The sequence below is a fragment of the Massilia sp. Masssp93 genome, from assembly GCF_059491295.1.
Genome location: NZ_CP168502.1, coordinates 6,183,784 through 6,410,266 on the forward strand (window position 1 = coordinate 6,183,784; position 226,483 = coordinate 6,410,266).

The 226,483-nt window shown below is 64.2% G+C and carries 207 protein-coding genes, 4 tRNA genes and 2 pseudogenes (2 of these 213 running past the window's edge); 124 read left to right on the top strand and 89 right to left on the bottom strand.

Annotation, left to right across the window (positions count from 1 at the left end; translation table 11 throughout):
* From ACEN9Q_RS25790 to ACEN9Q_RS25810, 5 genes are all read right to left on the bottom strand, one after another.
* Window positions 1–911: the start of a TnsB C-terminal domain-containing protein gene (locus ACEN9Q_RS25790; RefSeq protein ID WP_495626522.1), read on the bottom strand. 1,168 nt of this gene lie to the left of the window's left edge; the window shows 911 of its 2,079 coding nt (coding positions 1–911); its start codon is at window positions 909–911; the stop codon falls past the left edge of the window.
* Window positions 912–1,093: 182 nt separating this feature from the next.
* Window positions 1,094–2,035, bottom strand: coding sequence for a PDDEXK family nuclease (locus ACEN9Q_RS25795; protein ID WP_495626523.1), 942 nt, complete (start codon window positions 2,033–2,035; stop codon window positions 1,094–1,096).
* On the bottom strand, window positions 2,005–3,636 hold the full coding sequence (locus ACEN9Q_RS25800) for a TniQ family protein (RefSeq protein WP_495626524.1): 1,632 nt from the start codon (window positions 3,634–3,636) through the stop codon (window positions 2,005–2,007). The genes ACEN9Q_RS25795 and ACEN9Q_RS25800 overlap by 31 nt, the downstream gene beginning before the upstream one ends.
* A gap of 8 nt (window positions 3,637–3,644) precedes the next feature.
* Window positions 3,645–5,405: a TnsD family Tn7-like transposition protein gene (locus ACEN9Q_RS25805; RefSeq protein ID WP_495626525.1), complete on the bottom strand. Its 1,761-nt coding sequence runs from the start codon at window positions 5,403–5,405 to the stop codon at window positions 3,645–3,647.
* Window positions 5,402–6,763, bottom strand: coding sequence for a hypothetical protein (locus ACEN9Q_RS25810; protein WP_495626526.1), 1,362 nt, complete (start codon window positions 6,761–6,763; stop codon window positions 5,402–5,404). Before ACEN9Q_RS25810 ends, ACEN9Q_RS25805 begins: the two co-directional genes overlap by 4 nt.
* A 720-nt stretch (window positions 6,764–7,483) precedes the next feature.
* On the opposite strand from ACEN9Q_RS25810, the gene ACEN9Q_RS25815 reads away from it, so the two are divergent.
* On the top strand, window positions 7,484–7,723 hold the full coding sequence (locus tag ACEN9Q_RS25815; RefSeq protein WP_495626527.1) for a DUF6471 domain-containing protein: 240 nt from the start codon (window positions 7,484–7,486) through the stop codon (window positions 7,721–7,723).
* Window positions 7,724–7,979: 256 nt separating this feature from the next.
* Here the strand turns inward: ACEN9Q_RS25815 and glmS are convergent, their stop codons facing one another.
* Window positions 7,980–9,809 (bottom strand): glutamine--fructose-6-phosphate transaminase (isomerizing), encoded by a 1,830-nt coding sequence (gene glmS, locus ACEN9Q_RS25820; protein WP_495626528.1) that lies wholly within the window; start codon window positions 9,807–9,809, stop codon window positions 7,980–7,982.
* Window positions 9,810–9,957: 148 nt separating this feature from the next.
* Between glmS and ACEN9Q_RS25825 the strand changes: the two genes are divergently transcribed.
* A complete protein-coding gene (locus ACEN9Q_RS25825) occupies window positions 9,958–10,431 on the top strand; it encodes an Lrp/AsnC family transcriptional regulator (RefSeq protein WP_056437384.1) in 474 nt (157 codons plus the stop codon).
* A gap of 240 nt (window positions 10,432–10,671) precedes the next feature.
* On the opposite strand, the gene glmU is transcribed toward ACEN9Q_RS25825, so the two are convergent.
* Window positions 10,672–12,048 (bottom strand): bifunctional UDP-N-acetylglucosamine diphosphorylase/glucosamine-1-phosphate N-acetyltransferase GlmU, encoded by a 1,377-nt coding sequence (gene glmU, locus ACEN9Q_RS25830; protein ID WP_495626529.1) that lies wholly within the window; start codon window positions 12,046–12,048, stop codon window positions 10,672–10,674.
* A gap of 72 nt (window positions 12,049–12,120) precedes the next feature.
* Here glmU and ACEN9Q_RS25835 point away from each other — a divergent pair, with 72 nt between their 5' ends.
* The 6 genes from ACEN9Q_RS25835 to ACEN9Q_RS25860 all read left to right on the top strand — a co-directional run bounded on the left by ACEN9Q_RS25835 (window position 12,121) and on the right by ACEN9Q_RS25860 (window position 17,101).
* Window positions 12,121–12,972, top strand: a complete 852-nt coding sequence (locus ACEN9Q_RS25835; RefSeq protein WP_495626530.1) for a DUF6279 family lipoprotein — start codon at window positions 12,121–12,123, stop codon at window positions 12,970–12,972.
* A gap of 51 nt (window positions 12,973–13,023) precedes the next feature.
* Entirely contained in the window at window positions 13,024–13,665 is a 642-nt protein-coding gene (gene rsmD / locus ACEN9Q_RS25840) for a 16S rRNA (guanine(966)-N(2))-methyltransferase RsmD (protein ID WP_495626531.1), read from the top strand.
* 121 nt (window positions 13,666–13,786) lie between these two features.
* Window positions 13,787–14,287 carry a pantetheine-phosphate adenylyltransferase gene (gene coaD / locus ACEN9Q_RS25845; RefSeq protein ID WP_056437397.1) on the top strand — a complete coding sequence of 167 codons (501 nt, stop codon included), beginning with the start codon at window positions 13,787–13,789 and terminating at the stop codon, window positions 14,285–14,287.
* A gap of 12 nt (window positions 14,288–14,299) precedes the next feature.
* A complete protein-coding gene (locus tag ACEN9Q_RS25850; protein ID WP_056437400.1) occupies window positions 14,300–14,563 on the top strand; it encodes a YfhL family 4Fe-4S dicluster ferredoxin in 264 nt (87 codons plus the stop codon).
* 294 nt (window positions 14,564–14,857) lie between these two features.
* Complete coding sequence (locus tag ACEN9Q_RS25855) at window positions 14,858–16,453, top strand: methyl-accepting chemotaxis protein (RefSeq protein WP_495626532.1); 1,596 nt, start codon at window positions 14,858–14,860, stop codon at window positions 16,451–16,453.
* Between the two features lie 48 nt (window positions 16,454–16,501).
* A complete protein-coding gene (locus ACEN9Q_RS25860) occupies window positions 16,502–17,101 on the top strand; it encodes a chalcone isomerase family protein (protein ID WP_056437406.1) in 600 nt (199 codons plus the stop codon).
* 598 nt (window positions 17,102–17,699) lie between these two features.
* On the opposite strand, the gene ACEN9Q_RS25865 is transcribed toward ACEN9Q_RS25860, so the two are convergent.
* Window positions 17,700–17,963, bottom strand: a complete 264-nt coding sequence (locus tag ACEN9Q_RS25865; RefSeq protein ID WP_157201740.1) for a hypothetical protein — start codon at window positions 17,961–17,963, stop codon at window positions 17,700–17,702.
* 168 nt (window positions 17,964–18,131) lie between these two features.
* Here ACEN9Q_RS25865 and ACEN9Q_RS25870 point away from each other — a divergent pair, with 168 nt between their 5' ends.
* Window positions 18,132–19,112, top strand: coding sequence for a LysR family transcriptional regulator (locus ACEN9Q_RS25870; protein ID WP_056437412.1), 981 nt, complete (start codon window positions 18,132–18,134; stop codon window positions 19,110–19,112).
* Window positions 19,113–19,236: 124 nt separating this feature from the next.
* On the opposite strand, the gene ACEN9Q_RS25875 is transcribed toward ACEN9Q_RS25870, so the two are convergent.
* The gene (locus tag ACEN9Q_RS25875) at window positions 19,237–19,692 is read right to left on the bottom strand and encodes an Lrp/AsnC ligand binding domain-containing protein (RefSeq protein ID WP_036171419.1); all 456 of its coding nucleotides are present in this window, start codon (window positions 19,690–19,692) and stop codon (window positions 19,237–19,239) included.
* 206 nt (window positions 19,693–19,898) lie between these two features.
* On the opposite strand from ACEN9Q_RS25875, the gene putA reads away from it, so the two are divergent.
* Window positions 19,899–23,537: a trifunctional transcriptional regulator/proline dehydrogenase/L-glutamate gamma-semialdehyde dehydrogenase gene (gene putA / locus ACEN9Q_RS25880; RefSeq protein WP_495626533.1), complete on the top strand. Its 3,639-nt coding sequence runs from the start codon at window positions 19,899–19,901 to the stop codon at window positions 23,535–23,537.
* Window positions 23,538–23,679: 142 nt separating this feature from the next.
* A complete protein-coding gene (ald, locus tag ACEN9Q_RS25885; RefSeq protein WP_495626534.1) occupies window positions 23,680–24,795 on the top strand; it encodes an alanine dehydrogenase in 1,116 nt (371 codons plus the stop codon).
* Here the strand turns inward: ald and ACEN9Q_RS25890 are convergent.
* Together ACEN9Q_RS25890 and ACEN9Q_RS25895 are read right to left on the bottom strand one after the other, a co-directional pair.
* A complete protein-coding gene (locus tag ACEN9Q_RS25890) occupies window positions 24,765–25,562 on the bottom strand; it encodes a 5'-methylthioadenosine/adenosylhomocysteine nucleosidase (RefSeq protein ID WP_056437422.1) in 798 nt (265 codons plus the stop codon). The two genes, ald and ACEN9Q_RS25890, sit on opposite strands and share 31 nt — an antisense overlap.
* Before the next feature lie 173 nt (window positions 25,563–25,735).
* On the bottom strand, window positions 25,736–26,485 hold the full coding sequence (locus ACEN9Q_RS25895) for a hypothetical protein (RefSeq protein ID WP_495626535.1): 750 nt from the start codon (window positions 26,483–26,485) through the stop codon (window positions 25,736–25,738).
* A 321-nt stretch (window positions 26,486–26,806) separates the two neighbouring features.
* Here ACEN9Q_RS25895 and ACEN9Q_RS25900 point away from each other — a divergent pair, with 321 nt between their 5' ends.
* The 8 genes from ACEN9Q_RS25900 to ACEN9Q_RS25935 all read left to right on the top strand — a co-directional run bounded on the left by ACEN9Q_RS25900 (window position 26,807) and on the right by ACEN9Q_RS25935 (window position 34,942).
* Complete coding sequence (locus tag ACEN9Q_RS25900) at window positions 26,807–28,432, top strand: GMC family oxidoreductase (protein ID WP_495626536.1); 1,626 nt, start codon at window positions 26,807–26,809, stop codon at window positions 28,430–28,432.
* 138 nt (window positions 28,433–28,570) lie between these two features.
* Window positions 28,571–29,344 (top strand): ABC transporter ATP-binding protein, encoded by a 774-nt coding sequence (locus ACEN9Q_RS25905; RefSeq protein ID WP_495626537.1) that lies wholly within the window; start codon window positions 28,571–28,573, stop codon window positions 29,342–29,344.
* Complete coding sequence (locus tag ACEN9Q_RS25910; protein ID WP_056437431.1) at window positions 29,341–30,048, top strand: ABC transporter ATP-binding protein; 708 nt, start codon at window positions 29,341–29,343, stop codon at window positions 30,046–30,048. The genes ACEN9Q_RS25905 and ACEN9Q_RS25910 overlap by 4 nt, the downstream gene beginning before the upstream one ends.
* Before the next feature lie 20 nt (window positions 30,049–30,068).
* Window positions 30,069–31,283 carry an ABC transporter substrate-binding protein gene (locus tag ACEN9Q_RS25915; RefSeq protein ID WP_056437433.1) on the top strand — a complete coding sequence of 405 codons (1,215 nt, stop codon included), beginning with the start codon at window positions 30,069–30,071 and terminating at the stop codon, window positions 31,281–31,283.
* Window positions 31,284–31,353: 70 nt separating this feature from the next.
* A complete protein-coding gene (locus tag ACEN9Q_RS25920; RefSeq protein WP_495626538.1) occupies window positions 31,354–32,238 on the top strand; it encodes a branched-chain amino acid ABC transporter permease in 885 nt (294 codons plus the stop codon).
* 9 nt (window positions 32,239–32,247) lie between these two features.
* Window positions 32,248–33,231: a branched-chain amino acid ABC transporter permease gene (locus ACEN9Q_RS25925; RefSeq protein WP_495626539.1), complete on the top strand. Its 984-nt coding sequence runs from the start codon at window positions 32,248–32,250 to the stop codon at window positions 33,229–33,231.
* A 35-nt stretch (window positions 33,232–33,266) separates the two neighbouring features.
* On the top strand, window positions 33,267–34,103 hold the full coding sequence (locus ACEN9Q_RS25930) for an alpha/beta fold hydrolase (protein ID WP_229412591.1): 837 nt from the start codon (window positions 33,267–33,269) through the stop codon (window positions 34,101–34,103).
* 68 nt (window positions 34,104–34,171) lie between these two features.
* Complete coding sequence (locus ACEN9Q_RS25935; protein ID WP_056437443.1) at window positions 34,172–34,942, top strand: TSUP family transporter; 771 nt, start codon at window positions 34,172–34,174, stop codon at window positions 34,940–34,942.
* An 18-nt stretch (window positions 34,943–34,960) separates the two neighbouring features.
* On the opposite strand, the gene ACEN9Q_RS25940 is transcribed toward ACEN9Q_RS25935, so the two are convergent.
* Window positions 34,961–35,995, bottom strand: a complete 1,035-nt coding sequence (locus ACEN9Q_RS25940; RefSeq protein ID WP_495626540.1) for a DUF1176 domain-containing protein — start codon at window positions 35,993–35,995, stop codon at window positions 34,961–34,963.
* Window positions 35,996–36,167: 172 nt separating this feature from the next.
* Between ACEN9Q_RS25940 and mnmG the strand changes: the two genes are divergently transcribed.
* From mnmG to ACEN9Q_RS26020, 16 genes are all read left to right on the top strand, one after another.
* Window positions 36,168–38,102, top strand: a complete 1,935-nt coding sequence (gene mnmG / locus ACEN9Q_RS25945; RefSeq protein ID WP_495626541.1) for a tRNA uridine-5-carboxymethylaminomethyl(34) synthesis enzyme MnmG — start codon at window positions 36,168–36,170, stop codon at window positions 38,100–38,102.
* The gene (gene rsmG, locus ACEN9Q_RS25950) at window positions 38,099–38,746 is read left to right on the top strand and encodes a 16S rRNA (guanine(527)-N(7))-methyltransferase RsmG (RefSeq protein ID WP_495626542.1); all 648 of its coding nucleotides are present in this window, start codon (window positions 38,099–38,101) and stop codon (window positions 38,744–38,746) included. The genes mnmG and rsmG overlap by 4 nt, the downstream gene beginning before the upstream one ends.
* Window positions 38,747–38,874: 128 nt before the next feature.
* On the top strand, window positions 38,875–39,645 hold the full coding sequence (locus tag ACEN9Q_RS25955) for a ParA family protein (protein WP_056437454.1): 771 nt from the start codon (window positions 38,875–38,877) through the stop codon (window positions 39,643–39,645).
* An 18-nt stretch (window positions 39,646–39,663) separates the two neighbouring features.
* Window positions 39,664–40,548 (top strand): ParB/RepB/Spo0J family partition protein, encoded by an 885-nt coding sequence (locus ACEN9Q_RS25960; protein WP_056437457.1) that lies wholly within the window; start codon window positions 39,664–39,666, stop codon window positions 40,546–40,548.
* 372 nt (window positions 40,549–40,920) lie between these two features.
* Entirely contained in the window at window positions 40,921–41,265 is a 345-nt protein-coding gene (locus tag ACEN9Q_RS25965; RefSeq protein ID WP_056437460.1) for an ATP synthase subunit I, read from the top strand.
* A complete protein-coding gene (atpB, locus tag ACEN9Q_RS25970; RefSeq protein WP_495626543.1) occupies window positions 41,262–42,146 on the top strand; it encodes a F0F1 ATP synthase subunit A in 885 nt (294 codons plus the stop codon). The genes ACEN9Q_RS25965 and atpB overlap by 4 nt, the downstream gene beginning before the upstream one ends.
* Before the next feature lie 70 nt (window positions 42,147–42,216).
* The gene (gene atpE, locus ACEN9Q_RS25975) at window positions 42,217–42,459 is read left to right on the top strand and encodes a F0F1 ATP synthase subunit C (RefSeq protein ID WP_258812922.1); all 243 of its coding nucleotides are present in this window, start codon (window positions 42,217–42,219) and stop codon (window positions 42,457–42,459) included.
* An 80-nt stretch (window positions 42,460–42,539) separates the two neighbouring features.
* Window positions 42,540–43,010 carry a F0F1 ATP synthase subunit B gene (locus ACEN9Q_RS25980; RefSeq protein WP_056437466.1) on the top strand — a complete coding sequence of 157 codons (471 nt, stop codon included), beginning with the start codon at window positions 42,540–42,542 and terminating at the stop codon, window positions 43,008–43,010.
* Window positions 43,011–43,012: 2 nt separating this feature from the next.
* Complete coding sequence (locus tag ACEN9Q_RS25985; RefSeq protein WP_056437469.1) at window positions 43,013–43,546, top strand: F0F1 ATP synthase subunit delta; 534 nt, start codon at window positions 43,013–43,015, stop codon at window positions 43,544–43,546.
* A 72-nt stretch (window positions 43,547–43,618) separates the two neighbouring features.
* On the top strand, window positions 43,619–45,154 hold the full coding sequence (gene atpA / locus ACEN9Q_RS25990) for a F0F1 ATP synthase subunit alpha (RefSeq protein ID WP_056437472.1): 1,536 nt from the start codon (window positions 43,619–43,621) through the stop codon (window positions 45,152–45,154).
* Between the two features lie 106 nt (window positions 45,155–45,260).
* A complete protein-coding gene (atpG, locus tag ACEN9Q_RS25995) occupies window positions 45,261–46,142 on the top strand; it encodes a F0F1 ATP synthase subunit gamma (RefSeq protein WP_056437474.1) in 882 nt (293 codons plus the stop codon).
* Between the two features lie 98 nt (window positions 46,143–46,240).
* Entirely contained in the window at window positions 46,241–47,644 is a 1,404-nt protein-coding gene (gene atpD, locus ACEN9Q_RS26000; protein WP_056437476.1) for a F0F1 ATP synthase subunit beta, read from the top strand.
* Window positions 47,645–47,670: 26 nt separating this feature from the next.
* Window positions 47,671–48,096, top strand: a complete 426-nt coding sequence (locus ACEN9Q_RS26005; protein ID WP_056437478.1) for a F0F1 ATP synthase subunit epsilon — start codon at window positions 47,671–47,673, stop codon at window positions 48,094–48,096.
* Window positions 48,097–48,295: 199 nt separating this feature from the next.
* Window positions 48,296–48,727: a CoA-binding protein gene (locus ACEN9Q_RS26010; protein ID WP_056437481.1), complete on the top strand. Its 432-nt coding sequence runs from the start codon at window positions 48,296–48,298 to the stop codon at window positions 48,725–48,727.
* Window positions 48,724–49,566, top strand: coding sequence for a PPK2 family polyphosphate kinase (locus ACEN9Q_RS26015; RefSeq protein ID WP_056437483.1), 843 nt, complete (start codon window positions 48,724–48,726; stop codon window positions 49,564–49,566). Before ACEN9Q_RS26010 ends, ACEN9Q_RS26015 begins: the two co-directional genes overlap by 4 nt.
* A gap of 30 nt (window positions 49,567–49,596) precedes the next feature.
* The gene (locus ACEN9Q_RS26020; protein ID WP_495626544.1) at window positions 49,597–50,226 is read left to right on the top strand and encodes a glutathione peroxidase; all 630 of its coding nucleotides are present in this window, start codon (window positions 49,597–49,599) and stop codon (window positions 50,224–50,226) included.
* A gap of 3 nt (window positions 50,227–50,229) precedes the next feature.
* On the opposite strand, the gene ACEN9Q_RS26025 is transcribed toward ACEN9Q_RS26020, so the two are convergent.
* The 6 genes from ACEN9Q_RS26025 to argB form a co-directional block, all read right to left on the bottom strand.
* Window positions 50,230–52,095: a chorismate-binding protein gene (locus ACEN9Q_RS26025; RefSeq protein ID WP_495626545.1), complete on the bottom strand. Its 1,866-nt coding sequence runs from the start codon at window positions 52,093–52,095 to the stop codon at window positions 50,230–50,232.
* An 8-nt stretch (window positions 52,096–52,103) separates the two neighbouring features.
* Window positions 52,104–52,682 (bottom strand): nucleoid occlusion factor SlmA, encoded by a 579-nt coding sequence (slmA, locus tag ACEN9Q_RS26030; protein ID WP_056437491.1) that lies wholly within the window; start codon window positions 52,680–52,682, stop codon window positions 52,104–52,106.
* Window positions 52,683–52,686: 4 nt separating this feature from the next.
* Window positions 52,687–53,433, bottom strand: a complete 747-nt coding sequence (locus ACEN9Q_RS26035; protein ID WP_495626546.1) for a pyrimidine 5'-nucleotidase — start codon at window positions 53,431–53,433, stop codon at window positions 52,687–52,689.
* Between the two features lie 104 nt (window positions 53,434–53,537).
* Window positions 53,538–53,614: transfer RNA gene (locus tag ACEN9Q_RS26040), tRNA-Asp, on the bottom strand.
* Window positions 53,615–53,774: 160 nt separating this feature from the next.
* Window positions 53,775–53,849 (bottom strand) — tRNA-Thr (locus ACEN9Q_RS26045).
* A gap of 38 nt (window positions 53,850–53,887) precedes the next feature.
* Window positions 53,888–54,796 carry an acetylglutamate kinase gene (gene argB, locus ACEN9Q_RS26050; protein WP_056437493.1) on the bottom strand — a complete coding sequence of 303 codons (909 nt, stop codon included), beginning with the start codon at window positions 54,794–54,796 and terminating at the stop codon, window positions 53,888–53,890.
* Window positions 54,797–54,955: 159 nt separating this feature from the next.
* Between argB and ACEN9Q_RS26055 the strand changes: the two genes are divergently transcribed.
* Entirely contained in the window at window positions 54,956–55,159 is a 204-nt protein-coding gene (locus ACEN9Q_RS26055) for a cysteine-rich CWC family protein (RefSeq protein ID WP_495626547.1), read from the top strand.
* 7 nt (window positions 55,160–55,166) lie between these two features.
* Here the strand turns inward: ACEN9Q_RS26055 and ACEN9Q_RS26060 are convergent, their stop codons facing one another.
* The gene (locus ACEN9Q_RS26060) at window positions 55,167–56,285 is read right to left on the bottom strand and encodes an extracellular catalytic domain type 1 short-chain-length polyhydroxyalkanoate depolymerase (RefSeq protein WP_495626548.1); all 1,119 of its coding nucleotides are present in this window, start codon (window positions 56,283–56,285) and stop codon (window positions 55,167–55,169) included.
* A 322-nt stretch (window positions 56,286–56,607) separates the two neighbouring features.
* Between ACEN9Q_RS26060 and ACEN9Q_RS26065 the strand changes: the two genes are divergently transcribed.
* The 3 genes from ACEN9Q_RS26065 (at window position 56,608) to ACEN9Q_RS26075 (ending at window position 58,769) form a co-directional block, all read left to right on the top strand.
* Window positions 56,608–56,817, top strand: coding sequence for a DUF1289 domain-containing protein (locus tag ACEN9Q_RS26065; RefSeq protein WP_056437500.1), 210 nt, complete (start codon window positions 56,608–56,610; stop codon window positions 56,815–56,817).
* Window positions 56,817–57,725, top strand: coding sequence for an MBL fold metallo-hydrolase (locus tag ACEN9Q_RS26070; protein WP_495626549.1), 909 nt, complete (start codon window positions 56,817–56,819; stop codon window positions 57,723–57,725). Before ACEN9Q_RS26065 ends, ACEN9Q_RS26070 begins: the two co-directional genes overlap by 1 nt.
* 84 nt (window positions 57,726–57,809) lie before the next feature.
* Window positions 57,810–58,769, top strand: a complete 960-nt coding sequence (locus ACEN9Q_RS26075) for an NAD(P)H-dependent flavin oxidoreductase (protein ID WP_056437503.1) — start codon at window positions 57,810–57,812, stop codon at window positions 58,767–58,769.
* Window positions 58,770–58,850: 81 nt separating this feature from the next.
* Here the strand turns inward: ACEN9Q_RS26075 and ACEN9Q_RS26080 are convergent, their stop codons facing one another.
* A complete protein-coding gene (locus tag ACEN9Q_RS26080) occupies window positions 58,851–59,435 on the bottom strand; it encodes a hypoxanthine-guanine phosphoribosyltransferase (RefSeq protein ID WP_495626550.1) in 585 nt (194 codons plus the stop codon).
* A gap of 170 nt (window positions 59,436–59,605) precedes the next feature.
* Here ACEN9Q_RS26080 and ACEN9Q_RS26085 point away from each other — a divergent pair, with 170 nt between their 5' ends.
* The 8 genes from ACEN9Q_RS26085 (at window position 59,606) to ACEN9Q_RS26120 (ending at window position 65,702) form a co-directional block, all read left to right on the top strand.
* Entirely contained in the window at window positions 59,606–61,423 is a 1,818-nt protein-coding gene (locus ACEN9Q_RS26085; protein ID WP_495626551.1) for a M24 family metallopeptidase, read from the top strand.
* Window position 61,424: 1 nt separating this feature from the next.
* Window positions 61,425–61,685, top strand: a complete 261-nt coding sequence (locus ACEN9Q_RS26090) for a hypothetical protein (protein ID WP_056437512.1) — start codon at window positions 61,425–61,427, stop codon at window positions 61,683–61,685.
* The gene (locus ACEN9Q_RS26095; RefSeq protein ID WP_425261198.1) at window positions 61,682–62,455 is read left to right on the top strand and encodes an MgtC/SapB family protein; all 774 of its coding nucleotides are present in this window, start codon (window positions 61,682–61,684) and stop codon (window positions 62,453–62,455) included. The genes ACEN9Q_RS26090 and ACEN9Q_RS26095 overlap by 4 nt, the downstream gene beginning before the upstream one ends.
* A 21-nt stretch (window positions 62,456–62,476) precedes the next feature.
* A complete protein-coding gene (locus tag ACEN9Q_RS26100) occupies window positions 62,477–63,055 on the top strand; it encodes a DUF924 family protein (protein WP_495626552.1) in 579 nt (192 codons plus the stop codon).
* Window positions 63,055–63,882 carry a Rossmann-like and DUF2520 domain-containing protein gene (locus ACEN9Q_RS26105; protein ID WP_495626553.1) on the top strand — a complete coding sequence of 276 codons (828 nt, stop codon included), beginning with the start codon at window positions 63,055–63,057 and terminating at the stop codon, window positions 63,880–63,882. Before ACEN9Q_RS26100 ends, ACEN9Q_RS26105 begins: the two co-directional genes overlap by 1 nt.
* A 207-nt stretch (window positions 63,883–64,089) precedes the next feature.
* Window positions 64,090–64,728 carry a PEP-CTERM sorting domain-containing protein gene (locus tag ACEN9Q_RS26110; protein WP_082547758.1) on the top strand — a complete coding sequence of 213 codons (639 nt, stop codon included), beginning with the start codon at window positions 64,090–64,092 and terminating at the stop codon, window positions 64,726–64,728.
* Window positions 64,729–64,826: 98 nt separating this feature from the next.
* Entirely contained in the window at window positions 64,827–65,204 is a 378-nt protein-coding gene (locus ACEN9Q_RS26115; protein ID WP_495626554.1) for an MAPEG family protein, read from the top strand.
* Between the two features lie 135 nt (window positions 65,205–65,339).
* A complete protein-coding gene (locus ACEN9Q_RS26120; protein WP_495626555.1) occupies window positions 65,340–65,702 on the top strand; it encodes a hypothetical protein in 363 nt (120 codons plus the stop codon).
* 6 nt (window positions 65,703–65,708) lie between these two features.
* On the opposite strand, the gene ACEN9Q_RS26125 is transcribed toward ACEN9Q_RS26120, so the two are convergent.
* Complete coding sequence (locus ACEN9Q_RS26125) at window positions 65,709–66,302, bottom strand: putative pterin-binding protein (RefSeq protein ID WP_056437530.1); 594 nt, start codon at window positions 66,300–66,302, stop codon at window positions 65,709–65,711.
* A gap of 70 nt (window positions 66,303–66,372) precedes the next feature.
* Between ACEN9Q_RS26125 and ACEN9Q_RS26130 the strand changes: the two genes are divergently transcribed.
* Both ACEN9Q_RS26130 and ACEN9Q_RS26135 read left to right on the top strand, forming a co-directional pair.
* Window positions 66,373–66,948, top strand: a complete 576-nt coding sequence (locus tag ACEN9Q_RS26130) for an alpha-ketoglutarate-dependent dioxygenase AlkB family protein (RefSeq protein WP_229412592.1) — start codon at window positions 66,373–66,375, stop codon at window positions 66,946–66,948.
* Between the two features lie 180 nt (window positions 66,949–67,128).
* A complete protein-coding gene (locus ACEN9Q_RS26135; RefSeq protein ID WP_056437535.1) occupies window positions 67,129–67,698 on the top strand; it encodes a porin family protein in 570 nt (189 codons plus the stop codon).
* 157 nt (window positions 67,699–67,855) lie between these two features.
* Here ACEN9Q_RS26135 and ACEN9Q_RS26140 read toward each other — a convergent pair whose 3' ends face one another.
* Window positions 67,856–68,431: an REP-associated tyrosine transposase gene (locus ACEN9Q_RS26140; protein ID WP_495626556.1), complete on the bottom strand. Its 576-nt coding sequence runs from the start codon at window positions 68,429–68,431 to the stop codon at window positions 67,856–67,858.
* A gap of 304 nt (window positions 68,432–68,735) precedes the next feature.
* Between ACEN9Q_RS26140 and mrtJ the strand changes: the two genes are divergently transcribed.
* The 8 genes from mrtJ to trxB are packed head-to-tail and all read left to right on the top strand — an operon-like array spanning window position 68,736 to window position 76,776.
* Window positions 68,736–69,086: a JDVT-CTERM system glutamic-type intramembrane protease MrtJ gene (mrtJ, locus tag ACEN9Q_RS26145; RefSeq protein ID WP_229412898.1), complete on the top strand. Its 351-nt coding sequence runs from the start codon at window positions 68,736–68,738 to the stop codon at window positions 69,084–69,086.
* Between the two features lie 19 nt (window positions 69,087–69,105).
* Window positions 69,106–71,211 carry a choice-of-anchor D domain-containing protein gene (locus ACEN9Q_RS26150; protein ID WP_495626557.1) on the top strand — a complete coding sequence of 702 codons (2,106 nt, stop codon included), beginning with the start codon at window positions 69,106–69,108 and terminating at the stop codon, window positions 71,209–71,211.
* Window positions 71,211–71,720 (top strand): TlpA family protein disulfide reductase, encoded by a 510-nt coding sequence (locus ACEN9Q_RS26155; protein WP_157202157.1) that lies wholly within the window; start codon window positions 71,211–71,213, stop codon window positions 71,718–71,720. The genes ACEN9Q_RS26150 and ACEN9Q_RS26155 overlap by 1 nt, the downstream gene beginning before the upstream one ends.
* Complete coding sequence (locus ACEN9Q_RS26160; RefSeq protein ID WP_495626558.1) at window positions 71,717–71,938, top strand: DUF4266 domain-containing protein; 222 nt, start codon at window positions 71,717–71,719, stop codon at window positions 71,936–71,938. Before ACEN9Q_RS26155 ends, ACEN9Q_RS26160 begins: the two co-directional genes overlap by 4 nt.
* A gap of 22 nt (window positions 71,939–71,960) precedes the next feature.
* The gene (locus ACEN9Q_RS26165; protein ID WP_495626559.1) at window positions 71,961–73,097 is read left to right on the top strand and encodes a DUF3570 domain-containing protein; all 1,137 of its coding nucleotides are present in this window, start codon (window positions 71,961–71,963) and stop codon (window positions 73,095–73,097) included.
* Complete coding sequence (locus ACEN9Q_RS26170) at window positions 73,091–74,005, top strand: FAD:protein FMN transferase (RefSeq protein ID WP_495626560.1); 915 nt, start codon at window positions 73,091–73,093, stop codon at window positions 74,003–74,005. Before ACEN9Q_RS26165 ends, ACEN9Q_RS26170 begins: the two co-directional genes overlap by 7 nt.
* Window positions 74,002–75,831: a protein-disulfide reductase DsbD gene (gene dsbD / locus ACEN9Q_RS26175; protein WP_495626561.1), complete on the top strand. Its 1,830-nt coding sequence runs from the start codon at window positions 74,002–74,004 to the stop codon at window positions 75,829–75,831. The genes ACEN9Q_RS26170 and dsbD overlap by 4 nt, the downstream gene beginning before the upstream one ends.
* Before the next feature lie 9 nt (window positions 75,832–75,840).
* Window positions 75,841–76,776, top strand: coding sequence for a thioredoxin-disulfide reductase (gene trxB / locus ACEN9Q_RS26180; protein WP_056450434.1), 936 nt, complete (start codon window positions 75,841–75,843; stop codon window positions 76,774–76,776).
* Window positions 76,777–76,792: 16 nt separating this feature from the next.
* Here the strand turns inward: trxB and ettA are convergent, their stop codons facing one another.
* Together ettA and rarD are read right to left on the bottom strand one after the other, a co-directional pair.
* On the bottom strand, window positions 76,793–78,460 hold the full coding sequence (gene ettA, locus ACEN9Q_RS26185; protein ID WP_056450432.1) for an energy-dependent translational throttle protein EttA: 1,668 nt from the start codon (window positions 78,458–78,460) through the stop codon (window positions 76,793–76,795).
* Between the two features lie 167 nt (window positions 78,461–78,627).
* Window positions 78,628–79,512, bottom strand: coding sequence for an EamA family transporter RarD (rarD, locus tag ACEN9Q_RS26190; RefSeq protein ID WP_495626562.1), 885 nt, complete (start codon window positions 79,510–79,512; stop codon window positions 78,628–78,630).
* A 206-nt stretch (window positions 79,513–79,718) separates the two neighbouring features.
* On the opposite strand from rarD, the gene ACEN9Q_RS26195 reads away from it, so the two are divergent.
* The 4 genes from ACEN9Q_RS26195 (at window position 79,719) to ACEN9Q_RS26210 (ending at window position 85,916) form a co-directional block, all read left to right on the top strand.
* Entirely contained in the window at window positions 79,719–81,596 is a 1,878-nt protein-coding gene (locus ACEN9Q_RS26195) for a potassium transporter Kup (protein ID WP_495626563.1), read from the top strand.
* A gap of 101 nt (window positions 81,597–81,697) precedes the next feature.
* Window positions 81,698–82,177: an FKBP-type peptidyl-prolyl cis-trans isomerase gene (locus ACEN9Q_RS26200; protein WP_495626564.1), complete on the top strand. Its 480-nt coding sequence runs from the start codon at window positions 81,698–81,700 to the stop codon at window positions 82,175–82,177.
* Window positions 82,178–82,272: 95 nt separating this feature from the next.
* On the top strand, window positions 82,273–84,468 hold the full coding sequence (locus ACEN9Q_RS26205) for a PEP-CTERM sorting domain-containing protein (protein WP_495626565.1): 2,196 nt from the start codon (window positions 82,273–82,275) through the stop codon (window positions 84,466–84,468).
* Between the two features lie 134 nt (window positions 84,469–84,602).
* Window positions 84,603–85,916: an MFS family transporter gene (locus ACEN9Q_RS26210; RefSeq protein WP_056445238.1), complete on the top strand. Its 1,314-nt coding sequence runs from the start codon at window positions 84,603–84,605 to the stop codon at window positions 85,914–85,916.
* Here the strand turns inward: ACEN9Q_RS26210 and ACEN9Q_RS26215 are convergent.
* The 9 genes from ACEN9Q_RS26215 to ACEN9Q_RS26255 form a co-directional block, all read right to left on the bottom strand.
* On the bottom strand, window positions 85,909–86,376 hold the full coding sequence (locus ACEN9Q_RS26215) for a GNAT family N-acetyltransferase (RefSeq protein ID WP_056445277.1): 468 nt from the start codon (window positions 86,374–86,376) through the stop codon (window positions 85,909–85,911). The two genes, ACEN9Q_RS26210 and ACEN9Q_RS26215, sit on opposite strands and share 8 nt — an antisense overlap.
* A gap of 14 nt (window positions 86,377–86,390) precedes the next feature.
* Window positions 86,391–87,401, bottom strand: coding sequence for a histone deacetylase family protein (locus ACEN9Q_RS26220; protein ID WP_495626566.1), 1,011 nt, complete (start codon window positions 87,399–87,401; stop codon window positions 86,391–86,393).
* Window positions 87,402–87,459: 58 nt separating this feature from the next.
* Window positions 87,460–89,055, bottom strand: a complete 1,596-nt coding sequence (gene gshA / locus ACEN9Q_RS26225) for a glutamate--cysteine ligase (protein ID WP_495626567.1) — start codon at window positions 89,053–89,055, stop codon at window positions 87,460–87,462.
* Between the two features lie 88 nt (window positions 89,056–89,143).
* Complete coding sequence (locus ACEN9Q_RS26230) at window positions 89,144–90,958, bottom strand: DUF885 domain-containing protein (RefSeq protein WP_495626568.1); 1,815 nt, start codon at window positions 90,956–90,958, stop codon at window positions 89,144–89,146.
* Between the two features lie 254 nt (window positions 90,959–91,212).
* Window positions 91,213–92,043, bottom strand: coding sequence for a peptide chain release factor N(5)-glutamine methyltransferase (prmC, locus tag ACEN9Q_RS26235; RefSeq protein ID WP_056445227.1), 831 nt, complete (start codon window positions 92,041–92,043; stop codon window positions 91,213–91,215).
* On the bottom strand, window positions 92,043–92,513 hold the full coding sequence (locus ACEN9Q_RS26240) for a disulfide bond formation protein B (RefSeq protein WP_056445225.1): 471 nt from the start codon (window positions 92,511–92,513) through the stop codon (window positions 92,043–92,045). The genes prmC and ACEN9Q_RS26240 overlap by 1 nt, the downstream gene beginning before the upstream one ends.
* Before the next feature lie 129 nt (window positions 92,514–92,642).
* Window positions 92,643–93,719 carry a peptide chain release factor 1 gene (prfA, locus tag ACEN9Q_RS26245; RefSeq protein WP_495626569.1) on the bottom strand — a complete coding sequence of 359 codons (1,077 nt, stop codon included), beginning with the start codon at window positions 93,717–93,719 and terminating at the stop codon, window positions 92,643–92,645.
* Window positions 93,720–93,791: 72 nt separating this feature from the next.
* Window positions 93,792–95,066 carry a glutamyl-tRNA reductase gene (gene hemA / locus ACEN9Q_RS26250; RefSeq protein WP_056445219.1) on the bottom strand — a complete coding sequence of 425 codons (1,275 nt, stop codon included), beginning with the start codon at window positions 95,064–95,066 and terminating at the stop codon, window positions 93,792–93,794.
* A 53-nt stretch (window positions 95,067–95,119) separates the two neighbouring features.
* The gene (locus ACEN9Q_RS26255) at window positions 95,120–95,809 is read right to left on the bottom strand and encodes a response regulator transcription factor (RefSeq protein ID WP_056445216.1); all 690 of its coding nucleotides are present in this window, start codon (window positions 95,807–95,809) and stop codon (window positions 95,120–95,122) included.
* A 210-nt stretch (window positions 95,810–96,019) separates the two neighbouring features.
* Between ACEN9Q_RS26255 and ACEN9Q_RS26260 the strand changes: the two genes are divergently transcribed.
* The gene (locus ACEN9Q_RS26260) at window positions 96,020–96,520 is read left to right on the top strand and encodes a hypothetical protein (RefSeq protein ID WP_056445212.1); all 501 of its coding nucleotides are present in this window, start codon (window positions 96,020–96,022) and stop codon (window positions 96,518–96,520) included.
* Window positions 96,521–96,599: 79 nt separating this feature from the next.
* Here ACEN9Q_RS26260 and minE read toward each other — a convergent pair whose 3' ends face one another.
* Genes minE through minC form a run of 3 tightly spaced genes read right to left on the bottom strand, consistent with a single transcriptional unit; the run spans window position 96,600 to window position 98,496 of the window.
* A complete protein-coding gene (minE, locus tag ACEN9Q_RS26265; protein ID WP_036231293.1) occupies window positions 96,600–96,851 on the bottom strand; it encodes a cell division topological specificity factor MinE in 252 nt (83 codons plus the stop codon).
* Window position 96,852: 1 nt separating this feature from the next.
* Entirely contained in the window at window positions 96,853–97,668 is an 816-nt protein-coding gene (gene minD / locus ACEN9Q_RS26270; protein WP_056445209.1) for a septum site-determining protein MinD, read from the bottom strand.
* Between the two features lie 51 nt (window positions 97,669–97,719).
* Window positions 97,720–98,496, bottom strand: coding sequence for a septum site-determining protein MinC (gene minC, locus ACEN9Q_RS26275; protein ID WP_495626570.1), 777 nt, complete (start codon window positions 98,494–98,496; stop codon window positions 97,720–97,722).
* Window positions 98,497–98,965: 469 nt separating this feature from the next.
* On the opposite strand from minC, the gene ACEN9Q_RS26280 reads away from it, so the two are divergent.
* The 9 genes and pseudogenes from ACEN9Q_RS26280 to ACEN9Q_RS26320 all read left to right on the top strand — a co-directional run bounded on the left by ACEN9Q_RS26280 (window position 98,966) and on the right by ACEN9Q_RS26320 (window position 107,356).
* Window positions 98,966–100,141, top strand: coding sequence for an acetyl-CoA C-acetyltransferase (locus ACEN9Q_RS26280; protein WP_056445203.1), 1,176 nt, complete (start codon window positions 98,966–98,968; stop codon window positions 100,139–100,141).
* 95 nt (window positions 100,142–100,236) lie between these two features.
* Entirely contained in the window at window positions 100,237–100,977 is a 741-nt protein-coding gene (gene phbB / locus ACEN9Q_RS26285) for an acetoacetyl-CoA reductase (RefSeq protein ID WP_056445199.1), read from the top strand.
* Between the two features lie 174 nt (window positions 100,978–101,151).
* A pseudogene (locus ACEN9Q_RS26290) lies at window positions 101,152–101,262 on the top strand (AAA family ATPase); the annotation flags it as partial.
* A gap of 234 nt (window positions 101,263–101,496) precedes the next feature.
* Window positions 101,497–101,883 carry a DUF2750 domain-containing protein gene (locus ACEN9Q_RS26295; protein ID WP_056445274.1) on the top strand — a complete coding sequence of 129 codons (387 nt, stop codon included), beginning with the start codon at window positions 101,497–101,499 and terminating at the stop codon, window positions 101,881–101,883.
* Window positions 101,884–101,897: 14 nt separating this feature from the next.
* On the top strand, window positions 101,898–103,217 hold the full coding sequence (locus ACEN9Q_RS26300; protein WP_495626571.1) for an amino acid deaminase: 1,320 nt from the start codon (window positions 101,898–101,900) through the stop codon (window positions 103,215–103,217).
* Window positions 103,218–103,272: 55 nt separating this feature from the next.
* Window positions 103,273–104,229 (top strand): prolyl aminopeptidase, encoded by a 957-nt coding sequence (gene pip, locus ACEN9Q_RS26305; RefSeq protein ID WP_056445196.1) that lies wholly within the window; start codon window positions 103,273–103,275, stop codon window positions 104,227–104,229.
* Between the two features lie 77 nt (window positions 104,230–104,306).
* Window positions 104,307–104,753, top strand: coding sequence for a DUF2721 domain-containing protein (locus tag ACEN9Q_RS26310; RefSeq protein WP_056445193.1), 447 nt, complete (start codon window positions 104,307–104,309; stop codon window positions 104,751–104,753).
* A gap of 21 nt (window positions 104,754–104,774) precedes the next feature.
* A complete protein-coding gene (locus tag ACEN9Q_RS26315) occupies window positions 104,775–105,230 on the top strand; it encodes a hypothetical protein (protein WP_056445190.1) in 456 nt (151 codons plus the stop codon).
* An 80-nt stretch (window positions 105,231–105,310) separates the two neighbouring features.
* Window positions 105,311–107,356, top strand: coding sequence for a 2,4-dienoyl-CoA reductase FMN-binding domain-containing protein (locus tag ACEN9Q_RS26320; protein ID WP_495626572.1), 2,046 nt, complete (start codon window positions 105,311–105,313; stop codon window positions 107,354–107,356).
* A 233-nt stretch (window positions 107,357–107,589) separates the two neighbouring features.
* Here ACEN9Q_RS26320 and ACEN9Q_RS26325 read toward each other — a convergent pair whose 3' ends face one another.
* The 5 genes from ACEN9Q_RS26325 to ACEN9Q_RS26345 all read right to left on the bottom strand — a co-directional run bounded on the left by ACEN9Q_RS26325 (window position 107,590) and on the right by ACEN9Q_RS26345 (window position 113,569).
* Window positions 107,590–108,756, bottom strand: coding sequence for an IS4 family transposase (locus ACEN9Q_RS26325; protein ID WP_495626177.1), 1,167 nt, complete (start codon window positions 108,754–108,756; stop codon window positions 107,590–107,592).
* Window positions 108,757–108,898: 142 nt separating this feature from the next.
* Window positions 108,899–109,390: a hypothetical protein gene (locus ACEN9Q_RS26330; protein WP_056445188.1), complete on the bottom strand. Its 492-nt coding sequence runs from the start codon at window positions 109,388–109,390 to the stop codon at window positions 108,899–108,901.
* Window positions 109,391–109,599: 209 nt separating this feature from the next.
* Window positions 109,600–110,721 (bottom strand): beta-ketoacyl-ACP synthase III, encoded by a 1,122-nt coding sequence (locus ACEN9Q_RS26335; RefSeq protein ID WP_056445186.1) that lies wholly within the window; start codon window positions 110,719–110,721, stop codon window positions 109,600–109,602.
* A gap of 132 nt (window positions 110,722–110,853) precedes the next feature.
* Window positions 110,854–112,281, bottom strand: a complete 1,428-nt coding sequence (locus ACEN9Q_RS26340) for a S41 family peptidase (RefSeq protein ID WP_495626573.1) — start codon at window positions 112,279–112,281, stop codon at window positions 110,854–110,856.
* Between the two features lie 82 nt (window positions 112,282–112,363).
* A complete protein-coding gene (locus tag ACEN9Q_RS26345; protein WP_495626574.1) occupies window positions 112,364–113,569 on the bottom strand; it encodes a glycosyltransferase family 4 protein in 1,206 nt (401 codons plus the stop codon).
* Window positions 113,570–113,823: 254 nt separating this feature from the next.
* Here ACEN9Q_RS26345 and ACEN9Q_RS26350 point away from each other — a divergent pair, with 254 nt between their 5' ends.
* The 7 genes from ACEN9Q_RS26350 to ACEN9Q_RS26380 all read left to right on the top strand — a co-directional run bounded on the left by ACEN9Q_RS26350 (window position 113,824) and on the right by ACEN9Q_RS26380 (window position 122,630).
* Window positions 113,824–115,191 carry a UDP-glucose dehydrogenase family protein gene (locus ACEN9Q_RS26350; RefSeq protein WP_056445177.1) on the top strand — a complete coding sequence of 456 codons (1,368 nt, stop codon included), beginning with the start codon at window positions 113,824–113,826 and terminating at the stop codon, window positions 115,189–115,191.
* A complete protein-coding gene (locus ACEN9Q_RS26355) occupies window positions 115,188–116,201 on the top strand; it encodes an NAD-dependent epimerase/dehydratase family protein (protein WP_495626575.1) in 1,014 nt (337 codons plus the stop codon). The genes ACEN9Q_RS26350 and ACEN9Q_RS26355 overlap by 4 nt, the downstream gene beginning before the upstream one ends.
* On the top strand, window positions 116,198–117,238 hold the full coding sequence (locus ACEN9Q_RS26360; RefSeq protein ID WP_495626576.1) for a bifunctional UDP-4-keto-pentose/UDP-xylose synthase: 1,041 nt from the start codon (window positions 116,198–116,200) through the stop codon (window positions 117,236–117,238). Before ACEN9Q_RS26355 ends, ACEN9Q_RS26360 begins: the two co-directional genes overlap by 4 nt.
* 257 nt (window positions 117,239–117,495) lie before the next feature.
* On the top strand, window positions 117,496–118,077 hold the full coding sequence (locus ACEN9Q_RS26365; protein WP_495626577.1) for a Spy/CpxP family protein refolding chaperone: 582 nt from the start codon (window positions 117,496–117,498) through the stop codon (window positions 118,075–118,077).
* 132 nt (window positions 118,078–118,209) lie between these two features.
* Window positions 118,210–118,335 carry a hypothetical protein gene (locus tag ACEN9Q_RS26370; RefSeq protein ID WP_495626578.1) on the top strand — a complete coding sequence of 42 codons (126 nt, stop codon included), beginning with the start codon at window positions 118,210–118,212 and terminating at the stop codon, window positions 118,333–118,335.
* Window positions 118,336–118,465: 130 nt separating this feature from the next.
* The gene (locus tag ACEN9Q_RS26375; protein ID WP_495628999.1) at window positions 118,466–120,463 is read left to right on the top strand and encodes a M13 family metallopeptidase; all 1,998 of its coding nucleotides are present in this window, start codon (window positions 118,466–118,468) and stop codon (window positions 120,461–120,463) included.
* 100 nt (window positions 120,464–120,563) lie between these two features.
* The gene (locus ACEN9Q_RS26380; protein WP_495626579.1) at window positions 120,564–122,630 is read left to right on the top strand and encodes a M13 family metallopeptidase; all 2,067 of its coding nucleotides are present in this window, start codon (window positions 120,564–120,566) and stop codon (window positions 122,628–122,630) included.
* 80 nt (window positions 122,631–122,710) lie between these two features.
* Here ACEN9Q_RS26380 and ACEN9Q_RS26385 read toward each other — a convergent pair whose 3' ends face one another.
* From ACEN9Q_RS26385 to ACEN9Q_RS26400, 4 genes are all read right to left on the bottom strand, one after another.
* A complete protein-coding gene (locus tag ACEN9Q_RS26385; RefSeq protein ID WP_495626580.1) occupies window positions 122,711–124,354 on the bottom strand; it encodes a right-handed parallel beta-helix repeat-containing protein in 1,644 nt (547 codons plus the stop codon).
* 604 nt (window positions 124,355–124,958) lie between these two features.
* Window positions 124,959–126,806 (bottom strand): right-handed parallel beta-helix repeat-containing protein, encoded by a 1,848-nt coding sequence (locus ACEN9Q_RS26390; protein WP_495626581.1) that lies wholly within the window; start codon window positions 126,804–126,806, stop codon window positions 124,959–124,961.
* Between the two features lie 507 nt (window positions 126,807–127,313).
* The gene (locus ACEN9Q_RS26395; RefSeq protein WP_495626582.1) at window positions 127,314–128,453 is read right to left on the bottom strand and encodes a right-handed parallel beta-helix repeat-containing protein; all 1,140 of its coding nucleotides are present in this window, start codon (window positions 128,451–128,453) and stop codon (window positions 127,314–127,316) included.
* A gap of 60 nt (window positions 128,454–128,513) precedes the next feature.
* Window positions 128,514–129,410 carry a c-type cytochrome gene (locus ACEN9Q_RS26400; protein WP_495626583.1) on the bottom strand — a complete coding sequence of 299 codons (897 nt, stop codon included), beginning with the start codon at window positions 129,408–129,410 and terminating at the stop codon, window positions 128,514–128,516.
* Between the two features lie 184 nt (window positions 129,411–129,594).
* Here ACEN9Q_RS26400 and ACEN9Q_RS26405 point away from each other — a divergent pair.
* The 4 genes from ACEN9Q_RS26405 to ACEN9Q_RS26420 all read left to right on the top strand — a co-directional run bounded on the left by ACEN9Q_RS26405 (window position 129,595) and on the right by ACEN9Q_RS26420 (window position 131,952).
* A tRNA-Arg gene (locus tag ACEN9Q_RS26405) sits at window positions 129,595–129,670 on the top strand.
* A 321-nt stretch (window positions 129,671–129,991) separates the two neighbouring features.
* The gene (locus ACEN9Q_RS26410; RefSeq protein ID WP_495626584.1) at window positions 129,992–130,624 is read left to right on the top strand and encodes a hypothetical protein; all 633 of its coding nucleotides are present in this window, start codon (window positions 129,992–129,994) and stop codon (window positions 130,622–130,624) included.
* A gap of 412 nt (window positions 130,625–131,036) precedes the next feature.
* Entirely contained in the window at window positions 131,037–131,363 is a 327-nt protein-coding gene (locus ACEN9Q_RS26415) for a hypothetical protein (protein WP_495626585.1), read from the top strand.
* Between the two features lie 88 nt (window positions 131,364–131,451).
* Entirely contained in the window at window positions 131,452–131,952 is a 501-nt protein-coding gene (locus tag ACEN9Q_RS26420) for a hypothetical protein (protein WP_495626586.1), read from the top strand.
* A 44-nt stretch (window positions 131,953–131,996) separates the two neighbouring features.
* On the opposite strand, the gene ACEN9Q_RS26425 is transcribed toward ACEN9Q_RS26420, so the two are convergent.
* A complete protein-coding gene (locus ACEN9Q_RS26425) occupies window positions 131,997–132,488 on the bottom strand; it encodes an Hcp family type VI secretion system effector (protein WP_495626587.1) in 492 nt (163 codons plus the stop codon).
* Window positions 132,489–132,622: 134 nt separating this feature from the next.
* Between ACEN9Q_RS26425 and ACEN9Q_RS26430 the strand changes: the two genes are divergently transcribed.
* From ACEN9Q_RS26430 to ACEN9Q_RS26465, 8 genes are all read left to right on the top strand, one after another.
* Window positions 132,623–133,171: a glycoside hydrolase family protein gene (locus tag ACEN9Q_RS26430; RefSeq protein ID WP_495626588.1), complete on the top strand. Its 549-nt coding sequence runs from the start codon at window positions 132,623–132,625 to the stop codon at window positions 133,169–133,171.
* Window positions 133,155–133,640: a hypothetical protein gene (locus ACEN9Q_RS26435; RefSeq protein ID WP_495626589.1), complete on the top strand. Its 486-nt coding sequence runs from the start codon at window positions 133,155–133,157 to the stop codon at window positions 133,638–133,640. Before ACEN9Q_RS26430 ends, ACEN9Q_RS26435 begins: the two co-directional genes overlap by 17 nt.
* Before the next feature lie 252 nt (window positions 133,641–133,892).
* A complete protein-coding gene (locus ACEN9Q_RS26440) occupies window positions 133,893–134,879 on the top strand; it encodes a glycosyltransferase family 2 protein (RefSeq protein ID WP_495626590.1) in 987 nt (328 codons plus the stop codon).
* A 400-nt stretch (window positions 134,880–135,279) separates the two neighbouring features.
* Window positions 135,280–136,569 (top strand): nucleotide sugar dehydrogenase, encoded by a 1,290-nt coding sequence (locus ACEN9Q_RS26445; RefSeq protein ID WP_056445140.1) that lies wholly within the window; start codon window positions 135,280–135,282, stop codon window positions 136,567–136,569.
* Window positions 136,570–136,812: 243 nt separating this feature from the next.
* Entirely contained in the window at window positions 136,813–138,225 is a 1,413-nt protein-coding gene (locus ACEN9Q_RS26450) for a TIGR03013 family XrtA/PEP-CTERM system glycosyltransferase (RefSeq protein WP_056445137.1), read from the top strand.
* 37 nt (window positions 138,226–138,262) lie between these two features.
* Window positions 138,263–140,395 (top strand): XrtA/PEP-CTERM system histidine kinase PrsK, encoded by a 2,133-nt coding sequence (gene prsK, locus ACEN9Q_RS26455; protein ID WP_229412772.1) that lies wholly within the window; start codon window positions 138,263–138,265, stop codon window positions 140,393–140,395.
* A gap of 11 nt (window positions 140,396–140,406) precedes the next feature.
* Complete coding sequence (gene prsR, locus ACEN9Q_RS26460; protein ID WP_056445131.1) at window positions 140,407–141,768, top strand: PEP-CTERM-box response regulator transcription factor; 1,362 nt, start codon at window positions 140,407–140,409, stop codon at window positions 141,766–141,768.
* A complete protein-coding gene (locus ACEN9Q_RS26465) occupies window positions 141,765–143,210 on the top strand; it encodes a right-handed parallel beta-helix repeat-containing protein (protein ID WP_495626591.1) in 1,446 nt (481 codons plus the stop codon). The genes prsR and ACEN9Q_RS26465 overlap by 4 nt, the downstream gene beginning before the upstream one ends.
* Window positions 143,211–143,213: 3 nt before the next feature.
* Here ACEN9Q_RS26465 and ACEN9Q_RS26470 read toward each other — a convergent pair whose 3' ends face one another.
* From ACEN9Q_RS26470 to ACEN9Q_RS26495, 6 genes are read right to left on the bottom strand one after another with little or no spacing between them, the layout of a single operon-like run.
* Window positions 143,214–144,059 carry a hydrolase 1, exosortase A system-associated gene (locus tag ACEN9Q_RS26470; RefSeq protein ID WP_056445128.1) on the bottom strand — a complete coding sequence of 282 codons (846 nt, stop codon included), beginning with the start codon at window positions 144,057–144,059 and terminating at the stop codon, window positions 143,214–143,216.
* The gene (locus ACEN9Q_RS26475) at window positions 144,049–144,897 is read right to left on the bottom strand and encodes a hydrolase 2, exosortase A system-associated (protein WP_495626592.1); all 849 of its coding nucleotides are present in this window, start codon (window positions 144,895–144,897) and stop codon (window positions 144,049–144,051) included. The genes ACEN9Q_RS26470 and ACEN9Q_RS26475 overlap by 11 nt, the downstream gene beginning before the upstream one ends.
* Window positions 144,894–145,145, bottom strand: coding sequence for an acyl carrier protein (locus tag ACEN9Q_RS26480; protein WP_056445266.1), 252 nt, complete (start codon window positions 145,143–145,145; stop codon window positions 144,894–144,896). Before ACEN9Q_RS26480 ends, ACEN9Q_RS26475 begins: the two co-directional genes overlap by 4 nt.
* A 48-nt stretch (window positions 145,146–145,193) precedes the next feature.
* Window positions 145,194–146,654 (bottom strand): oligosaccharide flippase family protein, encoded by a 1,461-nt coding sequence (locus ACEN9Q_RS26485; RefSeq protein WP_082548129.1) that lies wholly within the window; start codon window positions 146,652–146,654, stop codon window positions 145,194–145,196.
* 34 nt (window positions 146,655–146,688) lie between these two features.
* Complete coding sequence (locus tag ACEN9Q_RS26490; protein ID WP_495626593.1) at window positions 146,689–147,612, bottom strand: hypothetical protein; 924 nt, start codon at window positions 147,610–147,612, stop codon at window positions 146,689–146,691.
* Window positions 147,613–147,655: 43 nt separating this feature from the next.
* Window positions 147,656–148,762, bottom strand: a complete 1,107-nt coding sequence (locus ACEN9Q_RS26495; protein ID WP_495626594.1) for a glycosyltransferase family 4 protein — start codon at window positions 148,760–148,762, stop codon at window positions 147,656–147,658.
* A 217-nt stretch (window positions 148,763–148,979) separates the two neighbouring features.
* Here ACEN9Q_RS26495 and ACEN9Q_RS26500 point away from each other — a divergent pair, with 217 nt between their 5' ends.
* The gene (locus ACEN9Q_RS26500; protein WP_056445110.1) at window positions 148,980–149,990 is read left to right on the top strand and encodes a polysaccharide deacetylase family protein; all 1,011 of its coding nucleotides are present in this window, start codon (window positions 148,980–148,982) and stop codon (window positions 149,988–149,990) included.
* Here ACEN9Q_RS26500 and ACEN9Q_RS26505 read toward each other — a convergent pair.
* Both ACEN9Q_RS26505 and ACEN9Q_RS26510 read right to left on the bottom strand, forming a co-directional pair.
* Window positions 149,944–151,032, bottom strand: coding sequence for a GNAT family N-acetyltransferase (locus ACEN9Q_RS26505; protein WP_495626595.1), 1,089 nt, complete (start codon window positions 151,030–151,032; stop codon window positions 149,944–149,946). The genes ACEN9Q_RS26500 and ACEN9Q_RS26505 overlap by 47 nt on opposite strands.
* Complete coding sequence (locus ACEN9Q_RS26510) at window positions 151,029–152,258, bottom strand: aminotransferase class I/II-fold pyridoxal phosphate-dependent enzyme (RefSeq protein WP_495626596.1); 1,230 nt, start codon at window positions 152,256–152,258, stop codon at window positions 151,029–151,031. The genes ACEN9Q_RS26505 and ACEN9Q_RS26510 overlap by 4 nt, the downstream gene beginning before the upstream one ends.
* 181 nt (window positions 152,259–152,439) lie before the next feature.
* On the opposite strand from ACEN9Q_RS26510, the pseudogene ACEN9Q_RS26515 reads away from it, so the two are divergent.
* Window positions 152,440–153,375 (top strand): annotated as a pseudogene (locus ACEN9Q_RS26515) (acyltransferase family protein); the annotation flags it as partial.
* Between the two features lie 93 nt (window positions 153,376–153,468).
* On the opposite strand, the gene ACEN9Q_RS26520 reads toward ACEN9Q_RS26515, so the two are convergent.
* Entirely contained in the window at window positions 153,469–154,557 is a 1,089-nt protein-coding gene (locus ACEN9Q_RS26520) for an acyltransferase family protein (RefSeq protein ID WP_495626597.1), read from the bottom strand.
* Window positions 154,558–154,781: 224 nt separating this feature from the next.
* On the opposite strand from ACEN9Q_RS26520, the gene ACEN9Q_RS26525 reads away from it, so the two are divergent.
* Both ACEN9Q_RS26525 and ACEN9Q_RS26530 read left to right on the top strand, forming a co-directional pair.
* Entirely contained in the window at window positions 154,782–156,356 is a 1,575-nt protein-coding gene (locus tag ACEN9Q_RS26525) for an acyl-CoA ligase (AMP-forming), exosortase A system-associated (protein ID WP_495629000.1), read from the top strand.
* Entirely contained in the window at window positions 156,353–157,591 is a 1,239-nt protein-coding gene (locus ACEN9Q_RS26530) for a pyridoxal-dependent decarboxylase, exosortase A system-associated (RefSeq protein ID WP_495626598.1), read from the top strand. Before ACEN9Q_RS26525 ends, ACEN9Q_RS26530 begins: the two co-directional genes overlap by 4 nt.
* Window positions 157,592–157,678: 87 nt before the next feature.
* Here the strand turns inward: ACEN9Q_RS26530 and ACEN9Q_RS26535 are convergent, their stop codons facing one another.
* Genes ACEN9Q_RS26535 through ACEN9Q_RS26585 form a run of 11 tightly spaced genes read right to left on the bottom strand, consistent with a single transcriptional unit; the run spans window position 157,679 to window position 171,996 of the window.
* Window positions 157,679–159,586 carry an XrtA/PEP-CTERM system amidotransferase gene (locus ACEN9Q_RS26535; RefSeq protein WP_495626599.1) on the bottom strand — a complete coding sequence of 636 codons (1,908 nt, stop codon included), beginning with the start codon at window positions 159,584–159,586 and terminating at the stop codon, window positions 157,679–157,681.
* A 43-nt stretch (window positions 159,587–159,629) separates the two neighbouring features.
* Complete coding sequence (locus tag ACEN9Q_RS26540) at window positions 159,630–160,796, bottom strand: TIGR03088 family PEP-CTERM/XrtA system glycosyltransferase (protein ID WP_495626600.1); 1,167 nt, start codon at window positions 160,794–160,796, stop codon at window positions 159,630–159,632.
* A 13-nt stretch (window positions 160,797–160,809) separates the two neighbouring features.
* Complete coding sequence (locus tag ACEN9Q_RS26545; RefSeq protein ID WP_056445074.1) at window positions 160,810–162,027, bottom strand: TIGR04063 family PEP-CTERM/XrtA system glycosyltransferase; 1,218 nt, start codon at window positions 162,025–162,027, stop codon at window positions 160,810–160,812.
* Between the two features lie 28 nt (window positions 162,028–162,055).
* Window positions 162,056–163,612, bottom strand: a complete 1,557-nt coding sequence (xrtA, locus tag ACEN9Q_RS26550) for an exosortase A (RefSeq protein WP_495626601.1) — start codon at window positions 163,610–163,612, stop codon at window positions 162,056–162,058.
* The gene (locus tag ACEN9Q_RS26555) at window positions 163,603–164,805 is read right to left on the bottom strand and encodes a TIGR03087 family PEP-CTERM/XrtA system glycosyltransferase (protein WP_495626602.1); all 1,203 of its coding nucleotides are present in this window, start codon (window positions 164,803–164,805) and stop codon (window positions 163,603–163,605) included. The genes xrtA and ACEN9Q_RS26555 overlap by 10 nt, the downstream gene beginning before the upstream one ends.
* Window positions 164,806–164,818: 13 nt before the next feature.
* Window positions 164,819–165,916, bottom strand: a complete 1,098-nt coding sequence (locus ACEN9Q_RS26560; RefSeq protein WP_495626603.1) for a FemAB family XrtA/PEP-CTERM system-associated protein — start codon at window positions 165,914–165,916, stop codon at window positions 164,819–164,821.
* The gene (locus tag ACEN9Q_RS26565) at window positions 165,913–166,797 is read right to left on the bottom strand and encodes an XrtA system polysaccharide deacetylase (RefSeq protein ID WP_229412770.1); all 885 of its coding nucleotides are present in this window, start codon (window positions 166,795–166,797) and stop codon (window positions 165,913–165,915) included. The genes ACEN9Q_RS26560 and ACEN9Q_RS26565 overlap by 4 nt, the downstream gene beginning before the upstream one ends.
* Window positions 166,794–167,879 (bottom strand): XrtA/PEP-CTERM system-associated ATPase, encoded by a 1,086-nt coding sequence (locus ACEN9Q_RS26570; RefSeq protein WP_495626604.1) that lies wholly within the window; start codon window positions 167,877–167,879, stop codon window positions 166,794–166,796. Before ACEN9Q_RS26570 ends, ACEN9Q_RS26565 begins: the two co-directional genes overlap by 4 nt.
* A 17-nt stretch (window positions 167,880–167,896) precedes the next feature.
* Window positions 167,897–169,480 (bottom strand): TIGR03016 family PEP-CTERM system-associated outer membrane protein, encoded by a 1,584-nt coding sequence (locus tag ACEN9Q_RS26575; RefSeq protein WP_495626605.1) that lies wholly within the window; start codon window positions 169,478–169,480, stop codon window positions 167,897–167,899.
* A complete protein-coding gene (locus tag ACEN9Q_RS26580; RefSeq protein ID WP_495626606.1) occupies window positions 169,461–170,435 on the bottom strand; it encodes an XrtA-associated tyrosine autokinase in 975 nt (324 codons plus the stop codon). Before ACEN9Q_RS26580 ends, ACEN9Q_RS26575 begins: the two co-directional genes overlap by 20 nt.
* A gap of 16 nt (window positions 170,436–170,451) precedes the next feature.
* Window positions 170,452–171,996, bottom strand: coding sequence for an XrtA system polysaccharide chain length determinant (locus tag ACEN9Q_RS26585; RefSeq protein ID WP_495626607.1), 1,545 nt, complete (start codon window positions 171,994–171,996; stop codon window positions 170,452–170,454).
* Window positions 171,997–172,435: 439 nt separating this feature from the next.
* Between ACEN9Q_RS26585 and ACEN9Q_RS26590 the strand changes: the two genes are divergently transcribed.
* The 8 genes from ACEN9Q_RS26590 to ACEN9Q_RS26625 all read left to right on the top strand — a co-directional run bounded on the left by ACEN9Q_RS26590 (window position 172,436) and on the right by ACEN9Q_RS26625 (window position 179,556).
* A complete protein-coding gene (locus ACEN9Q_RS26590) occupies window positions 172,436–173,185 on the top strand; it encodes a S1 family peptidase (RefSeq protein ID WP_495626608.1) in 750 nt (249 codons plus the stop codon).
* Between the two features lie 132 nt (window positions 173,186–173,317).
* Entirely contained in the window at window positions 173,318–173,944 is a 627-nt protein-coding gene (locus tag ACEN9Q_RS26595; protein ID WP_082548125.1) for an XrtA/PEP-CTERM system exopolysaccharide export protein, read from the top strand.
* 286 nt (window positions 173,945–174,230) lie between these two features.
* Window positions 174,231–174,761, top strand: a complete 531-nt coding sequence (locus ACEN9Q_RS26600; protein WP_495626609.1) for a hypothetical protein — start codon at window positions 174,231–174,233, stop codon at window positions 174,759–174,761.
* Between the two features lie 15 nt (window positions 174,762–174,776).
* Window positions 174,777–175,043, top strand: coding sequence for an HPr-rel-A system PqqD family peptide chaperone (locus ACEN9Q_RS26605; RefSeq protein ID WP_056445041.1), 267 nt, complete (start codon window positions 174,777–174,779; stop codon window positions 175,041–175,043).
* Complete coding sequence (locus tag ACEN9Q_RS26610; RefSeq protein WP_056445037.1) at window positions 175,037–175,954, top strand: HprK-related kinase A; 918 nt, start codon at window positions 175,037–175,039, stop codon at window positions 175,952–175,954. Before ACEN9Q_RS26605 ends, ACEN9Q_RS26610 begins: the two co-directional genes overlap by 7 nt.
* The gene (locus ACEN9Q_RS26615; protein ID WP_495626610.1) at window positions 175,951–177,039 is read left to right on the top strand and encodes a nucleotidyltransferase domain-containing protein; all 1,089 of its coding nucleotides are present in this window, start codon (window positions 175,951–175,953) and stop codon (window positions 177,037–177,039) included. The genes ACEN9Q_RS26610 and ACEN9Q_RS26615 overlap by 4 nt, the downstream gene beginning before the upstream one ends.
* Before the next feature lie 53 nt (window positions 177,040–177,092).
* The gene (locus ACEN9Q_RS26620) at window positions 177,093–178,715 is read left to right on the top strand and encodes a GMC oxidoreductase (RefSeq protein WP_495626611.1); all 1,623 of its coding nucleotides are present in this window, start codon (window positions 177,093–177,095) and stop codon (window positions 178,713–178,715) included.
* 43 nt (window positions 178,716–178,758) lie between these two features.
* Entirely contained in the window at window positions 178,759–179,556 is a 798-nt protein-coding gene (locus ACEN9Q_RS26625) for an SDR family NAD(P)-dependent oxidoreductase (RefSeq protein WP_495626612.1), read from the top strand.
* Between the two features lie 64 nt (window positions 179,557–179,620).
* Here the strand turns inward: ACEN9Q_RS26625 and ACEN9Q_RS26630 are convergent, their stop codons facing one another.
* From ACEN9Q_RS26630 to ACEN9Q_RS26675, 10 genes are all read right to left on the bottom strand, one after another.
* Complete coding sequence (locus ACEN9Q_RS26630; protein ID WP_495626613.1) at window positions 179,621–180,502, bottom strand: PEP-CTERM sorting domain-containing protein; 882 nt, start codon at window positions 180,500–180,502, stop codon at window positions 179,621–179,623.
* 189 nt (window positions 180,503–180,691) lie between these two features.
* The gene (locus tag ACEN9Q_RS26635; RefSeq protein ID WP_495626614.1) at window positions 180,692–181,957 is read right to left on the bottom strand and encodes a glycosyltransferase; all 1,266 of its coding nucleotides are present in this window, start codon (window positions 181,955–181,957) and stop codon (window positions 180,692–180,694) included.
* A gap of 80 nt (window positions 181,958–182,037) precedes the next feature.
* Window positions 182,038–183,102 carry a nitroreductase family protein gene (locus tag ACEN9Q_RS26640; protein WP_495626615.1) on the bottom strand — a complete coding sequence of 355 codons (1,065 nt, stop codon included), beginning with the start codon at window positions 183,100–183,102 and terminating at the stop codon, window positions 182,038–182,040.
* A complete protein-coding gene (locus ACEN9Q_RS26645) occupies window positions 183,099–183,986 on the bottom strand; it encodes a ThiF family adenylyltransferase (protein ID WP_495626616.1) in 888 nt (295 codons plus the stop codon). The genes ACEN9Q_RS26640 and ACEN9Q_RS26645 overlap by 4 nt, the downstream gene beginning before the upstream one ends.
* Before the next feature lie 66 nt (window positions 183,987–184,052).
* A complete protein-coding gene (locus ACEN9Q_RS26650) occupies window positions 184,053–184,829 on the bottom strand; it encodes an N-acyl amino acid synthase FeeM domain-containing protein (RefSeq protein ID WP_229412768.1) in 777 nt (258 codons plus the stop codon).
* A gap of 116 nt (window positions 184,830–184,945) precedes the next feature.
* Complete coding sequence (gene prsT, locus ACEN9Q_RS26655) at window positions 184,946–187,726, bottom strand: XrtA/PEP-CTERM system TPR-repeat protein PrsT (RefSeq protein ID WP_495626617.1); 2,781 nt, start codon at window positions 187,724–187,726, stop codon at window positions 184,946–184,948.
* 178 nt (window positions 187,727–187,904) lie between these two features.
* Window positions 187,905–188,225 (bottom strand): hypothetical protein, encoded by a 321-nt coding sequence (locus tag ACEN9Q_RS26660; RefSeq protein ID WP_056445012.1) that lies wholly within the window; start codon window positions 188,223–188,225, stop codon window positions 187,905–187,907.
* Between the two features lie 41 nt (window positions 188,226–188,266).
* Window positions 188,267–191,566: a fused isobutyryl-CoA mutase/GTPase IcmF gene (icmF, locus tag ACEN9Q_RS26665; RefSeq protein WP_495626618.1), complete on the bottom strand. Its 3,300-nt coding sequence runs from the start codon at window positions 191,564–191,566 to the stop codon at window positions 188,267–188,269.
* Window positions 191,567–191,726: 160 nt separating this feature from the next.
* Complete coding sequence (locus tag ACEN9Q_RS26670) at window positions 191,727–195,302, bottom strand: indolepyruvate ferredoxin oxidoreductase family protein (protein ID WP_495626619.1); 3,576 nt, start codon at window positions 195,300–195,302, stop codon at window positions 191,727–191,729.
* Between the two features lie 192 nt (window positions 195,303–195,494).
* Window positions 195,495–196,430 carry a LysR substrate-binding domain-containing protein gene (locus ACEN9Q_RS26675; protein WP_495626620.1) on the bottom strand — a complete coding sequence of 312 codons (936 nt, stop codon included), beginning with the start codon at window positions 196,428–196,430 and terminating at the stop codon, window positions 195,495–195,497.
* Window positions 196,431–196,573: 143 nt separating this feature from the next.
* Between ACEN9Q_RS26675 and ACEN9Q_RS26680 the strand changes: the two genes are divergently transcribed.
* Entirely contained in the window at window positions 196,574–197,794 is a 1,221-nt protein-coding gene (locus ACEN9Q_RS26680; RefSeq protein WP_495626621.1) for an HD-GYP domain-containing protein, read from the top strand.
* 30 nt (window positions 197,795–197,824) lie between these two features.
* Here the strand turns inward: ACEN9Q_RS26680 and ACEN9Q_RS26685 are convergent, their stop codons facing one another.
* Complete coding sequence (locus ACEN9Q_RS26685; RefSeq protein ID WP_495626622.1) at window positions 197,825–198,862, bottom strand: GGDEF domain-containing protein; 1,038 nt, start codon at window positions 198,860–198,862, stop codon at window positions 197,825–197,827.
* 387 nt (window positions 198,863–199,249) lie between these two features.
* On the opposite strand from ACEN9Q_RS26685, the gene ACEN9Q_RS26690 reads away from it, so the two are divergent.
* From ACEN9Q_RS26690 to ACEN9Q_RS26745, 12 genes are all read left to right on the top strand, one after another.
* Window positions 199,250–199,435, top strand: a complete 186-nt coding sequence (locus ACEN9Q_RS26690; protein WP_056444987.1) for a Flp family type IVb pilin — start codon at window positions 199,250–199,252, stop codon at window positions 199,433–199,435.
* Window positions 199,436–199,493: 58 nt separating this feature from the next.
* On the top strand, window positions 199,494–200,018 hold the full coding sequence (locus ACEN9Q_RS26695) for an A24 family peptidase (protein WP_056444984.1): 525 nt from the start codon (window positions 199,494–199,496) through the stop codon (window positions 200,016–200,018).
* Window positions 200,019–200,112: 94 nt separating this feature from the next.
* Window positions 200,113–201,474, top strand: coding sequence for a DUF8689 domain-containing protein (locus ACEN9Q_RS26700; protein WP_056444978.1), 1,362 nt, complete (start codon window positions 200,113–200,115; stop codon window positions 201,472–201,474).
* A gap of 1 nt (window position 201,475) precedes the next feature.
* Window positions 201,476–202,324, top strand: coding sequence for a Flp pilus assembly protein CpaB (cpaB, locus tag ACEN9Q_RS26705; protein ID WP_056444976.1), 849 nt, complete (start codon window positions 201,476–201,478; stop codon window positions 202,322–202,324).
* A 47-nt stretch (window positions 202,325–202,371) separates the two neighbouring features.
* Window positions 202,372–203,898, top strand: coding sequence for a type II and III secretion system protein family protein (locus ACEN9Q_RS26710; protein ID WP_056444973.1), 1,527 nt, complete (start codon window positions 202,372–202,374; stop codon window positions 203,896–203,898).
* A 9-nt stretch (window positions 203,899–203,907) separates the two neighbouring features.
* A complete protein-coding gene (locus ACEN9Q_RS26715) occupies window positions 203,908–204,186 on the top strand; it encodes a hypothetical protein (RefSeq protein WP_495626623.1) in 279 nt (92 codons plus the stop codon).
* A gap of 74 nt (window positions 204,187–204,260) precedes the next feature.
* Complete coding sequence (locus ACEN9Q_RS26720) at window positions 204,261–205,433, top strand: CpaE/TadZ family protein (protein ID WP_056444960.1); 1,173 nt, start codon at window positions 204,261–204,263, stop codon at window positions 205,431–205,433.
* A 20-nt stretch (window positions 205,434–205,453) separates the two neighbouring features.
* A complete protein-coding gene (locus ACEN9Q_RS26725; protein ID WP_495626624.1) occupies window positions 205,454–206,797 on the top strand; it encodes a TadA family conjugal transfer-associated ATPase in 1,344 nt (447 codons plus the stop codon).
* Between the two features lie 24 nt (window positions 206,798–206,821).
* Window positions 206,822–207,799, top strand: a complete 978-nt coding sequence (locus ACEN9Q_RS26730; protein WP_056444952.1) for a type II secretion system F family protein — start codon at window positions 206,822–206,824, stop codon at window positions 207,797–207,799.
* 10 nt (window positions 207,800–207,809) lie between these two features.
* Window positions 207,810–208,751 (top strand): type II secretion system F family protein, encoded by a 942-nt coding sequence (locus tag ACEN9Q_RS26735; RefSeq protein WP_495626625.1) that lies wholly within the window; start codon window positions 207,810–207,812, stop codon window positions 208,749–208,751.
* 16 nt (window positions 208,752–208,767) lie between these two features.
* Window positions 208,768–209,862 (top strand): LytR C-terminal domain-containing protein, encoded by a 1,095-nt coding sequence (locus ACEN9Q_RS26740; RefSeq protein WP_495626626.1) that lies wholly within the window; start codon window positions 208,768–208,770, stop codon window positions 209,860–209,862.
* 89 nt (window positions 209,863–209,951) lie between these two features.
* The gene (locus tag ACEN9Q_RS26745) at window positions 209,952–210,275 is read left to right on the top strand and encodes a BON domain-containing protein (RefSeq protein WP_056444944.1); all 324 of its coding nucleotides are present in this window, start codon (window positions 209,952–209,954) and stop codon (window positions 210,273–210,275) included.
* Between the two features lie 52 nt (window positions 210,276–210,327).
* Here the strand turns inward: ACEN9Q_RS26745 and ACEN9Q_RS26750 are convergent, their stop codons facing one another.
* Window positions 210,328–211,095: a GIN domain-containing protein gene (locus ACEN9Q_RS26750; RefSeq protein ID WP_495626627.1), complete on the bottom strand. Its 768-nt coding sequence runs from the start codon at window positions 211,093–211,095 to the stop codon at window positions 210,328–210,330.
* A gap of 223 nt (window positions 211,096–211,318) precedes the next feature.
* Here ACEN9Q_RS26750 and ACEN9Q_RS26755 point away from each other — a divergent pair, with 223 nt between their 5' ends.
* The 3 genes from ACEN9Q_RS26755 to ACEN9Q_RS26765 all read left to right on the top strand — a co-directional run bounded on the left by ACEN9Q_RS26755 (window position 211,319) and on the right by ACEN9Q_RS26765 (window position 214,409).
* Window positions 211,319–212,554, top strand: a complete 1,236-nt coding sequence (locus tag ACEN9Q_RS26755; protein ID WP_056445256.1) for an RtcB family protein — start codon at window positions 211,319–211,321, stop codon at window positions 212,552–212,554.
* A gap of 10 nt (window positions 212,555–212,564) precedes the next feature.
* Window positions 212,565–213,584, top strand: a complete 1,020-nt coding sequence (rtcA, locus tag ACEN9Q_RS26760) for an RNA 3'-terminal phosphate cyclase (RefSeq protein WP_495626628.1) — start codon at window positions 212,565–212,567, stop codon at window positions 213,582–213,584.
* Between the two features lie 201 nt (window positions 213,585–213,785).
* Window positions 213,786–214,409, top strand: a complete 624-nt coding sequence (locus tag ACEN9Q_RS26765; RefSeq protein WP_495626629.1) for a DVUA0089 family protein — start codon at window positions 213,786–213,788, stop codon at window positions 214,407–214,409.
* A gap of 72 nt (window positions 214,410–214,481) precedes the next feature.
* Here ACEN9Q_RS26765 and ACEN9Q_RS26770 read toward each other — a convergent pair.
* The 6 genes from ACEN9Q_RS26770 to petA form a co-directional block, all read right to left on the bottom strand.
* Window positions 214,482–214,557, bottom strand: a tRNA-Thr gene (locus tag ACEN9Q_RS26770).
* Between the two features lie 21 nt (window positions 214,558–214,578).
* On the bottom strand, window positions 214,579–215,055 hold the full coding sequence (locus tag ACEN9Q_RS26775; RefSeq protein WP_056444913.1) for a ClpXP protease specificity-enhancing factor: 477 nt from the start codon (window positions 215,053–215,055) through the stop codon (window positions 214,579–214,581).
* A 90-nt stretch (window positions 215,056–215,145) separates the two neighbouring features.
* Window positions 215,146–215,757 (bottom strand): glutathione S-transferase N-terminal domain-containing protein, encoded by a 612-nt coding sequence (locus ACEN9Q_RS26780; RefSeq protein WP_036231132.1) that lies wholly within the window; start codon window positions 215,755–215,757, stop codon window positions 215,146–215,148.
* Window positions 215,758–215,847: 90 nt separating this feature from the next.
* Window positions 215,848–216,609, bottom strand: a complete 762-nt coding sequence (locus ACEN9Q_RS26785; RefSeq protein WP_056445253.1) for a cytochrome c1 — start codon at window positions 216,607–216,609, stop codon at window positions 215,848–215,850.
* Window positions 216,610–216,639: 30 nt separating this feature from the next.
* Entirely contained in the window at window positions 216,640–218,055 is a 1,416-nt protein-coding gene (locus ACEN9Q_RS26790) for a cytochrome b (protein ID WP_495626630.1), read from the bottom strand.
* A 1-nt stretch (window position 218,056) separates the two neighbouring features.
* Window positions 218,057–218,671: a ubiquinol-cytochrome c reductase iron-sulfur subunit gene (gene petA, locus ACEN9Q_RS26795; RefSeq protein ID WP_056444904.1), complete on the bottom strand. Its 615-nt coding sequence runs from the start codon at window positions 218,669–218,671 to the stop codon at window positions 218,057–218,059.
* Between the two features lie 265 nt (window positions 218,672–218,936).
* Here petA and mscL point away from each other — a divergent pair, with 265 nt between their 5' ends.
* From mscL to ACEN9Q_RS26815, 4 genes are read left to right on the top strand one after another with little or no spacing between them, the layout of a single operon-like run.
* Window positions 218,937–219,377, top strand: coding sequence for a large conductance mechanosensitive channel protein MscL (gene mscL, locus ACEN9Q_RS26800; RefSeq protein ID WP_056444901.1), 441 nt, complete (start codon window positions 218,937–218,939; stop codon window positions 219,375–219,377).
* A gap of 15 nt (window positions 219,378–219,392) precedes the next feature.
* Entirely contained in the window at window positions 219,393–220,544 is a 1,152-nt protein-coding gene (locus ACEN9Q_RS26805) for a Do family serine endopeptidase (protein ID WP_495626631.1), read from the top strand.
* A gap of 15 nt (window positions 220,545–220,559) precedes the next feature.
* Window positions 220,560–221,246 (top strand): DUF2461 domain-containing protein, encoded by a 687-nt coding sequence (locus ACEN9Q_RS26810; protein ID WP_495626632.1) that lies wholly within the window; start codon window positions 220,560–220,562, stop codon window positions 221,244–221,246.
* Between the two features lie 12 nt (window positions 221,247–221,258).
* Window positions 221,259–221,630, top strand: a complete 372-nt coding sequence (locus tag ACEN9Q_RS26815; protein WP_056444892.1) for a cupin domain-containing protein — start codon at window positions 221,259–221,261, stop codon at window positions 221,628–221,630.
* Window positions 221,631–221,869: 239 nt separating this feature from the next.
* On the opposite strand, the gene ACEN9Q_RS26820 is transcribed toward ACEN9Q_RS26815, so the two are convergent.
* From ACEN9Q_RS26820 to ACEN9Q_RS26840, 5 genes are all read right to left on the bottom strand, one after another.
* Window positions 221,870–222,907: an NAD(P)H-dependent glycerol-3-phosphate dehydrogenase gene (locus ACEN9Q_RS26820; protein WP_495626633.1), complete on the bottom strand. Its 1,038-nt coding sequence runs from the start codon at window positions 222,905–222,907 to the stop codon at window positions 221,870–221,872.
* Window positions 222,908–222,918: 11 nt separating this feature from the next.
* Complete coding sequence (locus tag ACEN9Q_RS26825) at window positions 222,919–223,374, bottom strand: SH3 domain-containing protein (protein ID WP_229412712.1); 456 nt, start codon at window positions 223,372–223,374, stop codon at window positions 222,919–222,921.
* A 131-nt stretch (window positions 223,375–223,505) separates the two neighbouring features.
* Complete coding sequence (secB, locus tag ACEN9Q_RS26830; protein ID WP_056442439.1) at window positions 223,506–223,979, bottom strand: protein-export chaperone SecB; 474 nt, start codon at window positions 223,977–223,979, stop codon at window positions 223,506–223,508.
* Between the two features lie 134 nt (window positions 223,980–224,113).
* A complete protein-coding gene (gene grxC, locus ACEN9Q_RS26835) occupies window positions 224,114–224,383 on the bottom strand; it encodes a glutaredoxin 3 (RefSeq protein ID WP_056442441.1) in 270 nt (89 codons plus the stop codon).
* 17 nt (window positions 224,384–224,400) lie between these two features.
* Window positions 224,401–224,805 (bottom strand): rhodanese-like domain-containing protein, encoded by a 405-nt coding sequence (locus ACEN9Q_RS26840; RefSeq protein ID WP_495626634.1) that lies wholly within the window; start codon window positions 224,803–224,805, stop codon window positions 224,401–224,403.
* A gap of 88 nt (window positions 224,806–224,893) precedes the next feature.
* Here ACEN9Q_RS26840 and gpmA point away from each other — a divergent pair, with 88 nt between their 5' ends.
* Window positions 224,894–225,640, top strand: a complete 747-nt coding sequence (gpmA, locus tag ACEN9Q_RS26845; RefSeq protein ID WP_322402146.1) for a 2,3-diphosphoglycerate-dependent phosphoglycerate mutase — start codon at window positions 224,894–224,896, stop codon at window positions 225,638–225,640.
* 57 nt (window positions 225,641–225,697) lie between these two features.
* Window positions 225,698–226,483 carry the 5' portion of a murein hydrolase activator EnvC family protein gene (locus ACEN9Q_RS26850; protein ID WP_495629001.1) on the top strand. The gene runs 633 nt beyond the window's last position, so only the first 786 of its 1,419 coding nucleotides appear in the window; the start codon lies at window positions 225,698–225,700; its stop codon lies off the right edge, out of view.

A 226,483-nucleotide genomic window follows, 5' to 3' on the forward strand; every position in this document is an offset into this window, starting at 1 on the left:
CAACCAACAATAGCGCGACTCCTCCTATCGACTGCGAGTAAAACATTAGGCTTTCCAGCCGGCATGGCGCCGTAAACCACCTCGAAGTTAAATTCCATTCCATCGAAGTCATATATATCAATGACTCGATTCGTCAGGTCTTCTGAATGACCTCTTAAGGCCGCGTATTTGTTCCCCCACTCTAGTTCGCCGACTCTCGCCCGCTTCATATCAAATTCTTTAACAATTTTTGCCCCATACCTAAGAAAGAGCGCGCGTTCAGGCAGCTTCTCGGGGGCAATGGCGTAAGAAGTAATTTGGCCGTCTGCACCTCGGTTGAACGCTCGCAGACGAAGTAACAACACTTCGTAAGCTTCGGAAACGTTCTTGTTACCACCGACATACGCTTCCCAAAGTACCTCTTTCCAACGTCGATAATAGTTGGGCGTCATGTTCCGTCCGGTGAACTTGGTATTTGAATCCAAGACCACATTGTCGTTTGGCCTGCCCATCTTCACTTTTGTAATATTGAAACGTTCAACCCCCGGTGCTCCTTTAAAAGGGTTCAAAGACATCAAGGCATACTTATACTGCCCATAGTAGAAGTAACGAGTAAGCAAGGAACGAATTCTCGGCTCCTTAACTTCAGCAAGTTTCGCCGCTTCTTTGATGTAGTGGGCCCGTACTCGGCTATCGGTGATTAATAAATCGCCCGCCTCGGCAACTACCCAGGCAATCTTGTTCCATTTCGAAGCGATGTCGTTGCGCGCATCGGAATCCGGCTCGGCATTAAGCATCCATTTTGGGCAAACTATTTCCTCGATTTCCTGAATGACTGTTCCAAAAAGCCCAAAGTTTTTTCGTAGCTCCCAACGCTCGTAGGGCAGAGAGTTCTTCGGCGCCTTTCCTACTTGAACTTGCATAACATACATATATCTATCATCCGAAAGGAGATGTCTCCAGTATGTTACGTATCCGCCGCGTCCAGTACGCTAAATTAACGCGGACCGACGAAACCCTAGAATTGGAACTGGTTCCTCTTGCATTTTAAATCACTATCATGGTTGACAACTATCCGGGTATATGTGGTCGCCACGTATTCCATTACGGCAGTCTACGGGAGCAGAACTAAGGGTTCTGTAACGTGCAAGGGAAATCGATGGTCAAGCCACAAATATCCGAGAAACACGGCAATTCCGAATAGGCGATACGATTCGTCACGGCTGAAGCCAAGACGTCTCCCCATCATTGGTAGGACTCTGTCGAGCGGTCCTTGGCTTTTTGTCTTCTTAATGGCAACGGCGAGGTCCAATGCGGCCCCCATGTAAAATTCGATGTCAGCCCATAAAAACCAAGACTTCAAGAGCAAGTAATTTTTATACTCCACATCGGAAACTGTGAATTCATCCATGACCTCGTGAGTACTACCCCAACTCCGGATTGCTGTTGCTTCTCGTTGATGTCGCGCTATAGTTTTTTCCTTGGAAATGAAAGCCCTAGGTTTTGCCGAGACACCGTGGTACACCAGATGAGGAACCCCAGGTATTGATAACGTCAACATGAAATCAATCGTCATCACCTTCGTTTTAGGAAAGGGTTGACCTGCAAAGTAGTAACGTTCGTATTCGTCGCGGTTCCAAGATGGGTATTGGGTTCTGCATTCCAAAACGAACGGACACATATCAAAATACGCTTGTAACCTGGCCTCTAGCAGCGAGTGGCAGGCATGCATACGCCCCGTTTTTATGCTGTACCAATTGCCTGAAATACCGGTCTTACCTTCTCTAGCTTTCTTCCATGACTCGAAGCCGCGGCCCATCGTGATGCCACGCGGGTCTTTCGCAGGCAAACGAATCGGCCAGTCAAGTGTTGGCCTACCGTTCAGTTGACGCAGACAAAATGACGGCCGCTCCAGTGAAGGAGAAGATGAGGTGCAGGCTTCTGATGGCGAACTTTCGCATTTAGTGGGTTTTAATCTGCGGCGTGTCGGCCTTTGCTTAATAAATGGCAGAGGCCCCCCATCAGTCAGGATTCTAACAGTTGTCGTTTTAGCCATTTCCGTACCTTTTCCTTGAGTTTCTTTATTTGATTAAATGACAAATGAGAGAGGTCGAGGTTCCTTTGAAACGGGGCGTTTGATGACGTATCAAAAGCCTGTTTTAAGAGCGCTTGGACCTGTCGAAGTCTCCAATCCTCAAGTGACTCGGTGCACTCGGCTAAGGCCAACTTTGTGCTCGGGAGTTGTTCGAAATGCTTCTTCGCTACGGCCTGGAGTGAATGCCCCTCCAGTAACCGACGATGAGTTACTCGAAAGGGTGATGACGAGCACATCAGTAATTCGTGGCGGATACGAATGTGTGTTGCCAAAAGGTGGTCTCGACGAGCCTGTAAACTTTTGCGACTTGCTGACGATGTTAGGAAAGAAGGAGAACATGGGAGAGTCTTATCAAGCCACTCTTTGTCAAAGCGGCAGAAGAAAGCATAAGCTTCCCTTGCACCAAGGGACTTCAACTGATATCTCTTAAGATTTGGCGTTTTAATTTTCATACTTAACAACAAGCTGCGGAATTTGCATCGCAGCTCCTGAAGTTCTTCTTCTGTCTTTAAATGCCAGTGTCTGTAACGGTCAGGTCTTTGCCGTCTCCGTATCACTTGAACGACATTCTTATGAAAGTGCAAGTCTGGCAAGGTAGCTGTATTGCTCGAGAGCGAATCCGCCAAGTCTTCCATTCCATCAAACAGAGCGGAAATTAGGAGCAAATTTTGTATAGGGTTTCTCGGCAGACGAACACCCGCGAGACACTGACGGAAGAGAGTTTTTACGCCAGTAGAGAGTTGGTAAGTATGCAATGTTTTTCTTCCGACTTTCTTTTCAATTAAGTTTATAATTCGAATAACGCCTCCAGGCCCACCATGCCCGAGTAGCTTTGCACGTCGGGAGATTGCCAACAATAATTCGGCATTCTTCACCGTGCTTAATACTTCTCCGGTCAGTATCTGGCGAACCGTTTTGGCTATTTCTACTTCAACCCTGCGCTCCATTTCGGTAGCCAATGGACGTACTTGTTGTAGCTCCTGACCGCAGAGACATTTCAAGCGGGGTAGCCATGCTTCCCTTGAATGTCGGAAGCCAGATTTGCACTGGTTGCAATAGGAGAGCAGGGGTTCGAAATGAAAAGGACAAAGTGCAAGTCCCGGAACGAAGTGTGCGGTTCGCCAACGCCCTATCCCTTGCCTAGTGTCGTCTGCCACGCATTGTGCGCAAATTGCCAGCGCCCAACGACCTGATAAGCCCATCGAAGAAAATCCACAGGTTGCCGCGATTCCTGGTACTGGGTTTGCTAAAAAATGCCCCCGTAGAGACGCAACGACATCTTCTGGCAAGAAGGGACGAAGCAAAGGGAATACTGTATGGCCTTCGAGCAAAGCTTCGGCGGAAGGAACGGATGAACTATACAACTGTGCCAATTGTTGTAGACCTGATGGGAAAAGCCAAGATAGGCGATGTCCTGGTTTGTTTTGGTACCTTAATGTCATGTCGATACCGCCTTGGGCAGCGAACGGAGATATCCTAGCGATATAGCCACTGATAAGCTCTCCGGTCAAAATCTTCGGTTTAGCGATGAAATATTGTGCTAGCGATGAATCTGAGGACATCTTCCTTCTTAATCTCCTGCAGGTACTTCGAAAGATTCTCGGTTGTTAATCAGAGAGGCAACCGAACAAGGTCGGAGTCCGGCTCGCCGGGCTACGCGCCAAACCGTAGCGTGAACTGCATCGTGGTCGATTGCGGCGACCCACTGCATACGACGTGCAACAAAAGACGAATGGGTTTCAGTTGCGGTGCCGAGCTGTTGAACACCTTGCGACGATATGAGCTTGCATAGCTGGTAATCGGATAAGCCACTCATCGTCTGAAGTCGATACGCACTTCGCCTAATGGGCGCGGATTCTGCACGCCCACATTTCTCCGAGGCGTCAGCCACGGCCCCGGCCGCTACCGCTAACAAAACTGCATGGGGCTCCCGGCTGCGCTGCCGTTCCGTCGTTTGCCGGTGCGGTGAGTGCGCATGAAGCCACGTCCTGTCATGCCTGTAGAGATATGCCCAGTCTGCGGCAACCTTACGACGAAGGTGCGTTACTGTGGAATCGGGATGGTTCTCGAGTGTTGTGAGCCAGTTCTCACGTGCCGCCCCCAGTCTTTCCTCTGACTGCAATCCGCGTGCCGAGGCTCTAGATTCATTAGCGCTCGGCAATAGTCTATAGACGGTAGACAACGAGACCTTGAATACGGCAGCAACCTCTGACACCGGGCGGCCGGTCTCTAAGGAGTTAATAATTCGTTGTTTGTCCGACTCAGATATGCTTTTGGGACGTTCTTTGTAAGAAATGCCAAATTTACGAGCAAGTCGAAGAGAAGTATTGATGCTGATACCTAGCGTTACCGATGCCTGTCGCATCGACGGTGCGGAACTCAGTACAGAGAGTTCGTGCTCAGCGCCCACTCTTACCTTCGGTTGTCCTGCCCTGACTGTGCGTTGGGGCGTCACATTCGTATTTTCCGCCACGTCAGCGAGCCACTTGAACAGCACGCACCAGACTGGATGAACATTGCGGTCGGGCCGTAGTACAGCCCGAAGTGCCGCGGCAGCGTACTGCGGTTCTGAACATAGCAGACGAAGTCGTTCATCCCTGAAAGCCTTATCGAACCTCTTGTGGAAGGCGAGTAAAAGTGCGGCCATTGCACATCGGCCCCCCTCAGAAATCCACCGCGCCTCAGTCAATTGACGAGTAAGCAGGTCTCGCCGGTAACACGACCTCTCCCAGGAAAGGCATATAGCATTTGCGGTACGAAGCGAAAATTCGGCTATGTCCTCTGGATTACCACATTCACTGGCACGACACCTGTTACCGTAGTATTTAGACATTCCTTTCTTCGCCTGGAGCGCTGTCCCGTGCCACGGGCAAACCCCAAGGAACGGCGCAGCGTGCTGGCGATAAGTAAAAGCAAAGCCGTGGCTGCGGAGATTCTGCTCATCACAGTGGATGCAATGCAGGCACTCCTGCTCACTGCAGCTGAAGAATAGGGGGAGGCGTGAAGGCCTAAGCGGACCGCGTGAATCTTTGATAACCCGATTTCGGAACGCGGAAATTAGCTCGGCCGCGACCCCGCAGGCGTAAAAGTCGTACAACGTGTGTTCATGGATGACTCGGCTCACGTCTCCATATGCGTTGCAAAATGTTTGGCAGAACCGAGCTACCGAACATGGAATGGTATCCAGCGATGGACGATTCCGGTTAAGAAGACGGACACATTCCGCACGTAATGTGCCTCCGTAATTACATCCGCCAACTCTCTCCAACAGGCTATTGATAGTCTCATCTGTTGGGAAAGGCGGCACTAGTAGAAAGCGCTCGCTCATCATCGCCGGCTCCCACCACGATATTTCAGCTTGAGCAGCCTCTCGAATTCCGCACTGTACGTGTCACTGAAAACTTCGTAAGGAAGGTAGTCCCCGTAAGCCCTTAAATCGTCGGGGGCCACGTCGTCTCTGCTTTTCTGAACTTGAGCCATGAGCGTCAATGGCTCCTTGAAAAGACGCAGTTTTGCGTCGAGAACGTTCAGCAAGTCTCCCTTCGTAGCTCGCTCAACCAGCATTGGGTCGTAAACGAATTCTTGGTGAAGTCCGGCATACCCCTCGGTCAGAATACGCATATTGCCGCGCGACACGTCCCACAAGAGCTCAGGAAGAAACTGGGGCATCGAAATGCGCGGGTCAAGATATCCCAGCTTCCAGAACGATGAGCAAATTTCCTCCCAACCACTTCCGGGGGGCTCCAAGTCCCAGTACTCTTGGCCCGTAGAGCCTAAGTGAGCCTGCTTGCTACCTCCTCGAGCAATCACTTGCAATGCCGGGTAGGTGCAGGTTAGAAGGGTAGGTATCCCCGTGCGCTCCTTAAACGTAGAGATAAAATCCAGGATTTCGCGGTACTCGGCTCTTATTGAGCGAAGACAAAACCCGTCTATTACAAGCAATCCCAAGCTAAGAACAATGCAAGTAGCGATGGCTGCATTCGTTCCGTTGGTGCCGACAATATTGGAGAAGATGCCATCGTTCGCGCGTGCGATGCCGAGCTCACCTATCAGTGCGTGTCGAAGGTTGGAGAGCAGTCCAGCTAACGTCCCGCAGTCCGGCCATCGAAGAATGAGAACCGGTAAGAAGCTGAACTGACCTTTACCTGTCTGAATCATGCAGGGCTCATTGCCGATGAGAACGCGCAGCCGCTGCAAAAATGCAGTTTTGCCCGAGCCAGAGGGTCCGGCAAGAATGAAGCCAGAACCGGTCATGCTGCCTAGGAATTCAGGAGCCGACCTCAGCTTTCCTCCGCGTAACACATTCGACTGCTCATAAACGAATTCCACGTACCGCACATCTTCTGGATTTCGTAGCGCAAGCGAAGCATGTACTTGGGCTAGCACGCGTTGGCCGAATCGAACTGCATAGCTAGTCGGCCAGTAAGCTGTCGCGATATTTGCAAGCCCGGCTATTTTTTGACCGACTGATGCTGACTCCGGATACCGCAGTTCGGGAACACCTCGGTTTTTTAAGATTGTCCGAGTCTCCTTCTCGGAGAGAACTGGGCGTAGTCTAGCTAACAAGGGATTATCGACAAGAACCGAGTTCGACAGCTGGGCAGTAACACGTTCTTGTTGCGGCACGTTGTTGAGGGAATGCCGGTGTTCGGTGACCGCCAGCGTCTCCGAGAGGTCAACTGAGCTCAACGCCACCTCCTACCAGGCTTAGCTTTACACAGGGGCCAAGACCAGCCTTTGATGGCGAATACCGGTCTTCACCTCGCTCACGCCTGAGGTAGCTTGACGAGCGAAGAACTGAATTGGCCCAGTGCGCCAACAGCGAGTCAGTCACGGATTGACCGGGGTTTATAGGGCAGGAAAAAAGCGGCAGGGTATACGATGTCGAGTGCATGATTTGAACGTGCGAGTTGGTCCAAGCCGCGGCTGTAGACTCATACAGGCGGCAGTTGACGCCCGGCGCTTCTCATGCAACACTACACTCCTCGATGAGCGGGGTGTCATCATGACGCGCCGGGAAAAGAGGCAGGGCGGCAACCCTGCCTTTTTTCGTTTTAAGCAGTACTTTTTTAAGGCAGTCCTGTTCGGGCCTCCATCAGAGATACTTTGTTTATTTTGTGTAGTTTACTGTAGCAACTGTAAAAAACTCTTTTATTTTCAGTTACTTACGTACAAATCGGGATTCTAGTCGAGCTTGGTTACCGGTGCAAGCATAGCGTAATAATGTAGGAGACTTATTTTCGAATTTGCATCTCCTCACCTTTTATTCTCATACGCAAACAGCTCAACGTACCGCCTCCTTTCCAGTAAGATGAACGCTCCAGTTCGTTACACTGCAATTATCATAAATGATAATTTAGTTAACTCAAGCTCACAGTATTGGTCCAACTCAAGGTGATTGAAAATCAGATGGATTGGCAAGTCGAAGCCAAGCGACTGCTGCGAACTGAATTAGTTCGCAGAGGGGTCTCGGTCGAGGAATTGGCAGGCAAGCTTGCTCAGCTGGGGATGGTTGAGTCGCCGAAGTCTCTTGCGGTAAAAATTTCTCGAGGGAAATTTCAGCTCGCGTTTTTCCTGCAATGCATGGCGGCTTTGGAGGCGGGGACGGTGACGATAACCGTCCCCTCAAAAGCGCTTAACGAAGAGTAAGGTTTGAGCCTATTGGTCGAGGTGTCGGCTGTTGCACCACGAAAAAATGGCCCTGATATGAAGACAACCTTGGAAAAACCGGGGGGTTTGTTGGGGCGCTAAACTGGAGGCCTTTCGGTCCGATGGTATAAGCGCTTCTACCCAACAAATATCAGGGTTTCAGGGCAAATCTCCCCCCTTTGCGAAGCACTTCGGATAGAGTTCCCGAAGCGCTTCTGTTCTCGCACTGCATTTGCGGGGGGATTACCCATCAGGCTTATTCGACCGTCACCGACTTCGCCAGATTACGCGGCTTGTCGACGTCGGTCCCACGCGCCAGCGCCGTGTGATACGCCAGCAGCTGCAGCGCCGCCACGTGCAGGATCGGCGACAGCAGGCCGTAGTGTTCCGGCAGACGGATCACGTGCAGGCCTTCACCCGACGTGATCTGGGTGTCGACGTCGGCGAAGACGTACAGCTGGCCGCCGCGGGCGCGCACTTCCTGCATGTTCGACTTCAGTTTTTCCAGCAGGGCGTCATTCGGGGCGATCGTCACCACCGGCATTTCTTCCGTCACCAGCGCCAGCGGGCCGTGCTTCAGCTCGCCGGCCGGGTAGGCTTCGGCGTGGATGTACGAGATTTCCTTCAGCTTCAGCGCGCCTTCCAGGGCGATCGGGTAGTGGAGGCCGCGGCCCAGGAACAGGGCGTTTTCCTTGCGCGCGAATTCGTCGGCCCAGGCGATCACCTGCGGCTCCAGCGCCAGCACGGACGACAGCGCGACCGGCAGGTGGCGCATCTGCTTCAGGTAGTTCGCTTCCTGCTCGTCGCTCAGGCGGCCGTTGACCTGGGCCAGCGTCAGCGTCAGCAGGAACAGCGCGGCCAGCTGGGTGGTGAAGGCCTTGGTCGACGCGACGCCCACTTCGACGCCGGCGCGGGTGATGTAGGCCAGCTTGCATTCGCGCACCATGGCGCTGGTCGAGACGTTGCAGATCGTCAGCGTATTCGTCATGCCGAGGCTGCGCGCGTGTTTCAACGCGGCCAGCGTGTCGGCCGTCTCGCCCGACTGCGAGATCGTCACGACGAGGGTGCTCGGGTGCGGGACGCTGTCGCGGTAGCGGTATTCGCTGGCGATCTCGACGTTCACCGGCAGCTTGGCCACCGACTCGATCCAGTATTTCGCCGTCAGGCCCGCATAGTAGCTGGTGCCGCATGCCAGGATCAGCACGCGGTCGATTTCCTTGAACACGCGGAAAGCCTGGTCGCCGAACAGTTCCGGCATGATGCCCGTCACGCCTTCCAGCGTGTCGCCGACGACGCGCGGCTGTTCGAAGATTTCTTTCTGCATGTAGTGGCGGTACGGGCCGAGCTCGGCGGCGCCCGTGTGCGCGTGCACGGTCTTGACCTCGCGCTCGGCCGGACGGCCCTCGACGTCGACGATCCAGTAGCGGGCCAGTTGCAGGTCGACCACATCGCCTTCTTCCAGGTAGATGATCTGGTCGGTGGTGCCGGCCAGCGCCATCGCGTCGGAGGCGACAAAATTTTCTCCTTTGCCCAGGCCGACGATCAGCGGCGAGCCCTGGCGCGCGGCCACGACGCGGTGCGGTTCTTCGCGGCAGAACACGGCGATCGCATATGCGCCGTGCAGGCGTTTGACCGCCTGCTGCACGGTGTCGAACAGGTCGCCGTTGTACATGTGGTCGACCAGGTGGGCGATGACCTCGGTGTCGGTCTGGCTCTGGAATACATAGCCCAGGCCGGTCAGTTCGGCGCGCAGTTCGTCGTGGTTTTCGATGATGCCGTTGTGGACGAGGGCGATGCGCGCGTCGTCGCTGTTCGGCGAGAAGTGCGGGTGGGCGTTCCTGGTGGCCGGCGCGCCATGCGTCGCCCAGCGGGTGTGGGCGATGCCCGTAAAACCTTGCAGATGGGTTTCCTGGATCTGGGATTCCAGATCGGCCACGCGCGACGTGCTGCGCGATCGCGCCAGGTGGCCATCCACGTGCAGCGCGACGCCGCAGGAATCGTAGCCGCGGTATTCAAGGCGCTTCAGGCCTTCGATGAGCACAGGGGTGATGTTGCGCTGGGCGACTGCTCCGACGATGCCACACATGGATAAAACCTCCGAAATTGGTTGATGCACGCACTGTAGAGCAGAGACGACGAAATAAGCTTTCTAAGTACGCTGCATTTTGATAGATTATTTCACGACTCTTTCAACATGAAATATCCTTTCACTTTTCAGTAAAAATTTTACGCATATGTCGCCCGACGGCCCAATACTTGACGATCTGGATCGTCGCATCTTGAATATCCTGCAGATTGACGCTTCTCAGACCAATGCGGAATTGGCGGAATTGGTACACGTCTCACCGCCGACTTGCCTGCGCCGTGTCAAACAGCTCAGGGAAAACGGTGTTATCGAGCGGCAAGTCGCGATCGTCGCGCCGGACAAGGTGGGCGCGCGCCTGTCCGCCATCGTCGAGATCACGCTGGATGTGCAGGCCGCGGACCGCATGGAGGAATTCGAGCGCGTGGTGGCGGACGAAGCGGCCGTGCTGCAGTGCTACCGCGTGTCGCCCGGGCCGGATTTCGTGCTCGTCGTGCAGGTGGCCGACATGCCCGCCTATCACGCCTTGGCGCACCGCCTGTTCACCACGCACAGCAATGTGCGCAACGTAAAAGCATATTTTTCTACGTTCCGCAGCAAGTTTGAAACACGCATCGCGATCTGACGACCTGTGGATAACTCTGTGCACTTACACCCGCTGCATTGCCGCGCGTGTGCCCCCATCTCCCGCCACATGCGCATTTCACCGCGTTTCTGAAACGATCAGGCCCGCCGGGAGAACGCGGCGGGCCTGTGGATGACTCTGTGGACTATATTGTGGACGGCCGGTTGACATCCCTGTGCACAGGCAGTGGACCAGGCTGTGAATTTATTCTGGATTACCTGTGCGTATGCAGTGGACAGCTTACTTCTTGACCTTGACCGGGCGCGTCCAGTTCTCGATCGTCAGCTGTTTCGGACGCGAAATCGTCAGCTTGCCAGCCGGCGCATTCCTGGTCAGCGTGGTGCCGGCGCCGATCGTCGCGCCCTTGCCGACCGTGACCGGGGCCACGAGCTGGCTGTCGCTGCCGATGAAGGCCTCGTCCTCGATAATCGTGCGGAATTTATTGGCGCCATCGTAATTGCAGGTGATCGTGCCGGCGCCGATGTTGACGCGCGAACCGACGTCGGCATCGCCCACATAGGCCAGGTGGTTCGCCTTGCTGTGGGCGGCGACCTTGCTGTTCTTGATCTCGACGAAATTGCCGACGTGGACGTCCTCGCCCAATTCGGTCCCCGGGCGCAGGCGCGCGTACGGGCCGATGACGGATTTCGCGCCGACGGCAGCACCTTCCAGGTGGCAGAACGGCTTGATTTGCGCGCCTGCCGCGACGGTCGCGTTCACCAGCACGCAGTTGGCGCCGATGGTGACGCCGTCGCCGAGTTCCACGCGGCCTTCGAACACGCAGCCGACGTCGATGGTGACGTCGCGTCCGCACACGAGCTCGCCGCGCACGTCAATGCGCGCCGGGTCCATCAAAGTCACGCCCTTCTCGAGCAGGGCGATGGCGATGTTCAGCTGGTGACGACGCTCGAGCTCGGCCAGCTGCACCTTGCTGTTCACGCCCGCCACTTCCCATTCGGCCGACGGTTGCGCGGACACGACCGGCACCCCGGCCGCTACGGACTGGGCGACGATGTCGGTCAGGTAATATTCGCCCTGGGCATTATTGTTTTTCAGCGCGCCGAGCCAGCCGGTCAAAAAGCGGGTCGGGATGACCATGATGCCGCTGTTGATTTCCTTGATGGCGCGCTCGGCTTCATTGGCATCCTTTTCTTCGACGATGCGCACGATGTTGCCGTTCTCGCGGACAATACGGCCCAGGCCGAACGGATTGTCCTGTTCGACGGTGAGGATCGCCAGCTTGTCGTCGCCGGCGGCCTCGACCAGGCGGCGCAGCGAGACCGAAGTCGTCAGCGGCACGTCGCCATACAGGACGAGCGTCGGCGCGTTCTCGTCGATTTGCGGCAGGGCTTGCATGACGGCATGACCGGTCCCCAGCTGCGGTTCCTGCAGGGCAGTGTCAATGGCGACGCCGCCTTCCGCCGACCAGGCTTGAACCGCACTCGGCACCGCTGCGCCGCCGTGCCCGTAAATCACGCATAATTTACTCGGGTGCAGGCTGCGCGCCGTGTTGATAACATGCTGCAACAGCGGCTTGCCGGCCAATGGATGCAAGACTTTCGGCAGTGCGGATTGCATGCGCTTTCCCATGCCGGCGGCGAGGATGACTACGTTCATAAGCCGTTCTCAAACAAGTTAAAAAAGATGAAAAAGTTTAACACGCCCCCTGCCGCATTCTTGCGGGTACGTATGTTGTTCCTGATCGCCTTCGTGGCGGTGCTGAGCGCATGCAGCGCGATCCGCTTCACCTACAACCATGGCGACACGCTTCTGTACTGGTGGTTGAACGCTTATCTCGATCTCGACAGCGATCAGTCCGACTGGGTCAAGAAAGACATCGACAACCTGTTCCAGTGGCACCGCACGACGCAGCTGCGCGATTACGCCGGCCTGCTGAGCAAAATGCAGCGCCAGCTCGGCGACGGCAACGTGACGCAGGACGAACTGCTCGGCGACTACCGCGACATCAAGGCGAGAACGGAATTGCTGGCCTTTAAAGCGCTGCCGCAGCTGGCCGACCTGGCGATGTCGATCAAGCCGGACCAGATCGCCCAAATGGAAAAGAAATTCGCCAAGAATAACGAGGACTTCCGCAAGAAATTCATGAGCGGCAGCGTCGAGGACCAGCATAAGGCCCGTTATAAGAAGGCGATGGAACAGCTCGAACTGTGGTTCGGCAGCTTCAGCCGCGACCAGGAGGCGGCACTCCGTAAAGCGTCCGACGCGCGCCCGCTCGACAACGAGATCTGGCTGCAGGAGCGCGTGACGCGGCAGAAAAAAATCATCGCGCTGCTGCAGCGCATCCACCAGGATAAGCTGAACAAGGAACAGACGATGTCGGCGGTCCACGACCTGCTGCGCGACCTCTTCGACCGCATGGACGCGCCGGACCGCAAGGCATTCTTCGATGCCTATGTCGACAGCACGTCGAAATTCATCCTGACGGCGATCCGCATCACGACGCCGGAACAGAAAGCCCATGCGCAGAAACGCATGCAGGGGTGGATCAACGATTTCAACGCGCTGGCGACTGGAAAGTGATGGGTAGCCAAGCACGGCGTCCCTGCCGGACGCCGTGCTATATTCCCGCCCATGCAAAAAAAGAAGTCCGCCCCCACCTACGCGCGCCGTCCCGGCCCGCCGCAACAGGTCCGCATCATCGGCGGCGCCTGGAAACGCACCCCGCTTCCCGTCCTCGACGCCTTCGGCCTGCGGCCCACGCCCGACCGCGTCCGCGAAACCGTCTTCAACTGGATCAATCACCAGACGACGGGCGACTGGGACCGCGCCGACTGCCTCGACCTGTTCGCCGGCAGCGGCGCCCTCGGCTTCGAGGCTGCCAGCCGCGGCGCGCGGTCGGTCACGATGATCGACACCGTCGGCGCCGTCGTGCGCCAGCTCGAACTGATCAAGGACAAGCTCAAGGCCGACAACGTGCGCGTCCTGCGCGCCGACGCCCTGGCCGTGGCGCGCGACTTCATCCAGCGCGGCCAGCGCTTCGACCTGATCTTCCTCGACCCGCCGTACCAGCAGGATTTCCTCGTCCAGGCCCTGCCGTTGTGTGCGCAACTGCTGAACGAAGGCGGCCTCGTGTATGCGGAATCGGGCGAGCGCCTGCCGTTCCCGGAGACGGTCGATGCGGCCGGCGACGTGCCGGAATGGCTGCAGCCGTGGCAGTTGATGCGTGCCGACAAGGCCGGCATGGTGCATTACCACCTGCTAAAGTTGCGTTAAAACACCGATTTTCACCCTAAAACTGCTTAAAGAATAAGCAAATGGCGCCCCACACCGGGGCGGCTGCCGAAATTTCAGGCATAATGCGCGTCTATTCAGGTGCATTCTCCAGGGAGCCGCAATGGTTGTAGCCGTTTATCCAGGAACTTTCGATCCGCTGACCCGCGGTCACGAAGATTTGGTACGTCGCGCATCGGGTCTGTTCGACACCCTGGTGGTCGGGGTCGCCGACAGCAAGAACAAGCGCCCCTTTTTCTCGCTTGCCGAGCGCCTGGAAATCGCCAATGAAGTGCTGGGCCATTATCCGAACGTGAAGGTCGAAAGCTTTTCCGGCCTGTTGAAGGATTTCGTCCGCCAGCACGACGCGCGCGTGATCGTGCGCGGCCTGCGCGCCGTGTCCGACTTCGAATACGAGTTCCAGATGGCAGGCATGAACCGCTATCTGCTGCCGGACGTCGAAACGCTGTTCCTGACCCCGTCCGACCAGTACCAGTTCATCTCGGGCACCATCGTGCGCGAGATCGCGATGCTGGGCGGCGACGTGTCGAAATTCGTGTTCCCCTCGGTCGACCGCTGGCTGCAAAAGAAAATCGCCGAGCTGGCGGCCGCCCCGCAATCCTGAGACTGGTTTGTCATGGCATTACTGATTACCGACGACTGCATCAATTGCGACGTGTGCGAGCCCGAGTGCCCGAACGACGCGATCTCGATGGGCGCGGAGTTCTACCAGATCGATCCGCACAAATGCACGGAATGCGTCGGTCATTTCGCTGAGCCCCAGTGCCAGCAAGTGTGCCCGGTCGCGTGCATCCCGTTCAATCCGGAATGGCGCGAAACGCGCGAACAACTGCAGGCGAAATACGATCGCCTGACCGCAGACAAGGCCAACGCGGCCTGAATCTCCGAAGCCGGCCTCGCGCCGGCTTTTCTTTTGGCGCAAGCGGTCCCGAGCGGCCGTCGATCGGCCAGCCTTGTTCCAAAACACAACACTCCAGCGCCCTGCTTTGGTGCGCAGCAAATCCCCGTCGTCATTCACGCGCCGTGACACCCGGGTCCGGGATTGTGCTATCGCAGCATCGAAATAGTTTTGAGTCTCTAATTTTGCCAACACATCGGTGCTATATTTATCTTGCAAAATTAGCACGCCCATTCTTTTTTTTGGACGGAGAGACTCGACATAATGATTAAAAATATGAGTATCGGCCAGCGTCTGGCCATTGGGTTCGGTGTCGTGATCGCCCTGCTGGTCCTGCTGGCAGGGCTTTCTTATGTCAGGATTGCCAACCTGAACAAGGAAATGGACACCCTGGTCAAGGTGCGCTACGCCAACACGGTAGCGGCCAACCACATCAAGGAAGACGTGAGCGAAGCGACGCGCAGCATGCTCAACGTCCTCATCATGACCGATCCGGACCAGATCAAAAAGGAACTCGCCAACACGGAAGCGCGCAGCGCCAACGCCACCGCCCTGGTCGCCGAACTGGCAAGGAGCACGGGCGACGCCGAGGCCGCCGGTATCCTGAAAGCGCTGGCTGCCATCCAGAACAAATTCCTGCCGGCGCAGACGACCTTCATCCAACTCGTCAACGACGACAAGAAGGATGAGGCGATGATGAAATTCATGTTCTCGCTGCGTCCCCAGCAAACGCGCTACTTCGAGCAGCTGGACAAATTCGTCGCCTGGCAGAACGCCGCGATGCACCAGGCCGGCGAGAACACGGCCGCCGTCACGCAGCGCACGCAGATGCTGATCCTGGCGCTGACGGCCATCGCGGCCGGGCTGTCGCTGGGCGTCGCGTGGCTGGCCACGCGCAGCATCACCCGCCCGCTGGGACAGGTGGTGGAGATCGCTCGGCGCGTCGCCGACGGCGATCTCACGAGCGACATCGCGGTCGACAGCCGCGACGAGGCGGGCCAGATGATGGCAGCGCTGCGCCACATGAACGCCAGCCTGATCCGCATCGTCGGCGAAGTGCGCACGAGTACCGACTCGATGTCCTGCGCCTCCGGAGAAATTGCCAGCGGCAATCAGGACCTGTCGACGCGCACGGAATCCCAGGCGATGTCGCTGGCGCAAACGTCGAGCTCGATGCGCGCGCTCACCGGCACCGTGCAGCAGAACGCGGACAATGCGCGCCAGGCGAATCAGCTGGCGGTCCAGGCGTCGGAGGTGGCGGCACGCGGCGGTTCCGTCGTGTCGCACGTGATCGAGACGATGGGATCGATCACGGCCTCGTCCAAGAAAATCGTCGACATCATCGGCGTGATCGACGGTATCGCCTTCCAGACGAATATCCTCGCGCTGAATGCCGCGGTCGAGGCCGCGCGCGCGGGCGAGCAGGGACGCGGCTTCGCCGTCGTGGCGGCCGAAGTGCGCAGCCTGGCGCAACGCTCGGCCGCCGCCGCCCAGGAAATCAAGCTGCTCATCGGCGATTCCGTGAACAAGGTCAAGGAGGGCAGCACCCTCGTCGAGCAGGCTGGCGTGACGATGGAAGAAGTCGTCGAAAGCGTGCGCCGCGTCACCGACATCATGGGAGAAATTACGGCTGCCAGCCTCGAGCAGAGTGCCGGCATCGCCCAGGTCAGCCAGACCATCGTCGCGATGGACGAGACGACGCAACAGAACGCCGCCCTCGTCGAGCAGGCCGCCGCGGCGGCCGCATCGATGCAGGAACAGGCGCAGCACCTGGCGCGCGCCGTCAGCGTGTTCAAGCTGCAAAATGCCGGCACGGATGCGCACGCGGCGCCGCGCCTGGCACGCTCACCCCAGGCACTGGTCGCGGCCTGAACCGCGGCCGCCGATTTTCACAACGACAGCCTACTTAAAGGAGACACTATGACTACCCATCAATCCGTCATCAAACGCCTGCTCGCCGGCGCCGTCCTGACCCTGGCCGCCAGCCTGCCGGCCTTTGCCACGGTCGACGTCGGCGGCTACAAGTTCGAGGACACGACCAAGGTCGCCGGCAAGGATTTGAAGCTGAACGGCGCCGGCATGCGCACCAAGTTCATCATCAAGGTCTACGCGGCCGGCCTGTACCTGCCCGAAAAGAAGAACAACACGGCCGAGGTCCTGAAGGAAGAGGGCCCGCGCCGCGTGACGCTGCAAATGGCGCGCGACATCTCGTCGGAGGATTTCGGCAAAGCCTTCATGGATGGCCTGAACGAGAACATCGACAAGGCCGAGAAGCAGCGCATCGTGGCCCAGATCAGCAAGATGGGAGAACTGTTCGCCTCCGTCGACGGTCTCAAGAAGGGTGACGTGCTGCACCTGGACTGGATCCCGGGCACCGGCACACAAGCGGAACTGAACGGCCAGAAGCTGGGCGGCCCTATCCCCGACATCAATTTCTACAACGCGATCCTGCGCATCTGGCTGGGCGACAAGCCGGTCGACCGCTCGCTCAAGCCGGCGCTCCTGGGCGAAGCCAGGTAACCCCTGTTTTCCCCGAAACGCGGCCCCGGGCAACCGGCGGCCGCGTTTTTTTTCGCCCTCGATTTTTTGACTGCGTACTGCCCGGTTTTTTGGATGGAGGGGGAGGCCAGCCGCCGCGCCGGCGCCTCTGGCGCCGCATCCTTTCGATAAAATCGACGTTTACTATAATTCATCCATATGCCATAACCAATCATGAACTTCGGCTATTGTTCGAACATATCAGATGAAAAAATAGATATATTCGGCCATTTCTTCCATTTTTTCGATTCTCATGACGTTCTCGATACGTTCTTGCGGAACACATAAGACATCCACCATATGCCATCAACGTCGCGCGATATTCGTTCAACATGCCGATAACTCATCAATGAACGCATCTTCGATTTTTTGACACCTCTATTCCATGTCTACTGATTGTTAAATAAAATCGGCAAAAAAACGCTTGATAACCCGAGCGACCTCAAGTTACCCGCGACAGGTGAGAATGGCTTACGTTTCAGGGGCCGGACGGGTCCGGGGGCAGGGACGAAAAAAAACGGCGCCCGGATAACCGGGCGCCGCTTTCGCAGAGGAAGCTGTGTAGACTAAACGGTAAAAATCAGTGCGATCCCAGCACGCCGACGTCGGCCGGAGCGGCCTGGACGGTAGCAGCCAGCGTGCGCTGCGTGCGGCGCGCGGCCAGCTCATCCTTCGTCGGACGGGGGCGCACCACCAGCACCAGCGCACGGGCGATGCCGATCAGGAGGGGACGGAAGAACATCACGACGCCGCCCAGCAGGGTCAGCTGGACCATCACGAGCAGCAGGTGGGTGAAGGGCAGGGCCATCACCGGTGTCTGGAAAAGGGTCGCTGAGAAGGACATGGCAAGTCTCGGAGTGGCAATCTGATCTATTGTTCAATGTCACTATAGTGCAACGCAACATATAAATCTAATTACGCTTACTGATAGCTCTTATATTGATTGTGAATGGAAATCGGGTACACTTGCCATACCGATGAACCATTTATTGCCAGTCCTGAACGGAGTCCCATGAGCTTCCTCACGCTTGATCTGAACCTGCTCCGCGTCTTCGACGCCGTCATGACCGAGCAAAACCTCACCCGCGCCGCCGGTCACCTTGCGATGACCCAGCCAGCGGTCTCGAACGCCATCAAGCGCTTGCGCGAAAGCCTGGGCGACGAGTTGCTGATCCGCACAGCCTACGGCGTCAAGCCGACGCCGCGCGCGGAAGCGCTATGGCCGGCCGTGCGCCAGGCCCTGGCCGCGCTGGAAGCGGCCGTGATGCCGGAAACGTTCGACGTCTCCAAGGCCCAGGCGACCTTCCGCATGGCGATGGCCGACGCCACGGCCGCGCTGTGGCTGCCGTCGCTGGTGCGGTCGATCGAAAAAGAGGCGCAGGGCGTCAACATCCGCATGGTGCCCCTGACCACGCGCGAACCGCGCCCGATGCTGCTGCGCGGCGACATCGACCTGGCGGTCGGCTTCTTCCCGGGCGTCGCGGCCCAGCTGTCGTACGAGACCGGCTCGCCGATCCGCCACGAGCGCCTGTATTCGGGCGAATACGTGATCGTGATGCGCAAGAACCACCCGTTGGCCCAGGGCGAGCTCGACCTGGACGCCTATTGCAAGTCGAACCACTTGCTGGTGAGCTTCTCGGGCCGCGCCCACGGCCTCGTCGACGAAGCGCTGGCGCAGATCGGCCGCGAGCGGCGCATCCTGCTGACCGTGAACCAGTTCTTCACGGCGGGGCGCGTGGTCGCCAATTCCGACCTCGTGACGGTCTTGCCCAAACACCTGATTGCCTCGACGGGCGCGGCGGAACAGCTCACCTGGCGCGAGCTGCCGTTCCAGCTGCCGGCCGTGCACCTGGACATGCTGTGGCACGAACGCGACGGCCGCAGCCCGGCGCACCGCTGGCTGCGCAAGAACCTGGAAAACCTCTCTGCGTCGGCGCAAAAAATGCTGCCGCAGCGATCGGAAACGTCGGAAAAAATGGAAAAGATTGCCTGAAGAAAGTTGGAGCGCGCATCACGACCGTCGCCCCCGCGCAGGCGGGGGCCCAATTTTGCGACCGTATGAATAACGCGAACAGAACTTGGGCCCCTGCCTTCGCAGGGGCGACGTTGTTTGATGCTTACTTAATAGGCAACTTTGTCGTGTTCTTGACCTCTTCCATCACCGCATAAGTGTGCGTCTCGCGCACGCCTTTCTGCAGTAACGTCTTGCCGAGGAATTCGCGGTAAGCTGCCATATCCTTCACACGCGCCTTGACGAGGTAATCGAAGCCGCCGGCCACCATATGGCATTCGAGCACTTCGGGAATCAACTGGACGCTCTGCTTGAAGGCGTCGAAGACTTCCGGCGTCGTGCGGTCCAGCACCACTTCGATGAACACCAGCAGCGACACATCCAGCAGCTGGGGATTCAACTGGGCCGTATAGCCCATGATGTAACCGGACTCGTGCAGCTTGCGCACCCGCTCGAGGCAGGCGGCGGGCGACAGGTTGACCCGTGCCGCCAGCTCGACGTTGCTGATACGCCCGTCGCTTTGCAGTTCGGCCAGGATTTTCTTGCTGATCTTGTCCAGCATCTTGTTCTCTCTCCACCATAAATATTATTTGGTGAAATTCTCTCACCAAAAACTATCTATTGCTAGTCTTCTGTAAAAACAGAATTAATCCAGAAGATTTCCTTCTACAATCGAATCATTGATCCGCACTTCAGTACGCGCCGGCCGTGGCTACGGTACGGCGCGTTTTGCTAGCTGTCGGCCATTCCACTTTTTACCGAACGTCCATGAACATTGCCGCCTTCCCGGCTTCCACCTACGTCCCCTTCGACGCCCTGCAGACCGAAGCCCGCCGCGAACAGACGCCGCTGCGCGCCGCGATCACCGCTGCCTACCGCCGTGCGGAAACCAGCGCCGTGGAATGGCTGCTGGCCCAGGGCGCCTGCGCCAATGGCGACGCCTACATGCTGGCGCACCGCCTCGTGTCGGCCGTGCGCGAAAAACGCACGCGCTCGTCGGGTGTCGATGCATTGATGCACGAATTCTCGCTGTCGTCCGAAGAAGGCGTCGCGCTCATGTGCCTCGCCGAAGCGCTGCTGCGCATTCCCGACACGGAAACGGCCGACCGCCTGATCGCCGACAAGATCAGCAGGGGCGACTGGAAAAAACACCTGGGCGAATCGCCGTCGCTGTTCGTGAACGCCGCGACCTGGGGCCTGCTCATCACGGGCAAGCTCGTGTCGTCCAGCAGCGAGACGGGTCTCGGCGCCGCGCTGACGCGCATGATCGCGAAGGGCGGCGAACCGCTGATCCGCAAAGGCGTCGACCTCGCCATGCGCATGCTGGGCAACCAGTTCGTCACCGGCCAGACCATCGACGAAGCACTGAAAAACAGCCGGGAAAACGAAACCCGCGGCTACCGGTATTCCTACGACATGCTGGGCGAAGCCGCGCTGACGGAATCCGACGCCGACAATTACTATGCCTCGTACGAAGCGGCCATCCACGCGATCGGCAACGCGTCCAATGGCCGCGGCATCAAGGACGGTCCGGGCATCTCGATCAAGCTGTCCGCCCTGCATCCTCGCTACAGCCGCGCGCAATACGCCCGCGTGATGGGAGAACTGCTGCCGCGCGTGCGCAACCTCATCCTGCTCGCGAAACAGTACGACATCGGCATCAATATCGACGCCGAGGAAGCGGACCGCCTGGAAATCTCGCTCGACATGCTGGAAGCGCTGGCCTTCGATCCGGCGCTGGCCGGCTTCGACGGCATCGGCCTCGTCGTGCAGGCGTACCAGAAACGCTGCCCGTTCGTGATCGATTTCGTCGTGGATCTCGCCCGCCGCAGCGGCCGCAAGTTCATGGTGCGCCTGGTCAAGGGTGCGTACTGGGATGCGGAAATCAAGCGCGCCCAGGTCGACGGCCTGCCCGGCTATCCGGTCTATACGCGCAAGGTGTACACCGACGTCTCGTACCTCACGTGCGCACGCAAGCTGTTGAGCGCGACGGACGTCATCTACCCCCAGTTCGCCACGCACAATGCGCATTCGCTGTCCGTGATCTACACGTGGGCCAAGGCGGACAATGTGTCCAACTATGAATTCCAGTGCCTGCACGGCATGGGAGAGACGCTGTACGACCAGGTCGTCGGCAAGGACAACCTGGACAAGGCGTGCCGCATCTACGCGCCGGTCGGTTCGCACGAGACGCTGCTCGCCTACCTCGTGCGGCGCCTGCTGGAAAACGGCGCCAACTCGTCGTTCGTAAACCAGATCGTCGACGAGAACGTGCCCATCGACACCTTGCTGGCCGATCCGTTCGAGGCCGCGCGCGCGGCGCAGTGCCTGCCGCATCCGCGCATTCCGCTGCCGCTGGACCTGTTCCCGGACGGCCGCCGCAACTCGGCCGGCCTCGATCTCACCGACGACCACGTGCTGGCCGGGCTCGCCGCCGACCTCGGCACGCCGCGCCGCTACCTGGCCGCGCCCCTCATCGACGGCGCCGTGCAAGCCGCCGGCGCGCTGAACGTCGTCAATCCGGCGCAGTCGGCGGACATCGTCGGCCAAGTAACGGAAGCCACCACGGCCGACGTCGACACCGCGCTGCAGGCGGCAGCCGCCGCCGCGCCGGGCTGGGAAGGCATCGGCAATGCGGCCCGCGCCGACCTCATCGCCCGCGTCGGCGACCTGTTCGAGCAGCACCACGGCGAACTGATGGCCCTGGCCGTGCGCGAGGCGGGCAAATCGCTGCCGAACGCGATCGCCGAAGTGCGCGAAGCCGTCGATTTCCTGCGCTATTACGCGGCCGAGATCCGCAGCGCGCCCGCCGCCCACGCATTGGGTGCCGTGACGTGCATCAGCCCGTGGAATTTCCCGCTGGCGATTTTTACCGGCCAGGTCGCGGCCGCGCTGGCCGCCGGCAACGTCGTGCTCGCCAAACCGGCCGAGCAGACGCCGCTGATCGCCCACCGCGCCGTGCAACTGTTTCACCAGGCGGGTGTGCCGGCAGGCGCACTGCAACTGCTGCCGGGCCGCGGCGAGATTGTCGGCGCCGCACTGACCGCCGATGCGCGCGTAAAAGCCGTGATTTTTACGGGGTCGACGGAAGTCGCGCAATTGATCAACCGCACGCTGGCCGCACGCGCCGCCAAGGAAGGCGCCGATATTCCGCTGATCGCGGAGACGGGCGGCCAGAATGCGCTGATCGTCGATTCGTCCGCGCTGCCGGAACAGGTCGTGCAGGATGTCGTCAGTTCCGCGTTCGACAGCGCCGGCCAGCGCTGCTCCGCGCTGCGCGTACTGTTTCTGCAGGAAGATATCGCGGATAAAACGATCAAGATGCTCAAGGGCGCGATGCAGGAATTGCGCGTCGGCGTGCCGGACCGCCTGGCGACCGACATCGGTCCCGTCATCGACCAGGAAGCCCGGCAAAACCTGCTCGGCCACATCGAGCGCATGAAGGCGACGGCGAAGCAGTATTTTTCGCTGACCCTGCCGGAAGCGCTGCAGGCGCAGGGAACGTTCGTGCCGCCGACCGTGCTCGAGATCGGCTCGATGAGCGAACTGAAACGTGAAGTGTTCGGCCCTGTGCTTCACGTCGTGCGCTGGCGCCGTTCCGACCTGGACAAGGTCGTCGACACGATCAACGCCACCGGCTACGGCCTCACCCTGGGCGTGCATTCGCGCATCGACGAGACCATCGACTTCATCACGACGCGTGCCCACGTCGGCAACATCTACGTGAACCGCAACATCGTCGGCGCCGTCGTCGGCGTGCAGCCGTTCGGTGGAGAAGGAAAATCCGGCACCGGTCCCAAGGCCGGCGGTCCGCTGTACCTCAAACGACTGCAAAAGGATGCGCCGCCGCTGTCGTTAAACCATGCGCGGCGCGGCAATCCCGCGCTGGACGCGCTGCTCGGCTGGGCGCGCGCCAATGGCCACGGCGACATCGCGCCCCTGGCGGAACGCTATATGGAAACGACGCTGGACGGCGTGCGCATCGACCTGCCCGGTCCGACCGGCGAGCGCAACCAGCTCGATTTCGTCCCGCGCGGCACCGTCCTGTGCGCACCGAACGGCACGGCCAGCCTGTTGAACCAGCTCGCGGCCGCGTTCGCGACTGGCAACCGCGCGCTCGTGTTGATGGAATCAAACGTCTCGTTGCCGGCCGCGGTGAAGGAACGCGTGCGTTTTATCGACGCGCAAGAACTGGACGGCAGCGATGTCGCGCTCGCGCTCGTCGAGCAGGATGTAACAGGGGATGTGCGGGCGAAACTGGCGGCCCGTCCCGGTGCCATCGTCGGCATCGTCGACACCCGCGCGGGCGAACCGATCGCCCTGTGGAGATTGGTGGCGGAGCGCGCCTTGTGCGTCAACACGACCGCGGCTGGCGGTAACGCAAGCCTCATGACACTGGGCCTGTAAGCCAGGTCAACGGTGCTATTGGTAGGGTGGGCACCCTGTGCCCACGCGTAACGCCAACACACCGCACACGTCACGCGTGGGCACGGGGGTGCCCACTCTACGCCGCGGCGTTTTGTTTTTGAAGTACAACTTGGAGGCAGACATGTTAGTAGGCGTACCAAAAGAAATCAAAAACAACGAATTCCGGGTGGGCCTCACGCCCCCGAGTGTGCACGAACTGGTCGCGCGCGGCCATCGTGTCGTCGTGCAAACCGGCGCGGGTGCCGGCATCGGCCTGACGGACGAGCAGTACACGGCCGCCGGCGCGACGATCGTGCCATCGGCGCAAGAGATCTTTGCGCAGGCCGAGATGATCGTCAAGGTCAAGGAACCGCAGCCGCAGGAATGCGCGATGCTGCGTCCGGGACAGATCCTGTACACGTATCTGCACCTGGCGCCGGACCCGGAACAGACGGCGGCCCTCGTGAAATCCGGCGCCGTGTGCATCGCGTATGAAACCATCACCGGTCCGGGCGGCGGCCTGCCGCTGCTGGCGCCGATGAGCGAGGTGGCGGGGCGGATGTCGATCCAGGCCGGCGCCAGCCACCTGGAAAAATCGAAGGGCGGCGCCGGCATCCTGCTGGGCGGCGTGCCCGGCGTGGCGGCGGGGCACATCGTCATCATCGGCGCCGGCGTGGTAGGAATGAACGCGTTACAAATGGCCGTCGGCATCGGCGCGCGCGTTAGCGTTCTCGACAAGAACGTCGACCGCCTGCGCCAGCTCGACCTCGTCTACGGCAACCGTATTTCGACCCTGTATTCGAACACGCATGCGATCGAGGAAGCGGTATTGTCGGCCGATCTCGTCATCGGCGGCGTGCTCGTGCCCGGCGCCGCGGCACCGAAGCTGGTGACGCGCGACATGGTGTCGCGGATGAAAAAGGGCGCCGTCGTCGTCGACGTGGCGATCGACCAGGGCGGCTGCTTCGAAACGTCGCATCCGACGACGCACGCGGATCCGACCTTCGTCGTCGATGGCGTCGTGCATTACTGCGTAGCCAATATGCCCGGCGCGGTGGCGCGCACGTCGACGTTCGCGCTGAACAACGCGACGATAGGCCACGCCGTGGCGCTGGCCAACAAGGGGTGGCGGCAGGCGCTGCGCGACGATCCTCACCTCAAGAATGGCCTGAACGTCTGCGAAGGCAAGGTGACGTATGCCGCCGTCGCGCAGGATCTTGGCTACGACTATGTGCCGGCCGACACGCTGCTGGCCTGAGCTGCCTCCGCTTTTTGCCAGCCCAGGCAGAACTGCCTGACGATGTGAAAAGCATAACGCGCGGCCACCGATTTCACGAAGCGCATGAAATCGGTGGCCGCGTTTTCGTTGGCGTTGTCGGAAATCGTCCGGATCACGCCGAACGGGATGCCCAGCTCGAAACAGGCCTGCGCCACCGCGGCGCCTTCCATCTCCACCGCCAGCAGACCGGGTAATGCCTCATTCAACGCGTTCAGACGGCCCTTGTCGCTCATGAACTGGTCGGCGCTGGCGATGAGACCAAGGTGCAGCCGCGGCCCGCTGAGCGCGAATACGGCCCTTTCAGCGGGATCGATGGCAAAAGCAAAATCGTCTTCCAGGAAACGGCGTGCCGCATCCGCCAGTTGCGAGGCGATGCGGCGGTCGGACAGGAAGTGCGTCAAGCCCGTCAGCGGTACTTCGTAGCGGGGAAACAAAGGACTCGCATCCATATCGTGCTGGATGAGGGATTCGGCCACCACGATGTCGCCGACGCGGACAGCCATGTCGCCGGCGCCAGCCACACCCGTAAAGAGGATGTGGGTAACACCGAACTTCTCCACAAGCGTTGCGGTCGTCAGTGCTGCGGCAACCTTGCCTATACGCGATAAAACGCACACTGCGTCGATTTCCCACAGTCGTCCGACAAAGTACTCGCGCATGCCATGCATGAGCTTGTAGGGCCCTTCCATGGCTTCTATGAGCCCCTGCTGTTCTTCGTGCAACGCACTGATGATCCCTAATCGCATGTTTCAGCCTGTTTTTGTTGATAGAGCGGCAACGGGTTGGCGGTTTGTGCACGCTGTTCCCGGTCTTCTTGTTTTATAGACATAAATGTATATAAAAAATTGATAGTGATAGTAAACGCGCTTCTGTCTGTGGATAAAGAGGAATTTGTCTACAGCGTCAACGGTTTACGCGATCACGGATCGGCTGGAAAAGCATTGTATCGATGCTGAACCGATGTTGGACAAAAAATCCGGAAGTCGGCAAAACGGCTTTTTTGCACATCCAGTCCTGTGGATATGCAGGCGGTTTTCCACAGTCGGGCTGGTTTTGCAGCCGATCTGGACGCTTTGCTTGCAGTTTTTGCATGCAGGAAGTGCGTTCGCAACTTCTCCGAGGCGAGCAGTGAGGCGATCCCTGTTCCGGATGCGACGGGTGCGTCTCGTTCTTTCTGTAGACAAGACAGAAGTCGAGCAGTGTCTGCGTCGGCATTCATGCTGTTGCGAGCATTGGCGTCGATGCCGTGGCGTCGCGACGTTTTTTTTTGCAGACAAAAGCGCGTTCGCGTCGAACCGGCTCGTTTTCCTTCTTTAGTTAACTTGGAGAGAAAGATAAGAATAGTAGTGATAGTAAACGCCGGGCGAACTGTGGATAACCGGGATTTTTTCCACATGCTCAAGGGTTTACGCGCTGTGCTACCGGTCGGACAAACCTTGCGTCTGGACCGGATCGAAACTGGACAAAAAAGTGGCGCGCGTAAAACACGGCAGTTCCGCACATTCGATCCTGTGGATATCCAGCAGTTTATCCACAAAGCCCGGCCGATCAGGTCGACGTCGCGCCGCTGTCGGGTCGCGAACGCGTCCGGAGTCGGGCTTTTTTTTTCAAGAACGCTTGCAGGAAGTCGTGAGGCGACATGGTCGAGCTCGACGATCTTTTCGGGCACGGCCGCTGCGTTCGAAACGAATCCCCAGGTTTACAACCAAAAGCTTGTATACAGAATGATGATAGTAGTTAACGGTGGCACTCTTCTGTGGATAAGCCGGGTTTTGTCCACAACATCAAACGTTTACGGTTCGCATAAGCCGGTGGGCTGGTCTTGTATGTGCCTGGAGGCAAAACTGGATAAAAAATCCGCTGATGCGAAAAGTCGGGTTTCCCCACATTCCGTACCTGTGGATATTCATATGCTTATCCACAGCCTGGAGACCTCATTTACACTTGATCATCTGGTAAGCTTGCTCAACCGAATCACGAATGAGGTTCCATGGAATCTGCCGGCGCGTTCGATTACGTCATCGTGGGGGCCGGCACGGCCGGCTGTGTGCTGGCCAATCGCCTCAGTCGCAAGCCCGACGTGCAGGTCCTGCTGATCGAGGCGGGCGGCAAGGACGATTACTTGTGGATCCACGTCCCCGTCGGCTATCTGTATTGCATCGGCAATCCCCGTACGGACTGGTTGTTCAAGACGGAAGCGGACCCCGGCCTCGCAGGGCGATCGCTGATCTACCCGCGCGGAAAAGTCCTGGGCGGCAGTTCGTCGATCAACGGCATGATCTATATGCGCGGCCAGGCCGGCGATTACGACCGCTGGGCCGATATCGCGGGCGATCCGTCCTGGCGCTGGGACAATGTCCTGCCCATTTTTAAGGCAAGCGAAGACCATCACGGCGGCGCCAGCGCCATTCACGGCAGCGGCGGCGAGTGGCGAGTCGAGCGCCAGCGGCTGTCCTGGGAGATCCTCGACGCGTTCCGCGACGCCGCCGGTGAGACGGGCATCCCGAAAGTCGACGATTTCAATGGCGGCGATAACGAAGGGTGCGCCTATTTCGACGTCAACCAGCGGCGCGGCATCCGGCTGAACACGGCCAAGGCGTTTCTGCGTCCGGCGTCGGCGCGGCCGAACCTGACGATCATGACCGGCTGCCATGTGGAAAAGCTCATCCTCGAACAAACCGAGCAGGGCGTCGCTTGCCGCGGCGTGCAATTCACGGGCGGCGGGCGCGCTTTTTCGGCCACGGCGCGGCGCGAAACCCTGCTGGCCGCCGGGGCGATCGGTTCGCCGCACATCCTGCAGTTGTCCGGCATCGGGCCGGCGGGCCTGCTGCACCGGCACGGTATCGTTCCCGTCGTCGATGCGCCGGGCGTGGGCGAAAACCTGCAGGATCATTTGCAGCTGCGCATGGTCTACCGCACCACGGGTGCCCGTTCGCTCAACACGAGTGCCGCGTCCTGGTATGGCAAGCTGAAAATCGGCGTGCAATATCTGCTGTTCCAGAGCGGGCCGATGTCGATGGCGCCGTCGCAGATGGGCGCGTTTGCCCGCTCCGATCCCGGCCAGGCGACACCGAACCTGGAATACCACGTGCAGCCGCTGTCCCTGGAAAAATTCGGCGATCCGCTGCACGGTTTTCCCGCGTTCACGGCCAGCGTGTGCAATCTGCGTCCGACGGCGCGCGGCCACGTCCGGCTCGCGGACAACGACAGCTATTCTCCGCCGAAGATCGTGCCGAACTACCTCAGCACGCCCGAAGACCGCAAGGTGGCGGCCGATGCGCTGGCGCTCACGCGGCGCATCGTGGCCGCGCCGTCCATGGCGAAATACCGCCCGGAAGAATTCAAGCCGGGCCCGCACTACCGCACGGAAGACGAGCTCGCGGAGGCCGCCAGCCTCATCGGCACGACGATCTTTCACCCGGTCGGCACCTGCCGCATGGGCAAAACGGACGATCCACTTGCCGTCGTCGACAGCGCGTTGCGCGTAAAAGGCATACACGGATTGCGCGTGGTCGACGCGTCCATCATGCCGACGATCACGTCCGGCAATACGAACGCGCCCACCTTGATGATCGCCGAAAAGACGGCGCAGCTGATTTCTCGCGACTGGCGCTAGCTGGGCATATTTGCACAACAGGTTTGCGCGCCGTCATGACTAAGCGCAGGGCGATTCACCTGCCGCGTGCTGTATCTTGACGAGTTCCAAAAGTGTGTATGATTTGTAAAGCTTGCATCACGACAGCGAGGAGACGCAATGCCGGACGTCATTCTGGAAACACGTGATCTGACGAAGGACTTCAAGGGTTTTACGGCCGTCGATCAGGTGAATCTGCAGGTGCAGCGCGGCCATATCCACGCGCTGATCGGGCCGAACGGCGCCGGCAAGACGACGTGTTTTAACCTGCTCACGAAATTCCTGGCGCCGTCCGCCGGCCGCATCCTCTTCAACGGCGCCGACATCACCCGGCTGAAACCGGCGCAGATCGCGCGCCGCGGCATCATCCGCTCGTTCCAGATCTCGGCCGTGTTCCCGCACCTGACCGTGCTGGAAAACGTGCGCATCGGCCTGCAGCGCGCGCTCGGCACCAGCTTTTATTTCTGGCGCAGCGAACGGACTTTAATGCAGCTCAACGATCGCGCCATGCAGTTGCTGGCCGAAGTCGACCTGGAGAATTTTGCCGGCACCGTCACGGCCGACCTGCCGTACGGCCGCAAGCGTGCGCTCGAGATCGCCACGACGCTCGCCATGGAGCCGGAACTCATGCTGCTGGACGAGCCCACGCAGGGCATGGGCCACGAAGACGTGCACCGCGTGACGGCACTGATCAAAAAAGTGTCAGCCGGGCGCACGATCCTGATGGTCGAACACAATATGAATGTCGTGTCCGGCATCTGCGACCGCATCTCCGTGCTGCAGCGGGGCGCCGTGCTGGCGGAAGGCAGTTATGCCGAGGTGGCGCGCAATCCGCAGGTGATCGAAGCGTACATGGGCAGCGCCGACAGCGACCTGGCGGGAGCGCACGGATGACGCCGGCACTGGAAATCGACGGCCTGCAAGCCTGGTATGGCGAATCGCACATCCTGCACGGCGTCGGCTTTACGGTACAGCAGGGCGAAGTGGTGACCCTGCTGGGACGCAATGGCGCGGGCCGCACGACCACCTTGCGCGCCATCATGGGCCTGACGGGCGCGCGCACCGGGTCGATCCGCGTGGGTGGCGTCGAGGCGATCCGTCTGCCGACGCACCGCATCGCCCACCTCGGCATCGGCTATTGCCCGGAAGAGCGCGGCATTTTCGCCTCGCTGTCGACCGAGGAAAACCTCATGCTGCCGCCGCGGCTGGCCGGCCGGGACGCCGGCATGTCCGTGGCCGAGATCTACGAGATGTTCCCGAACCTGTACGAGCGCCGCCACAGCCCGGGGACGCGGCTGTCCGGCGGCGAGCAGCAGATGCTGGCCGTGGCCCGCATCCTGCGCACCGGCGCGCGCCTGCTGCTGCTGGACGAGATCTCGGAAGGGCTGGCGCCCGTCATCGTGCAGGCGCTGGGCCGCATGATCACGACGCTCAAGGCAAAGGGCTACACGATCGTCATGGTGGAACAGAATTTCCGGTTCGCGGCACCGCTGGCGGACCGGTTTTATGTCATGGAACACGGCCGCATCGTCACGACGATCGCGGCCGCGGAGCTGCAGGCCAGCATGCCGGCCCTGACCGAGCTGCTGGGCGTTTGATCATCGATAACGGAGACCACATGAAACGCACGACACGCACAGCGATTGCCTTTACGGTTGCCACCTTGGCGGCCGGTTCGTCCCTATCCGCCCAGGCCCAGGTCTCGGGCGACACCGTCAAGATCGGCCTGATCACGGATTTGTCGGGCGTGTATTCCGACATCGACGGCAATGGCGGCGCCGAAGCCGTGCGCATGGCGATCGCCGACATGGGGGGCGCGATCAACGGCAAGAAGATCCAGTTCATCGTCGCCGACCACCAGAACAAGCCGGACATCGCCGCCAGCAAGGCGCGCGAATGGTTCGACCGGGAAGGCGTCGACATGCTGATCGGCGGCACGAATTCCGGCGCCGCACTGGCCATGGCCAAGGTCGCGGCGGAAAAGAAAAAAGTGTTCATCGCGATCGGTTCCGGCAGTGCGCAACTGACCAACGAACAGTGCTCGCCGTTCACCGTGCACTACGCCTATGACACGGTCGCGCTCGCGCGCGGCACGGGCGCGACGATGGTCAAGCAGGGCGGCAAGTCCTGGTATTTCCTCACCGCCGACTACGCCTTCGGCCAGTCGCTGGAAAAGGACACGACCGACGTCATCAAAGCGAACGGCGGGAAGGTGCTGGGCAGCGTCAAGCACCCGCTGGGCGCGTCCGATTTTTCGTCGTTCCTGCTGCAGGCGCAAGCATCGAAGGCGCAGGTGCTGGGCCTGGCGAACGCCGGCGGCGATTTTATCAACTCGGTGAAAGCGGCGAAGGAATTCGGCTTGACGAGCAAGATGAAGATCGCGGGCCTGCTCGTGTTCATCAACGATATCCATACCCTCGGCCTGCCGACGACGCAGGGTTTGTATCTCACCACCGGCTGGTACTGGGACCTGAACAACGATACGCGCGCCTGGGCCAGGAAATACGTCGCCAGGATGAAGAAGGAACCATCGATGCTGCAGGCGGCGGATTATTCGGCCACGATGAACTACCTGAACGCCGTCAAGGCGATCGGCACGGACGATGGCGAGAAGGTCATGGCCCAGCTTAAAAAAACCAGGATCAACGACATGTTCGCGAAGAATGCCGAGATCCGTCCGGACGGCCGCATGGTGCACGATATGTATTTGATGCAAGTGAAAACGCCGGCCGAGTCGAAGGCGCCCTGGGATTACTACAAGGTCGTGGCGACGATCCCGGGCGCCCAGGCGTACACGACCAAGGCCGAGACGAAGTGCGCGGCCTGGAAGTGAGCACGACGTCGGCGCGTGGCGGCCGGCGCCGGCCGCCGTCGTTTTTAATCGCAGTTTGCTGACTGATCCCATGGAAATATTCGGCGTCCCCCTGCAGGCGATGATGAGCCAGCTGTTGCTGGGCCTGGTCAACGGTTCGTTCTATGCGATCCTGTCGCTCGGCCTGGCCGTGATCTTCGGCCTGCTCAACGTGATCAATTTCTCGCACGGCGCGCTGTACATGATGGGCGCGTTCGCCGCCTACATCGGCGTCACGTCGTTCGGCCTGAACTACTGGGCGATGCTCGTGCTGGCGCCGCTGGTCGTGGGGGCGTTCGGCATCCTGATCGAAAGGACGATGCTGCGCTGGCTGTACCGGTTCGACCATCTCTATGGCTTGCTGCTGACCTTCGGCATCACGCTGTTGCTGGAAGGCGTGTTCCGCTCGTTCTTCGGCGTGTCCGGCCAGACGCTGGACGTGCCGGAAGCGCTGTCCGGCGCCACCGACCTCGGCTTCATGATCCTGCCGAACTACCGCGCCTGGGTCGTGCTGGCGTCGTTCGTCGTGTGCCTGGCGACGTGGTTCACGATCGAAAAGACGCGCCTCGGCGCCTACCTGCGCGCCGGCACGGAGAACCCGAAACTGGTCGAAGCGTTCGGCGTCAACGTGCCCCTGATGGTGACGTTGACCTATGGCTTCGGCGTCGCGCTGGCCAGCTTCGCGGGCGTGCTGGCGGCACCCGTCATCAACGTCACGCCCTTGATGGGCTCGAACCTCATCATCGTCGTGTTTGCCGTCGTCGTGATCGGCGGCATGGGGTCCATCCTCGGGGCCATCGTCACCGGCCTGGCGCTGGGCGTCATCGAGGGTCTCACGCGCGTGTTTTATCCGGAAGCGTCGGAAGTCGTCGTGTTCGTCGTGATGGTGATCGTGCTGTTGCTGCGTCCCGCCGGCCTGTTCGGCCAAGAACGATAAGGAAGCGATATGAACCGAAAGCTGGCCTATGGCCTCGCATTGATCGTGGCGCTGGCGGCGCCGTTCGTCGGCTACCCCGTCTTCCTGATGAAGCTGCTGTGCTTCGGCCTGTTCGCCTGCGCGTTTAATTTGCTGATCGGCTACACGGGCCTGCTGTCATTCGGCCACGCCGCGTTCTTCGGCGGTGCCGGCTATGTCACGGGGTACGCGTTGACGACGCTCGGCTTGCCGTTCGAGGCGGCGCTCGTGCTGGGCGTGCTGGCGTCCGCGGCGCTGGGCCTCGTGATGGGGCTGCTGGCCATCCGCCGCCAGGGCATTTATTTTGCGATGATCACCTTGGCCCTCGCGCAGATGGTGTATTTCGCGGCGCTCCGCGCCCCGTTTACGCACGGCGAGGATGGCCTGCAAGGCGTCCCGCGCGGCAAGCTGCTGGGCGTGCTGGATCTCGGCAACGACGTCACCCTGTACTTCGTGGTGCTGGCAATTTGCACCGCGGGCTTCGCCTTGATCGTGCGTACCGTGCACTCGCCGTTCGGCCAGGTGCTGAAGGCGATCAAGGAAAACGAAGCGCGTGCGATCTCTCTGGGCTACGACGTGGATCGTTATAAGCTCGTGGCCTTCGTGCTGTCGGCCGCCCTCGCGGGCCTGGCCGGCGCGACGAAGACGGTCGTGCTCGGTTTCGAGACCCTGACGGACGTGCACTGGACGATGTCCGGCCTCGTCATCCTGATGACCTTGGTCGGCGGCATGGGCACGCTGGCCGGGCCGATCCTGGGTGCCTTCCTCATCGTCGCGCTGGAAAACAAGCTGGGCGACCTGGGGAACTTCCTGGCCGAGACGACGCATGTAGAATGGTTTTCTTCGCTCGGCGAATCCGTGGGCATCGTCACCGGCCTCATCTTCGTTGCCTGTGTGCTGTTGTTCCGACGGGGCATCGTCGGCGAGATCGCGGCGGCACTGGCCCGCGCAGGACGCCGGCGCGAGGCCGCATAAGGCCGTGTCCCGGTCTGGCTTTCAAGGAGGCGCACGTGATCGACGAATCCCTCATGCTGGACGTGAACGGCATCCACATCCACACGACGACGACGGGGCAGGGACCGGCCGTGCTGCTGCTGCACGGCTTTCCCGACACGCACCTCGTCTGGCGCAAGCAGGTCCCCGCGCTGGCCGCCGCCGGCTTTCGCGTGCTCGCGCCCGACCTGCGCGGCTATGGCCGCAGCGACGCGCCGGGCGGCGTCTTCGACTACACGATGGATAAATTGCGCGGCGACGTGCTCGGCCTGCTGGACGCCCTGCACATCGACAAGGTTTTTCTCGTCGGGCACGACTGGGGCGGCATCATCGGCTGGCAGATCGCGGCGCTGGCGCCGGAACGCGTGCACCGCTACGTGGCGATGTCGACGGGCCACCCGTATGCCATCGCACACGCGGGCATGATGCAGCGCTTGCGCATGACCTATATCCTCGGCTTCATCGTGCCGGTCCTAGCCGAGCATACGCTGCGCGCGGCCGACTGGTTCATCATGCGCCAGTTTACGGACGAGCCCGGCCAGGCGGACCACTGGAAGCGGGATCTGTCGCCACCGGGCCGCCTGACGGCCGCGCTGAACTATTACCGCGCCAACCTGAGCCTGGCGCTGCCGCGCGGACATCGCCAGGTCAAGGTGCCCGTGATGGGCATGTGGAGCGACCGCGACCCGGCGCTCGGCGAAAAGCAGATGCGCGATTCGGCGCACTACGTCGACGGCGAATTCCGCTTCGAGCGGATCCGCGGCGCCGACCACTGGCTCCAATTGACGGCGGCCGATGAGGTGAACCGCCTGCTGCTCCAGTTCTTTGAAGAAGGGCGCGCGGCCGCCGTCTGAAGCGCGGTGATTTGTTGCGCCGCAACAAGAGGCGTGCCGTACAATGACGCTTTTACGCGTGATTGACCATGTTCGATTTTGCCCTGCTGGCCGTCGCGGCCTTCGTTGCCGGTCTCGTGGATGCTGTCGTCGGCGGGGGAGGATTGATCCAGATTCCGGCGATGTTCGCCGTGTTCCCCAGGGAAGTCCCGGCGACGCTGCTGGGAACAAATAAACTGGCGGCCATGTTCGGGACGGCCGTCGCTGCCGTCAGGTACAGCCGCCGCGTGACGGTTGCCTGGAGCACGGCGGCGCCGGCCGCCGTCGCCGCGTTCGCGTTGTCCTTCATCGGTGCCTGGACCGTGACTCGCGTGCCCGCCGACTTCGTGCGCAGCCTGCTGCCGCTGATCCTGCTCGCGGTGGCCGTGTACACGTTCAAGCAAAAGAACCTGGGCGCCGTGCACGCGCCGGTCCACAGCGGCATGACGGAAAAGTTGTTGGCGACATGCGCCGGTGCCGCGATCGGTTTTTATGACGGTTTCTTCGGCCCGGGCACAGGCAGCTTCCTGATCTTCCTGTTCGTGCGCTTCTTCGGCTTCGACTTCCTGAGCGCGTCGGCGGCGGCGAAGATCGTCAACGTCGCGTGCAATATCTCGGCGCTGATGTGGTTCGGATACAGCGGTCACTTGATCTGGCAACTCGGCTTGCTGATGGCCGTGTGCCAGATTGCCGGGTCACTGGTCGGGACCCGGCTGGCGCTGAAACACGGCAGTGGTTTCGTGCGCAAGCTGTTCCTCGTTGTCGTCGGGCTGTTGATCGTAAAGACAGCGTTCGACACCTTTAAGCACCTTGCGTGGTGATTGTTTCACGTGAAACAATCAGCGCGCCTTGTGCACATGGGTGACGATGGTCGGTAAATCCCAGGCGCCGCCGGCGGTAATTTCGCGGCACATGCCGGTGGTCGTCGCCGATGTCTGCGCGAACGACCGGCCATCCCACGTCCAGCTCGCGGCGCTGAAGCAATCGCCGATGCCGCGGCCCTTTTGCGTTGCCCGGATGACGCCATCGGCGTAGTCGCTTGCGGAGGTTGTCACCAGGACGGCGGAATAGGGCGGCCTGGCGTCGACCACCCAATAGCCGTCGCCCGTGTTGTAGGCGGCCGTCCAGCAGGCATGCGAGACGAGCAGCTTGCCCTTCGTGAGGCGGCGGACCACGGGCTCGTCTGTCTCGTCGGCCTTTGTGTCCACGAGTTCGCAACTGCCATCCTTTACGGTTTTGCGCAACGCGGCCATCAAGTCGCGGGCTTGCGCGGGCGTCAGTGTGACAGGTTGCTTGTCGTGGCTGACCGGCGCTGCGGCGATGTCCGGCGCTGGGAGTGGCGGTAGAACATTTGATTCCGGTTTTGTGCCCTTGCGTACCAGGGCGCCGGGCGTGTCCAGCCGTCCCTGGAATTCATCCATTTTAAGCAGCACGGCATTGGCGCCGGCCGTCGAGATCGTCCAAGTCTTACCTTTTGCCGACCACGCGATCTGGCCGTCCTTGAGCAGTGCCGGCAGCAGGGCGTTGACCTGCGCGTCGGACAGCTTGCCGCTATTCGACTTCGCATCGATGTGGACGGTGCCCAGCGCCCGGCCGTCGACTGTCATCGCGAGCTGGTCGGGTGCGGGGTGGTTCGGATCATCGGCCGGCTGAAACTGGACAGTGATGGGCTGGTCCGGGCCTGCGGCGCGTGTCAGCAGGATGGTGGCGTTCGGCGCCTCGTCGTCTTCCTGGTGGTAGCCGGCGGCGCGGCACGTCCTCGTGTTATCGCAGGCGAGTTGCCAATCCTTGTAATCGAACGAGATGGATGGCAGGTCGGAGCGCGGATATGCGCCGACCGTGGCGGTGACGGCGAGCAGGGCGAAGGTCAGCAAACGAGATGTCGGCATGGCGGCGAGGGATGGGTTGGCGTGGCAAAAGCCTAACATGAGCTCGCATTCGCTGTTTCACGTGAAACAAAATCTGTCGTTTTCGTGGCCGCGCAGAAGCGATGTGGAAAAAAGAATTTATAATCGACCCTTAATCCTCCTCGCAACACATTCCATCATGCTATTTCCGACAGAATTCGACGTGATCGTCGTTGGCGGCGGCCACGCCGGCATCGAAGCGGCGCTTGCGTCTGCGCGCATGGGCCAAAAGACCCTGTTGCTCACTCACAATATCGAGACCCTGGGCGCGATGTCCTGCAACCCGTCCATCGGCGGGATCGGCAAGGGGCACCTCGTCAAGGAAGTGGACGCCATGGGCGGCGCGATGGCCATCGCCACCGACGAAGCCGGCATCCAGTTCCGCATCCTGAACTCCTCGAAGGGCCCGGCCGTGCGCGCCACCCGTGCCCAGGCCGACCGCATGCTGTACAAGCAGGCGATCCGTTCGCGCCTCGAAAACCAGCCTGATCTGTGGCTGTTCCAGCAGGCCGTCGACGACCTGATGGTCGAAGGCGACCGCGTCGTCGGTGCCGTCACGCAGATCGGCCTGCGCTTCCGTGCGCGCGCCGTCGTGCTGACGGCCGGTACTTTCCTGGACGGTAAGATCCACGTCGGCCTGCAGAATTACTCGGCCGGCCGTGCGGGCGATCCGCCGGCAGTCTCCCTGTCGGCGCGCCTGAAGGAGTTGAAACTGCCGCAGGGCCGTTTGAAAACCGGTACGCCGCCGCGCATCGACGGGCGCAGCATCGACTTTTCCGTCATGACGGAACAGCCGGGCGATCTGGATCCGGTGCCCGTGTTTTCGTATATGGGCAATGCGGCCATGCACCCGAAGCAGTTGCCGTGCTGGGTCACGCACACGAATGCGCAGACGCACGACATCATCCGCAACGGCCTCGACCGCAGCCCCATGTACACGGGCGTGATCGAAGGCGTCGGTCCCCGCTACTGCCCATCGATCGAAGACAAGATTCACCGCTTCGCGGCCAAGGAATCGCACCAGATTTTCCTCGAGCCGGAAGGCCTCACGACCAACGAGTTTTATCCGAACGGTATCTCGACGAGCCTGCCGTTCGACGTGCAACTGGCCCTCGTGCGGTCGATGCGCGGTCTGGAGAATGCGTTCATCCTGCGCCCCGGTTATGCGATCGAATACGATTATTTTGATCCGCGTGGCCTGAAAGCGTCGCTGGAGACGAAGGCGGTTCAAGGCCTGTTCTTTGCCGGGCAGATCAACGGCACGACCGGCTACGAGGAAGCGGCCGCGCAAGGCATGTTGGCCGGCATCAATGCGGCACTGCAGACCCGGGGCGAGGAAGCGTGGACGCCGTCCCGTTCCGAAGCGTATCTCGGCGTGCTCGTCGACGACCTGACGACGCAGGGCGTGGCGGAACCGTACCGCATGTTCACGAGCCGCGCCGAATACCGCCTGTCGTTGCGCGAAGACAATGCGGATATGCGCCTGACGGAGATCGGCCGCAAGCTGGGCGTCGTTGGCGATGCCCAGTGGGAAGCGTTCGAGCGCAAGCGCGACGCCGTCGCGCTCGAACTGGAACGCCTGCGTTCGACCTGGGTCAACCCGCGCATCGTCGCCGCCGCCGAATCCGAGCGCGTGATCGGGCAGGCTATCGAGCGCGAATACAACCTGGCCGACCTGCTGCGCCGTCCTGGCGTCGAGTACGACAAGCTGGTGAGCCTGCAGGGCGTCGACGGCCAGGCACTGGGCGGCCCGGGCGTGAGTGACCCGGCCGTGCGGGAGCAGGTCGAAATCCAGTTGAAATATTCGGGCTATATCAACCGCCAGGCGCGCGAGGTGGAACGCCACGATTACTACGAAAACCTCAAATTGCCGGAGAGCCTGAACTATCTGGAAATCACGGCGCTGTCGATCGAGGTGCGCCAGAAGCTCGACAAGCAGCGTCCCGAGACGCTGGGCCAGGCGTCGCGGATTTCTGGCGTGACGCCGGCGGCAATTTCTCTGCTGCTCGTGCACCTCAAAAAGCGCGGCGCCAAGGGTTTTACCGGTGTGCCGAATGAGGAATCGGCCGCATGAAGAATTTTGATCGTACTGCCTTGTCCGCCGTGCTGGGCGAGGGCATCGCCGCGATGCACCTCGACGTGAGCCCGGCCCAGCAGGACAAGCTGATGGATTACCTGGCCCTGATGTTCAAGTGGAACGCCGTCTACAACCTGACGTCCTTGCGCGACCCGATGCAGATGGTCACCCACCACTTGCTGGATTCGCTGGCCGCCGTGCCGGCATTCGCGACGGCGCGCAATGTGCTGGACGTGGGGTCGGGAGGCGGTCTGCCGGGGATCGTCCTGGCAATCGTGCATCCGGACATGAACGTGTCGATGATCGATACCGTCCATAAAAAGACGGCTTTTCTGACGCAGGTGAAAGCCGAGCTGGGGCTGGTCAACGTCACGGTGTACACGGCGCGGGTCGAGCAACTGCAGGTGAGCGATAAATTCGACGTCATCACGTCGCGCGCGTTTGCCGACCTCTCGGATTTCGTCAACTGGTCCTGTCACTTGCTGGCCGATGGCGGACGCTATATCGCCCTGAAAGGGGTGGCGCCAAAAGATGAGCAGGAACGGCTGCCGCCGGAATGGAAGGTGGCCGGGCTGGAACCGCTGCAAGTGCCCAGGCTGGGTGCGGAGCGTCACCTGGTATTCATCGAACGTTCCACGTGAAACATCCGCAGAAACGTCCGCAACGACGCACAAGCAGATAAACCGTATAACCAGTTTATACCGTTATTACCATATAAATCGTATAAATCGTTTTAATGGTATTAACCGTATGACTGACAAGGGCATACATGGCGAAAATTTTTTGCGTAGCAAATCAGAAGGGCGGGGTCGGCAAGACCACCACCAGCGTGAACCTGTCCGCCGGTCTCGCCAAGTTGGACCAGCGCGTGCTGCTGGTCGACCTCGACCCGCAGGGCAATGCCACCATGGGCGCGGGCATCAACAAGGCGGGACTGACTTCGTCGATCTACGAGGTGCTGCTGGGTGAGGCCGAGGTGGCCGCGGCGCGCCTGCGCAGCGAAGCAGGGCGCTTCGACGTGCTGCCGGCCAACCGCGAACTGGCCGGCGCGGAAGTCGAGATGGTCGAGCTGGAAAACCGCGAGCGCCGCTTGAAGGAAGCACTGGCCAAGGTCGACGCCGACTACGACTTCATCCTCATCGACTGTCCGCCGGCGCTGTCGATGCTGACCCTGAACGGCCTCGTGTCGGCGCATGGCGTCATCATCCCGATGCAGTGCGAGTATTACGCGCTGGAGGGCCTGTCCGATCTCGTGAACACGATCAAGAAGGTGCACGCGAACCTGAACCATGACCTGCGCATCATCGGGCTGCTGCGCGTGATGTTCGATCCGCGCATGACGCTGTCGCAGCAGGTGTCAAGCCAGCTCGAACAGCATTTCGGCGACAAGGTCTTCAAGACGATCATCCCGCGCAACGTGCGCCTGGCGGAAGCGCCGTCGTACGGCATCCCGGGCGTGACGTTCGATCCGTCCTCGAAAGGCGCGCAGGCGTATATCGCCTTCGGCGCGGAGATGGTCGAGCGCATCAAGACAATGTAACCAGAACATAAAAACGTCATGGCAACCAAAAAACTCAAAGGTCTCGGCCGCGGCCTCGATGCGCTGCTCGGCGGGGACGCCCCGGAAACGCCGGCCACGCCCAGCGGTACGCCGTCCCTGCTTCCCGTCGCGCAGATCCAGGCCGGCAAATACCAGCCGCGCACGCGCATGGACGACGGCTCGCTGTCCGAACTGGCCGCGTCGATCAAATCCCAGGGCATCATGCAGCCGGTGCTCGTGCGTCCGATCGATGGTGCCGCCTCGGGCGCCCGCTACGAGATCATCGCCGGCGAACGGCGCTTCCGCGCGGCGCAGCTGGCGGGCCTGGACGAGATCCCGGTCCTCGTGCGCGACGTCGACGACCAGAACGCCGCCGCGATGGCGCTGATCGAGAACATCCAGCGCGAAGACCTCAATCCGCTGGAAGAAGCGCAGGGCATCGCGCGCCTGATCTCGGAATTCAGTTTTACCCACGAGCAGGCGGCCCAGGCCGTCGGCCGTTCGCGCAGCGCCGTGTCGAACCTGCTGCGCCTCGTGAATCTCGCGCAACCCGTGCAGACGATGCTGATGGCTGGCGACATCGACATGGGGCACGCGCGCGCGCTGCTCGCCGTCGATGCGGCGAGCCAGATCGCGCTGGCGAACCAGGTGATCGCCAAGCGCCTGTCCGTGCGCGAGACGGAAAAGATGGTGGCACGCACGCTCGAAGAGCAGAGCGCGCCGCCGGCCGCCGCGCGCCAGAAAGAAAAGTCGGGCGACATCGTGCGCCTCGAGGAAGAACTGTCCGACCGCCTCGCGACGCCCGTCGCGTTCAAGATGGGACCGCGGGGCAAGGGACAGCTGATCATCGACTTCGCCGACCTCGACATTCTCGACACCGTGCTCGCGCGCCTGCGCGCCTGAGCGCCTGAGCCACATCCGCCGCATCCGCCGCACCCCGCGGCGCCGTCACCACGACGCATGTTGTAATTTGGGCACAACGGCGGCGCGCGCCGTCGACCCATGCACGGCGGGTCAAAAAAGCGTCGCTGCGCCGCCGTTCCAGGGTTACAACCCATGGCGCATACTGCGTTATCCCGCATCCCGAGACGTACGCCAGGCGCTGCCGCGTCACAATCCCGATGTCTCGTTTTCCGTGCTTTTGTTATCAAATCAAGCAACTTTACCCGGGCAGAATCGTTTGACTCCACTTAGTACAACCACTTATAATCTCGGGGATTTCTGTAATTACCACGCCGTAACTCGTTTCCCGACGGCTAGCGCGAAAATAAAAATATGCTGCGCATAGTCTCCCTGCAATTAATAGCAACAACAGTCGCTGGCTTGATCGCCGGACTGCTGTGGGGCGGGGCTGCGATGTTTTCCGCGGTTCTGGGTGGATTGTGTTGTGTCGTCCCCAACGGCCTGTTCGCGCTGCGCCTGTTCGCAAGCGCGCGCCGACCGGGCGCCGCAAACCCGATGTCGTTTTTCATCGGCGAATTTATAAAGATTGCGTCGACACTCGCTTTCCTAGGGGCGACTGTCTGGCTGTACCACGATTTGAACTGGCCGGCGCTCCTCGGCGGCTTCATCGTGGCGCTCAAAAGTTACATCATCTTATTGTTTAGGCACCGTAAATGACTACTGAAAACGTGGCGGGAGCAGCACAACCAGCGGGTGAGCACGTCATCACTGCTGGCGAATATATCAAGCACCACTTGCATCACAACGCGTCCGGCGTCCAGCACGGACCGATCGACTTTTCCGTCATCCACTATGACACCATTTTATGGTCGATCATGCTCGCGGTCGTTACCTCGATCGTCCTGATCGCCGCCGCGCGCCGCGTCACCACCGGCGTGCCGGGCCGTTTCCAGGGCTTCGTCGAAATGATCGTCGAGATGGTCGAAGACCAGTCCAAGGCCATCGTCCATGGTAACCGCAGCTTCATCGCGCCGCTCGCGCTGACCGTGTTCATCTGGGTCATCCTGATGAACTCGATGGACTTCCTGCCGGTCGACCTGTTCGCCAGCGGTTTCCGTGCGCTGGGCATCCATAATGCAGAAGGCCACGAGCCGTTCTTCCGCGTCGTCCCGACCGCTGACCTGAACGGTACGCTGGGCATGTCGCTGGTCGTGCTGTTCTTCATGCTCTACTACAACGTCAAGATCAAGGGCGCAGGCGGTTTCGTGCACGAGTTGTTCTGCGCACCGTTCGGCGCCCATCCGGCCCTGTGGATCCCCAATTTTGGCCTGAACCTCATTGAATTCGCTGCAAAAACTGTTTCGCTCGCAATGCGACTGTTCGGCAACATGTTTGCTGGCGAACTGATCTTCCTGCTGATCGCGCTGCTGGGTGCACAGTGGGTTGGCTTCACGACCCAGAGTGTCCTGCTGTCGGGCCTGCACATTTTCGCCGGTTCGATCTGGGCAGTGTTCCACATCCTGATCGTGTTGTTGCAAGCTTTCATTTTCATGATGCTGACGCTGGTGTATCTCGGCCAGGCGCATGAAGGTCACTAAGCGGCATTCTCGTTTTGCAGTATCCAGTAATTTTATTTTTTACTTTTTTTGATTATCTAAGGAGTTTTTGATGACTAACGTCGCGTTCGTAGCACTGGCTTGCGGTCTGATCATTGGTCTGGGCGCCATCGGTGCATGTATCGGTATTGGTGTGATGGGCGGTAAGTACATCGAAGCTTCGGCCCGTCAGCCTGAACTGATGAACACGCTGCAGACCAAGATGTTCCTGCTGGCCGGCCTGATCGACGCTGCATTCCTGATCGGTGTCGGTATCGCGATGATGTTTGCCTTCGCAAATCCGTTCGGCGCCTAAATCCCGGATTCTTCGAATAGCCGGGCCATCGACGCACCTAGCGCCGGCCCGGCGTACTTCATTCTGAGAAGGAAAAAGCTGTGAACTTAAACGCCACAATGTTTGTGCAGTCCATTGTGTTCCTCATCCTGGCGTGGGTCGTCGCGAAATTCGTGTGGCCGCCGGTGATGGGGGCCCTGGACGCACGTGCGACGAAAATCGCTGAAGGTCTGGCCGCGGCCGACCAGGGCAAGCAGGCCATGGCCGCTGCCGAGAAGCGCGTGCAGGTCGAACTGGCCAGCGCCCGCGACGAAGGCGCCAAGCGCATCGCCGACGCCGAAAAGCGCGCCCAGATGGTCGCCGACGAGATCAAGGCCAATGCCCAGGCCGAAGCCGACCGCATCATCGCCCAGGCCCGTGCCGAAGCCGAGCAACAAATGAGCAAGGCCCGCGAAGAACTGCGCGCCCAGGTGGCCACGCTGGCCGTCGCGGGTGCCGAGCAGATCCTCAAGCGCGAAGTGAACGCAGCGGCCCACGCCGACCTGCTGAACCAACTGGCGACCGAGCTGTAATCATGGCTGAGCTCGCAACCGTTGCCCGCCCTTACGCCGAAGCGCTGTTCCGTGTCGCCCAAGCCGGCGACATGAACGCCTGGTCGGCCGTCGTGTCGGAACTGGCCCAGATCGGTGCCAGTGCCGACGTGCAAGCGTTCGCCAATAACCCGAACGTTACGCAAGCCCAGCTGGCCGACACGATTGCGTCCCTGGTCAAGTCGCCGCTGAACGCTGAAGCGAAGAACTTTATCTCGATGCTGGCCGAAAACGGCCGCGTCGTCCTGCTGACCCAAATCGCCGCCCAGTTCAACGAACTGAAGAATGCGCAGGAAGGCGCCGCCGACGCGCATGTCTTCAGCGCGTTCGAGCTCGCCCCGGCGCAGGTGGCGCAGCTGGCCGCATCGCTGGAAAAGAAATTTGGCCGCAAGCTGAACCCAACGGTGACAGTGGATCCTTCGCTGATCGGTGGTGTGCGCGTGGTCGTTGGCGACGAAGTGCTCGATACCTCGGTGCGTGCCAAGCTGCAACAGATGCATGTTGCGCTCACGGCCTGAGGAATTCGCACGATACGCCGGCGCCCGACGCCCTTGCCCTACGCATCAAGAAACTATTAGGAGTTAGCACTCATGCAACTTAACCCATCTGAAATCAGTGAACTGATCAAGAGCCGGATCCAGGGTCTCGAGGGTTCCGCTGAAGTTCGCAATCAAGGCACGGTCATTTCCGTCGCCGACGGTATCTGCCGCATCCATGGTCTGTCGGACGTGATGCAGGGCGAGATGCTGGAATTCCCCGGCAACACCTTCGGCCTCGCCATGAACCTGGAGCGCGACTCGGTCGGCGCCGTGGTGCTGGGTAACTACGAGCACATCTCGGAAGGCGACGTGGTCAAGACCACCGGCCGCATCCTGGAAGTGCCGATCGGCCCGGAACTGCGCGGCCGCGTCGTCAACGCCCTGGGCCAGCCGATCGACGGCAAGGGTCCGATCAACACCACCCTGACCGCCGCCGTCGAAAAGATCGCGCCGGGCGTGATCGCGCGTGAATCCGTGTCGCAGCCGATGCAGACCGGCCTCAAGGCAATCGACTCGATGGTGCCGATCGGCCGTGGCCAGCGCGAGCTGATCATTGGCGACCGCCAGACCGGCAAGTCGGCCGTGGCAGTCGACGCGATCATCAACCAGAAGGGTCAGAACATGACCTGCGTGTACGTTGCGATCGGCCAGAAAGCATCGACCATCAAGAACATCGTGCGTTCGCTGGAACAGCACGGCGCGATGGAGTACACGATCGTCGTCGCCGCTTCCGCTTCGGAATCGGCCGCCATGCAATACATCTCGGCCTACTCGGGCTGCGCGATGGGCGAATACTTCCGCGACCGCGGCGAAGACGCGCTGATCGTGTACGACGACCTGTCGAAGCAGGCAGTCGCCTACCGCCAGATCTCGCTGCTGCTGCGCCGTCCGCCGGGCCGCGAAGCCTACCCGGGCGACGTGTTCTACCTGCACAGCCGTCTGCTGGAGCGTGCCGCACGCGTCAACGCCGACTACGTCGAAGCCTTCACCGGCGGCGCCGTCAAGGGCAAGACCGGTTCGCTGACCGCACTGCCGATCATCGAAACGCAAGCGGGCGACGTCTCGGCATTCGTGCCGACCAACGTGATCTCGATTACCGACGGCCAGATCTTCCTGGAGACCTCGCTGTTCAACGCCGGTATCCGTCCTGCGATCAACGCCGGTATCTCGGTGTCGCGCGTCGGTGGCGCCGCCCAGACCAAGGTCATCAAGGGCCTGTCCGGCGGTATCCGTACCGACCTGGCGCAGTACCGTGAGCTGGCCGCGTTCGCGCAGTTCGCATCGGACCTGGACGAATCGACCCGCAAGCAGCTGGACCGCGGTGCCCGCGTGACCGAACTGCTGAAGCAGCCGCAATACTCGCCGCTGCCGATCTCGCTGATGGCCGCGTCGCTGTTCGCCGTCAACAAGGGCTACTTCGACGACATCGACGTCAAGCAAGTGCTGGCCTTCGAAGCCGGCCTGCACGGCTACCTGAAGACCAAGCAAGCTGCCCTCCTGTCGAAGATCGAAGAAACCAAGCAACTGGACAAGGACGGCGAAGCTACGCTGGCCGCCGCCGTTGCTGATTTCAAGAAAGCATTCTGATCGATCGGGGACGGGCGCGCCGCCGAGACGGCGCCCCCGTCCCGTCCATCAGGGCGAGGGCCGCTGGAAGCTGGCTGCGGCCCTCAAACCAAAGGAGTAAGGACTCATGGCAGTAGGCAAAGAGATACGTGGCAAGATCAAAAGCGTAGAGAATACGAAGAAGATCACCAAGGCGATGGAAATGGTCGCCGCGTCCAAGATGCGCAAGGCGCAGGAACGGATGCGTGCCGCCCGTCCATACAGTGAGAAGATTCGCAACATCACCGCCAATCTTGCTTCCGCTAATCCGGAGTACACGCACCCGTTCATGGCCACGGCCAAGGATGCGAAGCAAAATGCGGTCGGCTTCATCGTCGTCACCACGGACAAGGGTCTGTGCGGCGGCATGAACACCAACGTGTTGCGCCAGGTGACGCAGAAGACGCGCGAGCTGGAACAGGCAGGCACCCGGATCGAAGCGGTCGCCATCGGCAACAAGGGCCTCGGTTTCCTCAATCGTATCGGCGTGAACGTCGTGTCGAGCCTGACCCAGATCGGCGACACGCCGCACCTGGAAAAGCTGATCGGCCCGGTCAAGGTGATGCTGGACGCTTTCCAGGATGGCAGGCTGAACGCCGTCTACCTGTGCTACACCCGGTTCATCAACACGATGAAGCAGGAGCCCGTCGTCGAGCAGCTGCTGCCGCTGCCGGCCAAGGCCCTCGAAGCCGACAAGGGCGGTTATGGATGGGATTACATCTATGAACCGGACGCGGCTGCCGTCATCGATGAACTGCTGGTGCGCTACGTCGAGGCGCTGGTCTACCAGGCGGTCGCCGAGAACCTGTCGTCCGAGCAATCGGCACGCATGGTGGCGATGAAGGCGGCAAGCGACAACGCGGGTAGCGTCATCGGCGAACTGAAGCTGGTCTATAACAAGACCCGCCAGGCTGCGATTACCAAGGAACTCTCCGAGATCGTTTCCGGCGCGGCTGCTATCAGCGCCTGACGAAAACTCTTTGATCGCGGGGCGGTGGCGAGCGCGGGCGCGCTTGACGTCGCCTCCAAAGATCTTAACGAATTAAAACTATATCTGAAGGAACGAAAATGGCTGATGGCAAAATCGTTCAGTGTATCGGCGCCGTGGTCGACGTGGAATTCCCGCGTAACGCGATGCCGAAGGTCTATGACGCACTGAAAATGGAAGGCTCGGAACTGACCCTCGAAGTACAGCAGCAGCTGGGCGACGGCGTGGTCCGTACCATTGCGCTGGGCAGCTCCGAAGGCCTGCGTCGCGGCATGAGCATCCAGAACACCGGCAAGCCGATCACCGTGCCGGTCGGTCCGGCCACGCTGGGCCGCATCATGGACGTGCTGGGCAACCCGATCGACGAGCGCGGTCCGGTCAGCCTGGAGCGCACCGCATCGATCCACCGCGAAGCGCCGAAGTACGACGAGCTGTCGCCGTCGCAGGACCTGCTGGAAACCGGCATCAAGGTGATCGACCTGGTGTGCCCGTTCGCCAAGGGCGGTAAAGTCGGCCTGTTCGGCGGCGCCGGCGTCGGCAAGACCGTCAACATGATGGAACTGATCAACAACATCGCGAAGGCGCACTCGGGTCTGTCCGTGTTCGCCGGCGTCGGTGAGCGTACCCGTGAAGGTAACGACTTCTACCACGAGATGGCGGATTCCAAGGTCGTCGACCTGGAAAACCTGGGCAACTCGAAAGTGGCGATGGTCTACGGCCAGATGAACGAACCGCCGGGCAACCGTCTGCGCGTCGCGCTGACCGGCCTGACGATCGCCGAGTCCTTCCGTGACGAAGGCCGTGACGTTCTGTTCTTCGTGGACAACATCTACCGTTACACCCTGGCCGGTACCGAAGTGTCGGCACTGCTGGGCCGTATGCCGTCCGCGGTGGGCTACCAGCCGACCCTGGCCGAAGAGATGGGCCGCCTGCAGGAGCGCATCACGTCGACCAAGACCGGTTCGATCACGTCGATCCAGGCCGTGTACGTCCCTGCGGACGACTTGACCGACCCGTCGCCGGCCACCACCTTCGCCCACCTGGACTCGACCGTCGTGCTGTCGCGTGACATCGCCTCGCTGGGTATCTACCCGGCCGTGGATCCGCTCGACTCGACCTCGCGCCAGCTGGACCCGCTCGTCGTCGGCCAGGAACACTACGAGACCGCGCGCGCCGTGCAGGGCACCCTGCAGCGCTACAAGGAACTGCGCGACATCATCGCGATTCTGGGCATGGACGAACTGGCACCGGACGACAAGCTGGTCGTCGCCCGCGCCCGCAAGATGCAGCGTTTCCTGTCGCAGCCGTTCCACGTCGCCGAAGTGTTCACCGGCTCGCCGGGCAAGTACGTCTCGCTGAAGGACACGATCAAGGGCTTCAAGATGATCGCGTCGGGCGAGCTGGACCATCTGCCGGAGCAGGCGTTCTACATGGTCGGCACCATCGAAGAAGCGATCGAAAAGGCCAAGAAGCTGGCTGCTTGATAGCTTAGCCTCTTCAAAGGACACACATGGCAAATACCATTCACGTTGACGTCGTCTCGGCCGAAGAGCAGATCTTTTCGGGCGAAGCCGAGTTCGTCGCGTTGCCGGGTGAATCGGGTGAGCTGGGTATCTACCCGATGCACACCCCCTTGATCACGCGCATCCGCCCGGGTGCCGTGCGCATCAAAATGCCGGGCCGCAGCGACGAAGAGTTCGTGTTCGTCGCCGGCGGCATCCTGGAAGTCCAGCCGAAAGGCGTGACGGTCCTGGCCGACACCGCGATCCGCGGTGCCGACCTGGACGAAGCGAAAGCCCAGGAAGCCAAGCGCCGTGCCGAAGAGCTGATGCTGAACAAGGACTCGCAGATCGACTACGCCAAGGCGCAAGCCGAACTGGCGGCGGCGATCGCCCAGCTGGCGGCCATCGCCAAGCTGCGTCATAAAGGACGCTGATCGCTCTTCCGAGCGCTCCGAAAAAGCAGCCTGCGGGCTGCTTTTTTATTTCCAAAAACCGGGGTCAGAGCCCAGTTATTGGAAATGGCTTGCAGTACATTGCCAAAATTCGGGCTCTGACCCCGGTGCTAGCTGGCGCCGTTCGATGATGCAAACCTGATAAGCTGGCATCAACGACAAGACGACGAGTTACAACGCCATGCGAACCATCGAACAAATCCTCCGCGCCGCCCGGACCGTGGCCGTGGTCGGGCTCTCGAACAAGCCCGGGCGCGCCAGCCTGGAGGTCGCCAGCTACCTGCAGGCGCAGGGCTACCGCATCATTCCCGTCAATCCCGCCTACGCCGGCGAGGAGATCCTCGGCGAGACCGTGTACGCCACGTTGCAGGAAGCGGCCGACGCGCTCGCGCCCGGCGGGGCGCGCATCGACGTCGTCGATTGCTTCCGCAAGCCGGACGAGATCCCGCCCATCGCCAAGGACGCCATCGACGTGCGTGCCGGCTGCCTGTGGATGCAGCTCGGCATCGAGAACCAGGTCGCCGCCGACCTGGCCCGCGCCGCAGGCCTGGACGTCGTGATGAACCGCTGCATGCTGATCGAGCACCGCAAGCTGGGCGAGCAGGCCGCATGAGCACGTCGATGCTGGAACGCTTCCGCGCGCCGAAGAACCTCGAACTGCGCGACAAGGATGCCGGCGATACCCCGCTGCGCGACGACAAGAAGGGCAAGCTCAAAAACGGCGAGATCAAGGAACGCGAGCGCGAGCTGACGACCGAGCTGACGGCCGAGGTGGCCAAGCTGCAGGAAAAACTGTACGCGGCGCGCGATCAGAAACTCCTGCTGATCCTGCAGGGCATGGACACCTCCGGCAAGGACGGGACGGTCCGCGCGCTGTTCTCGCAGATCAACCCGATGGGCCTGCACGCCACCGGCTTCGTGGCCCCGACGGACAAGGAAAAGGCGCACGATTTTCTCTGGCGCGTGCATGCGCGCGTGCCGGGCAGGGGCGAGATCGGGATCTTCAACCGCAGCCATTACGAAGACGTGCTCGTGCCGCGCGTGGCGGGCGATCTCGACGACGACGCGCGCGAGCGCCGCTTCGCCCAGATCCGCGACTTCGAGCGCATGCTGGCCGAGACGGGGACGACGCTCATGAAGGTCTTCCTGCACATCTCCAAGACCGAACAGCGCACGCGCCTGCAGGCGCGCCTGGACGATCCGGAGAAGCACTGGAAGTTCGATCCGGCCGACCTGGCCGCGCGCACGAAGTGGGATGTCTACCAGCGCGCCTACGCCGACACCATCAACGCGACGGACCGCGACCACGCGCCGTGGTACGTCGTCCCGGCCGACTCCAAAACCCACCGCAACCTGATCATCGCCCATCTGCTGCTGGAAACGATGCGGGGCATGAAGCTGGAGTGGCCGGCGCCCAGGGCGGACATGTCCAAGGTGAAGATCGACGACTGAACCCCACGGGGCCGCGCGGATTGTCATAGAATGAAGATCCACCAACCCGCGTACTCTCCGATCATGCTCAAGTCCACCGCTTTGCTGCTCACCCTCGGCGCCGCCGCGACGTTTTCCGCCACGATGGCGACGCCCGCGCTGGCGCAGACGCCCGCTGCCCAGCCGTCCGCCCATCCGGCCAGCTGCCCGGCCGTGTTGAAGCACACCTTCAACCGCCTGCAGGACGAAACGCCGCAGGACCTGTGCCAGTACAGCGGCAAGGTGGTCCTCGTGGTGAACACGGCCAGCTACTGCGGTTTTACCAAGCAGTACGAAGGCCTGGAAAAACTGTATGCGAAGTACGCGCCGCGCGGCCTCGTCGTGCTGGGCTTCCCGTCGAACGATTTTAAACAGGAAGACGCCGACGCCAAGAAGATCGCCGACCTGTGCTACAACACCTACGGCGTGAAATTCCCGATGTTCACCAGCACCGTCGTGACGGGCACGAATGCCAATCCGCTGTATTCGGAGCTGATCAAGGCCACCGGCAACCAGCCCAAGTGGAATTTCAATAAATACCTGATCGACCGGAACGGTAAAGTCATCGACTACTTCCCGAGCAAGGTGACGCCGGAAGATCCGACCCTGGTCGGCAAGATCGAGCAGGCGCTCGGCGGCTGATCCTTATCGATGCAGCACGGCCCTGAGCGGTCCGCGCAGGGCGTTGCAGACGACGATCTCCTGCGCCCGCGCGAGGCTTTCGCGCGTGAGCGGACACTCGATCGCGTCCCAGGCCGGATCGTCCAGCAGCACGCCGCGCATCACGCCGGGCAGGACGCCCGCCGACAGCGGCGGCGTGTACCAGCGGCCGCCGATGCGCACGAACACGTTGCTGCGTCCACCTTCCGTCAGTTCGCCGCGTTCGTTGAAGAACAGCGTGTCGAAGGCACCCACGCCTTCCGCCGCGCGCCAGGCGGCGTCGTAGCGGCTTCGAACGCTCGTCTTATGGCGCAGGAACACGTCGTGCGCGTGCGTCGGTTCGTCCGCCAGCAGCAGCCGCACCGGCTCGTCCAGCGGCGCCAGCGCGCCCGTCTGCACGACGATCTCGCCATTCGGCCGCAACGCGAGGCGCACGCGGTGCGGCGCATCGTCCGGCAACGCGGCGCAAGCCTCCTGCGCGGCACTGCGTGCGAGGCCGGGGTTGAATGGATGGCCGAAATACGCCGCCGACGCGCCGAGGCGCGCGAGGTGGCGCTCCAGGTGGCGGCAACCGCCGGCGCGCGTGGCGTAGATGGTCTCGAAGATCTCGAAGTCGTTCGGCAGTCCCGTGAGGAAGCTCGCTTTGAGCCGGCATTCGGCATACTCGGCGCCGGCGTCGCTGTCGTACACGATGCCCGCGCCGACACCCAGCTCGCCGTGGCGCACGCCGTTCTGTTCCGGCTGCAGCGTCAGCGTGCGGATCGGGACCGATAGACAGAAATCGCCAAATCGGGCACCGGCGCGCGCATCCTGCTGCTTGCCGAATCCGGTTCCAGGCGGCGGCGGATCGATCCACCCGATCGCGCCCGTGTAGATGCCGCGCGCGGCCGGTTCCAGTTCGCGGATGATTTCCATCGTGCGGCGCTTGGGCGCGCCCGTGATCGAACCGCAGGGATACAGCGCGGCGAAGATGTCGCGCAACGAGATCCCGGGCGCGAGCTGGGCCTGCACGGTCGACGTCATCTGCAGCACGCTGCTGTAGCGCTTCACTTCGAACAACGCCGGCACGCCCACGCTGCCGGTGCGCGCGATGCGTCCCAGGTCGTTGCGCAGCAGGTCGACGATCATGAGGTTTTCGGCGCGGTTCTTCGGATCGGCCGCCAGATGCTGGGCGCGCACGGCGTTCACGAGGTCGTCGCCGTGCGCCGGCGCCGTGCCCTTCATCGGCCGCGCCAGCAGGCGGCCGGCGTCATGGCGCACGAACAGTTCCGGCGACAGCGACAGCACGGCGCGTCCGTCCGGCAGGCCGATCAGGGCGCCATAGGGCACCGGCTGGCGTGCGCGCAGGCGCGCGTACAGCGCGCACACGGGGCCGAAGGCGTCGAAGCGGAGGCGATAGGTGTAATTGACCTGGTAGGTGTCGCCGGCCGCGATATAGTCGCGGATCCGTTCGATCGCGTGCGCGAACGTGGTCTCGTCGACGTTGGCGCGCATGGCGCCGATGCCGGCCGGGCCGTTCCCCTGTTCTTGCGCGCGCGCCGCCAGCCAGGCGTCGACCTGGGCCGCGTCCAGCATGTCGTAGCGTTCGAACAGCAGCACCTGGGCCAGCGGCGCGTGCAGTTCGCGCGCGGGCGCGATGCCGACCAGCTGCTCGCCCAGCTCATAGGTCAGCACGGGGACGGCGTGCAGGCCGCGCGCGAGGGCATCCTGCATGCCGTCCAGCAGGCGCGGCCAGTCCTCGATGCGCTGGCAGGCCAGCATGCCCGCATAGCCGCCGTACAGGCGCGAGCGCGCCTGCGCATGGCCTTCGGGGCTCGCGTCGTCGAGCAGGGCGAACACGGTGGCGTCCATGATGGTATTCAGGCGGCGAGCAGCAGGGCCAGCTGCAGCGGACTGTTCTCGGTCGGGTGCTGTTTGAAGCCGCTCTTGGCGTAGCGGTGCCAGCGTCCCGTCACGTAGGCGACGAGCATGGTGGCGCGCGCGGCCACGTCTTCCTCGCGCCCATGGCCCTGCGTGGCGGCCACGCGCAGCGCCTGCTTGAACGCCAGCTCGACCTTGTCGTAGAACTGGTTCATGCGCAGGACCAGGCGATCGTCCTCGCCGACGAGCGCGTCGCCGATCAGCACGCGCGTCATGCCGGGATTGTTGGCGGCGAACGACAGCAGGATCTGCAGCATCGCATGCGCGCGGGTGACGCCGTTGTCCTCGCGCTCCGCGGCCTGGTTGAACAGGGTGAACACGGTCGCCTCGATGAATTCGATCAGGCCTTCGAACATCTGCGCCTTGCTGGCGAAATGACGGTACAGGGCCGCTTCCGACACCGACAGCCGGGCGGCCAGCGCCGCCGTCGTGATCTTCTCGCCCTTCGGATGTTCGAGCATGGCCGCCAGGGCCTGGAGGATCTGCTGTTTGCGTTGGCCAGGCTTGGTGCTTGCCATGTTGTTAGACGTTTTCCGTATGTGATCGATGTGCGAGCCGACGCAGGTGCGCGGGCAGCCGAAGAACGGATTTTACTTTGACATCGACGTAACCGGGGCGTTTGACCATCTTCGGCAGCGGGGCTTTGCCGATCGGATCGGCGTAGCGCAGGTATTGCGTGACCCATACCGTGCGCACGCCGAGCTGCTTGGCGCGCTTGAGGTTCACGAGCGTGTCCTCGACGAGGATGCAGCGGCCGGCTGCGAGACCCTGGCGGCGCAGCAGGCGGCGCAGCATCAGCTTCGACGGTTTCGGACGTAGCTGGCCGTGCACGCGCATGTCTTCGATCGAGACGTGGTGCGCGAACTGGCGCTGCAGCCCGAGGTGGCGCACCACGCCGGTCGAATACGCCGTCGGCGCGTTCGTCAGCAGGATCTTGCGGCCCGGGAGGCGGCGCAGCATGCGCTCCAGGCCGCGCTCGTAACGCACCAGGTCTTGCAGCGCGCCGATGTCGTGCGTCTGGCGCAGGAAGTCGGCCGCATCCACGCGGTGGTGGCGGATCATGCCCAGCAACGTGGCGCCGTAGCGCTTCCAGTAGCCGACGCGGGCCGCGTTGACGGCTTCCTGGCTCGCCGGCGTGGTGCCGTCGCCGAGCACGCGCGCAATATACGTGTTCATGTTGGCGCTGATCGCCGGGAAGATCGCGTGCGACGCGTCGTGCAATGTGTTGTCGAGGTCGAACAGCCAGACGGGAGAGGAGGGCGTGGGCACGGGAAAGTCAAACGGACAAGGGGACTCGCGATTATATCGGGACGGGGGAAGGGCGCTCCGAAAACAAAAAAAGGGTCCGACGAATCGGACCCTTCTCTGAATTCTGGCGGAGCGGACGGGACTCGAACCCGCGACCCCCGGCGTGACAGGCCGGTATTCTAACCAACTGAACTACCGCTCCAGCTTTCCTGCTGTCTCGCTCATGTGACGCTTGTCATCGCGCCGCGAGTGTTCCTCATTTCCTGCTGCGACGGGCAAACGCGCAGCGTGGACAAGAGTCTGTCTTATCCGTTACGTCAGGCATCGGGGATACCACAACAGGCGGGAATGGGAACAAATCCTGGTGCCCTTGACGTGGATTGAACACGTGGCCTCTCCCTTACCAAGGGAGTGCTCTACCACTGAGCTACAAGGGCAAACAACGTTTGTGGCGCTGTTGAGACGCCACAAAAATTCAATGCGAGCGGATCATAGTGCCAAAAGCCTGTTCGGTCAAGACTTCCAGCAACAAAGAGTGCTCGATGCGGCCATCGATGATGTGCACGGTGTTCACGCCCGACTTGGCGGCGTCCAGGGCCGACGAGATCTTCGGCAGCATGCCGCCGGAAATCGTGCCGTCCGCGAACATCTCGTCGATTTCGCGCGCCGACAGGTCCGTCACCAGGTTGCCCTGCTTGTCCTGCACGCCGGCGATGTTGGTCATCATGATCAGCTTTTCGGCCTTCAGGATTTCCGCGATCTTGCCGGCGACGACGTCGGCGTTGATGTTATACGCCTGGCCGTCCTGGCCGAAGCCGATCGGCGAGATGATCGGGATGAAGGCATCGTCCTGCAGCGCTTTCACGACGGCCGGATTGATCGCCTCGATGTCGCCGACGAAGCCGATGTCAAGGAACTCGCCCGGCTTGTCCTTGTCCGGCATCGCCATCTTGCGTGCGCGGATCAGGCCGCCATCCTTGCCGGTCAGGCCCACTGCCTGGCCACCGTAGTGGTTGATCAGCATGACGATGTCCTGCTGGACTTCGCCGCCCAGCACCCACTCCACCACTTCCATGGTTTCTTCGTCGGTGATGCGCATGCCTTGCACGAAGGTGCCCTGCTTGCCGATCTTCTTGAGCGCGTTGTCGATCTGCGGGCCGCCGCCGTGCACCACGACCGGGTTCATGCCGACCAGTTTCAGCAGGATGACGTCGCGCGCGAAGCCGTGTTTCAGGCGTTCTTCGGTCATCGCATTGCCGCCGTATTTGATGACGATGGTCTTGCCGTGGAAATTACGGATGTAGGGGAGTGCTTCGGCCAGGATCTGCGCCTTGATCTGCGGCGAGACCGCAGTCAGGTCATTATTCTGGTCGTCGCCCGTCATCGAGGTCAGCGTAGCGTTCATTAGGGGTCCGAAAAAGAATTTGCGAGATTTTACAGGCATTAGCCTGCCGCAGTGATCATTTTAGAAGCTCCATGTTGTATTTTCTGGCGCCCGCCGTTAAGGTGCCTTACATATGGATACACGACGGTAATCTTTCACATGAGTACCTGTACACGCTGCGGCGCCGCGTTCGGTTGCGCGATGGTCGATGGCAACGACGGCGCACCGTGCTGGTGCACGCGCCTGCCGCCCTTCGTCGCGCTGCCGCCCGCGGGCGAAGCGGCCGGGTGCTGGTGCCCGGCCTGCCTGGAGCAGCATATCGCGCAACGGACAGCCAGGGCGCCGGATACGCCGGCCACATAGAGCACCCTCAGCGCGCGGTGCGGAAAAAACGCATCATTTCGCGGCTCGCGTTCGGCCCCCGGCCGTCCGTATAGCTGCCGCGCATGTCGCCGCCCGACCAGGCGTGGCCGGAACCGTGGATCACCCAGTGTTCTGCGTGGATACTGCCGTCCGGCTTGCGGTGCACCGTGCGCGTGTAGGCGTGGCCGTCCGGCACGGCGCCGGGTTCGACGACGACGTCTTCCGACGGATGGCGTCGTCTTCGCTTGATCAGCTCGTCGCCATTGGCCGGGTGCACGGTCGTGTCGCGGTCGCCGTGGAACACGATGATCGGCAGCGTTTTTCCCGGCTTGTGGTGCGTGCGGAAATCGCCTTTCATCGCGGCCATCGCCGAGGCCAGGTCGTGGGCGGCCGCGAACGGCAGGCCGGAATGGACGCCGACGGCCGCATACAGGTCCGGATACAGCGTGCCCATGATGGCGGCCATCGCGCCGCCCGCGGACAGGCCCGCGACGAACACCTGGTCCGGATCGATCACGTAGCGCGCCATGATGTCCTGCGTGAGCCCGGCGATGATGGCGGGCTCGCCCTGGCCGCGCTGCTGGTCCGCCGCGCTGAACCAGTTCCAGCAGCGCGTGGCGTTGGCCTGCTGCGACTGGGCCGGATAGGCGACGAGGCAGCCGTATTCCTCGGCCAGCGCGTTCATGCCGGTGCCGAGCGCGAAGTCGTCGGGATGCTGCGAGCAGCCGTGCAGCATCACGAGCAGCGCCGACGGCTGGCCGGCATACGTGCTCGGAATATACAGCTTGTAGTCGCGGGTGCCCGCGTCGTTCGTATAGCTGGCGTCGACGAAGTGGCCGGGCAGGCCGATGGCCGCCGCGCCCGTCGACAGCGGCGGGACGTTGAACGGGTTGGCGCTCTGGCCCAGGCGGGACAGGTCGGCCAGCATGTCGGAAAAGGCGTCGTAGGTCGATTGGTTCGAGGCGGGCGGCGCGACGGGCTCAACGCTGTTGACGGCCGCGGCCTGCATGGCGGTGGCGTTTTTGACGGATTCCCGGAGGACGGTGCGGGCAACGGCGGGGCCGCGGCGTATCAGGGATCGGGTCGCGGCGCGCATTTGCGCCAGGAACTTGTGATTCAGGGTCATCGGCACTCCTTGTGGGGTGTGTCGGCAATGCCGCCGGCGCGTGGCTGAGGCATCGAGCGAGGGTTCAGTCTTGATGGCGAAGCTTGCGCGAACCTTACAGATGGGATAAGCGCAACGGACGAGTTCAGTCTACGCAGGTCGTCCCGCCGGTCAAGCGCGATTCGTCCGGATACGTTAATCTGCGCTCCATGTGTCCAATATTCCAACCCGGCATCTGTCTCGAGTGGAGCTCGCTGCCGTACCACGATACCCCATTTCGTCTCGACATGCCGGATGTGCTCGCCGCCGGATATCTCATCGGCAAGATTGCGCGGGTTGCGGCATGAGCGACGCATCTCTTCCGCCGGAACGGCAAACGCCGGTCCCGTCTCCCTGCATCAACGTGTGCAAGATGTCGCCCGTGTCGGGCCTGTGCGAGGGCTGTTTGCGTACCATCGACGAAATCGTCGCCTGGAGCCGCGCCGACGACGACTATAAACGCGCCGTATGGTCAGAAATCCGCCGGCGCGAAGCGCACATCCCGTTCGACTGATGCCGACCCTGCCGCCAGCGATCCGGGTGTTCGAGCGCGGCTGGCTGTCGTCCAACAACATCCTCATCACGGGACGAGACGGCGCCACGCTCGTCGACACGGGCTATGTGACGCACGCGGCGCAGACGCTGTCCCTCGTGCGCCACGCGTTGCAAGAGCGTCCGCTGGACCGCATCGTCAACACCCACCTGCACGCCGACCACTGCGGCGGCAACGCGGCCTTGCGTGATGCCTACCGCTGCCGCATCGCGATCCCCGGGGCGGAATGCGCGAAGGTCGACGCGTGGGACGAGGACGCGCTGAGTTTCCGCGCCACGTCCCAGCAGTGCCCGCGCTTTGCGTACGACGATGCCCTCGAACCCGGCCAGCGCCTGCGCATGGGCGACCTGGACTGGCAGGCGCTCGCGGCGCCCGGCCACGATCCGCACGCGCTGCTGCTGTGGTGCGACGAGCAAGGCGTCCTGATATCCGGCGACGCCCTGTGGCAGAACGGCTTCGGCGTCGTGTTCCCGGAACTGGCCGGCGAACCCGGTTTTATGGACGTGCGCGCCACGCTGGACCTGATCGCGACGCTCGACGCGCGCGCCGTCATCCCCGGCCATGGGGCGCCGTTCGCCGACGTGGCGGCCGCGCTGGACCGCGCGTATTCGCGCCTGGATTACCTGGCGGCCGACCCGGTGCGCAATGCCGAGAACGCCGCCAGGGTGCTATTAAAATTTCTGCTGCTGGAACGGCGGCGCATCCTGCTCGCCGACGTCGAAACGCTGTGCGCCACGGTGCCGCTGCTCGTGCTGGCGCGTGAGCGTTTTTTGCACGGCAGCAGCGCAGACCTGGCCGACCGGCTCGTGCATGCGCTCGTGAAAGCGGGTGCGGCGCGCGTCGAGGGCGCTACACTCGCCGAGCCCTGACAAAGAATTAGAGCCAGCGATCTAGCACGGTCGTGCTTTTCTAATCCATAATCGACGGGTCCGATCAACTATCGCGAGAAATCCATGGCGCTGCCTCCCGTCCTGCAAAACCTGTCCTTACCCGTCATCGCGTCGCCGATGTTCATCGCCAGCGGTCCCGCGCTGGTGGCCGCGCAGTGCAAGGCGGGCATCGTCGGTTCCTTTCCCGCCCTGAACGCGCGCCCGGCCGCGCAGCTCGACACGTGGCTGACGGACCTCCAGCACGAGCTGGCCGATTACCGGGAAGCGCATCCGGACCGCAAGGTCGGCCCGATCGCCGTCAACCAGATCGTGCACCAGTCGAACGACCGCCTGGAACACGACGTGGCCGTGTGCGTGAAGCACCAGGTGCCCATCATCATCTCGTCGCTGCGCGCGCCGCCGAAGGAAATGCTGGATGCCGTGCATGCGTACGGCGGCATCGTGATGCACGACGTCGTCTCGATCCGCCACGCCGAAAAGGCGCTGGAAGCGGGCGTGGACGGCCTGATCCTCGTCGCGGCCGGCGCCGGCGGCCACGCGGGCGCGCTGTCGCCGTTCGCGCTGGTGGGCGAAGTGCGTAAATTCTTCGACGGCCCGATCGCGCTGTCCGGCTCGATCGCCACGGGCGACGCCATCCTCGCCGCGCAGGCGATGGGCGCCGACTTCGCCTACATCGGCTCGCGCTGGCTGGCCACGCGCGAAGCGAACGTCACCGACGCCTACCGCGACGCGATCGTGGAATCGACGGCGGCCGACGTCGTCTACACGAACCTGTTCACGGGCGTGCATGGCAATTACCTGAAAAAATCGATCGTGGCGGCGGGGCTGGACCCGGACAACCTGCCCGTGTCGGACAAGAGCAAGATGAGTTTCGGCTCGGGCAGCGCGAAGGCGTGGCGCGATATCTGGGGTGCCGGGCAGGGCGTCGGCCTGATGGATGACGTGCCGACCGTGGCGGAGATGGTGGCGCGGTTGACGCAGCAGTATCAGGCCGCGCGGGAGCGGTTGGGGCTGAAGGCCTGAGTGTTTTCAGGGTTCGCGTAACAACGTCGCCCCCGCGCAGGCGGGGGCCCAAGTGTTGAGCCGGCCAGGTGTAATCGGCGCTTACGCCTGCAGCACCTTGTCCGCGTCGCGGATCACCCACAGTCCCGGCAGGTTGCGCCAGTATCCGTGCGCATCCATGCCGAAGCCGACGACGAACTGGTTCGGCACCGTCAGGCCGACGATGTCCGCCTGCACCGGTTTCACTTTACCCAGGTCCTTGTCGGCAAACACGGCCAGGATCACCTCCGCCGCGCCCATGTCGAGCAGGCGCTGCTTCACGTGGGCCAGCGTTTCGCCTTCGTCGAGGATGTCGTCGACGATGATGATCGTGCGGCCCGTGACGTCCTGGCGCGGGATCACTTTCCACACCACTTCGCCGCCGCGATCGAGGTCGCCGTAGCGGGTCACGTGGATGTAGTCGAATTCGAGGGGAAAGCTCAGCTGCGGCAGCAGGTTGCCGGTGAACACCACCGCGCCGCCCATGACGCCCAGCACGAGCGGGAAATCGCTCGCCTCGTCGTTGTCGAAACGCTGGTTCAGCACGTCGGCGACGTGGCGTACGGCCGCTTGCACCTGGTCCGCGCTGACGATTTCCTCGGCGTTGGCCAATAGTGCGCGGGCGCGGTTGTAATGAAAGTCTTGCATGATATTTCGGAGTCGGTTGTAGGATTCGGATGATCCTTGGGTAGGCGATTATCCGCCAGATTGCGTCCGCGCGCGATTCCGGTCAGCTTGGGGGCGGCGGCCGCGTTCGCGATGCCGGTGCGGAGGGCGTATCATACCGATTTGACGAACCGAACATCCAATTGAGCACCATGCCAGCACCTGACACCTCCAATGTGCGCGCCGCGCGCCTTGCCCAGCTGCGCGCCGCGATGGCGCGCCACCGGGTCGACGCCGTCATCGTGCCGTCCGCCGATCCGCACCTGTCCGAATACCTGCCCGGTCGTTGGAAGGGCCGCGAATGGCTGTCCGGTTTCACGGGCTCCGTCGGCACCTTCATCGCCACGCACGACTTCGCCGGCGTCTGGACGGACGGCCGCTACTACACGCAGGCGGAGCAGGAACTGGCCGGCACCGACATCAGGCTCATGAAGATCCCGTCCGGCGCCAGCCTGCTGCACATCGACTGGCTGGCCGACAACCTCGACGAAGGCAACACCGTCGCCGTCGACGCGCGCGTGCTGGGCCTGGCCGTGGCGCGCCTGCTGGGCGATGCGCTCGCCGCGCGCGGCGTAACACTGCGCACCGACCTCGACCTGCTGGACGAGATCTGGAGCGACCGCCCCGGCCTGCCGCCCGAGCCGGTGTACGAGCACGCGGCGCCGTACGCGGTGCTCGATCGCGCCGACAAACTGCACGCGACGCGCAATGCGATGGCGAAGCTGGGCGGCGAGCGCCATGTCATCTCGACCCTCGACGACATCGCCTACCTGTTCAACCTGCGCGGCGCCGACGTCAGCTTCAATCCCGTGTTCCTCGCGCACGCGCTCGTGGAAGCGACGGGCGCCACGCTGTTCGTCGCCGACGGCAAGATCGACGCCGGCCTGCGCGCCCGTCTCGAACAGGATGGCGTGCGCGTGGCCCCGTACGAACAGGCGCAGCAGGCGCTGGCCGCGCTGCCGGCCGACAGCAGTCTGCTGATCGACCCGCGCCGCATCACGGCCGGCATGCGCGCCGCCGTGCCGCAAGGCGTGCGCGTGGTGGAGGCCATCAACCCGACGACGTTCGCCAAATCGCGCAAGCTCGATGCCGAGATCGACCACGTGCGCGCCACGATGGAGCAGGACGGCGCGGCCCTGTGCGAATTCTTCGCCGGGCTCGAAGCGACGCTGGCCGATGCGCATCGGGCGCCGTTGAACGAAGTGCACATCGACGAACGGATCACGGCCGCGCGTGCACGCCGTCGCGGCTTCGTCAGCCCCAGCTTCGGCACCATCGCCGGCTTCAACGCCAACGGCGCGATCATGCATTATCGGGCCGCAGCGGAACACTGCGCCGTGATCGAAGGCGACGGCCTGCTGCTGATCGACTCCGGCGGCCAGTACCTGGGCGGCACGACGGACATCACGCGCGTCGTCCCCGTCGGCACGCCATCCGCCGCGCAGAAGCGCGATTTCACGCTGGTGCTGAAAGGGATGATCGCCCTGTCCATGGCGCGCTTCCCGCGCGGGACGAAAGGCCCGATGCTCGACGCGCTGGCGCGCGCCCCGATCTGGGCCGCCGGCATCGATTACGGCCATGGCACCGGCCACGGCGTCGGCTACTTCCTCAACGTGCACGAGGGCCCGCAGGTGATCTCGCCGTCCGCGCCGCCGGAGCCGCATACGGCCATGGAGCCGGGCATGATCACGTCGAACGAACCGGGCATCTATCGCCCGGGACTGTGGGGCATCCGCATCGAGAACCTGGTGCTCACGCGCGTCGTCGACAACGGGGAGTTCGGCGAATTCCTCGGCTTCGAAACGCTGACCCTGTGCCCGATCGACACGCGCTGCATCGACATCTCGCTGATGCGCGGCGACGAGGTCGCGTGGCTGAACGATTACCACCGCAGCGTGCGCGCGCGCCTGCTGCCGCACGTGAGCGGCGCCGCGCGCGACTGGCTCGAACTGCGCACCCGGGAGATCTGACATGGCGAGCGCACGTTCCACCCGCGCCAGCGCCGCCGTCGAGCGGCTCAAACGGCGCACCGGCGTGACCTCGTATTCGATGGCGCGCACCGGCGACGGTCATTTCTTTTTGTCCGAGAAACCGGGCGCGCCGCCGCTGTGCGCGCCGCTCGAACTGGACGACTTCGTGGCCTTCGTGAACGGTCTCGGTCCGCAAGAAGTAAAACGCGTCAGCAAGCACGACGTCGAATTCGAAAAACAGCTGGTCAGGAAAAAGCCTTGACGGGCCCCGTGTCGAATGACCTGGGCCTGACCCTGCCCGACCTGGTCGGCGCCTACTGGTCGCAGGCGGAGCTGGCCACCAACGGCCTGATCCTGCTGAACGTGTTCGGCGCGCTGCTGCTGGGCCTCATGGTCGGCTACGAGCGGTCCTATCACGGCCGCGCGGCCGGCATGCGCACGTATGGCCTCGTGTGCATGGCGTCGTGCGCGCTGACCATCGTCGCCGGCTATCCGAGCCACTGGTTCGGCGGGCACGGTTCGTCCGTCGCGCTGGTCGATCCCACGCGCGTGGTCCAGGGCGTCGTGACGGGCATCGGCTTCCTCGGCGCCGGCGTGATCATGCGCTCGGGTTTCAACATCAGCGGCCTGACGACGGCGGCGTCGATCTGGTCGTCGTCCGTGATCGGCATCCTCGTCGGCCTCGGTTTCTACATGGCCGCGATGGGCCTGGCGTTTTTCTCCGCGATGATCATGATCTACCTGAACAAGGCGATCGGACTGCTGCCCTCGCGCCATGCGGTGGCCGTCACCCTGCATTTCAAGCCCGGCGTCTATCCGCAGGAAGAGACGCTGCGCCAGGCGGCGCTGGACCGCGGCTACGAAATCGCCGGCGGCTCGCTGACGATCTCCAGCGAGAAGGGCTGCCAGGAATGGCATTTCGTCGCGCTGGAACTGGCCGGCAAGCCGGGCGCGCCGCTGTCGCTGCTCGCCAGCGAACTGGCGACGTTCGAGGGCGTGGACGGCTTCCAGCTTTCGCACGCACGCAACTGACAAGGACAATAAAGGACCACGATGACAGCCCAGGACGTTCTCGATTTCTGGTTCGGCGCCCCCGGCAGCCCGGAGGCCGGCCAGCCGCGCCGCGAATGGTTCGTCAAGCAGGACGCATTCGACGACACCATCCGCACGCGCTTCGGCGCGGCGATCGCCCAGGCGCTGGCCGGCGGCCTGCGCGAGTGGGATGCGCAGGGGCCGCAAGGCCAGCTGGCGCGCATCCTCGTACTCGACCAGTTCACCCGCAACGCGCATCGCAACACGCCGTTGTCGTTCGCCGGCGATTCCCTGGCGCTGGCGGCGGCGCGCGCGCTCGTCGACAGCGGCGCCGACCGCGCGCTCGCGCCGCTGCAGCGCGCCTTCGCCTACATGCCGTTCGAGCACGCCGAGGACGCCTCCATGCAGGAGCGCGCCGTCGAACTGTTCGGCGTGCTGGCGGCCGAACATCCGGGCTTCGACGAGATGCTCGATTACGCGCACCGCCACCGTGGCGTGATCGCGCGCTTCGGCCGCTTCCCGCACCGTAACGAGATCCTCGGGCGCGCGTCGACGCCGGAAGAAGTGGAATTCCTGCGCCAGCCGGGTTCGCGCTTCTGATGCCGCCAACCCTGAACATCGTCGGCGCCGGCCACGTGGGGCGCGCCCTCGGCCGCCTGTTCGCGGGGCGCGGCGTGTTCGTTGTCCAGGACATCAAAACGCGCAGCAGCGACAGCGCGCGCGCGGCCGCCGCGTTCATCGGCGCCGGTACGCCCGTCGCCGGCGCGCTGCGGCCGGCCGACGTGTGGATGCTGGCCGTGGCGGACGACGCGATCGCCGACGTCGCCGCCGCGCTGGCGCAATCGGCATCGCCGGCGGGCGCGGTCGTGTTCCACTGCAGCGGCGCGAAAGCATCAAGCGAACTGGATGCGCTGCGCCGCGCGGGCGCCTCGGTGGCCAGCGTGCATCCGGTGCGCAGCTTCGCCGATCCGGCCGCGGTCGCGGCGGCGTTCGACGGCACGTTCTGCGGCGTGGAGGGCGATGCCGCCGCGCTGGCGGTCCTGCTGCCCGCCTTCGAGGCGATCGGCGCGCGGCCCGTGCCGATCGACCCGACCGCCAAGACCGTTTATCACGCGGCCGCCGTGTTCGCGTCGAACTACCTCGTGACCGTCATGGACGCCGCGCTGCGCGCCTACCAGGCGGCCGGCATCCCGGCCGACGTGGCGCGCGAACTGGCGCGGCCGCTCGCCACCGAAACGTTGTCGAACGTGCTGAGGCTGGGGCCGGAAGCGGCGCTGTCCGGACCGATCGCGCGCGGCGACGCGGCGACCGTGGCGCGCCAGCATGCAGCCGTCGCGGCCTGGGACGGCCCGACGGGAGCCCTGTACGACGCGCTCGCCACGGCGACGTGGGACGTGGCGCGGCGCAAGGGTTCCGCACGCGCCTAGAACGTAGGGCAACCGGCGCGTGCGGGGTCACGACCGGGCGACTCGTCCGTGCGCGAAGCGCGCGTGTGTCGTGATGATTGTCGAGAAAATTTACAATTTACGACGACACCTTTTCGCTTGCATCGTAACCCCTTGTTTTTACAAAAAAACGATATTTAGGCATCACTTTTGCTCTCTCTCGCGTTACAACAACCTAGAGAGGGAGTCATGATGTTTAACAAATTTTGGAAAGCCGTTGTGGCAAGCGTAACGTTCTTCGCGAGCAGTCTGGCGGCCGCCACGCCTGTGACGTTCGTTCCACCCAACGACCCGACGGGCAGGGTGTATTCGACGCATTCGAATGACGGGTATTGGAGCGGCCGCGGTATCGGTTTTACCGTGATTACCCAGGAAGGCATATCGAGCATCGGCATCTATCAAGACCTGACCAATGTGGATCTGCACTGGGGCTTGTACGTGATCGACACCCTGGGCGATGGTTACGCGAAGACCGGGACGGTCGCATCCGGCAGTGCGAACGTCACGACCAACGGCCTCGCCTGGATCGACTTTCAATTTCCCGAGTTTTACATGACCGAACGTTGGAATTACCTGATCGAGTTCTCGTTCGACGGATTGTCGAATCAGAATTTTTTATACACCAATCGAAACGTGACTTGGGATCAGGGCGTCTACCGTGGACTGGAAGGCATGCAAGGGCAAGGTTTCAGCAACAATTACGCCTTACCGGCTATTCGGGTGAATGGCGCCGGCTCGACGACTGACGTGCCGGAACCGGCCTCGCTCGCGTTGCTAGGTGCCGGCGTGCTGGCGCTGGGTCTGCGCCGCCGCCGCCGCCCGAGCTGAGCAGACATAAGTCAGCCTTATTGCGCCATTTGGCGCCATGTTGTAAAAAGCCTATCTGTGGGGGACAGATGGGCTTTTTTGTTGTTATGGAGAACACAATGGTATTGACCGCATGGGCGACGCTGGCCGCACTCGGCGTCTATTTCTGGACGGGCATCATGGCCGGCTGGGCGAGAAACAAATACAAGGTCCCGGCGCCGTCCATGGACGGGCCGCTGCCGTTCCAGACCTTTCAACGGGTGCAGGCGAACACGCTGGAGCAGCTGCCGCTCGTGCTGGGCCCGTTGTGGCTGTGCGGCCACTACCTGGGCGACCGCTGGGCGGCCGCGGGCGGGCTGCTGTGGTGCGTCGGGCGGATCTTGTATGCGCTGGGGTATTACCGCGATCCGTCCAAGCGCGAGCTCGGCTTTATCGTCGGCATGGTCGCGTGCGGCGCGCTCGTCGCGGGCAGCGCGGTCGGGCTGTTGTCACAATGAGTGCACAGCGCGCTGTTGCAGTAGAGCAAAATCTCGAAAACCATTGGTCGACAAAGTTCCCATACTGCAATAAGCTGTGTCTGATTTCAATTTATTGAATGGCGGCCCGATCCGCCATGCGTGGAGGAAGACAGCATGCTGTTCCTGAAAAGCACCAGTGTCACCAAGGCACCCGGCATTTACGAAGTCGACGTGGCGGCCAAGCCGCCCGGCAAGACGTTTGGCGTATTCCTGGCGACCGACCCCGACAATCCGCCGCAGGCCGTGCTGACCGCCCTGGCCGAGCTCGGGTTCGAGAACATCTACCAACAGAACTATATCCACAAGGATAAGGGCAAGGTGCTCGACATGCACTTCCAGAAGAACGGCACCGACCTCTTCAACGGCTGGAAGACGGACGAATGCGCGGCCAACCTGGCCGCGATCGACACCCTGTTCGGCAACGTCGGCATCAAGATCGCGCCGCGCGTGATGAGCCTGGCCGAAGCCTACGCCTGATCCAGGTCACCCCTTCGCGTCGGCGTGACTCACTTCGACGTGATACAGCGCCCACGGACAGGCTGGAAAGCGCTGCGGCAACGGCAGCGCCGCCATCTCCGGGACCCGGTCGGCGTCGTACACGGCCCATAGCGGCCCAAGGCCTCCCAGCGGCATCGGATTGCCGTCGATGTGCGTCGCGACGATGAAGCGCCGCGCGCGCGCCTGCGCGACGGGCAGTTCGACGTTGTAGCCGTCCACGGCGCGCAGCACCACGCTACCCTTGTCGTTCAATGTCGCCCCGGCATGCGCCAGCACGTCCAGCAGCAGCGGACCGCGCAGGGTATGCGGCTTGCCGTCGTATTCCAGCGTCGGGCGGATCGTCTGCTGCGGCAGCGCCAGCAGGCTGGCGTAATCGAAGGTCCACGCCTTCGTAAAAGTGACCTGGTGCTTGTGCATCATCTGGTCCAGCGCCGGGTCGAGCGGACCGCGGTTGCTGCGCGCGATGGCGCCGGTGACCGTCAGCAGGGTCGGGCCGCGCCCGGACGGTTGTGCTGCCTGGCTGGCGATGGGAAAGGCGCCGGCCGCCGCCGCGGCGCCGAGGAACTGGCGTTTGTTCATGAGAAAATGCCTGGTCGATGGGATGTCGCCATCATAGCAATATTGTCGAATGGATTTGTTTTCCACAGGTATGGAACTGGTCACTATCCCCATCGAGGATGGCGAATTGTCCATGCTGCCCCAGCTTCCCATGCCGATCGGCAATGCCGAGATCCTGGCGCGCCTCCTTGACGAAACGCCCTGGCGCGCCGACACCGTCGTCGTGTACGGCAAGCGCTACCTGCAGCCGCGCCTGACGGCCTGGTATGGCGAGGCGAGCTACACGTATTCCGGCCTGACCCTGCAACCGCTGCCGCTGACGCCGCTGCTGGCGCAGTTGCGCGCGGCGGTCGAGCGCGTCACCGGACAGCGCTACAACAGCGTGCTGCTGAATTACTACCGCGACGGCGCCGACAGCATGGGCATGCACAGCGACGACGAGCCGGAGCTGGGCCCGCGACCGGTCATCGCCTCGCTCAGCTATGGCGCCACCCGCACTTTTATCCTGCGCCATCGGCGCAATCAACGCACCGTGAAACTCGACCTGACGGACGGCAGCCTGGTGTTGATGGCAGGGACCCTGCAGGCGCACTGGCGGCACGGCATCAACAAGACGGCCAAACTGGTTGGACCACGGCTCAACCTAACTTTTCGTTACGTGAGTTAAATTGGTTTTATCTAGACTCAATTTTCTTTAAATCACTAATGAACTTGGGGTCATTAAGTTACATTCGATTACAAGTCTTACGACTTCTGGACGGACTTCACCAATTTGCGGTGCTATCTTGACCACATCGCGATTCGCTGGAATTGCGAACCAGTCAAACAACGCAAAGGAATCCGCAATATGAAAAAGCTCATCGTTGCACTGATCGCAAGTACTGCCGCCATGGGCGCGGCCCAAGCCCAAACCACCCAACCGCACGCCTATGTCGGCGTCGGCATTGCGACGGCGGACCACGAGAATTCGTCGGTCGGCGGCCTGACCAACTTCGACAGCGACGGCTACAAGGCCTCGGGCAAGATCTTCGGTGGTTATGAATTCGACCAGAACTGGGGCGCCGAAGCGGGTTACACCGACTTCCGCAACTCCGATTTCAATTACAGCGCCAACGGCACCAACGCGAGCGGCCGCACGAAGGGCTCCAGCTACTACATCGCCGGCAAGTACAACATGCCAGTGAACGACCAGTTCGCCGTGTACGGCAAGCTGGGCCTGCAGCACAGCGAGCGCAAGCTGGAAAGCGCCGCCCTGAACCTCAAGGACACCGACACCGGTGCCTACGGCGCGGTCGGCCTCCAGTACAACCTCAACCAGCAGGTCGCACTGACCGCCGAGTATGAGCGCTACGGCAAGAGCAAGTCGTTCGGCGCCAAGGCCGACGCCTGGACCGTGGGTGCGCGCTACAGCTTCTAAGCGTCCCGGTTGAGCCAAGAAAAAAGGGCCTGCGGGCCCTTTTTTTCGCCCGATAAATCGACAATTCGGGGTCAGAGCCCGGTTTTGGGCACTTTCTCGACGTACAACGAGCCCGCCGGTAGTCCAGCCGAACGCGCTTGCCGCAAAAAGTCGTTCATTAAAAAGTGGTCTGCCTGCGGATTTTCCGTGTCGGCTGATTTGCCGGCCGCATCCAGGGCGGCGGCGCGAGCGGCCGCGCGGGCGGCGTGAAGCCGGCGGCGACGAAGCGGTGCAGCGACGACCACGGCCATTCCGCCGGATGCTGGCAAAAGCCGTGGCGCATCGGATTGCTGTGCACGTAGTCGATCAGGCTCGAATATTCCTCGTCGTCGCCCACGCGGTAGTCGCGGTAGTGGCGCTCCCAGATGGTGCCGTCGCCCGTGCCCGCATCGCCCTTCGCCTTCGCGCCGCCCGGCAGGCAGGCTTTATGGAGGGCCTTGGAAAAGGCGATCTTGACCGCGCGCCAGCGCAACGCGCAGTCGTGGTCGCCCGGCGGGAGCGTCCAGATCGCGTGCGCGTGGTCCGGCAGCACGACCCAGGCGTCGACGTGGAACGGCTTGCGCACGCGCGCCTGGCGCATCGCTTCGCCGAACGCGGAGAAATGGTCCGTCAGCAGGGTGCTGTCCCGATCCAGCAGACGCACCGTAAAGAAAAAAGTCCCGCCCGGGACGCGGTTGTCGCGGTAATTTGTCATGAACGTAGTCTGCCAAGCGGCGCAGCCATGCCGTGTCGATCTGGCGCAAACGCGCACGAGTTGAAGAACCTCAACCACATCGATTCTACCTACGATGTTTGTTTGACGACGATCCATTTCCGCGCGTTACGCGGCATGGTGGATGTGACAAACCTGCCGTTTTGACACCGTGCAGGCGCCACTGGTGCGCTGTCCATAATTTTTTTTCAATTCGCCTGAACCTTTCCGCCCCCATCGGTATTAACCGGACGATTTCCGTAGTAGCAACCGCTACCGGTAGCCGATCGGGTCCGCTGTGTCGTTCATGCCATCCATTGCCCTGATGTCCAAGCAGCTGGTTTGCACCGGCCAGCTCGTCGCGCCCGACGCCGCTGCGCTGGTGCGTCTGCTGTTGCTGGCGCCCGTGCTGGAGGAATGGGTGGTGCGGGCCGGGCTGCAGGAGTGGCTGATCCGACGCGCGGCGCCCGTGCCGGCGGCCCTGTCGGCGGCCGCGTTCGCGTTGCTGCATGCCGGTTCCGGCTGGCGCGCGGTCGGGCTGGTGCTGGCGCCGGGACTGGCGCTGGCGCTGCTCTACCAGCGCAGCCGCGACTGGCGCCTGTGCGCACTGGCGCACTGCGGGATGAATGCACTGGCCCTCGGTGGCTGTGTCCTTTGAACGAATTTGGGAGTCCCCTATGATCGGGCTGCATCGAAGTCTCTCCTCCGTACTCGTCCTGCTTGCCATCGTCCCGGCCGTGCACGCCGCCGATGCGTTGAACGGCAAGAACCTGTACCTGAACGGGTCGGTTGGCGGCGGCACCAGCTGCTCGTCGTGCCACGGCGCTTCGCCCGCCGCGAACGTCAACGGCATCCTCGCCGCGGCGAATAATCCGAGCGTGATCAGCAACGCCTTCGCCGCCAACAAGGGCGGCATGGGCACGCTGTTCAACGGGCACTTCACGACGGCGGAAATCGCGGATCTCGCCGCCTTCATCGGCAACCCGACCGTGACCGCCGCGCCGGCGGCCGCCGTCAATCCGGCCTCGCTGAGCTTCGCGGCCACCACCATCGGCCAGTCGGCGTCGCCGCTCGCCACCACACTGTCCAATACGGGCAACGCGGCGCTGACCGTCGGCACGTTGAGCCTCTCCGGCGCGGCCGCGGGCGACTACGCCATCAGCGGCGGCACCTGCGCCAACGGCGCATCGCTCGCGGCCGGCGCCAGCTGCACCGTGCAGATCGGCTTCAAGCCTGGCGCCGCCGGTGCGCGCAGCGCGTCGCTCGTCATCGCGCACAATGCCACGGGCGGTTCCAGCACCGTGGCGCTCTCCGGCACCGGCAACGCCGTGGCGCAGCCGACCATCGCGCTGTCGGCCAATGCCATCGACTTCGGCGCCCTCGTCGCCGGCACCGCATCGCCCGCGCAGAACGTCACCGTCAGCAACACGGGGCAGGCCGCGCTGACCTTCAGCAGCATCGCCGTCGGCGGCGCCAACGCCGGCGTGTTCACGTTGGGCGGCAGCTGCAGCACCGCCGCACCGGTCGCGGCGGGCGGCAGCTGCACCGTGACCGTGACCGCGAAATCTTCCGGCAACGGCGCGTTCAGCGGCAATCTCGCGCTGGCGTCGAACGCCTCCAACGGCGCCGTATCCGTGCCGCTGTCCGGCACCGTGGCCGCGGCCGCGCCGGCCGTCACGGCCAGCCCGTCGGCCGTGTCGTTCGGCTCGCAGACGATCGGCGCCCCGGCCGCCACGCAGACGGTCACGCTGGCAAACAAGGGCAACGTGGCGCTGGCGCTGAACGGCATCGCCGTCTCGGGCGCGACCACCGTCGCCATCGCGAATAAAACCTGCGGCACGTCGCTGGCGGTGGGCGCCAGCTGCACCGTGACCCTATCCTTCGCACCGACGGCGGCAGGCGCCGCGGCCGCCACGCTGGCGGTCACGTCGAACGCGGCGCCGCTGCAAGTGACGATCAGCGGCACCGGCACCACGGCGCCCGTGGCCAAGCCCGCGCTGTCCGAAGCGGGACCGGTCGCCTTCGCCGACACGCAAGTGGGTAAAAGCGCCGCGGCGCACACCATCACGCTGTCGAACGGCGGTACGGCCGCAATGACAATCGCCTCGCTCGTGCTGGACGGCGCGCAGGCGGCCGACTTCGTGTTGGGCGGCACCTGCGCGACCAACGCATCCGTCGCCGCAGCGGCCAGCTGCACCATCGACATCGGCTTCAAGCCGACGGCCGCCGGCCAGCGCGCCGGGACCCTCGTGCTGATGACGGACGCGGGCACCCAGTTCACCGTGGCCCTGGGCGGGACCGGCGTCGCCGTGCCGGTGCCGATGCTGACGGTGAATCCGCAATCCTTCGACTTCGGCGCCGCGGACGTCAACGGCACCGCACCCACGCACCACATCACGCTGACCAATACGGGCGGTAATGTGGCGACGGTGACGGCCGCCACGTTCTCCGGTCCGTTCGCGCTGCAGGCCGATGCATCGGGTTGCGCGGCCGTCCCGTTCACCTTGCAGCCGGGCGCGAGCTGCGACCTGGTGGTGCGCTTCACGCCGGTCGGCGCAGGCGACGCGGCCGGCAGCCTGGCGCTCGCGGCCGACGGCGGCGGCACCTGGAACGTCGCGTTGAGCGGCAAGGGCAATGTACAGACCGTGCAAGCGCCGCAGAACGCCGGCGGCGGCGGCTGCTCTTCCATCAGGAACGGCAACGATCCGGTGCTGGCGCTGCTGGTGGTGCTGTCGTTCGGCGTGCTGGGATGGCGCCGCGTCGTCCGCAAGGAGGTGAAGTAATGGGCGCCCGTACGACGCGCGTACTGCGCATGGCGGTGGTGCTGGCCGCGGCGCTGGAGGCATCGACCGCCTCCGCGCTCGATAAAGGCGCCGCGGCGCCGCAGTTCGACCTGCCGGGCAAGGATGGCACGGTGCAGCTGGCGAAGTTCCAGGGCCGGCTCGTGTACGTGGATTTCTGGGCCTCGTGGTGCGGCCCGTGCCGCCAGTCCTTCCCGTGGATGAACGAGATGCAGGCGCGCTACGGCGCGCGCGGGCTGCAGGTCGTGGGCGTGAACCTCGACGCGAAGAGCGACGACGCGCGCCGCTTCCTGGCCGAGACGCCCGCGCGCTTCACGATCGCCTTCGACCCGGCCGGCGCCACGCCGCGCGCCTACGGCATCAAGGGCATGCCGAGCAGCGTCCTGGTCGGCCCGGACGGCAAGGTCCTGTACGAGCACGCCGGCTTCAAGGAGGCCGACCGCGCGCAACTCGAACAGGTGATCCAGAAAGCGCTGGGAGGTGCGAAATGAGGGCGCGCTTCCTTGTCCTCTTCCTGACCGCGCCGGCGCTGCTGGCGCTGGCGGGCTGCGCCACCGTCCAGCCCTGGGAAAAAGGCAACCTGGCCAAGCCGGAGATGACGTTCGGCGGCGACAAGCTCGAAACCCGTTATGCCGACCATATCTATACGAGCCGTGAAGCCGCTTCCGGCGGCGCGGGTGTCGGCGGCGGCGGCTGCGGCTGCAACTGAAGGGGAACACATGACGAAACCCATGCAACCTCCGCAGGAACTCGCCGCCTCCCTGCTCGCCGCCGCGCTGCTGCTGCCCGGCGTGCAGGCACTGGCCGACGAGCCGCCGCAAAACGGCAGCATCAGCCTGCGCTATCTCGATTACGCCGACCGCCAGTCCGGCCTGGACCGCATCCGCGCGCACTCGCCGTCGATCGCGGTGACGGCACCCGTCGCCAGCGACTGGTCCATCGAAGGCACGCTGACGGCCGACGACGTGTCCGGCGCGTCGCCGCGCTACCACACGGCCGTCTCCGGCGCCTCGCACATGCAGGACGAGAGAAAAGCGGGCGACGTCGCCGTCACGCGCTACTTCCGGCGCGGCACGCTGACGGCCGGTGCGGCGTATTCGACGGAGCACGATTACGTGTCGCGCGCGCTGTCGCTGAACGGCACCCTGTCCAGCGAGGACAACGACACGACGTGGGCGTTCGGGCTCGCGGGCAGCCGCGACAGCATCGACCCGGTCAACCACGTCGTCGTCGATGAGCACAAGAGAACGGTCAGCGTGCTGGCCGGCGTGACGCGGGTGCTGACGCCGAACGACATCGGCCAATTGACGCTCACGCGCACGAACGGCGACGGCTATTTCAACGATCCGTATAAATTGTTTGATAACCGGCCCCGTTCGCGCCGCCAGAACACGGTGCTGCTGCGCTGGAACCACTACCTGGACAGCACGGGCGGCACGACGCGCCTGGGCTACCGCTACTACAGCGATTCGTACCGCATCCGCGCGCACACGCTGTCCGGCGAGTACGTGCAGCCGCTCGCCGGCGGCTGGAGCGTCGTGCCGGAAGTGCGTCTCTACACGCAGAGCGCGGCCTCGTTCTACTACGATCCCGTGTACGACGGCACGCTCGGCCCGCCATTCCCGCCGGGCTTTTCGAGCGGCGCGGGTGTCGACCGCCTGTCGTCGCCGGACCAGCGGCTGTCCGGCTTCGGCGCCGTCACGGTGGGGCTGAAGGTCGTGCGCGAGATCGGCAAGCTGTGGACGGTCGACGTCAAGGTCGAGGGTTACGAACAGCGCGGGAGCTGGCGCCTGTTCCACGACGGCAGTCCGGGCCTGGCGCCGCTGCGCGCCCGCATCTTCCAGGTCGGATTGACGCGCCGATGGTAGAACAGGTCTACCGCTTTCCGTTCGACGCGATGGCCAGCCGGTGCGAAATCCGGCTCGCCGCGGTGGACGGCTGTGCGGCGGACGAACTGGCGCAGCTGGCCGTCGCCGAGGTGCGGCGCATCGAGCGGACGTATTCGCGCTACCGCACCGACAGCATCGTCAGCCGCATCAACGCCGCGGCGGGGCGCTATCGCGTGGAATGCGACGCCGAGACGGCCCAGCTGCTCGCCTACGCGGACCATTTATATCGCGCCAGCGACGGCCTGTTCGACATCACCTCGGGCGTGCTGCGCCGCGCCTGGGATTTTCGCCATCCGCGCGTGCCTGCGCCGGACGAACTGGCGCCGCTGCTGGCGCTGGTGGACTGGCCGGCCGTGCGCCGCGAGGACGGCGGCATCTTCCTGCCGCGTGCCGGCATGGAGATCGACTTCGGCGGCTTCGGCAAGGAATACGCGGCCGACCGCGCGTGCGCATTGCTCCTGCAAAGCGGCGTGCGGCATGGCTACGTGAACCTCGGCGGCGACATGCGCTTCGTCGGGCCGCAACCGGATGGCCGGCCCTGGGCCATCGGCATCCAGGACCCGCGCAAGCCGGACGGCATCGTCGCCAGCATCGCCGTGAGCCAGGGCGCGCTGGCGACGAGCGGAGATTACGAGCGATTTTTCGACATCGACGGCACGCGCTACTGCCATGTACTGAATCCGCGCACCGGCATGCCGGTGTCGTACTGGCGCTCCGTGAGCGTGCTGGCGCCGCTGGCCGTGCTGGGCGGCAGCGTGTCGACCATCGCCATGCTCAAGGAAGCGGACGGGTTGTCCTTCCTGGCCGCCAGCGGCCTCGCGTACTTCGCCATCGACGGCGCGGGACAAACGCATCACCACAGTATTTCAGGAGATTACGCATCATGAAGCACCTCTTTCGATGGATGGCCGCGCTCACTCTGATGATCTGCGCGGCCGGGCAGTCGGCCATGGCCGCCGACGATTTCCTGCCGCCCGAACAGGCGTTCAAGCTGAGCGCCGAGCTGCGCGCCGGCGGCACCGTGCACCTGGCCTGGGCCATCGCGCCCGGCTACCACCTGTACCGCGACCGCCTCGTGTTCACGGCGCCGCAGGTCGGCCAGCCCGCGCTGCCGGACGGCCTGCGCAAGTTCGACAGCAATTTTAATAAGGAGATGGAAACCTATGCCGGCCGGTTGGCGGCCGACCTGCCGGTCGCGGCGGATGCGCAGACGCCGTTCGTGCTGCGCGTGGGCTACCAGGGCTGCGCGGACGCGGGCCTGTGCTACCCGCCCGCCGAAGTCGCGTTCATGGTGGACCCGGCGACGCCGGGCGCGCTGAAGCCCGCGGCGCCGGATGCCGCCGCCGCACCGGCACCCATCGCAGCCGCAGCCGCACCGGCACCGCAGGCCGCGCCCGCGCAGGAAGACGATAGCTCGCTGGCCCGCCGCACGCTGCAGTCGGGCAGCGCCTGGCGCATCGGCCTCGCGTTCCTCGCCTTCGGCCTGTTGTTGTCGTTCACGCCGTGCGTGCTGCCGATGGTGCCGATCCTGTCGTCCATCATCGTCGGCGAGGGCAATGCCACGCGCCGTAAAGGTTTTATCCTGGCGCTGGCCTACAGCCTGGGCATGGCGCTCGTCTACACGGCGCTCGGCGTGGCGGCGGGCCTGGCCGGCGAAGGTCTCGCCGGCGCGCTGCAGAAGCCATGGGTCCTGCTCACGTTCGGCGGCTTGCTCGTGGTGCTGGCGCTGTCGATGTTCGACGTCTACCAGCTGCAGCTGCCCAGCAGCCTGCAGAGCCGCCTCTCCGCGACCAGCGGGAGCATGAGCGGCGGCCGTTTCGCCGGCGTGTTCGTCATGGGCGCGCTGTCGGCGCTGATCGTCGGTCCGTGCGTGGCCGGTCCGCTCGCGGGCGCGCTGCTGTACATCAGCCAGACGCGCAATGTGTGGACGGGCGGCTGGGCGCTGTTCTCGATGGCGGCCGGCATGAGCGTGCCGCTGCTGCTGACGGGCGTCTCCGCGGGCAGCCTGCTGCCGCGCGCCGGCGCCTGGATGAACCACGTGAAGCGCGTGTTCGGCCTGCTGCTGCTGGCGGTGGCCATCTGGATGGTGACGCCCGTGTTCCCGGTCGCCGTCGCGATGCTGCTGTGGGGCGCGTTCGCCGTGCTGTGCGCCGTGTTCCTGCGCGTGTTCGAACCCGTCGCCGCCGGCGCGGGACTGGGCCGCTACGCCGGCAAGACGCTGGGCCTCGTGCTGCTGACGGGCGGCCTGTTCGAACTGGTGGGCGCGGCCAGCGCGGGCCAGGACGTGCTGCAGCCGCTCGCCCACCTGCGCGGCACGGCGCTCGCCGCCGCGGCGCCGGACGGCAAGCAGGGCAAGGAAACGCGGTTCGAACGCATCCGCACGCTGGCCGAACTGGATCGCGTGCTGGCGTCGTCCGCCACGCCCGTCATGCTGGATTTCTATGCCGACTGGTGCGTGTCGTGCAAGGAGATGGAGCGTTTTACCTTCTCCAGACCGCAGGTGGAAGCGCAGATGAAGCAGGTGCGCCTGCTGCAGGTGGACGTCACCGCCAACAATGACGACGACCGCGCGCTGATGAAGAAATTCGGCCTGTTCGGGCCGCCCGGCATCATCCTGTTCCGGCAGGGGAAAGAGGTGCCGCAAAGCCGCGTGATCGGCTTCATGGCGCCCGAGCAGTTCGCCGCCCACCTGTCCCGCCACTTCGCTTCCTGATACCTGCCCATGAACCGACATGCCAACGTCCTGATCCTGGGTTCCGGCCCGGCAGGCTATTCCGCCGCCGTGTACGCGGCGCGCGCCAATCTGAATCCCCTGCTCGTCACCGGCGTCGCGCAGGGCGGTCAACTGATGACCACCACCGACGTCGAGAACTGGCCCGCCGACCCGGACGGCGTGCAGGGACCGGATCTGATGCGCCGCTTCGAACTGCACGCCCGGCGTTTCGAAACGCAGATCGTCCTCGACCACATCCACACCGCGCACCTGCACGAGCGGCCGCTGCGCCTGTCCGGCGACCTGGGCGACTACACGTGCGACGCGCTGATCATCGCCACCGGCGCCTCCGCGCGCTATCTGGGGCTGCCGTCGGAGCAGGCCTTCATGGGCCGCGGCGTGTCGGCCTGCGCCACGTGCGACGGCTTCTTTTATCGCGGCAGGGAAGTCGCCGTGATCGGCGGCGGCAACACGGCCGTGGAAGAAGCCCTGTACCTGTCGAACATCGCGGCCAAGGTGACGCTGGTGCACCGCCGCGACCATCTGCGCGCCGAGGCGATCCTGGTCGAGCGCCTGCTGGCGCGCGTGGAAGAGCGCAAGGTGGACATCCTGTGGAACCACGAGCTGGAAGAGGTGCTGGGCGATGATGCGGGCGTGCAGGCGTTGCGCCTGCGCGGCGCGGCGGGCACGCGCGTGCTGCCGGTCCACGGCGTGTTCGTGGCCATCGGCCACCAGCCGAATACGGCCATCTTCGCGGGTCAGCTGCACATGGAGAACGGCTACATCGTCACGCGCACGGGGCGCCACGGCTTCGCGACGGCCACCAACGTGCCGGGCGTGTTCGCCGCCGGCGACGTGCAGGACCACGTCTACCGGCAGGCGATCACCAGCGCCGCCAGCGGTTGCATGGCGGCGCTGGACGCCCAGCGCTACCTGGAGGAGTAGGCCGGGCGGAACGGGATCAGGCGCTGAGCGGCTTGTAGCGGATCCGCTTCGGCTTGGCGCCTTCTTCGCCCAGACGCTTCTTCTTGTCGGCTTCGTATTCCTGGTAGTTACCGTTGAAGAAGGTGACTTGCGAGTCGCCTTCGAACGCCAGGATGTGGGTCGCGATGCGATCGAGGAACCAGCGGTCGTGCGAGATGACCATCACGCTGCCCGCGAATTCCAGCAGCGCGTCTTCCAGCGCGCGCAGGGTCTCGACGTCCAGGTCGTTCGACGGTTCGTCCAGCAGCAGCACGTTGCCGCCCTTGAGCAGCGTCTTGGCCAGGTGCAGGCGGCCGCGTTCACCGCCGGACAGGTTGCCGACGAGTTTCTGCTGGTCGGCGCCCTTGAAGTTGAAGCGGCCGAGATAGGCGCGCGACGGCATCTCGAAGCGGCCGACGCTGAGCATGTCGGCACCGCCGCTGACGTCCTCGAACACGGTCTTGCCGGCCGCGAGGCTGTCGCGCGACTGGTCGACGAGCGAGACCTGCGCCGTCTTGCCGATGACGACTTCGCCGCTGTCCGGCTGCTCGACGCCGGCGATCATGCGGAACAGGGTCGATTTACCGGCGCCGTTCGGGCCGATGATGCCGACGATCGCGCCCGGCGGCACGGTGAACGACAGGTTGTCGATCAGGAGGCGGTCGCCGAAGGCTTTCGAGACGTTCTTGAATTCGATGACTTCATTGCCCAGGCGTTCCGCGACGGGAATGAAGATCTCCTGCGTCTCATTGCGCTTCTGGTATTCGTATTCGGACAGTTCGTTGAAGCGGGCCAGGCGCGCCTTTGACTTGGCTTGCCGTGCCTTCGGATTCTGGCGCGACCATTCGAGTTCTTTCTGCAGTGCCTTCTGGCGCGCCGATTCGGTGGCTTCCTCCTGCTTCAGGCGTGCCTGCTTCTGGTCGAGCCAGGACGAGTAATTGCCCTTCCAGGGGATGCCGTGGCCGCGGTCCAGTTCCAGGATCCACTCGGCGGCGTTGTCGAGGAAGTAGCGGTCGTGGGTGATGCCGACGACGGTGCCCGGAAAGCGCAGCAGGAACTGCTCCAGCCACTCGACCGATTCGGCGTCCAGGTGGTTGGTGGGCTCGTCCAGCAGCAGCATGTCCGGTTTGCTGAGCAGCAGCTTGCACAGCGCCACGCGGCGCTTTTCGCCGCCCGACAGCACGCCGATCTTCGCATCCCACGGCGGCAGGCGCAGCGCGTCGGCGGCCATTTCCAGCTGCAGGTTCAGGTTGCCGCCGTCGGAGGCGGCGATGATCGACTCCAGGCGCTCCTGCTCTTTCGCCAGCGCGTCGAAATCGGCGTCTTCCTCGGCGTAGGCGGCGTACACGGCTTCCAGTTTCGCCTGCGCCTCGAAGGCTTCGCCCAGGCCGCTTTCCACTTCCTGGCGCACGGTTTTTTCCGGATCGAGCTGCGGTTCCTGCGGCAGGTAGCCGATGTTCAGGCCCGGCATCGGGCGCGCTTCGCCCTGAATGTCGGTGTCGATGCCGGCCATGATCTTCAGCAGGGTCGATTTGCCGGAGCCGTTCAGGCCCAGCACGCCGATCTTCGCGCCCGGGAAGAACGACAGCGAAATGTCCTTCAGGATCTGGCGTTTCGGTGGGACGATCTTGCCCACGCGGTTCATGGTGTAGACGTAATTGGCCATTGATATGTTCTAGTGCTTCGATGTGAAATGAGGACGACAGGATACTGTAGAACGGCGCGCCCGTCGCGCCCGCAACCGGGGTCAGAGCCCGAAAACAGGAAATTTCCCTAAACCGGGGTCAGAGCCCGGTTTCAGGAAATTGCCAAAAATCGGGCTCTGACCCCGGTTCAAGCTTGCTTGGCCACCGGTTGCGGCCGGTTCAGCAGGCCTTCGGCCGCGAACAGGGCCAGCGCCAGCCAGATCAGGACGAAGCCGACGAGGCGGTCCGGCGTAAAAGCTTCGTGGAACAGCCACACGCCCAGCAGGAATTGCAGGGTCGGCGACAGGTATTGCAGCAGGCCCACGACCGACAGCGGAATCTTGCGCGCGCCCGACGCGAACAGCAGCAGCGGGATCGCCGTGATCGGCCCGGCCGCGACGAGCAGCAGGCGCGTCGTGTTCGAGCCGGTGTTGAGGAACGCATTCTCGCCGTGCACGGTGAGCCAGGCGACATAGGCGGCCGCGAGCGGGAACAGGACCATCGTCTCGAACGACAGCCCCTCCAGCGCGCCGAGCGCGGCCGTCTTGCGCAGCAGGCCGTAGCCGCCGAACGATACCGCCAGCGCCAGCGCGACCCAGGGCACGTTGCCGGCCTGCCAGGTCAGCCATGCGACGCCCAGCGCCGCCACGGCGATCGCCATCCACTGCGCGCGCCGCAAGCGCTCCTTCAGCAGCACCGAGCCGAACATGATGTTGACGAGCGGATTGATGAAATAGCCCAGGCTGGCTTCGATGACGTGGCCGTTGTTCACGGCCCAGATATAGATGAGCCAGTTGACGCTGAGCAGGACGGCGGAGACGACGAAGCTGCCGAACACGCGCGGCCGGCGCACGGTATGCAGCCAGGTCCACTGGCGCCGCACGGCGAGGACGATCATGAGGAACAGCAGCGACCACAGCATCCGATGCGCGAGGATCTGCAGCGGCGGCACCTCGCCGATCGCATGAAAATACAGCGGAAACAGGCCCCAGCACAGGAAGGCGAGGACGGCGGACAGGATGCCGGTGTTCATGGGAAAGTGGAGCAGGTGAGTGGTTCGACATTATCCCTGAACGGGCGCGGCCGTGCTGGAGGCCCCCCCGTTTCTGACGTGCGCTCAGCCCGTCATCGTTGATGCAGACTCTGAGAAATGGCACCCGGACAGAAAGGACGCACTCTTGCCATTCCTTGTCAATTATTCTATTGTGCAACGCATCAGAACAACAAAACGGTGAAACCTTGACGGCGCAACACAATAAAAGCAGCCTGGCGGCACTGACGCTGGCCGCAGTCGGTATCGTCTATGGCGACATCGGCACCAGCCCGCTGTACACGCTCAAGACCATCTTCGATCCCGTCCACGGGCTGAAACTGTCCACGCCGAACCTCCTCGGCATTGTCTCCCTGATCTTCTGGGGCCTGACGATGATCGTCTCGCTCAAGTACGTCACGCTGGTGCTGCGCGCCGACAACCGCGGCGAAGGCGGCATCATGGCCCTGATGGCGCTCGCGCTGAACTCCGTCACGCGCACGTCGCGCTGGCACTACGTGCTGATGGTGCTGGGCGTGTTCGGCGCCACCATGTTCTACGGCGACAGCGTGATCACGCCGGCGATCTCGGTGCTGGGCGCGATCGAGGGTCTCGAAGTGGCCACGCCCGGCCTGGAAAAATACGTGGTGCCGCTGACGATCGTCGTGCTGGTCGGGCTGTACAGCGTGCAGCGCCACGGCACGGCCGGCATCGGCCGCTGGTTCGGTCCGATCATGGTCGTGTGGTTCGCCGCGCTGGCCGTCATGGGCGTCATCAACATCGTGCAGGCCCCGGTGATCCTGCAGGCGCTGAACCCGCTGCACGCATTCGAATTCATGCTGCGCGAGCGCATGATCGCCTTCGTCGCGCTGGGCGCCGTCGTGCTGGCCTTTACGGGCGCCGAGGCGCTGTATGCGGACATGGGGCACTTCGGCAAGAAGCCGATCCGCTCCGCCTGGTTCATCGTCGTGTTCCCGGCGCTTGCCCTGAACTATCTGGGGCAGGGCGGCCTGTTGATCACGCATCCGGAAGCGCTCGACAACCCATTCTTCCACCAGCTCGGCAGCTGGAGCGTGCTGCCGCTCGTGCTGCTGTCGACGATGGCCACCGTGATCGCGTCGCAGGCGACGATCTCCGGCACGTTCTCGATGACCAAGCAGGCCATCGCACTCGGCCTGCTGCCGCGCATGCGCGTGATGCACACCTCCGAGAGCGAGATCGGCCAGATCTACATCCCGGCCGTGAACTGGCTGCAGCTGATCGTCGTGCTGATCGCGGTGGTCGGCTTCGGTTCGTCGGACAAGCTGGCCGGCGCCTACGGCATCGCGGTGACGGCGACCATGTTCGCGACGACGATCCTGACCTTCTTCGTGATCCGCTACCGCTGGCACCTGCCGCTGCTGGTGTGCCTCGGCGCCACCGGCTTCTTCATGATCATGGACATCATGCTGTTCTCGGCCAGTACCCTGAAACTGCTGCACGGCGGCTGGTTCCCGCTGCTGCTCGGCGCGATCCTGCTGACGACGATGCTGACCTGGAAGCGCGGCCGCGAACTGGTGTTCGAGAACCTGGAAAAGCACGCGATCCCGCTCGACGACTTCCTGCAATCGCTGTTCGTGGCGCCGCCCGACCGCGTCGCCGGCACCGCCATCTTCCTGCGCGGCGAAACCGACGGCGTGCCGCACGCGCTGCTGCACAACCTGCTGCACAACAAGGTGCTGCACGAGCGCGTCGTGTTCCTCACGGTGCGCATCCGCGAAGAGCCGTACGTGCCGGAAAACGAGCAGGTCGACGTCGTCCCGCTGGGCCACAACTGCTACCAGCTGAACGTGACCTATGGCTTCAAGGACGAGGCCGACATCCCGCACATCCTGCGCCTGTGCGCGGCCAAGGCGCTCGAATTCGAGATGATGGAGACCTCGTTCTTCATCGCGCGCCAGACCGTGATCTCGGTGCCGGGCCAGGGCATGGCGCCGTGGCGCGAGCACCTGTACGTGGCCATGCAGCGCAATGCCCGCACGGCCGCCGACTATTATCAGATTCCGAGCAACCGCGTGATCGAGCTCGGCACGCAGGTCGAGATCTGACGCCATTACAAAAGCATACAAATCCTCGACAGACGCTTGCGGGACCGGTTGGTAAGGTGCGGGTTTCCATCCGCTAACCCAACCTGTCCCGTAGGAGTCCCATGAAACTGTCCTTCCCGCTGGCCGCCGCCTTCGCCGCCATCCTGACCCTGTCCGCGTGCGGCGGCGGGGGCGGCGATTCGGGCGGCAGCCCCGCCGTCGTCAACAATCCCGCCGCGCTGACCAAGACGGACAGTGCGATCGGCACCGGCACCGAAGCCGTCAGCGGCGCGCGCGTGCAGGTCAATTACACGGGCTGGTTGTACAGCGCCGCCGCCGCCGATTTCAAGGGCACCAAGTTCGACGCGTCGCAGCCCGGCAAGCCGTTCACGTTCGTCGTCGGCGCCACGGGCACGAGCGAATCCGTGATCCCCGGTTTCAGCCAGGGCGTGCAGGGCATGAAGGTCGGCGGCAAGCGCACGATCGTGATGCCGAGCAGCCTGGGTTACGGTGCCCAGGGCGTGCAGGGCGTCATCCCGGGCAACACCGGCCTCGTGTTCGAAGTCGAGCTGGTGAAAGTCTGCGGCAGCGCCGCCTGCTGATCCGGCACGGAGTCGCGCACGCCTGATTTCGCTCAGGCCCGCGCGACGTATCGGCCCTTATCGTTGGCACGCCTGTATTTCATCCGGAGCCTGCCATGTCGATACGCCGTTGCCTGTTCTCCTTGTGGTTGTCGTTGTGCGCCAGCGCGCACGCGTGGGCCGATCCACAGTACACCGTCGCGCAGTACACCGTCGTGCAGTACACCGTCGACTTCCTGCCGGCGGGTTTCGCGCCGGCGGCGCTCAACGATGCGGGCCAGATCGTCGGCACCTATGCTGGCGCGGCCGCGATCCTGTCCGGCGGCACGATCACGAGCCTGGGCGGTGTCGTGCCGGACAGCTACGGCAGCGCGATCAACGACCGCGGCGACGTCGCGGGCTCGCAATACAGTCCGTACAACGGCAATGCCTTCGCCTACGTGGGCGGCACCGTGGTGCCGGTCGCATCGGGCCTGCCCGCCGACATGTACCCGACCTCGAACGCGCGCGGCATCAACGACGCCGGCATGGTCGCCGGCAACGCCGAGCCCTTCGTCGGCGAGGCGCAGCGCGGCTTTTTGTACGACAGCGGCGGCATCCACCTGATCGGCACCTTCGGCGGCGACTGGAGCTATGCCGCGGCCATCAACGCGTCCGGCGCGGTGACCGGCACGGCCACGCTCGTCCCCACGCAAACCCCGGTCGACCCGGACCGCCACGCCTACATTTACCAGGGCGGCACGATGCAGGACCTCGGCACGCTGGGCGGCCTGCGCAGCGAAGCCTACGACATCAACGACGCCGGGCTGGCGGTCGGCTGGTCGGAAACGAACGTCGACCCGGACAACACCGCGCTGTCGCGGCCCTTCGAATACCGCGACGGCCACCTGGTCGACCTCGGCTCGCTGGGCGGCACCTGGGGCTATGCGCGGGCGCTGAACAATGCCGGCGTCGTCGTCGGCGCGTCGGACCTCATCACCGACGTCGGCTGGGGCTACCATGCGTTCATCTATCTCGACGGCCACATGGTCGACCTGAACACGCTCGTGGCGGGGGCGAACGGCTGGGAAATCATCGACGCCACTGACATCAACGACGCCGGCCAGGTCCTGGGCCGCGCGTGCCGCCTGGGCACGTGCGCGGACGTTCGCCTGGACCTCGTGCCGGCCGTGCCCGAACCGGGCAGTCGGGCACTGCTGTCCGCCGGGCTCGCCCTGCTGGCCTGGCGCCTGCGCCGGCGCCGCGCGCGATCGCTCGCGGCACTGGGGTGCGGCCTGGTCCTGGCCGCGCCGGCCGCGCTGGCCGACCCGCTGTACAGCGCGACCTTCCTGCCTTCCAACTTCACGGCCTACGGCATCGGCAACGACGGCAGCGTCGTCGGCAGTGGCGCCAATGCGGACGGCGTGGGACGCGCCTTCGTCTGGCAGGACGGCGCGACGATGTTCCTGCCGACCCTGGGCGGCCCGTCCGCCTATGCGACCGCCACCGACAACGGCGCCGTGATCGGCGCGTCCCTGTCCGGCGACGTCACGCGCGGCTTCGTCTATCGCAATGGCGACATCCAGGGCATCGGCACGCTGTACGGCGGCGACAGCGTCGCCTACGGCATCAACGCGGCCGGGCAGGTCGTGGGCGATTCCACGGATACGTCCGGCAACAGCCGCGCGTTCCTGTACAGCGGCGGCACGCTGACGGACCTCGGCACCTTGGGCGGGACGGACGCCCGGGCACGCGCCATCAACGATGCCGACATGATCGTCGGCGGGTCCCAGCCGGGCCCGGGTTTCCCGAACGACGGGGCGCACGCCTTCCTGTACCACGGCGGCACCATGCAGGACCTCGGCACGCTGGGCGGCGGCTTCAGCTGGGCCGAAGCGATCAACGATGCGGGCCAGGTGGCCGGTTACAGCCTGACCAGCGGCGATGCGGCCTGGCATCCCTTTCTGTACAGCGACGGCACGATGCACGACCTCGGCTCGTTCGGCGGCGAGTACGGCGAAGCCCACGCCATCAATGCGGCCGGTGTCGTGGTCGGCTATTCGAGTTTTGTCGAGTACGGTTTTTCGCATGCCTTCGTGTATGCCGGCGGCAGCCTGACCGACCTGAACACCGTCACGGACGGCCTCGGCATCCAGGTATTGATGGACGCGGTCGGGATCAACGACGCCGGCCAGATCGTGGCCAACAGCTGCAACGAATTCGGCTATTGCGCACCGGTCCTGCTCTCGCCGCTGCCGGAACCGCCGGCGGCCCTCATGCTGCTGGCGGGCAGCGCGGCGCTGCTGTGGCGCCGCAGGGGGATGCGGCGCTGATCCGTGGCGCCGGCAAAACCGGGAAACTGTTATCTTCGGTTTGCGGCCGTGCCGGGCAGGCGGACCCTCCGTGAACCCTTCCGGGATTCGCCCAGCCGCGGCCAGGGCAATCGGTGCACTCTCGGAGACGACAAATGACCACGACGGATACAGCGGATACGGCGGACTCGCATGCCATCGACAACCTCACACCGCGCCAGCGCATCTTCGCCATCGTCGGCGCGTCGTCGGGCAACCTGGTCGAGTGGTTCGACTTCTACATTTATTCGTTTTGCGCGCTGTATTTCTCGTCGGCCTTTTTCCCCAAGGGTAATCCCACCACGCAGCTGCTGAACACGGCCGGCATCTTCGCGGCCGGTTTTCTCATGCGGCCCATCGGCGGCTGGCTGTTCGGCCGCGTTGCCGACCGCTACGGCCGGCGCAATGCGATGATGATCTCCGTGCTCATGATGTGCGGCGGCTCGCTGATGATCGCGGCGCTGCCGACGTATGCCACCATCGGCACGGCGGCGCCGTTTCTGCTGCTGGTGGCGCGCCTGTTCCAGGGCCTGTCCGTGGGCGGCGAATACGGCACCAGCGCCACCTACATGAGCGAGGTGGCCCAGGCGGGGCGCAAGGGTTTTTTCGCGTCGTTTCAATACGTGACGCTGATCGGCGGGCAGCTGGCGGCGCTGCTCGTGCTGGGCATCCTGCAGTTATTCCTCACGCACGACGAACTTAAGGCCTGGGGCTGGCGCATCCCGTTCGTCGTCGGCGCCTGCGCCGCCCTCGTGTCGCTGTACCTGCGCCGTTCGCTGCACGAGACGACCACCGCCAGCGAGCGCAAGAGCGAGGCCGCCGGCAGCGTCGCGTCGCTGCTGCGCAACCACCGGCGCGCATTCGTCACGGTGCTCGGATTCACGGCCGGCGGCTCGCTGATCTTTTACGCGTTCACGACGTACATGCAGAAATACCTCGTCAACACGGCCGGCATGAGCACGGAAACGGCGAGCCGGATCATGACCGTCTGCCTGCTGATCTACATGCTGCTGCAGCCGGCGTTCGGCGCGCTGTCCGACCGCATCGGCCGGCGCACGTCGATGATCCTGTTCGGCGCGCTCGCCGCCATCTTCACGACGCCGATCATGACGACGCTGCGCCACGTGTCCAGCCCATTGGCGGCCGGTGCCCTGATCATCTGCGCGCTGGCGATCGTCAGCTTCTACACGTCGATCAGCGGCCTGGTCAAGGCCGAGATGTTCCCCATCGAGGTGCGCGCGCTGGGCGTGGGCCTGTCGTATGCCGTCGCCAACGCGATCTTCGGCGGCTCGGCGGAATACGTGGCCCTGTGGTTCAAGCAGGCCGGCCACGAGCCGTATTTCTACTGGTATGTGAGCGTCATGTGCGCGCTGGCCTGCCTCGTCGCGATCCGCATGCCCGACCCGGCGAAGTCCGGCCTGCTCAAATGACGGCGGCCGGACGCAGCATGTCGATGTGCAGGATGCCGTCCTCGTCGTACGGGGCGGACACCGTGCGGAAGCCGAAGCCCGCATAAAACGCTTCCAGGTGGGCCTGGGCGCCGATGCGGATCGCGTGGCCCGGATGCAGGCGGCCGGCGCAGGCGATGCCTTGCGCGACCAGCTCGCGGCCCAGTCCCGTGCCGCGCGCGGACGGGCTGGTGACGACGCGGCCCAGCGACATCTCGTCGTATTTCGCGCCCGGCGCCAGGCAGCGCAGGGTGGCGACCAACTCGCGCTTGCCGGCGACGGTCTTCCAGCCGAGCAGGTGGTGCGCGCCCGGATCGAGGCCGTCGATGTCCGGGTAAAGACACGCCTGCTCGAGCACGAACACCTGCTGGCGCAGCGCCAGCATCTCGTACAGCGCCGCCGCCGTCAGGTCGGCGAAGCCGCTCCACTGCCATTCGATCATCATCATTTCCAGGTTCAGGCCGCCGTCTCGAAACCTTCGAGCACGTTGACCACGTTGACGCCAAGCTCGGGCACGACCGAGCCGCCTTCGAACACGAAGACGGTCGGCAGGCCGAGGAAGCCGATGCGCTCGCCGATGCGCAGGAAGTCGCCGCTGCCGAGGCCGAAGTGCGAGCGCGGGTCGCCGTCGAAACGGTCGACGCCGAGCGACACGACGAGCGCCTGCGGCGCGAAGCCGGCCATCTTGATGCAGGCCGTTTCGAGCGCGGCGAACCATTGCGCCGCGCCGGTCCCGCGCGGCAGCGGCACGTTCAGGTTGCAGCCCAGGCCGGCGCCTTCTCCCGTCTCGTCCGCATGTCCCGCATAAAACGGATAGTCGGTGCGCGGGTCGGCGTGGATCGACGCGAACAGCACGTCCTTGCGCCGATAAAAGATGTCCTGCGTGCCGTTGCCGTGGTGGGGGTCGAGGTCGAGGATGGCCACGCGCTGCAGACCGTCGTCGAGCAGGTGCTGGGCCGCCAGCGCCGCGTTGTTCAGGAAGCAGTAGCCGCCGAAGTAATCGGCACCGGCGTGGTGGCCGGGCGGGCGCGTGAGGGCGAACGTGCCGCGTTCGCCCAGGCGCAGCGCGTGCGCCGCATTGATCGCGCAGTCGGCGCCCGTCTTGGCCGCGGTCCACGTGCCCGCCGTCAGCGGCGTGCTGCCGTCGAAGGCATACAGGCCGAGGCGGGCCGCAAAATCGTCCGGTTCGACGTCGCGCCGCATGCCCTGCACGGGCCACACGGACGGCAACGGGTCGCGCTCGGCATTGCGCGGATCGAGTGCGAGCCACGCGTTCCAGGCGCTGCGCAGGAAGTGCAGGTAGCGCGGCGTGTGCGTGCGTTCCAGCGACGTGAGGGGCACGCCGTGCGGCGTGACGATGCGGCCCAGGCCGCGCCGCGTGAACTCGTTTGCGACGAGGTCGATGCGCTGGGGCGGCTCCGATGCGCTCGCGTGCTGGGCGTGGTGTTCGTTGAAAAAAGTGAGCAAGGGGCGCCTCGGTTCAGTCATCCACCGACGTGCATGTTGAAATGTCGACGCCCGCGTGTCAGCTGTTACGGCACAGTGTACTACTGTTGTACGCCGCCACGAAGTCGTCGAACGACCCCGTGTCCGTCGCCTCGATCTGCGCCTGCTCGGCCAGCGACGCCTGCGCCATCTCGTCGAACAGGGCGGTCTCCGCCGGCATCAGCGGATCGGCGCGGAACGCCTCGGCGTGCAGCTCGCTCTGGCGCAGGCCGAACTGCGCGAAGGAGCCGAGCGCGCGCACTTCCTGCAGCACGCGCGCGGACGGGGTCTTGTCGGGATCGAGGACCTTGGCCTTCTGCGCGTTCAGGGCGTCCATGTGCGCGCCCTTGTAATTGTGCTCGTGGTCCAGCAGTTCGGCGATGGGGCGGATGCGTTCCAGCAGGTCGTCCGCCCAATCCGTGAGCAGCACGTCGTGGTCGTTGCGCGTGAGGGTCAGGCCCGGGCGGCGGCCTTCCTTCACGGTGCGCGCGAAGTTGCGCGCGTGGATCTGCCCCTCCATCGCATTGATCATCGGGCTTTCCTCGAGCGCGCAGAACAGCAGGAAGGCGTCCAGGAAGCGGCCCGTCTCGAGCGCGATGCCGACCGGTTCGAACGGGTCGACGTCCAGGCAGCGCACCTCGATGTACTGCACGCCGCGGCTGCACAGCGCCTGCACGGGACGCTCGCCCGTGCGGATGACGCGCTTGGGCCGGATCGTCGAATAGTATTCGTTCTCGATCTGCAGGATGTTGGTCGACAGCTGGACCCACTCGCCATCCTTCTTCGTGCCGATGTCCTCGTACGGCGGATACGGGCGCTTGACGGCGTCCATCAGCGACGTGACGTAGCTTTCCAGGCTGTTCTCGTGCGGGCGCAGGCCGGATTGCGCGTCGTTCTGGTAACCCAGGTCGCTCATGCGCAGGCTGGTCGCATACGGCAGATACAGCGTGTCGTCCGACAGCGTGTCGAGATTGTGTTCGCGGCCGCGCAGGAAGCCCGTCGACAGCGTGGGCGACGCGCCGAACAGGTACATCAGGAGCCAGCTGTAGCGGCGGAAGTTGCGGATGGTCGCGATATAGCTTTCGGACTGGAAGTCGCGCAGGGCGTTGCGGCGTTCTTCCGGAATGCCTTCGTTCTCCGCCAGCAGCTTCCACAGCGCTTCCGGCAGCGAATAATTGTAGTGGATGCCGGCGATGCATTGCATGGCCTTGCCGTAGCGTAGGGCCAGGCCGCGGCGGTACACATGCTTGAGCATGCCGATGTTCGACTTGCCGTACCAGGCGATCTCGATGTCTTCCTCGGACGGCAGCTCGCAGGGCATCGACTGGCTCCACAGCAGCTCGCCGTCCAGCCTGGAATAGGCGTGGCGGTGGATCGCGTCCAGGCGGTGCAGCGCCAGGCCGATGTCGTGCTCGGCCGGCGTGATGAATTCGAGGAGCGCTTCCGCGTAATCCGTCGTGATCTGCGGATGGGTCAGGGCCGAGCCGAGTCGGACCGGATGCGGCGTCCGGGCCAGGTGGCCCTGGCCATCGACGCGCAAGGTCTCGCGCTCGATGCCGCGCAAGCCTTGCAGGAGCAGGCCGCGGTGGGCATCGTCGTCCAGCAGGGCCAGGCGGCGGGTCAGTTGGTTCGACACGAGGTTTCCTTTCTTATACTGCCTTCAAACGCAGAGAGTAACCGAAATTGGCCGAGTGCGCCGGGCGCCCCTCAATATGACATTCCGGTTAATGGAACAGCGCCGGCTCCGATGAAACCGGCGCCGCCGGCGCGGGCGCGGAGGGCGTATTCTGCGTGGCGATCCAGCGGTCGATGCGGCGTTCCAGCAGGTCCAGCGGCAGCGCGCCGTTCTCCAGCACGGCGTCGTGGAAGGCGCGCACGTCGAAGCGCGCGCCCAGCGCCGCCTGCGCGCGCGCCAGCAGCGCGACGATGCGCAGCTGGCCGATTTTATACGCCAGCGCCTGGCCCGGCCGGGCGATCATGCGGTCGACTTCGACCTCGTTGTCGGCGCGCGGATTGGCCGTGTTCGCGCCCAGGTAGTCGACGGCTTGCTGGCGCGACCAGTTCAGCGCATGGATGCCCGTGTCGACGACGAGGCGCGCGGCGCGCAGCTGTTCGTCGGCCAGGCGGCCGAACTGCGAGAACGGATCGCGCATCAGCCCCAGTTCCGGCCCGAGGCCCTCGGCGTACAGCGCCCAGCCTTCGCCGAACGCGGGATACCAGGCGTGGCGGCGGAATGCCGGCAGGCCCTCGATGGCGTGGGCGCGCGCGACCTGCAAATGGTGGCCGGGGACGCCTTCGTGCAGGGCGAGCGTCTCGACTTCCCACAGCGGCCGCGTGTCCAGGCGGCTGGTGTTGACGACGAGGGCCGCCGTGCGCGCCGGCGTGCCGGCTTCGTAGTAGGCGCCGCCCTGCGTGTCGGCGCCTTCCTGCTGCACGGGTTTTACCGCCAGCTCCTCTTGCGGAATGACGCCGAACAGCAGCGGGAGCTGGGCGTAGACGCGCGCGATGGTGCGCCGGTAGCGTTCCAGCAGCGCGTCGGCGCTGGTCGGGAACAGGCGCGGATCGCTGCGCGCGAACGCGACGAATTGGGGATAGCTGCCCTTGAAGCCGGTGCGCACGGCCGTCGCCTCCATCTCGGCGCGGATGCGCGCCACTTCGCGCTCGCCCAGCGCGTGGATCTCGGCCGGCGTCAGCGCCGTCGTCGTCGCGGCCTGCACGAGATACGCGTACCACGCCGCGCCGCCGGGCAGGTTCGCCGCGCCGATCGTCGTGCGCGCGGCCGGCAGGTAGTCGGTGCGCACGAAGTCTTCCAGCTTTTGCAGCGCGCCCGCCGCCGTGCGCAGGGCGGCCGCGCCGTCCAGGGCGAGCTGCTTGCGCGCTTCTTCGTCGATGGTGGCGGGCAGGCGCTGGAACGGCGCGGCGAGGGCGCCGTCCTGCATGTGCTCACGCATCGCGCGCAGCTGCGCGGGCAGGCCGGCCATGATGGCTTTCGGCGCCGTCCAGCCGGTACGCATCCCTTCGCGCATCTGCTCGATGATGCCGTCGACGTGGCGCGGCAGCGCGTTGAGGCGCGCGATGTAGTTGCGGTAATCGTCCTCGGTAAAGAACGGCATTTGCGCGACCAATTGGGGAAAGCGGATCTGCAGGCCGTCCTGGGCGCTGATCGGCTGCGGGTCGAACGCCACAAAGGCGGCGCGCGCGAGGAGGCGTTCCTGGTCGCCCGTGAACAGGTCCCAGGACAGGCGGTCCTGGCCCGTCAGTTGCGCGCGGTCGATCTGGCGCGCGAGGTCGAGCATGCGGCGCGCGTGTTCGCCGGCGGCGCTACTTCCGGCCAGCGAGGTGTCGGCCAGTAACGCGTCGTAGCGGTGGTCGCCGACGCTGGTGGCGAATTCGGGCTGGTGCTTGAGGCGCCATTGCCAGTCGCGCTCGAACAGGGCCTGCGCCTGTTCGGCGGCGCCGGCCGGGGCGGGCGTGGCGACGTCCGCGGCGAGTGCGACCAGGGGCCCCAGCAGGATGAGGGTCGCGAACAGTCGACGCATCGTGTGGCTCCGGGTGGTGGACCGGGCATTGTAACAAAGCGGGCAGGCGTGCCGCGCCGGGGTGCTAGGGCCTATCTGATTGACTAAGGCCAGCGGCATCAATCTTTACGTCGTTCCCGCGGAGGCGGGAATCCAAGTTTGAGAGGCCGCCCGCGCAAAATTGGGTCCCCGCCTGCGCGGGGACGACGTGCTAATGACGACGTGCTAAGGATGCCGGAAACAGCGCTTTTCACGTCGTATCAGTCAGATGGACCCTAGCGGCCGAACCGTCCCCCGCTGACCCGTTCGATGCCGCCCAGGTCCTGCCAGCTTTGCACGTCCGTGAAACCGGCGTCCAGCAGCAGCGCCCGCACGGCCGCGGCCTGGTCGTAGCCGTGTTCCAGCAGCAGCCAGCCGCCCGGCACGAGGCGGCGCGGGCTGCCCTCGACGATGATGCGCAGCGCCGACAACCCGTCCGCATGGTCGGTGAGCGCGCCCACCGGTTCGAAGCGCAAGTCGCCCTGCGCCAGGTGCTCGTCGCCGGCCGCGATGTAGGGCGGGTTCGAGGCGATGACGTCGAAGGTGCTGTCGGCGGCGAGCGCATCGAACCAGCTGCTGTGCAGGAAACGCACGCGCGCGCCGTTGGCGGCCGCATTCGCCTGCGCGACGGCCAGCGCGTCCGGGCTGACGTCGAGCGCGGTGACGTCGGCATCCGGCCGCGTGTGCGCGACGGCCACGGCGATCGCCCCGCTGCCGGTGCCCATGTCGAGCAGGCGGGACGGGCCTTGCGGCAGGCGTTCGAGCGCCAGTTCGACGATCAGCTCCGTGTCGGGACGGGGAATCAGCACGGCGGGGCCGACCTGGAAATCGAGGCCGAAGAATTCACGCCTGCCGACGATGTAGGCGATCGGCTCGCCGCCCAGCCGGCGCGCCACCAGAGCACCGAGGCGCTGCGCCTCGTCCGGCGTGAGCGCGCGGTCGCCCTGCGTGATCAGCTGGACGCGGGACAGGCCCGTCGCGTGGCACAGGAGGATGCGGTTTTCCAGCGGATCGAGGGGCAGGCTGGCCTGCACCGCGGCGATGCTGGCGCCGGGCGCGATCGGCATCAACGCGCGCGCCGCGCCAGCACCCCGATCAGGGCCAGCGTGAGGATCACGAACCAGACGGCCGACCACTGCGGCACGTTCAGGCCGAACACGGTTTCCTGGGCCGCTTCGCACAGGCCGTCCGCGCGGAACAGCCAGGGCAGCAGGGTCGCGGTCGGGATCTTGTTGAGGACCGTCTCCATCGGATCGATCCCGCACGAAAAGCCCGGGTGCGCCAGCACATACAAATGCTTGCCGACAAAGCCGAGGCCCCCCAGCGCGCACAGCAGCGCGAGACCGGCGCCGGCCTTGATCTTGCCGGCAAACGCGCCGATCAGGCTGAAGATGGCGATGCCGAGGTACAGGTAGCGCTGGATGACGCACAGCGGGCAGGGCAGCATGTCCTTCGCGTGCTGGAGGTACAGGGCGCCGCCGACCAGGGCGATGCTGACGGCGGCGATGGCGAGCAGGAGATTGCGGGATGAGGACATGGGTTTCCTGGTGGCGTTGTCGAAGATGATATTTTCAGTCTAGCAACTTATAACCGTCTTAACACCGGGGTCAGAGCCCGATTTTTGGAAATTGCCCAAAACCGGGCTCTGCCCCCGGTTTGACGATGGTCAGTCGCCCAGCGCGGCCAGCTGTTCGGCCTGGTGCTCGGCGGACAGGGCGTTCGTCAGCTCGTTCAGGTCGCCGTCCATGATCATGTCCAGCTTATACAGCGTCAGGTTGATGCGGTGGTCGGTCAGGCGGCCCTGCGGGAAGTTGTAGGTGCGGATGCGTTCGCTGCGGTCGCCCGAGCCGATCAGGCTCTTGCGGGTCGCCGCTTCCTTGCTCTGCTGTTCGCGCAACTGCACGTCCTTGATGCGCGCGGCCAGTACCTTCATCGCCTGCGCCTTGTTCTTGTGCTGGCTGCGGTCGTCCTGGCATTCGACCACGATGCCGGTCGGCAGGTGCGTCAGGCGCACGGCCGAGTCCGTCTTGTTGATGTGCTGGCCGCCGGCGCCCGAGGCGCGATAGGTGTCGATGCGCAGGTCGGCCGGGTTGATCTGCACGTCCTCGACTTCGTCCGCCTCCGGCATCACGGCGACGGTGCAGGCGGAGGTGTGGATGCGGCCCTGCGTTTCCGTCGCCGGCACGCGCTGCACGCGGTGGCCGCCCGATTCGAATTTCAGCTTCGAATAGGCGCCCTGGCCGACGATGCGCACGATGACTTCGCGGTAGCCGCCCAGGTCGGACGGCGATTCCGACACCATCTCCACCTGCCAGCGGTTGCGCTCGGCGTAGCGGGTGTACATGCGCAGCAGGTCGCCCGCGAACAGCGCGGATTCGTCGCCGCCCGTGCCCGCGCGGATCTCGAGGAAGATGTTGCGCTCGTCATTCTCGTCCTTGGGCAGCAGCATCTTCTGCAGCTCGATGTCCAGTGCCGCCATGCGCGCCCTGGCATCGTCGATTTCGTCCTGGGCGAAATCCTTCATGTCCGGGTCGCCCAGCATCTCCTGCGCGGCGTCGATGTCGGCCTGCGCGGTCTGGTACTGGCGATAGACGGCGACGAGCGGGCTCAGCTCGGCGTGTTCGCGGTTCAGCTTGCGGAAGCTGTCCATGTTCGCGGTGGCGCCTTCGGACATGAGAAGTTCGTCCAGTTCGACGAGGCGGTTGGCCAGTTGGTCCAGCTTGGCCAGCATGGATGGTTTCATAGTGTTCTTATTGGAGTGACAGCGGACTGGCCGCGGGAGCGGCACGCGGGTACGACGACGGAGTGCGGGCCGCTAACGGCGGCCGCGGAACAACTGGGGCAGCAGGCTCGCGAGGCGGGCGCGCTCGTCGCCCTGGGCGCGGTGCAGGGCCTGTTGCGGGCCGTGCAGGAATTTCGCGGTCAGACCTTTGGACAGGGCGTCGAGCACCGTGTCGATGTCTTCTCCCCTGGCCAGCAGCTTGCGCGCCCGTTCCAGTTCGGCCAGGCGCATCGCTTCGCTCGATTCGTGCATGTCGCGGATCACGGGCACCACGGCGCGGTCGCCGACCCAGTGCATGAACGACTGCACGCGCGTTTCGATGATGGCCTCGGCCTGGGCGACGGCCGCCTGGCGGCTCTCGACCCCGCTGCGCACGACGTCGGCGAGGTCGTCGACCGTGTACAGGAATACGTCGTTGAGGCGGCCGACTTCCGGCTCGATGTCGCGCGGGACGGCCAGGTCGACCATGAACATCGGCCGGTGGCGGCGCACCTTGACGGCGCGTTCGACGAGGCCCTTGCCGATCAGCGGCAGGGTCGATCCGGTCGATGCGATCACGATGTCGAACTCCGGCAGGCGTTCGGACAGGTCGGCGAGGCCGATCGCGCGGCCGTTGAAGCGCGCGGCCAGGATCTCGCCGCGCGCCAGGGTGCGGTTGGCGATCGTGATCGACCTGGGATTGTGGGCGGCGAAGTGCGTGGCGCACAGCTCGATCATCTCGCCGGCGCCGATGAACAGCACGTTCTGCTCGCTGACGCGGTCGAAAATGCGTTCCGACAGGCGCACGGCGGCGGCGGCCATCGACACGCTGTGCGCGCCGATCTCGGTGGTCGTGCGCACTTCCTTCGCCACGGCGAAGCTGCGCTGGAACAGCTGGTGCAGATAGGTCCCGAGGCCGCCCGCCGCGTCGGCGACGCGCACGGCATCCTTCATCTGGCCCAGGATCTGGGCCTCGCCCAGTACCATCGAATCGAGCCCGGAGGCGACGCGGAACGCGTGGCGCACGGCGTCATGCTGCGGCAGCATGTACAGGTGCGGGCGCAGCTCGGCGAAATTCAGGTCGTGATAATCGGCCAGGAAGCGCGCCGACGCATCGAGCGGGTCGGGCGCGCAGCTGGCGGCATACATCTCGGTGCGGTTGCACGTCGAGAGCAGCGCAGCTTCGTCCTCGCCCTGGGTATTGAAACGGGAGAACCACCCCCGTGCGGCCTGCACCGCGGCGCCCAACTGCTCGGGCGCCAGCGCCAGTTGCTCGCGCAGCGAGACCGGTGCTGTGGTGTGATTGAGGCCGACGGCGAGCAGTTGCATGGGTGATCAAAAATTGGGCAGCGCGCCCATTATACCCCTACCGCGGCAGGGTTTCACGCGCCCAGCTTTTCCAGCCTATAACCGTAACTGTATACCGGCACGAGGCGGAATCCGTTTTCCGGACGCAGGCGCAGCTTGTTGCGCACGCGCGAGACGTGGGTGTCCATCGTGCGCGACGGGACCGCCGTTTCGCGTACCCAGATCGACTCGTGAATATAGGCGCGCGACAACGGCCGGCCGAGGTTGCGGAAAAACAGCAGCGCCAGGTTGAATTCCTTGTGCGTGACGTCGATCTGCTCGCCGTCCATCATGAGGCGTCCCGGGCGGGTTTCGAACACATAAGGGCCGAATTGCAGTTGCTCCGCGCCGTTCTGCGACGGATACGCGCGGCGCAACAGCGCTTGCGTGCGTGCGACCAGCTCGCCGCGGCGCAGCGGTTTCACCAGGTAGTCGTCGGCGCCGGCCGTGACGCCGGCCACGATGTCGTCTTCGGCCGCGCTGCCGGCGAGGAACATGGTCGGGGTATTCGGCGCCAGCTTTTCCTTGGCGCGGCGCAGGAGTTCCGCGGCCGGGACGTCGGTGACTTGCCAGTCGACGATCAGCAGATCGGTGCTGTCCTTGCGGAGTTGCCCAAGCAAGTCTTTGCCGCTGTCGAACGCTTGACAGCTGTGCCCAGCGCCGTTCAGAACTTGGCAGATGAGTTCTGCCTGGGTCGTGTCGTTGTCCAGTACGGATATTCTCATGATTTTCAGCTGTCTCGGCTTGTGGGACTGTAGGACATCACTGTAGGAACATTCCTACAATGTCACTAAATATATCAGACTTTTAAAACGCAAAGCTACCGATGCCTCAGATAAATTCACATTTTCGTTGGGAAATTGCGTCATAGTTGTGTCAAACCGTGGACAAACTCCCGGTTACACTGTCCTCAAAACTGTGGTTGAGGAGCTAACATGTTCAAGAGAAAGCGTAAGGACGACCAGGCCCTGCTGCCGGTTTCCGGCGAGGACATCGAACGCGTGCGCGAGCGTTGCCGCGGCATCGTGCGCAAGCGCGCCGCCTTTTCGGCGGGCGTGTCCGTGATTCCACTGCCGGGAGTTGACGTCGTGGCCGACCTGTCCAGCTTTGCCGTCATGGTCGAAGAGATCAACCTGGCGTTCGGCCTGTCGCCGGACCAGATCGACCGGCTGCAGCCGCGCATGCGCATCGCCGCTTACCAGGCCGTGGCGGCGCTGGGCGGTACGCTGGTGGGCAAGATCGTGACCAAGGAACTGGTGCTGAAACTGTTACGCAAGTCGGGCGCCAAGCTGGCGGCCAAGTCGGCGGCGAAGATCGTGCCGCTGGCGGGGCAGATCGCCTCCGCGGCGATCGGCTTCGCCTTGTTCCGGCAGATGGGATACCAGCACGTGGAAGCCTGTACGCGCGTGGCGCGCGAGGTGGGGAACGTGGCGTAGGCGAGTAGGGTGGGCGGCCCCCGCCCACGCATGACGCCGGCAATATGCGAGCGTTGCGCGTGGGCTCGGGGAGCCCACCCTACGCGTCCGGCAGGACGACGTTGACGTCGAGCACTTCCAGGTTGCCCTGGCGGTCGAGGGAAATCTTGATGTCCTCGGCGTTGACCTTGGTGTACTTGGAGATCACCTCGATCAGCTCGCGGTGCAGGGCGGGCAGGAAATCCGGACCGCCGCGGCCGCTGCGTTCGCGGGCGATGATGATCTGCAGCCTTTCCTTGGCCGCCGTCGCGCTTTTCTGATTCTTCGGGAACAGGAATGAGAGCAGAGGCATGTCACTTTGCTCCGAACAGACGCTGCAGGAAACCCGGCTTCTCGTAGTTGGTGAAGCGCAGCGGGATTTCTTCGCCGAGGAAGCGCGACACGACGTCCTGGTAGGCTTGCGCCACGTCCGTGTCCTTGAAGTGGATCGCCGGATTGCCCTGGTTCGACGCGTGCAGCACGGCTTCCGATTCCGGAATGATGCCGAGCAGGGGGATGCGCAGGATTTCCTGCACGTCCTCGTACGACAGCATCTCGTCGTTTTCCACGCGGCGCGGCGAATAGCGGGTGATCAGCAGGTGTTCCTTGACGGGCTCGCCGCCGCTCTGGGCGCGGCGCGACTTGGCCTGCAGGATGCCGAGGATGCGGTCGGAGTCGCGCACGGACGACACTTCCGGATTGGTGACGATCAGCGCTTCGTCGGCGAACGTCAGCGCCATCAGGGCGCCGTGTTCGATGCCGGCCGGCGAATCGCAGATGATGTACTCGAAGTCCATCTTGACCAGCTCGTTCAGCACGTTTTCCACGCCTTCTTCGGTCAGCGCGTCCTTGTCGCGCGTCTGCGACGCCGGCAGGATGAACAGGTTGTCGCAGTGCTTGTCCTTGATCAGGGCCTGGGTCAGGCTCGCTTCGCCGTTGACGACATTGATCAGGTCATAGACGACGCGGCGTTCGCAACCCATGATCAGGTCGAGGTTGCGCAGGCCGACGTCGAAGTCGATGACGGCCGTCTTGTGGCCGCGCATCGCGAGGCCCGACGAGAAACTTGCGCTCGAGGTGGTCTTGCCCACACCGCCCTTACCGGACGTTACAACGATAATTCTTGCCATGAAAAAAATGTGTCCTATTCAGTATCTGGTCAATGCTGGTACAGGGCGCGCTCAGTTGCGGGTCGCCGAACCCAGCGATGATATATCGATTCGATCGCCGACCAAACGGATTTGTGCCGGCTGGCGTGCCACTTCCGGGGGGAAACCTTCGTCGAACGTGCGGTAAACGCCCGCGATCGACACCAGTTCCGGCTGCAACTGCAGCGCGAAGATGCGCGCGCCCGCATTGCCCGAGGCGCCGGCCAGGGCGCGGCCGTGCAGCGGCGCATACACGTGGATGCTGCCGTCGGCGATGAGCTCGGCGCCATTGTTCACGACGGCGGTCACGATCAGGTCGGTCCCGCGCGCGTAGATGCGCTGGCCGGCGCGCACCGGGGTGTCGACGATCATCGCCTGGGCGGGCGCCGGTGCCGGCGCCTGGACCGGTGCGGGCGCAGGGGCGGCCGGTTCTTCCGGCGCGGCGGCGGGCATGTCGCGTTCGCGGCCGGGGCCGGCCTGCAGGCCGCTCGTACCGTCGTCGAGGAACAGGTCGTGGGCCCGGATCACGTCGTGCAGCGCGGCCGGCGCGCCGCGCACGGCGACGGCGTTCAGGCGATACTTCCTGAGCAGCGCGACCAGCGCCTCCCAGTCGATGTGCGCAGCCTCCTCGGCGATGCCGGCGACGTCGATGACGGCGAATTCATCCTCGAAGAAATCGGAGACGCCCCCGGTCATCTGCTTGAGCGCGGCATCGATCGCGATCGGATCGGCCGAGTGCAGGATGGTCGAAATGGCCACGACCGTGGAGATCTTGATTTCGATGGGCAGGGAGCTCGAGCTTTTGGGCATAAATCAATGTGGTTGGCTTAGCCCGTGCATTCTACTGTGAAATTTCACCCAACGGAAAAGGGTTTTGGTCCGGTTTATACAGGCGGCAACCCCTGTTTCCTGAACAAAAATAATGTCTGATAAAGATGCTCAGCCATGAGCAAAATGAAGAAAAGGACTGTTTTTTCCGATGAATAAGCTGATAAGATTGATTTTGCTTAAACAAACTTTAAGCAAGGTCACTAATATTGTTGGCTTTCTGTCCAAGCCTATGCGGAGATTGTGATTCATCAAGCGCACGACATGGTCGACCTGCCGCGCACACCGGTGTCTCCCGCATCCGATGCACCCCATGCATGCGGATGCCGCCGTTCAGTGCAACCGTTGCGCTGGTTTTCGGATTCTTCCAGGCCTGGTCAGAAAAAGGCCGACAGCAGGGCTGTCCACTCATTGAACCCCGGCCACTGGGGCCGGGATACCGGAGATTGATATGGAAGATGTCGTAATCGTGGCCGCCGGCCGTACTGCAATCGGCAAGTTCGGCGGCACGCTCTCAAAAGTTCCGGCTGCCGAGCTAGGCGCCCAGGTCATCAAGCACCTGCTGACGAAGACGGGCATCGATCCGGCCGCCGTCAGCGAAGTCATCATGGGCCAGGTCCTGACGGCGGGCGTCGGCCAGAACCCGGCCCGCCAGGCCGTCATCAAGAGCGGCCTGCCCGACAAGGTGCCGGCGTTCACCCTCAACATGGTGTGCGGCTCCGGCCTGCGCGCCACTCACCTGGCGGCCCAGGCCATCAAGTGCGGCGACGCATCGATCGTGATCGCCGGCGGCCAGGAAAACATGAGCGCCTCGCCGCACGTGCTGAACGGTTCGCGCGACGGCTTCCGCATGGGCGACGCCAAGCTGACCGACACGATGATCGTCGACGGCCTGTGGGACGTCTACAACCAGTACCACATGGGCGTGACGGCCGAGAACGTCGCGCGCAAGTACGAGATCTCGCGCCAGGAACAGGACGAGTTCGCGCTGCAATCGCAGCTGAAGGCGGAAGCGGCCATGAAAGCCGGCAAGTTCAAGGACGAGATCATCCCGATCGAGATCCCGTCCAAGAAGGGCCCGACCGTCTTCGATACCGACGAGTATCCGAAGCACGGCGCCACCCTGGAAGGCCTGTCCAGCCTGCGTCCGGCCTTCAACAAGGAGGGTTCCGTGACCGCCGGCAACGCGTCCGGCCTGAACGACGGCGCCGCCGCCGTGATCATGATGTCGGCCTCGAAGGCCAAGGAACTGGGCCTGACCCCGATCGCCCGCATCAAGGCCTATTCGTCGGCCGGCCTGGACCCGGCCATCATGGGCATGGGCCCCGTCGACGCCGCCCGCCAGGCGCTGGAAAAGGCCGGCTGGACGCACGAAGAAGTCGACCTGATGGAAATCAACGAAGCCTTCGCCGCCCAGGCCGTCGCCGTCAACAAGCAGATGGGCTGGGACACGTCGAAGATCAACGTCAACGGCGGCGCGATCGCGCTGGGCCACCCGATCGGCGCCTCGGGCGCGCGCGTGCTGGTGACCCTGCTGCACGAAATGATCCGCCGCGACGCCAAGAAGGGCCTGGCTGCGCTGTGCATCGGCGGCGGCATGGGCGTTGCCCTGGCGGTCGAGCGCTGAAGTAATCCGGCACGGCGCCACCGCTGGGGCGCCATGCCGGTTCTGTAATCAACAAGTGTGTGCGCTATATTTAAGCGAAAAACGAGGAGAAGACGATGGCTAGAGTGGCATTAGTGACCGGCGGCATGGGCGGCCTGGGTGAAGCGATCTGCATCAAGCTGGCGGCGCTCGGTTACAAGGTCGTGACGACGTACTCGCCGGGCAGCAAGAAAGCGGAAGGCTGGCTTGCTGCGATGCGCGAACAAGGCCATGACTTCAAGGCGTACGAATGCGACGTGTCCGATTACGACTCGGCCCAGGCCTGCGTGGCCAAGGTCGTGCAGGAAGTCGGTCCCGTCGACGTGCTGGTCAACAACGCCGGCATCACCCGTGACATGACGTTCAAGAAGATGGACAAGGTTAATTGGGATGCGGTCATGAAGACCAATCTCGATTCCGTGTTCAACATGACCAAGCCCGTCGCCGACGGCATGGTCGAGCGCAACTGGGGCCGCATCATCAACATCTCGTCCGTCAACGGCCAGAAAGGCGCGTTCGGCCAGACCAACTATTCCGCGGCCAAGGCCGGCATCCACGGCTTCACGAAGGCCCTGGCGCTGGAAGTGGCGCGCAAGGGCGTCACCGTGAACACCATCTCGCCGGGCTACATCGGCACCAAGATGGTCACCGACATCCCGGCCGAAGTGCTGGAATCGAAGATCCTGCCGCAGATCCCGATGGGCCGCCTGGGCAAGCCGGAAGAAGTGGCGGGCCTGGTCGCCTACCTGTCGTCGGACGAGGCAGCCTTCGTCACCGGCGCCAACATCGCCATCAACGGCGGCCAGCACATGCAGTAAGCGGCCGTCGCGCCGTCACGCATCGACACCGCCCCCGGGCGGTGTTTTTCTTTCCGGAGCAGCGCGCCGCCACTCACCGCCAAGCCATATCTGCGCGCTGTCCAGGTCGACCCGCGGGCCGCGATCGACCTGGATCGCTATCCGTTCACCATTCCCGCCGTGCGCGCACTGGGCGTGCTCGAGCCGCATCCCGACGTCACTTTTTTCGTCGGCGAGAACGGCGCCGGCAAGTCGACGGTGCTGGAAGCGATCGCGGTGGCGCTGGGCTTGCCGGCCGAAGGAGGCACGAAGAACGTTTCCAGGACACAGCAGGAGGTGTCGCCGCTGCACCGGCTCCTGCGCGTGACGAAGGGCTCTCGACGACGAACCGGGGTCAGGACGAACCGGGGTCAGAGCCCGATTTTGAGAAATTTCCTAAAACCGGGCTCTGACCCCGGTGTCGGCCTGCGCGCCGTGATGGGGCCAACGTGTCGTATCCTCGTCCCGACGGCCGCCGCCGGGCGTGCGAGGAAGAGGGCAATGATCGATACTGAACAAGTGAAGGCCGTGGTGCGCTTGCCGGCGCCGCAGCGTTATGAATATTTCGTCAAGCGCGTCGCTGCCACGGGCACCGTGTGGGGCCTGTACCGCAACGGCTGGGCGCTGGCGAAGAAGGACGATGGCACGCTCGTGTTTGCCATGTGGCCGGACCGTGAATTCGCCCGGCTGTGTGCGGAATTCGAGTGGGACGGCTACGAGCCGCACGCCTTTGCGCTGGACGAGCTGCTGGGAGAATTGCTGCCCCAGCTGCAGCAGGACGGCCTCGTGCCGGGCATCTTCCGCACCCCCGGCTCGAAAGGCGTGATGCCGACGCCGGGCCTGCTGCGTGTCGACCTCGAGGACGAATTGCGCAGCCTCGACGCTTGATGGGAGAAGACCACATGAACGCATTGCCGCACGGCGCACTCGCCTTGTCCAGCCTGGAAGAACAGGTATTGCTGCCCGGTGTGAAGGGCCTGCCGTTGATCGCGCCGCTGCGCCAGGGGGCCATCGGCGTGCAGGGATGGAACGTGCTGCATGGCGACACGAGTTACCCCGTCGCGGTGCTCAAGACGTCCGCGCTGCGCCACAACCTCGAGTGGATGCGCGACTTCTGCGCGCGCCACGGTGTGCGCATCGCGCCGCACGGCAAGACGACGATGTGCCCGCAACTGTTCGGCGCCCAGCTGGCGAACGGCGCCTGGGGCATCACGCTGGCGAACGCCGTGCAGGTGCGGGTGGCGCACCGTTTCGGCGTGCGCCGCGTGCTCGTCGCGAACCAGCTCGTCGCGCGCGGCGACGTGCGCATGGTGCTGCAACTGCTGCACGAGGACGCGGGCTTCGAATGCGTCGTGCTGGCCGATTCGCTGGCCGGCGTGGCGCGCCTGGCCGAGGAAGTCGAGGCCCATCCGCTCACGCGCCCGTTGTCCGTGCTGGTCGAACTGGGCCTGTCGGGCAAGCGCGCCGGCTGCCGCACGCCGGAGGAGGCGCTGACGGTGGCACGCGCCATCGAGCGCGCGCCCGGCCTCGTGCTGGCCGGCTTCGAGGGTTACGAGGGCCTGCTCGTATCGGACGACTCCGACGCCGATCTGCGCGCCGTGTCCAGCTTCGTCGCGCGCCTGTGCGCGCTCGTGCGCGAGGCCGACGATGAAGGCCTGTTCGGCACGCGCGAGATCCTCGTGACGGCCGGCGGGTCGTCGTACTTCGACCTCGTCGCGCGCGGCTTCCAGGAATTGCACGGCCTGTCGCTGCCGCTGGTCCCCGTGCTGCGCAGCGGCTGCTACCTGACGAGCGATCACGGGATGTACCAGCGCCACATCGAGGCGCTCGACGCGCGCGAAGGCACGGCAAAGGGCGAGGGATTGCGGGCCGCGCTCGAGATCTGGAGCGTCGTACAGTCGCGTCCCGAGCCGGGCCTCGCGATCCTGACGATGGGCAAGCGCGACGCGTCGCACGACGCCGGCCTGCCGCTGCCCCTGTGGCACCACCGGCCCGGCCCCGGCGCCGCGCACGTGCTGCCGGACGGCTGCGAGATCGTCAAGATGAACGACCAGCACGCGTACCTGCGCCTGCCGGAAGGACCCGTGCGCGACATGCTGGCGGTGGGTGACCTGGTCGGCTGCGGCATCTCGCATCCGTGCACGACGTTCGACCGCTGGCCGCTGCTGCTGGCCGTGGACGACGACTACGCCGTGCGCTTCGCGCTCAACACTTTCTTCTAGATCGGCCGGGCGGTAGGCTACAATCGGTTGTCGTTTTTTCACAGACCGATCCGCCATGCCCGTTACCCCGCCGTCGCTGTTCCCGCCCATCCTCCCGAACCGTCACGGCATGCTGGCCGTGGACGACCTGCATACGATCTACTGGGAAGAGGTGGGCAACCCCAACGGCATCCCCGTCGTGTTCCTGCACGGCGGCCCGGGCGCGGGCCTGTCGCCGCAGCACCGCCGCTTCTTCGATCCGGCCACGTATCGCGTGATCCTGTTCGACCAGCGCGGCGCCGGCAAGTCGACGCCGCTGGGCGAATGGCGCAACAACACGACGCAGCTGCTCATCCAGGACATCGAGCGCCTGCGCGCCATGTTCGGCATCGAGCGCTGGCTCGTGTTCGGCGGCTCCTGGGGGTCGACCCTCGCGCTGGCCTACGGGCAGGCGCATCCGGAACGCTGCCTCGGCTTCATCCTGCGCGGGATTTTCCTGTGCACGCCGGCCGAGATCGAATTCTTCCTGTACGGCGTGCAGTGGTTCTATCCGGAGCTGTACGACGAATTCATCGCCCCGATTCCGCTCGAGGAGCGCGGCGACCTGCTGGCGGCGTACACGAAGCGCCTGCTGTCCGACGACCCGCAGCAGTACTGGCCCGCCGCGCGCGCGTGGAGCCGGTTCGAAGGCCGCCGCGTATTCCTGCTGCCGCAGGAAGAAGAACATTCGTCCGACACGCTCGACCTGGGCGTGGGCCGGCTCGAATCGCACTACATGGCGCAGGGCGGGTTCCTCGAGCCCGACCAGCTGTTGCGCGACGTCGGCCGCGTTGCCCACCTGCCGGCCGTGATCGTGCAGGGCCGCTACGACGTGATCTGCCCGCCGCTGTCCGCGTACCGCCTGCACCAGGCCTGGACCGGGTCGCGCCTGCGCATGATCCCGGACGCCGGCCACGGCGCGCTGGAAGTCGGCATCGCCCGCGCCCTCGTCGCGGCCACGGAACAGTTCAAGCGCCACGGCCGCTTCGATTGAAACGATGGTAATCCGGACACAGGCCGCCGCCTGCTACACTGTCCCCAGCTTCTTACAATAACGACAAGCTACGCAGCATGAATATCCAGACCAACGACATCGGCCATGTCATCCAGCTGTCGATCGCGCCCGTGTTCCTGCTCACGGGCGTGGCGACCAAGCTGACGGTACTGATGAACCGCCTCGCGCGCATCATCGACCGTACCCGCGACCTCAAGATCGAGTTGCGCAAAGGCCCCGACCCCGAATGCAGCGAGGAGCTCGACGTGCTGTACCTGCGCTGGCGGCTGATCAATTATGCGATCACGTCCAGCACCGGCTGCGGCTTCCTGATCTGCGTGATCATCGCCTGCCTGTTCCTCGGCGATACGACGAACCTGCCGCTGGACCGCTACATCGCCGGCCTGTTCGTGGTGGCCATGGTCGCGCTGATTGCCAGCTTCATCTTCCTGCTGCGCGAAGTGTCCGTCTCGTTCCGCTACATGCGCATCCACCGTCACGACGATCCGGCCCGGCCGGACTAGATTTCACGAATCGAGACCATCATGCACGACTATCAACGTCCCCCCACCTTGCACCGCTATGGCCTGCGCGCAGAGCTGGAACTGGCGCTGTCGACCGGCCAGTTCAAGCTTCAACCCGAGAACGGGTTCCTGACGCTGTCGTTTTCCACCGCGTGGAACCGGCAGCTGTTCGACGTCCTCGGCCCGGCCGACAGCTGCCTCGTGATCCACAACACGGAGGAATTCGGCGAGCGCCTGCACCGCGCCGTCCAGCGCACGCTGCCCAACTGGGCCGGCATCGATGGTCCCGTCGAATATGGTGTGCGTTCGCGCCTCGGCCAGGCGTTTTCGCACACGGCGGCCGACGCCCGCGAAAAGGAGTGGAAATTCGCCTGGCGTTCGCTGGCGCCGCATACGAGCCTGAATCCCGTCACGGTGCGCATCGGCAGCATCGAGCAGTTCGCCGAACTGCGCACGCCGGAGAGTTATCCGGCCTGACGTCCGGCCGCGCGCGCGATTAGAACCACGGCTCCAGGAAATCCCGGTGTAATGCCGGGATTCCCACTTTCGCCGCCCCCATGACTGCTTCGCTGCCCGGTAACGCCTATCCGAATCTCCTCGCTCCGCTCGACCTCGGGTTCACGACGCTGAAGAACCGCGTCATCATGGGCTCCATGCACACGGGCCTGGAAGACCGCTTCTGGAACTACGGCAAGCTGGCCGCCTTCTATCGCGAGCGGGCGCGCGGCGGGGCCGGCCTGATCGTCACCGGCGGCATTTCGCCGAACCGCCAGGGCTGGCTGCTGCCGTTCGGCGGCACGCTGAACTTCCGCGGCGACGTGTTCAACCACCGCCGCGTCACGCGCGCCGTGCACGAGGAGGGTGGCAAGATCCTGCTGCAGATCCTGCACGCGGGACGCTACGGCTACCAGCCGCTCGTCGTCTCCGCATCGAACGTCAAGTCGCCCATTTCTCCGTTCCGCCCGCGCGCGCTGACGGCGCGCGGGGTCGAGTCGACCATCGCATCGTATGTCCGCTGCGCGCGCCTGGCGCAGAAGGCGGGCTACGACGGCGTGGAGGTGATGGGCAGCGAGGGTTATTTGATCAACCAGTTCCTGTGCGCGCGCACCAACCTCCGCACCGACGCGTGGGGCGGATCGCTCGAAAACCGCATGCGCCTGCCGGTGGAGATCGTGCGCCGCATCCGCGCGGCCGTCGGGCGCGACTTCATCGTCATGGTGCGCCACTCCGTGCTGGACCTCGTCGACGGCGGCAACACGTGGGACGAGATCGTGCAGGTGGCGCAGGCGCTGGAAAACGCCGGTACCACGATCCTCAACACGGGCTACGGCTGGCACGAGGCGCGAATTCCGACCATCGTCACGTCGGTGCCGCGTGCCGCGTTCGCATCCATCGCGGCGCGGCTGCGGGACGCGGTCGGTATCCCGGTGGTGGCGTCTAACCGCATCAACATGCCGGCCGACGCCGAGCATTTGCTGGCCACGGGCAGCGCGGATCTCGTGTCGATGGCGCGGCCGTTCCTGGCCGATCCCGACTGGGTGAACAAGGCGCAAGCGGGGCAGGCCGACCGCATCAACACGTGCATCGCCTGCAACCAGGCCTGCCTCGACCACACGTTCGCGAACAAGCGCGCGAGCTGCCTCGTGAACCCGCGCGCCTGCCACGAGACGGAACTCGTGTACCGGCCGGCCGTGCGCCGCAAGCGCATCGCCGTCGTCGGCGCCGGGCCGGCCGGCTTGTCCGCCGCGACGGTGGCCGCGGCGCGCGGGCACGCCGTCACGCTGTTCGACGCGTGGGACCGCATCGGCGGCCAGTTCAACATCGCCATGCGCATCCCCGGCAAGGAAGAATTCGCGGAAGCCATCCGTTATTTCGGCCGCCAGCTGGAGCTCGTCGGCGTCGAGCTGCGCCTCGGCCGGCGCGTCACGCGCGAGGAACTCGTCGCAGCCGGCTACGACGACGTGATCGTGGCGACGGGCGTCACCATGCGCCGTCCCCGCATCGAGGGCATCGAGCACCCGAAGGTGATGTCCTACCTGGACGTGCTGCGCGAACGGGCCCCTGTCGGCCGGCGCGTGGCGATCATCGGTGCCGGCGGCATCGGCTTCGACACGGCCGAATACCTGATCCACGATGCGGATGCGGCGCGGCCGCAGCCGGTCGAGGACTGGGCCGGCGAATGGGGCGTCGACCTGCGCGTGGCCACACCGGGCGGCCTGGCGAAGCCGCACGGGACGACGCCCGCGCGCAGCATCTGGCTCCTGCAGCGCAAGACCACGCGGCCGGGCGCGGGCCTGGGCAAGACGTCGGGCTGGGTGCACCGCGCCACCCTGGCGCGCAACGGCGTCGTGATGCTGGCCGGCGTGCAGTACGACCGCATCGACGACGCGGGCCTGCACATCACGGTCGGGGGCCAGGCGAAACTGCTGGAAGTGGACAACGTGGTGATCTGTGCCGGGCAGGAAAGCCTGGCGGAGCTGATGCCGCCGGACGACCAGCGCGGCGGGCCGGCGTTTCACAAGATCGGCGGCGCGGCGCTGGCGGCGGAACTGGATGCGAAGCGGGCGATCCGGGAAGGCGCTGAGCTGGCGGCGCGTTTATGACCCGGAAACCCGGAACAAGAACACGGCGTTACCGCGCGGGCGGAAACCATACCTCGTTTCGTCCGGGCGGGGACCAATACGTCGTTTCGCGCCGGCAGTCATCATCCGTCGTTCCCGCGCAGGCGGGAACCCAAGTTAAGTATCCGGAGTCGAAAGATCGGATTTGCTGCGCCAGGTAATTGGGTCCCCGCCTGCGCGCACTGCTGTCCGGAATAAAATTCTTGACAGTTTCATCAGATGAGGCTCAGCTGGAGCTCTGCCATTTCTTGCTGAAGTCGCCGTCGTTGTCGATAGCGGGAAGCTTCGATCTCGGGGCGCTGAAACAAGGTGGCGCGTATCAGCACGAGACAGTCCCAGAGACTGATCTTGAGCGAGTGCCGCTGCTTGTAGAGCGCCACGAGCAAATAGCTGATCAACGCTGTAAGCACTTGGATGCGCACTGCGTTTTCGCTCCGCCCGAGGAATTTTTTGATTTTCAGGTGCTGCTTGATCCACTTGAAAAACAGTTCGATTCCCCAGCGCTCCTTGTAACGCTGGGCGATCTCGAACGCGGCGCTGTCCAGATCGTTGGTGGCCAGGACAAGCGGCGTGTCCTTTTCCGGGCGAGCGATCGTGATACGCCGTAGCGATGCCAGGTACGGGTTGCCTCGTCCTCCGGGACGCTTATGTTTGAGCCGGACGATTTCATCATTGAGCACGACCCCGGCGGCTTCGGCGGGAATGCTTCTTTCTTCGATTATCTGTAGGCCGGCATTGCGTTTGAACCGGGTAACGAACTGCGCCCCAGCCTGACTGATGGCGTTCCACCAGGCGTAGTCGCAGTAGCCTTTGTCGAAGACGTAAAGGGCGCCCCGAACCAGCGGTACGCTCCAGGCTTTCTCTACGTCGTTGACGTTGGCCGCGCTGAACGAAATCCAGTCTGGCGTCCGGGTCTCGGCATCGAGCAGGACATGGACCTTGATACCCTGGGTGTTGCGGGTGCGGTTTTCTTGTGTCCAGCGCTCGAATTCCCGTCCCTTGAGCGTCAACGACGTCGAGTCGAGCAGATACATCAATTCAGCACTATCGCTGCGCAACTGACGCGACACCTGTCCCATCAGCCAATTGGCGACGTCACTGAACACGGTATCGGAGCGCCTGGCGTTCGCATCGGCCAGCGTCGTACGTTTGATCATCCCGGCGCCCAAATGGTAATGGTGAGAGCGGTGATGATTAAAGCCCGTCTCCAGCGCCCGCAAGCCCGGCGCTTCACTGAGCTGCCCGTACATCATTGCGATCAGGTGCTGCCAGTGCCCGAATTTTTTAGAGTACTTGTCGGCCTTGTGTCTTTTTACCAGCCGATCGAACTCCGAGCGGGGCAGGCCCTTTAATAATTCCTGAAAGGTAGCTATGCTGAACATGTTGCGGGGTTTTGGTTTTTTGAGTTTGGCGACTCGGGTATACGCCCGTAAACCAGTCCCTGCAACACCTTCAGCGATTTCCCCTCAAATTATTCCGGACAGCAGTGCGCCTGCGCGGGGACGACGTAACAGGCTTCGAGGTTTATTGTCCCGCCCCGCTGCTGCGTTTCTTGCTCTTCCTGCTGGGATTATCCGATGCCGGCTGCGCCGTCTGATCACCCTGGCGTGGGGTGTTGGCATCGCTCTGCATGGAGCCCGTCGGCGATTCCAGCGCGCCGCCTTTCTGCTGCTGTTCCATGCCGCCGTAGCCCGACTGGCGCGCCGCGTTCAGGCGGTCTTCCTCGCCGCGCGCCTGCATGCGCTGGGCGCTCTGGCGGGCGCTCCAGCCGGCCTGCTGGCCGCCGGCGCCGCCGCGCTGGCTGCCCACGTTGGCGTTGTCGAGGCCGCCCTGCAGCGATCCGCGCGAACGCAGGGCCGCACCCAGCTGTTCGACATTGGCCGACTGGACGTTGGCGCTGCCCGGCGCCACCCAGCCCGGTGCGCGCGGCTGCTGGCTGTTTTCCGCGACGGTGACGGTTTTTTCCTTGGCAATGCCGCGGGAATGCGTGGTGTCCGGCCCTTTTTGTTTCGACATTTGATCCTCCTGTGAGCTGCGCATGCTGATGCGCTGACAGAAGGATCATGCGCGCGGGGAACGCGCTATTCCAGAGGAACAGGGAGCGCACCTTTGTAGGACTGGAACTACCGTAGGGTGGGCACGCCGTGCCCACGCGTGACGTTTGCACCGTGTTGGCGTGATGTTCGCGCCGTGCTGGCGCAACGCGTGGGCGGAGGCCGCCCACCCTACAATTTGCGCACGACGACGCAGCCGATCGAATAGCCGGCGCCGAACGAGCAGATGACGCCGTGGCTGCCGCTGGCCAGGTCGTCCTGGTGCGCGTGGAATGCGATGATCGAGCCGGCCGACGACGTGTTCGCGTACGTGTCGAGGATGACTGGCGCTTCCTCCGGCGTGGCGTCGCGGCCCAGCAGGGTGCGCGTGATCAGCTGGTTCATGCTCAGGTTCGCCTGGTGCAGCCAGAAGCGAGAAATGTCCTCGATTTGCAGGCCCACGCCTTCGACGGTGGCGCGGATCATCGCGGCCGCCATCGGGCACACTTCCTTGAACACCTTGCGGCCTTGCTGGCGGAACAGTTTATCGGGCTGGCCGACGCCGTCCTCGTCAAAACGGTTCATGAAGCCGAAGTTGTTGCGGATGTTGTTCGAGAACTTCGTTTTGAGTTTCGAGTCGAGGATTTCGAACTGGTGCGCGCTCGTGGCCGTCTCGGCCGCCTCGATGACCATGGCCGTGCACGCGTCGCCGAAGATGAAATGGCTGTCGCGGTCGCGGAAGTTCAGGTGGGCGCTCGTGATTTCGGGGTCCAGCACGAGCACGGCGCGCGCCTGGCCCGTCTGCACGGCCGCCGCCGCGGTCTGGATCGCGAAGGTCGCCGACGAGCAGGCCACGTTCATGTCGAAGCCATAGCCTTCGATGCCGAGCGCGTCCTGCACCTCGACGGCCATTGCCGGATAGGCGCGCTGCATGTTGCTGGCGGCGACCAGGACCATGTCGATATCGGCCGGCGTGCGGCCCGCGCGCGCGAGGGCCTGGCGCGCCGCGGCGATGCAGATCTCCGCCTGCAGCGACAGTTCCTCGTCGGCACGCTCCTTGATGCGCGGCGTCATGTGGGTCGGATCGAGGATGCCGGCCTTTTCCATCACATAGCGCGACTTGATGCCGGACGCCTTTTCGATGAAGGCGCTGCTGGACGGCTCCAGCGCGGCCACCTCGCCGGCCGCGATGTTATCGGCATGCTCGGCGTTGAACAGCTCGACGTAGGCATTGAAGGCCGTCACCAGCTCATCGTTGGAAATCGAATTCGGTGGCGTGAACAGGCCGGTGCCGCTGATGACGACAGGTTTCATGGTTGACAGACTTTCATAGACAATAACGGGAGGCAACACCCCGGGAATCAGGCGATTCTACACAATCGTACTGACGGTGGGAACCGAGGGCCTACTCGACAGGAAGCCCGTCAGTACAGGCGTTGTGGGAAATCAGTGGGCTTGTTGTGCGAGCGAGGCGGGTGGCTGGGCGCGCTTGGACAACTGCACCGGCAAGCCCTGCAGGTGATGCAGGGCCTGGGCCAGCTGGAAATCGTCGGCGCTGCCGAATTCGAGCGGCTTGCGGGTGCGCTCGGCCGCCAGGATGCGCATCTGCTCCTCGATGTCGTCGTGGTTCGTCGCATCCTCGGGCGCGTGGCTGGTGTCGTTCTTGAGGTGGTGCTGCAGGTCGGCCTCGCGCATGCGCAGCGCGTTCAGGCCGTCGCCGTCGGCGTTCTCGTCGACGGGGATGTCGGGCACGATGCCGCGCGCCTGGATCGAGCGGCCGCTGGGCGTGTAATAGCGCGCCGTCGTGAGCTTCACCGCGGTGTCGCCGGCCAGCGGGCGGATCGTCTGCACCGAGCCCTTGCCGAACGTCTGGCTGCCGACGATGGCCGCGCGTTTATGGTCCTGCAGGGCGCCGGCGACGATTTCCGACGCCGAGGCGGAGCCCGTGTTCACCAGCACGACCATCGGAATGGTCTTATACAGGTCCGGCACCTTGTCGAGCGGGTCGTTGCCGCGGCTGAGCAGGTAGTACTCGGGGCTGCCGTAGAACCGCGCCTTCGAATCTTCCAGCTGGCCGTTCGTCGAGACGATCTCGGCATTCTTCGGCAGGAAGGCCGCGGCCACGCCGATCGCACCCTGCAGCAGGCCGCCCGGGTCGTTGCGCAGGTCGAGCACGATGCCTTTCAGGTTCGGTTCTTCCTGCGCCAGCGCGGCCAGTTTGGTGGCGAGGTCGTCGACGGTCGGTTCCTGGAACTGCGAGACGCGCACCCAGGCGTAGCCGGGCGCGACGATCTTGCCCTTGACGCTCTTCTGTACGATCTCGTCGCGCACGATCGTGAACGACAGCGGCGCCGGCGCGTCCTTGCGCAGCACGGTCAGCACGACCTTCGTGTGCGGCTCGCCGCGCATGCGCTTGATGGCCTCGTCCAGGTCCATGTCCTTGACCGCCGCGCCGTCGACGTGCGTGATCAGATCGCCGGCCCGGATGCCGGCGCGGGCGGCCGGCGCGTCCTCGATCGGCGTGACGATGCGCACATAGCCTTCCTCGCTCTGGTTGATCTCGATGCCCAGGCCGACGAATTTGCCTTCGGTCCCTTCGCGCAGTTCACGGTAGGCCTTGCGGTCCAGGTAGGCCGAGTGCGGGTCGAGCGCGCCGACCATGCCGGAAATGGCTTGCGTGAGCAGCTTGCGGTCCTCGACCGGCTCGACGTAGTCGGCCTTGATCGTGTTGTAGGCATGGGCCAGCTGGTGCAGGCCCTCGATGGGCATGCCGGCGACCGGCTTGTTCGCCAGGGCCGAGTATTGCATCGTGACGCCGATCCCGAGGACCACGCCGAGGGTGACCAGGGCGACGTTCTTGAAGCTGGAGCGCATGTGGATGGAGCGAGAAGGGAACTGCGGTCCAGTATAACCGTCCCGCGGCCCGGGCGTGGTGCCCGGGTGCGCAGGAAGACGGTCAGGCGACGGCGCGCCGGCCGGCCGGCAAGGCGCCGCGGCTGTTGATGATGCGCGAAAACAACGCCAATTGGCCGTTGGTCGTGTCGTCCCAGCTGAAACCCTCGGCATAGCGGCGGGTGGCGGCGTGGTCCGGGTAGTTGCGGCGCAATGCTGTCAGCGCGTCGGCGATGCCCTTGGCCGTGCGTTCCTTCATCAGCACGCCCGCTTCCGGCGCGGCCACCACTTCCGGCGTGCCCCAGACGTTGCTTGCCACCACCGGCGTGCCGCACGCCATCGATTCGAGCAGCACGTTGGCCCAGCCTTCGCGGCTGGAAGCGAGGATCATCGCGTCGGCCGCGTTGTAGTAATGCTTGAGTTCGGTCTGGGGGACCGCGCCGAGGAATTTCACGCGGTCGGTCACGCCCAGGCTGGCGGCGAGCGCTTCCAGCTTCTTGCGCTCCGGTCCGATGCCGGCGATCAGCAGCTTTACGTCCGGCAACATCGGCAGCGCGCCGATCGTGAGGTCGTGCGCCTTGCGCGGGTCGAGCACGCCGACGGAGATGACGGTGAAGCCGTCCATCCCGAGCTGGGTGCGCGCGGCGGCCCGGTCCATCGGCACGAAACGCTGCAGGTCGACGCCGTTGCGCAGGGCGACGATGCGCTCGCCGGAAATGCCGAGGCCGATCATCTCGTCGCGCAACGCGTTGCACACCGTGATCATCCCGGCGGCGTTGTTTGCCGCCCACATGAGTTGCTTTCTGGGCAGCGCGTACTGCGGAATCAGGTTAATGTCGGTACCACGGGCCGTGATCACGACGGGCTTGTTGAAATACTTGCCCAGCATGACCGCGGCGACGCCGTCCGGATAAAAGTAGTGCGCATCGATGACGTCGAAGTCGTAACCCTCGTCGATGATGCGCCCGATCTCCTTTTTGCAGGCCTGGGCCATCAGCCACGGCGCCGCCGTCATCCCGACCTTCGGAATGACGAGGTAGCGGGGGTGCGTGACGTCGATGTCGTAGCGGGTTTCCGACGCCGGCACCTTGGAAAAGGCCGCGTAGTCGCCGAAGCGCGGATTCTGCGACGGGAACCAGGGCACCGGCGCCACGACCTTCGATTCGACCTGGCCGCTGGCGAGCAGGTAGCGCAAGCGGGTCTCGACAAAGATGCCGTGGCTGGGTTTGACCGTATTCGGGAACAGGGAACTGAATGTAAGGAGCTTCATCGACGATCTTCGCGGAGCGGAAGGGCAGAGCGTAGCATCTATTATGTAATAGATTGCAATTACCTGTGTTTTCTAGCGGAACATGCCATAGTTTAATGGCAAAAATGTAACTCGCGTAGCGTGCTCGTCAGAAATCTATGATAAATTCGTCTAGTTTTTAACCCGGCGGCAAGTCCACCGGCCCACTCCCTCATGAGGCGAACCGGCATGCAGCGCGGGCGTCCCATGGCCCAACACCTCAATCTGTAGAGATTATGAAAATTTCAGTTATCGGGACTGGTTACGTCGGACTGGTGTCTGGCGCATGCTTCGCCGACGTCGGCAACACCGTGCTGTGCCTGGACGTCGATACGCGCAAGATCACGATGTTGAAGGACGGGATCATCCCGATCCACGAACCCGGCCTGGACAATCTCGTCCAGCGCAACGCCGCCGCCGGCCGCCTGCTGTTCTCGTCGAACTACGACGACGCCGTCAGCCACGCCGACATCATCTTCCTGGCCGTCGGCACGCCGCCGGACGAAGACGGCAGCGCCGACCTGACCCACATCCTGTCGGCCGCGCGCAGCATCGGCGAACGCCTGACGAAGCCGGCCGTGATCGTCGACAAGTCGACCGTGCCCGTCGGCACCGCGGAGAAGGTCAAGCGCGCCATCGCCGGCGAACTCGAGAAGCGCGGCGTGAACGTCGCGTTCCACGTTGTCAGCAACCCCGAATTCCTGAAGGAAGGCGCCGCGATCGACGACTTCATGAAGCCGGACCGCATCGTGGTCGGCTTCGACGATGTCGACGCGGGCAAGCAGATGCGCCAGCTGTACGCGCCGTTCAGCCGCAACCACGAGAAATTCGTCGAGATGGACATCCGCAGCGCCGAGTTGACGAAATATGCCGCGAACGCGATGCTGGCCACCCGCATCAGCTTCATGAACGAGCTGGCGAACCTGTCCGAACTGCTGGGCGCCGACATCGAAGCCGTGCGCCTGGGCATCGGCATGGACCCGCGCATCGGTCCGGATTTCCTGTACGCCGGCATGGGCTATGGCGGTTCCTGCTTCCCGAAAGACGTCAAGGCGCTGATCAAGACGGCATCCGACCACGCGCAGCCGCTGCACATGCTGACCGCGACCGAGAAGGTCAACGACGCCCAGAAAAACGTGCTGTTCACGAAGCTGGCGCGTTTCTTCGGCGGCGCGCAGGGCCTGAACGGCAAGACGATCGCCCTGTGGGGCCTGTCGTTCAAGCCGAACACGGACGACATGCGCGAGGCGCCGAGCCGCATCCTGATCAAGTCGCTGTTCGACGCCGGCGCCAACGTGATCGCCTACGATCCGGTCGCCAGCGAAGAAGCCAGGCGCGTGCTGCTGGCCGAGCACGGCGAGAGTGTGTGCAACGCCCGCCTGCGCATCGTCCCGTCGGCCCGCCAGGCCGTCGAAGGCGCGGACGTGCTCGTGCTGGTCACGGAATGGAAGGAATTCCGCGCGCCGGACCTGCCGTTCCTGGCCGAGAACCTGAAAATGAAGGCCGTGTTCGACGGCCGCAACATCTATGATCCGGAAGCGTTCCACAACGCCGGCCTCGTGTATGAAGGCATCGGCCGCCGTTCCGGGAAAGTCGAGCAATGACGGCAGCGGTCAGTAACAAAGGCACGATCCTCGTCACCGGCGCCGCCGGCTTCATCGGCAGCGCGGTGGCGGTGCGCTTGAGCGCCATGGGTCATACCGTGGTCGGCTGCGACAATTTCAACGATTACTACGATCCGGCACTGAAGCATCACCGCGTCGAGGCCCTGTTGAAACCGGCCGGCGTGCCGTGCGAGACCGTCGAGCTGAGCGATGGCGAGCAGGTGGCCGCGCTGTTCGAGCGTGTCAAACCGGCGCTCGTCGTGCACCTGGCCGCCCAGGCCGGCGTGCGCTATTCGCTGAAGAACCCGGCCGCCTACGTCCAGGCGAACCTCGTCGCCTTCGGCCACATGCTGGAAGCCTGCCGCAACCACAAGGTGGAGCACCTGCTGTACGCCAGCAGCAGCAGCGTCTACGGCGCCAACGCCAAGACGCCGTTCAGCGAGGACGACGTGACCGACGCGCCGGTGTCCCTGTACGCCGCGACGAAGAAGTCGAACGAGCTGATGGCCCATTCGTACAGCCATCTGTACGGCATTCCGACCACCGGCCTGCGCTTCTTCACGGTGTACGGTCCGTGGGGCCGCCCGGACATGGCGTATTTCAGCTTCGCGCGCAAGATGCTGGCCGGCGAGGCGATCCCCGTCTTCGCCGAAGGCAAGCTGTACCGCGACTTCACCTATATCGACGACATCGTCGAAGGCGTCGTACGGTTGCTGTTCAAGCCGACCACGCCCGAAGGCAAACCGCCGCACGCCATCTTCAACATCGGCAATCAGACCCCGGTGCAGGTGCTGGATTTCATTCGCACGCTGGAAGGCGCGCTCGACGTCAAGGCGACGCTGGATTTCCAGCCGATGCAGCCGGGCGACGTGCCGGCGACGCACGCCGATACCAGCAAGCTGCAGGCGTGGGTCGGTTACAAACCCACGACGACATTGGAGGCGGGTTTGCGTGAATTTGCGCAGTGGTATAATCGGGCGATACGTGAAAATGTTTCCTACCTGAAATGAAAAAAGTCCTCATCCTCGGCGTCAACGGTTTTATCGGCCACCATCTCTCCAAGCGCATCCTGGAGACGACCGATTGGGAAGTGTATGGCATGGATATGAATTCCGAGCGGATCACCGATCTGCTCGGCAATCCGCGCATGCACTTTTTCGAAGGCGACATCACCATCAACAAGGAATGGGTCGAGTACCACGTCAAGAAGTGCGACGTGATCCTCCCGCTGGTGGCGATCGCGACGCCGTCGACCTATGTGAAGGAGCCGCTGCGCGTCTTCGAACTGGACTTCGAGGCGAACCTGCCGATCGTCCGTTCGGCCGCAAAGTATAAAAAGCACCTGATCTTCCCGTCGACGTCGGAAGTCTATGGCATGAGCCCGGACTCGGAATTCGACCCGGAGAATTCGGAACTGGTTTACGGCCCGATCAACAAGCCGCGCTGGATCTACGCCTGCGCCAAGCAGCTGATGGACCGCGTGATCTGGGGCTACGGCATGGAAGGCCTGAACTTCACGCTGTTCCGTCCGTTCAACTGGATCGGCGCCGGCCTGGATTCGATCCACACGCCGAAGGAAGGCTCTTCGCGCGTGCTGACCCAGTTCCTGGGCCACATCGTGCGCGGCGAACCGATCCAGCTGGTCGACGGCGGCCAGCAGAAGCGATCGTTCACCTATGTCGACGACGGCATCGACGCGCTGATGCGCATCATCGAGAACAAGGACGGCAAGGCCACCGGCAAGATCTTCAACGTCGGCAACCCGACCAATAACTACTCGATCCGCGAACTGGCCGGCATGATGCTGGACCTGGCCGCCGAGTATCCGGAATACCGCGACACGGCCAAGCGAGTGAAACTGGTCGAGACGAGCTCGGGTGCGTACTACGGCGTCGGCTACCAGGACGTGCAGAACCGCGTGCCGAAGATCGAAAACACGGTCTCCGAACTGGGCTGGAAGCCGCAGGTCACGATGCGCGACGCGCTCGTCAAGATCTTCGATTCGTACAAGGACAAGCTGGGCGACGCGGAACAGCTCAATACCTGATCCCGGACCCGTATCGATCCTGAAAAGGCTGCTTCGGCAGCCTTTTTTATTGACGTGTTCCGGGGCGCGTACATACGACTTGGAGGTTCCTGTAAATCCTTGTATCCCGCGCCAAACGGCAGGTAAGTATTTGTAAAGTGCCCGGACAGGGTGGGGAGACGGGCATATAGTCCTTATCAGTTTTTCTCTCTCTCCACTCTTGAAGTGGTCTTCGCCCACGGTCCCCACCGTGGGCTTTTTTATGCCTGGAGTGCTTGATGATTACGCCTCGGTTTGCCCGCGCCTGTCTGTTCGCGCTTGCCATCGGCAGCGCCGCCCCTTCGTTCGCCGTGCCCCTGATGGACATGCGCGTCGACGACTTGCTGTTCATGTCCACCGACGTCAAGAAATCCCTGAACCTGACGCCGAACCAGCAGACCCTGTGGAATCAGATGGAAGGACGTTCGCGTTCCATCCTGCGCGAGCGCCAGCGCCGCCGCGAGGCCTTGCAGGAGCAGGCCAGGACGCTGCTGGCCAAACCGGACGTCGAGTTGCGCGACCTGAACCGGGCCGTCGAGGCGGAAGCGGCGGCGACGAATGCCGAGGACAAGCAATTGCGCGAAGCCTGGCTGGAAGTGAACGACGCGCTCGACGACAAGCAGCGCGCGCAAGTGGTGACCTTCGTCGGCGAACAATTGATGCGCGTCGTGCCGGACGGCCATCCGGGCGGCGAGCGCGGCGGCGAGCGTGGCGGCGAGCGCAGCGGCGGACGTCCGGGCGGCCACGGCCGCGGCGGCATGGGAGGCGGCATGGGCGGCATGGGCGGTCCCGGCGGCGCGTCGATCAATCTCGGCGGCTGACATGCATACCATGTATCGTTAAGTAAAATTCCTCACCGATCTGTATTTTGGCTATCCTTCCCCGCTAGAATTGGTTTTATCTAGGCAGCAATGCAGCAGCCGCTGCTGCCGAAACCGATCACAACGATAGTCATGAGTACACCGATCCCGACCGCCTGCCTGGCTTTGCCGGGCACGGCGGGACATGCATCGGCCGGGTCCGGCCGGAATCTTCCCCCCGTCACCGACTTCCTTGCGCGCCGCGACATGAAGATGTAGCAGATGCCCAACCGGTCCGGATTTGGCAAACCGGGCTGTGTTACATTCGCCGATGGCCACAAGCCTCCCTGTTCCCGCCCGACCAAGGACTTCCGTGAAACGATCCCTTTTGAGTACCCTGACCCTGTCCATGCTGGCCGCCTGCGCATCCGCGGCCGCCGCGTCGACCGACCGTTCCGGCATCGACACGCAATACATCGACCCGAGCGTACGCGTGCAGGACGATTTCTTCACTTACCTGAACGGCAAGTGGCTCAAGACGACCGAGATCCCCGCGGATCGCGCGAGCTGGGGCGCCTTCATGAAGCTGCGCGAGGACACGCAGCCGCAACTCCTCGGCATCATCGAGGCCGACCAGAAGGATCCGCACAAGAAGGCCGGCACCGACGCGCAGAAGATCGCGGACCTGTACACGAGCTTCATGGACGAGAACAAGCTGGAGACGCTGGGCTACAAGCCGCTGGCGGGCGAGCTTGCCCGCATCCGCACGCTGAAGGACAAGAAGGGCGTGCCGGGCCTGATCGCGCACTTGTCGAAGATCGGCGTCGCGACCCCGTACGGCATCGGCGTGTCGCAGGACGCGAAAGCATCCACCCGATATGCCGTCTACATCCGCCAGGGCGGCCTCGGCATGCCGGACCGCGACTACTACCTGAAGGCCGACGACGCCAAACTGGCCGCCACCAAGGCGAAGTATCGGACGCACGTCGCGAAGATCCTGCAGCTGGCCGGCGACAAGGATGCGGAAGCGAAGGCCGAGGCCATCGTGGCGTTCGAGACCGGACTGGCGAAGGCGCAGTGGACGAAGGTCGAACTGCGCGACCCGAACCGGAATTACAACAAGATGGACGTGGCCCAGCTCACCGCGCTGACGCCGGGCTACGACTGGAAGACGGCGCTGGGCGCCGCCGGCGTGGGCAACAAGGTCGATTACGTGATCGTCGGCCAGCCGGGCTATCTGCAAGGCCTGGACCGGCTCCTCGCGAACACGGACCTCGAGACCGTCAAGGCCTACTTCGAATGGCAGCTGCTGCGCGAATACGCGCCGTACCTGTCGAAGGCGTTCGTCGACGAGGACTTCGACTTCTACGGCAGGACGCTGACGGGCGTGGACGTCAACCGTCCGCGCTGGAAGATCGGCGTGTCCGTCGTCGAAGGCGCGATGGGAGAAGCGCTGGGCCGCGAATACGTGGCCAGGTACTTCCCGCCCGAGCGCAAGGCGCGCATGGAGGAGCTGGTCAAGAACGTGCTGGCCGCCTACCGCGAATCGATCGACCACCTCGACTGGATGGGGCCGGAGACGAAGAAAGAAGCGCAGGCCAAGCTGGCGAAGTTCGCGTCCAAGATCGGCTACCCGAACAAGTGGCGCGACTATGCGCGCCTGGCGGTCAAGCGGGACGACCTGGTCGGCAACGTCGAACGGGCCGCGGTCTTCGCGTACAACCGCAACGTCGACAAGCTGGGCAAGCCGATCGACCGCGAAGAGTGGGGCATGACGCCGCAGACGGTGAACGCCTACTACAACTCGCGCATGAACGAGATCGTGTTCCCGGCCGCGATCCTGCAGCCGCCGTTCTTCGACGCGAAGGCGGACGACGCCGCGAACTACGGCGCGATCGGCGCCGTGATCGGCCACGAAATCGGCCACGGTTTCGACGACAAGGGCAGCCAGTCCGACGGCGACGGCAACCTGCGCGACTGGTGGACGGCCGAGGACCGGGCGCGCTTCAAGGCCAGGACCGACATGCTGGTCAAGCAGTACGACGCGTTCGAGCCGATCCCGGGCTATCACGTCAACGGCGCCCTCACGCTGGGCGAGAACATCGGCGACAATTCCGGCCTGACGATCGCCTACAAGGCTTACCGGATCTCGCTGCACGGCCAGCCGGCGCCCGTCATCGATGGCTTCACCGGCGACCAGCGCTTCTTCATGGGCTTCGGCCAGGTCTGGCGCTCGAAGATGCGCGAGGCCCAGCAGATCGTGCAGGTCAAGACCGATCCGCATTCGCCGGGCCGGTTCCGCGCGAACGGCACGCTGCGCAACCAGGCCGCGTTCTACGAGGCGTTCGGCGTGAAGGAAGGCGACAAGATGTACCTGCCGCCGGAGCAGCGCGTCACGATCTGGTAACGATTCAGTAACAAAAGCATCGCCATCAGCGATAATCCGGGACGGCGGTATCCCCGCCGGCCCCCCATCCCACCCATAACAACCCGAGGGAGATGAAGAGATGAAGAAGCACTATTTGTTGAGCGCCCTGACCCTGGCGCTGTTTGCCAACGCCGGCCATGCGGCGGAAGGCGCCGCTGCGAAGAACACGGCCGTCAAGAAGGGCCAGACCTTGGCCGCCGGCGTCGCCACCGAATACATCGATCCGGCGGTGCGTCCGCAGGACGATTTCTACGATTACCTGAACGGCAAGTGGATGAAGACGGTCGAGATCCCGGCCGACAAGTCGAGCTGGGGCTCGTTCGCCAAGCTGCGCGACGACACGCTGCCGCAGCTGCGCGGCATCATCGAGAAATCCGCCGCGGGCAACCCGGCCAAGGGCACCGACGCCCAGCGCATCGGCGATTACTACGCCAGCTTCATGGACGAAGCGAAGCTGGAGCAGCTGGGCATCACCCCACTGAACGGCGAGCTGGCGAAAATCGCCGCGCTGAAGGACAAGTCCGAGCTGCCCGCGCTGCTGGCGCACCTGGGCAAGATCGGCGTGAACGTGCCGTACGACTTCAGCATCCACCAGGACAACAAGGATTCGACGAAGTACGTCGCCGACATCTCGCAGAGCGGCCTGGGCATGCCCGACCGCGACTACTACCTGAAGACCGACGATGCCAAGCTGGCCGACGCCAAGGCCAAGTACCTGACCCACGTCGAGAAGGTCCTGGCCATGGCCGGCGACAAGAACGCCGCCGCCAACGCGAAGGCCATCGTCGACTTCGAGACGGAACTGGCCAAGGCGCAGTGGACCAAGGTCGAACTACGCGATCCGATCAAGGCCTACAACAAGGTGGCGCTGGCCGACATGGCCAAGATGGCCCCGGACTACGACTGGAACGGCTACCTGCAGGCCACCGGCATCGCCGGCAAGACGACGTATGTGATCGTCAGCCAGCCGACCTACCTGAAGGGCTTCGCCGAGATCTCGAACAAGACGCCGCTGGACACCTGGAAGGCCTATCTGACCATGCACCTGGTGGACGGCTACGCCAACTACCTGAACAAGGCCTTCGTCGACGAGCGCTTCGACTTCTACGGCAAGACCCTGTCGGGCGTGAAGGAGATGGAACCGCGCTGGAAGCGTGGCGTGGGCGCGATCGAGCGTTCGCAGGGCGAGTCGCTGGGCAAGCTGTACGTCGCCGAATACTTCCCGCCGGCGCGCAAGGCGCGCATGGAAGCGCTGGTCAAGAACCTGCTGGCCGCGTACAAGCAGAGCATCGACAAGCTGGACTGGATGTCGCCGGCTACCAAGAAGGAAGCGCAGGCCAAGCTGGCCAAGTTCATGCCCAAGATCGGCTACCCGAACAAGTGGAAGGATTACTCGGCCCTGATGGTGTCGCGTGACGACCTGGTGGGCAACGTGATGCGTTCGCACGAAGTCGAATACAACCGCGAGCTGAACAAGCTGGGCAAGCCGATCGACCGCGACGAGTGGGGCATGACGCCGCAGACCATCAACGCCTACTACAACCCGGAGATGAACGAGATCGTGTTCCCGGCCGCGATCCTGCAGCCGCCGTTCTTCGACGCTAACGCGGATGACGCGGTCAACTACGGCGGCATCGGCGCCGTGATCGGCCACGAGATCAGCCACGGCTTCGACGACCAGGGCGCCCAGTACGACGGCGACGGCAACCTGCGCGACTGGTGGACCGAGTCCGACCACAAGAACTTCAAGGCCAAGACGCAGATGCTGGTCAACCAGTACAACCAGTTCGAACCGATCAAGGGCTACCACGTGAACGGCGAACTGACGCTGGGCGAGAACATCGCCGACAACTCGGGTCTCGCCATCGCCTTCAAGGCCTACAAGATCTCGTTGAAGGGCAAGAAGGCGCCGGTGATCGACGGCCTCTCCGGCGAACAGCGCCTGTACATGGGCTGGGCGCAGGTGTGGCGCACGAAGATGCGCGAGCAGCAGCAGATCGTCCAGGTGAAGGTCGACCCGCACTCGCCGGGCCAGTTCCGCGCCAACGGCACGCTGCGCAACCAGCCGGGCTTCTACGACGCCTTCAAGGTCAAGCAGGGCGACAAGATGTATCTGGCGCCGCAGGATCGCGTGATCATCTGGTAAGCGCTTGACCGTATTTCAGGACGGGACACCGCAAACAAAAAAGGCCGCGAATTCGCGGCCTTTTTTTTCGTGCGGGACGATTACTGCGTCACGCTCGAGTAGGAGCAGGACTTCACCTGGCCGTGCGCCGGATCGCCGAATACGGCGTTGGTGCACTTGACCGGACCGGTCACGACCTTCGAGGTGTAGATCGTGGCGGTGCCGTAGCGGACTTCACGCTTGCCGCTGAACGAGCAGGTGCCGTTTTCGCTGGCGCATGCCGTAAAGGTCGGCGCGGCCGCAACCGGGGCCACGGTCGTCGTGGTCGTGCCGGCGTAGCTGCAGCTCTTGACGACGCCGTGGATCGGATCGCCGAACACGGCGGTCGTGCACGGGGTCGATGCCGTGACCGTTTTCGACGTGTAGACACCGTTGGCGCCGAAGCGGACTTCGCGGGTGCCGCTGAACGTGCAGGCGCCGCCTTCGTTCGCGCAGGTCGTCCAGGACGTCGCGGTGCCGGTCGTGGCCGCGGTGGTCGCTTCGTACGCGCCGATGTCGATCTGGCTCATCACCGGACGTGCTTCACCGTTGGCGACGGCCTTGTATTGCGCGACCGGTGCCAGCGACACGCCCGTGGCGGACACGCCCGGCGCGGAACCGGCATCGATCACCAGCGCGCTGCCGGTCGGATGCAGATCGTAAGCGGCGCGGTTCGCGAAGCTCGGCGACGCCGAACGGTAGTTGGTCTTGTCGATCGTCGTCGCCTGGGTGCTGAACGTGCCGACGCCGGCGAAGATGTTGTTCTGGGCCAGGGCCGCGGTCGGGACCTTGCCGCTGACGAACAGGAACGTGCCGCCGCTGCCCATATCGTTCAGGAACGTGTTGTTGACGACGTACAGGTTGCTGCCGATGTTGGTCGCGCCTTCTTCGCCGTAGGCCAGCATGGTCGAATTCGAGTTCGATGCCGGCTGCTCGATGACGTTGCCGATCACGTAGGACGTACCGGCGTTCGGCAGGTCGATCTCGAACGACGGCTTGCCGGCGGCGGTGCTGCCGGTTTCGCCCGCCTTCAGGCTCGAGAAGCGGCTGTACGCGATCATGTTCGTGTTTGCGCGCGATTTCAGGTTGTGGCCGACGTTGGCGTCGTGCGAGAAGCTGTAGCGGAAGGTCAGGCTCTTCACGTGACCGATGTACAGGTTGTGCGACTGACCGTCGCCGGCGCCGTTGTGGCCGAATTCGCTGTACTCGACCAGGATGTCGCTGTTCGTGTTGGCATTGGCCAGGATACCGTTCTGGTTATCGTGCAGGAACGAATTACGCAGCGTGAAATTGGTGCCTTCGAGGCGGAAGGCGGCACCGTTCGCGTCGGGCACTTTAGCACCGTACATTTCGACGTTATCGACGACGATGTTGTTGCCGTCGACGACCCAGATACCCTTGCCGCCGGCGTTCTTGCCGGCCGCGTCGATTTTCGGACGGCCGTTGACGCCGCGGATCGTCAAATTGCTGCGCACGATGGTGCACACGTCGCCGCTATAAGTGGTGTTACCGGTGATTTCGACGACGTCGCCGTCTTTGGCGGCTGCGAACGCGGCGCACGGCTTGGCGTAGGTTTTGCCCGGACCTACCGACAGGGTGGCTGCGGAAGCCACGGTCATGCCTGCGAATGCCAGCAGAACGGCAGCAGTCAGGCGCGATGCGGAAAATTGGGTGTTGCGCGATGCGATTTGACGCAGTTGTTGCATGTCGATGTCCTCGTAAGCGATTGCCTGTCAGCAGTTGTTCCTGCTGGAAAGTTGCAGAATACGAGGTTTAAGATCGACGGTTTGTAACGAAGTGTAACCGAAAATGGCTAAACGATAACCCTGAAAAGAAGGTAATTAATGTTCCTTTTAGCCTTATTTAGTAGAGCTAAAGAACATGTACTGGTCACTCTTTCTAGCACTGGCTGCAAGAAAAAACGGTCCAGATACCGACTTTCCCTATGGAATGTAATTTCCGGTGGAAAATTTACCGACAGAGCCAGAGTAACAACATGCATATCTGTCTGGTAAATGCCGGCGCCGCGGCCGTTGTCGGAATGACTTCAAAAAAATTTTTCGAAATCAAGTCGATGTTGCGTTCACGCTGCATTTTTTTCGGAAAAATTTATGCCAACGTCCAACACCTACGAGGAATTTACCGAAAAAGTTCAGGCCTGGAAACTATTTTCGGAGAAAACGTTGTTTTCGGGGTAATTGCGGGCAATCAACTTCGATTGATCCGCAGAGGACAGGCCGGACGACAAATAAAAAAACGCGGCACAAGGCCGCGTTTCCGATGGGTGAGACTCCGACGATTGCGCTGTCGTTACATGGTCGAGTAGGTGCACGACTTGACCACGCGGTAAGCCGGGTCGCCACCGAACGCCGTGTTCGTGCAGGCGATCGAGCCGGTGACCGTCTTGGTCGCGTAGAAGCCGTTGGCGCCGTAACGGACCTGATGCGTGCCCGAGAACGAGCAGACACCGCCTTCAGCCGCACACGTCGTCCAGCCCGCGTCGGCCGAGACCGTCGCCGTGGTGCCGGTCGTACCCGAGGTCGTGACCGTGTTGCTGGAGTAGCTGCAGTTCTTGAGCAGGCCGTGTGCCGGGTCGCCGAACGCGGTGTTCGAGCAGACGACGGAGCCGGTGAACGTCTTCGTCGCGTACGAACCGTTGGCGCCGTAGCGGACGTTGCGGGTGCCGCTGAACGTGCAGGTGCCGCCTTCGCCGGCGCAGGCGATCCACGACGACGTGTCCGCTGCCGGGGCCGCGATCGCGACGCTGATCGCGCTCGAGTAGCTGCAGGTCTTGGCGACGCCGTGGATCGGATCGCTGAACACGGCGGACGTGCACGGCGTCGAGCCGGTGATCACTTTCGACGTATAGATACCGTTGGCGCCGTAGCGGACTTCGTGGGTGCCGCTGAACGTGCAGGTGGCGCCTTCGTTGGCGCAGGTCGTCCAGGTGACTGCCGCCGCGCTCGCATCCGGACCCGTCGCTTCATAGGCACCGATATCCATCAGGCCGGCCACCGGACGTGCTTCGCCGTAAGCGGTGGATTTATATTGCGCCACCGGCAGCAGCGACACGCCCTTGACGGACTTGCCCGGGTCGGTAGCGGCATTGATCACGAGCGCGCTGGCGGTCGGATGCAGGTCCCAGTTGGCACGGTCGATGAAGCCCGGGGCAACGGAACGGTAGTTGCTCTTCTGGATGGCGCTGGCTTGCGAGGTGAGCGTACCGATGCCACTGAAGATATTGTTCTGGATCAGGGCCGGGGTCGGAACCTTGCCGCTGACGAACACGAACGTGCCGTCGCCATAATCGTTCAGGAACGTATTATTGATGACGTACAGGTCGCTGCCGATATTGGTCGCGCCTTCTTCGCCGTAGGCGACGATGGTCGGGTTCTGGTTGGCGGCCGGCTGTTCGATGACGTTGCCGATGATGTAGGACGTACCGGCGTTCGGCAGGTCGATCTCGTACGACGGCTGGCCGCTGGCCGTGCTGCCGGTCTGGCCCGGCGGCGTGCTCGAGAAGCGGCTGTACGCGATCATGTTCGTATCGGCGCGCGATTTCAGGTTGTGGCCGACGTTGGCGTCGTGCGAGAAGCTGTAGCGGAAGGTCAGGCTCTTCACGTGGCCGATGTACAGGTTGTGCGTCTGGCCTTCGCCGCGGCCGTTATGGCCGAATTCGCTGTACTCGATCAGGATGTCGCTGTTCGTGTTGGCATTGGCCAGGATGCCGTTCTCGTTATCGTGCAGGAACGCGTTACGCAGCGTGAAATTGGTACCCTGCAGACGGAAGGCGGCACCGTTTCCGTCCATGACTTTAGCGCCGTACATTTCGACGTTGTCGACGGTCAGGTTGTTGCCGTTGACGACCCAGATACCTTTGTCGGAGGCGCTCTTGCCGGCCGCATCGATTTTCGGACGGCCGTTGACGCCGCGGATCGTCAGGTTGTTGCGGTTGATGCTGCAGACGTCACCGCTGTAGGTGGTGTTGCCGGTGATTTCGATGACGTCGCCGTCCTGGGCGACAGCGATGGCAGAGCACGGTTTGGCATAGGTTTTGCCCGGGCCGACCGACAGCGTGGCTGCGGAAGCGGAGGTCACACCTGCGAAGGCCATCAGAATGGTGGCAGCCAGGAGTGAATGGGTACGCAGAGTGTGCATGGAGATTCCTCGTAAAGTTTCTGTGCGGGAAGTAATTCCCACGGGCAAGTTGGAGAATACGAGGTTTGCGATCCGCGCTTTGTAACGACGTGTAACAGCAATTGCTCAAGTAAAAAGACTTGGATCAAGAGGATTGACGTCTTGTTCAGGATTATTCATAACAAAAATTCCATCTTGATGACTTCCTGAACATTATATTCGGGCATCGCCTGTTTGTGTTTCCTCAGGCCAATTTAAATTCTCCCTCTGAAACATGAAGTTTTGAATACAGAAAGTTAACAGTTAAATTTATGCAAGGGGCCGTAGCGTTTATGCACGAAACGGCTGCACGCACTTTTTTGAGAAAAATCAGCGGAAAAAACGCGACAGAGCGCGAAATGTTGCGTGGAAGCGTCAATGGAAGTTGCCGCGCGCGGGCGGCAACTTCGTGGCCGTCACGGAGGGATGCGGCATTGCGGCGCGACAGCAGGGTGTCGACGCCGCCCGGCACGCGCGGCAGCAACCGGCTCAGCGGCCTTTATATGCGGCGGCTTTCGGATCGGTACCGCTCGACCACGGATCTGCCGCTGGCCCCGCTTTCACGACCATGTCGTTGACGAGCGGCCGCAGCGTGAAGCCGGCACGGTCGATGAACCCCGGCTTGTCCAGGCGGCGGTTGTCCTTCTGGATCGCGCCGGCCTGCGAGGTCAAGGTGCCTGGGCCGCCGAAAACATTGTTCTGGATTAGGGCCGGCGTCGACACCTTGCCGCTGATGAACACGAACGTACCGCCGGTGAAATCGTTCAGGAACGTGTTATTGATGACATATAAATCCTGGCCCGGATTCGTCGCGCCTTCTTCGCCATAGGCCACGAGGGTCGAATTGTCGTTCACGGCCGGCTGCTCGATGACATTGCCGATGAGATAGGACGTGCCGGCACTCGGCAGGTCGATCTCGTACGACGGCTTGCCGCTGGCCGTGCTGCCGGGCCGGCCAGGGGGTGTGCTCGAGAAGCGGTTGTACGCGATCATGTTGAACATCGCGCGCGACTTGAGGTCGTGGCCGATGACGGCGTCATGCGAATAGTTGTAGCGGAAGGTCAGGCTCCTGGCGTTACCGATGTAAAGATTATGCGTCTGGCCCGTGCCGCTGCCGTTGTGGCCGAACTCGCTGTGCTCGATCACGATATTGCTGTTTTTATTGGCATTACTCAGCACGCCGTTCTCGTTATCGTGAATAAAAGCCTGGCGCAGCGTGAAATTCGTGCCTTCCAGACGCAGCGCCGCGCCATTCCCATCCGGCACTTTTGCGCCCAGCATCTCGACATTCTCGACCGTGATGTTGTTGCCGGTGACGACCCAGGTGCCCTTGCCGCCGTGGTGGTGCCCGGCGGCGTCGATGGTCGGCCGGCCCTGCACGCCGCGGATGGTCAGGTTGTTGCGGGCGATGGCGCAGACGTCGCCGCTGTACGTCCAGTCGCCGACGATCTCGATGGTGTCGCCATCCTTGGCGGCGGTGATGGCGGCGCAGGGGGCAACATAAGTCTTGCCCGGGCCGACCGACAGCGTGGCGCCGGCTGCGGTGCCTGCCACGGCCAGCAGGAGGGTTGACAGGCCGGCCAGCGAGCGGGCCCGTGTGCGCGTTACGGGGATGTACAACGGTGACACGTCAATTCCTTGCTTGATTCATACAATGAAAAAACCGTCCCGCAGGACGGCTTTTTCGGCTTATTTCGCTGCCGCGACCATGTAGTCCACGGCCGCTTTCACATCGGCATCAGGTGCCGTCGAGCCGCCTCGCGGCGGCATCATGCCGGCCTCGCCCTGGAAACCCTTGATGGCATGCTGGTACAGCATGCTGGTGCCCTGGGCGATACGGGGCGCCCACGCGGCCTTGTCGCCGAATTTCGGCGCGCCGGCGATGCCGGCACCGTGGCAAGCCGTGCAGGTCGCATTGAACAGGGCTTTGCCGGCTTCGTTGTTGCCGGCCACGGCCGGGGTTGCCAGCGCGCCCGCGGTGGGCGGCGTGCCTGGCGTTGCTGCCGGCGTTGCCGGTGCCGGTGCGGCGTTCGCCGCCGGGGCTGCAGCATTGGCCTGGGCCGGTGCGGCGCTTGCGGCCGGCGCTTCCGGTTCCTTGAACTTGGCGCCCGCCTGGTTCGCCATGAAGGCTACCGCACGGGCGACTTCGATATTGTCGAGATCGGGATTGCCGCCCTTGGCCGGCATGGCGCGGATGCCTTGCACGGCGTGCTGGACGAGGGTGTCGTAGCCCTGGGCGATGCGGGCGCTCCAGGCGCCGGCATCGCCGGCTTTCGGTGCGCCGGCCGCGCCCGTGCCGTGGCAGGCGATGCACACGGCGTTATACACGGCCTGGCCCGATTGCAGGATCTTCGGCGCGTTCGCATCCTTGAGCGCAAACCCTTCCTCGGCCACCGGGCGCACGCGCGCTGCGATGGCCTGCGCGCTCTGGCTTTCGGACCCGGCACCACCGAGGGGCTTGTTGGTGGCAAAGATCACCAGCAGGATGATGCCGATGACGATGACCAGGAAAAAACCAGCCACTGCGATGATCAGTTGCTTGGGAGTCCGAATGAAGGAGGTGTGTTCGGTATGTGCGTCGCTCATGATTTCCTTAATACAAATTAAAAAAACCTGCTTCTGCCCTACGGAATGCTTATCTAAATGCAATGCCGCCGGCCGATTATAGACGCAAAGACTTTTAATGGAAACGCAATTTCCGGCCGTGATGGCCGGTTCCCCATAGACGACGGTCGGGAAAGTCTGTATCCTTCGCATCACTCCGACCAGCGCGGCTGTAGCTCAGTGGATAGAGTATTGGCCTCCGAAGCCAAGGGTCGTGGGTTCGATCCCCGCCAGCCGCGCCACTCCTTCCAAGCGTTAAACGTTGGAAATCAATGAGTTGTTGATAGGTTTGCAGACCGCGTTGATGCAAACCAGCAACCATTTTATCCGCCTACTACCGTGTCACCGTGCTCAAATTGTGCTCAGGTTCGGTATGTCGCAGCGTCTACCCCAGGCGCGGCCCGTGAACTTTCGCAGTGAAGTGCCTTGGTTACTGCAAAGGTAAGTCGACGGCTACCCGCATGTTCGCTGTACTCAGTGTTGCCCCCTTGAAAAAGATTGCAAGGAAGTCCACTATATTGCGGACGAGCATGGCCTACATCTAGGGACGACCAAGGGGGAACATGCAGTACTACAGCCAACGGGTTAAAGACAGCATCCTTCCCCTGTCTGTTGGGGACACGCTTCCGAAAGCTTTTGAGGAATGGTCTGTGACTGAACAAGTCATCGACCATGAAACACCCCAGGAAACCTGCGAATTGTGCGGTCAGGAATCATTGCGGTATCACTTCGAGATTCGGAACAGCCTGAACAGGAACACGCTATGGGTCGGATCGCAGTGCATTCTCAGGTTCGGCCTGTCCGTCTTTGAGAATGGGCGTGTCCTTTCGCCGAAGGATGCCCAGAAGAAAGTCAATCGCATTATGGATCAGATGCGACAAGATGCCTGTATTCGTGCGCTTGAGAAGGTGGCTGAGGCTGAGGACAACGACATTCTTACCAACGCGCTGAATTACTTCAAAAAGAACAAATACCTATCTCCTAAGCAAGCTTTCGTTGTCCTTTGGCGACTGAACAAGAATCGAATCGATCATAGCCCGTCGTTCTTCAAAATCGACCTGAAGCACGATAAGTTCAAGGCCCAACTAAGGCAAATGGAATTGAGTCGCGTGCACGTGATATGGCCAGCATTAAGTTCGTCTCAACGCGATATGGCCTTTCGTTATGGCCACACTGCGCCACCAATTGCGAATTAGCCCTGAGTTAGAAGCTGGCGCTATCAAAAATTGCCACGCCCAAATACCAATGTAAAAATGAAAATAATCTTCCATGGCAAATAGGTCAGCTAATGTACGTTCCGCGCTCTTGATCATGGGCGTGTTGATGTTTGCGGGAACAGCCTCGGCTCGGGCGTGCTTTCCATCGCCGCTCTTCCATGGACCAGAAAGGGAGACGAGGGTACCATTGTTCGTTACCCGGGCATGTTAGAGGCCGCTGAAACAATCTTCCGACGTTATAGCCGCGAATTCACCGCATTGAGCTAACCGCGATCATACGAAACCAGCAATATTTCCAAACGTTAGCGGGCGCACACTAATTAGGTGCGTTTATCACAGGCTACAATAGCCGTGCAATCGATTAAGCCTTCCACAGGATGAGAGGAAAGCGATGAGTTTTGAGTATGCGACGGATAAAGATTTTTGGGCGGACTTTCGTCTGTTCAACAGCTTTTTTGGCACTTACAAATGGCAGGACACCAAGGCAGCGAAGGATCATAGAGACGAATTCGGGTGCGCCGTTTCAAAAGGTGAGATTTACTTTACTCGCGAATCGGGGCAGGACTACACCAAGTTCAAAATATCGCGCGGCTCCATGGGACAGATGCTCATGACCTTCTTTCATGGAAATCAATTTGCAAGGCATGTTGCAAATAACCTGATTGAGTATCACGAGGAGCAATTGGCCGCTCGTATAAAGAAAGCACTGGCTCGTTAGCCGGCTTCACACAGCGACGTGCAACTCGGATGAGTGCAACGAGTCGACGCCACATTGGTAAAGTTCATGTCATTAGGAAGCAGCCACCATGCGCGATATCGAGAATGACGAGACTACGATCAAACACATCTGTCATTGCTACATCGACGAGACCTATCGCGCTAGCGAAATCCGAACCTCCGGCGACGAGGCCGAGTGCGACTGTTGCGGCAGAAGCACACCGTCGATTGGTATCGATGAGCTAGCAGAACGGATCGAAGCAGCGTTTCCCGAGCACTACAGACGTATCCCGGACCAGCCGGAGTCATGGCAGGAACGCCTCATGGCCGACAGGGAGTCGCACTACGACTGGAACCGGGAGGGCATACCAGTCAACGAGGCGATGCGAGAAGCCGCAGGTATCGACGAGGAGTTAGCAGCCGATGTCCTCGAAATCCTTGAAGAGAAGTATGCACCATATCCAGACAAGGATAATATCGGTGTGGAGAGTGCCCGGAAGGTTAGCTGTAGACGGATTACTGACACAACGATACGCCGGCCGAAGCCGATTTTTGCATCTTGGAGTTCCAAAAAAGGAGCCCGACTGTGAAGCAAGAGGGTAACTTGGGAAGGGCGGCCAAGCCGCCCACATTATCACGCAACCTTATTGGCAGCCAAGTCCCACCCGCCAACGGTTGAACCACCTGCTCCGCCGCCGATCTTTTGTTGGGTATATCGCCATTTGACCTTCGAAAACTTCAGGGAGACATGTTCGCCGAGAATTGATCCTGCTTCGAGGCCCGGCGTGATGGCACCGACCAAAACGTTCTCCAGTTCAATCTCGAAATACCTGATTGGCACACCATTCCCATCCGCGCGCATGAATTCGAATTTTGCTTTCGGAATAGTTTTCCCCATCGCGCACGTCTGCATTAATATCGGCGACGACAGATCGGCGAGTTTGCTGAATGTGATTTCTTCGATTTCGACTCGCTCCGCAGTATGCCCACCACCCGTCGACGACGTTGCGCTACGAGGCTGATGAAGCCCCCAGTTTACAGACTCGCACTCTATCCAGTCTTTATGCTTATCGTCTTGTGATTCGCCTTTGATGCCGTCGATCTGCAGGTAGACGTCGATTGCCATAGTTCCTCCGTATATTGATGAAAGAGTAGGTTGGCTATGGTGGCGCAATCCGGCCGAGATCGCTTGTGCCCGCGCAAGAAGGCACGTTGTCGTAGTGCTAGATTTGTCGGATGTTTATAAACTGCGGAGCCAACATGACTGGTAAGCATGGCCAGGCCACGACGAGCGGGCCGAACGCTTCAATGAAGATGAGCCCGGAAGCACGGGCTCGGATGCGCGCGACCGAGAAAGCAATTTATCGTTATTACAACGACCTGGGCAAGAATAAAGGGAATTGCACTTGGGGTGCGGGTATTCTTTCTCACAAGGGTGTTTGCACTGAAGACGAGTTAAAGAAAAAAGTTAGTGCGACGATGGTCGATCAAGAATTTGAACGCCGAGTGGGTGAGGCGGAACGAATTGTTCAACGAAACACCATCAAGGCTGTTAATCAGGATCAATTCGACGCGTTGGTCAGCCTAACATATAATTCTGGTGGCCGGGGTGCACGAGATACCTTTGATTTCGTAAATCGAGGAGATTTTACAGGTGCGGCGAAAAATATCTCTTCGATGATTAAGGTTGGGGTAATGGAAAAAGGTAAGAAGAAATATGTTGTCGCGCCGGGTTTAATCAAACGGCGGGAAGAGGAAGCTGCCCCTTTCCGCGTTAAAGACGACAAGAAAAATGCTGACAGCAAATAAGGAGATAATTATGGCTCTTCGTCATTACGCAATCTTGCGCCGACGAGTGACGGCGCCCGTCATTGCCACGCTGGCTTTGGCTGCTTTGCCTGCTTGGGCCGATGCGCCTGCCGACTACGAGCAAGCCGTCGTTGGCAAGTGGCGCCTGACCGCAGCCTTGGATGGTGCGGACGTTACGTCTCTTGATGAGAAAGAGGCTCAGCGGCTGGTCGGCCGAGTGTTTACGATCCGCACAGATGCGATAACGTTCGGCGACCGCAAGTGCGGTCCGTCTGAGTTTGAAGCAGAAAGCGTCGAGCCTCGGATGTTTGTTCGTGAACAGTTTCATGCCGATGCTGCTAAGCTACACCTGCCCAGCCCTGTGACAGTTGTTGATCTTAGCTGCACGTCTGTGTTCATCAAGAATGCGGTCACACTTGTCATCGCTTGGAAAGGATGGTTCTTCGACGCTGTTCGCGTGAAGCGCTAACTTTGAAATCGGGGAGAAAACTGCCTGACTTTCTTCCCATTATTTTTTCAGCCACGTCAGTCTCCCCCTGCCCCTCTCCCGGGACGTCACCCGTCAAACCACGTTCTATCGACGTCGCTACCGTTTGTGCGCTGCAACGCCGATGCACATGATAGTGTCCGTTGCCTTTCGGATTGGCTGCACATGTGTCAACATTCGACACTGCGCCGCGACCGCCGTCCGGCGCCGATTTTCATTTCACAGAGGACGATGATGAGCGCCAAGGTTTATGTGGTCATAGTGACCTACAACGGATCCAAGTGGGTGACGCCATGCTTTTCCAGCCTGCGCAAGTCGACCGTGCCGCTGCAGACGATCGTGATCGACAACGGGTCGCAGGACGACACGCTCGCGCGCATCGCCGCCGATTATCCTGAAGTCGAGATCGTCAATACGGGCCAGAACCTCGGTTTCGGCAAGGCCAACAACATCGGCATGGAACTGGCGTACCAGCGCGGCGCGGATTATGTGTTCCTGCTCAACCAGGATGCCTGGATCGATCCGGACGCCGTCGAAAAGCTCGTCGATGCGCATCAGCGCCATCCGGGCTACGGCGTCATCAGCCCGATGCACCTGAACGGCGCGGGTGACGGCCTCGATTACGGGTTTTCCAATTACATCGGGCCGAACAAGTGCAGGGGCCTGTATTCGGACATCTACCTCGGACGCGTGAAGGACGTGTACGACGTCGGCTTCGTGAATGCCGCCGCCTGGTCGATGACGCGCGAATGCGTGGAACGCGTCGGCGGTTTCAGTCCGTCGTTCTTCCACTACGGCGAGGACGACAATTACACGCAGCGCCTGCACTTCCACAAGCTCAAGCTGGGCGTCCTGCCCACGTCGCGCATCTATCATGACCGCGAGCAGCGCCCGCCCAGCAAGTTCTTCGAGTCCGGCGAAACCTTCCGGCGCGAAGTCATCGCGCGCAGCTCGAACCCGAACACGCATTTTTCCTTCGGCCGCGAATGGGTGTCCGTGTTCGCCCACCTCGGCTATGCGCTGGCACGCCTGAACATGCACGACGTCAAGCTGCAGCTGGCCAAGGTCCGCCTGCTGGCCGGCATCGACAAGGCGACAATCGCCGCCAACCGCGAGCGCAGCAAGGCCGGCCGCGGCGCATTCCTGAACCTGGATGCCGGCGGCAGCGCACGGATTTCAAACGCGGCGCCCGGCCTGGCGGTCGAACACCAGCCCGGCTGACAAACGCCTGGCGGAATGGGCGATTTACCCGGAAAGCATAGCATTACGACAAGTTACGACCGTTCAATAACCATGCTTACAACACTCCGGTAAATCAGCACAAGGTAGTGCTTGCCTCTTTTGACTGCAGCAACTTATTCTGCTGTTCTTGGAGCGTTCGTTTCATGCGCACGGTATGTCTTGTTGCTAACTTGTAATCGATAAAATGTTATTATCTCATCAGCACGGCGGTGAGGATTCGTGAAGATTGGGTTGACGACCGCGGCATGAACGATGCTCTGTAACTGTCGATGACATGGGTCGTCGCCGTCCGCGGGACGGGGGCGGCTTGTCGAGCATGCAGATGTTTCCGTGCTAAACAAAAGTTATCGTAATAGCAAATTTGCGGAACGGAATCAATATGAAGCCAGACGAGGTCATCGCAGTAGTTGGATTGGGTTATGTAGGTTTGCCGCTGGCTGTCGAGTTCGGCAAGCTCGGCCCGACGATCGGGTTCGATTTATCGGTGGCAAAGGTCGAAAGCTACAAGAAATTTGTCGATCCCGCCGGTGAGGTCTCGACTGAACAATTGCGTGCAGCACGCCACCTGAGCGTCACGACCGACCCGGCCGCGCTGGCACAGGCCGATTACATCCTGATCGGCGTCCCGACGCCCGTCGACATCGCCCACGTTCCCGACTTCGCCCCGCTGATCGGCGCCAGCGAGACCGTCGGCAAGCACATGAAGCGCGGCGCGATCGTTATCTTCGAATCGACCGTCTATCCGGGCGCGACCGAGGAAGTCTGCATCCCCGTCCTGGAAAAATTCTCCGGCATGAAGTGGAAGGAAGACTTCCACGTCGGCTTCTCGCCCGAGCGCATCAACCCGGGCGACAAGGAACACACGCTGACCAACGTGATGAAAGTGGTCTCCGGCGACGACCAGGAAACCCTGGACCGCGTCGCGTCCATGTACGAGACCGTCGTCAAGGCCGGCGTGCACCGCGCGTCCAGCCTCAAGGTCGCGGAAGCGGCCAAGGTCATCGAGAACACGCAGCGCGACCTGAACATCGCCCTGATGAACGAACTGGCGATCATCTTCGACAAGATCGGCATCGACACGCTGGAAGTGCTGAAGGCCGCCGGCACGAAATGGAACTTCCTGCCGTTCCGCCCGGGCCTGGTGGGCGGCCACTGCATCGGCGTCGACCCGTACTACCTGACGCACAAGGCCGAGATGATCGGCTACCACCCGCAAGTGATCCTGGCAGGCCGCCGCATCAACGACGGCATGGCCAAGTTCGTTGCCGAGAAAACCGTCAAGTCGATGATTTCGGCCGGTTTCCACGTCAAGGGCTCGAAAGTCAACGTGATCGGCCTGACGTTCAAGGAAAATTGCCCCGATCTGCGCAATTCCAAGGTTGCCGACATTGTGTACGAGCTACAGTCCTATGGTGTCGACGTGCACGTGTACGACCCGGTGGCGGAAGCGGACGAAGCGCAGCACGAGTACGGCATCAAGCTGGAGCGCTGGGAAGACCTGCCCAAGGCCGATGCCCTCATCGTCGCGGTCCCGCACAAGGAAGTGCTGGCGCGTTCGCTGACGGACATCCAGTCCAAGCTGAACGACGGCGGCTGCTTCGTCGACGTGAAGGCCCAGTTCGATCCAAACGGGATCCGCGAGGCTGGCTACTGCGTCTGGCGTTTGTAATGTAATGCGGGCAGCCGCGATTCCGGTCGCGGCTGCCATGACTATTCAACAGGTCGTGCCGAGGGCAGGCCGCTTGGTCCCCGAGCCTTGCCGTTTCGCATGCAATGATGACAATGACAGTTCCTGGCTATTCTTGGCCTTATTTTCTTTCCTCGAGTCAAAAGCTTTCGGGAACGCCCGTGCGTCTCCCGCTTACCCTATTGGTTGTGCAAGTCAGCAATAACAGCTACTCCGGAGGCAACTGTGCTTAGGATCTCTAATCACTATGTGTCGAAGATCGTGTTCGTGCTGCTGTTCGTCGAAGTGCTGGTACTGCTCGGCGCAGTCTACATCGGCGCGGCGGTGCGATTCATGGAAGTGGGCCAGAATGCCGGCCTGCCCAGCATCGGCCATCTTGATCATTTCTTCACGTCCGCCATCGCCTTTACCGCAGCGATCATTTTCAGCATGAGCGCGATGGGGATGTACCAGCTCGACTTCAACGAAGGCCTGCGCCATCCGTTCTTCATGAAGCTGATGCCCTCGTTCCTGATGGGCTTCCTGATCCTGACGCTGGTGTTCTACGTGGCGCCGGACCTGTACTTCGGACGCGGCATCATGGCGCTCGTGTTCGGGATCGCCGCCAGCGGTATCTTCCTGGCGCGCATGGTGTTCTTCAAGTCGTCCGAGCTGCGCTTCCTGGAAACCCGCATCCTGTTCCTGGGCAGCGGTCCGCTGGCCAAGGAATGCAGCGACCTGGCCGTGCAGAGCGCCAGCTATCACCGCTACAACATCGCCGGCTTCGTGCCGACGCCGACCGAAGAACTGTGCGTGCCGTCGACGAACCTGCTCAAGTCGCGCGAGGGCGAATCGCTCGTCGCGCTGGCACGCCAGTACAACGTCGAGGAAATCGTCGTCTCCGTGCAGAACCGCCGCGGCGGCTTCCCCATCAAGGATCTGCTCGAGTGCAAGCTGCAGGGGTTCAAGGTCACGGACGCCGCCACGTTCTTCGAGCGCGAGACCTGCCAGATCCGCGTCGACTCGCTGCAGCCGTCGTGGCTCGTGTTCGGCGGCGGCTTCGACCAGAGCTTCGTGCGCACGTTCATGAAGCGCAGCTTCGACATCGTCTGCAGCCTGATCATCATGGTGCTGACGCTCCCGCTGATGCTGCTGGCGGCGCTGGCCGTCAAGCTGGAAGACCGCGGCCCCGTGTTCTATTCGCAGGAGCGGGTCGGCAAGGACGGCGTCACGTTCTTCGTCCACAAATTCCGCAGCATGCGCACGGACGCCGAAAAGGGCGGCAAGCCGCAATGGGCGCAGCAGAACGATCCGCGCATCACCCGCGTCGGCAATTTCATGCGCAAGACGCGTATCGACGAGCTGCCGCAGGTGCTCAATGTGCTCAAGGGCGACATGTCGTTCGTCGGCCCGCGTCCCGAGCGCCAGTACTTCGTCGACCAGCTGATCGAAGTGGTCCCGTATTACAACGTGCGCCACAGCGTCAAGCCGGGCATCACCGGCTGGGCCCAGGTGCGCTACGGCTACGGCTCGTCGGCCGAGGACGCGCTGCAGAAGCTGCAGTACGATCTGTACTACGTCAAGAACAACAGCCTGTTCCTCGACGTGCTGATCCTGATCGATACCCTGAAGGTCGTCCTGTTCCGCAGCGGACGCTGATGCTGCCCGCGGCTGCCGGCAAGGCCGGCGGGCGGCCGTGGATGACCACCGAATCCTGCCCAGTAACGTGATCAATATCGCTGCTTCCAGCTACGCACTGGCCGCCATCGGCTTCCTCGCCCTGGGCCTGTCGGTCCTGTCGGGCTGGCGCGGCCGCGCCCAGCGCGGCACGCTCAGCACCGCGTGCCTGGCCACGGCCGCGTGGGCCGCGGCGCTCGGCTGGGACGCCGCGCAGGAGATCCTGTGGAATACGGGCACGGCCGCGCTTGAACTGCTGCGCGACGGCGCCTGGTCGCTGTTCCTCGTAGCGCTGCTCGGCCACTGGCAACAGGAATCGGAAGGAACGCCGACGCGTCTCATCCTCGGTCGCTTCCACGCGCCGCGCACGTCGCTGCTGGCGGCGGGATGCGTCTACCTGATGCTGCTGGCCGGCGTCGGCGTCGCCCACTGGCGCAACGACCTGCTGCCCGAACTCGGGCTGCCCCTCCTGATCGGCTACGTCGGCCTGTCGGTGTACGGGATGCTGCTCGTCGAGCAGGTCTACCGCAACAAGACCATCGAGGAACGCTGGGCGATCAAGTTCGCCTGCCTCGGCATCGGCGGCATGTTCGCCTACGACTTCTACATGTACAGCAATGCGCTGCTGTTCCGCAAACTGAGTCCGGACCTGTGGACGGCGCGCGGCTTCGTCAACGCGCTGACCGTGCCGCTGGTGGCGGTGTCGATGACGCGCCGTAAATCGTGGACGACGTCGTTCGCCGTGTCGCGCCGCGTCGTGTTCCATTCGGCCGCGCTGTTCGGTTCCGCGATCTACCTGCTGGCCATGGGATCGGTCGGCTACTACCTGCGTTATGTCGGCGGCAGCTGGGGCACGGTGATGCAGACCGGCTTCCTGTTCGGCGCCATCTCGCTGCTGGGCGTGATCCTGTTCTCCGGCACGGCGCGCTCCTGGCTGAGGGTCTCGATCAGCAAGCATTTTTATCGCTACAACTACGATTACCGCGAAGAGTGGATGCGTTTTACGCGCACGCTGTCCGAGCGCGGCCCGAACCTGGGCGAGCGCGCGATCCAGGCGCTGGCCGTCCTCGTCGAAAGCCCCGGGGGCACGTTGTGGCAGCGTGATGCCGGCGGCCGCTTCACGGTGATGGCGGGCTGGCAGGCGCCCGATATGCACGTGGCGGAACCGGCCAACGCGCCGTTCTGCCGCTTCCTGGAAAGCACGCAGTGGGTGATCGACGTCGACGAATATGTCGAGCGCCCGGACAAGTACGAAGGCCTGGCGCTGCCCGACTGGCTGCTGGACATGCCGCGCCGCTGGCTCGTCGTGCCGCTGATGCTGCAGGAAAAGCTGTTCGGCTTCGTCGTGCTGCAGCGCGCGCGCAGCCCGTTGAAACTGAACTGGGAAATCATCGACCTGCTCGAAATCGCCGGCAGCCAGGCCGCCAGCTACCTCGCGCAGGAAGACGCGGCCAATGCGCTGATGGTGGCGCGCCAGTTCGAGTCGTTCAACCGCATGTCGACGTTCGTCGTGCACGACCTCAAGAATCTCGTCGCCCAGCTGTCGCTCATGAACGCCAACGCCGAGAGGCACAAGGACAATCCGGAATTCCAGCGCGACATGCTGGAGACGCTGAACCACTCCGTGCAGAAGATGAAGCTGCTGCTGCAAAAGCTGTCGCGCAGCGAGAATGCCGAGAAGCCGCAGCCGCTGGCGGTCGACGAGGTCGCGCGCCAGGCGCTGGCCCTGAAAAGCGCGTTCGAACCGCATCCGCAGCTGCTCGTCGAGCAGGCCGGCCTGCTGGTGCTGGCCGACCGCGAGCGCCTCGAACGCGTGATCGGCCACCTGATCCAGAACGCGATCGAGGCGACGCCGCGCGACGGCCACGTGATGGTCCGCGTGGCCCCGGCGGCCGGCGGGCGCGGCGAGGCCGTCGAGGTCGAGATCACGGACACCGGCGAAGGCATGACGGAGGAATTCATCCGCGAGCGCCTGTTCAAGCCGTTCGATTCGACCAAGTCGGCCGGCATGGGTATCGGCGTGTTCGAGAGCCGGGAATACATCACTGAACTGGGCGGGGCGCTGGAAGTGACCAGCCAACCCGCGCTCGGCACCACATTCAAGGTCGTCCTGCCGCTGCATCGCGTCGCCGCGGCCGCGACGATCGCCTGAAAGAAGACACCATGACCCAACAAAAACCCAAGCTGTTGATCATCGAAGACGACCCGGGCCTGCAGAAGCAGCTGCGCTGGAGCCTGGACGCCTACGACGTCGTGGTGGCCGGCGACCGCGAGGCGGCGCTGGCGCAGATCCGCCGCCACGAACCGCCCGTGTGCACGATGGACCTGGGCCTGCCGCCCGATCCGGACGGCTCCACCGAGGGCCTCGCGACCCTGCAGCAGATCCTGGCGCTGGCGCCGGACACGCGCGTGATCGTCCTGACGGGCAACCAGGACCATGCCAACGCCGTCAAGGCGATCGCCATGGGCGCCTACGATTTTCATCAGAAGCCGGTCGACCCGGAAGTGCTGAATCTCGTGATCCAGCGCGCCTTCTTCCTGCACAACCTGCAGCAGGAAAACCGCCGCATGCAGCAGTCGCAGGCCGACTCGCCGCTGGCCGGCGTGATCTCGCGCGATCCGGGCATGTTGAAAGTCTGCCGCACCATCGAGAAGGTGGCGCCGACGTCCGCCTCCGTCATGCTGCTGGGCGAATCGGGCACCGGCAAGGAGGTGCTGGCGCGCGCCATCCACGCGCTGTCGCCGCGCGCGAAGGAGCGCTTCATGGCGATCAACTGCGCGGCGATCCCGGAAAACCTGCTGGAAAGCGAATTGTTCGGCTACGAAAAGGGCGCCTTCACGGGTGCCGCCAAGCAGACCAAGGGCAAGGTGGAACTGGCCCACGGCGGCACGTTCTTCCTCGACGAGGTCGGGGACCTGCCGATGGCGCTGCAGGCCAAGCTGCTGCGCTTTTTGCAGGAGCGCGTGATCGAGCGCATCGGCGGCCACGAGGAGATCCCCGTCGACGTGCGCATCGTCTGCGCGACGCACCAGAAACTGAAGGACTTGTGCGCGCAGGGCCGCTTCCGCGAAGACTTGTATTACCGTTTGTCGGAAATCGTCGTGACGATCCCGCCGCTGCGCCAGCGCGAAGGCGATGCCGCGCTGCTGGCCCATCACTTCAAGAACAAGTTCTGCGCGCAGGAGTCGCGCGCGTCGCTGCACTTCGCGCCGGACGCGCTGGCCGCGATCGAAGCGTATCAATGGCCCGGCAACGTGCGCGAGATGGAAAACTGCATCAAGCGCGCCGTCATCATGGCCGACGCGAACACCATCGTCGCCGACGACCTGGGCCTGCCCGACACGGGCGCCGAAGAGGAACCGCTGAACCTGCGCCAGGTGCGCGACGAGGCCGAATACAAAGCCATCGCCCGTGCGCTGGCGCGCACCGACGGCAATATCGTCAAGGCGTCCGAGATGCTGGGCGTGAGCCGTCCCACGTTGTATGACCTGATGGGACGCCACGGCATCAAGGCCAGCGCGTGACGGTGCGCCGGCTGGCGCGCCGCGGCCTGCTGGCGGCGGGCGTTGTCGTCTTGCTGCTTGCCGCCGCGCTGCCGGCCATCGTCGACCACGTGGGCATCGCCCCGCGCACGCTCGCGCCGTACATCGAAAAGCGCACCAGCGGCCATAACCCGTTCATCGTCGGCAGCGGCCGCCGCGTCGCCGCCATCCTGACGACGCTCGACCGCGGCCCGGCCGGCGTGGCGCCGCCCCGGCTGGCCCTGAACGTCGGCTCGCAGCCGCGGGCCGCCGGACAGGATGGCGGCGGCATCCAGGTCGCCACGTCCGATGCCCTGCGTGCCGCGCTCAAGGAAGCGGCACCGGGCGACGTCATCACGCTGGCGCCGGGCACCTACCGCTTCCAGGGCAAGGGCATCGGCATTGCGCGCGCGGGCCGGGCGGATGCGCGCATCGTCGTGCGCGCGGCGCAGCCGGGTACCGTGCACGTCGAACTCGAGACGCTCGAGGGCTTCGTCGTCGACGCGCCGTACTGGCGTTTCGAGAACCTCGATATCCGCGGCGTGTGCCCGGCGGACGACGACTGCGAGCACGCCTTCCACGTCATCGGCGGCGGCCATCACTTCGAGAGCGTCAACAACACGATCCGCGACTTCAACGCGCACATCAAGATCAATGGCCACGACGGCCGCTACCCCGACGACGGCCTGATCGACCACACGACACTGGCCGCCACGCACGTGCGCGCGACGACGAAGCCGGTGACGCCCATCGATCTCGTCACCGCCAGCGGCTGGACCGTGCGCGCGAACGTCATCACCGACTTCGTCAAGCGCGACGGCAACGAGGTCAGCTACGGCGCGTTCGCCAAGGGCGGCGGCAAAAACAACGTTTTCGAACGCAACGTCGTCTGGTGCGAGCAGACCTTGCGCGGCCAGCCGGGACAGCGCATCGGGCTGTCGCTGGGCGGCGGCGGCACGGGCCGCGAATTCTGCCGCGACGGCCGCTGCATCACCGAGCAGGATGGAGGTGTCGTGCGCGCCAACCTGATCGTCGGCTGTTCGGACGTGGGCATCTACCTGAACGGCGCGGCGGCCAGCAAGGTCGTCGACAACACGCTCGTCGACACGAGCGGCATCGACGTGCGTTATCCGACGAGCAGCGCGGTGGTGGACGGGAATCTGGTCGACGGTTCGATCCGCGCCCGCGACGGCGGCATCGTGCACCTGGGAGACAATCGCGCAACGCCGCTCTGGCGCGCGTACGTCGGCAGCCATCCCGTGCGCCGCCTGTTCCGCGCACCGGAGACGGGCGATTTTTCCTGGCGCGGCGCGCCGCCGTTGCGCGCCGGGGCGGAGAGCGAAGGGCGGCCGGCGGATGCGCGCGACCTGTGCGGCAAACCGCGCGCCGCGGCCGCGGTGTATGGGGCGTTTGCCCGCTTTACGGATTGTCGGCCGGCGTCCTGAACGTCACCACGACACGACCCATTCGCGGGTCCACTCGGCGACCTGGTCGCGCCAGGCGCGGCGCGAGAACGTGTGGTCGGCACCGTCGAGACGGCGCCAGGTGACGCGCGGCGCGGACAGCAGGCGTTTCCAGGCCGGCGTCGATCCGGCCACGTCGCAGAATTCGCGCCCCGTCAGGTCGGCGCCGCCGATCACGAGCAGCGTGTGGCCGCCGAATGCGTGCAGGCCCTGGCGCATGCGCTCGGGCAGCGCAGCGGGGGCGTCTTCCGACGACGCTGCGCGGCCCGCGAACGCGGTGCGCACGAGTTTCAGCATCGATGCCAGCGAGCCCGCGTAGTCGAATTTTCCGCGTGCCAGCTTGCGCCAGAACGCGGGGTCGCGCAGGCGGTCGCGGTAGTGGTGTTTCAAGGTCGTGCGGGCGACGCCGTCGTCCGTGCGTACCCAGGGATTGAGCAGCACGAGGCCGCGCACGCGCGCGTCGCCCGGCGCATACATCGCGGCCGCCGAGGCGCCGTCGCATAGTCCCCACAGCACGACGTCGGCGAGGCCCGGCACGGCGCCGACGAAGGCGTCGAGCGCGGCGCGGATGTCGTCCTGGATGACTTCGAAATCCCGTTCTTCGCCGTCGCTGTCGCCCATGCCGCGGTAGTCGAAGCGCATGGCGGCGATGCCGTGCGCGGCCAGGTGGCGCGCCAGCAGGGCGAACTGGCGATGGCTGCCGACGCGGTATTGCGGACCGCCGACGACGATCAGCACGCCGCGCGCGCACGGCGCCGCGGGCACGCTGGCGATGCCGACCAGCGTATCGCCGCCGCAGCGGAAGGCGAGGGCGCGTTCTTCATACGACATGGGCGCCCTCCCCGATGACGCCGTCGGTGGCGTCGAGCAGCGCGGGGCAGGTCGACACCGCCGTCGTGGCCCAGAACGGCGACCCCGTCACCGTGTGCACGTGAAGCACCGCGCCCTGACTGTCCCACGCCGCCTTGACGCGCGCGGCGGCCGGTCCCGGCGCTTGCCCGGGCGCGCCGAGCACCTCGAACCAGTGCGCCGGGGCGGGCGGCACCATGGCATCGGGCGCGGGCAGGCCGTCGATCGCGCGCGCCAGTTCGGGAGACAGGTCGTAGCCGGCGATTTCCAGCGTCTCTCCGGCCTGCAACGCGGCGCGCAAGGCTTTCGTTCCCGACTGCGCGGCGTCGTCGCCCAGCATCGCGCCCGCCGTGCGCAGGCGCAGGAACTGGGTCAGGTACGCCGAGCCGCTGGCCACCGGTTGCCACAGCAGCAGCGGCGCGAGCGGGTAAGCCGCCGTGCGCGCATGGTCGAGCGCAAGCAAAGCGCCCAGGCGCAGGCCCCACAGCGTGAGCGGTGCATCGATGCGGGCGCGCAGCCAGGCGGCGCCCAGGTCGAGGTCCCGCTTCCATGCATCCCAGCGCGCATCGGCGAAGTCGCCGGCGCTGTCGCCGGTGCCGAGCAGGTCGATCTGCAGCACGCCATAGCCGTGCGCGGCCAGGCGGCGTGCGCCGAGGGCGGCCATGCGGCGGGTGCGGTTGAGTTCTTCGGCGAACGGCGGCACGTACAGGACGGCGCCGCGGCATGCGCCCGCAGGCCGGTGGAACAGGCAGAAGCGCCGGTCCGCGCCGCTGCCGAGGAAGAACGGTTCCGTGTCCACCTCGGCCCGCTCTGGCGTCATTCGGCGCGTTTCGCGGCCACGAATGCGGCCAGGCTGCCCAGGGTTTCGAAGGTGCTGGCGCTGATGTCGTCGTCGTCGACGGCGATGCCGAAGCGTTCTTCGAGCGCGCCGATCAGGCTGACGACGGCCATGGAGTCGAGTTCGGGCAGGCTGCCCAGCAGGGGGGAATCGGCGTGCAGGCGCTGGCCGGCGTCGCCCAGGCTCAGCACGTCGATCAGGGTCGCTTTGACTTCGTCGAGATACGTCATGGTGGTCATTCGGTTCGGTGAGCGCCCGCTTGGCAAGCGAGCGGTCGATTATACATTCGGGAGCAGCAGCGCCAGCCGGGCCTTCAACGGCGCGGCCAGGCGGTGCACTTCGCCCACGAGTTCGTGGCGGGTGGCGCGCAGCAGCACATACCAGGCGGCGGCCAGCGGCAGCAGCATCACGAGCAGGCGCGCCATCGCGGGGAGCGTCGCCGGCAGCAGCGCCGCCAGCAGCCAGGCGACGGCGCCGGTGCCCAACGCCACGACGGCGCTGGGCAGCAGGGCGCGGATCATCATCGCGGTCGTGAAGCCGAAATACCGGCTCTGCTGGATCGCGGTGACGGGCGCGCTGGCGACGGTCGCGAAGAACAGCGCCCACGCAAATCCGTTCAGGCTGCCGTCATACAGCAGCACGCCGAACAGGATGCGGGTCGCCAAGGTAACGACGACCGGGAAGGCGCTCAGGTAGGGACGGCCGATCGCCGTCACCGCCATCGGGATATAGTTGAAGGCCAGGGTCACGAAGGCCGCCAGCACGAGCGGCAGGATCGCGGGCACGCATTCGATCCATTTGGCGCCGTACAGCGCGACGACGATGTCCTGGCCCAGCACGGCCGTCAGCGCCAGCGCGGTCCAGCCGACGCCGGTCAAGAGCAGCGTGGAGCGGGCCAGGATCGGCGCCAGCGATTCGCCGCGGTGGTACGTCTGCGCCATGTACGGGACGGCGCCGTAGTTCATCGTCGAACCGGCCACGTAGCTGAAGATCGACACGGTGGAATTCGCGCGGCTCAGCAGGCCCACGTGGCGCGCGGACCCCAGCTTGCCGAGCAAGATGTCGGGGATCGAGTTGTTCAACGTGGTCGCGCAGTTGGTCACGAGGGAGCCGACGCCGAAATGGGCGACGCTCTTCCAGTGGCGGAAGCCCGGCAGCCACGGCATGCCTTTCGGGCGCAGGGGGATGTAGGCGATGCCGCAGGCGAGGATGTTGATCAGGTTACCCCACGCCATGGACATGGCGCCGTAGCCCATCTCGCCGAGGATCAGCGTGCTGGCGCAGAAGCACACGGTGCCGACGACGTGGACGACGGCCTGCTTCTCGGCCTCGTAGCCGCGCGCCAGCAGGGCGCCCGTGACGGTGCCGAACGGGATGAACACGAAGCCGACGGCCAGCACGCGCATCACCGGCACGATGCCCGGTTCCTTGAACCACATGCCGAGCCAGCCGCTGGCCGCGAACAGGGCGGCCGCGATGACCCACGACGTCGTGAACACGACGCCGGTGGCCGAGCGGATCTTGTCGTTGTCGAGGTCCGGTTCGCGCTGCAGGTAATAGCTGACGCCGAAGTCGCGGAACACCTGGGCGAAGTTCACGAACACGACGGTCATCGAATAGATGCCGATCTCGCTCGGGCTCAGGATCCGCGCCAGCAGGATGCTGACGATGAACTGCAGGACCTTGGTGCCCGAAGTCGCGAAGAAGTTGATGACGAGCGAACGACGCAAATCTGCCATGACAGGGCAACCGGGGAGAAAAACGCGCCGAGAATCAGGCCGGCGCGTTGGAGATCAGGTGGATGGCCTGGCGCGACGTCGTCTTGTACTTGTTGTTGATGAAGCGCATCGGCCCGATGAAGTGGAAGAACGCCGTCTCCGCCGTGGCGCAGTCGGGCGTGCCGTATTTCGGGAACGGCAGCGATTTCGTGGCGAACGCGTTCGCCACCAGGTAGTTCGACGTCACCTGTTCGGTGCCCCAGCGTTTCCAGTCCTCGCCCAGCTTGCCGGTCATGCGGCGCGAGAAGTCGAGCAGGTTGTCGCGCATCGTCGTCGACGGCGGAAAGCCCGTGAAGCCGGAGCAGCCGCGCACGTAGCGGGCGTCGCCCGGCAGGCCGACGTTGGCCATCTCGGCTTCCGACAGCGTCTGGATGTGCGCGCCCGGTTTCATCTTGGGCAGCGCGTGGGCGCGCACGGCGTCCAGCGGGCGGATCGGCGTGTCCGGGATTTCGCCCAGCACGAAGCCGGCGCCGGCCTGGATGGCCTGCAGCACTTCCGGGATCGGCTGCATGGTCAGCGTGTCGGCATCCAGCTGGATGACGTAGCTGTCCAGCGCATAGCCGGAGATCGCGAACAGGCGCTCCCAGGTGCCGCCGCGCGGGATGTCCGCATGGGTGAATTCGTGCGCTTCGCGCAGGATCACGTGCGGCAGGTGATGTTTCAGCACGGCGCGGTCGTTCTCGTCGATCGACGGATCGCACACGACGACGATGCGGGACGGATTCAGGAAATGAGTAAACGACTTGACCGCGACCAGGTAGGAATGGACGTCGCGCTGGTGCACCATCGACAGCAGCGTGAAGGGCAGGTCACCGCGCTGCACGGGACGGGTGCCCAGGATCTGGCGTGCGACTTTCTGGTACTGCCATCGGAAATAGTCTCGCCTTGCGCGCTGGACCACCCTCTCGACTAAAGACATTCCTCAGGACTCCCTTTTCTGCTGTTCAAATTCAAAGCATCGGTCACAGAAACCGCGCGATGTGTGCGGCGAATTCCTTGCTTTGACGCACAACATTATATGCGGTATCGACGTGCGCACGCGCGTTGTTTCCATGCATTTTTGCTATTTCCGGACTGTCGACATAGCGCAGAACGGCCTGCGTGAAGCCGGCGAAGTCGTCCAGCCCGATGACCGCGCCGGTCTTGCCGTCGAGGATGGTTTCCTTCGGTCCCAGCGCCGCGCTGGCGACGACCGGGATGCCGCAGGCCATGGCCTCGACGATGGCATTGCCGAAGCTTTCGCGCTCGGCCGCGTGCACGAGCAGGTCGGCGGCGCGGTAGTACGGCACGAGGTCGTTCTGGCGGCCGGCGAACACGCAGATATCTTCGAGGCCGAGTTCCGTCGCCAGCCGTTTCCATTCCACGGCCGGCGGGCCGTCGCCCACGTAGATGAAACCGATGCGCCGGTCCGGACGCGCGGCGACCACGTCGCGTACCACCTGCAGCAGGCGGTCGACGCGCTTTTCCGGGCGCGCCTGCGAGACGGCCAGGATCCAGAAGCGGTCCGGGTCGAGGCCCAGCCGCGCGCGCGCGTCGGCCCGGTCGCCGGGATGGAATTTCACGGAATCGACCGAATTGCGCATCAGGATGACCTTGTCGCGCGGCAGCTTCTGATAATTCAGCAGGAATTGTTCCTGGGCGACGGAATTGGCCAGGTGCAGGTCGTGCTGCTGCTTGCGCAGCACGCGCCGCACGAGGTATTTCGCGATCTTTTTGAGTGCACCGTCGCGCTGGCGCGGGTCGAAGCTGTCGTTTTCCGTGTTGATCGTGCGCACGCCCAGCCGGCGCAGCAGATCCAGGCACACGGTGTTCGACAGTGCGCTCATGAACACCATGACCTTCACGTTATGGGTCAGCACGAATTGTTCGATCGCGGCCCGGCCGGCCGGCGTGGTGTCGTAGCAATCCAATTCCACGGGCTGCAGGTGTTTCGGCTGGTAGCTGGGATTGCCCGTCAGCCTGGGAAACGCCATGTAGACGTTCGCCCGGTCGAGCAGGTCGCTGCTTGCCCGGTCGCGCACGGCGGCGGTGAAATTCCATACGTAACCCGTATCGTCGGGATAGCGCATGGTGAACACGACTCCTGGCTTTTCCGCTGTTGTCACCCTGTACTCCGGTTTTGGTGCGAAGTTGCAATATTTAGCACAAAATTATAGCTCATCAATTAATTCTGCATGTTGCAGTGCAGCGTATTCGTGCGTGCAGCAGGGGCGGATTGCCACACGATTGATTTCCGGGCGACAAACACATTGTGCTAGGATTGCAATACTTTTAACGGCCCAAGTAATGTTAGAAAAAGCTCAGCAAGTGCCGGCGCAACTGGCACCCGGACAGCGTCCGGTCCTGCTCGTAATCGTCGACACCGAGGGCGAATTCGCCTGGGATCAACCGTTCAACCGCAGCGCCATCGGGACCACGTCCATCGCCAGGCAGCCGCTGATGCATGCGCGCGTGTTCGACAAGTTCGGCATCATCCCCACGTACATGGTCGACTGGCCCGTCGCGACGACGCCGGCCGCCGTCGCCACCTTGCGCCGCCTGCTCGATGCCGGCCGCTGCGAGATCGGCGCGCACCTGCATCCGTGGGTGTCGCCGCCTTACGAAGAGGCGCTGTCGGATTTCAATTCGTATGGCGGCAACCTGCCGCGCCAGCTCGAATACGACAAGCTGCGCCTCCTCACCGAGACCATCGTCGACGCGTTCGGCAAGCAGCCGCTCGCGTTCAAGGCGGGCCGCTACGGCCTCGGTCCGCACACCGCGGAATCGATCGCGTCGCTCGGCTACGACGTCGATGCGAGCGTCGTCCCGTACAGCGCCTTCACGGCCGACGGCGGGCCGGATTTCCGCGCATTCGACGAACATCCGTACTGGTTCCAGGCCGGGAAGCGCGAGCTGCTCGAACTGCCCGTGACCACGGGGTATTGCGGCTGGCTGCGCCGTTTCGGCCAGCGTTTATATGACGTCGCCCAGGGCCCCTGGGCGCGGCGCGCGCGTCTCGGCGGCGTGCTGGCGCGTTCGCGCGCGCTCGAACGCGTGCGCCTGAGTCCCGAAGTGGCGAGCGGCGCCGAGATGCGGCGCCTGACCGATGCCTTGCTCGCCGGCGGCTGCCAGGTGTTTTCGCTGACGTATCACAGCCCGTCGCTGATGCCGGGCCATACGCCGTACGTGCGCAGCGAGGCAGACCTGGAACGCCTGATCGCCAACGTGCACGATTACTGCGCGTGGTTCCGCGACGAGGTCGGCGGAGAATTCATGAGCCTGGCGCAGCTGCGGCAGGCGCTGGCGGCGCAGCGCTGACGCGCGCGCTGTCTCCCTTTTTGCGCGCGGCCAGCGCGTGCAAGCGGCCCAGCAGCGGCCAGCGGTAGCCGTTCAGGTGGTACATCGTGCGGATCTCGTCGGTCCAGCGGGTGTGCCACTCCATCACCCGTCCATAGAATTCGATGCGCTCGAAACGTCCTTCGTCGAACAGGCCGCGCGTCGCTTCCTCGCGCATCAACAGGGCCGGCGACAGCTGCGGTCCGAGCGCTTCGTCGTAGGCCGTCTTGAGGATCACGATGCAGCCGCCGCCTTCGACGCACAGATCCATCGCGGCCAGATGCGGACCGGCGGGGCCGTCGAACCAGTAGCGATAGACGCTGGCCGCGCCGCGGCGCGCCAACGCTTCCAGCATCGTGCGATAAAAGCGGCCCTGGTCGTTGGCCGCATCGACGGCGGTGCCTTCGGTGGCCTTCCAGCCGCTCGTCTCCAGCTTGCCGTAGTCGGCCACGGCGGCCGCCATGTCGTCCGGCGAGCGCACGATTTCCAGGCGCGTGGCGATGCCGTCCTGGCGCAGGCGGTTGCGCTGCTTTTTGAGGTTGCTGCGCAGGTTCTTGCCGCGCGCAAGCCAGTAGTCGTCGAAGCTGCCCTGCACCGTGATGCGCGCCGTCCGGATGTAATCGAAGCTGCGCGCGCCGCCGGGACGCGCCATGAGTATCGGGTCGCACTGCGTGAGGCCGACCATCAGCGCGGGGCCGGGCAGGGCTTGCAGCAGGCCCGCGAGCAGGCCGTCGGCGGGACGGGTGTCGGCCTGCAGCCACAGGCCGACGGGTGCCTGGGCCGGCTGGAACGTGTTCCAGACGCCGCGGCGGCCGGGCGTCACGATCGTCATCGCGTCCGTGTCGTCGCCGTGCCAGGCCAGCAATTCCCGGCCCGTGCCGAACACGTCGAGCAGGGCCTGCACGAAGTCGGCGGCGAGCAGCGGCGACGCGGCACCGGCCGCGTGCAGGCGCTGCCAGCGTGCGGCGTGCCGCGCGAAGTCGCGCGCGGGGACGACGGTCCAATGCGCGGCGGTCGGGCTCATGCCGGCACCGCCGCGCAGGCTTCGAGCGCCTGCCGCACCTGCGCGTGCAGCCAGGCCCGTTCCGCGTCGTCCAGCGCCTGGTGGCAGGGGAAGGCGATCAGGCGCCGGCCGAGGTCCGCGCTGTTGGCGCACACGCTCGCGTCCACGCCCGGCCACAAGGTCGCGCCGAAGCGCGTCATCGGCACGCCGGCGCGCTGCAGCGCGTCGAATACCGCCTGCGGGCGATCGACGAGCAGCGGGAACATCCACGGACAGGCGCCGTCGGGCAGGCGCGTCATCAGGGGACGGCAGCCGGGCGCGCCGTCCAGCGCGCGCTGCAGTTCCTGGTAGTTGCGCCGGCGCCGCGCGACGATGCGCGCGGGCGACACGCAGCGCAGTACCGCGCGCGAAAACCAGGAGGAGCGCTTGTCGGCCCAGCGCGCATCGAACTCGAAGCTGCTGTCCGACGACGACGGGGCCAGCGCGGACGCCGGCGCTGCCGCGGCGGTGCCGTTCGCGGCGCGCGATTTGCGCGCGTTCCACAGCGCGCTTTTCAGGCGCAGCGGCAGCGCGAGCAGCAGCCGCAGCACGGGCAGGCGGCCGTAGGCGAAGGCCGCTTCGAGCGCGTTGAGCGCCGCTTTCATCTCGAAACCGGCACCGGCGCCGTGCAAGGCCACGTCCAGCCGGTGCCGGTGCGACACCAGGCAGCCGCCTTCATAGATCGGGAAGAATTTCATCGTGCTGCCGATCGCATAATCGCCCACGCTGCCGACCGCGGCGCCGTCGCGCGCGCCGAAGAAGGCGTGCGCGCAATCCTCGACGAGGCCGACGCCGTGGCGGTCGCACAGCGCGCGCAGCGGCCCCAGGTCGTGCGGGATGCCGAAGAAGTGGGTGGCGAGGATCGCCTTGACGCGGCCTTTGGCGAGGTGCGCTTCGATGTCGGCCAGGTCGGGCGCCGTGTCCGGACGGATGCGGTAGAACGCGACGTCGGCGCCGCACCAGTGCGCAGGCGGGACCATCGACGGACTGTGGTAAGCCGGCACCAGCACGACGTCGCCCGCGCCCGCGCCGAGCGCGCGCAGCGCGAGACCGATCGCGATCCGGCCGCTCGTGACGAGACGCACGTCCGCGCCGTCCAGCAGCGACGGCAGCGCGGCACGACGCCCGCCCGTGAATGCGGCAAGCGACAGCACGGGCACGGGAGGGATGGCGCGGCGGGCGGACGGTGGAGCGGTTGTTGACGGCATGCACTTAATATAACACGCACGTTTCCGGGGCCGGTGCCGGCTAATTGCGGCTAAATTGCAACAAAATTAATTAAGTTAATTTCAATGCTACAATTTGTTGGATTGTACGTACGGGCGGATTTAATCCGTAACGCGCCGCAGCCGCGGGTATTCAACCGTTCCACAACCAGCCACCTCCATCATGAAACGCGACATCCCGCTCGGGCTCTCGGTGTATCTGGACCTGGTGCGCTTCGGCGCCGCCTCCCTCGTCGTGCTGTCCCACCTGTGGGTGCTCGCCTTCCCCAGGCATCCATTGCCGTGGCCCGGCCATGCCGCCGTCGTCATCTTCTTCGTGCTGTCCGGCTTCGTCATCTCGCATGCGTCCCGTCCGGAACTCGGATTGCGCGGCTACCTGCACCATCGCACCGCCCGCATCTATCCCGTCGTGCTGGGCGCGGCCGCGTTGTCCGTGCTGCTGTCCGCATTCGGCGTGCACGCGATGCAGTACGCGGGCACGCGCGGGTCGGACGCGCTGGACGTGGCGTTGAACATGACCTTCTTCGCGCAGACGTGGACCAATGTCGCGCTGCCGTACAACGGCCCGTTCTGGTCGCTGAACTACGAAGTCTGGTACTACATCCTGTTCGGCATCTGGTGCTATCACCCCAGCCGGCTGCTGCTGCTGTGCGCCGCCGTGATCGCGGGGCCGAAGATCCTGCTGCTGATGCCCGTGTGGCTGCTCGGCGTGTATCTGCACCGGAAGATGACGGTCATCGACCGCAGGACGGCACTGTGGATCTTCGGGCTGACGCTCGGCGCCGGACTGGCGTTCTTCTGGATCGACGTCGGCGCGCGCATCCGCGAAGCCATGCGCGGCATCTGGCCCGAGGCGATGGATCTTACGCGCGGATCGAACCAGTTCGTCGGCGATTTCCTGCTCGGCCTGATCGTCGCATTGAACTTCCTGGCGGCCGGCTCGCTCGGCATGGGCCTGTTGCTGAAATGCGAAGCGGCGATCCGCTACCTGTCCAGTTTCACGTTCTCGATGTACGTGTTCCACATGCCGCTGGCGGTCCTGATCTGGAACGGCCTGGGCGTGCAGGCGGCGCTGCCGTTCTGTGGCCTGCTGCTGCTCGGCGTCGTGGGCATGGGCGAGTTGACGGAGCGGCGCACGAAGCGGTACCGGTCGCTGCTTGCGCCGCTGTTCGGCGTCGTGCGAACGCCGGTGTCAATCCAGCGTGGGACGGACGACGGGCACGAAAACGGCGCGCCCCGCATCCCACCAGCGGTTCAACCGGTGCTTGAACGCGCCCGCGACGGGCTGCTCGACGCGGGCGTTGATCGCGTAGGCGACGGCGATCATCACGACCACCGTCCCCCAGAGCAGCCCATGGGGATTTAATCCGGGGTAGAAGTGGTTGAAGACGACGTAGCCGATGGCCTGGTGCACCAGATAGAGGGGATAGGTCAGGGCGCCGACCACCATCCAGTTGCGGCGGCCGAACCAGCCGGACTTCTTGAGCGCCACCACCAGCATCACGACGAAAAATGCGGAGACCAGGAACAGGACGACACCGAGGTCCATCGTCGTGTGCGAGGCGGCTTCGAATTTCGGCACGCGGATCGCGCTTTCGTACAGCGCCAGCGCCCAGCTTCCGAGGATCACGCCCAGGCGCAGCCACGACATCCCATGCGACCAGACCTGATACATCATCGCGCCGGCGATGAAATAGGCGGCATAGTCGACGATCAGGACCTCGCGCAGGTGTTCCATCCCGGTCAGTTCGAACAGGACGACCGCGACCAGCCAGCCGGTGAGGAAGAGTTCCGCGCGATGGATCTGGCGCAGCAGGAGCAGCACCGCCACGAGGGCATAGAAGCGCATCTCGACGACCAGCGACCAATACGAGCCGTCGATCTGCGTGACCGGGGCGATCTTCTGCATGACGCTGAAACCGCTCAGCATCGTCATGTTCGATGCATACTGGACCAGCGTGGGCGCGTTCCTGCCAAAGAACAGCAGGATCAGGAACGTCAGGGTGCAGCAGACCCAGAAGGCGGGGTACAGGCGCACGATGCGCGAGATGACGAAATGCTTCAGGCTTCCGCTCGAGGCGCTCATCAGGATCACGAATCCGCTGATCAGGAAAAACAGTTCGACGCCATAGCACCCGTATTTGGCGACCGGTGCCAGCAACGGATAGGGCATGCTGGAACTGTGCGCGGCATACCCGCGAAACGCATAGTGGAAAAGCACGACCGCAAGCGCCGCCAGGAAGCGCAGCAGATCGATTTCGTTCGCGCGGGGTTTGTTCATGTTGTCGATCCTTGGTCGATGGCGCGAGGAAGCGTGTGCACGGCGCGGCAATCGTGAAGCGGTGAGCTGAGCCACGAATGAGAGCACCTTTCCCATGCCAAGTCAACATGGACCTTGTCGCGCCGGCGACGACGACGCGAGCGCTTCCTCTACGACTTGACGGAGACGAACTGGTAAGATTGGCGTTTGCCCGACCACGCCCGCCGGCAGAACCCATGGCATTGATGAACCACCTGATCCACGACTCCCTGTTCGACAGCGCGGCGCGCACGCCCGCCGCCGAAGCTCTCGCCTATGGCGACAAGCGCTGCAGCTACGCGCAGCTCGCCGCGCAGGTGCGCGCCGTCGCCGCGCTGCTGCTGGATGCGAAACTGGAACCCGGCGCGCGCGTGGCCGTGTACATGGAAAAGCGCATCGAGAACGTGGCCGCCATGTTCGGCGCCGCCGCCGCCGGCTGCGTGTTCGTGCCCGTCAATCCGCTGCTCAAGCCCGAGCAGGTCGCCTACATCCTCGCCGATTGCAACGTGCGCCTGCTGGCCACGACGGCCGAGCGCCTCGCGCAGCTGGCGCCCGTGCTCGAACGCTGCCCCGATGTGCGCGCCGTGCTGCTGGCCGACGGCGATGCGGCGCCCGCATCCGCCGCGCTGCCGGTGCTGGCCTGGCCCGCGGACGTGGACGTGGACGTGGACGTCGCGCCGCACCGCCGCATCGACACCGACGTCGCCGCGATCCTGTACACGTCGGGCAGCACGGGGCAGCCGAAAGGCGTCGTGCTGTCGCACCGGAACATGGTCGCGGGTGCGCAGAGCGTCGCGAGCTACCTGGACCTGCGCGCGGACGACCGCCTGCTCGCCGTGCTGCCGCTCAGCTTCGACTACGGCCTGTCCCAGCTGACGACGGCCTTTATGCGCGGCGCCAGCGTCGTGCTGATGAACTACCTGTTCCCGAAGGATATCGTGGCGATGGTCGCGCGCGAGCGCATCACGGGCCTGGCCGCCGTGCCGCCGCTGTGGATCGCGCTGGCGCGCCTGGCGTGGCCGGCGGGTTGCACGCTGCGCTTCATCACGAATTCCGGCGGCGCCATGCCGGTGCCGACGGTGCAGGCGCTGCGCGAAGTCTTGCCGGACACGCAGATCTTCCTGATGTACGGCCTGACGGAAGCGTTCCGCTCCACCTACCTGCCGCCGGCGGAAGTGGCGCGCCGTCCCGATTCGATCGGCCGCGCGATCCCGAACGCCGAGATCCTCGTCGTGCGTCCGGATGGCAGCCCGTGCGACCCCGACGAACCGGGAGAACTCGTGCACCGCGGCGCGCTCGTGGCGCTCGGCTACTGGAACGATCCGGCGCGCACGGCGCAGCGGTTCCGTCCCGCGCCCGGCCGGGACCCTGGCCTGCCCGTGCCGGAACTGGCCGTGTGGTCGGGCGATACGGTGCGCCGCGACGCCGACGGCTATTTGTACTTCATCGGCCGCAGCGACGACATGATCAAGGTGTCCGGCTACCGCATCAGCCCCACCGAGATCGAATCCGTGCTGCACGCGACCGGTCTCGTCGCCGAGGTGGCCGCCTTCGGCATCGACCATCCGCAACTGGGCCAGGCGATCGCCGTGATCGCCGTGCCCGTCGAGGAAGGCGTCATCGACGGTGCCGCGCTGCTGGCCGAATGCAAGCGCCGCCTGCCGGCCTATATGGTGCCGGCCCACATCGACCTGCGCGCCGGCCCGCTGCCGCGCAACCCGAACGGCAAGATCGACCGCAACCTGTTGCGGCTTACCCTGCAAACGAACGACGCATCATGACAGCAAGTAACCGCGCGCGCCACGCGCCGCAGATCCTTTTTTCCGTCGTCGACGACGTGTTGCAGGTCGGCGGCATCCCGCTGACCCGGCTCGCGCAGCGCGTGGGCCGCACGCCGTTCTTCGCGGTCGACCGCGCCCTGTGCACGCAGCGCGTGCGCGACCTGCGCGCCCAGCTGCCGCAAGGCGTGCTGCTGCATTACTCGATCAAGGCGAATCCGATGCCGGCGCTCGTGCAGCACATGGCCGGCCTCGTCGACGGCCTGGACGTCGCGTCCGGCGGCGAACTGAAAACGGCGCTCGATGCCGGCATGGCGCCCGAGCGCATCAGCTTCGCCGGCCCGGCCAAGCAGGACGCCGAACTGACGCAGGCGGTGGCCGCCGGCGTGTGCGTGAACGTCGAATCGGAGCGCGAGCTCATGGCCCTCGCGCGCATCGGCGACCTGCTGGGCATCGCGCCGCGCGTCGCCTTGCGCGTGAATCCGGACTTCGAACTGAAATCGTCCGGCATGAAGATGGGCGGCGGCGCCAAGCCTTTCGGCATCGACGCGGAGGAGGTGCCGCGCCTGCTGCGCGTCGCGGCCGGGCTGGCCGTCGACTTCCAGGGCTTCCACATCTTCGCCGGTTCGCAGAGCCTGCGTGCGGACGCCATCATCGACGCGCAGGCCCGCAGCATCGAACTCGCGCTGCGCCTGGCCGACGCGGCGCCCGTCCCGGTGCGCCAGGTGAACATCGGCGGCGGCTTCGGCATCCCGTATTTTCCGGGCGAGGAACGCCTCGACGTGGCGCCCATCGCCGCGCGCCTGGCGCCCGAACTGGAAAAGCTGACCACGGCGCTGCCGCGGGCGCGACTGGCGCTGGAGCTGGGCCGCTACCTCGTGGGCGAATGCGGCGTCTACGTGACGCGCGTCGTCGACCGCAAGGTCTCGCGCGGTGAAGTCTTCCTCGTGACGGATGGCGGCATGCACCACCACCTGGCCGCCTCGGGCAACCTGGGGCAGGTCATCCGCAAGAATTATCCGGTCGCCGTGGGCAACCGCGTGGCGCCGGTCGACAGCGGCCCGGCCAGCGTGACGGGGCCGTTGTGCACCCCGCTCGACATCCTGGCCGACCGGATGGAGCTGGCGCATGCGCAGGTCGGCGACCTGGTCGTCGTGTTCCAGTCGGGCGCCTACGGCCCGTCCGCCAGCCCGGGCGCCTTCCTGGGGCACCCGGCGGCGCTGGAAGTGCTGGTGTAGGGTGGGCACCCCGGTGCCCACGCGCGAGGCATGCGGTGGGTTGGCGTCACGCGTGGGCTCGGTGAGCCCACCCTGCCTGGGCAGGCTCTAAGCGCCGGCGCTGACGCGCAGGAACGCGTCGAACATCATCAGCGACCACAGTGCCACGCTGTGGTCGGCCGTGCCCGCGTGGTGCTGGGACACCAGCTGTTCCAGGTAGCGGCGGTTGAAGATGCCGGTATCGACCAGGCGCGCGCCCAGCACGGCCTCGCGCACCGCCTCGCGCAGCGGGCCGCGCAGCCAGGCCGCCAGCGGGATCGAAAAGCCCTTCTTGGACCGGTACATGATGTCGTGCGGCAGATGCGGCTCCAGCGACTTCTTGAGGATGTACTTGCCTTCGCCGCCGCGCAGTTTCAGGCTCGGGGGCAGGGTGGCCGCGTATTCGCAGAATTCGTGATCCAGCAGCGGCACGCGCACTTCCAGCGAGTGGGCCATGCTGGCGCGGTCGACCTTCGTCAGGATGTCGCCCGGCAGCCAGGTCTTGAAATCGAGGTACTGGATCAGCGACAGCGGATCGTCCGTCGGCGCCTGGGCGGCATGCGCGCGCATCACGTCGATCGCGCGGTAGCCCTGCAGGTCGCTCTTGAACGTATCCGAGAACAGCTGGTTGCGCTGGCGGTCGGTCAGGCGCGACACGCCGTGGAAGTAGCCCTCGACGAGGTCGCGCGCGATCGCCTCGAACGTCGTCTTGGCGCGGAACACGCGCGGCGCCCAGTCAGCCTTCGGGTACAGGCTGCCCAGGGTGCCGAACAGCGGTTTGCGGATCGCTTCCGGGACCTTCGAGCGCACGCTGTGCTCGGCCATCGCGAAACGGTAGCGGCGGTAGCCGGCGAAGTTCTCGTCGCCGCCGTCGCCCGACAGCGCCACCGTCACGTGGCGGCGCGCCAGCTGGCACACGCGGTAGGTCGGGATCGCGGAACTGTCGGCAAAGGGTTCGTCGTACAGGTGCGCGAGCGTGTCGATCAGGCCGTAGTCGTCCTTGTCGACGATCTGCGCGTGGTGGTGCGTGCGGTAGCGCTGGGCCACCTGCATGGCGTACTGGGTTTCGTCGAACTCGGGATCGTCGAAGCCGATCGAGCACGTGGTGACGCCCTCGCTGACCGTGCCGTCCCTGGCGCCGGCCATCATCGCGACGACGGCGCTGGAATCGACGCCGCCGGACAGGAAGGCGCCCAGCGGCACCTCCGATTCCATCTGGCTCTTCACCGCTTCGCGCACGCGGTCGATCAGTTCGGCCTCGACGTCCGCCTCCGGCCGCGCCGGCGCGACGTTGAAGGCGAGGTCCCACCAGCGCTTCGGCTGCACCGCGCGGTCGCCGACCTTCAGCAGGATCGAATGGCCGGGGCTGAGTTTATAAGCGTTATGGAAAATCGTGTTCGGCTCCGGCACGTAGCCGTAGGCGAAGTAATCCTCGACGGCGCGCGGGTTCAGCTTGCGCGACAGTTCGGGGAAGGTCATGATCGACTTGAGTTCCGAGCCGAACACGAACAGGCCGCTGGGCAGCAGCGAATAGAACATCGGTTTTACGCCAACGTGGTCGCGCGCGAGGAACAGCGTCTGCTTCTTGCGGTCCCACACGCCGAACGCGAACATGCCGCGCAGCCGGCGCACGCAGTCCTCGCCCCACGCAAGCCAGGCGTTCATGACGACTTCCGTGTCGGACTTGGTGCGGAACACGTGGCCCAGCGCGATCAGCTCGTCGCGCAGGATGCGGTAGTTGTAGATCTCGCCGTTGAACACGAGCGCCACGTCGCGCGCGGCGTTCAGGAACGGCTGCTGGCCGGTGGCCACGTCGATCACGGACAGGCGGCGGTGGCCCATGCCCAGCGCTTTTTCCAGATACAGCTCGCCTTCGTCGGGACCGCGGTGGTGCTGGCTTTCGTTCATGCGCCGCAGCGCTTCGCGGTCGATCTCCCGGTTGCCTTGGGTGTCAAAGATTCCGACTATTCCGCACATGATGTTGGCTTTCTTGCTTGTATATGGGTGAAACGGTAACGCGTCAGTGTGCCTTGTTCAGGCACAGTTCGTCGTACAGGACGCCGTATGCGGCCACCATGGCGCGCAGGCTGAAACGGTCCAGCACGCGCGCGCGCGCCGCGCTGCCGTGCGTGCGTGCCAGGGCCGGGTCCTGCGCGTAGCGGGCCAGCGCGTCGGTCAGGGCACCGACGTCGCCGACCGGCACCAGCAGGCCTTGTTCGCCGTCGTCGACGACTTCCGGAATGCCGCCGACGCGCGAGGCGACGACGGGCCGGCCGCACGCCATCGCTTCCAGCATCGAGACGGGCGTGCCTTCGGCCAGCGAGGGCAGCGCAAAGACCGAGAACGTGTGCAGGATGGCGGCGATGTCGGACCGTGCGCCGGGCAGCCACACGGCATCAAGGAGGCCGAGGCGTGCCACCTGGTCGCGCACGGCCGGCAGCAGCGGGCCGTCGCCGACGATCGCGAGTTTCAGGCGCGGCGCCAGGTCGGGCAGGCGGGCACGCAATTGCGCGAACGCGTCGACGAGGGCGCGGTGGTTCTTGACGTCCTGGATGCGCGCGATGGTGCCGATCACGATGTCGCCCGTTTGAAACGGCGCGTCCGCGGCTGGCGTGCCGCCGGGCGCGTACTTGTCCGTGTCGACGCCGTTCTTGATGAACAGCGTCTTGTCGGTCGGGATGCGCACGACGTCGCCGAGCCAGCGGTTCAGGTCTTCGGACACGGGAATGAAGCGGTCGACGAACGGGACCAGGCGGCGGCGCAGGAAGTTGTGTTTCGGGTTCAGGCCGTGCGGGTCGCTCGCGTCGCGTCCGTGTTCCGCGTGGATGCGCACGGGGACGCCGGCCAGCGTGGCGGTAAAAGCGTATTCCAGCGCGGCCAGGTTATACGTGTGCAGCACGGTCGGGCGCAGGCGCCGCATCAGGCGCCAGAACGTCAGGTGCGTGCCGAGGCCGAGACCGGGCGGCTTGCCGAGCGCATGCAGCTCGACGTCGTGCCGGGCGATGCGGTCGGCGAACGACGTGTAGGTCGTCAGGCAGACGACGGCGTGGCGCCAGGCCGGCATGCGGTTGATGCAGTCGACGAGCAGCGTCTCCAGGCCGCCCACGCCGAGCGAATACACGAGGTGCACGACCAGCGGCCGCGTGTCGACGCCGGCCGGCGTGAGCGCAGGTGCGGGCGCGTTCATCGTCGACGTTCCATCATGCCGCCAGGGCCTTTTGCGTCAGGCGGCCGTAGATGGCCGGATAGCGTCCGACGCTGACCTTCCAGTTGCGTTCCGTCTCGACGTAGCGGCGGCCGGCCTGGCGCAGCTGCGGCCACGTGTCGTGCGCGGCCAGCAGGGCGCCGACCTTGTCGGCCAGCGAATCCGGATCGTCGGCGCCGAACAGCACGCCGGTCTTGCCATCCTCGATCAGCTCGAGGTGGCCGCCGACGTCGGAGGCGGCGAGGATGCGGCCCTGCGCCATCGCCTCCAGCGGCTTGAGCGGGGTGACGAGGTCGGTCAGGCGCATCGACAGGCGCGGGTACACGAGCACGTCGAGCAGGTCGTAGTACTTGTTGACCTGGTCGTGCGGCACGCGGCCCGTGAACACGACCCTGTCGGCGATGTTCAGGTCTTTCGCCAGCTGGCGCAATGGCGCGTCCTGCGGGCCGCCGCCGACGAGCAGCACACGCAGGTCGGGCATGCGCGCGATGAGCTTGGGCACGGCGCGCAGCAGCACGTCCAGGCCTTCGTAGGCATAGAACGAGCCGATGAAGCCGACCAGGCGCGCGTCGCCCAGGCCCAGTTGTTGTTTCAGTGCGAGGTCCGGCGTGCCGCCCATCGAGAATTTTTCGATGTCGACCGCGTTCGGGATCACCGTGACCTTCTCGGCCGCGACGCCGCGCGCGACGATGTCCTTGCGCAGGCCCTCGCAGATGGTGGTGACGGCGTCGGCCTGCTTCAGCGCATAGGTCTCGAGCGCGCGCGTGAGGCGGTAGCGCAGGCCGTTCTCCGTGCTGGTGCCGTGATCGACGGCGGCGTCTTCCCAGAACGCGCGCACTTCGTACACGACCGGGATGTTGAAGCGCTTGCCGGCGCGCAGCGCGGCGATCGCGTTCAGCGACGGCGAGTGCGCGTGCAGGACGTCCGGTTTCACGAGCGGGATGATCTCGGCCAGGCGCTTGGCCAGGCCGTCGATCACGTTCACCTGGTTCAGCACGGGCATCTTCGCCAGCGCGCCCTTCGATTCCGGCGTGCGGTAGAAGTGCAGGCCGTCGACGGTTTCTTCCAGCATGTCGCCGGCATTCTGCTTGGCGCCGGTGACGTGGAAGGTTTCCCAGCCGAGCGCGCGTTGCTCGCGCAGGATCGAACGGGTGCGGAAGGTGTAACCGCTGTGCAGCGGGATCGAATGGTCGAGGACGTGCAGGACTCGCATGGTCTGGATTTCCGTTTTTGTGGTCGCGTTATTGGTGAGTTCGGGTCGCGTTCAGCGCCTGGTCCAGCGCGGTGCCCTGATCGGCCAGGAAGCGGTGCAGTGCGGCGCGCGCGCGTTCCTTGTCGTTGTCGTACGGGACCGCGAGCATCACGGCGGCGCCGTCGTCGCCGCGCAGCATGGCCTTGTTCGCGGCCTGCCACAGCTTGCCGACGTAGTCGCTGCCCGTGTAGTGCCCGCCGACCCATTTGAAGGCCCAGACCATGATCGCGCCCTGCGGCGTGCGCAGGACGCCTTCGTGCAGCGTGAGCGGCGTGCCGGCCACGGTCTCGCTGCGCGCTGCGCTTTCGACCTCGTGCCAGGCGTCTTCGTAGCCGTTCAGGCGGTTCATGGAACTGATCAGGTTCTTTTCCGGGTCCTGGTTGCGGTAGTACAGGATGGTCAGGCTGACGGGCAGGCTGCCTGCCTGGTAGGCCTGGTGGAAGCGCGCGTCCGGTGTCATGTAGAAGGGCTTCCAGTCCGCGAAGTCGGCGGTGCGCGGTGCGGTGACGGCGACGTCGGCCAGGCGCACCGGCGCCGGGTTGTGGTTGGCGCGCTCGCCCAGCAGCGCCAGCGCCGGCCAGAACGCGCACACGAGCACGACGCCGGCCACCATCGCCGGCAGGCGGCGCGGCGTCCCCGCGCCGTGCGCGACCGATGCGGGCATGGTCGTCGGCGCCGGCATCGATGGGGCGACGATGTCCTCGCGCCAGAAGCTGCCGATCCAGAACATGACGAACATGACGAGGCCGAAGAACAGCCAGCCGTAGATGATGTGGTCGACGCCCGTCGCCAGCTCCATGCCGGACAGGTGGCCGATCATCACGATCATGTACGCGCGCAGGCCGTTGGCGATGACCGGGACGACCATCGACAGGGCGACGAACAGCACGCGCCGCGCCGTGGAGCGATAGGTCAGGTAGGCGTACAGGCTGCCCAGGGTGATCGAGGAAATCAGGTAGCGCACGCCGCTGCAGGCCTCGACGACGGACCAGCTCCCGGTCGGCAGTTCGAAGCGGGTGCCGCTGCGCAGCACGGGGATGCCGGTGGCGCGCACCGCCCACACGGTGAAGTCGGCGGTGAACTGGATCAGCGGGGCGACGAAGATCTCGCCGAACGGCACCGCGAACAGCAGGAACAGCAGGGGGAAGGTGAGCGAGCCGGCCAGGCGCGGGCCGAACAGGGCCAGCGCGGCGACGGGGAACATCGCGACGAACGTGTATTGCGACACGACCTGCACCTCGCCCAGCTGCGCGGCCAGCCAGCCGGCGCCGAGCACCGCCAGCAGCAGCAGCGCGGGCGGCCACGGCTTGGGCGGATACAGGCTGAAATTCTCGCGCCGGCGCCACACGAGCCAGAGGCTGATCGGCAGGATCACGTAGCCGTGCGCGAACGTTTCGGAACTGTTCCACACCGAGATGATCGAGCGCACCGTGCCGAGGTACAGCAGGAATGGCGCGAGCAGGGCCAGCACGATCAGGAAGGTAGCCTGGCGCGAGATGGGGGTGGCGGTGGCGTTCATCACACCGGGCGGCGGTTTCAGGAACATTCGAGACTCTCCCCAATGCAGGCCAGGTTGCTGGACCAGCTGTAGCGGCGCTGGACCTTGGCGCGGGCGGCCGCGCCGATCGCGGCGGCGGCGCTGTCCTGGCCGGCCAGCAGCGTCGTGACGACGTCGACGAAGGCGGCGGCATCCTCGGCCAGTACCAGTTCGCTGCCCGGCACCGCGTCGATGCCTTCCAGCGCCTGCGGCGACACGACGACCGGGGTCGCCATCGCCATCGCTTCCAGCACCTTGTTCTGGATGCCGCGCGCGATGCGCAGCGGTGCGACCGAGACGGCGGCGTGCGCGATGTACGGCCGCACGTCGGGCACGGTGCCGGTCACGACGACGCCCGGCAGCTTCGCCAGTTCTTGCACGGCCGGCGCCGGACGGGCGCCCACGATATAAAACTTGACGTCGGCGAAGCGCTCGCGCAGCGTCGGGAAGATGTCGGCCGCGAACCACTGCACGGCATCCACGTTGGGCCAGTAATCCATCGCGCCCGTGAACACGAGGGCGCGCTCGCCGGCCGCATACGGATTCACATGCGGCTGGTCGGGCGAAAAGTAATCGGTGTCGACGCCGTTGTTGAAGTGGCCGATCTTGGCCGTGCTTTCCGGCGCGAGCTGGCGGAACAGCTCCGCCTCGGGCGCGGAGACGAACAGCGACGCGTCGTAGTCGCGCGCCACGCGGCGTTCGTACGCGAGCAGCTGGCGCGCCTCGTAGCGGTACAGCCAGTTCATCGGCCACGATTTCTGGTCGGCGTACTGGCGCCACTTGTCCGAGTCGACGTCGCAGAAGTCGACGACGCGGCGCGCCGAGCGGTACGGGTCGGCGTACTGCGCCATCGCCGACGAGAACACGAGCACGCGCTCGATTTTATGTTTCGCCACGGTGTCGTCGACCCAGCGCGCGAGCGAAGCGTCGCGGTAGTATTCGAGCGAGAGCGAGCGGTTCTTCACCAGCGCCTGCAGGCTGCGCACGCGCGCCAGCAGGGGCTTCATGCCGGCGAAGTGGCTGCTGGCGCACAGCGCCTCGACGTGCGGCACGTATTGCCAGTCGTCGGGATCGTCCACGAAGGTGCCCAGGTGCACGCGATAGTGCCGCGCCAGGTGCTTGAGCAGGTGGTACGAGCGGATCTTGTCGCCCTTGTTGGGCGGGTACGGGATCCGGTGGATCAGCAGCAGCAGGTCTTCCACGATGTCTTCCTTGTCACCCCAGATTACGGACGATGTAGGGACCCATGAAGTTCGCCACCGGCAGCGGCAGCTTCTTCCACATCTTGATGAACAGCTGGTATTTCGGGTTCAGCGGATTGTTGTCCGGCAGCGCGCTCGCGCCATACAGCTTGTACTCGTACGGCAGGTGCTGCGCCGTGAAGCCCCAGTTCTTCTTGAAGTCGTAGGCGCCGGTGCCCAGCTTGCTGCGGCCGAAGTCGAACAGGCGGCAGCCGCGCGCGGCCGCTGCCTGCATCAAGTTCCAGTACATGAAGTCGTTGCCGGCCACTTCGCGCGCGAGGTCGGTGCCGCCGCCGTAGTAGGGCACGACTTCGTCGCGCCAGTAGAACGACAGCACGGCGGCCACGAGGCGGTTGTCTTCCGTGACGATGGAACGCACTTCGCATTCGTTGCCGAAGACTTCCTGCAGCATGGCGAAGTATTTTTTCGGGAATACCGGCGTGCCCAGGCGATGCACGCTGCGCGCATACGCTTCGAACAGGCGGTCGACGTTCGCATCGACTTCCCCGCGCAGGCCCAGCTTGATGCCCTTGCGGACCATCGCGCGCTGCTTGCGCGGGATGGCATTCATGTTGGCTTCGTCGTCGCCGGAAATCTCTTTTCTGAACGTGACGTACAGCTCCTTCGTGTGCCACGCCGCGTCGTCCGGGTGGAAGCGCTGCATGCCGCGGTATTCCAGGTGGCCGACGCCGAGCCGTTGCGCGAGTTCGTGCGCGGCGCCGTCGAGCATCGTGCGGGCCGCATCGCTGGTCGCGGCCGGGCCGCCGTACACGCAGAACGGCATCGCGCCGAGCGAGTGGCCGAACAGGCGGCTCTTGATCTCCGCGAGCGGCAGCACGCCGAGGATCTGGCCGTCCTGCTGCACGTAATAAAACCAGGTCTTGATGCCGAACGAGCCTTCGATCACCTTCTGCCAGCCGGACAGGTGGAAGAAGGTGGCGTCCGGGCAGGCGCGCACGAAGGCGTCCCAGCGGCCGTATTCGTGCGGCTGCAGCGTGTGCAGCGTCATGGGCGAGGTGGCCAGGACGGGGGCGGCCCGTTTGGCGGCGGCGGCTTCGATGATCGAGTTCATGGGCGGTTCAGGAAGATGTGGTCCATGCGATCCCACGCGAAGTCGCGCGCGAGGGATTCGATGCGGCGTTCCATCCGGTCGATGTTGATGTAGTGGCGGAAGCGCGCCTTGGCGCCGAGGCCTTCTGGCCGCGGCTGGCCGGGATCGACTTCCCACGGGTGGAAGTAGAACAGGGCGCTCTGGCCGTCATCGCGGTTGACCTTGGCCATCATCCAGCGCGACAGCGCATACGGCAGCAGGCGGAAATAGCCGCCGCCGCCGGCCGGCAGGTTGCGGCCCATCATCTGCACGGTCGTGATCGGGATTTCCAGCAGGCCGTCCGTGCCGTTCGGGTAGAACGCGAAGCGCGGCGCTTCCGGCATGCCGTAGTGGTCGTGCACGACCGGGTAGATGCTCGAGCTGTAGCGGTAGCCGGCGTCCAGGAGTTCGTCGAGCGCCCACAGGTTGTCGCGGCCGATCGAGAAGCTCGGCGCGCGGTAGCCCAGCACGGCCTGGCCGCCGATGTCTTCCAGCAGCGCTTTCGCGGAACGGATGTCGTTGGCGAATTCGGCGCGGGTCTGGTCCGACGCGCGCAGGTGGCCGTAGCCGTGGCTGGCCAGTTCGTGGCCCGCGGCGACGATGCGTTTCACGAGTTGCGGATAGCGCTCGGCGATCCAGCCCAGCGTGAAGAAGGTGGCGCGCACATCGTGGCGCTCGAACAGCGCGAGGATGCGCTCCATGTTCGCTTCGACGCGGCATTCGCGGCTCGGCCAGCTGGCGCGATCGATGTAGGGCGCGAACGCGGAGACCTGGAAGTAATCCTCGACGTCGCAGGTCATCGCATTGCGGATGCGTTGTCCCGGGGCCGGCACGGGCCGCGGGGCGAGTTCGACCATGTTCATTCTTGGTTGTCCATAGGCTGGGTTACCGCCCCCTGGGGCGTGGCGACGATCTTCTTCAGGATCGACAGTACGGAAACGATCGACTTCTCCAGGCGCATCATGCGTTCGTCGAGCACTTCGACGCTGCTGGCGCGGCGTTCGCCGTTGCGCTGGTCGATGGTGCGCAGGCCGGCCGGATGCAGGTCGGTCCGGTAGCCCGTGTCCAGGTCGGTGCCGGGAGCGGCGTCGGGCAGCGTGTCCGGCGCCGGCGTGCCGACCGGATCTGGCACGTCGAATTCCTCGCTGATGTCCTTCACGACGGTGTTGATGTCCTGCTCGCCGAACGCGTGCATCTCTTCCAGATAGCCCATCAGCAGCACGCGGTCCATCAGCGTGTTGACCTTGCGCGGGATGCCGCCGCTGTAGGCGTAGACCGCGGCGTGGGCGCCGTCGTCGAACGACGGGTCGCCCTTCCAGCCGACGGTCGCCAGGCGGTGTTCGACGTAGGCGCGGGTTTCCTGCGCATCCATCGGGCCCAGGTGGTAGCTGGCGATCACGCGCTGGCGCAGCTGCTGCATGCCGGGGCTGTGCAGGGTGGCGCGGAATTCCGGCTGGCCGAGCAGGAAGGTCTGCAGCAGCGATTTGTCGTCGGTCTGGAAGTTCGACAGCATGCGCAGTTCTTCGACCGTGCGCGCGGACAGGTTCTGCGCTTCGTCGATCACGAGCAGGGCGCGCTTGCCCTGGTGGTCGACGTCGCACAGGAATTTTTCCAGGCGCGTGAGCAGGTCCGTCTTGCTGGCGCCTTCATACGGCAGGCCGAATGCCGACACGACCATGCGCAGCGTGTCGTCCGGGTCGAGGTGCGTGTTGACGATGTGGGCGGCCAGGATCTGGTCGGACGGCAGCCGGTTGAACAGGTTGCGCACGAGCGTGGTCTTGCCCGCACCGACTTCGCCGGTGATGACGATGAAACCCTCGCCCTGCGACAGGCCGTACTCGAGGTAGGCCATGGCGCGCTTGTGGCCTTTGCTGCCGAAGAAGAAATGCGGGTCCGGACGCAGCTGGAAAGGTTTGGCGGAAAATCCGTAGAAAGACTCGTACATCGTATGCCTCCGCGGGCTCAATACTGGACGGAAAGCGTCGCCACGATGGCATTCTCGTGGTAGTCGCGGTTGTCGAACACGCCGATGCGGCCCTTGGAGTGGCGCAGGTCGAGCGATCCGTTGATCTTGGTGTTGAAGCGGCTGCTCATGCCCACGTTCAGCTGGCGGATGTCGTTGGTGATGCCGGTCCGCAGCGATTTCACCTTCGCGCCGTACAGGCTGGCGTGCGCCGAGGTCCGCGTCGACAGCTTGTAGTCGGCATTCACGTTGGCGCCGTGCTGGTCGGTGTCTTCGTTCAGCGAGCTCAGCTGCGTCGGCAGCAGCGTGCTGTCTTCCTGCTGCAGCGACAGGGCTTCCGTACGTTCCTTGAACACGGACAGCAGCAGGCTGCTGCGCGCGCCCTTGAACGTGACCGAGCCCTGCAAGCGCTTGTTGCGCATGTAGCGGTTGCTCAGGTAGTTGATGCTGTCGACCAGCGTGGGCGGCAGGCCCGCCTGCGCCATTACCGCTTGCACGGCCTGCTCGCGCACGACCGGGTCCGGGTACTTCCCGGCGAGCAGGCGGTTCAGCATGGCGGCCGTGTCGAACGCGGCCGGCAGCAGGAATTGCGAGCGCGTCGTCGTGACGATGTCGGCATAGGTCAGCGCCCAGATGCTGCGCTGGGTGCGGTAGCTGGCGTCGAACGATCCCGTCTTGCCGAAGTAGCGGTGGCCGAACGACGCCTCGACCTTGGTGCGCGTCGACGGTTGCCAGATGAAGCCGCCCGACCAGCTGGGGCCGCTCGTGTTTTCGGAGAGCGCGTGGTATTCGTACTTGTCGTAGCCGACGGTGGAGGTCAGGCTCAGGTGCGACGCGACGCGGTACTGCAGGCCCGCCAGGCTGTTCTCGGTCGTCGTATTGCCGGTGCGCTGGGCGCTCATGTCCTGGTGCGAATAGTGCACGTTCCAGCCGAGATCGGGGGATGCGGGGCCGCTGACCAGGTCGATCGCGCGCGTGCTGGCCAGGCTGTTGCCGAAGCCGTTGCCGCTGCCGCCCTCGACCGAGTCGCGCGCCAGGCGGGCCGTCAGCGTGGCCGTCGAACCGAACCGGTGGCGCAGGTAGGGGCTGATGCTCCAGGTGCGGATGTTCGTGCCGTTGTTGGCCGCAAACGAATTGTTCGGCAGCGGGCCGAACGCCGACACCGCCTGGCGCGACCCGTTGGCGCTGGCGTCCACGTACAGCAATTCCTTGATGGCGATGGCCTCGGCCGTCATCGAGTAGCGGCGGTCATTGCTGCGCGCATTGGTCGTATCGGTGTTGCTGTACGCGTATTTGCGCCATTCCGCGCTGGCGTTGAACTTGAGGCGCGGACTGAGGCCGGTGACGGTCAGGCTGGGCGCCGCCTCGCTGATGAAGCTGCCGCGCGCCTGTTCGTCGGCCACGTTGCCGACGTTGTCGGAATACGATTCACGCAACTGGACGACGGGCGTGACTTTCCATTCTGCCCGGCAGTCGTTCGACAGCAGCATCGCCGCCAGCGCAAGCGGCGTGAGCCGGAGCGCGGCGCTGCCAGGCCATTTGACCAACCGGTGAGCGGACAAATTAGCCGTAGTGATAGTCATACGTTTCTTCGATGCCTGGGAAGTCCCTGGTCTTGTTATAGATGAGATTGACGTTCGGGTAGCCTTCCAGCTGGTGCAGGGCTTCCTTGACCGCGTGCTGGGTCGTCGTCTGCGCTTCGACCACCATCACGATCTGTCCCATGTGCGAGGCCAGCACGCGCGATTCGCTCGTCAGCAGCAGCGGCGGCGAATCGAAGATCACGACGCGGTCCGGATAGCGGTTGGCGATCTCGTTCACCAGCGTGCTCATGGCGGAGCTGGCCAGCAGCTCGGTCGCGCGCGGCGTGCTGGTGCCGGCAGGCAGGATCGACAGCGTGTCCACGTTCGTGCGCAGCATGACGTCGGCCATGTCGATCTTGTCGTCCAGCAGGATGTCCATCAGGCCGCGGTGCGCAGGCAGGCCGAGCGAGCGCAGCACCGACGGGCGCGCGACGTCGGCGTCGACGAGCAGCACGGTGTGGTCGAGTTCCATCGCGATGCTCATCGCCAGGTTGATCGCGCAATAGGTCTTGCCTTCGCCCGGCAGCGAACTGGTCACCATGATCAGGTTGCCCGGCTTTTCGCCCGCGGCGCGTTCGGCGAACGCGCGCTGCAGCAGCGGGCGCTTGATGACGCGGAAGTCTTCCAGCAGGCGCGTGCGGCCGCCGGCCGCCGTGACCATGCCCAGGTCGCGCATGCGGTTCAGGTCCAGTTCGACGCGGCGGGTCGAAAATTTCTGCGCCGGGCGCGAATCGGCCTCGGCTGCCGCGGGCGCCGCTGCGGGTGCGGTCGCGGGTTTGGCCGCGGATTTGGCCGATTCCGGCGCCACGACCGGTGCCAGGGCCACGGGCGCGTTCGGCGCGGCTGCGCCGGCCGCCTCGATGGCGTCGACCGCGGCCGTTTCCGCTGGCTTGGCGACGGCGGGCGCGTTGCGCTGCAGGTCGATCCGGCTTGCCGCTTTTTCGATGATGCTCACGGTGTACTCCTTAATCTTAAAGCGTGGGGCGGACCAGGATTGCGGCCATCCCGATGCCATAGGCACTGAACAGCAGCAACACGGATCCCCCGAGCGCGACCAGGCGGCGCTTGCGCTTGACGGTCTGCTCCGGCGTCCAGTTCATGCCGATCGAGCCGAGCACCGGCAGGCCGGTCACGTCGCGCAGCGTGCTCTGGCTCAGGAACGTCGGACGCAGTTGGCTCATCAGGAACGCGACGGCCAGGCCGGCGATGAGGGCGCCGGCGAACACCAGCGAGAACAGGCGCAGGCGGTTCGGGCCGCTCGGATGGTTCGGCACGGTCGGCGGATCGATCACGCGGAACGTCAGCATGTCGGTGGCGGACGACAGGTCGCCCGACAGGCGCGCCGATTCGCGGCGTTCGACCAGCTTCTGATAGTTTTCGCGGTTGACCGCATAGTCGCGGTTCAGCTGGGCGAACTGGGCCTCGATTTCCGGCGCCGTCGTGCTCTGGCTGCGCAGGCGTGCCGCGCGGTTCTCGTATTCCGCGACGCGGGCGCGCATCGACGCCACGCGCGCCTCGGCCTGCGACAGCGCCACGTTCAGCTGCTGCAGCATCGGGCTGTAGCTGGCGCCCGGGTCGAGGCTGCGCTTCTTGTGCTTGGCCAGGTCGGCCTTCTGCGCCAGCAACTGGTCGAGCAGGCGGCGGTTGGCGATCACGTCCGGATGCTGTTCCGTGAACTGCAGGCGCAGCATGTCCAGGTTCTTTTGCGCGGTCGCGATGCGCGCTTCCAGTTCCGGGTCGACGAGGGCCGGGTCGACCGTCACGGTGCCCGGCTTGGCCGGATCGCCGTCGATCTGGTGGCGGATCGCGTTGCGTGCCTGTTCCGCTTCGGCCAGCTCGAGCTTGGCCTGGCTCAGCTGGTCGTTCGCCTGCAGCAACTGGCCGCCGAAGTCGCCGCTGCCGCCGCCTTCGCGCGGGAGCATGCCCAGGTTCTTGAGCTTGAATTCCTTCAGCGAATTCTCGGCCGCGGCCAGTTTTTCTTCATAGGTCTTGATCTGGTCGTCGATGAACTGGACCGCCTTTTCCGAATCCTGCTTCTTGCCGCTGAAGCTGCCTTCGACGAAGATCGTCAGCAGCGACTGGACGACGTCCTTGCCCAGCTTGGGACTGTCGGAGACATAGGTCAGCGTGTAGATGTCGTCGCGCTCCGTGCCGGAGACCTTGATCTTCGACATCAGTTCATCGACGATCTTGTCGTGTTCCTTGCTGTCCTTGGCCTTGACGTCGAGGTCGACCATGCGCATCAGGCGCTCGACGTTCGGGCGGCTGATCAGCGTACGGCGCATGAACATCACTTGCTGCTCCAGGTTGGGCACGGTCGTCATGCTCGACAGCAATGGTTTCAGGATGCTCTGCGTGTCGACATAGACGCGTGCCGATGCTTCGTACTGATTGGGCAGGCGCAACACCACCACCCAGCCGATCAGTGCGACAACCCAGGTAATGACGACGGCATGCCAACGGTATTTGCCAATCGCCTTGAGGAAGTTAAGAAGTACGGCTGTGATCTCTGCCATCTCGTCAGTCTCGCCATGAACGGCCCGCTACCTTTCGGGAGGGGGCCAAAAAATAATCAAATACCTCGCATGATCGCTTGTACCCCGAGCAATTGCAATTACACGCGAGAAAAATATGGTGAGCCCATTCGGAAGTGCCTCATCTGCAACACTAATGCCGCCAAGCAATCTGAGGACCATGCGGGTTTTTGCTTAACATCCGTGAATTATTAGCACGGATTTAATAAAAATCCGTTAAACCGTTGTATGCCTTCAACGCCAGCGCAGTGCGTTGAGCGATCTCATCGCGTAGACTAGCGGCGCAGCAATTGCTCAAGTTCAAGCGCTTTATTGTAATGTCTAAAATGCAAAAGGGGGTGCACGGTTGATGCCGCTTCGAAATAGGGAGCGTGCTCCCGTCAACCCGTCTTCCCACCCCCGTCGGCGCCGTGTGGCGACCGTGCTGGGCGTACTTGTGCTGTCCGCCTGCGCCCTGCCGGGGCTGGCCGCGGCAACCGACCTGAGGACGATCGTCCCGACCATCAAACGTTCCGTCGTGGGTGTCGGCACGTTCGAGCGGACCCGCAGCCCGTCGACGGTCTTCGTCGGCACCGGTTTCGTCGTCGGCGACGGCCTGGACGTCATCACCAATGCCCACGTCGTCCCGGCCACGCCGGCCGACGGCAACATCGAACAGCTCGGCATCGTGCTGCCGGATGGCGAAGGGGTGCGCTTCCGGCCGGCCGCGCTGGTGGCGCGCGACAACGAACACGACCTGGCCCACCTGCGTCTCAGCGGCACGCCCTTGCCCGCGCTCGAACTGGGCGATTCGGATACGGCCCAGGAAGGGCAGGAGCTGGCGTTGACGGGTTTCCCGCTCGCCATGGCGCTGGGCCTGCACGCGGCCACGCACCGGGCGACCCTGGCGGCCATCACGCCCATCGTCCGTCCTTCGCTCGGCGCCCGCAGCCTCGATCCGCGCCAGATCGCGGCCCTGCAACGCGCACCCTTCAATATCTTCCAGCTCGACGGGACTGCGTATCCCGGCAACAGCGGCAGCCCCGTGTACGATCCCGCCACCGGCAAGGTGCTGGGCGTGATCAATGCCGTGTTCGTGAAAGGGCTCAAGGAGACGGCGATCACGGCGCCGAGCGGGATCACGTATGCCATCCCCGCCAACTACGTGCGCGCGCTGTTGCAGAAGAAGTAAGCAGAAAAGCGGCAAGCGCGTCATGATCAAACACAATTTCTATTGTGCGCAGTCTTTTCGTTGGGCACTATGTTATACAATACGAAGCTGTTAATGGCTTTATAACAACGGCTTTACCGAAAGGGATCTGACGTGGGCAAGTACAAGGCGAACCTGGTGAAACATTCGGCGATCGTGCTCGCCGCCGCATGCGCGCTGGCGCTGGGTGGTTGCGCAACGCGCGGCCAACAGCCGATCGAGACGCAGGTGACCGACAGCCAATACCTGATCGGGCCGGGAGATGCCGTGAACATCATCGTCTGGCGCAATCCGGAAGTGTCGATGTCGGTGCCGGTGCGTCCGGACGGCAAGATCACGACGCCGCTCGTCGAAGACCTGCCGGCCGCCGGCAAAACCTCGACCGCGCTCGCCCGCGATATCGAAAAAGCCCTGTCCAAGTACATCCAGCAGCCCGTCGTCACCGTCGTCGTGACGACCTTCGTCGGCAATTACGACGAGCAGATCCGTGTGATCGGCCAGGCCACGAAGCCGCAGGCGCTGCCTTACCGCCGGAACATGAGTTTGATGGACGTGATGATCGCCGTCGGCGGCACCACGGAATTCGCGGCGGGCAATCGCGCCAGCCTGATCCGTAACGTGGATGGTAAACAACAACGGTTCAACGTTCGCCTCGACGACCTGATCAAAGAGGGCGACATTTCGGCCAACGTGCCGATGCGACCGGGTGACGTTCTGGTCATTCCGGAAAGTTTCTTCTGACAACAACGTCCGTCGATATTTTTTACATCACCCGGCGTTCCAACATACAATAGTAGTTGCTGGGTGGTACGGCACCAAAATAAGCACCTGATTTTAATGTAAGTTTTTCTTCCTGGCACCACGCTGGCGCAAAACTTGCTTGTTCAGGTACTGGTCGCCCTCAGTGAGCGCGACAACATTTTGGGGAACGCACGTGGCTACCGAAAATCAAAATAACGACAAGATTGAAACGGCGCCGTCCTTGACTCAACGCGGGGCGGCCCGTCGTCGCCTGGCCAAAATCGGCATGGGCGCCGGGGTTCTCGCGACGCTGGAAAGCAAGTCGGCGATGGCGTCGATGGTCTGTCGGGCGCCTTCGGGCTCGCTGTCGAACGGCCTGGCCGCCAGCCATTACGCGAACGGCAAGGCGCCTGCCTGCAATGGATTATCGCCGGGCTACTGGAAGCAGCCGCAACATGCATGGCCGGTGTCGCGCGACCTGATGTTCACCAGCGTGTTCTACGCGGTGGGCAACGGCACGGCCTGCCCGGTCCGGGCCGATTCGTACAAGAACGGCGACTGCTACAAGCCGGGCTCGTACTACTGCGCCAAGCTGGCGGACATGCTGAACCCGCAGGACTTCGACAACAACAATGTCGGCATGCACCTGGTGGCGGCTTACCTCAACCTGCAGGCGAAGTACATCGACTTCATCGAACTCACCGACCTGCAGACCATGTGGAGCGAGCTGCAGACCACGGGCCGCTACAGCCCGACCGCCGGCGTGTACTGGGACAATGCCCAGGTCGCTAACTACCTCAGCTCGATTCACGACTGACGGGCGGCGACACGCATGTGGCGTTTGACGCCTGGGCAGGCGCTGGCCTGCCGGGAATGGGATGGGGAAGCCGTGCTGTACAACGACTTGTCGGGCAGTACCCACCTGCTGGATGGCGCCGCGCTCGACCTGCTGCTCGCCTTGCGCGACGAACCCGCCGATGCCGCCACGCTGGCCGGCCGCCTGGCCGAACGCTTCGATGCCGGCGACGACGACCTCGTGTCCCTGATCGACGACATGCTGGCCGCGCTGGCCGGGCTGGACCTGATCGAACCATGCTGACGGTCGGTTCGCTGTCGCGCGCCGAACTGCGGGCGCGCCTGTCCGGCGACGGCCTCGTGTTGCGTACGGGCCCCTTCGCCAACCGCATCCGCAGCGACGTCCCGCCATTGATCGACAGTCTCGCGCTGATGTATGCCGATTATCCGGTCGAGCCGGACGGCGGCTTCGTCGACTTCCACCTCGATTTGCGGCGCTCGGGCGGCCTGCGCCGCTGGTATCGTTCCCAGGTGCATTTTGCCTATGACGGCACGACGCCGTTCCAGCCGCTGCCGCTGGGGCAAGCGTATCCGATGCTGGAATGGACGATGAACTGGTGCGTCTCGCACCGCGCCCACGGCTATCTGATCATCCACGCGGCCGTGCTCGAAAAACATGGCCGCGCGATCATCCTGCCGGCGCCGCCCGGCTCCGGCAAGAGCACCCTGACGGCCGCCCTGCTGGGACACGGCTGGCGGCTGCTGTCGGACGAGATGACCCTCGTGCACCTCGACGACGGCGTGCTCGTGCCGCTGCCGCGCCCCGTCAGCCTCAAGAATGCCTCGATCGACATCATCCGCGCCTTCCGTCCCGACGCCGTGCTGAGCCGTCCCGTGGAAGAAACCACCAAGGGGACGATCGCCCACCTGAAGGCGCCGCGGGACAGCATCGCCCGTGCCCTGGAACCGGCCCGGCCGGCCTGCATCGTGTTCCCGCGCTGGGAGGCCGGCGCCGCCGTCGCATTGGAACCGCTGCCGAAAGCGCGCGCCTTCATGCAGGTGGCCGACAACAGCTTCAATTACCAGGTGCTCGGCGCGCGCGGTTTCATGGCGCTCGGCCGGCTGATCGACGCCAGCGACGCGTACACGTTCCGCTACAGCAGCCTGCCCGACGCGATGGCGCTGTTCGAACGCCTGGCGCTGGGGACGGCATGACGCGCCTGCCGGTACTGGTGCGCGTGCTGCGCGATCCGGCCGTCGTGCGCGGCCTGGACGCGGCCGGCTGGGACTTGCTGCTGCGCCAGGCCGACGCCGCCAACCTCGATGCGTTCCTGCTCGTGCTGCTGGAAGATGCCGGCCTGCTCGACACGGTTCCCGCCGCGCCGCGCGCGCACCTGGAGTGGACGCGCGCGGGCGCATCCGGCCATGCCCGGGCCGCGCGCTACGAAGTCCGCCAGATCGGCCGGGCGCTGGCGGATCTGGGATTGCCGCTGATCCTGCTCAAGGGCGCCGCGTATGCGATGGCCGGCCTGGACGCGGGCCGCGGACGGCTGTTTTCCGACATCGACATCCTCGTGCCCAAGACGCGCCTGCCCGAGGTCGAGGCGGCCCTCATGATGCACGGCTGGATCACCACCCACCACGATACCTACGACCAGCGTTACTATCGTGAATGGATGCACGAGCTGCCGCCGATGCAGCACGCGCGGCGCGGCAACTCGATCGACGTGCACCACGCGATCCTGCCGGAGACGGCGCCGGTGCGCCCCGACCCGGACAAGCTGCGCGCCGCGGCCAGGCCGATCGCCGGTGCGCCCGGCCTGGCCACGCTGGCCCCGGCCGACATGGTGCTGCACAGCGCCGTGCACCTGTTCTTCGACGGCGAATTCGACAAGGGCTTGCGCGACCTCGTCGACATGCACCGGCTGCTGCGGGAATTCGGCGCGCAGCCCGGGTTCTGGGACGCGCTGCCGGCGCGCGCGCGCGAACTCGAGCTGGGGCGGCCGCTGTTCTATGCGTTACGCTATTGCCCGCGCCTGCTCGGCACGGCCGTGCCGCCGGCGGTGCAGGCGGCCGTGGCCCCGGCGGGGCCGAATCCGGTCCTGTTGTGGCTGATGGACCGGTTGTTCGGGCGCGCGCTGCTGCCGCTGCATGTGAGCTGCGAGGGTACGTTCAGCAGCCTGGCGCGCTTTGCGCTGTACGTGCGCGGGAACTGGCTGCGCATGCCGCCGCTGCTGCTGGCGCGGCATCTGTTTCATAAAGCGTTTATCACGAAGCATGACGAGTCGCAGGCGGCCTGAACCTTTTAGGCGCGCCCGGCGACCCCAACTGGAGCGGCCACTGCCGGGGGAATATGTCGGAACCGTTTGATATCGACCAGGACTGGGACGCCGTCGTCGTCGGCACCGGCATGGGGGGCGCCACGCTCGGTTACGCGCTGGCGCGCGCCGGCCGCCGCGTGCTGTTCCTCGAAAAGGGCGCGGCCCACCCGGACCTCGTCGGCCGCTACGCCGAGGACGACTTCCCGCGGCCGGAAGTCCCGCAGCCGGCGCACCGGGACATCCTCGCGCGCGCCGGCCGCTATCCGGACCAGATCGTCGACCGCTCGGGTCCGCGCACCCAGCGCTTCGTGCCCTTCATCGGTTCCGGGGCGGGCGGTTCGAGTGCGCTGTACGGCATGGCGCTGGAACGCTTCTTCCCATCCGATTTCGCCGTCGCCGACCACTATCAAGCGCCGCCCGGCGCCGATCTGCCGCCGCGCTGGCCCGTCGCCTACGACGAGCTGGCACCGTACTACGACAAGGCCGAGCAATTGTTCCGGGTGCGCGGCACGGCGGACCCGCTGCGCGCGGACGGGCCGCGCGAGCACCTGCTGCCGTCTCCACCGTTGACGCCGGGGTCCGCGGAACTGTTCGGCTTGTTCGAAGGCCGCGGCCTGCATCCGTACCGGTTGCCGCTGGCCTGCGAATTCGTCGACGGCTGCAGCGGTTGCCAGGGTTATCTGTGCGGCCGCGCCTGCAAGAACGACGCCGGCCGGATCTGCCTGCAACCGGCCTTGCGCGACCACGGCGCCCGCCTGCTCGACGATTGCGAGGTCGTGGCGCTGGAAGCCGACCGCAGCCGCGTGACGGGCGTCGTGTGCGAACGACGCGGCACGCGCTTCACCGTGCGCGCGCCCATCGTGGTGCTGGCCGCCGGCGCCCTCGAGACGCCGCGCATCCTGCTCGGCTCGGCGTCCGGCGCGTGGCCGCAAGGCCTCGCGAACGCGTCCGGCCTCGTCGGCAAATACCTGATGCGCCACCACATCGACCTCTACCTGGTCGAGCCGAAACTCAAGGGTGAGTTCGACAATCGCCAAAAAGAGCTCGCCTTCAACGATTTTTATTTGTTGGACGGACAGAAACTCGGCTCCGTGCAGTCCTTCGGCCGCCTGCCGCCGGCGGCCACCCTGGCGGCCTCCGTGGCCGACGACCTGCGCCAGGGACCGCTGCCGTGGGTGGCGCCGCTGTTCAAGCTGGCCAAGCCGTTCGTCATGCCGGTGCTCGACGGTCTCGTGCATCGGCGCATGATCCTGGCAGCGACGCTCGAGGATTTCCCGTATGCCGACAACCGCGTCGAACCGGCGCGCGACGACGCGGAGAACGCCCGCCTGGCCATCGAATACCGCGTGCGCGACGCCGACCGCGCGCGCATCGCGGCGTTTCGCGCGCGGATGCGCGCGGTGCTCGCGGGCTACAGCGTCAAACTGATCAAGCAGGCCGAGAACAACCAGCGCATCGCCCACGTGTGCGGCACATGCCGGTTCGGCGACGATCCCGCGCAGAGCGTGCTCGACCGCAATAACCGCGCGCACGGGCTCGCCAACCTGTACGTCGTCGACAGCTCGTTCTTCCCGTCGTCCGGCGGCACCAACCCGAGCCTGACGATCGCGGCGAACGCCCTGCGCGTAGCGGATCACCTGCTGGCGCAGGCCTGATGCGGCTTTATTTATTCATCATTCATCGACAAGGAGATCGCCCATGCGGCTTTCCGACTTAAAAGGCCATTGGGCGCTGGTGACTGGCGCGTCGTCCGGCATCGGCGAGGAATTCGCCCGCCAGCTGGCGCAGGCCGGCATGCGGCTGGTGCTCGTGGCGCGGCGCGAAGAGAGGCTGCTGGCCGTCGTCAAGGCGTTGCAGACGGAGTACGGCGTCGAGGCGCGGGCCATCGTGGCCGACCTGGCCGATCCGGCCGCCGTGGCGCGCATCCGTGCGGAACTCGACGGCGCGGGCATCCGCGTGCGTCTGCTGTGCAATAACGCTGGGGCAGGGCGCTGGGGACGGTTCGAGGCGACCGATGCGAGCGTCTACGACGAACTCAACACGCTCAACACGACCGCGCTCGTCGCGACGTGCCGCCGCTTCTTCGACCATCTGTCCTCGTTCCCGAGCAGTGCCGTGATCAATGTCTCGTCGGCCGCGGCCTACCAGCCGGTGCCGTACATGGCTGTGTACGCGGCCAGCAAAGCCTTCGTGCAGAGCTTCAGCCAGGCGCTGCATGGGGAGTGGAAGGAGCGCGGGATCCTCGTGCAGACGCTCGTGCCGGGCCCGACGGCCACCGAGTTCGACGCCAAGGCCGGCGCCTACGAGAGCGCCCTCGTCGAGCGCGATGCGCCGGCCGACGTCGTGCGGGCATCGCTGGCGGGACTGGAGCGCGACGTGCCCGTCGTGAACGCGGCCAAGGGGACGTACAAGCAGCGCGTGTTTGCCGGGCTGGCGCCGCACGCGATGGTCATCCGCGAAGTCGGCAAGATGTTCAAGCCGCCCGAAGGCAAGTGAAACGGCAATAAAAAAACCGCGGTCGAAACCGCGGTTTTTTCATGAGGCCGGTCCGAAAGGCGGATTAGGCCTTCGGAGCGCGACGACGACGCTGTGCGCCGACCAGACCCAGCATGCCCATGCCCAGCAGCATCATGGTGCCCGGTTCCGGCAGGGCGAAGGTGTTCGAACCGTCGACCTTGAAGACGATGTCGTGCGCGGTGTCAACGGTGTAATCCGGGAACAGGGCGCTGCCGCCTTTCTGGAAGTTCAGCGTAGCCGAGTTGCCAGCCGGGAAGTTCAGGTTCGATTCGAAGTTGATGCCGAACAGCAGGTGCGTCACGCCTTGCAGGTAGGCCGGGTCGATGAAGTCGCCAGCCTGGACGATGTCTGCGTTCAGCTTGGTCGAACCCTGGCCGCCGGCGCCAGCGATCGTGAAGGTCGACTGGGTGTTGGTCGGCACGATGGTCAGCAGGGCGATCAGCTGGCCGTCGTCGAAACCGGTGCCGCCGGTGGTCGAGGCGTTGGCGGCGGTGTCGTAGTAGATCGCGACTTTGTTGTCGGCAGCGGTGCCGCCCAGACCGAAGGTAGCGGTCGTGCCTGCCAGGCTCGTGACTTTTTCGGTCAGCTTGGCGACGATCGTGAATTCGAAGGCCTTGCCGGCGCCTTTGGTGCCGTTGGCGTTGAAGTCCAGGCCCGAGTCGAACGTGTTCGTCGTGTTGCCGTCGATGCTGGCCAGGTTCGACTGGTACAGGAACTGGAAGCTCTGGCCAACGCTCAGCGGCGAGCCGAACGGGCCGACGCCTTTCGCAACACCGCTACCGGTCGTGTTCCAGTCCAGGGTCGTGGCATCCGATGCCAGGACATTGGTGCCATCCTTCAGGGTGAAAGCTTGTGCCGACGACGCGGCGAGTGCGAAACCAAGGGCGGCTGCGACCGGGATCAGCTTGCGAAACGACTTCTTCATATTGGCTCCAAGTAATCTGCTGGTTAAATTTGTCGGGGGAGTAGCCCGTTGTAATTGCGGGCTTATACCTACACTAAAGCAATCCCCATGCCAGATCACTTTGCTCTGTTTAGAATCAAGGACTTAAGCAGTAAAACAAGAGAAATCGTAAGTCGCCAGACGCGCGGTGTAAAAAATTCCGACAGCCAATTAATCGACGTTGGACAGCGCAGCGCTGTCGTCGCCCACCCTGTGCGCCGGCGCAAACCGGTGGAAAGCACGCACGCCTTCCAGAAAGGCGGCCATGCGTTGCGGCGCCGGATAAGCGGCGAACGCATCGGCCACGCGCCGCGCCGCGGCCGTCATGGCCGGATCGTCGAGCATCGCGCGCACCTGGCGCGTCAGTTTCTTGGCGCGGAAGCGATCGGCGCGCAGCAGCGCACCGGCGCCGGCCTTGATGACGCCGCTCATGTTCAGGAATTGGTCGAGATTGCCGGCGACGCCCAGCACCGGCACGCCGGCGGCCAGGGCCTGCTGGCTGGTCGGACTGCCGCCGTTGCACACGACCAGCCTGGCGCGCTGCGCCGCCAGGTCGCCCGGCAGGTAGGGCGCGACGAACGCGTTCGCCGGCGCGCTCGCCACGTCGATCGTCCCGGCCGTGGCCGCGATGACCGTCACCGGCAGCGGCGCCAGCGCTTCCAGCACGAGCGGCAGCAGGCGGCCCTGGCCGGAACTGCCGAGCGTGACGTAGACGATGGGTTTGTCTTCCGGCACCCTGTCCCACCACTCGGGCTTGGCCAGCGGCGGCGCCCAGATGATGGGGCCGATGTACGCATGCTGCTGCGGCAGGCTTTTTGGCGGGAACAGGTCGGGGACGTCGGCGTACATGCTGTAGTCCGCATCCGTGTACACCTTGCGCAGGTCGGCGCCCAGCGAGGGCAGCCCATATTTGCGGCGCACGCGGTTGAGCGGGACGGAATGCGAGGCGAAGGCGACCGGACGCGCCATGCGGAAGATCGCATTCGCGATGCGGATCGGCAGGAGGCGCGTCAGCGGGATGTGCGGCACGGCGTAATGCTGCACGACGTACGGGCTCCAGTACGCGTTCATCAGCGACACGTACGGAATCCGGCGCAGCCGCGCGCTGACGGACAGCGACAGGCGGAAGTCGCCGACGACGATGTCGGGGCGGACCGCGTCCAGCACGCGCAGGTCATCTTCCACGTAGCCGGTGAGGGTCGCCGTGTTGTACACCGGCTTTCCGCCCGCGAGCGCGTCGAGGAATTGCTGGCTGGGAATGCTGTGGATGGTCCAGCGGGTGAATTGCGTCCCGTTGAAACAGAAGTCATAGCCTTCGGCGCAGGCGAAATGCACGTCGAAGCGTGCCGGATCGAGGGATTGCGCGAGCGCGATGGGACGTCCGACGTGGGCCAGCGTCACGGCTTCCGCAAAGAACAGGATTTTGATACGTTCCATAGGGGCGTTGATCGTGAAAGGGTTGCGGGAACGTGCCGGGCGAACGACGCCGGCGGTGCGGGAAGGCCCGCGCCGCCGGTTTATTTCATCAGTTCTTCGAGCGGCTTGCGCAGCGAACGGGCCTGGGGTGCGGGACCGGCGCCGAGGCGGCCCATGAAGACCGGATGACCGTTGCCGGTGCCGATCAGCTTGTGCAGGCGCTGCTGCAATTGCCGCGCCGCGCCATGCAGTTTCTCGACGGTCGAGAACGATTCGCCGTGCTGCACGTAGGCGGAAAAGATCAGGGGCGTCATCTCGGGCTGCATGGCCAGCCCCAGGTGGGTGAGCGTGAGCCAGAAGCGCTGCACGGCGCGGCCGGCGGCGACGTGGTCCTCGACGGTCTCCGGCGCGCGTTTGGCCATGATGACGAAGTGCGCAGCGCAGCGCAGACCCGGCACGAGGTCCATCTGCAGGCGCGGCGCCCAGGTGCCCATCAGGCGGTTCATCGTGGACAGGCGGCCCCAGCTGACCATCGCCCATTTCATCAGGCGCAAGGTGGCGGCGTCGACGCCCAGGGCCTGGTCGGGCACGCGGTCGGGGCTGTGGCGCGCGTTCCAGTGGATGATGCGGCGATGCACCTCGTAGGCTTCCGGCATGGTCAGGCGCAGCTTGGCGTTCGAAAACATCAGGCGCGCGGCGGCCATCTTGCCGCCGAAGCCTTCGATCCAGCGCACGTCGTAGCCGTCGCCGACGGCATCTTCGAGGGCGCGTTTTTCCTCGGGCAGCAGGGCGCGCGTGCTCATCGCGCGGCGCTGCACGCTGCGGGTCGTGATCGCGGCGATGAGCGGACTCGGCGTTACTGCCGCATCCTGCACGAAACGCACGTCGAACACGGGCAGGTGATCCTGATCGTCCGGACGCCGGGTGATCTCGGTGCGCAGGCCGTGGGCGGTGGCGGCGATCGCCATCGTTTCCAGCAGGGTGCCGTGCGACAGCTGGCTCGGGCGGCCGCGGAAGTCGTACACGGTATCCTCGCGCGTGTCGTAAAAGTGCACGGCGACGTGGTCGGGGCCGAGCACTTCGAAACGCCAGACCTGGGTGTTGTCGCCGCTCGGCGCCCAGCGTGCCAGGTCGAGGATGTCGTGGATCGTCTGCGGGAGGTTCATGCCTGTACCGCTTTCCCTGCCAGCTGGCGTGTCATCTGGCGCTTGCCGACGGCGATCATCAGCCGGTGCAGCGGATTGCCGTTGCCGCCCGGGCGCCAGGTATGGGCCAGCTTGTTGCGATAGGCATCGAACTGCACGCCGTGCGGTGCGGCCAGGACCTTTCCGCGTCCGAGCAGGATCTTGAGCGCCTCGGTGGCGACGATGCCGGCGCACAACTGGCACGCCATGAAGGTCGACGGACCGCGGCGCTCCACGAAGTTGACGGCGTCCGGCACCACGAGATAGGGACGATGCAGGCCGGCCGGCGCGAGGCCGACGACGAAGCGGATCGCCTTGTCCAGTTCGGGCAGTTCGCCCCACTGGAAATACTCCTCGAACGTCATCTGCCCCGGCATGAAGTTCAGCAGGGCGGCGCCCATGCCCAGCGGCGCGGCCGTCGTGGCCGGGATGCCGAGGCGGGCGCAGGCGGCGAACGTCTGCTGGCGGGCGTCGAAGGCAAAGAAGTCGAGCGCGTCGACGTACAGGTCGACACCGTCCAGGAATTGATCGAGATTGCCCTGGTTGACGCCATCAGGAAAGATATTGATGTCGATTTCGGGATTGATGTCCTTGGCCATGCGGGCCAGGACCTCGGCCTTGGGCTGGCCGACCGTCGACATCATGGCGCCGACCTGGCGGTTGAAGTTGACGATGTCGAAGGTGTCGAAATCGGCGATATGAAATTTTGTCACGCCCAGGCGCGCCAGGGTCAGCAGGTGTACGCCCCCGACCCCGCCGCCGCCGGCGATGGCGACGCGCTTGCCGCGCAGGGTCTGCTGTTCTGCCGGCGTCACCCAGCCGATATTGCGCGAAAACGCCTGTTCATAGCGGAACGGATTTGTCATTGATGAGGAAAAACGGTTTTATCGATAAAAGGGCCGCGGCGACGTGATCTGCAACGCACAGCCCTTTTATGCGTGCTGTTCGTCCATGCGCAGGAGGCGATTGATGATGCCTCGTTCTTCGCGCGGCGAGAAGAAATAGGGATAAAACGAACGTTCGGACACGTTGTTATCGGCGCTGAATGTGCCGCCGAATTTCTGGATCTGTTCCGTTACAAATTCCAGATTTACCCGCAACAGGTAGGCCGGTGCCTCGACGCGCGGGTTGATTTTCAGTTCGCCCTCCTGCTGGAAACCGAGCATGCGTTCGTAAAAACGGCGATGGCGCGGGTTCACTTCGATGACGATATCCGTACATTGGTGGATGTCGCGGGCGTAGATCACAGCCAGGTGAAACAGGTTGGCCAGCGAAGTCTTCGAACGTACCGATGGGTCGAACGCCAGCTTCGTGAACTCGCACAGGCGCGCGCCATAGTTGCGGTGTGCGTCCAGCTCCTCCTTGAAGATCTGGTCTGCCATCAGGCCGATCGGCGAGTCGATACCGATCGTGAGCGTACCGACCACGTCGCCCTTGTCGGTGGCGGTGAGGGTAATGCGATTCGGGTCGTCGCTGAATTGGTGCGTGCCGGAGTAACCACGCCAGGCATACATCTTGTTGATCAGCATACTTGCCGAATTTCGCCCGTCCGCAGTATCGGTAAGCCGGATTCCATACGAATCGTGGTTCACGATGACATCCTCATATTGCGAGGGCGTCATATTATCGCGATCGCTGAAATCATGAGCGTCCGATAGGGATGCGGCCGAACTACCCTCTGGATCCTTGAAATCGTCGAAAGTCGTCATCGCAGGATTCCCCAATTGTTTAAAAACGCCCGCGTGCGGCGGACGGAAGTTCCGGACCCCGGCCCTGGCGCTGCCGGGCACGGATTATTATTTATTTATTAATGTATATTAGCTTCTTACAAAGCCTTTAGCAATGCGCGCGCTTCATCTGCCTGGGCGAACGATTTATCGGTCGCCAGAAGCTTGTCGAGCTCCTTGCGCGCGCCCGCCTTGTCGCCGGATTTGCTCAGGCCCACCGCCAGGTGGTAGCGCACTTCCGACGAGTTCGGCGCCAGGCCGCTGGCCTTCTGCAGCAGCGGCACGCCGCGGCTCGTATTGCCTTGCTCGACCAGCAGCCAGCCCAGCGTGTCCATGATGCCGGGGTTGTTGTCCGCCAGCTTGTACGCCTGCTCGGCAGTCGGCAGGGCACGCGGATCTTTTTCTTGTTGGTAAGCGTAGGCCAGGTTGTTCAGTGCGGCCGCGTTGTTCGGGATGCGCTTGACGACGTCTTCCAGGCGCGCGATCGCCGCCTTGTAATCCTTGGCGGCCAGGCTGTTCTCGGACACGTACATGCCGGTCAGGACGTCATCCGGGTGTTCCTTGAGCCACTGGGCCGCGCGTGCCTGCGCTTCCTTGCCTTTGCCGGCCAGCGTCATGGCCTGCAGGGATTTCACGAAGATTTGCGGCGCCTTGTCGAGCGTCAATGCCTTGTCGTAGGCCGGCAGCGCTTGCGCCGGCTTCTTCTGCGCCATCAGCACGTCGCCTTCGGTCGCGTAGCCGACGGGCGACTTGGCGTTGGTCTTCTGGATCTCGCGGGCAAAGGCCAGGGCCTCGTCCGCGTGGCCCATGCGCATGGCCAGCTCGACCTGGGCCAGGCGGGCGGCGATCAGGTCCGGCTGCAGGTCGACGGCGCGCTTGAGGTCCTCGACCGCGGCATTATTGTTCTGCATCAGCATGTGCACACCGGCCAGGCGCAGGTGCGGCGCGGCCGATTTCGGCACCAGGTTCACCAGCTTGCTGTAGGTTTCCAGCGCCCCGGCCGTGTCCTTGTTGGCGATCTGGGCCTGGCCCAGCAGTTCCACCAGCTCGGGATTGGTCGGGTTGGCGGTCTGGAACTTGCGTGCCAGGGTCAGCGCTTTTTGCGGCTGTCCCGTACGCAGGTAGTGCCGGCCGAGCGTGATCGCGGGGACCACCGAATTCGGATTCGAATTGCTGGCTTTCTCGAACCACGTCGTCGCCTCGGCGGCATGATTCTGCATCATCGCCAGTTCACCCAGGGCGCGCATGGCGTCGGCGTTGTTCGGTTCCTTCTGCAGGACTTTTTCGTAGCGCTGCTTGGCGGCGTCGGGTTTCTTTTCGACGAGGTCCAGGCGCGCCAGGTTCTGCACGGCCGGAATGAAGGTCGGCTGTATGGCCACGGCCTTGTCGAGCGCGGCGCGGGCGGCGGGAACATCGCCCCTCACCATGTTGACCGCACCTTTCAGCGTCAGCACCTGGGGATTGTCGGGCTGTTGCTTTTCGAGGGCGTCGATGGCGGCCAGGGCCTTGTCGTAGTGCTTGAGGCTGACTTCTGTCTGGACCAGCGCCATCGTCGCGTGCGCCGATTTCGGATCGAGCTCGGTGGCCATTTCCAGTTCGGAAAGGCCGCGTGCCTGGTCGCCCTGGGCCAGCTTGGACAGGCCGAGCGAAGTGCGCAAGCCGGCCGCCTTGGGCGCCAGCACGGCGGCTTTTTCCAGGTAGGCACTGGCTTTGTTGAAGTCATGTACCTGCATATAGGTTTCACCGGCCAGCGCCAGGACCTGCGGATCGTCCGCCGCGCTCTTGAGGGCCGGTGCCAGCGTGGCGGCCGCATCGGCCGGCTGGGCGCTCCTGAGCTGGACCTGGGCCAGCAGCTTGCGGGCATAGACGTCGTCTGGATTGCTTTCCAGATATTTACGCAGGTGCTGGTCGGCCTGTTGCAGGGAGCCGAGATTCAGTTCGGATGCACCGGTCAGCAGGATGCTGGGCATGTGGTCGGGGGCGACTTTCAGCACGCGTTGCAGGGCATCCTGGGCGGCCTGGTATTTACCCTGCGAGAATTCGTACAGCGCACGGGTGTACGTCACGAGCAAATTGCCCGGAGCATTCTTCTCGGCGGCATCGATTTCCGTTTTTGCATCCGGGAACTTGCCGCGGGTGATGTCGATGTACGCCTTTTCGATATGCGCGGTACGATGGTGCGGATTCAACGCCAGCGCCTGATCGAAGGCGGCGATCGCCTCGTCGGCCTTGCCCTGGGTGCGCAGCATGGTGCCGCGCGCCATGAAGACATCCGGATTCTTGGGGTCCTTGGCCACCGCCTCATCGATATAGTGTGTGGCGGCATCCCTGTCGTGCTTGGCGATGGCATAGCGCGCCAGGCCGAGCAGCGCATCGCCCGAATTGGCGTTCAGCGCCAGGGCCTGGTCGAACGCCTGCTTGGCCTCGTCGAGCTTGCCGGTTGCCAGCAGCGCTTCGCCGCGCAGCGCCAGCAGCGGCGCCGACTTGGCGGCCGCCTCCGGCGTGACGTCGTCGAGGATTTCCTTGAATTTGCCTTGCTGCGACATCGCCTTGCTCAGCAGGGGCAGCACGCGGTCGGCCGCGATACCGGCCGAGCGGGCTTTACGGAATTCCTTTTCGGCCGAGGCGAAATCGCCCATGCCGAGTTCCAGGCTGCCCAGCTCGATGCGCGCTTCGCCGTTTTCCGGGCTCTTTTCGACGGCATTCTTGAGCTGGATCATCGCCGACTTCAGGTCACCCTTTTGCTGGTACTGTTTGGCATCGGTCAGCAGCTGTTCGGTCGACTGCGTGGAGCGACCGCAGGCGGACAGCCCTGCTACCATGAAAGCGCCGGACAGGATGGCAGCAGTGAGTTTGAGCTTGTTCGGGTGACGCGGCATCTGGATTCCTCGAGATATGGTTCGTGTCCGCATTGATGTGCGGATTCCTCTTCAACAATAATACCTGAAGGAATAGTAACAAAGCCGTACAAGTTGGACGTCTTGTTGCAAATCCCCCCATCAAAGTGGTAGAAGTCGCTCCCTTTTGACGCGATATCTCGTCGATATGACGCTCATCTTACTTCTCCGGGCCACTGCCGCCCTTGCGCAGGCGGCTCAGCAGGGCTTCGACATTGTCCCCGACGGGCAAGCCATGGCGACGTAACAATTGCACGTGCAATACCAGATTCTCGAGCACGAGCTTGGCTGACACGGCCAGCAGCGTCATCAGGCGGTCTTCGGTACTGAAATTTTCCATCGAGGCAGCCATCTCGCACAGGTGGCTGGCGACCAGCTGGCGCAGGTCGTCGTCGGGGAAGGGCAGGTCCGCGAAGTCGATCGGATCTTCCTGTTCGACTTCGCGCATGAGGGCGGCGAGTTGTTGCGGCTGGATCGGCATGAATGGCTCCGTGGTGGTCCCGGAACCATTCTACCGGGGGCTCACATATTGCGACGATATTGTCCGCCGACCTCGAACAGCGCCGTCGTGATCTGCCCCAAGGAACACACGCGCACGGCATCCATCAGGCGTGCAAACACGTTCTCGTTGTCGATGGCGGCTTGCTGCAGCGCAGCAAGGGCAGCCGGTGCCGCGTCCGCGTGGCGCTGGTGGAAGTCTTGCAGGCGGGAGAGCTGCGACTGCTTTTCGTCGTCCGTGGAGCGCGCCAGTTCGATCGTCGCCGGCGCCTGGGCGCCCTTGGGATTGCGGAACGTATTGACGCCGACGATGGGCAGCGAGCCATCGTGCTTGCGGTGTTCGTACAGCATCGACTCTTCCTGGATCTTGCCGCGCTGGTAGCCCGTCTCCATCGCACCCAGCACGCCGCCGCGTTCGGCGATGCGTTCGAATTCCTGCAGCACGGCTTCCTCGACGAGGTCGGTCAATTCCTCGAGGATGAACGAGCCCTGGTTCGGATTCTCGTTCTTGGCCAGGCCCCATTCGCGGTTGATGATCAATTGGATGGCCAGCGCGCGGCGCACGGACTCGTCGGTCGGGGTCGTGATCGCCTCGTCGTACGCATTCGTGTGCAGCGAGTTGCAGTTGTCGTAGATCGCGATCAGCGCCTGCAAGGTCGTGCGGATGTCGTTGAAGTCGATTTCCTGCGCGTGCAGCGAGCGGCCGGACGTCTGGATGTGGTATTTCAGTTTTTGCGAGCGGTCGTTGGCGCCGTACTTGTCGCGCATCGCGACGGCCCAGATGCGGCGCGCCACGCGGCCCAGCACCGTGTATTCCGGGTCCATCCCGTTCGAGAAGAAGAATGACAGGTTCGGCGCGAAGTCGTCGATGTGCATGCCGCGTGCGAGATAGGCTTCGACAAAGGTGAAACCGTTCGACAGCGTAAAGGCCAGCTGCGAGATCGGGTTCGCGCCCGCTTCCGCGATGTGGTAGCCGGAGATCGACACGGAATAAAAATTGCGCACCTGGTTCTGGACGAAGTATTCCTGGATGTCGCCCATCACCTTCAGCGAGAACTCCGTCGAGAAGATGCAGGTGTTCTGGCCCTGGTCTTCCTTGAGGATGTCCGCCTGGACGGTGCCGCGCACGTTCGCGAGCACCCAGGCGCGGATCTTGTCCGCTTCTTCGGCCGCGGGGCGACGTCCATTCTCGCGCTCGAACCGGTCCATCTGCTGGTCGATCGCGGTGTTCATGAACATCGCGAGGATGGTCGGCGCCGGGCCGTTGATCGTCATCGACACGGACGTGGAAGGGCTGCACAAATCAAACCCGTCGTACAGCACTTTCATGTCGTCCAGCGTCGCGATCGACACGCCGGAGTTGCCGACCTTGCCGTAGATGTCCGGCCGCAGCGCCGGGTCGGCGCCGTACAGGGTGACGGAGTCGAACGCGGTCGACAGGCGCTTCGCGTCCATCCCTTGCGAGACCAGCTTGAAACGGCGGTTGGTGCGGAACGCGTCGCCTTCGCCGGCGAACATGCGGGTCGGGTCCTCGCCCTCGCGTTTGAACGGGAACACGCCGGCCGTGTACGGGAAGGCACCCGGCACGTTTTCCAGCATCAGGAAGCGCAGGATCTCGCCGTGGTCCTCGAAGCGGGGCAGGGCGACCTTGCGCACCTTGTTGCCGGACAGGGTGGTGTAGGTGAGATTCGTGCGGATTTCCTTGTCGCGGATCTTGACGACGTGCTCGTCGCCGGCATAGGTCTCCTGCAGCTGCGGCCAGGACGCGAGCAGTCTTTTCGCTTCGCCGTCCATCGCGTCGTCGCGTTCCGTGATCAGGTCGTCGAGGACCACTTCACGGTTGGCGGCGGCCAGCATGCGCTTCGTTTCCGTGAGCTGCTGGCGTTCGCGCGCGAGTTTCACCTGGCGGCCGACGTTGCGGTGGTAGCCGCGTACGCTGTCCGCGATCTCGGCCAGGTAGCGCGTGCGCGCGGGCGGCACGATCACGTTCTTGCCGCTCGAGTATTTGGTGGCGGGCCGGGGCAGCCTGGATGCTTCGGTTTTCAGGCCGAAGCCGGCCAGCGCCGGCAACAGGCCGAGGTACAAGGCCGTTACGCCGTCGTCGTTGAAGCGTGACGCCTGCGTGCCGTAGACGGGCATCTCGTCCGGCGACTTGCTCCACGATTCCTTGTTGCGCTGGACCTGCTTGGCCACGTCGCGCAGCGCGTCCTGGGCGCCCTTGCGGTCGAACTTGTTGATGGCGATGAAGTCGGCGAAGTCCAGCATGTCGATCTTTTCGAGCTGCGATGCGGCGCCGAATTCCGGCGTCATCACGTACATCGACACGTCCACGTGCGGCACGATGGCGGCATCGCCCTGGCCGATGCCCGACGTCTCGACGATGACGAGATCGAAGCCCGCGACCTTGCACGCGGCGATCACGCCAGGCAGCGCCTGCGAAATCTCCGAACCCGCTTCGCGCGTGGCGAGCGAACGCATGAACACGCGGGCCCGCATTTCCCCATCCTTGTTCCACGGGTTGATCGCATTCATGCGGATGCGGTCGCCCAGCAAGGCGCCGCCGGATTTGCGGCGCGACGGGTCGATCGAAATCACGGCGATGTTCAGGCGGTCGCCCTGGTCGAGGCGGATGCGGCGAATGAGTTCATCCGTCAGCGACGATTTACCCGCGCCGCCCGTGCCCGTGATGCCCAGCACGGGCACTTGCAGGCCTTCGGCCGTGTCCATGATGCGCTTGCGCAGCTCGGCGCTGGCTTTACCGTTTTCCAGCGCCGTGATCAGCTGCGCGAGGGGGCGGTGTCGCTGCTCGATCGATCCCGTCTGCAGCGGCTCGAGCGTGGTCGGCGCATAGGGCGACAGGTCGACGTCGCAGGCTTCCAGCATAGCCCGGATCATGCCGACGAGGCCCATGCGCTGGCCGTCTTCCGGCGAAAAGATGCGCGTGACGCCATAGGCATGCAGCTCTTCGATCTCGTGCGGGACGATGACGCCGCCGCCGCCGCCGAACACCTTGATGTGGGCGCCGCCGCGCTGGCGCAGCAGGTCGATCATGTATTTGAAATATTCGACGTGGCCGCCCTGGTAGCTGGAGATGGCGATGCCCTGCACGTCCTCGGCGAGCGCCGCGGTGACGACGTCGTCGACCGAGCGGTTATGGCCCAGGTGTACGACTTCGGCGCCATTCGTCTGCAGGATGCGGCGCATGATGTTGATCGAGGCGTCGTGGCCGTCGAACAGCGAGGCGGCGGTGACGAAGCGGACTTTGTTGGACAGTTTGGCGTGTTCCGGCAGGTCGAGCTTGGCGGCGGACGTGATGTCGTTCATGGTGTTCCCTGGAAAACGGAAGCGAACTTTTGGTTCTTTGTACGGTATATGACGTTAACGTAAACGTCAAGAATGGCGCATTGATGTGCTCCGCGTGGGCACGGGGTGCCCACCCTACGTAGGGTGGGCGGCCTCCGCCCACGCGTTCAGCCGGCGTAAATCAGGCCGCGCGTTTCTTCACGGCGCCGGACAGCAGTTCCTGCCTGCGCACGCGATACTCGGCCACGGCCTGCTCCTTGACGTGACCGAAGCCGCGGATCTGCTCCGGCAGCGCCGCTAGCTCGACGGCGACGGCGTGGTTCGCCGCATCCAGCGACGGCAGCAGCGCTTCGATCATGTCACGGTATTCCTTGATCAGGGCGCGCTCCATCTTGCGCTCGGCCGTGTAGCCGAACACGTCGAACGCCGTGCCGCGCAGGCCTTTCAGCCTGGCCAGCAGCTTGAACGCGTTCCACATCCACGACCCGAATTCGGCTTTCACAAGGTGGCCCTTGGCGTCCTTCTTCGCGAACAGCGGCGGCGCCAGGTTGAATTTCACGCTGAACTTTCCGTCGAACTGGCCTTGCAGCTGTTCGACGAAGCGGCCGTCCGTGTACAGGCGCGCGACTTCGTACTCGTCCTTGTAGGCCAGCAGCTTGGCATACGACTTCGCCACGGCCATCGACAGCCTGGTGCCCAGCTTGAGCGCCGCCTCGCGTTCGCGCACGCGCGCGACCAGCGTCTCGTATTGCGTCGCGTACGCCGCATCCTGGTAACCGGTCAGGAACTCGACGCGCTTCTTGACGACCGAGTCGAGGCTCTGCGGCATCTGGATCAGAACGGGTTGCGCCGGCATCGCCGTGCGTTCGACGCGCTCGAAGTCGACGGCGGCGCGGCGGCCCCACAGGAAGCTGCGCTGGTTCGACGCGACGGCCACGCCATTCAATTCGATGGCGCGCAGCAGGGACGCTTCCGACAGCGGCACGAGGCCCTTCTGCCATGCGTAGCCCAGCATGAACAGGTTGGCGGCGATCGAATCGCCCATCAGCGCAGTCGCCAGCTTCGTCGCGTCGAGGAAGTCGGCGCCCGCTTCGCCGCCGACGGCTTCCACGATCAGCGAACGGACCTGGTCGGCCGGGAATTCCCAGTCTCTCTGTTGCGCGAAGGTGCCGGTCGGCTGCTCGTGCAGGTTCACGATGACCATCGTGCGGCCCGGACGCATCTTCGAGATGGCGTCGGCCGCGCCGGCCGTCAGCATGTCGCAGCCCAGCACGAGGTCCGCCTCGCCGGTGGCGATGCGCTGGGCGCGCAGGCGTTCCGGCGTTGCGGCGATCTTGACGTGCGACGTGACGGAGCCGTTCTTCTGGCTCATGCCCGTCATGTCCAGCACGGACGCGCCTTTACCCTCGAGGTGGGCCGCCATGCCCATCAGCGCGCCGACGGTGATGACGCCCGTGCCGCCGATGCCGTTGATCAGGATGTTGTACGGCGCCGCGATCGAGGGCAGCGCAGGCGTCGGCAGCGGACCCCAGCCATCGTCGCCGTCCTTCTTGCTGGCGCCGGCCTTGTTCTTCTTGAGCGTGCCGCCTTCGACGGTGGCGAAGCTCGGGCAGAAGCCCTTCGCGCACGAATAATCCTTGTTGCACGCCGACTGGTCGATGGCGCGCTTGCGGCCGAATTCCGTTTCCTTCGGCAGGATCGAGACGCAGTTCGACTGGACGCCGCAATCACCGCAGCCTTCGCACACGGCTTCGTTGATCACCATGCGCTTCGCCACGTCGGGGAACTCTCCCTTTTTACGGCGGCGGCGCTTCTCGGCCGCGCAAGTCTGGTCGTAGATCAGGACCGTCACGCCCGGGATCTCGCGCAGTTCGCGCTGCACGTCGTCCATCTTGCTGCGGTCGTACAGCGTGACTTCGGCCGGCAGCGCCGAGCGATCCTCATAACGCGACAGATCTTCCGTGACGAGCGCGATGCGCTTGACGCCCTCGGCCGCCATCTGGCGCGCGATCAGCGGCACGGACGTCGTGCCGTCGACCGGCTGGCCGCCCGTCATCGCGACGGCGTCGTTGTACAGGATTTTATAGGTGATGTTGACCTTGGCCGCGATGGCGGCGCGCACGGCCAGGTAGCCGGAGTGGAAATAGGTGCCGTCGCCCAGGTTCTGGAACACGTGCGGCACGTCGGAGAACGCGGCCTGGCCGATCCACGGAGCGCCTTCGCCGCCCATATGCGTCGTCAGCTTGTTCATCTCCGGGTAGATCGACGTGGCCATCACGTGGCAACCGATGCCGGCCAGCGCGAACGAGCCGTCCGGGACCTTGGTCGACGTGTTGTGCGGGCATCCGGAGCAATAGAATGCGGGACGGAACGGCGTCGTCACGGCTTTCATCAGCACGGCATCCTTCGCTTCCAGGAAGGCCAATCTCGCCTTGATCAGGTCGCGCGTGCGGTCATCGAGATTCAAACGGGTGATGCGGCCGGCGATCACGCGCGCCACCTGGGCGACGGAAAAGTCGGCCTTGGGCGGCAGCAGCCATTCGCCGCGCGGCGCGACCCACTCGCCCTTTTCGTCGAACTTGCCGATCACGCGCGGGCGCACGTCGTCGCGCCAGTTGTACAGTTGTTCCTTGAGCTGGTATTCGACGACCTGGCGCTTCTCTTCGACCACGAGGATCTCGTCCAGGCCCTGGGCGAATTCGCGCACGCCTTCCGGTTCCAGCGGCCAGATCATCGTCACCTTGAACAGGCGCAGGCCGACCTCGGCGGCCATCGCTTCGTCGATGCCCAGTTCTTCCAGCGCTTCCAGCACGTCCACGTACGATTTACCCGACGCGATGATGCCGAGCTTCGCATCCGCGCTGTCGATCGTCGTGCGATTCAGCTTGTTTTCACGCGCGTACGCGAGGGCCGCGTAGATTTTGTAGTCCTGCATCAGGGCTTCCTGATTGCGCGCCTGCTGGCCCAGCGGGATGGACGAGAGCCGCGTATTCAGGCCGCCTTCCGGCATCGCGAAGTCCTGCGGAATTTTCACCTCGACGCGGAACGGATCGGCGTCGACCGACGCGCTCGACTCCACCGTGTCGGCCAGCGCCTTGAACGCGACGGCCAGGCCGGAAAAGCGCGACATCGCCCAGCCGTGCACGCCCAGGTCCAGGTATTCCTGCACGTTCGACGGGTACAGCACGGGGATCATGCAGGCGGCGAAGATGTGGTCGGACTGGTGCGGCAGGGTCGACGAATACGCGCCGTGATCGTCGCCCGCGATGAGGAGCACGCCGCCGTTCTTCGCCGTGCCGGCGTGGTTCATGTGCTTGAAGACGTCGCCGCAGCGGTCCACGCCCGGACCCTTCGCGTACCACATCGCGAACACGCCGTCGTACCTGGCGGGACCGATCAGGTCCACGGTCTGCGTGCCCCAGACGGCGGTCGCCGCGAGATCCTCGTTCACACCCGGCACGAACTGGATGCGCTTCGCTTCCAGGTGGCCCTTGGCCTTCCACAGGTTCTCGTCCAGGCCGCCCAGCGGCGAACCGCGGTAGCCCGACACGAAGCCGGCCGTGTTCAGGCCCGCCTGTTCGTCGCGCAGCTTCTGGATCATCGGCAGGCGCACGAGGGCCTGGATGCCGGACAGGAAGATCTTGCCGGAGGTGGCGGTGTACTTGTCGTCGAGGCTGACGTCTTTGAGGGGAACGGGAACGGCGGGCGCGGCAGGCATGGACGCGGATGCGCCCTGGCCCAGGACGGTGTCAGGCATGGAGTCTCCAAACTTTGTGTTTTCAGATGGACCCGTGCCGGTGGTGCGCCGGGTAGGCGCTGGCCGGATCGGGCCCGGATGCCGCTTTGGCGGCTGTTACAGCAAGTGTAGAGACAAGTTGACGTATACGGAAATACGGATTGGGGATGGAGCCATAAGAAAAAATGATGGCCCAGCCCGGCCGCGCCCGGATCAGCCGTCGAGGGAACGCGCGCCGACCCAGAGACCCTCGGCGCACAGCCCGTGCGCCACCTGGACGACGAGGCGGCTGACGGCGGCCGCCGCATTGGTGAGCGGGATATTGCGCGAGGTGCAGAGGACAACGGTGCGCGCGATGGCCGGATCGCGGATGGCGAGGGCCCGCATGGCGCCGCGTTCGAGCTCGGCCTGGACCGGCGCCACCGGCAGGATGGTGGCGCCCATGCCCGCCAGGATGGCCGACTTCAGGATCGCGATCGAATTGATTTCGATGACGTCGTGCGTGGCCAGACCTGCGGCCCGTGCCGTGCTTTCGATGCGTGGCCGCACGCCGTGCTGCAGGCCCGGCAGGATCAGGGTCGTATCCAGGGCGGCGCGCAAGGTCAGGCTGTCGCGTCCGGCGGCGGCGGGTGCGTCGGCGCGGCAGACGAAGCGCAGTTCTTCCTCGACGAGCGGGGTGGCGACGAAGCCGCCGAGCTGGCCGTCGTCGAACAGCACGGCCAGGTTGATGCGGCCGGCGCGCAACTGTTCAGCCAGGCTGCCGGTGATTTCCTCGGTCAGCTGCAGCGTGATTTCCGGATAACGCTGGCGGATGGCGGTCAGCAGCGGCAGCGCGAGGGCGTCCGAAATACTGTGCGGCAGGCCGAGCGTGACGCTGCCCGACGGCCGCTCGGCCGATTGCACGACGGCCGCCTGCGCATCCGCGACCTGCTTGAGGATGGCCAGGGCATGTTCGTAAAACAGCTTGCCGGCGTCGGTGCTCAGCACGCCCTGGGCCGAGCGGTGCAGCAATTGCACGCCCAGCTCTTCTTCCAGCTGGCGCAATTGCTGGGTCAGCGCGGGTTGCGCCACATGCAGCACCAGGGCCGCGCGCGACAGCGAGCCGTGGTCCACGATGGCGACGAAATAGCGCAGCTGGCGAAGTTCCATGATGTAAATACTTGTATCTTTATGGCTACAAAAAATAACCAGAAGTTTATTTATGGAAACTATCTTGTCATCAAGTTGTTATACTCGGAGTCGCCCGAGGGCTGCCAAAGTGCGGCGAGATTAACACACCCCTAGACCCTTTCATGCTCAAGAAAGTCGATTCTTCCCGGCTGCGCGTAGGGATGTTCATCCACGATCTCGATTGCGGCTGGATGGAGCATCCGTTCGTCCGCAACCGCTTCGTCATCACGAGCGAGGACGAGATCCACAAGATCCTGACGGCGGGCATCCGCGGTGTGACGATCGACTGCGCACGCGGGCTGGACGTGACCGATGCCCCCACGATCGCCGAAGCCGACGCTGCGACGGAGGCCGAGCTTGCCGCGATCGCGGCCCGGCCGGTGGCGCCGCTGCGCACGACGCTGGCCGAGGAATTCGACCGTGCCATGGCGATCCGGCGCCAGGCGGCCGGGCTCGTCAGGACCGTGATGCAGGATGCGCGCCTGGGCAAGGCGGTGGAAATGGACAAGGTGTCGCCGGTGGTGGAGAACATCACGGCGTCGATCCTGCGCAATGCGTCCGCATTGCTCGGCCTGTCCGTCATCAAGAACAAGGACGACTATACGTTCCTGCATTCGGTGAGTGTGTGCACGCTGCTGGTCGCATTCTGCCGTTCGCGCGCGATGGATGCGGAGGCCACCTACCAGGCCGGCATCGGCGGCCTGCTGCACGACACCGGCAAGGCCCTGGTCCCGGACGACATCCTGAACAAGCCGGGACGCCTGACCGACGCGGAATTCGAGATCGTCCGCCGCCACCCCAGGGACGGCTACGACATCCTGTGCCGTTCGCCCGAAATCGGCGCCATCCCGCTCGACATCACGCTGCACCACCACGAACGCCGCGACGGCACGGGGTATCCGGACCGCCAGGGCGAACTGGACATCAGCGAACTGGCGCAGATGGCCGCGATCGTCGATGTGTACGACGCCATCACGGCCGACCGCTGCTACCACAAGGGCATGCCGGCGGCCGAGGCGCTGCGCAAGATGTATGAGTGGAGCAAATTCCATTTCAATCCGGCGTTGACCCAGGAGTTCATGCGTTGCGTCGGCATCTATCCGGTCGGGACCCTCGTCCTGCTGGAATCGGGCCGTCTGGCCGTGGTCGTCGAACCGCACGAAACGAGTTTGCTCACGCCCAAGGTCAACGTGTTCTACAGCACCAAGAGTCAGACCTATATCAAGCCGCAGACGGTGGATCTGGCGCGTGGCGTGGGCTTCGGCGGCGGCGACAAGATCGTGCGCCACGAATCGCCCGAAAAATGGCAGGTCGACCCGCTGCGTTTCATGGCGGTGGCGTAAGCCGGCGCGGCCTGAGCCGTCCGGCGGCGTTCAAAAGAATTCGGCGGTGTCGTTGGAGGCGACGGTCTGCAGCAGGCCGTGCGCGACGAGGTCGTCGTAGTGGCAGGCGCGGTTGCGCCCGTTGCTTTTCGCGTAGTACAGCGCCTGGTCGGCGTGGCCCAGCGTGACCACCGGCGATTCATAGGCGCTGATGCTGACGAAGCCGACGCTGACCGTCACGCGTCCCACCTGCGGGAAGTCATGGCTTTCGACGTTGGTACGGAAGCGCTCGATGATCTTCCAGGCATTGTCCAGCGTGGTCGAGCGCAGCAGCACGACGAATTCCTCGCCGCCGAAGCGGAACACGCGGTCTTGGGCGCGGAACGAGGATTGCAGCAGGTTCGCGATCAGGATCAGCACTTCGTCGCCGTACAGGTGGCCGAACTTGTCGTTCACGGCCTTGAAGTGGTCGACGTCGACGACGGCCAGCCACTGTTTTTCTTCGCCGTAGTGCTGGCGCCGCTCGGGCAGGCCCGGCAGGCGCGGGTCCTGGTCGTGGGAATGCTGCAGCATGCGCGCGAGCTGGTCGTCGAAGGTCTTGCGGTTGAGCAGGCCGGTGAGGGAATCGCGCTCGCTGTAGTCGAGCAGGTTCTGGAAATTCCGGTACACGCCGACGATGCCACCGATCACATACACGGTGTCGTGCGAAAACGCCTTGTCGTCGCGGATTTCCAGGCAGGTCGTGGCCTTGTCGCCGAACCAGATCGGCAGCCACAGTACGCGCATGCCGTCGGCGGCGATTGCTTCCGCGCTGGCCTGGTGCTCGGCCAGGCAGCGTTTCAGTTCGGGGAGGGCGGCCACCGGATCGCCCAGCGCGCCGTCGATCCCTTCTTCCAGATGCGCCGCGCCACCTTTCGCGATGCTGGCGCGTGCGCGCAGATATTGCTGTCCCGAGACGGTCGTGATGGCCAAGATGCGCGTCTGCGCCGCACCAGCAAGCTCCTGCACTGCCGAGATCACGGAGATATCGAGCATCGCGTGATCGCGGTGGCCGGTCATGTCCACCATGTGTTTCAGAAGCGAGTCCATGTCGTTCTCAGCAATGTAATCAACCGACCTGCAGGCTGGGCACAGCCGCCGTCGCGTTCGCAGGTATCAGGTGTTTCACAAAGAGCAAGCGAAACAGGATATAGCGTTTTTGTATTCTAAGCAATTATGCAAATGCAATTTTTTTAGCCTGAGTGAATTTTCTCAAAGCTTAATCGCACTGTGCTGCCCCAATTGAGGGGGATTTCGATTCCATGGAACAAAAAATAGTTCCGCGCAGCAAAGTTGTCTGTCGTCAAGTTGCCGCGTGGCATCAACACTTATAGTGAACTTACTGGCACGGAACGCGGCAAGCCAGCTAAGAAAGGGACTTGACCAGCGCCCCCGGCTAGTAGCAGTTCTTATTAACCTACCATATGGGAGTTTGTCATGAGCAACTTCATCTCCGCAGTCAAAGCCTTCGCTGCTGACGAGAACGGTGTGACGGCCATCGAGTATGGCCTGATCGCTGCCTTGATCGGCGTGGCGATGGCGGCCTCGGCGACAACCGTGGGCAGCAAGGTGAAAGGGGTATTCGACTACGTCGCCAGCCAGCTGGTCACCCCGGCTGCGTGATGTAGTGGAGCTGCCCTCCGGGTTTCCGGGCCCGGAGGGCTTTTTTTGGGGGGCTGTGATGCAAATCGAACAATACCTCGATGCGCTGCTGCTGCTCATGGTCAGCATTGCCGCCATCAACGATCTGGCGACGCGGCGTATCCCGAACCGTCTTCTGCTCGTCGGCCTGGCCGGCGCGCTTGTCCTGCACGGGCTGTCCGTCGATCCGGGCGCCGCGTTGCTCTCCGCGCTCGGCGGCATGCTGCTGGGCCTGGCCATCTTCCTGCCGTTTTACCTGGTGCGCGGCATGGCCGCCGGCGACGTCAAGATGATGGCGGTGGTCGGCTTCTTCACCGGTCCGGCCGACGCGTTCCAGATCATCGTCCTCACGTGGTGCGCCGGCGGCGTGATGGCGTTGCTGCTCGTGGTGCTGCGCAGCCGGGTGAAGGCGGCCCTCGTCAACATCGGTCACATGTTGTTCGGAATCTTCGTTCCCGGCACGAAATTATCTGACACGGCGCCCGCGCAGAGCGTCGGTTCCATGCCTTACGGACTGGCAATTGCGTTTGGCACGATCGTGGTTTTGGTCACTCATTATGGATGAGCCCGCTCTTGGCGAAGCTCAAGGGTGGCCAAAAGACCGGTCGTTAGAATGATTCTGACCTGTTTCGGAAAACATGCACGGCAAGGGGGTTCCGATGTTTGAAACGCTATCGACAGGCAGTACCGCGACGCCGCCGCGCGCCGCACAGGCGGCGCCAGCGGGCGGTCCGGAGATCGCGCCGGTGCTGCCGCGCCAGGCCAAGACCGTGCGCGACACCGGTCTCGAACCGCGCTTCTTGACGGACCTGGTGCTCAAGGCGATCCAGACCGGCGGCAAGACGCCGTTGACGCATCTGGCCGGCAAGCTGCGGCTGTCGATCAGCGTGCTGCGCGAAATCCTCAATCCGCTGATCGCCGAACAGCAGGTGGAAGTGGCCTGGTGCGGCGAGTCCGACATCGACATGCAATACCAGCTGACGGCGATTGGCCAGCGCGGCGCCGCCGACGCCCTGGGGCGTTGCCGCTATGTCGGCCCGGCGCCCGTCACGCTGGCGTCGTATCGCGCCGTGGTCGAACGCCAGGCGCTGCGCCACGCGGACGCCGAGCGCATCACGCCCGCGCAACTGGCGGGCGCGCTCGGCGAGGATGGCCTGACGCCAGGCGCGCGCGACGTGCTGGGCGCGGCATTGTACGCGCGCCGTTCGCTGCTGCTGTACGGACCGTCGGGCGGCGGCAAGACGACGCTGGCGCGCAAGCTCGGGCGCCTGTTGCCCGGTCCCATCGCCGTACCGTATGCGTTGATGGTCGGGCGCCAGGTGATCCGCCTGTACGATCCGGCCGTGCACGTGGCGCCGCCGCCGACTGCGCGCCAGCAGGAAGAACGGCGCAGCTGCGATGCGCGCTGGACCGTGTGCCAGCGCCCGCTCGTCCACGTCGGCGCCGAACTGGGACGCGACATGCTCGACCTGCGCTTCGACGCAGAAGAGGGCGTGTACCACGCGCCGCCGCACCTGCAGGCGAACAACGGCATGCTGGTGCTCGACGACGTCGGCCGCCAGCGCATTGCCGCCGCCGAGCTGCTGAACCGCTTCATCGGACCGCTGGATGCCGGGTGCGACCAGCTGTCGCTGCAGGGCGGCCAGGCCGAACTGGTGCCGTTCGACGCCGCCGTGGTGTTTGCGACCAACCTGGCCCCGGGCGGCGTGTTCGACGACGCCGCGCTGCGCCGCATCGGCTACAAGGCCGACATCGGCGCGTGGGCGCCGAACGCCTACCGCGCCCTGTTGCGCCGCCAGTGCCGGCTGCGCCGCATCGATTACGAGGATGCCGCGGTCGATCACCTGGTCGAGCGGCTGCACCCGCAATCCGGACGCGCGCTGCTGGCCTGCTATCCGGGCGAGTTGCTCGACCGGGTCACCGATTTCGCCGGGTTCGCCGGGGCCGAACCGCGCCTTACCGTCGCGGCGGTCGAGCAGGCCTGGCGCAGCATGTTCATCGCTTGCGCGACGGAGGCCTGACATGAAGAACAAGCGTGCCATCCTCGTCATGGCTGTCGCGATCCTGTTCGGATTCGCGGCCGTCGTGTTCGCATCGCGCTGGTTGCTGAAGCAGCCGGGCAGCGGCCGCATCCTCGTGGCCGCCACCGACGTCAACCTTGGCCAGCGCCTGACGCCCGAGATGTTCAAGCTGGCCGAGTGGCCGGCCGACAGCGTGCCGAAAGGCGCCTTCACGGATCCGCAGAAACTGGGTGGCCGCGTCCTCAAGACCAATCTGCTGATGGGCGAGCCGGTCAGCGAAGCCAAGCTGGCGCCGGCCGGTACGCTCGGCGGATTGTCGGCCCTGATCACGGAAGGCAAGCGCGCGATCACGGTGCGCGTGAACGACGTGATCGGCGTGGCGGGCTTCGCACTGCCCGGCAACTATGTCGACATCATCGTCAGTACCCAGAAGGACGTGCCGCCCGGCGCCGACGCCCGCCAGCAGAACATCTCGAAGATCGTGCTGGAAAGGATCCTCGTGCTGGCCGTCGCCCAGGAAGTCAACCGCGATGAGACCAAACCCAAGGTCGTCAATGCGGTCACGCTGGAAGTGACGCCGGAGCAGGCCGAAAAGCTCGACCTGGCGCGCAGCGTCGGCACGCTGTCGCTGGCCCTGCGCAACCAGGTCGACCCGCAGTCGGCGAGCACCGAAGGCGCGACCAAGCTGACCCTGCTGCCCGAGGCGCCGCCGCCGGCACCGCGCAAGCCCGCGCCCAAGCCGGCACCGGTGGTACGTCCGGCGCCGGTGGTGGTCAAGGTGGCGGCCCCGGTGCGACGCGATTGCGTCAGCGTGCTCAACGGCCTGCGCGCGTCGCAGGAGTGCTTCTGAACTTCATTCAGGGTAAAGCCATGAACGGATGCTTGACGCCATCACCGATGCTTCGCTGCCTGTTCGCCGCCGGCCTGGCGCTGGCGGCCTCTGGCCCCGCAGGCGCGGCCGCCAGATCGAAAGCCCAGTCCGCGGACAATCCGGCCGAGGCTGCGCCACCGCGCGCCGAGGTCGGCCCCAACTGCAAGGGCGAGGCCGCGCGGCCGGCCCAGCTGGCGCTGCAGATCGGCAAGTCCAGCCTGATGCGCCTGCCGGAGCCGGTCCAGCACCGCAGCGTCGGCAATCCGCTCGTCGTGCAGGCCCTGATGGTGGCGCCCGATACGCTGTACATCGCGGGCGTCGACGTCGGTACGACGAATATGATCATCCAGGGTAAAAGCGGCCTGTGCAGCGTGCTCGACATCACCGTCGCCATGGACCCGTCGGCCGTGCAGGCCACGCTGGCCGCCGCCTTGCCGGACGAGCATGACATCAAGGTGCTGGCCGCGGCCGATGCCCTCGTGTTGACCGGAACCGTGAGCGATGCCACCGCGGCGGCGCGCGCCGTCGAACTGGCGGCCGCTTATGTACGGCGACCGTTGCGCGGGCTGACGGTGCCCGACAAGGAGGACGCCGCCAGCCAGAATCAGCGGGAAAGCCAGAACCAGGGCGGTGCTGCGGCAGCCGCGGCGCGGGTGGTCAATATGCTGTCCGTGCGTGCGCCGCAGCAGGTCCAGCTGGAAGTCAAGATCGCCGAAGTGTCGAAAACCCTGCTCGACCGCCTGGAAGCCGGCGTCACCTGGCGCTTCGGTTCCGGCAGCTGGGGGGCCACGCTGCTGTCGAATTTCATCAGCGGCACCGCCAACGCGTCGTTCCAGGCGACCAAAGGCACCGGCCGCAGCGTGGCCGGTGCAGCCGAGAAGCAGGACGGCTTCGTGCGCGTGCTGGCCGAGCCGAACGTGATGGCGATCAGCGGTCAGGAGGGAACGTTCCTCGTGGGCGGGAAGTTCTATATTCCGGTCGCGCAGGACAACAACCGCGTCACTCTGGAAGAGAAGGAATTCGGCGTCGGCCTGCGCTTCACACCGACGGTGCTGGGCGGCGGACGCATCAACCTGCGCGTCGCGCCCGAAGTCTCCGAATTGTCGCGCGAAGGCATCGGCGTGTCGGCCACCGGGTTTTCCGGTACCGCCATCATGCCGGTCGTGACGACGCGCCGCGCCACGACCACGGTCCAGCTGTACGACGGCCAGAGCTTCGCGATCGGCGGCCTGATCAAGAGCAATCTGGTCGCCAACCTGAAAGGGTTGCCCGTGCTGGGCGAACTGCCCGTGCTGGGCGCCCTGTTCCGCAGCACGGATTATCAACAGGACCGCACGGAACTGGTCTTCGTGATCACCGCCCACCTCGTCAAGCCCCTGTCCGGCAATGCCTACACGCTCCCGACCGACAAGGTGGGCGAGCCGTCGCGTGCCGGACTGATGTTGGGTGGGCGCCTGGAAGGGCCGCCGCCGGCGGCGACGACGGCGGCCATGTCGACCCCGGCGCCGACGGCACCGCCAGCGCAGAGCGCGGGCGGCTTCGAATTGAAATAGGAGAAAGCGATGGTCATCAGATACGAGCGAATGGCGTGCGCGGCGTTGGCGGGCATGCTGCTGTACGGATGCAGCACGACGCCGCGCTTCAACGAAAACTTCGGCACGTCCGTGCGCGCCAACGCGGCGGCGCAGGTGCTCGATCCGGCCGCCGCGGCCAACACGAATCCCGCGACCGGCATGGAAGGCTCCACCGCCGTCATCGCCCAGGGACGCTACCAGGATTCGTTCAAGGCGACGGAGCCCCCCATCAGGCCGTTGATCATCAGCGGGGCGGGCAGCAAATGATGCGACGCTCCGGGTCGAACTGAACATTTTGCGCCCACTCATCCCGATGACCAGAAGCCGATCCGAGGAGTCCGATGAAAGCCCTGCTGATCAGCCGCGACACCCAGCTTTACGCGGAGATCGCCTCCCAAGGCGCGGCGCGCGTACCGCCATTGAATGTCGCCGCCAGCCGCGCCAGCCTGCGCGATGCACTCGAGCGTCCGCTGTCTGATGGTCCGAGCCTGATCATCGTCGACATCAGCGACGCCGATGCCGCCGACGGCGACCTGCTGGAGCGCCTGACCCGTCACTACTCGGCAGCGCATTTCATGCTGCTGACCGACAATCATCATCCAGATCTCCTGATCCGCGCCATGCGCGCCGGCGTGCGCGAAGTGCTGCAACTGCCGCTGGTGCACCGCGCGCTGCACGAGGCGATCGACCGCATCGCGGCCAGCGCCGGCGTGGCCGCGATGCGCGACGGGAAGATACTCGCGTTCATCGCCTGCAAGGGCGGCAGCGGCGCGACCTTCATCTCCACCAATTTCGGCTACGCGCTGGCCACGCTGGCGGACAAGAAAGTGCTGTTGATCGATCTGCATCGCCAGTTCGGCGACGCCACGCTGTACGTGTCGGACCAGAAGCCGGGCATGACGCTGTCCGACGTGTGCCAGCAGATCGCCCGCATCGACGGACCGTTCCTGGAATCGTGCCTTGTGCACGTGGCGCCCGGGTTCGGCGTGCTGGCGGCGGCCGACGATCCGGGCCAGACCACCGAGGCCAAGCCCGAACACATCGACACGATCCTGCGCGTCGCGCGCCAGCACTACGATTACATCCTGCTCGACGTCGGACGCCAGATCGACGCGGTGTCGCTGCGCGCGCTCGACAGCACGGACGCGATTTATCCGGTGCTGCAACTGGCGCTGCCGGACATCCGCGACGCGCGCCGCCTGCTCGACATCTTCCGCTCGCTCGGTTATGTCACCGACCACATTCGCCTGATCGTCAACCGCTACGAAAAGGGCGGCAAGCTGCGCCTTTCGGATTTGCACGCGGCGCTGGGCGCGGAAGTGCTGCACACCGTCCCCAACGATTACATCGCCGTCACCGATTCCGTCAACCAGGGCATTCCGGTGCTGCAGCTCGCGCGCGGCAGCGCCGCCGCGCGCAGCCTGGCCGACCTGGTCGAAATGGTGACCGCACGCCGCATTCCCGAGACCAAGGGCCTGTTCGACCGCCTGTTTGGGCGCAACGAAGACGATTGATTTTTTCGAGGAGCCGACCCATGTCCCTGCGCGAACGCCTGTCCGTGACGGACGAGGAGCGCCAATCCCAGCCGGTACCGGCGGCGGCGCAACAAGCCTATCAGGAATTGAAGAAGACGATGCACCAGATGATCCTCGACCGGATCGACCTGGAGCGCCTGAAACGCCTGACGAGCGAGCAGTTCAAACACGAGCTGGCACTGCTGGTCCAGCGCATCATCGAAGAAGAACGGATCGTGCTGAACCAGCAGGAGCGCCATCACCTGGTGCTCGACATCCAGCACGAAATGCTCGGCTTCGGCCCGCTCGAGCCGCTGTTGAACGATCCGACCATCTCGGACATCCTGATCAACACCTACGACAAGATCTACGTCGAACGGCGAGGCCGCCTGGAACTGACCGACGTCAGCTTCCACGACAACGCGCACCTCATGAAGATCATCGAGAAGATCGTCTCGCGCGTGGGCCGCCGCGTGGACGAGTCGAGCCCGATGGTTGACGCGCGCCTGCCGGACGGTTCGCGCGTCAACGCGATCATCCCGCCGCTCGCGGTCGACGGACCGCTGGTGTCGATCCGGCGCTTCGGCGCGACGCCGCTCACGGTGCAGAACCTGCTCGACTACAAAAGCGTCACGCCGCCGATGATCAAGGTGCTCGAGAGCCTCGGTCTCGCCAAGGTGAACATCCTGATCTCAGGCGGTACCGGCAGCGGCAAGACGACGATGCTGAACCTGATCTCCGGCTTCATCCCCGGCAACGAGCGCATCGTGACGATCGAGGACGCGGCCGAACTCCAGCTGCGCCAGCCGCACGTCGTGCGCCTCGAGACGCGCCCGCCGAACATCGAAGGCAAGGGCGAAGTGACGCAGCGCGCGCTCGTGCGCAACTCGCTGCGCATGCGCCCGGACCGCATCATCCTGGGCGAGGTGCGCGGACCGGAAGCGCTGGACATGCTGCAGGCCATGAACACGGGTCACGAAGGTTCGCTCGCGACCATCCACGCGAACACGCCGCGCGACGCGCTCGCGCGCCTGGAGAACATGGTCGGCATGGCCGGCGTGAGCCTGACGCCGCGCGCCATTCGCCAGCAGATCGCCTCCGCGATCACCGTGGTCCTGCAGGCGTCGCGCCTGGCCGACGGCACGCGCAAGGTCGTCAGCATGCAGGAGATTACGGGCATGGAAGGCGAGATCATCTCGATGCAGGAAATCTTCCGCTTCGAGCAGACTGGGATCGACGCCGACGGCAAGGTGCAGGGCCATTTCTGCGCCACCGGCGTGCGCCCGCGCTTCGCCGACCGCCTGCGGATGTTCGGCACGGCGGTACCCGAAGACACGTTCGATCCCGACCGCGTGTTCACCTGAACCGCACAGCCGCGAAAGCCTCGCATGGACATCCTCTTCTACGGATTCATCGTCTTTCTGTTCGCCGCCGTCATCCTCGGCATCGAGGGCGTTTATCTATGGTGGGTGGGCACGCACGGCGCCAGCGCCCAACGGATCGCGCGCCGGCTGCAGCTGATGTCGGGGAACCAGGGCCGGAACGCCGAACGCATTTCGATCCTCAAGCTGCGCCGCTTCGGCCAGCACGACCTGACCGACCGGCTGCTGCAGCGCTGGCGCTTCGCGCACCGCATCGACCGGCTGCTCGTGCAGTCCGGGATGGCTTGGTCGGTCGAGCGCTTCCTGCTGTGCTCCGGCGCAGTGTTCTTGGTGGCCGTGTATGTCGTGATGCAGTGGCCGATGCCGTTGCCGGTGCGCGTCGGGATCGTCGTGCTGTGTGCCCACGTGCCGTTGCTGCTGGTGCGGCGCGCGCGCATGCGCCGCCTCGCGCACATCGAGGAGCAGTTGCCCGACGCGGCCGACTTCATCGCGCGCGCGCTGCGCGCCGGCCACTCGTTTTCGAACGTGCTGCAAATCGTCGGCAACGAACTGCCGGAGCCGCTCAGCGGCGAATTCCGCATCGCGCGCGAGGAAATCAATTATGGCGTGCCGCTGGGCGAAGCGCTGCACAACATGGCATCGCGCATTCCGCTGACCGACCTGCGCTACCTCGTCATCGCCATCCTGATCCAGCGCGAGACCGGCGGTAATCTGGCCGAGATCCTCGGCAACATCAGCCACATCATCCGCGGCCGCCTGCGGCTGGCGGCGCAGGTTCGCGTGCTGTCGGCCGAAGGGCGCATGTCGGCCTGGATCCTCGGCCTGCTGCCGTTCGCCGTGGGCGCCATGCTGGTGCTGGCGAATCCCACTTACGTCATGATTCTGTGGACCGATCCGTTCGGCGTCAAGCTGCTCTGGACCGCGCTGGTGATGATCATCATCGGCGTGATCTGGCTGAAGAAGGTGATCCGCATCCGCATCTGAGGAGACGTCGATGTCTAGCGCACAGCTGCTGTTCCTGTTGATCGTCTTTGCGATCGTCTGCTGCCTCGCGTGGATCGCGGCAGTGCTGTTCGCGCCCGCCGCGCTGCGCGCCCGGCTGGCGAGCTTCATGGGCCGCAGGGACGACGGTCAGGCGGAGCGCAACGGGTGGGTCGAACGCGTGGCGCGCGCCGCCAAACCGCTGACCAAGTTGTCGGTGCCGGACGAGGGCTGGGAAAAATCGGCGCTGCGCACCCGTTTCATGAACGCCGGCTGGCGCAATCCGGCGGCGCCGACACTGTACTTCGCTTCCAAAACGTCTCTGGCGCTGGGCCTGCCCGCGCTCGTCGGCCTCGTGCTGGCCTTCGTGCCCGCCAACGTCGCCGGTTTCGGGACGGTGTCCCTGCTGCTGCTCGCGGCGACGTGCGGCTACTATTGTCCGAACGTGATCCTCGAGCGCGTGATCAAGCGCCGCAAGCGCGACATCTTCGAAAACATTCCCGATGCGCTCGACCTACTCACGGTCTGCGTGGAGGCTGGCCTGAGCCTCGAGCGCGCGCTGGTCAAGGTCGCCGCCGAGATCCACATCAAGAGCGTGACGCTGGGCCAGGAATTGCAGCTGGTGCTGATGGAGATGCGCGCCGGCTTCAGCAAGGAAAAGGCGCTGCGCAATTTCGCGCTGCGCGTCGGGCTGGAAGACGTCGATTCGCTCGTTGCGATGCTGATCCAGTCCGAGCGCTTCGGCACCAGCATCGGCGACGCCTTGCGCGTGTATTCGGAAACGCTGCGCGGCAAGCGCCGCATCGTGGCGGAAGAGGCGGCCGCCAAGATCGGCCTGAAGCTGTTGTTCCCCCTGATCTTCTGCATCTTCCCGACCTTGTTGATGGTGTTGCTCGGGCCTGCCGGCATCCAGCTCACCAAGCTCTTCGGTACCGCACTGGGCGGTTCCAATTGATTCGATGGAGATAGTCATGCGCACGCGTATCCGGCTCTATACCATGCCTTTGTTGTGCAGCGGCGTGCTGCTGCTGGCCTGCAGCACCCCGTCGCCGCTGCCGGAAGCCGGCACGACCGTGTCTTCGACGGCGGACGACAGCTATCTGCGCGGCCGCAACCTGTACCTCGCGCGCCGCTACGACGAAGCGATCGCCGCCTACGAGGCCGCGCTGCGCATCGACGGCACGCACGTCAATGCGCGCAACGGGCTGGCGATCGCCTACGCCGAGCAGCGCGATTTCGCCCGCGCGATTCCGATCTGGCGCGAGCTGACCCGCGACGTCACCATGGCGTCCGGCCCGGCGTCCGGCTTCCTGTTTGCCAACCTGGGCTATGCCTATCTGCTCAGCGGCGATTTTGATGCGGCCCAGGTCGCACTGGAAAAAGCCTGCCTGCTCGATCCGCTCAGCCAGCGCGGCTGGCAATACCTGGGCGAAACCCTGCTCAAGCTGGGCCAGGAAGCGCGCGGCCGGCAGATGCTGCGCCAGGCCGAGGCCTTGCGCGAACACGATTTCCGCGCCGACTATGCGACGGCGAACGGCGGCACGCGGCTGCCGGCCATCGAGCAGGCGGTCAAGACCGACCAGCACCCCGACGACGAGGAATGGGCGTCCGTCGAAGTGATCCGCAGGGACGACGGCCTGCTCGAGTTGCGGCGCGTGCCGGCACAAGCCGCGGCGCTGCGCAGCGAACCGGTCGACCCCGCTTCCGGCAGCTCGTCCGTGCCGGAGGCGGTCGCCACACTGGAGATCAGCAACGGCGACGGCCGCGAGGGGCTGGCACGCTTCGTGTCGCGCCAGTTGCGCGATCCCGGGCTCAAGGTCGTACGCCTGACCAATGAAAAAGGGTTCGGCGTGCGTCAGACGCGTGTCGAGTACCAGCCGGCTTTCCGGACGACGGCGGAACGCCTGGCCCGGCATGTCGGCAGCGGCGAACCGGTCGAGGTCGGTATGGCCGGGCATGCCGACGTGCGCCTCGTCATCGGTCACGACCTGCCGCTGCAACGCATCACTGCACGGCCGCCGTCGGGTCCGCTTGTGGCGCAGGCAGGCCGGACCGACACGCCCTGAACGGCCAGTGCCGATTTCACAACAGTAGCGGGCGACAGGCTGTCCCGAAATTCGGAATAATGGTCACTTGACCATTCGGGAGAACCGCCATGAAGCTCACTCGTTTCCAGTCCGCTATTGCTCAGTCTGTGCTTGCGACGTCGCTGCTGGTCTCGCTCGCGGCCTGCGCCCCGACGCCGACCCGCGAAGGCACGGGCGAATACGTCGACGACTCCTTGATTACCAGCAAGGTCAAGGCCGCCTTTGCCGCCGATCCGATGGTCAAGGCGACCCAGGTCAACGTGGAAACGTTCAAGGGGACGGTGCAGCTGAGCGGCTTTGTCGATTCACGTGAATCCGCCGCGAAGGCGGTCGAACTCGCGCGTAGCGTAAAAGGCGTGAAGTCCGTCAAGAACGACACAGTCATCCGCTGAGGACGTTACGCCGCACCGGCATATGGCACGTCGTGTGCCGGTGCGTGCGCGCTTATTGCCAGCTGACTTTGCCGAAGCCGTTCGTCGTGGCATTGCGCGTGGCCGGCTTGCCGTAGACGGTGGCCGAGCCCATGCCGCTCAGATTGACGTTGGCGGCAGTTTTCGCGTACACGCTGGCCCCACCGAGGCCGGTCATGTCCAGGTCGACTGTTTCGGCGCGCAGTTGTTGAGCGTCCAGGCCACCGACGCCGCCCAGTTGCGCACGCAGTAATTTCGTCTGGCCGGCCACGGTGATATGTCCGGCGCCGCCCAGATGCAGTTCGATGCGCTCGGCCTGGCCGGGATTCAGCGTCAGACCGCCGACGCCGCCCAGGCGCGCGTCGACGTCGCGATATTGTCCCGTGAAGCGCACGGCGCCGGCGCCGTCCAGCGCGAGTTTCAGCTTGTCGCCGCTGAAGCCGGAGACGTCGCTCGAGCCGACGCCCTGCGACACGAATTCCTGCAGGTTCGGCACGGTCAGGTCGGCGCGCAACTCGTTCTTGCTGTTGCCGTCGAAACGGGTATTGTTTTCCATGTCGATCACGAGCGTATCGCCGCGCTGCGTGGTCGTCACCTTCGCCACGTAACGGCGGTCGCCGGACACCACGAGCGATGGCGTCGGTCCCTGGTGCAGGTTCAGGCGGATCACGCCGCCTAGGTGCACTTTCGACACGCCGGCATCGACATTACGGTTTTCGCGGACGAGATCGTCGGCCACGGCGGCATGTGCGCCGATTGCCAGGGTGGTGGCGAGGATGGCGCTCTTGATCAATTTGTTCATGTCGGGTCTCCGTTGGTTTGCTGTTGAAAGCACTGTTGAAAGTACTATAGGCAATCGCCCTGGACGAAACCCGTCGATTGCGACGGATTGCAGCATTGGCGGTACAGGCCGCGAAATCGCCGCATTGCCCCGCAAACCGTTCGATCGCACTTGGATTCACCCATCCCGCCGCCATGTTCTGTCGGCGGTGGCGCGCCGCATGCCGGACGATGAGGGAGCAATGATGAAAGACGAACACTACGATGTGCTGGACGTGAACGGCGGCCGTCCCGTCAAGATGTGGACGCGCGGCGTCCCGGTGGAAGAAGAAGCCAAGCGCCAACTGGCCAACACGGCGCGCATGCCGTTCATTTATAAACACATGGCGGCCATGCCCGACGTTCACCTGGGCAAGGGCTCGACGATCGGCAGCGTGATTCCCACATTGGGTGCGGTGATCCCGGCCGCGGTCGGCGTCGACATCGGCTGCGGCATGATGGCTGCCAAGACGACCCTGAGCGCGCATGATCTGCCCGACAATCCGGGCCTGCTGCGCAGCGCCATCGAACGCTCGGTGCCGCACGGGATGTCGCCCAGAACGCGCGGTGTTAAAGGACGTGACCAGGGATCGTGGGATACGCCGCCGCAAGCCGTCGACCGGGCCTGGATGGCACTGAAGGACGAGTTCGACGTCATCTGCCAAAAGACCCCCAAGCTGAAGCACACGAACAACTACAAGCACCTGGGCACGCTGGGCAGCGGCAACCACTTCATCGAGATCTGCCTCGACGAACAGGGTTTCGTCTGGTTCATGCTGCACTCCGGCTCGCGCGGCGTAGGCAATGCGATCGGCACGCACTTCATCGAGCTCGCCAAGCAGGACATGCGCACGCACCTCGCCAATTTGCCAGACCAGGATCTGGCCTACCTCAAGGAAGGCACGCAACACTACGACGATTACGTGGAGGCCGTCGGCTGGGCCCAGAAATTCGCACGGATGAACCGCGAAGTGATGATGCAGAACCTGATCGCGGCCGTGCGCACGGTCATCAAAAAACCATTCGAGACGCATGTGGAAGCCGTGAACTGCCATCACAACTACGTGCAGAAGGAACACCATTTCGGCAAGGACGTGCTGGTCACGCGCAAGGGCGCCGTGTCGGCGCGCGAGGGCGAACTGGGCATCATCCCGGGGTCGATGGGAGCGAAGAGCTACATCGTGCGCGGCAAGGGCAATCCGGAAAGCTTCCACAGTTGCAGCCACGGCGCCGGCCGCACGATGAGCCGCACCGAGGCCAAGCGCCGCTTCTCAGTGGAGGACCAGGTGCGCGCCACCGAAGGCGTCGAATGCCGCAAGGATGCCGCCGTCATCGACGAGATCCCGATGGCGTACAAGGACATCGACGCGGTGATGCAGGCGCAGAGCGACCTCGTCGAAGTCGTGCACACCCTGAAACAGATCGTCTGCGTGAAGGGGTGAGGGAGCGGGCATGATCGAACTGGACGGCGCGGCCGGCGAGGGCGGCGGCCAGATCCTGCGCAGCGCCCTGACCCTGGCCATGATCACGGGACAGCCCTTCCGCATCCGCAACATTCGCGCCAACCGCGCCAGGCCGGGATTGATGCGTCAGCACCTCGTGGCCGTGCAGGCCGCGCTGCAGGTCTGCGGCGGCGACGCCGCGGGCACCACACTCGGCAGCCAGGACCTGACGTTCGTACCCGGCCCGGTCAAGAGTGGCGACTACGCGTTCGCCATCGGCACGGCCGGAAGTTGCACGCTGGTGCTGCAAACCGTGCTGCCGGCGCTGCTGAAAGCGGACCGGCCGTCGACCCTGCGGCTCGGCGGCGGCACGCACAATCCGATGGCGCCACCCGTGCAATTCCTGCAGCGCGCATGGTGTCCGCGCCTGGCGGAGATGGGCGCGCACATCGACATCCGCCTGCAACGCTGCGGCTTTTATCCGACCGGCGGCGGCGTGGTCGAGGCCCGGGTCGAGCCATGCGCGGCACTGCAGCCACGCACGTGGATGGCGCGCGGCGAGCGTCGTGCCGCCTGTGCCGAGGCCATCGTGGCCGCGATCCCGGAAAGCGTCGCGCGGCGCGAACTGGAATGTGTCGGCAAGGCACTGCACTGGAGCGAGGACCAATTACTCGTGCGTGGCTTGCCGGGCGACCAGGGACCGGGCAATGTCCTGATGCTGACCCTCGAGTACGAGCACACGACCGAGGTGTTCACGGCATTTGGCGAAAAAACCGTCCCGGCCGAGCAGGTGGCCCGCCAGGCAGTGCAGCGGGCGCGCCGGTATCTTGCGTCGCAAGCGGCGTTTGCCGAATACCTGGCCGACCAGATGATGCTTCCGCTCGCGCTGGCGGGCAGTGGCGGCTTCACGCTGGACGAGGTGTCGATGCATGCGCGCACCAATGCACAGGTGATCGAGACCTTCCTCCCCGTACGTTTCGGTTTCGAACGGCGCGATGGCCTGGATCGCTGCACGGTGACGTTGCGCTGATGCCGTATTTATTTCTCGCAAAACAATTATATTGGCTCAAGCAATTTACAGATATGCACAATAGTGTCGAATAATTTTACATTTATATTGCATAAATGAAATTATCTATATAAATCAATTGCTTTTTGTTACTGGCATAGGTTTTGCTATAACGGCCTCGGGTACTTTTGATAAACGTTTCAGATTAACCAGGAACCGAGAATGAAATTCAAGACCGCTGCCGCCATGCTGGCATTGGCTGTTTTTGCAACGGGCGCACAGGCGACCGACCTGTCGTTTACGGGTCACTTCAATCATGACAATGACGTGCAAAGCTTCACCTTCGTGGTGAGCGGCACGTCGACGGTAACGTTGCGCAGCTGGTCGTATGCCGGCGGCGTGAATGCCCGTGGCGACACGATCGCGCGTGGCGGCTTCGATCCGATCCTGGCGTTGTTCGACTCGACGGGCGCCAAGCTGGACGAGCAGGACGACGCCCACTGCCCGGACGTCGCGAGCGATGCGGTGACGGGGCGCTGCTATGACGTCAACTACATGAACGCTCTGGCGGCAGGCACCTACACGGTAACGATCCAGCAATTCGACAATTTCGCCCTCGGCGCCAACCTGTCCGACGGCTTCGCGTTCGACGGTGTGGCCAACCAGAACTTCCGCAACGGCTTCGTGGATGCTGCCGGCGACAAACGCGATGCGCACTGGGCGTTCGACATTCTGAACGTCGACACGGCCGTCGTGACGCCGCCGGCGGATGTGCCGGAACCGGCGTCGCTGATGCTGCTGGGCATTGGTGCGCTGGCGATGGCGGGGCGTCGCAAGCGTTCGTAAGCTGCGCTGAGCGGATAAAACAAAAGGGTTACGAGCGTAAGCTCGTAACCCTTTGTTCTTGCTGCATATTCTTGGTGCCGGCTGCAGGACTCGAACCCGCCACCTGATGATTACAAATCAACTGCTCTACCTGATGAGCTAAGCCGGCAATGTGGCCAGAATTATACCCTTATTTGATCCGGGTCAACGTCGGGCGGCCACCTTTTTTGGGTGGTTCGTCGTCGTCGTCGGGTACATGCGACACCTCGGATGCGGTCTTGGCCGGGACCGCGGCCAGGCCGGGGGCCGGACTTGCTGCCGGTTCAGGTGCCGGCGGGGGCAGGTCGGCGGCCATCGTCGTGACGTCGAAGGCCATGCCCTGGCCGTTTTCGTTGGCGTAGATGGCCAGCACGTTGTGCACCGGGATGTACAGCTCGCGCGAGACGCCGTTGAAACGTGCCCGGAACGTGATCGCGTCGTTGTCCATTTTCAGCCCGGAGGTCGCGCCGTAGCTGATGTTGAGGATGATTTCGCCCTTTTTCACGTATTCCATCGGAACCGTGGTGGCGGCGTCGACCTTGACGGCCAGGTAAGGCGTATAGCCGCTGTCCGTGCACCATTCGTAAATGGCGCGCAGCAGGTACGGCTTGGTGGAGATGTCTGGCATGGTGTGATCGAAATGATGCGAGATGTTACACGCCAGTGTACTTCGATTCGCCTGTGGCGTCGTAAACTGGCGTGCAACGGAGGTGGCGCTTTAGCGGCGCATCACCTTTTCGGACGGGGTCAGGGCTTCGATGTAGGCCGGACGCGAGAAGATGCGCTCGGCATACTTCATCAGCGGCGCCGCCGTCTTCGACAGTTCGATGCCGTAGTGATCCAGACGCCACAGCAGCGGGGCGATGGCCACGTCGAGCATCGAGAATTCGTCGCCCAGCATGTATTTGTTCTTCAGGAACAGCGGGGCCAGCGTCGTCAGGCGGTCGCGGATTTCGGCGCGCGCCTTGTCGTGGCTCTTGTCGCCCACTTTGTTGCGCTCGTTTTCGAGCGTGTTGACGTGGACGAACAGTTCCTTCTCGAAATTGAACAGCATCAGGCGGGCACGGGCACGCATGAGCGGGTCCGCAGGCATCAACTGCGGATGCGGGAAGCGCTCGTCGATGTATTCGTTGATGATGTTCGATTCGTACAGAATCAGTTCGCGCTCGACCAGGATCGGCACCTGGCCGTACGGATTCATCGTCGAGATGTCCTCGGGCTTGTTGAACAGGTCCACGTCGCGCACTTCGAAGTCCATGCCCTTTTCGAACAGGACCAGACGGCAGCGCTGGGAGAACGGGCACGTGGTGCCGGAGTAGAGAACCATCATGGTTTATAGTTCCTTCAAGAAACAAAGGGGTGAAGCGCCAGGCGGCTCACCCCGAATAGACATTGCCCGCATTATAACCGGGCAATCAACTCACTTTACGTCTTTCCAATAAGAAGCATTCAAAGACCAGGCGAGGAAGGCGAAGAAAGCGAGGAAAATCACGACGATCGCACCCAGACGTTTGCGAAAGTCGCGCGCCGGTTCGGCCATCCAGTCCATGTATGCGACCAGGTCGGCCACCTGGGCATCGAACTCCTGCGGGCTCAGCGTGCCCGGCGTCACCTGCTCGAAGCCGGCGAAGCGGTGCACGGTTTTTTCATGCTCGTGGGGGTCCGGTTCCTCGACCATCTTGGCCGTACGCACGCCCTGCAGCTGCCACAGTACGTGCGGCATCGCGACGTTCGGCACGACCATGTTGTTCCAGCCGGTCGGGCGGGTATCGTCCTTGTAGAAAGTGCGCAGGTAGGTGTAGATGTAGTCGGGGCCGGAGCCGGCGGCCGAGGCGCGCGCACGCGTGATCACCGACAGGTCCGGCGGTACGGCGCCGAACCAGGCTTTCGCATCCGCGGGACGCATCGCGATCGTCATCATGTCGCCCACCTTCTCACCCGAGAACAGCAGGTTGTTCTTGATCTGGTCTTCGGTCAAGCCCAGGTCACGCAGGCGATTGTAGCGCATCGACGATGCGGAATGACAGTTCAGGCAGTAGTTGACGAACAGCTTGGCGCCGTTTTGCAGCGAGGCGATATCGGTGCGTTCGGGCGCGCGGTCGAGCGGGAACGCACCTTCGTTCGCGAACACGAATCCCGGCAGCAGGGCCAGGACCGCGAGCAGTTTTTTCGAAAAAAACATCATGGTTGTCCTTTGGCTTTGGTTCCGGGATCAATGCGGGGTGAACGTGACGCGATTGGGCACCGGCTTGAACCGGCCCATCGAGCTCCACCATGGCATCAGGAGGAAGAAGCTAAAGTACAGCAGGGTGCAGGCCTGGGCGACCAGCGTGTAGGCCGGGGTCGGCAGTTGGGTGCCGAGGTAGCCGAGCGTCAGGAACGCCAGGAAGAATACGGCATACACGTATTTGTGCCAGCCCGGACGGTAGCGGATCGATTTCACCGGTGAATGATCCAGCCACGGCAGCAGCGCCAGGATCACGACGGCCGAGCCGAACAGCACGACGCCCCAGAATTTCGCGTCCAGCACCTGCGGCAGCATGCCGATCTCGGCCAGGATGGCGACCGCGGTCACCGCGATCTTCGTCTTGTACGACAGGCGCGAACGGAGCCAGATGAACACGACGTAGGCGGCCACGCCGGCCATCACGACCCACATGAAGTCCGACGTCGTCGCGCGCAGCACCGAGTAGAACGGCGTGAAGTACCAGGTCGGGGCGATGTGCGGCGGGGTCTTGAGCGAGTCGGCGGGCAGGAAGTTGTTGTATTCCAGGAAGTAGCCGCCCATTTCCGGCGCAAAGAACACGACGCTGCTGAAGATCAGCAGGAACATCGATACGCCGAACAAGTCCTTGGTCGTGTAGTACGGGTGCGAAGGGATGGCGTCGACGCCGTGGCCGTCCGGGCCGAGGTTTTCCTTGACCTCGATGCCGTCCGGGTTGTTCGAGCCCACTTCGTGCAGGGCGATCAGGTGCGCCGCGACGAGGCCCAGCAGCACCAGCGGGATCGCGATCACGTGGAAGGCGAAGAAGCGGTTCAGGGTGGCGTCCGACACGACGTAGTCGCCGCGGATCCACAGCGACAGGTCCTGGCCGATGAACGGGATGGCGCTGAACAGGTTGACGATCACCTGGGCGCCCCAGTACGACATCTGGCCCCACGGCAGCAGGTAGCCGAAGAAGGCCTCGGCCATCAGGCACAGGAAGATCGCGAAGCCGAACAGCCAGATCAGCTCGCGCGGCTTGCGGTACGAGCCGTACAGCAGGCCACGGGTCATGTGCAGGTACACGACGATGAAGAACGCCGAGGCGCCCGTCGAGTGCATGTAGCGCACGAGCCAGCCCCACGGGACTTCGCGCATGATGTATTCGACGGAGCCGAACGCGAGGCCGGCGTCCGGCTTGTAGTGCATGGTCAGGAAGATGCCGGTGACGATCTGCATCACCAGGATCAGCATGGCCAGCGAGCCGAACAGATACCAGATATTGAAGTTCTTCGGGGCGTAGTAGCGGCCCCACTGGTCGTTCCACAGCTTCGACAGCGGGAAGCGGTCGTCGACCCAGGCCAGGGCCCGGTGGCTTTTCGGCGCGTCGGCCGGGAGTTTGGTTTCCTTGAACGCTGCGCCCATCTTATGCCTCGCCTTTCTCGTCTTTGCCGATCAGGATCTTGTTGTCGGACAGGTACATGTACGGAGGCACGTCAAGGTTGGCCGGAGCCGGCTTGTTCTTGAAGACGCGGCCCGACAGGTCGAACGTCGATCCATGGCAGGGACAAAGGAAGCCGCCGTGCCAGTCGTCCGGCAGGTTCGGCTGGGGGCCTTCGGTGAAGCGGGCGGAAGGAGAGCAGCCCAGGTGGGAGCAGATGCCGACGACGACAAGGAGATCCTTGTGTTTCTCGTATGCGCGGAATTCGTTCTTCGCATAGGCCGGCACCGGCATTTGATACGATTTATCGGAATTTGGATCGGCGACCAGGCTGTCGTTCTTCGGCAGGCTGGCCAGCATTTCGGGGGTGCGGCGAAGGAGCCACACGGGCTTGCCGCGCCACTCCACGACTTTCAACTCGCCCGGTTTGATGTCGGAAATATCCGCCTCGACCGGGGCGCCGGCCGCTTTTGCTCGTTCGGAGGGCTGCAACGTACTGACCAGCACCCCGGCCGTTGAAACACCGACAACGCCACCCGCCGCGCATGTAGCCACGAGCAAGCCTCGCCGGCCTGAATCGACCTGCTTCTCATTACTCATACCAACTCCATTCGTCAAATGCGAAATGTTGCAATGCAATACGTTGCAATACGGTATTAACCTTTTATGCAACGGTCGATTATATGTGAACAGTTTTGCAAATTAAAGAAAAAACGTTTGCATTGTCGCGACCCTTCCCAAATGCGCATTTTTGTGTTCGCGCCCCGGGTCACATGCTCATCTCGACCATCGGGTGCACTGCACGTTTCCTGTATCATCGCTGTGAACCTGGCAAGGTTTTTAAAAACACAAAGGAGGGCGTGGGATGGCTATGCTGGAAGAGTTCAAAAAATTCGCGCTGAAGGGCAATGTCGTCGACCTGGCGGTCGGCGTGATCATCGGCGGCGCGTTCGGGCGGATCGTGGATTCTCTCGTGCAGGACGTCATCATGCCGCCGATCGGCAAGTTGTTCGGCGGCCTCGATTTCGCCAGTTACTACCTCCCGCTCAACGGCCAGCCCTACGGCCTGCCGCTGGCGGAAGCCAAGAAGGCCGGCGCCGTGCTGGCGTACGGGAATTTCTTCACGATCCTGCTGAACTTCCTGATATTGGCGTTCGTCATTTTCCAAATGGTCAGGCTGATGAATCGCATGCGCGCGCCGTTCACCAAGGCCGAGGAAGAGCAGCAGGCGGCCGCTGTGGTGGCAACGGCGGAAGAAGTCGTTCTGCTGCGTGAAATCCGCGACGCGCTGACGCTGAAGCGCTAGCCGCGGAGTCGCCCGATGCGCCGCTACTGGCTGCTGTTCGCACAAACCGTCACGATCGCCCTCGGCATCTATGTCGTGATCGCGGCGCTGCAGCCGGCGTGGATCGGACGCGCGCCGACGCAGATGGGCATCGGTGGACCGGGGCGCGCGGTGCCGGTGCTGCAGGCGCCGGGCAGTGGTCTCGCCCCGGCCAGTTACCGCGACGCGGCCGGCCGCGCCATGCCGGCCGTCGTCAACATTCTCACCAGCAAGGCGTTGCGCGAAACCCATCCGCTGCTGAAGGACCCGTTCTTCCGGCGCTTCTTCGGCGACAAGACGCCGCCGCAGGAACAGATGGCCAGCCTGGGCTCGGGCGTCATCGTCAGCGGCGACGGCTACATCCTGACCAATTACCACGTCGTCGAAGGCGCCGACGAGATCGAGGTCGGCCTGGCCGACGGACGCAAGGCCGCCGCCAGCGTCGTCGGCACCGATCCGGAAACGGATTTGGCCGTGATCCGCATCAAGGCGGACAAACTGCCCGTGATCGTGCTGGGCGACCCGGCGCAGGCGCGCGTGGGCGACGTCGTGCTGGCGATCGGCAATCCGTTCGGCGTCGGGCAGACCGTCACGCTGGGCATCATCTCCGCGCTGGGCCGCAACAACCTGCACATCAACCATTTCGAGAATTTCATCCAGACGGATGCCGCCATCAACTTCGGCAACTCGGGCGGGGCGCTCGTCGATACGCGCGGTAATCTGCTGGGCATCAATTCGGCCATTTATTCGCAGACGGGCGGCTCGGTGGGCATCGGCTTCGCGATTCCCGTGTCGACGGCGAAAACCGTGCTCGATTCCATCATCAAGCACGGCCAGGTCGTGCGCGGCTGGATCGGCGTCGAATCGCAGGACATCACGCCCGAAATCGCCGACAGCTTCGGCCTCGCGCGCGACCGCGGGGCCATCATCGCCGGTGTCGTGCGCGGCGGCCCGGCGGACCGTGCCGGCATGCGCCCGGGCGACATCCTGCTGGCCGTGCAAGGTAAAAAAGTCGGCAGCACCAACGACATGATGAACCTCATCGCCGCGCTGCCGCCCGGCGGCAAGGCGGCGATGACGGTGATGCGCAAGAACCGCGAGACGACCTTCGACGTCACCGTCGGCCGCCGTCCGCGCCAGACCCCCTGATTATCCGGACTTTCCATGCACCTGCGCGACCTCACGCAATTCCTTTCCGAGCTCAAAGAGAACAACACCCGGCCCTGGTTCATCATGAACAAGCCCCGCTACGACATCCTGCGGGTCGAATTCCTGGAGGTGCTGACGGAACTCATCAAGGAGATCGGCCGGTTCGACAAGCAGATCATCGCCTGCGATCCGAAGAAGGCGATGTTCCGCTTCCAGCGCGATACCCGCTTTTCGCACGACAAGACGCCCTATAAAACGCATTTCTCGGCCGGCATCGCGCCGGGCAACAAGCGCCGCCCCAGCGAAGGCGGCGGTCCGACCTATTACTTCCACATCGAAGCCGACGGTACGTTGCTGTACGGCGCCGGCGAATACCTGCCGCCGGCGGCGCGCCTGAAGGCGATCCGCGAGCACGTCGTCAACGATGCGACAGGCTTCGCCAAAATGTTGAAGAATAAACATCTGCGCGAGGCGTACGGCGACCTGCAGCCGGAAGACAAGCTGCAACGCCCGCCGAAGGGATTCGATGCGAACCATCCGCTGGTCGAATACCTGAAGCTCAAGAGTTATTTTGTCTGGAACGAAGCGAAGCTCGACATCAACGCCCCGGACAAGCTCGTGCCGCAGCTCGCGCAGGGATTCAAGGACGCCACCGCGCTCGTCAACTGGTTGCGCGCGGTGCCGCAGACATTCGAAGAGTAAAGGGAGTCACACATGGCGTTGCACCACGCAGTATCGGGTGAGCGGATCGCACTCCAGCGGGGCGAAGACGACATCGCGAATTTCACGTCGATCGCATTGATCAAGACGGATCACATGGAATTGATCCGGCTCGTGATACCCAAGGAAAAACCGCTGCCGGAACATTGGGTCGAAGGCGAGATGACCTTGCTGTGCCTGGAGGGCGAGATCGCGTTCCAGGCCCACGGCCGCACGACCATCCTGCAGCCGAACGAGATGGTGTACCTGGCCGGCGGCGAGCCGCATGCGATCCATGCCAACCAGGACGCGGTCGCGCTGCTGACCATTTTGCTGCATCCGGGCGATAACTCGGGTGGGCCGACGCGGAACGCGCCGAGCGCCTGATCTCGGCAACGGTTTGGTGGGCACGGGGTGCCCACCCTACGGCATCGTATCGTGGAACGGGATGCTCACCCAACCGCATCGTATCGTGGAATGGGATGCTCACCCAACCGCATCGTATCGTGGAATGGGATGCTCACCCAACCGCATCGTATCGTGGTCCGGGATACGCATCCAAGCGCATCGTATTGTAGGGTGGGCTCCCCGAGCCCGCCATCACGTTGCGTAATCGCGTCCTGCAATCAGGCCAGCTCGTCGCGCGGATCCCGCGCCAATAACCTGGCCACCATGTCGCTGGCGGAATCGCCATCGAACAACACCCCGGCCACCGCATTGGTGATCGGCATGTCGACGCCCAGCCTGGCCGCCAGCTCACGCACGGCCTTGGCACAGGGCACGCCTTCGGCCACGTGGCCGAGTTCACGGACGATGGTGTCGAGCGGCTTGCCCTGGGCCAGTGCAAGGCCGACGCGGCGGTTGCGCGACAGGTCGCCCGTGCACGTCAGGATCAGGTCGCCCATCCCCGTCAGGCCCATGAAGGTGCCGGCATGGCCGCCCAGCGCCGTGCCGAGGCGGGTGATTTCCGCGAGGCCGCGCGTGATCAGCGCGGCGCGTGCGTTCAATCCGAGTCCCAGGCCGTCGGCCGTGCCGGTGGCGATGGCGAGGATGTTCTTGACGGCGCCGCCGACTTCCACGCCGACCATGTCATCGCAGGAATACACGCGGATATTGCCGCCATGTATGAGCGCAACGACGCGTTCGCGCAGCGTCTTGTCGGTCGACGCGACCGTCAGCGCGCAGGGCAGGCCGCGCGCCACTTCCTGGGCGAACGACGGGCCGGACAGCGCGGCGCCCGGTACGGCGGCGCCCAGCACGTCGCGCACGACCTGGTGCGGCAGCAGGCCGGTCTCGTATTCGAACCCCTTGCACAGCCAGACGATGTTCGGGATGGCGCGGCCCTTGAGCTGCTCGAGCAGCGGGCGCAGGCCGGCCACCGGGCAGGCCGCGATCAGCAGCGGCTCGGCGCCGGGCTGGGCCGCGGCGTCGACTACGTGCGCGACGGCTGCGTCGAAGTCGGCCGTGACGTCCAGGCCGGCCGGCAGCGGGAAGCCGGGGAGGTAATGGGTGTTTTCGCGCGCGTCGGCAGCCTGCGCCATCTGCGCGGGGTTGCGGCCCCACAGCAGGACGTCGTGGCGCGCCGCGAGCGCGATCGCCACGGCCGTGCCCCAGGCGCCGGCACCGAGGACGGTGATTTTTTGGGGGGATTTCGGTTCGTGCATGGGAGGACGGGCTAGATGCCCCAGATGTCGGACGCCTTGACGTAGCCGCTGATGCCGTCGCGGTGGCGCACGCGCACCCAGATGCCGGTTTCCGGATCGACGAGCTCGAGCAGGACGTTCTTTTCGGCCATCATCACGACGGGCGCGTTGTCGTCGGGCGCGGCGCGCACCTTGGCGGAGGCCACGCGCACGATGACGTTGCGCCTGGCCGACAGGTTCCTCGCCTCGGTCCAGGCCATGTCGCCGGTGGCGTCACGTACCTTGACCCAGTCGCCGTAGCTGAGGACGATCTCGACCGGCATGCCGCTGGGAGCGATGAACAGCTTGCCGCTCCGGGTGGACGGGGCCTCGTACAGGATCACGGAATGCGCGCCGACTGTCTTGAAATCGAACGCGGCGGCCGCGCACGATGCCAGCAGCAGCATGCTGCCTGCGATGAGTCGATGGCGGAAACGGATGGGGCGCATGTGGGCCTTTGAAGACGGTACACGCTGAGGCCGGGCTGGATCGACCGGCACGAAGCGTGTCGGCAAAAGCGCGTCAATGAAACGAGGCGTCCGGCCCCGCCCGGGAGGAGCGGTGCGGGACGCCCGGGATATTACTGGTTGCCAGCCGGCGTGCCCGCTGCGGCAGCCTGCTCGGCCAGCGCCTGGCGACGCTGCTGGTAGAACACTTCGAAGTTGATCTCGGCCAGGTGGACCGGCGGGAAACCGGCACGGGTGATCACGTCGGCGATGTTCGCACGCAGGTACGGATAGATGATGTTCGGGCAACCGATGCCCAGCAGCGGATCCATCTGGTCGGCCGGGATGTTGCGAGCTTCGAAGATACCTGCCTGCTTGCCTTCGGCCAGGAAAGCAACCTTGTCCTTGACCTTGGCGGTCACGGTGATGGTGACGGTCGATTCGTAGATGCCATCGGCGATGCCCTCGGCGCCGACGTCCAGCGAGACCTCGATGGTCGGGGCTTCCTGCTCCAGGAAGATTGCCGGGGAATTCGGTTGTTCCAGCGACAGATCTTTCAGGTAGATACGCTGGATTTGGAATACGGGTTGCAGGTTTTCGTCAGCCATGGAACGCTTTCGTGTAATTTTTAAGAAGAACGGCATCATCCTGCCATTCGAGGTGCTTGACTTGTCAAGGCGCCGGCAATTGTATCAAAACCAATTCGGTTTCAATAGCAGCGGGCCGGCGCCCCTGCGCAGGCTCAGGCCGCAGCGCCGTTGAGCAGCGGGTCCAGCCGGCCCGCCTGGTCGAGGGCATACAGATCGTCGAAGCCGCCCACATGGGTATTGCCCACGTAAATCTGCGGCACCGTACGGCGGCCCGTGCGCTGCATCATGATCGCACGTTGTTCCGGATCAAGGTCGACGCGAATGCGCTCGATGTCGGTCACGCCCTTGGCTTCCAGCAGGCGCTCGGCGCGTACGCAGTAGGGGCAGCTGGCGGTGTGATAGAGAACAACATGGGCTGTCATGGCAGTATCCTTTCAAATTATTTGATCAGGGGCAGGCCGGCAGCCGTCCAGGCCGCAGTGCCGCCTTCCAGGCCATAGATATCTTCGAACCCTGCCGCTTTCAACAGGCGCGCCGCTTTATCGGCGTGTTTGCCGTCTTGATCGACGACAATGATGGTCTTGACTTTCGACTTGTCCAGCTCGCCGGTACGATTGCCCAAGTCTGACAGCGGAATGTGTTTTGCGTCGCGCAGGTGCCCTGCGGCAAACTCGTCGGCGCTGCGCACATCGATCACGGCGGTGGATTTGCCGCGGTTGATCATCTGGGTGGCCTGCAGCGGCGAGGCCTGGCGGCCACGCGGCGCCAGCGATAACCACAGAAGCGCACCCCCCGACAGGACGGCGATCGCAACAGTGATGAAATGGTCGATGATGAATTTCACGAAGGTTCCGTTGGTTGAACTGAATCATCGCATTATAAAATAGAAGTCGGATCGGTATTTCCTGCTCACTTTTTTCTATAAAGCACCTATGTACAAAATCGTATTCATGCGCCACGGCGAGTCCACCTGGAACCTCGAGAACCGTTTCACCGGCTGGACCGATGTCGACCTGACCGAAAAAGGCGTCAACGAAGCCAAGACCGCCGGCCGCCTGCTGAAGGAAGCCGGCTTCACCTTCGACCTGGCCTATACCTCGGTCCTGAAACGTGCGATCCGCACGCTGTGGCTGGCCATGGACGAGATGGACATGATGTGGCTGCCGGTCAAGAACGACTGGCGCCTGAACGAGCGCCACTACGGCGCCCTGCAGGGCCTGGACAAGGGCGAGACCGCCGCCAAGTTCGGCGACGAGCAGGTGCTGGTGTGGCGCCGCAGCTACGACACGCCGCCGCCCGCGCTGGAAGCCAACGATCCGCGCACGTCGTTCAACGACCCGCGCTACGCCGGCCTGGACAAGGCGCAGATCCCGCTGACCGAATGCCTGAAAGACACGGTCGCCCGTGTGATGCCGGCCTGGGACGAGGAAATCGCCCCGGCCATCCGCGCCGGCAAGCAGATCCTGATCTCGGCCCACGGCAACAGCCTGCGCGCCGTGATCAAGATGCTGGACAACATCAGCGACAGCGACATCGTCGGGCTGAACATCCCGAACGGCACCCCGCTCGTGTACGAGCTGGACGCGGACCTGAAGCCGATCCGCCATTACTACCTGGGCGACCAGGACGCGATCGCGGCCGCCATGGCCGCCGTGGCCAACCAAGGGAAGGCGAAGTAAGTCTTGCTTTCCTTCGTGAAGTCGACGTCCGCGGGCCTGTCCGTCCGCGGCAAGCTGTTGTGCGGCCTGCTGGCCTGCGTGTTCGCCTTCGGCAGCGCGCAGGCGGCGCCGCGCCAGACCGCGCGCAGCAAGCAGAAAGCCGCCGCCGAGGCGGCGCGCGCCGGTATCCAGCAAAAGCTCAGTGCTCTCAAGAAGGACATCACCCGCACCGAGAGCGAAAAGGAAGACGCGGCCGACGAGCTGGCCGAGTCGGAAGAAGCGATTTCCGACGCCAACCGCTCGCTGCGTGAACTGGCCGACGAGCAGGCCGCCACCAATGCCAAGCTCAAGGATCTCGCGACGGAAGAGGAGCGTCTCGGCAATACCATCGCGGCCCAGAAGCGCCAACTGGCCAAGCTGTTGCGTGAGCACTATGTTGCCGGCAACGAGGACCGCATCAAGCTGCTGCTGTCGGGCGATAACCCGAACCGCATCAACCGCGACCTGCAGATGATGGCTTACGTGTCGCAGGCGCAAGCCAGATTATTGAATTCCCTGCGCGCCAACCTGGCGGCCGTCGAGGCGAATCACGCCCAGACCCAGAACGCCCGGGACGAGCTGGAAGAAATTGCACAAGAGCAGAAGTCGCAGAAGGCGCTGCTCGAAAAAGAAAAGGGCAAGCGCGCCACGCTGCTGGCGAATTTGTCGAGCAAGTTGACGGACCAGCGCAAGCAGGCGAGCCGCCTGGAGCAGGACGAGCAGCGCATGAGCGGCCTCGTCGATCGCCTGACGCGCCTGATCCGCGAACAGGAAATCGCGGCCGCGGCCGAGCGCAAGCGCCAGCAGGCACTCGCGGCGGCCCGC

Bases quoted from the DNA above. Each gene is read 5' to 3' on its own strand.
- ACEN9Q_RS25795 (WP_495626523.1), bottom strand. From the start codon at position 2,035: ATGGCTAAAACGACAACTGTTAGAATCCTGACTGATGGGGGGCCTCTG.
- ACEN9Q_RS25800 (WP_495626524.1), bottom strand. From the start codon at position 3,636: ATGTCCTCAGATTCATCGCTAGCACAATATTTCATCGCTAAACCGAAG.
- ACEN9Q_RS25805 (WP_495626525.1), bottom strand. From the start codon at position 5,405: ATGATGAGCGAGCGCTTTCTACTAGTGCCGCCTTTCCCAACAGATGAG.
- ACEN9Q_RS25815 (WP_495626527.1), top strand. From the start codon at position 7,484: ATGGATTGGCAAGTCGAAGCCAAGCGACTGCTGCGAACTGAATTAGTT.
- glmS (WP_495626528.1), bottom strand. From the start codon at position 9,809: ATGTGTGGCATCGTCGGAGCAGTCGCCCAGCGCAACATCACCCCTGTG.
- ACEN9Q_RS25825 (WP_056437384.1), top strand. From the start codon at position 9,958: ATGTCGCCCGACGGCCCAATACTTGACGATCTGGATCGTCGCATCTTG.
- glmU (WP_495626529.1), bottom strand. From the start codon at position 12,048: ATGAACGTAGTCATCCTCGCCGCCGGCATGGGAAAGCGCATGCAATCC.
- ACEN9Q_RS25835 (WP_495626530.1), top strand. From the start codon at position 12,121: ATGTTGTTCCTGATCGCCTTCGTGGCGGTGCTGAGCGCATGCAGCGCG.
- rsmD (WP_495626531.1), top strand. From the start codon at position 13,024: ATGCAAAAAAAGAAGTCCGCCCCCACCTACGCGCGCCGTCCCGGCCCG.
- coaD (WP_056437397.1), top strand. From the start codon at position 13,787: ATGGTTGTAGCCGTTTATCCAGGAACTTTCGATCCGCTGACCCGCGGT.
- ACEN9Q_RS25850 (WP_056437400.1), top strand. From the start codon at position 14,300: ATGGCATTACTGATTACCGACGACTGCATCAATTGCGACGTGTGCGAG.
- ACEN9Q_RS25855 (WP_495626532.1), top strand. From the start codon at position 14,858: ATGAGTATCGGCCAGCGTCTGGCCATTGGGTTCGGTGTCGTGATCGCC.
- ACEN9Q_RS25860 (WP_056437406.1), top strand. From the start codon at position 16,502: ATGACTACCCATCAATCCGTCATCAAACGCCTGCTCGCCGGCGCCGTC.
- ACEN9Q_RS25865 (WP_157201740.1), bottom strand. From the start codon at position 17,963: ATGTCCTTCTCAGCGACCCTTTTCCAGACACCGGTGATGGCCCTGCCC.
- ACEN9Q_RS25870 (WP_056437412.1), top strand. From the start codon at position 18,132: ATGAGCTTCCTCACGCTTGATCTGAACCTGCTCCGCGTCTTCGACGCC.
- ACEN9Q_RS25875 (WP_036171419.1), bottom strand. From the start codon at position 19,692: ATGCTGGACAAGATCAGCAAGAAAATCCTGGCCGAACTGCAAAGCGAC.
- putA (WP_495626533.1), top strand. From the start codon at position 19,899: ATGAACATTGCCGCCTTCCCGGCTTCCACCTACGTCCCCTTCGACGCC.
- ald (WP_495626534.1), top strand. From the start codon at position 23,680: ATGTTAGTAGGCGTACCAAAAGAAATCAAAAACAACGAATTCCGGGTG.
- ACEN9Q_RS25890 (WP_056437422.1), bottom strand. From the start codon at position 25,562: ATGCGATTAGGGATCATCAGTGCGTTGCACGAAGAACAGCAGGGGCTC.
- ACEN9Q_RS25900 (WP_495626536.1), top strand. From the start codon at position 26,807: ATGGAATCTGCCGGCGCGTTCGATTACGTCATCGTGGGGGCCGGCACG.
- ACEN9Q_RS25905 (WP_495626537.1), top strand. From the start codon at position 28,571: ATGCCGGACGTCATTCTGGAAACACGTGATCTGACGAAGGACTTCAAG.
- ACEN9Q_RS25910 (WP_056437431.1), top strand. From the start codon at position 29,341: ATGACGCCGGCACTGGAAATCGACGGCCTGCAAGCCTGGTATGGCGAA.
- ACEN9Q_RS25915 (WP_056437433.1), top strand. From the start codon at position 30,069: ATGAAACGCACGACACGCACAGCGATTGCCTTTACGGTTGCCACCTTG.
- ACEN9Q_RS25920 (WP_495626538.1), top strand. From the start codon at position 31,354: ATGGAAATATTCGGCGTCCCCCTGCAGGCGATGATGAGCCAGCTGTTG.
- ACEN9Q_RS25925 (WP_495626539.1), top strand. From the start codon at position 32,248: ATGAACCGAAAGCTGGCCTATGGCCTCGCATTGATCGTGGCGCTGGCG.
- ACEN9Q_RS25935 (WP_056437443.1), top strand. From the start codon at position 34,172: ATGTTCGATTTTGCCCTGCTGGCCGTCGCGGCCTTCGTTGCCGGTCTC.
- mnmG (WP_495626541.1), top strand. From the start codon at position 36,168: ATGCTATTTCCGACAGAATTCGACGTGATCGTCGTTGGCGGCGGCCAC.
- rsmG (WP_495626542.1), top strand. From the start codon at position 38,099: ATGAAGAATTTTGATCGTACTGCCTTGTCCGCCGTGCTGGGCGAGGGC.
- ACEN9Q_RS25955 (WP_056437454.1), top strand. From the start codon at position 38,875: ATGGCGAAAATTTTTTGCGTAGCAAATCAGAAGGGCGGGGTCGGCAAG.
- ACEN9Q_RS25960 (WP_056437457.1), top strand. From the start codon at position 39,664: ATGGCAACCAAAAAACTCAAAGGTCTCGGCCGCGGCCTCGATGCGCTG.
- ACEN9Q_RS25965 (WP_056437460.1), top strand. From the start codon at position 40,921: ATGCTGCGCATAGTCTCCCTGCAATTAATAGCAACAACAGTCGCTGGC.
- atpB (WP_495626543.1), top strand. From the start codon at position 41,262: ATGACTACTGAAAACGTGGCGGGAGCAGCACAACCAGCGGGTGAGCAC.
- atpE (WP_258812922.1), top strand. From the start codon at position 42,217: ATGACTAACGTCGCGTTCGTAGCACTGGCTTGCGGTCTGATCATTGGT.
- ACEN9Q_RS25985 (WP_056437469.1), top strand. From the start codon at position 43,013: ATGGCTGAGCTCGCAACCGTTGCCCGCCCTTACGCCGAAGCGCTGTTC.
- atpA (WP_056437472.1), top strand. From the start codon at position 43,619: ATGCAACTTAACCCATCTGAAATCAGTGAACTGATCAAGAGCCGGATC.
- atpG (WP_056437474.1), top strand. From the start codon at position 45,261: ATGGCAGTAGGCAAAGAGATACGTGGCAAGATCAAAAGCGTAGAGAAT.
- atpD (WP_056437476.1), top strand. From the start codon at position 46,241: ATGGCTGATGGCAAAATCGTTCAGTGTATCGGCGCCGTGGTCGACGTG.
- ACEN9Q_RS26005 (WP_056437478.1), top strand. From the start codon at position 47,671: ATGGCAAATACCATTCACGTTGACGTCGTCTCGGCCGAAGAGCAGATC.
- ACEN9Q_RS26010 (WP_056437481.1), top strand. From the start codon at position 48,296: ATGCGAACCATCGAACAAATCCTCCGCGCCGCCCGGACCGTGGCCGTG.
- ACEN9Q_RS26015 (WP_056437483.1), top strand. From the start codon at position 48,724: ATGAGCACGTCGATGCTGGAACGCTTCCGCGCGCCGAAGAACCTCGAA.
- ACEN9Q_RS26020 (WP_495626544.1), top strand. From the start codon at position 49,597: ATGAAGATCCACCAACCCGCGTACTCTCCGATCATGCTCAAGTCCACC.
- ACEN9Q_RS26025 (WP_495626545.1), bottom strand. From the start codon at position 52,095: ATGGACGCCACCGTGTTCGCCCTGCTCGACGACGCGAGCCCCGAAGGC.
- slmA (WP_056437491.1), bottom strand. From the start codon at position 52,682: ATGGCAAGCACCAAGCCTGGCCAACGCAAACAGCAGATCCTCCAGGCC.
- argB (WP_056437493.1), bottom strand. From the start codon at position 54,796: ATGACGGGCGACGACCAGAATAATGACCTGACTGCGGTCTCGCCGCAG.
- ACEN9Q_RS26055 (WP_495626547.1), top strand. From the start codon at position 54,956: ATGAGTACCTGTACACGCTGCGGCGCCGCGTTCGGTTGCGCGATGGTC.
- ACEN9Q_RS26060 (WP_495626548.1), bottom strand. From the start codon at position 56,285: ATGACCCTGAATCACAAGTTCCTGGCGCAAATGCGCGCCGCGACCCGA.
- ACEN9Q_RS26065 (WP_056437500.1), top strand. From the start codon at position 56,608: ATGAGCGACGCATCTCTTCCGCCGGAACGGCAAACGCCGGTCCCGTCT.
- ACEN9Q_RS26070 (WP_495626549.1), top strand. From the start codon at position 56,817: ATGCCGACCCTGCCGCCAGCGATCCGGGTGTTCGAGCGCGGCTGGCTG.
- ACEN9Q_RS26075 (WP_056437503.1), top strand. From the start codon at position 57,810: ATGGCGCTGCCTCCCGTCCTGCAAAACCTGTCCTTACCCGTCATCGCG.
- ACEN9Q_RS26080 (WP_495626550.1), bottom strand. From the start codon at position 59,435: ATGCAAGACTTTCATTACAACCGCGCCCGCGCACTATTGGCCAACGCC.
- ACEN9Q_RS26085 (WP_495626551.1), top strand. From the start codon at position 59,606: ATGCCAGCACCTGACACCTCCAATGTGCGCGCCGCGCGCCTTGCCCAG.
- ACEN9Q_RS26090 (WP_056437512.1), top strand. From the start codon at position 61,425: ATGGCGAGCGCACGTTCCACCCGCGCCAGCGCCGCCGTCGAGCGGCTC.
- ACEN9Q_RS26100 (WP_495626552.1), top strand. From the start codon at position 62,477: ATGACAGCCCAGGACGTTCTCGATTTCTGGTTCGGCGCCCCCGGCAGC.
- ACEN9Q_RS26105 (WP_495626553.1), top strand. From the start codon at position 63,055: ATGCCGCCAACCCTGAACATCGTCGGCGCCGGCCACGTGGGGCGCGCC.
- ACEN9Q_RS26110 (WP_082547758.1), top strand. From the start codon at position 64,090: ATGATGTTTAACAAATTTTGGAAAGCCGTTGTGGCAAGCGTAACGTTC.
- ACEN9Q_RS26115 (WP_495626554.1), top strand. From the start codon at position 64,827: ATGGTATTGACCGCATGGGCGACGCTGGCCGCACTCGGCGTCTATTTC.
- ACEN9Q_RS26120 (WP_495626555.1), top strand. From the start codon at position 65,340: ATGCTGTTCCTGAAAAGCACCAGTGTCACCAAGGCACCCGGCATTTAC.
- ACEN9Q_RS26125 (WP_056437530.1), bottom strand. From the start codon at position 66,302: ATGAACAAACGCCAGTTCCTCGGCGCCGCGGCGGCGGCCGGCGCCTTT.
- ACEN9Q_RS26130 (WP_229412592.1), top strand. From the start codon at position 66,373: ATGGAACTGGTCACTATCCCCATCGAGGATGGCGAATTGTCCATGCTG.
- ACEN9Q_RS26135 (WP_056437535.1), top strand. From the start codon at position 67,129: ATGAAAAAGCTCATCGTTGCACTGATCGCAAGTACTGCCGCCATGGGC.
- ACEN9Q_RS26140 (WP_495626556.1), bottom strand. From the start codon at position 68,431: ATGACAAATTACCGCGACAACCGCGTCCCGGGCGGGACTTTTTTCTTT.
- mrtJ (WP_229412898.1), top strand. From the start codon at position 68,736: ATGCCATCCATTGCCCTGATGTCCAAGCAGCTGGTTTGCACCGGCCAG.
- ACEN9Q_RS26150 (WP_495626557.1), top strand. From the start codon at position 69,106: ATGATCGGGCTGCATCGAAGTCTCTCCTCCGTACTCGTCCTGCTTGCC.
- ACEN9Q_RS26155 (WP_157202157.1), top strand. From the start codon at position 71,211: ATGGGCGCCCGTACGACGCGCGTACTGCGCATGGCGGTGGTGCTGGCC.
- ACEN9Q_RS26160 (WP_495626558.1), top strand. From the start codon at position 71,717: ATGAGGGCGCGCTTCCTTGTCCTCTTCCTGACCGCGCCGGCGCTGCTG.
- ACEN9Q_RS26165 (WP_495626559.1), top strand. From the start codon at position 71,961: ATGCAACCTCCGCAGGAACTCGCCGCCTCCCTGCTCGCCGCCGCGCTG.
- ACEN9Q_RS26170 (WP_495626560.1), top strand. From the start codon at position 73,091: ATGGTAGAACAGGTCTACCGCTTTCCGTTCGACGCGATGGCCAGCCGG.
- dsbD (WP_495626561.1), top strand. From the start codon at position 74,002: ATGAAGCACCTCTTTCGATGGATGGCCGCGCTCACTCTGATGATCTGC.
- trxB (WP_056450434.1), top strand. From the start codon at position 75,841: ATGAACCGACATGCCAACGTCCTGATCCTGGGTTCCGGCCCGGCAGGC.
- ettA (WP_056450432.1), bottom strand. From the start codon at position 78,460: ATGGCCAATTACGTCTACACCATGAACCGCGTGGGCAAGATCGTCCCA.
- rarD (WP_495626562.1), bottom strand. From the start codon at position 79,512: ATGAACACCGGCATCCTGTCCGCCGTCCTCGCCTTCCTGTGCTGGGGC.
- ACEN9Q_RS26200 (WP_495626564.1), top strand. From the start codon at position 81,698: ATGAAACTGTCCTTCCCGCTGGCCGCCGCCTTCGCCGCCATCCTGACC.
- ACEN9Q_RS26205 (WP_495626565.1), top strand. From the start codon at position 82,273: ATGTCGATACGCCGTTGCCTGTTCTCCTTGTGGTTGTCGTTGTGCGCC.
- ACEN9Q_RS26210 (WP_056445238.1), top strand. From the start codon at position 84,603: ATGACCACGACGGATACAGCGGATACGGCGGACTCGCATGCCATCGAC.
- ACEN9Q_RS26215 (WP_056445277.1), bottom strand. From the start codon at position 86,376: ATGATCGAATGGCAGTGGAGCGGCTTCGCCGACCTGACGGCGGCGGCG.
- ACEN9Q_RS26230 (WP_495626568.1), bottom strand. From the start codon at position 90,958: ATGCGTCGACTGTTCGCGACCCTCATCCTGCTGGGGCCCCTGGTCGCA.
- prmC (WP_056445227.1), bottom strand. From the start codon at position 92,043: ATGCCGATCGCGCCCGGCGCCAGCATCGCCGCGGTGCAGGCCAGCCTG.
- ACEN9Q_RS26240 (WP_056445225.1), bottom strand. From the start codon at position 92,513: ATGTCCTCATCCCGCAATCTCCTGCTCGCCATCGCCGCCGTCAGCATC.
- prfA (WP_495626569.1), bottom strand. From the start codon at position 93,719: ATGAAACCATCCATGCTGGCCAAGCTGGACCAACTGGCCAACCGCCTC.
- hemA (WP_056445219.1), bottom strand. From the start codon at position 95,066: ATGCAACTGCTCGCCGTCGGCCTCAATCACACCACAGCACCGGTCTCG.
- ACEN9Q_RS26255 (WP_056445216.1), bottom strand. From the start codon at position 95,809: ATGAGAATATCCGTACTGGACAACGACACGACCCAGGCAGAACTCATC.
- ACEN9Q_RS26260 (WP_056445212.1), top strand. From the start codon at position 96,020: ATGTTCAAGAGAAAGCGTAAGGACGACCAGGCCCTGCTGCCGGTTTCC.
- minE (WP_036231293.1), bottom strand. From the start codon at position 96,851: ATGCCTCTGCTCTCATTCCTGTTCCCGAAGAATCAGAAAAGCGCGACG.
- minD (WP_056445209.1), bottom strand. From the start codon at position 97,668: ATGGCAAGAATTATCGTTGTAACGTCCGGTAAGGGCGGTGTGGGCAAG.
- minC (WP_495626570.1), bottom strand. From the start codon at position 98,496: ATGCCCAAAAGCTCGAGCTCCCTGCCCATCGAAATCAAGATCTCCACG.
- ACEN9Q_RS26280 (WP_056445203.1), top strand. From the start codon at position 98,966: ATGGAAGATGTCGTAATCGTGGCCGCCGGCCGTACTGCAATCGGCAAG.
- phbB (WP_056445199.1), top strand. From the start codon at position 100,237: ATGGCTAGAGTGGCATTAGTGACCGGCGGCATGGGCGGCCTGGGTGAA.
- ACEN9Q_RS26295 (WP_056445274.1), top strand. From the start codon at position 101,497: ATGATCGATACTGAACAAGTGAAGGCCGTGGTGCGCTTGCCGGCGCCG.
- ACEN9Q_RS26300 (WP_495626571.1), top strand. From the start codon at position 101,898: ATGAACGCATTGCCGCACGGCGCACTCGCCTTGTCCAGCCTGGAAGAA.
- pip (WP_056445196.1), top strand. From the start codon at position 103,273: ATGCCCGTTACCCCGCCGTCGCTGTTCCCGCCCATCCTCCCGAACCGT.
- ACEN9Q_RS26310 (WP_056445193.1), top strand. From the start codon at position 104,307: ATGAATATCCAGACCAACGACATCGGCCATGTCATCCAGCTGTCGATC.
- ACEN9Q_RS26315 (WP_056445190.1), top strand. From the start codon at position 104,775: ATGCACGACTATCAACGTCCCCCCACCTTGCACCGCTATGGCCTGCGC.
- ACEN9Q_RS26320 (WP_495626572.1), top strand. From the start codon at position 105,311: ATGACTGCTTCGCTGCCCGGTAACGCCTATCCGAATCTCCTCGCTCCG.
- ACEN9Q_RS26325 (WP_495626177.1), bottom strand. From the start codon at position 108,756: ATGTTCAGCATAGCTACCTTTCAGGAATTATTAAAGGGCCTGCCCCGC.
- ACEN9Q_RS26330 (WP_056445188.1), bottom strand. From the start codon at position 109,390: ATGTCGAAACAAAAAGGGCCGGACACCACGCATTCCCGCGGCATTGCC.
- ACEN9Q_RS26335 (WP_056445186.1), bottom strand. From the start codon at position 110,721: ATGAAACCTGTCGTCATCAGCGGCACCGGCCTGTTCACGCCACCGAAT.
- ACEN9Q_RS26340 (WP_495626573.1), bottom strand. From the start codon at position 112,281: ATGCGCTCCAGCTTCAAGAACGTCGCCCTGGTCACCCTCGGCGTGGTC.
- ACEN9Q_RS26345 (WP_495626574.1), bottom strand. From the start codon at position 113,569: ATGAAGCTCCTTACATTCAGTTCCCTGTTCCCGAATACGGTCAAACCC.
- ACEN9Q_RS26350 (WP_056445177.1), top strand. From the start codon at position 113,824: ATGAAAATTTCAGTTATCGGGACTGGTTACGTCGGACTGGTGTCTGGC.
- ACEN9Q_RS26355 (WP_495626575.1), top strand. From the start codon at position 115,188: ATGACGGCAGCGGTCAGTAACAAAGGCACGATCCTCGTCACCGGCGCC.
- ACEN9Q_RS26360 (WP_495626576.1), top strand. From the start codon at position 116,198: ATGAAAAAAGTCCTCATCCTCGGCGTCAACGGTTTTATCGGCCACCAT.
- ACEN9Q_RS26365 (WP_495626577.1), top strand. From the start codon at position 117,496: ATGATTACGCCTCGGTTTGCCCGCGCCTGTCTGTTCGCGCTTGCCATC.
- ACEN9Q_RS26370 (WP_495626578.1), top strand. From the start codon at position 118,210: ATGAGTACACCGATCCCGACCGCCTGCCTGGCTTTGCCGGGCACGGCG.
- ACEN9Q_RS26375 (WP_495628999.1), top strand. From the start codon at position 118,466: ATGCTGGCCGCCTGCGCATCCGCGGCCGCCGCGTCGACCGACCGTTCC.
- ACEN9Q_RS26380 (WP_495626579.1), top strand. From the start codon at position 120,564: ATGAAGAAGCACTATTTGTTGAGCGCCCTGACCCTGGCGCTGTTTGCC.
- ACEN9Q_RS26385 (WP_495626580.1), bottom strand. From the start codon at position 124,354: ATGCAACAACTGCGTCAAATCGCATCGCGCAACACCCAATTTTCCGCA.
- ACEN9Q_RS26390 (WP_495626581.1), bottom strand. From the start codon at position 126,806: ATGCACACTCTGCGTACCCATTCACTCCTGGCTGCCACCATTCTGATG.
- ACEN9Q_RS26400 (WP_495626583.1), bottom strand. From the start codon at position 129,410: ATGAGCGACGCACATACCGAACACACCTCCTTCATTCGGACTCCCAAG.
- ACEN9Q_RS26410 (WP_495626584.1), top strand. From the start codon at position 129,992: ATGCAGTACTACAGCCAACGGGTTAAAGACAGCATCCTTCCCCTGTCT.
- ACEN9Q_RS26415 (WP_495626585.1), top strand. From the start codon at position 131,037: ATGAGTTTTGAGTATGCGACGGATAAAGATTTTTGGGCGGACTTTCGT.
- ACEN9Q_RS26420 (WP_495626586.1), top strand. From the start codon at position 131,452: ATGCGCGATATCGAGAATGACGAGACTACGATCAAACACATCTGTCAT.
- ACEN9Q_RS26425 (WP_495626587.1), bottom strand. From the start codon at position 132,488: ATGGCAATCGACGTCTACCTGCAGATCGACGGCATCAAAGGCGAATCA.
- ACEN9Q_RS26430 (WP_495626588.1), top strand. From the start codon at position 132,623: ATGACTGGTAAGCATGGCCAGGCCACGACGAGCGGGCCGAACGCTTCA.
- ACEN9Q_RS26435 (WP_495626589.1), top strand. From the start codon at position 133,155: ATGCTGACAGCAAATAAGGAGATAATTATGGCTCTTCGTCATTACGCA.
- ACEN9Q_RS26440 (WP_495626590.1), top strand. From the start codon at position 133,893: ATGAGCGCCAAGGTTTATGTGGTCATAGTGACCTACAACGGATCCAAG.
- ACEN9Q_RS26445 (WP_056445140.1), top strand. From the start codon at position 135,280: ATGAAGCCAGACGAGGTCATCGCAGTAGTTGGATTGGGTTATGTAGGT.
- prsR (WP_056445131.1), top strand. From the start codon at position 140,407: ATGACCCAACAAAAACCCAAGCTGTTGATCATCGAAGACGACCCGGGC.
- ACEN9Q_RS26470 (WP_056445128.1), bottom strand. From the start codon at position 144,059: ATGTCGTATGAAGAACGCGCCCTCGCCTTCCGCTGCGGCGGCGATACG.
- ACEN9Q_RS26475 (WP_495626592.1), bottom strand. From the start codon at position 144,897: ATGACGCCAGAGCGGGCCGAGGTGGACACGGAACCGTTCTTCCTCGGC.
- ACEN9Q_RS26480 (WP_056445266.1), bottom strand. From the start codon at position 145,145: ATGACGTATCTCGACGAAGTCAAAGCGACCCTGATCGACGTGCTGAGC.
- ACEN9Q_RS26485 (WP_082548129.1), bottom strand. From the start codon at position 146,654: ATGGCAGATTTGCGTCGTTCGCTCGTCATCAACTTCTTCGCGACTTCG.
- ACEN9Q_RS26490 (WP_495626593.1), bottom strand. From the start codon at position 147,612: ATGTCTTTAGTCGAGAGGGTGGTCCAGCGCGCAAGGCGAGACTATTTC.
- ACEN9Q_RS26495 (WP_495626594.1), bottom strand. From the start codon at position 148,762: ATGCGCTATCCCGACGATACGGGTTACGTATGGAATTTCACCGCCGCC.
- ACEN9Q_RS26500 (WP_056445110.1), top strand. From the start codon at position 148,980: ATGTTAGAAAAAGCTCAGCAAGTGCCGGCGCAACTGGCACCCGGACAG.
- ACEN9Q_RS26505 (WP_495626595.1), bottom strand. From the start codon at position 151,032: ATGAGCCCGACCGCCGCGCATTGGACCGTCGTCCCCGCGCGCGACTTC.
- ACEN9Q_RS26510 (WP_495626596.1), bottom strand. From the start codon at position 152,258: ATGCCGTCAACAACCGCTCCACCGTCCGCCCGCCGCGCCATCCCTCCC.
- ACEN9Q_RS26520 (WP_495626597.1), bottom strand. From the start codon at position 154,557: ATGAACAAACCCCGCGCGAACGAAATCGATCTGCTGCGCTTCCTGGCG.
- ACEN9Q_RS26525 (WP_495629000.1), top strand. From the start codon at position 154,782: ATGAACCACCTGATCCACGACTCCCTGTTCGACAGCGCGGCGCGCACG.
- ACEN9Q_RS26530 (WP_495626598.1), top strand. From the start codon at position 156,353: ATGACAGCAAGTAACCGCGCGCGCCACGCGCCGCAGATCCTTTTTTCC.
- ACEN9Q_RS26535 (WP_495626599.1), bottom strand. From the start codon at position 159,586: ATGTGCGGAATAGTCGGAATCTTTGACACCCAAGGCAACCGGGAGATC.
- ACEN9Q_RS26540 (WP_495626600.1), bottom strand. From the start codon at position 160,796: ATGAACGCGCCCGCACCTGCGCTCACGCCGGCCGGCGTCGACACGCGG.
- ACEN9Q_RS26545 (WP_056445074.1), bottom strand. From the start codon at position 162,027: ATGCGAGTCCTGCACGTCCTCGACCATTCGATCCCGCTGCACAGCGGT.
- xrtA (WP_495626601.1), bottom strand. From the start codon at position 163,612: ATGTTCCTGAAACCGCCGCCCGGTGTGATGAACGCCACCGCCACCCCC.
- ACEN9Q_RS26560 (WP_495626603.1), bottom strand. From the start codon at position 165,916: ATGAACTCGATCATCGAAGCCGCCGCCGCCAAACGGGCCGCCCCCGTC.
- ACEN9Q_RS26565 (WP_229412770.1), bottom strand. From the start codon at position 166,797: ATGAACATGGTCGAACTCGCCCCGCGGCCCGTGCCGGCCCCGGGACAA.
- ACEN9Q_RS26570 (WP_495626604.1), bottom strand. From the start codon at position 167,879: ATGTACGAGTCTTTCTACGGATTTTCCGCCAAACCTTTCCAGCTGCGT.
- ACEN9Q_RS26575 (WP_495626605.1), bottom strand. From the start codon at position 169,480: ATGACTATCACTACGGCTAATTTGTCCGCTCACCGGTTGGTCAAATGG.
- ACEN9Q_RS26585 (WP_495626607.1), bottom strand. From the start codon at position 171,996: ATGGCAGAGATCACAGCCGTACTTCTTAACTTCCTCAAGGCGATTGGC.
- ACEN9Q_RS26600 (WP_495626609.1), top strand. From the start codon at position 174,231: ATGGGCGCCGGGGTTCTCGCGACGCTGGAAAGCAAGTCGGCGATGGCG.
- ACEN9Q_RS26605 (WP_056445041.1), top strand. From the start codon at position 174,777: ATGTGGCGTTTGACGCCTGGGCAGGCGCTGGCCTGCCGGGAATGGGAT.
- ACEN9Q_RS26610 (WP_056445037.1), top strand. From the start codon at position 175,037: ATGCTGACGGTCGGTTCGCTGTCGCGCGCCGAACTGCGGGCGCGCCTG.
- ACEN9Q_RS26615 (WP_495626610.1), top strand. From the start codon at position 175,951: ATGACGCGCCTGCCGGTACTGGTGCGCGTGCTGCGCGATCCGGCCGTC.
- ACEN9Q_RS26620 (WP_495626611.1), top strand. From the start codon at position 177,093: ATGTCGGAACCGTTTGATATCGACCAGGACTGGGACGCCGTCGTCGTC.
- ACEN9Q_RS26625 (WP_495626612.1), top strand. From the start codon at position 178,759: ATGCGGCTTTCCGACTTAAAAGGCCATTGGGCGCTGGTGACTGGCGCG.
- ACEN9Q_RS26630 (WP_495626613.1), bottom strand. From the start codon at position 180,502: ATGAAGAAGTCGTTTCGCAAGCTGATCCCGGTCGCAGCCGCCCTTGGT.
- ACEN9Q_RS26635 (WP_495626614.1), bottom strand. From the start codon at position 181,957: ATGGAACGTATCAAAATCCTGTTCTTTGCGGAAGCCGTGACGCTGGCC.
- ACEN9Q_RS26640 (WP_495626615.1), bottom strand. From the start codon at position 183,102: ATGAACCTCCCGCAGACGATCCACGACATCCTCGACCTGGCACGCTGG.
- ACEN9Q_RS26645 (WP_495626616.1), bottom strand. From the start codon at position 183,986: ATGACAAATCCGTTCCGCTATGAACAGGCGTTTTCGCGCAATATCGGC.
- ACEN9Q_RS26650 (WP_229412768.1), bottom strand. From the start codon at position 184,829: ATGACGACTTTCGACGATTTCAAGGATCCAGAGGGTAGTTCGGCCGCA.
- prsT (WP_495626617.1), bottom strand. From the start codon at position 187,726: ATGCCGCGTCACCCGAACAAGCTCAAACTCACTGCTGCCATCCTGTCC.
- ACEN9Q_RS26660 (WP_056445012.1), bottom strand. From the start codon at position 188,225: ATGCCGATCCAGCCGCAACAACTCGCCGCCCTCATGCGCGAAGTCGAA.
- icmF (WP_495626618.1), bottom strand. From the start codon at position 191,566: ATGAACGACATCACGTCCGCCGCCAAGCTCGACCTGCCGGAACACGCC.
- ACEN9Q_RS26670 (WP_495626619.1), bottom strand. From the start codon at position 195,302: ATGCCTGACACCGTCCTGGGCCAGGGCGCATCCGCGTCCATGCCTGCC.
- ACEN9Q_RS26675 (WP_495626620.1), bottom strand. From the start codon at position 196,430: ATGGAACTTCGCCAGCTGCGCTATTTCGTCGCCATCGTGGACCACGGC.
- ACEN9Q_RS26680 (WP_495626621.1), top strand. From the start codon at position 196,574: ATGCTCAAGAAAGTCGATTCTTCCCGGCTGCGCGTAGGGATGTTCATC.
- ACEN9Q_RS26685 (WP_495626622.1), bottom strand. From the start codon at position 198,862: ATGGACTCGCTTCTGAAACACATGGTGGACATGACCGGCCACCGCGAT.
- ACEN9Q_RS26690 (WP_056444987.1), top strand. From the start codon at position 199,250: ATGAGCAACTTCATCTCCGCAGTCAAAGCCTTCGCTGCTGACGAGAAC.
- ACEN9Q_RS26695 (WP_056444984.1), top strand. From the start codon at position 199,494: ATGCAAATCGAACAATACCTCGATGCGCTGCTGCTGCTCATGGTCAGC.
- ACEN9Q_RS26700 (WP_056444978.1), top strand. From the start codon at position 200,113: ATGTTTGAAACGCTATCGACAGGCAGTACCGCGACGCCGCCGCGCGCC.
- cpaB (WP_056444976.1), top strand. From the start codon at position 201,476: ATGAAGAACAAGCGTGCCATCCTCGTCATGGCTGTCGCGATCCTGTTC.
- ACEN9Q_RS26710 (WP_056444973.1), top strand. From the start codon at position 202,372: ATGCTTCGCTGCCTGTTCGCCGCCGGCCTGGCGCTGGCGGCCTCTGGC.
- ACEN9Q_RS26715 (WP_495626623.1), top strand. From the start codon at position 203,908: ATGGTCATCAGATACGAGCGAATGGCGTGCGCGGCGTTGGCGGGCATG.
- ACEN9Q_RS26720 (WP_056444960.1), top strand. From the start codon at position 204,261: ATGAAAGCCCTGCTGATCAGCCGCGACACCCAGCTTTACGCGGAGATC.
- ACEN9Q_RS26725 (WP_495626624.1), top strand. From the start codon at position 205,454: ATGTCCCTGCGCGAACGCCTGTCCGTGACGGACGAGGAGCGCCAATCC.
- ACEN9Q_RS26730 (WP_056444952.1), top strand. From the start codon at position 206,822: ATGGACATCCTCTTCTACGGATTCATCGTCTTTCTGTTCGCCGCCGTC.
- ACEN9Q_RS26735 (WP_495626625.1), top strand. From the start codon at position 207,810: ATGTCTAGCGCACAGCTGCTGTTCCTGTTGATCGTCTTTGCGATCGTC.
- ACEN9Q_RS26740 (WP_495626626.1), top strand. From the start codon at position 208,768: ATGCGCACGCGTATCCGGCTCTATACCATGCCTTTGTTGTGCAGCGGC.
- ACEN9Q_RS26745 (WP_056444944.1), top strand. From the start codon at position 209,952: ATGAAGCTCACTCGTTTCCAGTCCGCTATTGCTCAGTCTGTGCTTGCG.
- ACEN9Q_RS26750 (WP_495626627.1), bottom strand. From the start codon at position 211,095: ATGAACAAATTGATCAAGAGCGCCATCCTCGCCACCACCCTGGCAATC.
- ACEN9Q_RS26755 (WP_056445256.1), top strand. From the start codon at position 211,319: ATGAAAGACGAACACTACGATGTGCTGGACGTGAACGGCGGCCGTCCC.
- rtcA (WP_495626628.1), top strand. From the start codon at position 212,565: ATGATCGAACTGGACGGCGCGGCCGGCGAGGGCGGCGGCCAGATCCTG.
- ACEN9Q_RS26765 (WP_495626629.1), top strand. From the start codon at position 213,786: ATGAAATTCAAGACCGCTGCCGCCATGCTGGCATTGGCTGTTTTTGCA.
- ACEN9Q_RS26775 (WP_056444913.1), bottom strand. From the start codon at position 215,055: ATGCCAGACATCTCCACCAAGCCGTACCTGCTGCGCGCCATTTACGAA.
- ACEN9Q_RS26780 (WP_036231132.1), bottom strand. From the start codon at position 215,757: ATGATGGTTCTCTACTCCGGCACCACGTGCCCGTTCTCCCAGCGCTGC.
- ACEN9Q_RS26785 (WP_056445253.1), bottom strand. From the start codon at position 216,609: ATGTTTTTTTCGAAAAAACTGCTCGCGGTCCTGGCCCTGCTGCCGGGA.
- ACEN9Q_RS26790 (WP_495626630.1), bottom strand. From the start codon at position 218,055: ATGGGCGCAGCGTTCAAGGAAACCAAACTCCCGGCCGACGCGCCGAAA.
- petA (WP_056444904.1), bottom strand. From the start codon at position 218,671: ATGAGTAATGAGAAGCAGGTCGATTCAGGCCGGCGAGGCTTGCTCGTG.
- mscL (WP_056444901.1), top strand. From the start codon at position 218,937: ATGGCTATGCTGGAAGAGTTCAAAAAATTCGCGCTGAAGGGCAATGTC.
- ACEN9Q_RS26805 (WP_495626631.1), top strand. From the start codon at position 219,393: ATGCGCCGCTACTGGCTGCTGTTCGCACAAACCGTCACGATCGCCCTC.
- ACEN9Q_RS26810 (WP_495626632.1), top strand. From the start codon at position 220,560: ATGCACCTGCGCGACCTCACGCAATTCCTTTCCGAGCTCAAAGAGAAC.
- ACEN9Q_RS26815 (WP_056444892.1), top strand. From the start codon at position 221,259: ATGGCGTTGCACCACGCAGTATCGGGTGAGCGGATCGCACTCCAGCGG.
- ACEN9Q_RS26820 (WP_495626633.1), bottom strand. From the start codon at position 222,907: ATGCACGAACCGAAATCCCCCCAAAAAATCACCGTCCTCGGTGCCGGC.
- ACEN9Q_RS26825 (WP_229412712.1), bottom strand. From the start codon at position 223,374: ATGCGCCCCATCCGTTTCCGCCATCGACTCATCGCAGGCAGCATGCTG.
- secB (WP_056442439.1), bottom strand. From the start codon at position 223,979: ATGGCTGACGAAAACCTGCAACCCGTATTCCAAATCCAGCGTATCTAC.
- grxC (WP_056442441.1), bottom strand. From the start codon at position 224,383: ATGACAGCCCATGTTGTTCTCTATCACACCGCCAGCTGCCCCTACTGC.
- gpmA (WP_322402146.1), top strand. From the start codon at position 224,894: ATGTACAAAATCGTATTCATGCGCCACGGCGAGTCCACCTGGAACCTC.